Origin of the sequence: Bacillus sp. M13(2017), from assembly GCF_002218325.1 — a bacterium.
Taxonomy (GTDB): Bacteria; Bacillota; Bacilli; order Bacillales; family Bacillaceae_G; genus Bacillus_A; species Bacillus_A thuringiensis_K.
Map to the genome: position 1 here is coordinate 1 of NZ_KZ268513.1, position 162,750 is coordinate 162,750.

Sequence of the window (162,750 nt, forward strand, 5' to 3'; positions counted from 1 at the left end):
CTATAATCATAAAAGAATTAAGGCAAAATTAAAGGGTATGAGCCCAGTACAATACCGGGCTCATACCCTAGAGGCTGCCTAATGAAACGACCTGTCTAACTTTCGGGGGTCACTTCATAAAGAGAACTGACTTCTATTTGGATCATTATAGTTACTATAAAATTTTCACTTTAACAGTTTGTCTTCCCCAATTCATAGCTTTACTTTTTGAACCCATTAATACATCAATACGATTACCTTTAATTGCACTTCCAGTATCACCAGCGATAGCTTCTCCATAACCTTCTACCCATACTTTAGATCCTAACGGGATTACTTTCGGGTCAACTGCGATAATTCTCATATTCGGATTTGCCGTTAAATCATGCCCCATCGCAGTTAAAACGCGTCCACCATATGTACCATTTTCACTTGGATCAGCAGTATACGCTGTCGCTACTACCGTTAATTCACGTTTAGCAGACTGTATGTTGTTTTTAGATGTTTCTTTCGCTCTCTCTTCTTCTTTAGCCTTTGCTATTTCTCTTGCTTTTTCTTCTTCTTTAGCTTTTGCTATTTCTCTTGCTCTCTCTTCTTCTTTAGCTTTTGCTATTTCTCTTGCTTTCTCTTCTTCTTTAGCTTTTGCTATTTCTTGCTCTCTCTCTTCTTCTTTAGCCTTTGCTATTTTTCTTGCTTTTTCTTCTTCTTTAGCTTTTGCTATTTCTCTTGCTTTCTCTTCTTCTTTAGCTTTTGCTATTTCTCTTGCTTTCTCTTCTTCTTTAGCTTTTGCTATTTCTCTTGCTTTTTCTTCTTCTTTAGCTTTTGCTATTTCTTGTGCTTTTTCTTCTTCTTTAACTTTTGCCTCTTCTTTAGGCTTTGCTATTTCTTTCGCTTTTACTTCTTCTTTAACTTTTACTTCTTCTTTAACTTTTACTTCTTCTTTAGGCTTTACTATTTCTTTAGGCTTTACTATTTCTTGCACTTTCGGTTCTTCTTTAACTTTTACTTCTTCTTTAGGTTTTACTATTTCTTGCGCTTTCGGTTCTTCCTTAACTTTTACTTTCTCTGATACTATTGCCTCTTCTTTAGGCTTTACTATTTCTGGTGCTTTCGTTGTTTCTTTCACTTTTGCTACTTTCTGCGTCTTTACTTCTTTCTTTTCTTTAACTGATTTTTGTACTTTCGCTACTTGCTTTGTTTTCTCTTCAGTTTTCTTTTCAGTTGGTGCTGTACTTGATAGGAAAGAAACGTTTGCATAAGCAGTTTTTCCTTTATACTCAAATTGCAGCCATCCGTCTTTTACTTGATGCGTTGATTCAATTACATCATCTTTTTTTAGTCTGCCAAGAATTTCTGAATCTGTGTTTGCTTCAGTACGTACATTTAACAAATCCGCCGTTACATGATACACATCTTTTGTAAACTCCGAACTAACAAACACTTCTTTACCGTTTAACTCAATTTTTGACCAGCCATCTTCGGTATTTATGACTTTTAACTCTTGCCCATTCTTTACTTTTTCGACCACTTTTGATTCTGTAGTCGGTTTTTCACGTACGTTAAGTACATCTGCTGTTACGATTGTTTCTGCGGTAGCAGTTGTGGTAAACGCCCCCAATCCAAAAACAGTTGCGGTTGCTGCGCCAATTACTTTTTTCATATTAGCCTCCATTATATTTTTTTGAATTTTATCAAATGCCTCCGTAAAATTGTATAATTTTACATAATATCAAAACATTTGCAACAATATATTAATATTGTTTAATATACTGTTATTAAAACTCCTTACTCCAATACTATCAAATTCTCATTTCTAATTCTATATATTATAGATCTCCTTATCTTTTATAAAAGCTCCATGCCCTTCTTCACACTAAATAGTTGTGGCAATTCCCGCCAAAAATAAACTTACGATTGCTAAAATTTGAGTAGCGACTATAGCCCCTCTTAAATGAAACTTATAATCTTTATATCCTTTCATACCTTCCGTACTAGGAATCACAACAAACCTTGGAGTAATCCAGCAAAAAATTAGCCAATCAATTATAAGTAAATCTACTAAATTGAAAATCATTAAAATACCAAAAGTGTGTAAATAGGCATCCATATACATTAATTTTTCATGCTTATGTAGTATATATGTAGAAACGAAGGGACTACCGAAAAGAATAGTATTATATACAATATTAAAATAAATGGTTTGCTTTCTTTCATGAATCGATTTTGGAAAAACTACTTTTTGAATATCTTTCGGATAATCAGTTAACGAAAGTCGAGGATTATAATATAAGGACCCTAAAATCATTACGGATAGTACAATAGACATGATGACACCAACGTACATCATTTGCTCAAATTGATTCATATGCTTCATTCACCCTTTTCTGTAATTACTATGATGGTCATTCACTTAATTACATATTGTATGTACGTATATAATCAAAAATTAACAACTAGCTTTAACACCAAAGCAAAATTGTTGCAATGCAAATGTAAATTTAATACAGTGGAAGCCTAATTGATACAGATAGGATTGGTGAAACCTATGAAAATTGAACATATTGCAATTTGGGTAAATGACTTAGAATGTATGCGTGATTTTTATATAAAATACTTTAACGGTAAAGCAAACTCGTTATACCATAATGAAATGAAACAATTTGAATCTTATTTTATCACGTTCGAATCTGGAGCAAGGCTTGAACTTATGCGTAAAAAAGGGGTTGAAAATAAGCCTAATTTAAACATAACTGGCTATGCTCATATGGCTTTTTCTGTCGGTAGTGAAGAACGAGTGAATGAACTGACAAAGGTGATAAAAGATGCTGGTTATCCTTTATTAAATGGACCACGTTTTACTGGAGATGGCTATTATGAAAGTGTAATAGGTGATCCAGAAGGCAATCAAATAGAAATTACGATTTAACTTACCCTTTTTTACCACCTCCATATTTTCCCGCGGATTAGGCGGTGCTGTTGCTGAGGTGCCAAATGGGGCAACTGCTTACTTTTACCGAAAAGCACTATCAAACATGTCAATATTCGCTACTTGGGAGCAACCAGAAGGTGCCGCTGGAAGTATTCGATGGGTTGAAGACTTCCGCTTAGCGATGCTTCCATTTACAAAAGGTGTCTACGTTAATACGCCTGACCTATCCATTAAAAATTGGCCAGATGCATACTTCAGTTGTAACTTTGACCGATTAATGAAAGTAAAAGCGAAATATGATCCGAAAAATGTTTTTATCTTTCCGAAAAGTATTCCGCTTTTTTTAAATATACACTCCACCTAATCTATCTAAATGCAAAACATCCATTTTTAAAAATGGATGTTTTGTAAAAAAGAAGTTTACATAATATAATTATCAATCACTTATACCGAATAACTATTCAATCATCGAAAGTAAAACGTTCTCAATCTCTTTTTTAGACAGCATACTATCATTTATATACACTTGATATGCATTTCTCCCTTCCCTTGCTGGCACAATTATTTTCATAGCCCTTACATTCGATTCTTTATACTCACCGAATGTAACGTCATAGCCATTTAATTTATATTTCTTTATATTTCCAGTAAAATTAGGTCCTCTTTCAGATGGTTTATCAAATGGTCTATCAATAAAGTAATCTTTATATTCTCCTTCAACAATTTCTAATTGATGAATTGTAAAACCTAATTCTGCCTCTGAAGTATGTGGCTGTTTTTTTACATTTTGTTTTTCATATCTCATCGTAATAAGTGGCATAGGTTTTCCTAGTGTTGCTTCAGCTTTTACCTCTTCAAATACTAATTGATGTCCAACTGGAATATATGTTGGATGCTTGATTGGAAAACCAGTTATTTGTTCAGCTTGTTCAAATGTATAGGTAAAATGTTGATCTATTCTTTCTTCATATGTATGTAATTGTTCCATTACCGCTCTTTCTCTCATTTCTTCATCAGCATTTAGACGATTTGTAGCTGTATATTGTCTCTCACCATTCTCTACGACACTTACTTTTTTATAAAAATAGTACGATTCCTGTAATAAAGTTACATACTTATCAAAATCCTTTTCTGTAAATATACTTTTAGCAATTTCTATACGTTCCATTACGCCATTATAACCATCCTCAGTCATTCCCATATCTTGTCTTGCTTTTTCTGGTGTCCCTACAATTTTATCCATTAATGTTGTACCTGCAAAAGTACCGGTCGGTATTAAAATTGCCGCAGCTACAAATCCAAGCAATAATTTTTTCTTCATAGAAATCTTCCTTTTCATTTTCGACAGTTGGTATTTATAAAAAGAGTTTTTCACTTGATTATCTAGATTTGGAGACGGGTCTAGACTCTCTGCTTTTCTTTTTAGTTCATTCGTTACATATCTCTCAAAATCCATTTACTTCTTCCTCCCTTTCGTTTGGCATTTGTTCCATTTCCATTCTTAATCGTTTTAGTGCTGTGTGTAGTCGAGATTTCACTGTACCAATAGGGATTTGAAGAAGTGTAGCAATTTCATCCAAGCTATATTCATGGAAGTAACGCATAATGACTACTTCACGATGTTTATAAGATAAATTTTGTACAACTTCTACTAATTCACTTCGTGTTTCTTTATGTAAAATAGCTTCATCCATTAAGTAAGGCCGATCTTGTTCATACATTTTCTTCTTTTCAAAGATTCGAAATCGTCGCCACGATTTACGACGCCAATCCTGTACTTCCTTGACAACTAGTCCATGTAACCAAAAACGAAATGAACGATTTATATCATAGTTTGTTATGGACTTCCACATATTGATGTACACTTCATTAACTATATCGTCTACATCTTGGTTTTGACTTCCTACTAAAAATACTACTGTTCTATAAATATCTTTACATGTATATTCATAAATAATTTGAAAGGCTTCTTGGTCCCCAGACCCCATTTTATATAGCCATTCTTTTAATTGTACTTCATCCAAAGCTCCGTTCCCCTCTCATAATCTTTCACACTATATTCGCTCGTTTTTCACAAAAGGTTCATTTTACATGAAAATTTATTTATTACAATAAAAATATAAGGTATATTTTTATGAAAAGGAGGAATTCAAGAATGAATACAGAGGATAAAATTTACGCTGAAAAAGTGTTAAAAAATCTCTTTATCGGATCACAAGTTGATGGATTACAATTTGGTATTTCTTCAGGCACTATAAAGATTCAGTTTACAAACTTTCACGACTCCGTTGATTATGACGGGCAATTATATATCAATATCGAATCAAAATGGTGTTTATTTCATAAACCTCAAAAAAGATACCCATTAAATGAAGATGAATTTGAAGATTATTCTGAGGAAGAAGAATATGAGAGAATATTTGAGATAAGAAGACAAAAAGTTACCGATATACAACTCGGCTTAGAAAGCCCTCATTTAATTATTAATTTAGAGAGCGGACAAATTATTTTTGTAAATGGTTTTCATGATTATTATGAATGTTGGCAAGCTGGTGTCCTATGTGAGCAATGGCTTGTAGCCGCTGCACCTGGGAATGAAATCGCCACTTGGACTCCTGATGAGTTCATCGATAAATAAACTGTTTTCACGAAGAAAAACCGAAAATATTTTATGAACTACATAACTATTTCTATTACACTTAAACGAATAGACATTTTACTTTAATAGAAATCATTTTATTAAATTTGAAAGGATGATAATGATGGCATGTGTCCATGATTTTGGAATAATTGACGAATTTAATTCTCAAAAAAGTTACAATGATTATACACCAGAGAAATATTATTGTATTTCTGTTGCTGATGATATTATCAGTAGCTTAAGTCGAAATTTATCAATTATGAAAACCTACTTTCATACAGTCAAAAATCAGGAATACGGTTTAGCTTATTACGGTATTACAATTATCCCGCCTGAATCATTAGCAATTTTCTATGAAACAGTTACATCTTCAAAGTTCTTCAAAAAATCTGATGAGCTGAATGAGTTAGCTTCAAAAATTGTACAAGCTGCAGCAGAACAGAAGTACATGATCCATTATGGGGTTTAAATGTAATTCAAAAAATGCTTAGGATTTCTCCGAAGCATTTTTTGTATGTTACTAATACATTTATTCCTTAACCATTTAGTCAATTCTTGAGCCTATGGTCCCTTCTTTTACAAGTGAGGGCGCCCATATTAATCTAAATAAGCGTCTCATTTCCAATTTTCCAGCTAAACCATCTCCCGTGTCCTTCTGTTTCTCCAACCGTTTCACGATATTCGTTTCCGTTAATATAATAATCAATATGAAGGTCACGATCCCACATATTGTTATACAGGTGGAATACATCACGTTTTGCGCCGATTTCTTGTATTTGTTTTTCTAATTTCTGTTTAACTTGTTCTGGTATTTGATTTGCGACGTGTGTATGGAAAATACAAATAACAGCTTCTTCACTTATTTGTTCAATAATAGATGATAATAGCTCTACACCGTCTCCTTCTATTAATTGGACAGATTCATTTTTCACTAAAGATGCAGCTTGATCAAACATCTCAAGCCTTTCTTTATGTTCTGGCCAAATTAAAGCACGTAACCATAAATAATCTTCCTCATTATGTAAATCATTCACATGTAAGTCCAGTCCGATTCTTTCTACGACAGATGGGCTTTCTTTTAGAAAATGCGGTACATTCTCCCCTCTTATTTCAGAAGTTACATGCACATTTGAATTTATATTTCCGTACATTTCATCCGTCCCGTACGAATAACGATATTGGTCCCAGAACAGTTGCAACCCAGAACTTGTCCCAATTTCAATTAACGCTAACGGCTTCTTCACTTTGTTAAATATGTAGCAGAAACTTGGGTATAAGTATGCGCACCGTCTTACTTCATTTGTTTGAACGAGTTTCGTTTGTAACAAAGTAATGATTTCTTCTCGGTACTCTTTACAGAAATCTTTAAAATGATTAAAAGCTTTATCTAAATTTGTATCAACATATTCGACTAAGCTACTATAATACGTTTTTAAATAATGTTCTTTCCCTGCTAGCAATAAATAATGTACTGCACCTAATAGTAAGTTTGGGACTGGTTGACCTACCTGAGCATAGGAAGATAGTGTAAGTACTTCCTCATCTTCAGCAATTTTTATCGATAAATATTCATATAAATCACTTGACCCTTTACATTCCTTTATTGAAAAGTTTCGAAATAAGTTTGAAATTTGCTCTTTTGTACGCATTAAAATCCCTCCTTTTTATTTTTCAGAATAATCTTACCATTACAGAAAGAATAATCCCATAAAAAGGTACTCGATCTAGTCACTTAAGGATACGTAAGCTTTTTCGAGATAATTTCAAACTGTAATTTTTTTCTATTTACCACCTTAAAAGAGCTTGTTAAATAAGATTTTTAGCGAATAAAACGTTAAATAGTTTAAAATTATCAGATAACACTAGATATTTTAGTCTATTAATTATTATAATAGAGTATGAGATGGTTATATAATTGAGACAAAAAAGGTATACACCTAGGTGGGGCCTAGGCGGTGTTTCTCTTTTACGGCTTAGACATAGAAAACACCTACACTTTTTTGCCAATATAGGGGATGGAGAGATTATCATGAGCAACATGCAGCAAAAAACAGACGTTATCTTAATTGGTGCAGGAATTATGAGTGCAACGTTAGGCTCATTACTAAAAGAATTAGCACCAGAATGGGAAATTAAAGTTTTTGAAAAACTCGCAAGTGCCGGGGAAGAAAGCTCTAACGAATGGAATAATGCAGGTACAGGGCATTCTGCGCTATGCGAACTGAACTATACTTCCGAAAAAGCTGACGGATCTATAGATATTAGTAAGGCTGTAAAAGTGAATGAGCAATTCCAGCTTTCAAGACAATTTTGGGCATATCTTGTAAAGAGCAAATTAATTCGTAATCCACAAGATTTTATTATGCCACTACCTCATATGAGTTTAGTACAAGGGGAAAAAAATGTTGAGTTTCTAAAAAACCGTTTTGAAGCGCTTTCAAAAAATCCACTCTTTCAAGGAATGGAATTTTCTGATGCTCCTGAAACATTAAAAAAATGGCTTCCACTCATTATGGAAGGCCGCACATCTAATGAACCGATAGCGGCAACGAAGATTGACTCTGGAACAGATGTTAACTTCGGTGCATTAACACGTATGTTGTTTGATTACTTAAAAACAAAAAATGTCGAGCTAAACTACAAGCATAGTGTCGAAAATATTAAGCGCACGAAAAATGGTTTGTGGGAAGTAAAAGTACACGATATGAATAGTGGTAAAATTGAGCATCATACTGCTAAATTCGTATTTATTGGCGGCGGTGGCGGTAGCCTACCTCTACTTCAAAAGACTGGTATCCCTGAATCAAAGCATATCGGTGGCTTCCCAGTAAGTGGACTATTTATGGTATGTAAAAACCAAAAAGTTGTAGAGCAGCATCATGCGAAAGTGTACGGTAAAGCTAAAGTTGGCGCTCCGCCAATGTCTGTACCTCATCTAGATACGAGATATATAGACAATAAAAAAGCTTTACTGTTTGGACCATTCGCAGGCTTCTCACCTAAATTCTTAAAAACTGGCTCAAATCTTGACTTAATCGGTTCTGTAAAACCGAATAACGTCTTAACGATGTTAGCCGCTGGTGTAAAAGAAATGGGACTTACAAAATACTTAATTCAGCAAGTTATGTTATCACATGAAAAACGTATGGAAGAATTACGCGAATTCATTCCGAACGCGAAAAGTGAAGATTGGGATATTGTAGTTGCTGGACAACGTGTACAAGTAATTAAAGATACTGATGCTGGCGGTAAAGGAACACTTCAATTTGGTACAGAAGTAGTAAGTGCAGCTGACGGCTCAATCGCCGCATTACTAGGCGCATCACCAGGTGCTTCTACTGCTGTTCACGTCATGCTCGAAGTATTAGAAAAATGTTTCCCAAGCCGCATGGTAGAATGGGAAGAAAAAATAAAAGAAATGATTCCTTCATATGGCATTTCACTAACTGAAAATCCAAGATTGTTCCAAGATCTTCACACTTCTACTGGTCGTACACTTGGATTAAACGAAAAAGAAACTGTTCATAATTAATGCAGAAATAAAAAAACGTCCGATATATTCGGACGTTTTTTTGTCTACTAAAAATTATACTTATCAATATTATCTTTCGTAAATACAACTCGTTCTGGTAATACGATAATTCCGTTCCCTTCTGCCTCATAATCATATCCTTGAATGGAGTTTGGCTCTACTTTCACTTTTCCAATTCCTTTTACTTCGAAGCTATCCCCTACTTTTAACTTCTTCCCTTTTACAACAATTTCATTTGCTACATACGTTGCGAGAGCACCTTGTTGTTTTACATCCCATAAACCAAATTGTTGTACTGTTCCTCGTTTTACATAATCACGCATAACGTTCGGTGTAGAAAATCCAGTTAACACTACTTTTTTATCCATTTTTAAGTTTTCAGCTGCCTGCGCCATTGCTGGGAGTGCTGTTGCATCTGGACAAATAACTGCGTTAATATCTGGATACGTTTTTAATATGTTCTCCCCTACGGATAAAGATTTTTGTGCATTATTTTCACCGTACTGCGTCGTTACAATTTCCCAGTTCGGATATTTCTTTTTAATAATTTCTTTCGCTTTCGTTACCCATTGGTTTTGATCCGTTACTGTCGGGCTAGAATAAAAGAATGCTACTTTTCCTTTATCTCCAATTTGCTTAGAAGTCATTTCTATTAATAAGTTAGCAAGTTGGTCTGGTGTTCCTTGGCTTATATAAAAAGAACGATCTTTCGGATTCACATCAGAATCCCATGTTAAGACGGTCATTCCTTTTTTCTTAGCACGTTGTAGTGATTGCGATAAACCATCAACTGATGTAGAGGAAACCATAAGTGCATCATAGTTTTGGTTAATAAAATTATTTATATACTTTACTTGCCCTGATACACTCGCTTCAGACGGCCCATCATATTTCACTTGTACGCCTAGCTTCTCTCCCATCTCCTTTGCTCCTTCACCGCCCGATGTAAAGAAGCCAACTCCTGTTAATTTCGGAATAAATGCAAATTTCACATCATCCGCTTTTTTCTTATCTACCGTTTGACTGGAACAAGCTATTAAACCAATTAGGCAAATACATACGATCAATACAATCCCTAGTTTTCTCTTCATGACATTTCCCCCTTATGCAAACTCTGTCTTTTTCCCGCTAAAAATTGATGTAATTTGAAATGTCTCATAATAACTGAAAGAATAAGGATAATACCAATAACTACGTTAGATTGTTCATTTGTTAAACCCGTCATTTGCAAGCCATACTGCATGAGCCCAATGAAAATACTCGCCAGTACAGTACCGATAATGCTTCCTTTTCCGCCTGTAATAAGTGTACCGCCTAAGACGACTGCTGTAATGATTGGTAATATTGTTTCGCTTCCTATATCAGCACGTGCAGAACTGAAATATGCAGTTAAGAAAGCTCCTCCTAATCCACCTCCTAACCCAGAAAGTATGTAAGCAATGATTACTACTTTTTTCGTTTTAATCCCGGTGTATTTTGCTGTATTTTCATTCGCGCCTGTTAATTTTACGTGGCGCCCATATATCGTTCGGTGAAACAAAATCGTGCATACAATTGTTAATAAAATAAGTAGCCATAATAAATTGGGTATTCCTATAAAACTACCATTTGCTAGTTGTACATAAGTATCAGGTAAACCGCTTATCCCTTCATATCCAGAAGCACCTGCCCCTCCTGAAATGACGAGTGCAATTCCTCCGTATAAAAACATCGTTCCGAGTGTAACGACTAGTGGTTCTACATCTGTCAATTTTATAATGATTCCGTTTAAAGCTCCTGCTAAGCAACTGACTATAAGTGCCATTATTACTGCTAGTAAAATATGAATTCCATTCATCCAAAACACACCAATTAAAATCGAGGTTAGCCCCATAATTGATCCTACAGATACGTCAATTCCTCCTGTTACAATAACGAAAGTCATTGGAATTGCCGCGATTGCTATGAATAGAAAATCATTTGTACTAAAAAGGAGATTACTAATATTTAAGAAATTGCTGTTTATAAAACTAAAGAAAATGAATTCTATAAGAAGTAATATGATTAACACACCTTCCCATTTGTAAAAATACTTCATAGATTCATTCTCCTTTCTGCTTTCCACTTCTTCATGACGCTATCTAATATGATAATAAGTAATAGTAAAAAACCTGAAATAGCATTATTCCAAAATGCTGGTATTTTTAAAAAGATAAGTGAACTGCTTATCACTTCTAAAAACAATGCTCCTAGTGCAGCTCCAAATATAGAACCTGTTCCTCCTTTTAGATGAATTCCTCCTAGCACAGCAGCTGCAATCACCTGTAGTTCTATTCCTGTACCAGTTTGATTTGGAACGAACCCGATATTCATAACAAATATGCAACCAGCGATTGCCGCACTTATGCCCGATACAATAAACGCATTTATCTTCACTTGATTAACAGGTATACCAATGAGTCTCGCACCATCTTCATTGTCACCTACCGCATAGAAGTATCTTCCGTAAGGTACCTTCCTTAAAAAGAAATATAGTAGTAATAAAACAATTAGAATACCCCATACAGTTATCGGCAGACCAAGTATGACGATAGATGAAAGTTTCTTAAAATTATTTGGAATATCTTCAATCCACTTCCCGCCTGTGAAGATTAACATTGCACCCCTAACAATTCCTAGCATCCCTAATGTCATAATAATGGCTGGTACCCGAAACTTTGCAACGCCAATCCCGTTTATGAAACCAATACTAGCACCAAGCATTACAGCAGCAAAAATTGACAAGAATGTATTATACCCGTTCGTTAACAACATCCCGCAAACTGCCGCGCTTAATCCCATAATTGAGCCAACTGATACGTCTATATTTTTCGTAAATAAAACGAACGATTGGCCAATTGCTAGAACGACTAAAATAACGCTTGATTTCATTATTAAAGATAACGAGTTAAACTGAACAAAACTAGGATTTATTATACCGACAATGGCTATATAAATTAGTAGTAACAGTATGATAGACGTTTCATGCATTTTTAACATGCGTTTCATTCCGTTACACCTCCGTATGCAAAGCGTGTAACTTCATTCACACTCAGTTGTTCTTTTTCCATATGAGAAACAAATCGCCCATTTCTCATTACATATACACGGTTTACTAATTGGACAATTTCTTCAACATCTGAAGAGATTAATAAAATTGCGAGTCCTTCCCTTTTCATTTTTTTTATCGTCTCATACACTTCAAGCCTTGCTTTCGCATCAATTCCGCGAGTCGGCTCATCAAGAATAATAATTTTAGGATTACATGCAAGATACTTCGCAAGCACGACCTTCTGCTGATTACCTCCTGATAAAGATGCCAATTCTTTATTCATATTCTGTACAACAATTCGGAACTGTTCTATAAACGAATTAACTAAAGCGCTTTCTTTTTCTTGATTTATAAAAAAGCGATTATTTTGATATAAACTTGCTGCTGCAATATTTTCTTTAACAGAAGCAATTGAGAAAATTCCATTCCTCGCCCTATCCTCTGGCACATAAACTAGTCCTTCGTCTAGCCTTTTATGCAAAGAACACGTATCAATTGATTTTCCACCCAATAAGATAGACCCTGATTTTATAGTTTTCAATCCAAATATCGCTTCTGCTAATTCCGTTCTGCCAGATCCTATAATGCCAGCAACACCTACAACCTCACCCGCATGTACAGTGAATGATATATTTTCGAATGCGTGACCATTTATATCAACCACTTCTAATATTTTTTTCGTCTTTGCTGTCTCTTGAACTACTTCTATTTTCTCTTTCTGTTTATATCCTTTTGGCAATAGTCCCTCCATCAGCATGTCATATGTATAGTCACATACATCACCTTGGCTTACAACCATTCCATCACGTAGTATTGCTACTTTGCTGGCAATTTCAAAGATTTCTGGAAATCGATGCGTAATATAAATCATCCCAATTCCTTTTTCTTGTAAACTTTTCATCAACACAAAAAGACTCTTAATTTCATGTGTTGTTAATGTCGATGTTGGCTCATCTAGAATAAGAATCTCAGCTTCTCTTATTAATCCTCTAACGATTTCTACTAACTGTTGTTGCGCAATCGATAATGTTCCTCCTAGTTTATTAAGGTCAATATCCCATCCTAAGCTGCTAATCAATTGCTGAATCTGTACTTTTAGTTTCTTTTTCTTTTCTTTTAACCCAATACATATATTTTCTTCAATGGTCATATGCGGAAAAATGAGCGGTTCTTGTGGTATTAAATAAATCCCTTCTTGGTGTGCTTCTTTTGGATTTGCAAACTGCTGTCTCTTTCCTTTCACATACATTTCTCCACTATCATACGAATATAACCCCATTAATATTTTCATTAATGTCGATTTCCCGGCGCCATTTCCACCAACTAAAGCGTATATATCACCATGCTCTACTTGTAAGTTCACTTCCTTTAGCACAAGTTGATTCGAAAACGCCTTACTCATTTTCTTCACTTGTAATAAGGGCACATTCTCCACATGATGTCACCTGCCTTTACCCAGAACATTTTTTGAGAAAATGATTATTTGTTCTACTTGTTTTGTAGCATTGTATATTCCTTTTTTCATATCTAGAACACTTTTTTCAATGTACTATTAATCGTTTCAACTGGAATAAACAAAATATGTGACACATATGTTTAAGCATTGGTCAATTGTTGAAAGGGATGAAGAGTATGTCACAGCTGAACTTTGAAGAAAATTTATTAACTAAAGTAGCCTGGTACTATTATAAAGATCAATTAACACAACAAGAGATTGCTTCACTTCTTCATATTTCAAGAAATAAGGTTGTCCGGTTATTAGATAAGGCACGCAGTGAAGGTATCGTTACATTTCACGTAAAAGGAACCGGTTTGCATTGCTTGAGCATTGAACGTGATTTAATGAAAAAGTTCTACTTAAAAGATGCTTTCATTATCCCTACTCCAATAAACAATTATGCTACTTCTCTCGGAAAAGCCGCTGCACAATATTTAGAGACTCATCTCCAACAAGGTGATTTACTCGGCATCGGCTGGGGTGAAACGATAAGTAAAATGCTAGAAAACATTCATTTTGAAAGTTCTATTAATCTTTCATTCGTAACGCTAACAGGCGGAGTAAACCACTATCTCCCAAGAAAACAAAACTATTTACACTACATGCAAGGTGATCTTCATATTATTCCTACTCCTTTTCTAGCATCTTCTACTGAAATGGCACAAAGTATTTTATCAGAACCAAGTGTGAAAGATATGCTTCATGTCGCTTCACTTGCACATACAGCAGTTGTCGGTATTGGCGGGTTATCTCAAGACGCTACGATTGTAAAAGAAGAAAAATTAACGCTACGTGAAATGACATATATTCGAAGTCAAAACGGGGCGGGCGATATTTTAGGACAGTTTTATAATACGAATGGTGATTTATTAGAGCTCTCGCATCACAATCGTCTAATTGGCACGCCTCTCTCTATTTTGCGCAATATGAATCATGTCGTTGGTGTTGCTGGAGGTACAGAAAAGATAGATGCAATTTATGGTGCCTTAAAGGGAAAGTTCATTCATACATTAATTACCGATGAGGAAACGGCCCTCTCCTTATTACGAAAGGATGGTGATTGTTAATGTCTCATTTATTAGCTTTTGATGCTGGTACAGGAAGCATTCGAGCTGTTCTTTTTGATTTACTAGGTAATCAAATTGCGGTCAGTCAAAAAGAATGGGTTCATAATACGGATCCTCGTTACCCAGGTTCTATGAATTTTGATGTAATAGAAAACTGGAAGCTAGTACAACAATGCACGAAAGAAGTTTTACAAAGAAGTAATGTCACGCCTTCTTCTATTCAAGCTATTAGTGCTACTAGTATGCGGGAAGGTTTTGTTTTATATGATAAAAATGGGCAAGAAATTTGGGCTTGTGCAAATGTTGATGGGCGTGCATCCGCTGAAGTTAGTGAGCTAAAAGAAATACGGTCACATCTTGAAGAAGATTTATATACTAGATCTGGTCAAACTTTTTCATTAGGTGCTTTACCTCGCCTACTTTGGATTAAAAAACATGAACCAGACGTCTACAACAATATTCACTCCTTTACGATGTTAAATGATTGGATTTTGTATAAATTAAGCGGCGTACTGCAAATCGACCCTTCCAACGGTTGTACGTCTGGAATCTTTGATTTACAAAATAGAAATTGGGATAACGATGTCGCTAAAGAGTGTGGTATATCTTTGCCATTTTCACCAAAAGTAAATGAAGCTGGCACTGTGATTGGTAATGTTACAAAAGAGTGTGCAGCACTAACTGGTTTACTTGAAGGGATTCCTGTCGTCGCTGGCGGCGGTGATGCTCAAATGGCAGCACTCGGGACTGGAGTCGTAAAACCAAATCAAACTTTAATATGCGGCGGCAGCTTTTGGCAACAGGAAGTGAATATTGCAGAGTCAACAACGGATCCAAATGCTGCAATTCGAGTAAATTGTCACGTCGTTCCGAACCTTTGGCAATATGAAACGATTGCCTTTTTCCCTGGCCTCGTTATGCGTTGGTTTCGAGACGCTTTTTGCCAAGAAGAAAAAAAGCTCGCTGAAAAACTCGGTGTAGACGCTTATGAATTATTAGAAGAACAAGCGAAAGACGTTCCTGTCGGTTCATATGGTATTATCCCTACTTTTTCAAACGTTATGAACTACATTTCTTGGCGTCATGCCGCACCTTCATTCTTAAATTTAAGTTTAGACGCTGACAAATGCGGAAAAAAAGAAATGTTCCGTGCTATTGAAGAAAATGCCGCCTTCGTTACACTTGGAAACTTAAAACTAATTGAAAATCTTACTGGTACATTCCCTTCTGAAGTCATTTTTGCTGGCGGTGCCGCTAAAGGGCAACTATGGCCACAAATTCTATCAGACGTTCTCGGCATTCCTGTAAAAGTACCAGTTGTGAAAGAAGCAGCTGCTTTAGGAACTGCAATTGCTGCTGGAGTTGGCGCTGGCATATATTCATCTATGGAAGAGACTGCCGAACAATTTGTACAGTGGGAAAATACATTTGAACCAATCACTGAAAATCACGAGCTATACAAAGAATTCTATGAAACATGGAAAACCGTGTATAGCAGTCAGCTCGCTTTAGCTGATAAAGGACTTACAACACATATGTGGATTGCGCCTGGTGCACTGTAACACATTTACATAAAGGAGTGAACTGTATGTTAAAAGCGAATGAAAATGATTTCTCCTATCGCTTCGGTGATAACGGGCCGAAATATTTAATACAAGGCCCGAATATTGATCTTGGTCTTGTTGTCATTCAGCCTGGGCAAGAGTTTCAAAATCATTACCATACAACGTGTGAAGAAGTTTTTTATGCGTTAGAAGGTGAAATAGACTTCTATGTAAATAACGAAAGAGTTCCGATTAAACAAGGTGATGTCCTGCAAGTTCGCCCTCATGAATCTCACTATCTGATTAACCATTCTGACAAACCTTTTAAAGCTGTTTTTATAAAGTCACCACATTTACCAAATAAAGATACGGTACAAAAGGAAAATCCAACATTAACGAAGGAGTGATTTGGAATGACTTGGGGATTTAAAAATCGATTAAATACAATTTTACCTGATGGCAGAGCGGTAATGTTAGCGATAGATCACGGCTACTTTTTAGGGCCAATCCACGGGCTTGAACAGCCACTTGAAACTGTTAAAAACTTACTTCCTTACACGGATTCTCTCTTTTTAACACGTGGTGTACTTAGCTCCTGCATTCCTGAAAACTGCAGCACACCGATGGTTATGCGTGTATCTGGCGGCGCTACTGTCGTCGGTAAAGATTTAGCGAATGAAACAATTGTTACACCTGTGAAAGAAGCAGTGAAGCAAAACGCAATTGGCGTTGGCGTTTCTGTTTTTGTCGGATCAGACTATGAAACACAAACTGTTTCGAATCTCGCAAATGTAGTCTCTGAAGCTCACGATTACGGCCTACCTGTACTCGGCATTACCGCAGTCGCAAAAGAATTACAAAAACGTGAAGCTCGCTTTCTAGCACTTGCTTCCCGCGTATGTGTTGAAATGGGTGCTGATATTATTAAAACGTATTACTGCGAAGGATTCGAAAAAATAACGAGCACATGCCCTGCCCCAGTTGTCATCGCGGGCGGCCCAAAACTAGATTCAATTGAAGATGCATTAAACATTACGTACAATGCACTGCAAGAAGGTGCAATCGGCGTAGACATGGGCCGGAACATATGGCAATCTGAACATCCTGCTGCGATGATTCAAGCGATACATGGTATTGTGAAAAATGGATTGAATGTGAAAGAGGCGCTTGAACTTTATAATGACGTGAAGAATTAATGTGAAAAGACAGACTATTTATTAGTCTGTCTTTTTTACTTTACAGTGAAACTTTCTTAATCCGTCTTCTAATATGATACATATTTAAATTTTATACACCTTCAAATGATTACTCTTGATGATCACTATTAAGCTTTGAAACTTTCTTATCTTCTCTATAATCAAGACAAGACACTTCAATTAATAAGCCATTAAATACTGTAAAATAAAAACCATAACTACTACCTCTCATCGAATAAGGTTCCTTGTCTATTTCAATGCCGCCGGCTACTAAACGATTATACGCTTGATCCACTTCACTTGATGTATCCACTAAAAAACCAATATGAAAAGCTTCCGGATACGTAACTTCCTTATTCCCCTTAAATGCCTTTGGATCACTTAGTACAAGTATAAATCAACTCTCATCACTACTAGTGCCTTTCCCTTTTGCTCCAAAAATTGAAAATCAAAAAATGTTTCAAAAAAATATGTCGCTTCTGATAAAGTGAAACTTTAATTAGTGGGGTTTTATTCATCCCCCACTGATTATTAGTTGAATCAATCGGGCTTTTACGAGCAGTTGATCCCCCACCTAACTTCTTTTCTTTAGCTGAATTTTGAGGTGGGGGTCTTACTGCCCGTTAATGCGGGATAAATCATCAACACATAAATTTAAATGATTCAGCTTCATGTACTCATCTCCTTTTAAACAGAGGGTATATAGACTCATTTTCATAACACTTAAATATGTAAGACAAGATATTCAAGCGTTCCATCTAAGACCATGCTTTATAAGTCTAATATTTTTTCTATAGCCTAGAACTTTTTTTAAATGAATGAAAAATTTTCTATCATTCCCATCCCCCAGTATTAAAAAAGAGGATACATGTTTGCTTCTACAACATGTATCCTCTGCTTGTATATTACGACTGTTGATAAGCCGCTTTCGATGATTTCACATAATAAACCGCATGATCCACATTAATAATATGATCTGGTTTTGGTTTACCACGGCCCGCTCTATGTCCAGCTAAGTGTTCTTCACTTGTTTCCCAGTTTTTCCATGCTTCTTCCGATTCCCAGCGAATCATAACGACAACTTCTTCGTCTCCTCGTCTTACTTTTTTCACAAGAACACTCAAGTCGATAAAGCCTTCAAATTTTTCAATAATACCTTCTCCAGTGAAACGTTCTACAACTATATTTGATGTACCTTCTTTTACTGTAAATGTTTTCGTTTCGATAAACATATATCCCACTCCCTCTTTGTAATACGAATACTACTATTCTTCTATTATAATTGATTATGATAATTATTTTCAATTGTAAAGTTTTAATTTTTTGAATTATGCTGATTTCTTTTCTATCGCCTCATCTAAAAATTTGAAATATGGAAGTAACATTCCTATTAAAGAGGTGACACATATAATTGCACCGATGATTAAATATAGCACTCTTACTCCCCACATTTCACTCAATATTCCCCCTACTAACACACCTAACGGCATAGCGGATCGTATGAAAAATAAACGCACTGAAAATACTTGTCCTATCATATTATTCGGCACGGTTTGTTGGCATATTGTTGTGTTATAAACATTGAAAAATGCAATACAAATCCCTGCTATTACTTCAATTATTATTGCAATAATAATACTATGATTGAACCCTAATGAAATGTATGTGAGTCCTCCTATAAACAATCCTCCAAGCATAAGTATACGCCGGCTTTTATATGTTACTTTTCCGACTAATACTGAGCCAATTACATAGCCAAGTGGAAAACCTGCCATGAAATAGCCGTACTCTGCATATCCTGCTGACAGCTCGTCTTTTATATAAGGAAGATTTGTGACCATTGTTACCCCTACTCCAAACTGCACAAAAGTAAGAAATATACCGAGCCAAACGATGATTGGTTTTGTAAAAAAATATGTAAAACCTTGAAGGAATTGTTCTAGCCACGTTTTTCGTATATCTGTTGTAGTTCTCTTTTCTTTTATATAAAGTAAGAAAGCACCACTAACAAATAGACAAATACATACGAAAGATAATGTAAGTTCTGTTCCAATGAAATGAATGACTACTCCACCTAATACTGGCGCAAGAAACATCATGAGACGAGTCATTCCATCAATATACGCATTTGCGTCTTGAAGTTGTTCTTTACTTACAATGCTCGGTGTAATTGCCTGACTCGCAGGTGTATAAAGAGGTGTAATAAGTCCCACTACAATTTGAACAACATAAATATGCCAAACTTCTATACTATCTGTAACTAGCATCACCAAAGGTAATAAGAATACGGATGCTCGTATCCATTGTGAAAAAATCATAATCCACTTCCGGCTCCATTTATCAATAAATGGGCCACTTATTAATTGCAGTATGAGTGATGGGATGAAATATAATAGCCACATACTACTTAAAGCTGTTTTTGACCCTGTTAATTCATAAACAAGAATCGAATTACATAACGTTCCGAAAGCCCCGCCCAATTCTGAAATCGCGCTACCTATCCACATGAAAAAGAACGAACGATTTTTCAATACATTTTTCAATTTCATACACCAACTTTTCTTTTATATTCCTCCCTCTATGTACATTCTCGTTGTTAATTATCTATTCAAAAACATATCTAATTCTTTCGCTAACGACTGTACTGCTTTCTTTCTTAATACATATTTCCCGTCATGTATATCTACTAACTTCGCTGCACGTAACAATTTCAAATGATGGTGTACAGTCGATTTACCGAGTTGCAGTCTTTCTGTAATTTCCTGCAATGTTCTTTCTTTTTCAAACAACATTTTTACAATGCGTAACCTTGCTTCATCCCCAAGCGCCTTATGTTTTTGAACTAAAAAATAATTCGGTTCATATAGATCTTCAGGATGGATGCTTTCGTTTGCAACTGGGTAATGAAATACTTTCGTATCTTCAATATCCGCCTCAATATTCCACGGTCTGTACGTCATTTGCGGGATAAGAAGTACATTATGAACACTTGGTTCTGGCATATAGTTCACACCGCCAGTCGCCCACTCGACGAACTCTTCCGGTTTCATCTTTTTATTCATCTCATTTTTCGCTTCATAGTCTCTTTGTAATATAGAAAGTATTTTCTCTTCCTCTTTCTGAATAACACTCTCATACCAACCTGTCATTACAGCGATTAAATGAGGTTTCAGCACTTGTACATCCACATTACATATAAAACGAATATACGTAGAGAAAAACTGATGATCCTGCGTTAGTTCCTCTAGTTCATGTATTGCAGTTACGTCTCCACTCGCTGCTAAATGTATTTTCTTTTCATGCTTCTCGCCTAAAAACGGTAAACATATATATTTCAAATCTACTTCTGAAAGCGCATTGATTTTAGTATGAAACTGTGATATTTCCTGAAACTCCCCTTTATACAACAACTGAAGTAACGCTTTCCACGTATTATGTTCCTCTACAAACTGTAAGTGCTCTCTCATTTCTTCTGTTAATGATTTCTTAATTTCTTCCCATTCATTTTGACTCTTTTCAAGAGTATCAATTAACCGCTTATGAGTAATCGCAGCAATGCCAAGTGCACATTCGAAAAGTATCGAATATTTCACTTGAACGTTATAAGTTTCTCTCTTTCTACTCGTTATGTGATAGACCTCCATTTTTATCCCTCCTTGTTTGCTATATATTTAATTCTATTTTTATCGAATTATACCTTCTATATTTTTAGAATTATATTACAACTTTAAAAATATTCTAATCAATGAGCAAATAGAAAAGATTTATACTCTTTTTTATTCTGACTCAATTAAAACCTTGATTATTAAAAATGAAAGTTTTTAATGCCTCTTTTATACATTGCATTTCCTTCTCTTGATCAGCTATAAAGAAGGTTTATTGAAGAGAAAAGAGAATTGATTTTATTAAGAAAAATGAATAGGAGGCTATACGAATGGGGAGAAAAGAAATGTTGCAAAATGGAGTCCAACAAGTTTTTTACGAAGAAGAATGGTACCCACCAATATCAGAAGCGTTAAAAAATCTTACTGCTGAACAAGCATGTTGGCAACCAGAAGGTGCTGCCAGTAATACGATTTGGGAAAATGTGAACCATTTATTAATCTTTAAAGAACGCCTACTTTCCCGCTTACATGAAGACAACACATTTGTTGCTCCACAAAATAATGATGAAACCTTTATCCAAGGTGAGCCTAATGATGATAACGCTTGGCAACAAACAGTAAAGCGAACGCTTCAAGTACATGATGCCTTACAATCTTCATTAACCGCCCTTCAAGAAGCAGAACTAGATCAACTAAGTCCTTCTCTACCAGTTTGGCAACAATATATGAATATCCTTTTGCATGATGCTTATCATACAGGACAAATTATACAGCTTCGGAAACTTCAAGGTTCATGGCCAACTCACCGTTCTTATTTATAAAGTGAAATTTTAATCAGCTCTTACCAATCGGGATTTTGCGGCAGCCCATCCCCACCTCACTTCTTTGCTTTCCCTGAATTTTGAGGTGGAAGTCTTACTGCCCGTTAATCCGAGATAAACGATGTTTAAAATCGCATACGTTTAATATCCAACAAAGCAATTGAAAATAGCTACTTGTTTTGTAATTACTGCGATTGCTCAAAATAAAGCAAATTAAAATACGTGAATCCCAAACATCATTTACCTTCTTCATAACTTCTGATCATAATCCAAATTTGGAAGAATAGAGGCTTTTTTATATACAAATAATAAGCCTCAAGGAGTTGTTGACATGTATTTCATATTGAATATGTTAGGGATTTTCGTTGTCATATTAATCGTTTTCTTATGTTCGCCTAATAAAAAACATATAAAATGGAGACCAATTGTAATTCTCATCCTATTGGAGCTTTTTATTACGTGGTTTATGTTAGGCACAAAGCTCGGCAGTATTATCATTAATAAAATTGCGTCATTTTTCAGTTGGCTACTAGCATGTGCGAATGAAGGTATTCGATTTGCATTTCCTTCAGCTATGGAAAGTCAGCACATTGATTTCTTCTTTAGTGCGTTACTTCCTATCATTTTTGTTATTACTTTTTTCGATATTCTTTCTTATTTCGGAATCTTAACTTGGATTATTGATAAAGTAGGTGCAGTTATTTCAAAGATTTCTCGTTTACCAAAGTTAGAAAGTTTCTTTTCGATTCAAATGATGTTTTTAGGAAACACCGAAGCACTTGCGGTTGTTCGTGATCAATTATCTGTTTTAAAAGAAAATCGATTATTAACTTTTGGAATTATGAGTATGAGTAGCGTTAGCGGATCCATTCTTGGTGCTTATTTATCAATGGTTCCAGCAACATATATTTTCAGCGCAATCCCATTAAACTGTATTAACGCATTAATTTTAGCCAATGTATTAAATCCTGTGGAAGTTTCGAAAGAAGAAGACGTTGTTTACACACCTTCAAAACATGAAAAAAAAGATTTCTTTTCTACTATTTCAAACAGTATGTTAGTTGGGATGAATATGGTTATCGTTATTTTAGCTATGGTAATTGGTTATGTAGCTTTAACAGCATGTTTAAATGGGATTTTAGGATTTTTTGTAACAGGGTTAACAATTCAAAAAATCTTCTCCATTATCTTTAGTCCTTTTGCATTTTTACTCGGTTTATCAGGCAGTGATGCTATGTATGTAGCTGAATTAATGGGGATCAAAATAACGACAAATGAATTTGTTGCAATGATGGATTTAAAATCAAACTTAAAGTCGCTACAACCACATACGATTGCGGTTGCAACAACATTTCTAGCTTCTTTTGCTAACTTTAGTACAGTAGGTATGATTTACGGAACTTACAATTCATTATTTGGCGGAGAAAAATCATCAGTCATCGGTAAAAATGTTTGGAAGCTTCTTGTTAGCGGAATGGCGGTTTCTTTATTAAGCGCTATGCTTGTTGGACTATTTGTATGGTAAACATTCTTTAAAACGAAAGACACCCAATCGAATTGAGTGTCTTCTATTTTTATTTTCGAATTTGACCATTTCCACGAATCACATATTTTGTAGAAGTTAATGCAGGAAGCCCCATTGGTCCTCTTACGTGTAACTTTTGTGTACTGATGCCAATTTCTGCGCCGAATCCGAATTCAGATCCATCAGTAAAACGAGTTGACGCATTATGATACAGTGCAGCCGCATCTACAGCTGTGAAGAATTTGCTGACGTTTTCCTCGTTTTCTGAAATAATCGCTTCGGAATGCATAGATCCATACGTATTTATGTGATGAATCGCTTCTTCTATAGAAGAAACTACCTTCACTGCCAGCATGAGTGATAAAAATTCTGTACCCCAGTCTTCTTCTGAAGCAAGTACTATTGAAGAATCAATTACCAATGCTTTCTGATCACCACGTAACTCCACGCCGCTTTCCTTCAAAGTAGAAAACAACTCGCTACCATATCGCCGCGCCCACTTCTCATGAAGTACAATCGTTTCAATGGCATTACATACAGATGGACGCTGCGTTTTTGCATTTATAATAATATCAATTGCCATTTGTTTATTCGCTGTTTCATCAATGAAAATATGACAATTTCCTGCACCCGTTTCAAGTACTGGAACAGATGCTTCTCTCATTACCGTATCAATTAATTGTTTGCCACCTCTTGGAATAAGAACGTCTAAGTAATCATTCATTGTAAACAACTGCTTTGCGCTATCCCGTGTTGTGTCTTCTATGAGCTGTACACTTTCTGGAGGCAAGCTTGTTTGTTTAAGCGCCCGGTGAATAACGTCAACAATAGCTTTGTTAGAATTGATAGCAGAAGAACTACCACGTAATATAACTGCGTTTCCTGTCTTTAAACAAATTGTAGCAGCATCTACTGTTACATTTGGCCTTGCCTCATAAATCATACCAACAACACCAAGTGGTACACGCATCTCCTGAATAAATAGTCCATTTGGTCGCTCCCATTTGCTTACACATTCTCCAACAGGATCACGTAATTCAATTAATTGCTTAATTCCCTCTGCCATATCAATGATACGCTGTTCATTCAGCATTAGACGATCAAGGAGTGAATCAGAAAATCCTTTTGCCTTACCTTCTTCGATATCTCGTTTGTTTTCCTCTAAAATATAAGCTGTTTCTACTATTAACCTTTCAGCAATGGCAGCAAGTGCTTCGTTTTTTTGACTTGTAGATTTTAGTACAAGTTCTCTAGCAACTTCTTTCGCCCTTTTCCCCTTTGCCAACACTTCATTCATTTTTGTTTCCTCCTTTTTAACATCACTATTCTTAAAGTGAAACCCAATAATCTCTATGAATAACTTCATAATTATGTCTTTCGCCTCTTGCTTGAATATGTTGGCTTTGCATACCTTTTATCTCTCTTAATTCCTCTGCGCTATAGGTGCATTGCCCTTTTCCAATTACGTGCCCTTGTTGCGTCATTACTTCTACGACATCGCCAACTTTGAAAAATCCTGACACATTTGTAACGCCGGCAGGAAGAAGACTCTTACCATGCTGAATGATAGCAGTAGCTGCACCAGCGTCTACTTCAATTTGTCCGCTAACGAGCGAATGCAACGCGATCCATTGCTTGTTCATCTTCATTTCTTTTTGAGGAGCATTTCCGATATATGTTCCATCACCTTTGCCCTTTAAAACATCTACAAATTTCTCTTGTCCACGTCCTGTTCCAATAAATACACTCGCACCAAGAGAGAGTGCTGTCTTTGCAGCATCGATTTTTGATTTCATTCCGCCAGTCCCAAGTTTTGAGCCAGCATCTCCTGCAAGAGAAGCGATTTCTTCTGTAACTTCAGGAAGGAAATAATATTTTTTCGCATCCTCATTTTTCTGAGGATTTTTGTCATATAAACCGTTCACATCTGTAAAAATCATAAGCATATCAGCTGAAACAAGTCCGCTTACTAAAGCTGACAGCATATCATTATCACCGAACGTTAGCTCCTCTAAAGAGATGGAATCATTTTCATTAATGATTGGAAGAGCAGAACGGTTTAATAACTCTCCTAAAGTAGCGTAAGCGTTACTATATTGTTCTTTTCTAGAAAAGTCACTTCTCGTCAGCAATAATTGCGCAGTTACAATACCATATTTACGGAATTCCTCCGTGTACGCCTGCATTAACAAGCTTTGTCCGACAGCCGCAGCAGCCTGTTTTCCTTTAATTGTCACAGGTCTACTTGGATATCCTAGAGCAGAAAAACCTGCAGCAACGGCTCCAGATGTAATTAACAAAACTTCATGTCCTTCCTCTTTCAATCGAGCCAATGCGGCAACATGATCTGAAAGTTGTTCTTTAGAAATGCCTCCGTGACTATCTGCCAAGGAGCTGCTCCCAATCTTAACGACAACTCGTTGTTTTTTCACTTTTGTATCCCCCAAATCTAAAATCAAAGTTTTTTATACATTACACTTTTATTCATACAGCTTTCAGTCATTTCTATTCTCATTATTGCTGCACCTAGCCTATTCAAGAGCAAAATAAAAATGACCGCTTCGCCCTTAATAAAATAAAAAGGACGAAACGGTCATTGTTCCGCGGTACCACCTTAATTGATATACATAGATATCCACTTGGCGCCTATAACGCAGGCGAACGCCTAAACTTTCATTTAAGACTCAGGGATAGGTTCGATATATTCTATACGAGGAATCTTTCAGCCGGTGAATTCCACTCTCTTTCGCAAGAAGACATATGTACTATTTCCCTTCAACGATTTTCGGTTTAATTTTTTTATATTATGCGATATAGTTTGATTTGGTGTCAAGAGGTATTTTAAAAAATAAATAGAGCGACAAGTTCTTGTATGAAATGATTGCCCTACTGAATGAAAATACAAATTGATATAACTGCAACTCATATTCATAAACATAATACCTTACATTATAGTGTATATATTTACAGAATGTCGAATATAATTCATTTTTATCTTTTACTGTTGCAAAAAGGAATATATTCTCTTAGAATGTTTCTTTATATTGCATGGAGATGTTATTGTTATTTTAAGATAACAATTTCGAAATAATATAATTTATTAAAAAGGAGCAAGATTGAGTTATTATGGATAAACAAATTGGATTCATCGGATGCGGAAATATGGGAATGGCTATCATTGGCGGAATGCTAAACAAAAAGGTAGTGTCTGCAAATCATGTTATTTGTTCGGATTTAAACACTACGAATTTAAAACATGCTAACGAAAAATATGGGCTAACTACAACTACTGACAATAATGAGGTAGCTAAAAATGCTGATATTTTAATTTTATCAATTAAACCGGACCTATACGCAGCGGTCATTAAAGAAATAAAAGAAGTCATCAAAAACGATGTTATCGTCGTAACGATCGCTGCCGGCAAAAGCATTAAAAGTACTGAAGAAGCTTTTGATAAAAAATTAAAAGTTGTAAGAGTAATGCCTAATACACCTGCTCTTGTTGGAGAAGGAATGTCTGCGTTATGCCCTAATGAAATGGTGACAGAAAAAGATTTAGAAGATGTGCTAAACATTTTCAATAGCTTTGGTCAAGCAGAGATTGTAAGTGAAAAATTAATGGATGTTGTTACATCAGTAAGCGGTTCTTCACCAGCATACGTATATATGATTATAGAGGCGATGGCAGATGCTGCTGTACTAGATGGTATGCCTAGAAATCAAGCATATAAATTCGCTGCTCAAGCTGTATTAGGGTCTGCAAAAATGGTACTAGAAACAGGAATACATCCAGGTGAATTGAAAGATATGGTTTGTTCTCCTGGCGGAACAACGATAGAAGCTGTAGCAACATTAGAGGAAAAAGGCTTACGCACAGCCATCATTTCAGCTATGCAGCGCTGTACGCAAAAGTCTATTGAACTGTCTAGCCAAACAAAAAAATAAAACGATAAAAGAGATCATGTTAGCTATGAATTCATATGAATTTAACTAGAAATGCACTACATGATAAACGGCCAAATTCGAATATACTTGAGTTTGGCCGTTTTAGTTTTTAATTATATTAAAATAATTTTACTCATCACACTACTTTACTTGTGTAATTTTATTAGAAACTAATAATTTTTCAATGCATTTCGGCAACATATCTAATAGCGTTTCAAATGCGTAGTTTACATCTAGACGTTCTGTCCATTGATGTGCATCTTTTCCTACCGGTCCCATATTTAATACTGGAACGTCAAACTCTTCTAGTTCCTGAAGTGGAATCGAGTAACCTTTATCCCATAATGGCATATTGTCTACAAGTGAACTCATTGAATGTAGTGGATTCTGTAAGCCCACATAGCTCAAATCTGAAATTCCTCCAAAATAGTTTTGGTTTTCAAATGTAATGTTATGATTGTAATGTGCATACTTTTCCATTTCTGCAACTACTTCTTTAATTAATGGATCGTTGCGTGAACTTACAGCTGGATAATATGGTGGAGCAAAGAAAAGTACAATCATCGGCGCCTTTTCTTTACATAAAATAGCTAGTTTATCTACTAAATCAATTGTTACCGCACGATCATCTTTCTCTTCTCTATTTTTTATTATACTAGATTGAATATCATCTATTTTCGCTTGACCATGTTGTTCAATTGCATAAGCGATAAGCTCTTCGTACGTTAATACATTCACTTTCATATTAGGCGGTATAAACGGATTATATTTAGAAAAACGATATGCTTGCTTTTCATATTTCTCTTCTATTTTCTCTGCTACTTTCGTTACTTTTTGACGTAACAATGAAACGACATCTGTCATTGATTTTTCTAGTAAAAACAAATTAAATAATGTAACGGCACGATGCGGAATTTGTACAGAATAATCCTCCTTTAAGTCCCGTTGAAGTAAGTTAGTTGGCGGAGGACTCGCTTCCCCTTCTACAATATCACAAAGGTCCGTATTCAACTCTAATTCTGCTGTGATTAATGACGCCATATAACTACCATTTAAGCCCGCAAAAGGTTCACCTACATGTGTTTCTTTACCATAGCAAAGAAATCCAGGTAACACTTTACCAATAGAACCCGTGTAAATATACTTATTTTGGTCACCAGGATGTCTTGCAAACATAGGCTCTGAATTTAGGACTGTTTTATAATTTAAATCATGTTCTTTTGCTAACTCTAGTAATCTTGGAACAGCAGCCCTCATCCCCAACGAATTTACTTCTTCATCTGGAACAGCTAATAAAAGTACATTTCCATCAAATCTTCCTTCACAGGCTTGCTCAATCATTGCCATTTGTAACGTGAGGCCGCATTTCATGTCCATTGTTCCTCTACCAAATAGCCAATCTCCTTGTTCTATATCTTCACGTACATGGGCTGGTAGTTCATCTTTATGAGAATAAAACATAGACGTTAACTTTTTAGGGTTGAATGCATCCTCTTTCCATACTCCGTAATCTTGTACATCTACAACATCAAAGTGACTAACTAGAATTACGGTATTTTTTGTACAATCGCTTTTCTTTACGAGCGCTGTAACAAAATATCGTCCGTCCCCTGTCGGATTTTTTTGTAAATGATGCGGGTTTTCTTTGAAATACTGTAATTCAGATAATTGTTCCACAACAAAGTCTGGCAATATTACTTCAGCTTCTGAACCGGTAATACTAGGAATTTCAACAAGACTGCTTAATAATTGAATCAATTGTTCTTTTGATTGCCACTTTGACATATAAATCCCCCTATTTTTCCGCATTATGAAAACGAATTCCAGTATATGAATAAAAAATGACGACAGCTATCAAAATTATAGTTCTGATGTACTGCCGATTTTTATTGATATTTCATGAGCTGCTTGTTTTACCTTGCTAATAAGAAAAGATAGTCGATCATCATTAATACGATGACTAATTAACCCAACACTTAATGCTCCTACTACTTTATGATTAAATCCGATAATAGGTGCAGCTACTGAAGCTGTCCCTTCTGTTTTTTCACCATAACTGACAGCATATCCTTCATTTTTTATTTGCTTTATTTGATTAAGAAGAATTTGCTTTTGTTCTGGTAATGAAGAAAGTAAATGTTCTACAATATGTTCCATTTCATTCGTTTTCATATTGGCAAGCATCGTTTTATTTGCGGCACCAATTGAAAGTGGAATTTGTTCCCCTAGATTATCGATAACTCGAATTTTTAAAGGACTATCAATTCTTTCAATGATAATAGAATGCGTTCCGTTTGGAATATTTAAATAGACACTTTCTTCGACTTCAAAGGCCAACCGCTTCATCACTTCTCTTGCAACAGATCTATAGTCTACCTTCTCCAATTGACGTAACCCTATTTCCATCCACATTGGTCCAATTTTGTACTGTTTTGTCTCTGGTATTTGTGTAACTAACCCATGCTCCATTAGAGAGTTAAGTAATCTATGTACTGTACTAACTGGGAGATGTGTTCCATCTGCTATATCAGAAATAGTCCAATACTCTTTTTCATTTGTAGAATTCAATAATTTAATAATACTTATCGCTCGATCAATGGACTGTACCATAACTCGCCTCAACTTTACTCGTAGTATGTTAGTACGTTTAATTAACTATCAATTTAGCAAACATTCGAAATGAAATCAATATATTTATTCAATTTTCTAACAATAAAAATATATCACTAACAACGAATTGAAAACGCAAACAAAAAAATATTGACTTTTCTTTTTAATTATCTGAAAATTATAACAAGATTTCACATCACGGAATACATTCCATAATACGGAAAAACATCAAACTTTATTCTATCAACTACGAAAGTGAGGAAAACAATGGCGCAAGTAAACAATACAAACAATGAATTAAAACGTACGATGAAAAGTAGACACTTATTCATGATTGCACTCGGTGGTGTGATTGGAACGGGGTTATTTAACGGATCTGGCTTTATAATAAGTCAAGCTGGACCTGGTGGATCCGTACTTGCCTTTATGGCCGGTGGATTATTAATGTATTTCGTTATGCTATGTCTTGGTGAACTCGCTGTAGCCATGCCTGTTTCGGGTTCTTTCCAGGAATATGCCACTAAGTTCATCAATCCTGCAACTGGCTTTACAATCGGATGGTTGTATTGGTTAAGCTGGGCGAATACGACCGGTCTTGAATTTACAACTGCCGGCATTACAATGCAGCGCTGGTTTCCTGATATTCCTGTTTGGGTTTGGTGTTTAATATTTGGCGTTACGATTTTCACTATTAACGCATTATCTGCTCGTAGTTACGCAGAAACAGAATTTTGGTTTTCAAGTATAAAAGTATCTGCCATTATAGCTTTTATAATTCTTGGTGGCGCCGCTATGTTCGGTTTTATTGATTTAAAAGGCGACGAACCAGCTCCGCTATTTTCAAATTTCGTAAATCATGGTGGTTTATTCCCAAATGGACTTGCAGCTATTCTATTAACAATGGTTACAGTCAATTATTCCTTCCAAGGTACAGAGCTTGTCGGAATCGCAGCAGGTGAAAGTGAAGATCCAGCAAAAACTTTACCTCGTTCTATTAGAAATATTATATGGCGCACAATGTTTTTCTTCGTCTTAGCAATCTTTGTTCTTGTTGCTTTAATTCCTTGGGAAGAAGCAGGACTCACAAAGAGCCCATTCGTTGCTGTTTTTGATAATATCGGTATTCCATATGCAGCTGATATTATGAACTTTGTTATTCTTACTGCTGTTCTTTCTGTTGCAAACTCAGGACTATACGCTGCTACTCGAATGCTTTGGTCTTTATCAAAAAACGAAATGGCTCCAGCATTTTTAAAGAAATTATCCTCACGTGGGATTCCTCTCAACGCTTTAATCATGACAATAGCTATTTCTGCTTTTTCTCTTTTGACAAGTGTAGTAGCTGCTGAAACTGTTTACTTGTGGCTCATTTCAATTTCCGGAGTCATTACCATTATTGTTTGGATGTCAATTTGTGTTTCTCAATTCTTTTTCCGCAAACACTATTTAGCTGAAGGTGGAAAATTAGAAGACTTGAAGTTCAGAACTCCACTCTATCCCCTTGTACCAATTCTTGGTTTTGGATTGTATGGCATTATATTAGTAAGTCTTATCTTTATCCCAGATCAAAGACTAGGCATTTATTGTACTGTACCATTTATCATCTTTTGCTACACATACTATCACTTTAAAGTTAAGAAAAGAATTGCTACTAACACTCGTAGTGAAAGTAAAATTAGCGAGACTATGTAATACTATACTTATATATAAAAGACCGCACATGACTTTCACTTCATGTGCGGTCTTCTATCATTCTAATTCGCTTTAAAATTATATAATGGCTTAATAATGTGCTTTATATCTATTGTTTCTTTCGTATTTTCGATAATTTCATCCATTGGCTTATATACCATTGGTGCCTCATCAATTGTGCTCTCTACCACCGATGTAGTCCACACCTCTGTCATCGTATTTTGAAATTCCTCTAGACTCAATGATTCTTTAGCCTTCTTTCAACGTTATTCGTAAATACTTTCGCTTCATTGTATTTTCCTTGTAATTTCATCATCTTTCATGTCCCCTTCCTTTTGAAAGAATTATTTTATTACGTTATTTCTGTTCTAATAATTTCTATCGTCTACCTTCTGCTTACCATTATATATGTACGATATCCTTCACAATAATAAAAAATTATGATGATTTATCTTATTTACATAATATAATTACCGTATCCTTAAATTTATACGTACACATCGTCCTCGATATCAGTTATATATAACAAAAACTCCCCTTACATCCAAAATGATTAAGGGGAGTTTTATAGCCGATGAAATTATAGTTCCGATTTCACCCGAACAGAAACATTATTTTTAATTATATTTTTGACATCTTTAAAGCTAACAAAATTGTTATTTTTCTCATCCCAAAGACGGAAGCGAAGTGAACGTAAGCTTGTAGCAAGAGTAATCGTTGGTACATTTTTTAACGGAAGCGTATTGTTGTGTGCCTCTTCTAATTTATAGTTAGGTACTCTTGGACTTAAATGGTGAACATGATGGAATCCAATATTACCAGTTAAGAATTGCAAGATTTTTGGAAGTTTATAAAATGAACTTCCTTCCACGGCCGCTTTCACATATTCCCAATCTTTATCTTCTTCAAAGTAAGAATCCTCGAATGTGTGCTGTACGTAAAACAGCCAAATCCCTACTGAACCTGCTATTAAGAATATCGTACCATGTACTAACAGAAACGATTGCCACCCAATTGCCCAGCAAAGTATAGCTACTACAGCAACAATTATAATATTCGTCAAATAAGTATTCATACGTTCTTTCTGTCTTGCACCTTTTCGGTTAAATCTATTTTTAAGCAAGAAAACATAAATCGGACCTAATCCAAACATAACGAATGGATTGCGATATAAACGATATGCTAAACGAAGTCTAAATGGTGCTGCTACATATTCATCAACTGTAAGCGTCCAAATATCCCCTGTACCCCTCTTATCCAAATTACCACTCGTAGCGTGGTGAATAGAATGCTCATGCCCCCACTGATCAAATGGGAATAATGTTAAAACACCCATACACGTTCCAACTATTCTATTTGCACGTCGACTTTTAAAGAACGAATAATGGGTACAATCATGAAAAATAATGAAAATTCTTGTCATAAATCCAGCGGCTAACAGTGCTGGAACTAAAGTTAACCAATAAGAAACTGACAAACTTTTATAAGCAAGGTACCATAAAATAATAAATGGCACGATTGTGTTGATCAGTTGCCAAACACTTTTTTTAATCGTTGATTTTTCAAAAGGAGCAACTTGTTTTTTTAAATTTTTAGTATTTTCTAAGGTCATTGTTCTAATTCCTTTCCTTTTTGTTGCTAATTCATATTATAGCACACTATTAGTATCAGGTGTTAAAAGTAGCTATAATAAATATTTTATACTATGAAAATCTCTTTTTTCTTACTCATTACTTACAAATTTCTTACGTCCAAAATAGCTTCTATAATTGGATAGACGGAGCATTTTATGTATCAAAGAAACTTCGAATTTTTCCAATAAGTACATAAAAAACAGAGAGTTTTTTCACAAGAAGAAAAAAGCTGCAACCAGTCAGTTTCACCGACTTATCGCAGCTTCTCTTCTTTTTACCTTATTTTATCGATGAAGCCAAACTGCACCTGCAGACTTGTCTTCAGCTTGGCCTACGACTTCAAACTTCAGTCCTAGCTTCGGCAACTTACGTCCTGCATCAGGAATAACGCTGTTGATGTATTGCTTAGAATCATCAAATTTTGCCACTCCTGGTAATCCTTTATAATCAAAGATACCGCGTGTTGGTGAATTTACTTTCCATGCTGGCGTTTGATCAAATGAGAATGCCGCATCAGCAATTTGATAACGCGTACTGCTCTTCACAGTAGGTTGTCCATTTAATGTCCCTACAATTGCCTCTGGATGAGAATCTACTACTCCTAAGAACCCTTCACCTGGATGAACGCCTACCCAGTTATCTGTAAAGCTTTGATCCGCATACCATACAACCATTCCTGTATTAAATACTGGTCCACGTGCATGTTGTAACGCAGTGTCAGAACCAGCGTAATTTCTCCACTCTACATAGTAATTATGTTTTTTCTGTTCAAATCCGTTAGACACAGTAAAGCCTTTTAACGTCATTGCTGGCTGACCTTCTGCATCATCAGAGAAAACAACTTTTCCATCTACAGTTAATGCTGCATTATCTAACGCAAACCCTTTATAAGCTACTGCAATATCTGTTAAGTACTCAAATTGCAGTTTTACTTTTTTTCCTTTGAATTGGCTTAAATCGTATGATTTATCAACCCACTTACCATCAGTTGTATCCGCGCCGCCTTTTACATCTTTTTCGCCCATTCTATCAATGCGTGTCTTCGTTCCATCTTCTGCAATCGCATATACGTCAAGGAAATCATACTTCGCTTCAAGTTCGTAAAATGCCTTATAATCGAACTTAGCATCCTTTGCATTTGTTAAGTCAAATACTGGTGTCTCAAGTGTTGTATGAATGTCATTTCCTTTTGTACTGTAATAGAACTTCTTACCAAACGCTGATTCGATATTTTTTATATCTTTGTCCGGCAAGTTAACACGAACGATTCCAGGTCGTTTAGATTTTGTAGTGCTTTGATCTACATATGTCGCAACACCGATTCCTTTGCTAAGTTTGTCATAATCTACTTCAAGGATATTCGCCCAGTTCCCCTTCATATTCTTTTGGAAAAACTCTTTATTTTGTGGTGAGAAACTCGTTGGCTCTGTTCCTGCAATTTTTCCAGCCCAGCTACCACCACTCATAATAGACCATGACTCAACAGGTTCACCTTGTCCTGAGTACTTTGTATCATATTCATCTGGTAAACCTAAATCATGACCATACTCATGCGCAAACACACCAACTGCCCCGTCTTCAGGCTCGATTGTATAATCGTATGCAGCCATCTTTCCGCCCCAGTTCGAAACAGAAGATTTCGTGCCATCAATTGCATATGGTTTTGAACCTAGTTTTGAACGATGTGACCAAATCGCATCATCTTTCAATTTACCGCCGCCAGCTTCTTGACCAACGCCAGCATGTACAACCATTAAATGATCGATAATGCCATCTGGCTCATTTTTATTTCCATCACCATCTTGATCGTATTGATCAAATTGGTCATAGTCTGCTAAATTGATTCCTTTTGCTACCGCTGCTTTTAATGCTTCTTTCACAAAATCTTTTGGTCCTAAAGGCCCCTTGTTATCATGCCCAGTACCCGCATCAGCACCATAATCTGATGCTTTTCCTGGAACAGTAAGCCACTCTGTTACAGTCCCATCAACTGTATAGCTACCACCAGATTGTTCTTCATAATATTGCTTAAATGTGTTAATCTTCGATCCATCAAATAAAGTGAATGGTTCATCACCAAATAACATTTTTTGATAATGTTCACGATTAAAGTCCTTAGAATACATGTATCCTGGCTCTTGATCAATATTGTTATGCTTAAAATCGCTAAATTCTACAAGTAAAACAAGTACTTTATCTTTTCGAACAGCTCCATTGTATTCTTCTTGCTTCGCTGATGTAGTAGGTACTTTTCCATTTAATTTCCCTGGATTCAATGCTGCACCTTGTCCAGCTACTGGGCCTACTTCAGGCTGCTGTGCCTGTTCATTTTCCTTCATTTTTGCATCTTTTACTTTTTTCATAAAATCAGAAGCTTCTTGTGTAAGACTATCTCCTGTTAAGATTTCTTTCCCAGGGTTTTCCCCTTTCTTTTTCTCAACATATTTTTCGACAGCCTTTGACGTCTCAGCTTGTGATGCAGATTGATCAATTACCCCCCGTTGTTTTAGCGCTTCTGCCAAACGCTCCTCCGGTATTAAGTGCTCATCTATTGGTAGAGATGATGTTGGTGTCTCAGCATAAGCTGCGTGACCTCCAAAAGCAAACGTACTACTTAGTACTGCTGCTGTTGTTAATACCGCTAATGGTTTTAATTTCTTTTTCAATGTATTTCCTCCCCAATGTCTGCAAATTATCGTTTTTTGCCAATAACAACATAACATTCTTTATAATACGAATATTCAATCTTTTTCAACAAATAAAATGTTGAGAAATATTTTTTTATGCAGGGTGAAATACATAAGATATAAAAACAAACAGACTCTCCTATAAATAACAGTGAACTTTTATATGTTCTTAGTTACAATTAAAATCCAGTAAATCTGGGATTCATACTTTTTTAATAAAAATAAGAATTAAATATTTTCTATACTATTTAATCTATGGATTACCATACTACTCACTATTCTCATTATTACAAGCTAATAGTGGTTCGTACATCATTATAGCGTGATTCTCTGTTACATATTGATCTTCTATTAACTGTTTCTGTTGATTATATACTTTACGTTGAATCACATTATGTCGTATATAACCGCCCCAGTATGCAGGTTGAATTGAGTGTTCTTTCTCATACACTTCATATTGATAAAGTTGCGGATAGACTGTTCTCCATTCACCAACTAAATGTTCATCTGTCATATAAAGGTGAAGTTGATACGGTTGGTCCGTTTCATTTTTAATTTGTAAATCCAAATAGTTATAGGAACAAGTCGCCCCACTCCCAAACGGTTGAGTTCGCCTAGAGTCAGGAAAGACATCAAAGCTATGACGATATCGTTCTGTTACTGTCAGTGGTGTATGTAAAGTCATCCAATATATTAAATTCGAAAGCTGACAAAGACCTCCTCCAATACCTGTTTGAAAAGATCCGTAATGTAATACCATACCTTCTACATACCCTTTTTTCCTCGTTGGCTTACCTATTAAACGCCAGTAAGAAAATGTTTCTCCCGGTCTAATGACGATACCATTTAGTTTTTTAACAGCAATTTTCAAATTAACAACCTTATTCTGTTGATACCACATATCTACATCTTTGAGCTTACGAAGTAATATCGTTCGGTGCTGAATTGCTGTACAAGGTAGCTTTTTTTGTTGGAACCTTTTTGCATATGTTTTTCCATCTGCCAACCACTGAATGTACCTCTTTGTAGAGTAATACCACTTCCCTAGCATAATGCGATACTTAGACCGCTGTTTAGGACGTAAGTGCACTATATTCATTTTATTCCCTCTCTCTTTCTTCAAGTAAATTCTAATATATTTCTAATTCAATAAATTACAGTTTTCTTAGCTGCATAATAATTTCCGCAAAAAAATAATAAATTTACTCTAGTGGAGATTTTATTTTGATGATTGCTTTATAATTATATGAAACTGCGCTGCAATACGATAAATTGAAATAAACATATTATAAATATAACGGATAACCTTAAATAAAAAATAATGAACATTAAAGAAATTCTAAAGTATTAATATATTTTTCGTAAATATTAATTGATAACACATTAGACTTTACTATATGTATAACTTCTTATTCTACAAAATGAAATTTTTTAATGTAAGAAAAAATATAATTTCCCTTTAACATTTATACAAGTCTCATATGGAAAACTTTACAAAACAATTCGAACACTTATATTTAGAATAAACACAAAAAATTGCCACCAGTTAGCTTAACTGGTTGGCAATTTTTTAACGAGAATGCTTTACAAATAGTTGAATTGCTTCTTCTGGTACATAGCACTTTCCATTACTCTCTACAATAATACTTCTTAATTCATACCCTTTACCATTGATACGAATTATATTTTTGTTACCAAATAATTGTGCTTCTACTTTATTATGTTTTACTACGAGTAACGGGTTTGCTCCTTCGATTTTGTCGGCTGTTACAGTTGCACCGATTTTCTTAAAGGCTTGTTCACTCTCTAAAAATATTTTATTCGTTACTTCTTCTAAGTTAAAGCCCATCGCTTTCGCCATCGTCTTCGCAATGTCTGTATTTTGGATTAAGCCTTCTGGTTTTTGAGGTCCATAAGAATGTAAGAATACATCCTCACCTGTATGTCCTCCTGTCGTAAAGCCGATATTTGCACGATTAGCCAATAATGTAGTAAGAATTCGTCCTACATCCATTTTCTTTTTTGCCACTTTTAATTTTTCTTTTTCATCATGAGTTAGATTATCCAAACCGTATAGTTTAGCTACATCTTCTACATTTGATAAATCAGATTTCAGTTTATTTATAGTTCCTTCAAGTGTCATTTTCGCCTTTTTCAATGGATCAATGTATGCAGAAACCGGTGTAGTATTGTATCCTTTTGTCGTATTCCTATTCCCTATAGAAATGCCGCTGTTACCATGATCAGTTAAAGCGATGAGCATCGTATCCCCATCTTTCTTCGCAAATTGTAACGCCTTTGCTACCGCTTCATCAAATGCCAATACATCGCTAATAATCCCAATTGGATCATTAGCATGAGCTGCCCAATCTGGCTTACTACCTTCTACGAATAAAAAGAAGCCATCTTTATCTTTTGATAATGTTTGAATTGCTTTTTCTGTCATTTGAGAAAGTGTTGGTTGTTCTGGATTTGTTGCTATACGATCCATATCAAACGCAAGAGCATGATGTGAGAAAGAGCCCCAAATTTTATTAGATTTGGAGTTCAATAACGCATCTTTCGTTTCAACAAAATCGTACCCTTTGTCTTGAATCACCTTTACTAAATTTTCACCATCTTTTCGGATTCCATTACTTTTTATAGGTAGAAGCGCCGCTTTTCCCCCGCCTAATACGACATCTATATTTTGATATACTTGCTGCTTCGCAATTACGTCAAAATGTTTGCGATTGACATGGTGAGCGGAGAATCCGGCCGGAGTAGCATGCTGAATTTCAGATGTAGCAACAATGCCAGTTGCACGACCAGTACATTTTGCGCCTTCTAATACGTTTGCGACCGGCCGTAACTTTTCTTCTTCTTTTATTGGCTGTAAGCTAGGCGAACTTACAATAGAAGGTAATACACCTACATATCCTGAATTCGATTTATTTCCAGTTGCTAAAGCTGTTGCTGCTGGCGCTGAGTCTGTAATAGCTGATTCCGCCGAAAACGTACGAACACCTCCTGTTACAATTTGATCTAACGTAAGCGGTGCCCCTTTATACCAGCGAGCCAATGTTGTCGCCGTTGAACTCGTTCCGTCCATAACCATCATAATTATATTTTTAGGCTGGTGTTCTACTTTTTTCACCTTAGCTTTGGCCGCATGATAATTCATCATACTTTCCGTACTTAATACGCTTACTATTATAGCTCCCACCAATAGTAACTTTTTCATCTTCACACCATAATTCAACATGATTGTTCCTCCATAAACTTTGCATTCATTTCAATACACCTTATTTCCTTTTCCATACCAAAACCTACATATGTTTTATTAGTTCCCAATTCTCATAAAGCTAACAATAGTTACTTTCTCTTTCTTTAATTAAATATTGATATGTATCATTTATCTTATAAAAAAGATTTAACATCCTTTTCATTAATTACTTATTTAACAATAAATCCTCAATTAAAAGAAATAAAAATTTATTGTTAAACAATAAATTTCATGTTAAATTAATAAGATATTAAATAAATGAGGTGCTTTTTATGAAACAAGGATCCACACTCTTTTTAAAGACCGTTGTAATTCTGATCGGAATCCCCGTTCTTGCTATGTGCATTTTTTTAGTCCCTAAAATAGGAAATTTTGCCGCAGAATTATATCCAGATATTGCATATATTAAATATCTTGTATTTATCAATTTATACGCAACAGCAATACCTTATTACTTCGCACTGTACCAAACATTTAAGCTTTTAAACTATATTGATAAAAATAACGCATTCTCAGAGCTATCTGTTCAAGCTTTAAAAAATATTAAGTACAGCGCATTGGCAATTAGTGTATTATATGTATTAGGTATGCCACTTTTCTATCTCGTGGCAGAGAGAGATGACGCCCCTGGCATTATTATTATCGGAATGATTATGATTTTTGCTTCAATGGTAATCGCGGTCTTTGCTGCCGTTCTCCAAAGACTATTAAAAGATGCTATAGATATAAAATCAGAAAATGATTTAACGGTCTGAGGTGAATAATATGGCAATTATTATTAATATTGATGTAATGTTAGCAAAAAGAAAAATGAGTGTAACAGAACTTTCGGAGAAGGTTGGAATTACAATGGCTAACCTTTCTATCTTGAAAAATGGAAAAGCAAAAGCAGTCCGTTTTTCAACTTTAGAAGCAATATGTAAAGCATTAGAATGCCAACCCGGGGATATTTTAGAATATCAACCTGAAGATACCGAATAAAAAGAGTCCTTCATACGAGAAGGACTCTTTTTATTACACATTACGGCGCAAAACTAATTTGACCAGTAAACAATAGGATAATTGCTATGATCCAAAATATAAAAAATGATGAGGACAGTATTAATGAAAGAATAGCAATTCCCTTCTTCTCTGTTCTTTTCGTCATTGTGATTATTGAAAGCATGATACCTACACCTGTCAGGGCAATTGTAATATAATCTCCAACTATATTACCTGCATTGGCTATCCTTGTTGGCGTTATAAAAACGAATAGAAAACACAAAATGCCGATGAGTAAAGATATATAGCTTATTATACTGTACTTCTTTGTAGGAACTATTTCAGTTTTCATACTAACCCCACCCCTTCTATATAGCTATGAGTTCATATTAACATGAATAACCATAATTTGGTTAAAACATAAAAAAGATAAAGTGGACGCTATCACTTTATCCTTCAGTTTATTTCTATCTAACAATTAACCTGGCTACTTCTTTAATAAAGATGGACGGACATTCTTTAACTCCTAGCAATTTTTATATACAGAAAATAAAATGAAATAGTTCTAAAAAATAAAGACTGTACCTTTAAAATGAAAGATACAGTCTTTATTCATAACTTTTTTTATAAAGAAAACTCTCTATCACTCACTACCTTAAAAACTCCGAGTAATGTGATAAAGAATAATCCGCTACATCACAATTACCTTGAAACATACATGTTGAAATACCTAATTCTTTTGCAGGTAATAAATCTAATTCTCTATCTCCAATAGCTAAATCAATATTGTATTTTTTATGCAGATGATTATAAGCTAAAGAGTTCGGCTTTCGAGGAAAGCCATCGTCAATTGTAACCATATCTACGAAGTATTTTTCCCAGCCGTAATATTTTAAAATGGCCATAACCCTTTTCCTATGTTTATGGGTCATAATCACATTTTTATCTGCAAATTTCAAAACCTCTTCGACACCTGCAAAAGGTTTCATATCTTTTGGCGTGAATTTTCCCTTCAAAACTTTAATCTTTTCTTCCTGCTCGCATGAAATATTATAATACTGAATTGCATGAGAGTATGATATTTTTAAGTTTTTGTATATTTCTTGTTTTTCTACTGAATCACCTAATATTTCAGAAAGCATCATTGTATATGCAGGGTACGTATCAAATAACGTCCCATCAAAATCCCATAAAATATTCATTCTATTCACCTTCTATTTTCAAATCATTGGATGACTAAATCCGCCCTATCCTCCGGCAATTCCATTTCTAAGTAATAATCCTCTGCTTTCCAATACCTATTTTCAAACTTTGAAAGGTTTTTCTGCGTTTTTTCACTCTCACGTAGAAACCTTGTCTCTCTTGGACAGTCCAAATAGACCATATAATGAAAGAAATCTCTCCATTCTTTTCGCTGCAAAAAAACTCCTTCAATAACAATTACGCCTACAATAGGAATCTGTACTTTTTTCATTTCACATGAGTCTGTTTCCTCTTGATAAAAAGGCAAAGTCAGTTTTGTCTCATGTTGTAACTTCTGAAAAAACTTCTGCCTCAAGTATGGAATATCCCACTGTAAACAATAATACTCATACCATTCTTCATATCCTGTATGATAGCGTTTATTACGCTCCACTATGTGATCATCAATATGAAAAATATGAAACGGGATGCCCTCTTGCTTCATATTTTCTTTTAAATTTGCTACGAATGTTGTTTTTCCAGATCGACTTAAACCATCTATCCCTAAAATAAAGCGGTTTTCTTTATACTTCTTCATAACATTTATAAGCTCATTTGTACTCATTACTTCTTCCACTCTTCTTTTAATAAAGAATATAAAATGGTATCATGAGCGACACCATTTTGAATCATATGTTTTCGAAGTAATCCTTCTTCTTGAAATCCTGCTTTTATTAATAATTGTTGTGAAGCTTTATTTTCTACATATACAACCGCTGCGATTCTTATTAGTTGCAGTATTTCAAATCCGTAAGCTAAAATTGCTTGTAATGCTTCAGATGCATACCCCTGTCCCCAATATGTATCATCTAATTCATAACCAATTTCAGCTCGTCTATGATGATTGTTAATTAAATGAAATCCACACGTCCCAATTAATTGGCCCGTCCCTTTTTTCTCGATTCCCCAGCGAAATACACTTCCTTCTTCATAACGATTTTTAAACGTTTGAATCGTTGTTTTCGCTTGCTCAATATTTTCGAAAGAATCCATTCCGAAATAACGTATAACTGATTCTTTCGAAAAATATTCGAACATCGTTTCCGCATCTAATAGTGTAAGTTCTCTTAAGAATAAACGTTCTGTTTCTAGTTTCGGAAATCCCATCTCTCTTTCTCCCTCTATTCTAATGAACTACAAATTTCAATATAATTTCCATCTGGATCAGCAATGTAAGAAATTGTTTGTCCCCACGGTTTTACAATAGGTTCAACTAAAATCTTAATACCTTGTTCTCTAAATTGCTCAATCGTTTCTTGTACATTCTCAACAACGAATCCTAATTCGAAATGAGAAGACTGTAATTCACCTTCTGTAAGCGGTAGTCCTGTTAATTCTTTCACATCTTGCCGCGTATTCATCGCTAAAATGGTAGTTCCAGTATTAAATTCAATATATGTACCGTGCTCTGCTTTTATAGGTAACTGTAAAATATCTTTATAGAATTTTAAACATTCCTCAAACTTTTCTACATATAAAATGATGTACTTCATTTTCAAATCCATTTTACATCCCCCTTTATATCTACCCCTAAAATTTCGACAAAAGTCTCATAAAAACCTTGTTTTTTGTAGTAATGAGCAAAAAAAATGAGGCCGATTTCTCGGCCCCCCAGCTTATTGGCATAAAACAGGAGATTTGGTTTGGACATAACCAGTTCGTACTTTTATTATATTTTATTTTTTCTGAATTTTAAATACATTAAACACCTATTTATATTGAGAAAGTTTTTTGCTTGCATAAAATTAAAGAGTTTAAGAAATGATACAAATGGAGGTGTATACATATGGAACCAATGCTATGTCCAAGTTGTAAAACGAACCGTACTCGCTTTAATATTCTTGAGCAACAAGTAAAACCAGTCAAATTAAATCCACAAACTGGTCAAGTAGAAGAAGAATATACAAATGACACGATGAATGCTTTTCATATGGCCTATCAAGGACCTACTTATCGCGTCCAATGCGCTGTATGTGGGCTTGTTGAAAACCCAGAACAATTTATTAAACCTGCTCAAAATCAGTCTTTCTAATAAAAACATTATTATCCCTTATAGAAATAGATTTTTCTATAAGGGATTTTTCCGTTTAATAACTTAATTAAAAATGTGTTTCTTCCTTATTATATGTTAAACTTCGCACTCTTTTAGAAATGTTTACATAAGAGAGGTAAAACAAACAATAAAAAGATAACGCTTCCATCAATATTTCTACTATTAACTTGTCATATAGTCATCTTTTACTTTTGGATCTTCGATTGGGAGAAAATAACGACTCCTTAGGATCTAACAATATGGATTGTTTCTACTATTTGTAGTCTTTTACTTTACTACCATTTTTAAAATCAAAAATCTAATAAATTAATATTAATTGCTCGTTCGTTATTATTAATTATTTCTTCTTCATTTATGATTTTTTTAGGTGTTGTTACTGGTATTCATCTTTCTAACTAGTTCTATGCCTTAAATATATAATGTTTTATTATATAAAAAATAGTTAACAAAATAGAATTACATAGAAATTAAAAAAGATAATGATGTCATTGTTATTGTCTTCTTCTAGGGTCTAATCTTTATTATAATATTTCACTTTTCAATTTCTTGATTTTCCAAAAAATCCTCATGAAAAAATAAGCATACATACAACCTACAAGCCCTGTCATAACTTTCGCCCAAATTGGCACCCTTGATTCTGTTGAACTTAAAAATACGCTATACATTGAGGGTAATATAGTTATTGAAATCAATGCGAAAAATTGTAATAATTCCTTCATTTTTTGCACCTTCGTGTCCTTCTCTGAATATATGTCAGGTAACTCAATTCCCTTCTCTACTTCCTTACAAAAATAATTCCATCTTGTAAAACTTGTGACACGTTTCCAACCAGACATTTCATATATTTCAAAGTACTCCTGTTGTTTTTCTTTTGAATCTCTATAAACCAATCTAAAATCCGCTTTATATACTACATCTTTTGGTTCTGTTTTCTTAAACGTATACAACAAATTATATCTTTGTAACGCCCAACCTTTTTGATGCATTTTCCGTAAAAAAACTTCTTCTTTTTCTAAACTCCATGCCATGAAAAATTTAAATACCTTCTTTGTCTCCATCTATCATTCACTCCCCTAATATACTATTTCCATTCCTTACAGATCTCTGCAATCTGTTATATTCTAGCTCTAACACTTCTCTCCCAAACGGCGTTAACTCATAGCACTTCTTTCTATCTGTAGAGGCAACTTCAACAATTAATTTTTCTTTAAGTAATTTCGTCGTATTCCCGTATAAAGTACCAGGACCGAGCTTTACTTCCCCATTTGTCATCTCTTCTACCATTTGCATAATTCCATATCCGTGCATTGGTTTCACTAGTGATAACAGTATGTAATATGTCCCCTCAGTTAACGGAATATATTTTTGCGCCTTCGCATTCATTATAACTACCTCCGATACATCGCCTTATGATATATCGACTTACGATACATCGTATATCGATATTATATAATCATATTCCAAAATATTCAAGAGTAATTTAATAATTAAATATCCATTTCTTTGAATTAAAAAACCATACAAATTTTCTGAATAATTTGTTAAAATATAGAAATATTAGCTCTTTTATAATGAAAGGAATGGTACATATGATAAATAAATTGAAAGAAAACATCGGATCTGTGTTTGTTGGGAAAGAAAATGTTATTGATCTACTGCTCGTTTCACTTCTTGCTGATGGACATGCACTACTCGAAGACGTGCCTGGTACTGGGAAAACGTTACTGGCGAAAACCATTTCCAAAAGTATTGGTGGTAGTTTTTCTCGCGTTCAATTCACCCCTGATGTACTTCCAAGTGATGTAACAGGTATTGAATACTTCAACCCAAAAACAAGCGAATTCGAATTAAGAATTGGACCAGTTATGACAAACATTTTGCTAGCAGATGAAATTAACCGTGCAATGCCGAGAACGCAGTCGAGTTTGTTAGAAGCGATGGAAGAACGACAAGTGACGCTTGAGAAGCAGTCAACTCCTCTGCCGAAACCGTTCTTTGTTATTGCGACGCAAAACCCAATTGAATCACAAGGGACTTTCCCTCTTCCAGATGCACAGCTTGATCGCTTTTTAATGACGATTTCAATTGGTTATCCAACTCCTAAAGATGAGTTACAAATGATGCGACGTTTTCGGAACGATTTACCATTAGAAAGTGTCACATCTGTCATCTCATTAGAAGATATTTTAGAAGCTCAAAAACGAGTAAAAGAAATATTTGTTTCGGAACCGTTAGAACATTACATTATTAAACTTGCTCATGCTACAAGAAATCATGATTATATCGCTAACGGTGTAAGCCCACGTGCCACATTAGCTTTAGTACGTGCTGTTCAAGCTTTAGCCTTTTTACATGGGAGAGAATATTGCACACCAGAAGATATACAATTGTTAGTTCCTTCTGTTTGGAATCACCGTATCGTCTTATCAATGGAAGGTGCATTACGTACGACAAAAAATGATATTATGCAAAGTATTTTAAAAGAAGTTGATGTACCCGTGGAGATTGAGCAAGCATGAATGGACAGCGCGTTGTAACTGTACCTTTATTTTTTCAACTTCATATTATTCAACTAACCGTTCCAATCGCGTTACTTTTCACATTCTTTTTCCCGCAACGAATGCTTATGTTTCTCTTTTTCTTCTATTATATATTTGCGATTTTTATTTATAAATATGTCGCTTTCATAGAGAAGAAGTTTCAAATCATAAATGAGAAACAAACTACACGGCTTTTTCCTGAGGAATCTGGACAGTTTTTTATTCATTTAAAAAATGGAGCCAGCATACCGCTCGTTAATGGTGTTTGTTACTTTCATTTAAATTCGTCCCTTATACCGCATAAAGAGCAAGGCATTGAACAAATATCAAAAACGTTATTCTCTTTCCCATTTTCACAACCTGCACATTCGGCACAAAAATGGGATTTAACATTAACCGCTACGAAGCGTGGGGTGTTTCAAATTGAACAGTTTGAATGTGTATTAAAAGATCCATTTCATCTATTAACTGTACATTTACCTGTTTTTGATAAATTAAGGACTGAAATTATTGTGTATCCTTCTCCTAAAGAAGTAGCAGGTTTGCAAGAACTTCAGCAACTTTTAATCGGATCCTATCAAACGAATTTTTCTTTTTACAATGACGAAACATCTATTATAGGTGTAAAACGCTATGAACGTGAATCATTCCGTTCTATTCATTGGAAGGCATCTGCTAAAATGCAGGAATTACAAGCGAAGCAATATGAACCTGTAAAAAATTATAGTTGGACGATTTGTCTTTCTTTAGCTGCCGATCGTGGATTTGGTTGGAAAGATAATGTTGAAGATTTAATTTCATTCGCAACATACATTTGCCAATATGCAACGAAGCATCACATACCGTTTGAATTATTTATTAGTGTATTAGCAGAAGGTGGTGCATTACATTTATCGTTACATGAAGGGCAAACGCAATATGCAAAAGCTTTAGAAGAATTAGCCCGTATTTCAGATGATAGTACGTTACTTCCGAAACAAGGATTCCTTCATTATGTAACGAGAAAGAGAGAACGATCGTCTACAATGATATACATTGGTTTACAAAGAAATGAACTCCCTCTTCTCTCGCAGCCAACGTTTCTCATTACTAGTGAAGGGATGGTGGAATCGGTTGAAAACTTGGCTATATCACATTCATGATTTCATTCTGCTCCTCCTGCTTTCATTATTAACAGAAAGAGATGAACTAATTAGTATTGCAATATTTTTAACAACAGGCTATATTGGAGTATTTCTTATTCATAAATTTATGCAGAAAAAAACAACAGGATTTGTAATACTTTTAGTTCTTCAAATCGTTCTTTTCTCTTTATTTTTACCTTTTTCTCTTTTTGGCACAATCATATTACCACTATTTTTCTTTATCGTACATGTGGTCGGACCTGGATATCCAGTTCAAAAATCTTTAGGTGGTATTGTATGGTTTGTCGTTTCAGTTATATTTTATGCACCCTTTCCACCGTTGTGGAAACTATTAATGTTAGCCTTGCATCTTATGATTACATTTTGGTTAACCGGGGCAAATCGCAAACAACAACTATTACGTTTTGCTTCTATCATTACGATTGGCTTAATGAGTATATTAATTGTTCAAATATTTCCTTTCATTCGACTTATTTTTGGTTTTATAACGGAAGTAGTCGCATTAGGCGTCGGCTATGCTTTAATGCCATTAATTAAAGCAGCGGAATTAAAAGATACTGAAGATGTTTGGGCAAATAAAGGACATCTCTTAAAACCAAAAATTGAAGACGGAAAAAAAATTCCTGATTTTGATCCAATACTCATAAATAGCGCTACAATAATAGTCTGTACAGCTATCGCTATTTACGTCGTTTGGAAAATAGTAAAAAAACGAAAACATTTAAGTTTACCAAATATGCACGTCTTCGAATCTACTATCATTACTGATAAAGAAGGAATGAGCCAAAATCGTTTTAAACGAAATAAACCGCCACATAACGAAATTCGGAAGGAAATTTTTAAGCTAGAGAGTAAGTTAACCTCTCTTTTAAATAGAAAACGGGGAGAAACTGTTGAAACTTGGCTAGAAAGAATAAACGATGAAGAAGATGTAAATATTCAAAGTGATATTATTATAGATGCTTATAATACTGTGCGGTATTCAAATGGTGCAAACACTGTACTTCTACATGAATTTAAGAAAGAGATTCATAAGCTTTATGCATATCAAAAAAATTTGAAGAAACGAAAGAAATAACGTAACAAAAAGACTCCTATATTCATAGGAGTCTTTTTATACTTCTACGTTGCTTTTTAAATGGAAGCATTCTTCCCTGCTTCAATTTCTAATGACTCTTCATGCCACCAAAGTGTTTCTTCAGGATCTTCTTTAGCAATTTGGTGTGCTTCTTTTTTCGTTTCTACTGTAGGATATGAACCTTTTAGCGCACGCCCTGAAGTCGTAACGAATAGTACACTAAATACAACTAATCCAATAATACTTACACCTGCTAAATAAAATGCCGGTGCGAGCGGGTTACCAGTTGCATGAACTAAGTATGAACATACAAGCGGTGTTGTTCCACCGAATATCGATACAGAAATATTAAATGAGATCGAAAGTGCTCGATAACGTACATCAGTGAAAAAGAGTGATGGTAATAATGAAGGTAATGTTCCTTCATATACACTTAAGAAGAAACCTAATACGAAAATACCTGCAAATATAGCTGCAATATGTCCGTTACCTATTAGTAAAAATGCTGGAATTGCAAATACAGTTAAACCAAGTAAACCAATTTGCACAACGCGTTTATTACCAATTTTATCACTTAATTTACCGAAATATAGTGCTAGTGGAATCATAAGTGCCATCGTAATAGAAATAATTAATAAGCCTGTTGTTTCTTCGACTTTAAGTACTTGAGTTAGATAAGAAGGAATATACGAAAGAATCATATAATTCGTAATATTAAAGAAGGCGACAATTACTGTGCTTAATAAGAAGTCTTTTTTGTGATACTTAATAATGTCCATAAATGAAAATTGTTCATTGTCTTCAGATTCCTCTTGTGCTTTTTCCATCTCTTCAAAGATTGGAGATTCATCTAGATGACGGCGTAAGTATAAACCGACCAAACCAATTGGTGCAGCTACTAAGAACGGAATACGCCATCCCCAGCTGAGCATTTGCTCATCTGTTAACAATAACGTCAAAATGGTAACAATTACCGATGCAGCAATGTAACCTGAGAGTGTTCCAATTTCAAGACCACTACCGAGTATACCACGCTTTTTATCTGGAGAAGATTCTGCGATATAAACCATTGCTCCTGAATATTCGCCGCCTGTAGAGAAGCCTTGAATCATTCGGGCAACTAAAAGTAGTATTGGTGCCCATACACCAATTTGTTCATAGGTTGGTAGTAATGCGATGAATAATGTAGAAAGTGCCATTAAAATAATAGTAGTACTTAACACGATTTTTCGGCCGTACTTATCTCCTATTCTACCAAAGAATACACCTCCGATTGGTCGAACGAGAAAGGCTGCTGCAAATGTACCGAATGTAAGTACAAGTTGCAATCCACTATTATCAACACCTGAGAAGAATAATTGACTTAAAATTACCGCTAAATACGCGTATAATCCGAAGTCAAACCACTCCATTGCGTTCCCTATACCAGTAGCAATTACTGCTTTCCTGGCTTGTTTAGGATTGACAATATTAACGTCTTGAGGTTCAAAATTTAAATCATTATTTTGTTGCATATAATAAAACAGCTCCTTTTTTAATTTAACTTCTTTAAGCACACCTTCTCTTATTGAATAAAATTAATTCGAAGCACTTAAGGGAAATCAACGTCTCCTTGTCTGTCATTATTATTTCACATAATTAATTATTTGTCCAATTAAATGCTCTTTTTGTATAAATTTACACCCTATTTAACTTTTTATAAAATGAAGTTTAGGCTATATAATATATACCTTTACACTATAAATGAACCTTTCATTTATTTATATTTATAACGTTTCTATAATTGCTTCCTCTAACTTAGAAATCAGTAACTTTTACTAAAGACTTGCATATATTTAAAAAGTGAACTCATTGGCTCGAATTCTGTTTTATTACATTCAACTATAATATTATTGTAGTTTTAAAGGAGGCTGTTTTATGTTGGAAATAATCCTTTTACTTGCTACTGTTTCTTTTCTCTTTATTATTTCTGGATTTTTCATTACCTTAAAACAATATAAAGAAATTAAAAATATAAAGACTATATTAACTACAAAAAAAGAAAATGAGAAAACTACATCCGAAAACTCAATCCCTATGCAATTAGACCTTAGCGTTCTCAATAATTTACTCGCTTCTGGAATAAATAAAGGTTCTAATTCAGGTAATGAAAATTCTAAATCTGATAAAACTAAATAGTCGTTACGTATATAATAAAATATACATCTCCTATTTTATCTAACCTTATTAATAACTACCTCTGATTAAAAAGGAGACTACTTATGTGTAAAAATCCGATTTCTATTATTATTCGTATACAGCATAACATAAGAGTTTTAACTGAAATTTTGAAAGCCTGTGAACAACTACAGCCTTTAGAAATCATCCTTACTATTAACGGATGTATCGATGATTCCATTGATATTGCACAATCTTACAATTGTAAAATTATCACGCTAGAAGAACCGACAGAATCAAATAATTGTTATGTAATTGGTGCCAAAAAAGCAAAGGGTAAGTACCTCTTATTTTTAGATGCAAATTACAATATCAACCCTTCCTTACTTAAACAATTTCTTCAACCATTACTAGATGAATCAGCTGACTTAGTATTAAACAATTTAGATGATTTTTTTTATCAAAAGCAAAAGCCAACTATAGAAATGATTTGGCAGCAAGTTACGAATCATTTTTTTCATCGTCCAGATTTACATGTTAACTCATTATTATTTCCTCCCTATGCAATAACAAAAGAAATTCTTGAAGCAATTACTCCAGAAAGTTTATTAAATCCGATATTAGCACAAATGAAAATTATTAAAAATAAATTTCGGATTAGCAATCATTTTAAAATTTCTATACCGCAAATTCCCTCCTTCCCCTCAAAACAACTCATTCGTTATCACCTAGAAGCAATTGAAAATTGGATAAATATATTACAAAATTCAAGAGGAAACTATACTGATAATAATCGAAGGCGAGATATTATTTTAGAACTTCAAAACGGCGAACAAAGAGCTATACCAAAAATAATTACAGGTAAAGAGTTTTATTCAAATACTTATGGAAATAAACAATTATCCATCATTATCCCTGTTCAAAATGAAGAAAAAACGATAGAATCTATCATTTTTGAGGTGCAGAAATTAAAACCTTTAGAAATCATCATTATTGTTAATGGATCAACAGATAAAACAGAGGAATTGGCGAAGAATTGCGGTGCAACAGTTATTACTTACAAAGAAGCACTCGGCATTGATACCGGACGTGCCGTTGGTGCATATTTTGCAAAAGGTGATATATTATTATTTATTGATGGTGATTTCTTAATTCCTAGTTCTGATTTATTACCATTTGTACAATCTGTTCAAAATGGAACCGATTTAGCTTTAAATAAATTAGAGGACTACTACATGTATCGTCTTCCTTATACTATCGTGACTGCATGTAAGTATGCTGTTAATTTAGCATGTAATCGAAAAGATTTAGGTATGGGATCCACAATTGCTGTCCCTCATGCTTTTAGTCGAAAATGCATTGATATAATTGGATTTGATTCACTTCTTTCACCAACCTTAAGTCAAGTTAAAACAATTTTAGCAGGCTTGCATATACAAAAAGCCCATTCTGTCGACGTTGACAAGATAAATCGAGTTCGACCCAAAAAACACTTCTCTGAGGAAGGCCACCTTTCATTAGCAACACAGCAAATCATTGGTGATCATATAGAGGCAATTTCTTACCTCCTCGAACAAAAAGGAGACACTGAATGCTCTTAATTGTATATCCTTACGAACAGATAATATATAAATTCAATTTAAATATATAGCAAAATAAAAAAGATGGTTTGTAACCATCTTTTTTATTTTTACATTAGTTCAAAAGAAAAGTAGAAAGTAGGCTTTTCATTTCTTGATTTTCTTAAGAAGTTTGAAAAGAGAGGCTTGTTAATGAAGATACAACACTTAAATCATCGTTTAGTGTAATTGAGAAACATGCAACTAATGGTAAAGTAATTACAATTGATCCACTAGGACTAATTACAATTGTAGGACTTGTCCCACATGCACCCCCACAATCCACTACAGCGTCAATTCCACTACCAGGGGTAATTGTAATTTTAAGACATACATCAAAACAAACATTATTCGTAGTACATGCCATAACTCTCCCTCCTTTCTCTTAACAATATATGCAGTTAGTTAAATTCGGACACGACTCTCTTACTAAATTTTATAAATTAGATGTTATTTTACTATTAGGTTCCAAGAAAATTAACGTTTTATTAAACAATCTAAATCAACTAAAAAACTCAAATCATCCTTTACTGAAATAGAAACACATGCAATAAACGGTATTACATTAAAATTAGATGAACATTCATCATTGCACCTTACGAATATTTCTGCCCCACCATTTGGATTGACTTTAGTTTCTAAACAAATATTAAAACAACTTTTATTGATGCAAGACAAGATATTTCCTCCTTTCTTATATCTAATATCAATTTATTCAGAAATAAAAATGTTGTTACAACTTTATTCACTCTTTACTTTCCATACATAAAATAAAAAAGATAAAAGCTCCTTCATATATATAAAGAAGCCTTTACCTTTTGGTTACTTGTTCATTTATTATCAGTCAGTGAAACATGCTCTTCACTTGTACCTAAGCTAAAAATAATAAAAATTTTTGATTTCAGTTTCATTGCAATACTAAATATCGTTAAGTTGCATAAATGAAATGTTGAGGTTACTCATTCAATAGACAAATTTCCCTTTTAAAATAAATCTTTAAAACCCTTATTCTTCAATAAATACGAAAATCCTTCTAAATGATCCCCAGTAATTCTTAATACAGCTGGTGGATGTCCTATCGTGGCAAAATGCTCTTGTGGCCGAATACGATTAGGTTTCATTACATCTACAAAATGGACACATTCAACTTTATATCCTTCTAATATTGCCTTTACTTGCGCAACACACGCTGTGTGAAGTGTATCCCAGCCGATTCCCTCTAAACATTTTCTACTAATAGCATGGGGAACAGCAATTGTGGATCCCACTCCTAAATCTTTACGATTACAAGCAATATTCAACACATATTTATATAAATTTACAATATATAGAGGAAATCTAAGATTTAAATTTAAATCGTTTAAAGCCATATCAATCCCATTGGCAACAGCCTTTGTTAATGGGTGAAGATCTTTTGCTGGAATAGCAAAATCAGCATCAATAAAGAGAAGTATATCCCCTGTGGCTTCTTGTGCACCAATTGCCCGTCCTACATCGTGACCCAATGCTTCTTGATAAACAATTACTGTAGCTCCTAGTTGCTTAGCAATTGCTTCTGTTTGATCTGTTGATCCATTAATTACAACAATTATTTCTTTCGGTTCAATTTTTCTTGCCTCAAGAATAACTTCTTTAATCGTTGTTTCTTCATTTTGTGCTGGTATAATAATCGATAACTGTTTTCCATTATAAATAGAGGAATTCATTCCCCATCCTTTATGAAAAAGTGAATAATTCTTCTGTTTTTTTAGTTGCTCTATAATTTCTCTTTTTCTTCCTCCATCTGTATAGTTACCTCTACCATCTTTTCGTTGTAACCAACTCTCCAAAGCTTTTACGTTTTCTTTAATCTCACATACTTCTAATTTAGTTAATTCATTTTTATAGAAAGAGGTTTTGTTTGTGGGTATATTATTCAAGGAGGTGTTAGTGATAGCTGACGAGGATTGTAGTCGCCACCCTTTCTCAATAAAAGTTATTTGAGATAGAACGGGATTTTGCAAAGTGTCATATCCAATGTCCTCAATTGCTTTTTTTCTAATGGCATATGGCATAGATAACACCGAATCATATTTTAAATCCATGCGCCCCAATACATCGTTTACTATTTTTCTATACACCATAGCAATACTTGGCCATTCTACTCTCATCTTTTCAAAACATACGGAGTCTATGTTATTTAAGATTACATCCTGTTCCTTTTTTAGTAGCGGTTCTATAAATCGTTCTAATTCTACCGAAAAAATAACATCTTCTCCATTTAAAAATAAGACCACATCACCATTGGCGACTTTTGCCCCATGAACTGGTGCTTTCCATTTACTTTTCTCCTCAATCACAACAACGTTACTTTCAACAAATGTTGATATAGATTGTATCGCACTCATTCTATCATCAGATACAATAATAATTTCTAGTGGTTTTATATGCTGCACTTTATTTAAAATTTGATTCAATTTTGATTTATCTTCTCCTAAAACTATAACGACTGATAGGTCCACTTCTTTTTGTTCTTCTTTTACAGTCTGATTAGGTTTTACTTTTTTTATATATTCAATTGTTTCACTCTTACCTACAGCTGCATGCCCTGCTTTTTTATCAAAATATAAGTCAATTATAATTTGATTTACTTCCGTGTCTTTATCAAGTTGCTCTAATTCAGAAATAAATGGTAGCAAATGATTTTGCACATCAAATTCACACGCGAAATTTTGCAAAAAATAAATGTTCGGCACATATTTAATGTGATTAAAAAATTTCACAACATTAATTCTTTCACCAAATTTCTCCTCAACTTCTTCTCTTGATAAACCTGGATAAGATAAATCGAAAACTAAATTTACCGGTACAGGTATCCACTTTATTAAATTTGTTTGAGGATTATTAATGAAAGCTGTGGAACCTTTAACGAATCCAGCTAAAATTAAAGACATAAATCCTCCTCCAGAACTTCCATAAAACAAGACATTTTTTGAATCAACTTTTAACTTTATAAATAATATTTCTAGAATATTAGCTATATCTTGTAAATAAAATCTATTTAACTCTCCCTGTCCCCAACCTAAAGATAATTTTCCAAGATATAAAGTAGGATCATTATAATATATAACAGTATCTTCAAATTCATTCATCCAAGAATGTCGATGAAAAATAGGTGGACCAATTGGTTGTTCTTGAAACCCACCTGCTCCGGATCCAAAAACAATTGTGTTAGAAGCATTGGGCTTAATACGAATTAAAAATTCATACGTTACTTTATCCCAATTAACCTTGAGTATAAATGGCTCCGTAGTTTGAAAATCCATTTGCCATAATTGTTCATATGAAATGTTAATTATTTTATACTGGTCTAACAGTTTAATCACCCTTTCCATCCATTTCGAGTTGTTCTATCAAGTAAGAGAGAGCTTCAACATGATCACCAATTATTCTTAATACTGCTGGAGGATGTCCATTTTGACTTACATTTTCCTTTAAACGAATTCTATTCGGTTTTACAACATCAACATAATGAACACATTCTACCCTATATCCTTGTAATATAGCTTTTACTTGTGCAAGACTAGGGCATAGTAAAGTTTCCCACCCTATTGCATCTAAACATGATCTACTCATTGCATGTGGAATAGCTACTAATGATCCATTACTTAATTCTGGGCGATCATATGCTAAATTAAGCATATATTTTACAATATCAACAATATAAAAAGGCGGATTGAGCATTGGGTTCAAATCATTTAACGCTATGTCTATGCCATCTGAAACTGCTTTTGTAAAGTGATGTAAATCACTTCCTGAAACACTAAAATCACCATCAATAAATAAAAGAATATCTCCTGTAGCTTCAAGCGCTCCAATAGCACGTCCAACATTATGACCGAGTCGTTCGTTATATTTAATAATAGTAGCACCAAGTCTTTTAGCGATATTGGCCGTTTGATCTATCGAACCATTTACAACGACAATTATTTCTAGTGGTTCTATTTTTCTCGCCTCAAGTATTACTTGTTCTATAGTTTCCTCTTCATTTTGCACCGGTATAATGACAGAAAGTTGCTTCCCATCATAAATTGAAGAATGCATTCCCCACCCTTGATGATAGGAAGGGTATCGCTTACATTCACCTAGTTTTTGAACAATATCTCTTCTTTTTCCTGCATCAGTAAACCCTACTCTTTTTCCCTTTTTCTCTATCCATTTAGAAATACCGATTAAATATTTTCCCAATTTCTCCTTTTCATTTTCTGACAATTCTTTTTTAACTAAATACCCTTCCTCTTCTAACGTTTCATCTCTAGATAACGTTTTTATTGCATATTGATCGTTAATCCGCCATCCTTGATCCACTATGTTCATATGAGCTAGAACGATATTTTTCATATAATCAAAGCCGATATTTACTACTACTTCCTTCGCAAGTGCATATGGTAATGAAAGTATTGAATTGCTTTTTAAATCTGGTCGACTTAAAATTTCATTTAACATTTTTCTCCATACAATATCCATATTTGGACATTTACCAACTTCTACAAATTTATCTATTTTGTTTAATACTACATCAGCCTGATTTGTAACAACTGGTTCAATAAATTTCTTCATCTCATTTGTAGATATTGAAAAATTACTATCTACAAATAACAAAACATCTCCTTTTGCTGCCTTTACAGAAGCTTCATACCCCTCATAATACGTACTATATTTATCCATCAAAACAATATGGCATTTATTTTTCTTTGCTATTTCATACAAATTTCTTCTATCGTTAGGAACTAAAATTATAATTTCAAGAGGATTTAGCTTCCATATAGATTGAATTGACTCTTCTAATATTTGCTCTCTTTCACTATACAAAATAATAACCGTTAACGATTTCATTACACGCCCCCTTTACACATCATGTGACATAAAGTGAAACTTTAATCAGTGGGGGTTTTCTTCATCCCCCACTGATTATTAGCCCTCACCAATCGGACTTTAATGGGCAGCCCGACCCCCACCTAAATTCTTTGCTTTCACTAAATTTTGAGGTGGGGTCTTACCGCCCATTAAAGCGGGATAAAATATTAAGTATTACCATTTCCTATGAATTTGCTACTTTATTAACATATTCAAAAGTGAATTATACTGTGTAAAAACAATCGTCTATTTTTGAAAATATAAGTTCTACACTCGTTCCCTTTCTCTTATCATTATTTGTTACAACTCTCACCATTTAAAAACAAAAAAAAGCCCTAATTTCTTTAGGACTGTTTTAAACTAATTTATTTACATTATTAATTTTATATACTATCTTTTTCCATGTTATACCTCTATCCGTTGTAGTAAATATTTCTTTTTTATTACACGCCCAACCTTTACGCCGATTAAAAAAATGTAAACAAAATACATTTTTCAACAATGGATTACTTGATACCTTTATCCATTTTGCTCCTTTTTTTATTATTTGATATACACTTCCATGTTCACTATTTATAACCCAGCCATAATAGGAACTAAAAAAAGAAACAGCCGCTTTACTAGTATTTATTGTTTTATTTGAAATATGCCACGAATTCCCCTTATCAAATGAGTAATTCATTAAAAATACATCATTATTCATTTTAGTTGGTATTACTAACAAGTTATTTTTATAGATTGCTTTATAAGCCATAGAAGTCTCATTATTACTTCCTTCAAGACTTGAAATATCTTTTATAGGCTGCCAATTTACCCCGCCATCTATTGTTTTAAATACCGCTGATGTTTCATATTGTTTGTGCAATGAAATAAATCCAACTAACTCGTTTATAAATGTTATTCCTGAAATACTATCACTAATACTTATATTTTTAATTACTTTCCATACTCTCCCTTTCGTTTTCATGTAGTATAAATTATGTTCAAATTTATTTGATGCAAGCTTTCTAGACAATACAATCCATATACTATCCATATTGGTGGCATGCAATTGTACTTGAACATCAGTCGATTTCTCCCACTCTTCTTCAATTGGTAATATAAACTCACTCCATCTTTCCCCTCTATTAACTGTATAAAATATAGCGGGCAATAAATCATCATTCGTTTTTGTTAAACCATATGCCCAAGAGCTTCGAGCATTTATTGGATATCCAAATAATATAATTGAATTTAGAGGATTAACAACTTCCCATTCTACTCCTCCGTTTCGAGTATATAAGATAGCTTGCTTTTTATTTGTATATTGAATACCAGCCCACCCAAATCTATCAGTTCGCATTTGTAAAGAAGTAAATTGAATATCATTATTTTCCAATATATCACCTCATTCTTATCATATATATATTCGTATGCTATTATTTTCAAAACGTTCTATCATTAGTTGTTAGTACCACTCGTTTTATCTACTATCTTTACACATTTACTTTCTCTTTTCCTCACCAACCAAATATCAATAAATAATGTATCAAATCTAATAAAGTTCCTTTTATTTTTTCATTCTCATTTCATAACGACTGTATTTCACAAAATTCTACTATAAAAAATGCACCCCAATTGTAAAACTATTTCTAACAATTAGAGTGCACTTTATATAAAATATAGCTTTAATTTTTAAGCACTTACTACAGCAGCAACTTTATCTAAACAAATAATAAACTGATTAATAAATGCGTCAATTTCCTCTTTCGTAATAATATACGGCGGAAGTAATCGAATAATATTCCCTTGTGTTACATCGACTAACATTCCTTTATTCATTAGCTCAATCTGTAATTTCTTCACATTTTCATACGTATCATTCAGACTAATTCCAAACATCATGCCAGCATGACGTACTTCCTGAATATAATAAGAATTTTCTTTCTGAATTTCTTGTAATTTAGCATTTAAATATAGTGACGTTTCATACGCTTCGTGCATTAAACCATCTTCAATCAATGTGTTTAATACCGTTAACCCTAAAGCCGTTCCCATTGATGAATGAGCAAATGTTGTTCCATGATCTCCAGGTGCAAATACATCACATAGCTTTTCACCTACAATAATTCCTCCTAGCGGTATCCCGCCTCCTGCACCTTTACCAATTTGAATAATGTCCGGTGTAATATTAAAATTTTGATAAGCAAATAGTTTTCCCGTTCTACCCATACCACTTTGAACTTCATCAACGACAAGAAGTACATTATATTTTTCACATAAATATTGAATACCATGTAAATATTCACTTGATAAAGGATAAATCCCCCCACTTCCTAAAACAGGCTCTAGCATAATCGCAATTGGGTTCTCTTTAATAATGGTCTCTTCTAATTGGTCTATATTTTCGCGCTCTACTTCATATACAGGAATAGATGTTTTAGGGAAATTTTGATATACCTTTTCTTGTCTCGTAAAATGTAGTGCCCCTAACGTCCTCCCGTGAAAACTATCTTTTAACACAACTACTCCATCACGTTCTTCATTCGCAATAGTTCTATATTTATCAATTAATTTTAATGTCGTTTCTGTCGCTTCCGTACCAGAGTTTGTAAAAAAGACTTTTCCGCTTTTTAAAGTACACTCTACTAATTTCTTTGCATACTCAATTGCAACTGGGTTTAAGAAATGAAACGGTAAATGCAACGATTTCGCAACTTGCTCCATTGTCGTTTGTACAATTTTAGGATGATTGTATCCTAATACATTTACTCCTACGCCAGAAAATAAATCTAAATACTCTTTACCATCTACATCATATAGATTACATCCTTCTCCTCTTTCCATTGCAACCTCTGTACGACAATATGTAGACACCATATATTCTTTATCTAATTGAAACCAATCCGACATGTTAAATTCCTCCTAGTTATTTTTCCTTTTTTAACGTTCATTCTCTATATAATCGTTTATAAATTAAGTTTTAAGATTGAAATTTTAATAGTGGTTTTCTTCCACATTTTTATTAAAACGTGTGCTTTCTCTTCCCGATATTCATTTTTCCATAATTTCTTCTATTTCAACAGGTCCACTACATATGTGTTTTTTTCATCTAGCGGTATGTTACTGCTTTGAACTTTGCATGTCATACATAATTGGGACTATAAAATCATATTTAGTAACAATCGACGAAAAAATTTGGAGGCTATATCGATGAATGAAAAACATGATAAATATAAAAAAGATTTATTAGATGAAGACTTTAATAAACATCGAGAACTTACTGAACCAGCTAAATTCCACTCTCAAACAGTTGGTTTACGTGGCCCCGTACTAGAACAAGATAGTGTACTGCATGAGTCATTACAACAATTTATTCATGAAAAAATTTTAGAAAGGCCTGTTCATGTAAAAGGATTTGGTGCGTTCGGTTATTTTCAAACGATATATTCGATGTCTGAACATACTAAATTAAGTTTTTTACAAAATTCTAATGAGAAAGTTCCTGTTATGGTTCGATTTTCGTTAGCTGTTAGTACGAAAGGAACACCGGATACTGCTAGAAATGTACGCGGTTTTTCTACAAAATTTTATTCAAAAGAAGGAATTTTTGACCTTTTATGTAATCACATTCCTGTTTTTTCTGTTCGTGATCCAATGCGTTTCCCTGAAACGATTCAAGCATTATTGCCTTCACCTAAAAATAACTTAATAGACCCGAATAGATTTTGGAGTTTTGTCGCTAAAGCACCTGAATCGATTCATTTTGTTGTCCGTTTATACTCTAATAATGGTACGGCCAAAAGTCTTCGCCACATTCCAGGACATAGTGTTAATACATATGTATGGAGAAATGCGGAAGGTAATCGAAAGTATGTAAAGTATCATTGGTACCCATTTGAAGGTGTACAGTACATTACTAGTAAAGAAGCAATTAAATTAGCTGCTGAAAATCCTGATTATAGCGGGAAAGATTTATATGATGCTATTAAAAATGGTAAACCAGTGGAGTATGGTTTATACGTCCAGCTCATGGATCCGAAAGATGAAGCGCACCTATCTTATGATCCTTTAGATGACACAAAAGTATGGGATGAACAGACGTATCCTCTCATACCAGTCGGGAAAATGGTATTAAATAAAAATCCTGAAAATTTTATGGAACAAGTAGAAAAAGTCGCATTCTCTCCTTCTAATTTACTGGATGGTGCAGAACTATCAGATGATAAAATGCTGCAAGGGCGCGCTAACATTTACAGTGATTCACAAAGAAAAAGAATTGGTCCAGAATTTCGCAAATTAACGATTAACCAGCAGCAAGATTGGACACCTGCTAATCAAATTACAACCGGTGAAGGAAGGTACGTTGAAGGTAAACTTGAAAGAACTTCTATAACGAAACAGGATGACTTTACGCAGGCTGGTGAATTTTATACGAAGTTACAGCCGATAGAAAAAGAACATCTCGCTGAAAACTTAGCTAGTGATTTAAAAGTTATATCCGATGATATCAGAAAGGTCGTTTTAGGTTATTTTCATAAAGTGTCTGCTGATTTAGCTGCAAAGATTGAGAGTGCGTTGCAAAAGATTTAAGCATATAAAAAACGTCATTTTAATGTTTAAAATAACGTTTTTTATAGAAAAATTACTAATAAAATTTATTGTCTCGTTTATAAATTATTAAAGATAGATTCTCCTGTAAGATTTTCGTTATTTCATTTTATATTATGATACTCATTTTTCTTTTTCATATAATCTTTTTCACATTGCAACGGCTTGAATTTCACTTTTTTCCCTTTCTTCTTTGTCGTTTTTATAACGAGCCATTCCCCTTTTTCAACGTCTAGTTTTAGGCGTTTCATTACATTGATATTATCTTTTTCTTTATAAAGTAAAAATGCTTCTTGCGCCCTCACAAATAGGCTGGGCTGTTCGCTAAATCCACCACTATCATAAATTTTAGTTAGCGAAGTATAATAAGAATCATTTTCCTTTCCACCATACATCAAATGAGCAGCCTCCAGATCTCTTTTACTTACTTCCCAAAAACTATGTTCATCAATATTTAAATTAAATGTGGATTTAATGTCCTGTATTATATTCTTCACATACTTTTCATCTCTAACTTTTCTTTCTTCGAGACAATCCGAAGATAACTCTGGTGCATCTGATTGGGAATGTACAACGTGTTGTATCGATACACACAGAATAAATACGCTTAAAATGTAAAATATTTTTTTCATATTTACATATCACCTCAAATGATTTAGATACTATATCATTTGAGGCTTACAATATTCTTATGCTAATAATAGGAAAGATCCTATAAAATAAAATTTTTATAGGATCTTTCCTTTTAATATTGCTTTATCAAATTCACGGGCGAGGCAACTACCTTACTACTTTTCACATCATATAATCCTATAGGTGTTACTCGTACAAAAGGCAAGTGCGTCGCAGAAAAGAATAAAATTGTAAATGCTGGATCATCATACGCGTAGCCACGCTCTTGTAGTAATTTCACCATCTGTTTCTCTTCCTGTATTAATTCTCTCATTTTTAAATTAGACATAATCCCGAGCAATGGTAATGCTATTTCGTGTAACACTTCATTGTTTTCTGCTATGACCATTCCACCACCGAGCTCTTTTACTCTACGAAAAGCTGTAAGCATATCTTCTTTTCTTTTTCCTATAAGAATGATGTCACCTGTACCAGAATAAGAGCTAGCAAGCCCACCTAGTTCTTTTGCAAAACCTTTCACAGCTGTATTCACTTGCCAACCGCCATCACGAGCAATCATCATAAGGAAACATTCATCATGATCTGTGGACAATTCATCACAGTCTATATTGATTTCACTAGTGTATGGTTTTGTAATAACGTTATTTAATAAGTGTATCCCCGTTTTATTAGAGAAAATCATATCCTCTTTTTCTATTGACCAATCTAGTGATAATGGAGTTACTTTATGTTTACTCCAGTCTATATGTAATGCCTCATGTGTATTTACACCGTCACGCTTCACCCATTTCCCCTTTGCAATTACACTTATTGGAACCGGGTTTTCTTTACTTTCCAAAATATTAATATTAGCAATTCTACCTGTCGCAATTGAACCATGTAGATGTTCCATATTGTAATAACGAGCGATATTATAGCTTGCCATATGATAAGCATCTATTATTAGCACTCCTTGTTTTATCGCGGTAGCTATCATTACATTTGTCATTCCATTTTCATAGAACGAAGGATGTGAACCGTCTGTCGTAAGAATAAATCTATCAAACTGCTTTACTCCTAGTTCCAGCAATTCTTTCAGTAACACTTCTAAATCTGGACGGATTGAAGAATTTCTTAGGGAAACCGTGTAACCTTGCATAAGACGAGCAAAAGCTTCCTGTCCTGTCATCGCCTCATGATCACAATCTGTACCTAACAGTTTTAACTTTGCTAAAGTCGTTTCAGATGCTCCTGGAAAATGTCCTTCTACTTTTTTATGTAATCGTTTCGTTTCCTGCACCAAATGTAGCATTTCATCATCGCCATGTAATAACTTTGGCCACGCTGTTAGCTCACCGCCTTGAAGAACTGCTTTATGCTTTAGCCACTCTATTATTTCTTCACAATTAAATAAAGATTCCCCGTTTTGCAATTCAGTCTGTCCATCAAAACGACACCACCAATACATACTTGCTGGAATCTTTTCAAATTCATCTAATAAACAAAATGCTTCTTCACGTTGTAATGTGAAAAATAAAGTTAAATTATCATTAATAAAAGTAGTCGTCCCAAATTGCATCGCATAATTCGCTAACGTTTCTGGATTATATAATTGATACGGATGTGCATGCGGTTCTATGTAACCGGGTACGACATACTTTCCTTCACAATCAATGACTTCGCATCCTTGTAGTTGCACTGGTAGTTTTTCTCCTACATAAATAATGCGATCATCATAGATCCAAATATGTGCTTGCATCCACTCACGTATATAGGAATTTAAATAAGTTGCATTTTTCAATAAAATGTGTGGACTTCTTGTGCCGTCTATTACTTCAACATGTTCTCTTAATTGCTTGTTACTCCATCTAAACTGATTTTCTCCCAATGAATTTCACTCCACATCTAGTTACATTATTTATTAAAATAAAAATAATTAACAAACTAAAGTATTATCCATTCATAACTGCCCTGTATAACCCCTATCCCCTTCATTATATGGAATGATTGTAAAAATAACAATTTTCAGAATCAAAAACACACCTCTTTGCTCAACAATAAAAAAGGATGTCGTGTAACTGACATCCTTTTTATTGTTGAATTACACTTGATGTCATACTAGGAATGCTAATACTGTCCTTTACAACAGAATGCTATTCGCTTTCTTTTCATCTATTTCTTAAATTCAATTTGCATCATTTTATTAAACTGCGGAACAATATCGACCCCACCTATAGAGTTGAGACTGATAGCCAATGTATGTTTGCCTCCAATTACTCCCCCAGCAAAAGTTGTAAATCCAGGAATTCCTCCTCCATGCCCCCAAACTGAAACACCGTTTGGAAGTTTAGTCTCATAGATTCCAAGACCGTATGCGTCACCAACCCCTTTTCCTTCTATAGGAACTGTAGTAAGCATTTCTTTTAGCTCGCGTTCCTTCAGTAACTTACCACCGAGTAAAGATGAAAAGAACTTATTTAAATCATCCGCATTAGAAATCATATCTCCAGCTGCATTAGCTAAACTCGGATTATAATAAGTAATATCTTTCAACTCGCCTGTTCCTTCCATTTTCACATATCCACGAGCATGATTCTTTCCTGGGATGACGGGTGAATTTCCTGGTAAAAACGTATTTGATAGGTCCAAAGGTTCAATAATTCGCTTTTCGATTTCTTCCGCATAACTATTTCCAGTTATTTTTTCAATAAGCATTCCTAGTATTACGTATCCTGTGTTTGAATACAACCAGTCTTTACCCGGTGAGAAATCTGGGGGCAGCGAAAGGCCTATTTTCACTATTTCTTCTGCTGTATACGTTTTTTTCGAATTCATTATGTCCGCGTCTTTTGACTTTAAGTATTCAGCGATACCACTCGTATGATTCAAAAGTTGTCGTATCGTAATTTGATTACCATCATACCCATTTCCTTGCACAAGACCCGGTAGCCACTTTTCAATTGGATCGTCAAGTTGTAAGCGATTTTCTCCTACTAATTGAAGAATAGTCGTGGCAGTAAACGACTTCGTCACACTACCAATCCGAAAGCGATAATCCGAATTCACCGGTTTCTTTGTACTTAAGTCCGCCACGCCAGCAGTAAAACTACTAGTTTTTCCGTTATTAGACGCCTTAGCTAATATTCCTACAGCACCAAGCTGTACTGTTTCCTGCATTACTTGTTTCCAGCCATTACGATTCTTTTGATCATGTACTTGTGACGAACTAGAAATATTTTGAGTTGACTCTGCAGTCACAGTAAAACCAGGTGTGAATAGAGCAGTACCCGCTAATAAAACTGCAAAACTTGCTAACTTAATTGAATTACATTTTTTCATAAGGCTTTCTCTCCTCCATTAATATCGGATTGATTCAAGCTATACTTTCATCCTATATGATAAATCTCTCTTTTTTCTTATCCATTCCTTACGAAATACTTACTTTCAAAATTTGGCGACCAGATGAGAAAAAATTATGTATGGAAATAAAAAAAGAACGTGTTTTCATTTATAAACACGTTCTTTTAAGCACTCTATTAACTTTTACCATCCTGCACTAGCGTTCATACCATTTCCTATAATAGTAAGAAGTAGTGGCCACAGTACTGGTACTAACGTAAGAAATAGATTAAACAGTATAAGTATTCTATATCTTCCAGGAATATTATAATTTTTACGATTAACAAATAATACAAAAACTAACAATATTATGGTCGTTACAAACAAAAGTAACACTAACAACCAATACCAAACCATTAAACTGAGACTCCATGGCTGTAATAGCTCGTGTACAATACCAAAGGTGATTCCCAATACTGCAAAACTAAAGGTAGTAATTGTTGCTTTGATAAACAATTTACTCGTTTTTTTATCGTATGTATACTTACAATATAAATCTATTATCGTGTATAAAGATAAAAATGCCATTAATACACCTATCCAAGACAATAACCAGTCTCCGCCTCCTCTAACTACCATAAACAGAAACCAACACATCCCTGCTGCAGAAAAAATAAAGGAAAGGAGTATGTTTTTCAATACCGGTTTCATTCTGTTTTCACACCCTTACAAAAATTTAAAAATAAATAATAATTTCTTATTTACATGCTACTAGTAATTGTTTTATCTCTTTTTCATTCTATATTGATGTAGTGAAGATAACTCCACAAAAAATGTAACGAGCAATACTCTATTAAGACAAACCATTTCCATTAGTATTGATATAAAAAAGTAAGTATACATTACCATATAATTAAATATAAGTAAATAAAATTAATTATATGGTAATTTTATTTACTTATATTAATGTCACCCTTTACCGTCTCGCTCTATCCATCGTACAGTCTTCTCTACATCTAAATCCGTATACGTCTTTTCACCATAACGAACAGACTCATATATCGAAATAATATCTCTCGTTCTACAAATTCTCGTTAACCATTGTTGCATCGTTTCATAAGACCTTCTTTGTTCGTGAAATGGTAATGTTCTTTCCCATTCAACTAACGTTTTCCTTATCGTATCTTTAGGTAACGGCTGTTCAAACTGATGCTTCACTTTCTTGTTCTTTTCGGTTCTATCCGTATTTTCCTTTGTTATCGATTGTTTATCCTGTTCTATTTCTAATTTTGTTACCTTTTTCCTCATTAATTTATAAAAAGCATATAGAATAACTAATGCAATAATTACATAAAAAACGACACTAATCCATGCATTTGAAAGAACAGAAAACACATCAGTCCATGAATTTTTTCGTACAAAAAGTGGAATTTCCCTATATATTTTTGTTCTTGTATCTACAACTCCTATTTCTTCATCTATAATTCTTTCAGGTTCATCAAACTGTGCGTCTACACTAGTAAAATCATAATTTCTTTCCGATATTGTCTCCGTCTTACTAGAAAAAAGCCCATTTACTATGTCTTGTACATGCACAACACCTTGTGATAACGTTATCGCACTAACCGTAAAGAAAAGTAGTATTAATACTCTAACACTCCACAACTTTACTTTCACATGTCTCTCTTTATTAGCCATGACATAAACCCCTTCTTATTCTTTAATTACGACCCATTTATTCGTTCTACTGTATTTCCTTGGGGAAGTACCAAGAATTAAAGGAACCGCATCTAATTCCTTTCGCCGAAATCCAGCTGTGTAAAAATAAGAAGAAGTTATAGGTGTATCTTGATCCGATATTGAGGCAAGTACCTTTAATACATTTTGCAAATGTTTCCGGTTATCTCCATTTTTTATATGTAGCAAACCATTATCTTTCACACTATTAATCCATACTTCAAACGAACAGTTTTGCATAAGAAGTTGTTTACATATGCCTGCTGTTAATTCAATTAATTCTTCTATATCATTTCGCAATGAAACGCCACTTTTATTTTGCAAATTGAGATAAATCGCATATTTATCTGATTGTGTTCGCTCGTACTTTTTCGCAGTTATCGTCCCTGTTTTCGCCGTTGCACTCCAGTGGATGGAACGAAAATCTTCATTTTCATAAGACTTTACTCCCATTACTTTCGTTTCATCATATAAGGGTGAAGACATCGCTTTTCGAAATCCTCGTGACCATTCTTGTAATTCAGGAACTTGTATTTTCGGAACAGCTGGTAAGACTAAATAAGAGGGCGTATCAACTTGTTTATATGTTATATGGTTCGTTATAAATCCAAAGAGATCAGTAATAACAATTTCAACTTCTTCCCATTTCGCGATACCTCTTTTTAACGCTACAGCTTGCAAATCAAATGAAACTGACTCCCTTCCTTTTAAATTAAAATTCATATAATAATTTGAACCTGTACTATGATTTTTGTTTATTTCATCATGATTCCAAGTTAGCTTATTTTCACATTTAAATCGAAATACGATATTAAGAATAGGAAATATCGACTTGTTTGAAATTTTCATTTTGCACATATTCGTTTCACCTATAAAAACGTTCGAATTCCCTTGACTGTATTCCCATTCAACACGAGATACTTTACGTATATATACATGCATAGCACCTATTAAAATTACATATAAAAATACGAGAGATAAAAACAGTAGATTACTTGAAAATACACTTAAAATAACGGCTACAACTGACATAACCCCCATTACGAAAGGCTCCGCTAAAGGTGTATACACAAGCTGTTGATTCATCGTACATTCTCCACTGGCACACTAATCGTATGAAGAATTTCTTTCATAATTTGTTCTTTCGTCGTTTTCATCTCTCCCTCAATCGTTAACGTTAAACGATGAGCACAAACGGATGCAGCGAGCGTCTTAATATCATCTGGCGTACAGTAATCTCTTTCATTTAATATTGCCCGTGCTTGAATTGCTCTCATAAATGCCAACGTTCCCCGAGGGCTTACACCAATTTCAATTAACTCATGGTTACGAGTTGCTTCAATAATTTCAAGGAGATAATCTTGCACATCATTCCCTACTAACACTTCTCTTGCACGCTTTTGCATCGTAATAATTTCTTCACTTGAAATAATAGAATGTAACGTTTCTAATGGATCATTCATTTGAAACCGATTCATCATTTCCTTTTCAGCTTCTCTCGTAGGATAACCTTGGCGTATTGTGAGTAAAAACCGGTCTAACTGAGCATCTGGTAACGGAAATGTGCCGGCTGATTCGAGTGGATTTTGCGTTGCTATAACTAAAAAAGGTTCTGGTAATGAATGTGTCTGTTTCGCAATTGTAACAGTACGCTCTTCCATAACCTCAAGTAACGAAGATTGTGTTCTCGGTACAGCTCGATTAATTTCATCCACTAATACGATATTTGCAAAAATAGGACCTAACCTCGTTTTAAAATCCGATTCCTTCACATCAAAATATTCAAGACCAATAACATCTCCAGGCAAAGTATCCGCTGTAAATTGTATTCTTTGAAATTTAGCGTCCACACTTTTAGCCAAGCTTTTCGCTAACGTTGTTTTTCCTGTCCCAGGTACATCTTCTAATAAAATATGCCCCCTTGCTATAAGAGCTATAGCTGCCAGTTCAATCGATTCATCTTTTCCTATAATAACTTTCGAAATATTATTAGTAATCTTCTTTAATGTACTCATATAGTATCTACCACCTTTAAATTATCTAAAAATTAAGAATATATTTTTTCCAAATTATAACATGTAATTCGAAGATGAAATAGAGTGAAAATGAATCTTTTATTTTTTCTTCATTGCACGCAAAAAAGCACCTATTGTCGTATATTGACAATAAGGTGCTTAACTCACGTAATTTTCATATTGGGTATTTAACACCTTATATACATTCACTATCTTTCTATTTCACTCCAAATATCAATATCACTTTCATTTAAAATCGATTTAATTTCGTCTTTCTCAAAAACTACTAAATAATTATACGGTAAAGCTAGTACTTGAATAATTGCAGGTTTCATTTTTAATAATTCGTAGGCGTATATGGTCTCTAATTCTCCTGATACTTCTTCATTAATAGGACCTATATACCAACCCGAATCACCTTTATCACAACCACTAAATCTTTGTAAATAAAGCCCTTCTTGTTGCAACACATTTTTCGCTATCCCAACCTCTCTAGCTGCAGCAATATTGTCTTCCTGCTCTTGTAAGTTCAATTGTTGTTCTTGCAAAGTAAATTGTTTCATCTTGGTTTGCCAGCTTGTACTTCTATAATCTCTTGAGTTCGTCTCATTGTTTCTTTAAAGAATCGACATTGATTTCTATTAGATATCCTAAGTACACTCATACTCTCATCTGCCTCTTATTCTTGCAACCAATTTCGTGCCACTGATGAACACCCTTTACAGGTGTTAAAAACATAGAAAAACCTTGAAAAGCATATATGCCAATCAAGGTCTCAGTTTATATACCACCTATTATTTACATATTCCACTTTCCCATACTCTTTTTCCGTCAGTTAAAAACACTGCACTTGGCGGATCATCATAGAGAGAAATTTCAACCAATGAACTTTTTTCTTGTATCAACCAATTATATACAATACCTTCGTTAGTAGAAGGTTGAGATAAAATATGATTTACTTGAAATGCTGTTGCATAATATTCTGCGTATGCGGGGTCATCATCATCTAATCCATTGTCTGTCTCATAAAATGTGTCTGTTTTGCCTATAATTCTCAACCCACTGTTCCACTCTAATATGATTTCTACACCTTCATGCTCTGTTAATGTTTTAAATAAAGAATCTGCTTCCATAGACATCCTCTTTCTTAATTTTATTCTGATGGTTTTGCTGGTACTATATGGGCACCATCTTTTCCATAATGTATCATTCCTCTATTAGTCTCTATATATTGTCCGGTCACAGTGTCATAGTATTTACCTATTGGTTTACCAAAGTCCACTCTTTCTTTATTTTTGGTAACAGTGGTTCCTTTTCCGGCAAACTTATCAAGCAATTCTTGCGCTATTTTATTATCACCATAGAAAATGCTCTTATTTTTTCCATTTGCTAATTCTTGTTTATAGTTCGGTGTATCAGGAATATGCTTTTCTTGAGCTCCTGCTTTCACTTTTATTGGATAACCATTTACTTCACGGTATGGACCTTTAGGTACAGAATCTTTTCCATAAGAAGGTATTCGATTACTCGCACCCTTACCCCCCACCAGAAGACTGAATTTTTTGAATAGTACCCTTAGTATTTTGAATCGATTTATCCCATACAAATCCACCATGTGCAAAAAGACTAGCCCCAGCAGCTGTTGCTGCTATATCTAATGGAATAACAATTGGTGACGCTAACCCGCCAGTTCCTACTTCTGCCACGATAGTTAAGAAATTAGATCCACCTATGAGCGAAATACCTTCAAACATTTCTACAATGGACCCGACTATTTAATAATATTGCCCTGTTTTTTTTAATGTTTTTTGACATTGAAAAACAAACTATATACCTGCAATTGAAGCCTATGTGCATATTCTGTTAGCTTTAATTCATAAAAATAATTTCGATAAATTTATAGCTTACCTTTCAATTAAAAAAGCACTTATTGTCTCAAATAGACAACCAAGTGCTTTAAGTTCATATGTTTTTAAGTAGCATAAATTTGTAAATTTTTGCCCATTCCAAGTCTTTAATATTCGTCGTACAGTAAAATGTCATCTCGCCTAAGCTCGTAATTCTTTTTCTATTCTCTCATTGCACACAGTACTCCACGATGGTACAACCATCATGATCTATGAATTTCAAGAAAGTATCATTATATCCCATGGTTCTATGCTTAAGCACACCAACTATTCCTTTAATTTAAGGATTTTCTATATAACTTTCTGCAATATCAATATCATTTGTCATTTCTAATTCTGGAAATTTCCCATCTAATTTTCTTAAGCAATTAATTAGTTCTTTACTTTGTATAATTTCTACTATATCTTCCAAAACTTCACTTATCCAATATAACTCTTCTTTACTACAGTTCTCTAAATATCTTATAGTATTTTCCTCATTTTCTGAGAGAACTTCTATTATTTCATTCCAACTTTTTTGTATCCCATAGTCATCATTCAAATTTAATTTTTTTCTTTCATTTAATATAACTTCCATTTTATTTGCTATATCCATATTAATCCTCCAAACTCTATCTACGGTTGTTTAGTCGCATCTGGAAAAATAGTCCCTATCTCTCCATTTGTTTTTATAACTCCAACCCTAACCCCATTATACTCTGCAAAAATAGCCACACCATTTTCTGTATTCGCAAATCCGGGCAATTCAGCAATCTTAGCACCTGCTGCTGTAATATCAGACTCTGTCCAGCTTTCTGGAAACCATGATTGATTGGAACCTGTTCTTTTTGCTTTCACCTTGTGTCCAGGCACATTACCTACCCTAACACCATTTTCGTATACTTTATTTATATTATAATCTACATTATTTTTTTCTAAAAATTCAATATTACTTTGTCCATGTCCTCCACCCTTCATTTTTGAAATATCTCCTGTTTTAGGATGTGTTGTAAAGTCACCTACATTTGAATGTTTAATGCTACTTTCGGGTATATTAACCTTGTTAGCCCGACTAGTTCCATTACTGAATCCACCTTCTTTAGACTTCGCAAACTTATAATAAGCTTCTATTAATTCGCCTTGAGGTATTTTGGTTACAATAGTTCCACCAACACTAGAGAGTGCATAGGAAGCCTCTCTCTTAAATGATTGTAACATTTCAAGCGTAGGCTTCAATTCTTTTGCTAGTTTTACTGCATTAGCAAATGTACTTAATCCACTTGATGCTTTTGCTCCTTTTGTGATATGGCCTACTTTATTTAGTCCCCTATCGCCTAATATTGTGGTAGCTATTTGTGTTAATCCATAGGTAGTCAATTCTGTACGACTCTCTGCATCTCCCTCTATCATATCTCGTTTTATTTTATTTGAAAATGCATGCCACATATTTTTTGCAGTTTCATCCAAATGGAAAAGTGCATAGGTTACATTAATAAAAGTTTCTATGTCCATATTACTTAAAGCTATTGCGGACTCGATTTCATCACCAACAGCTTTCCCCGATCCTCTTTGAATAGCTTCCCACATCTTTTTCGCTGTTTCAAACGTGCCAACTATACTGTCTGTCGCATCGTCCCAAGCATTTCTAACCGGAGATTTCTCCTCAATTATGTTATTTGTTTCTATATCTTTAATTGACTGATCGTTTTTTCGAGCTGTTTCTTCTATAATCTCCTGAATCGAACTCACCCAATCCATATTCAACCCTTGTGTACTAAACGTCCCACTCACAGGACTAAATCCTTTCCCGCTTTGCACTTCAGCGAGTCCGGCTGTGATGCTAGCTGCTAATTGGAGAGCGGTGTTGTAGTTGTTGCTGGATGAATGATTGAATTCATATAGACGCTCTAGTTTTTCTTCTAGTTTTTTTCTCATTGCAATTAAGACTGCAATAATTGCGTATACTCCAGGCATTGGTGTAAGTACTTCTATTGCTTCTATACTTGCAATGGATTGATTGATTTCTTGTATTTGTTGTCTTATTTCATGTTCGATAACATCTGTTGAAGCAACTTTTGCTTGAAAATCGTTTGGAAATGCTTCGTTTTGGCGAATTAATTCTTCACATAAGCGTATGATTCCTTGCGCTAATGGCCGAAATGTTTGGACAAGGTAGGCTTTTGCACTACTGTATGTTTGTCCTTGTAATACTGTGTCTATCGCAAAGGCATCAATAGATTGAATGACTTGTTCCATACTTTGAATCGTAGCATTACATATAGCGTTCATACTTTGAGTTTGACTTTGTACTTCTCCCAAATACATGTTTAAACTCATGTATTGGCCTCCCTTTGTAGTTGCTGCTGTTCATAGGAAAGGTCGTTTTCTTTCTCACTGAGATGCCGTTTTTCTTTAAGCAACGTCTCTTTTTCAATTTCTAATTCGAATGTAAGTTTTCTTTCATACTGTCCGATTTCTTGCCGCATATTCGTAAAAAGGTGAAACACTTCTTTGTCGCCGTGCCAAGTTTCTAGTATTCGGTTAAATAAACGATTACTTCTATTTTTCCATTCATGAAAACTAGCCTCAGCTCGTTCTTGATTTTGCAGCGCGATTCGGTTTTCATTTTGTTCTTCAAATATAATTCGTAATTTTTGATTACATTGATTGATTCTCGTTTCAATTTCTTGACTCATCTTTTCTCCCTACCTTTTCCCCTTTACGTAGGTTGTTACATTATTGAAAAGTCTTTTGAAGTCCTGTATCCATTTTCTCAAATTCATTTGCTACGGAATGGATATTATCAATTGTTTGTTGAAAAGCATTACAAAATTGTTTCGTGATCTGTAAATTTTGTTGATTTGCTTCTTGTGCTTGGAAGTTCACAGATAGTGTAGTACGCGTTGCCTTATTTATAGAGCGACTAGTAGCACTTTGCATTCTATCTGAAGCAGTTCTCATTTTCGTTGCAAGTTGTGTTGCCGTATGCAAATTACTTTGAAATTCTCCCATTACTTACTCCCCTCTACCTTTTATTTACAAGAAAATTATAACACGGAAAAATATCCCAATAAACCGAATGTTCGAATTTAACATACAATTCACCGCAGTTACTGAGGATACGAGCAACGCTTATCTATCAACATAACTGAGTCCAAGATGGATTCTACTTATACAAAAAAGATGACTTCAGCCATATGCTAAAGTCATCTTTTTCTACCTTATTATTTTACTAATTCTCCATTATAAGCTTTTATATTAAGCGGAGCAGTTAAAAATTGTGCTGCTTTACTAACGAAAGATGTGAAGTGTTCACTCGTATTATGGCTCGCAACTGCTGCTTCATCTTTCCATACTTCTACCATCGTATAAACACTTTCTTTTTCTGTATCTTTATATAAGTCATAAGATACATTTCCACTTTCTTCTCTTGAACCATGAATGAGTGGCTGAATTTCTTCTAAAAATGCTTGTTGTTTCGCTGGATCTACTTGAAATATTGCGTGAATAATAATCATGGTGTTTCCCCTCTCATCTTTCACTTATTGAAGTTCTTTTATAAAATTATTTCCACTCTGCAACTTTTTCAATTGGAAGACGTACTGATTGGTAACCACTGTCTGCAGCTTTCCCGATTGAAATTAACATAACTGGTACGTAGCGTTCTTTATCTAGTCCAAATGCTTCTGCAATTTGGTCTTTTTCAAATCCACCAATTGGACAAGTATCATAACCGTGCGCACGAGCTGCTAGCATAAATTGCATTGCTACAAGACCACCGTCAATTAATACCGTATCTTTCATTACTTCTGGTGTAACCATTGAGAAGTAAGCTGAAAGTTTTTTCATTTGGTCTTCTTTTACTTCTGCTGGCATTAAACCACGCTCTACTGCTGTACCGTAAATTTCTTCTGCGTTATCAAAGTTGTTTAAATCACCAAATAAAGCAATCATTGCTGAAGATGTTTCTACTTGAGATTGATTGAATTTCGCAAGTGGCGCAAGTGTTGCTTTCGCTTCATCACTTTCAATCACTACGAATCTCCATGGTTGCATGTTTACTGAAGATGGTGCAAGTGTTGCTTCTGTAAGAATTTCTGTCATTTCTTCTTTGCTAATTTTCACTGAAGGGTCGTACTTACGAATTGAACGACGTCCTGTTAAAATTTCGTTAAAATCATTTGTTTTTACTGAGTTAGTCATAGTTGTATTCTCCCTTTTTTATAATTCTTTTATATTTTCTTGAATGTGATTTAACATATTTAAAAGATTATCGCGTTCTTCCTCACTTAATCCTTTAAATGCAGATGCTGCAAAACGTTCTTTTTCCTCTTGAAACGCTTGAATTTTATTTCGTCCCTCTTCAGTAAGAGAAACTAACGTAATTCTGTTATCTTCTGGATTTTTACGTCTTACAATCATTTCATTGGCCTCAAGCTGCTTTAAATGCCTTGTTATCGCAGCATTATCAATATTCACTTCTTGCTGAAGTGCTTTTTGACTAATTTCACCTACTTCAAATAATTGAAGTATAAGCTCTAATCGAGACTGGCTCATACCCGTACACCCTTCAAATTTCGAACTTACTTCTTTATTTAGAAAGTGTAATTTATATAAAATAATCGCTTCTTTTGAGCATGAACTTGTCAAATTAACCCTCCTTTACAATCAAAATAAAAATGTTTGATGTATCAATAGTTGATATGTCAATTAATATAATCTATATCGATTTAGAATGCAAGCATTTTGTTTTTATTTTATTTTTTCCAAATTAAGGCGCTTTGTAGCGTTACAAATAATGTTAATTGCACTATAATAATACTAATTTAAAGAACTGGAGAGTGATTGATAATGCGGCAATATACAAATAGAAATGAGGAATTGAAAATGGAAAATGAAATGAGGATATTCACAAATGACAACAATAAATATAGGGATTGTCGCGCACGTAGACGCTGGCAAGACGAGTTTGACTGAGCGTATTCTTTATGAAACGAATGTGATTAAAGAAATTGGCCGAGTAGATAGTGGTAATACACAAACTGACTCAATGGAATTAGAAAGACAACGCGGAATTACGATTAAAGCATCTGTCGTTTCTTTCTTTATTGATGATGTAAAAGTAAATGTCATTGATACACCTGGACACGCTGATTTTATCGCTGAAGTGGAGCGATCATTCCGCGTTCTAGACGGTGCGATTTTAGTTATCTCTGCCGTTGAAGGTGTGCAAGCACAAACAAAAATTTTAATGCGAACATTACAGAAACTAAACATACCGACTATTTTATTCGTTAATAAAATTGATCGTAGTGGCGCAAACAGTGAAAAAGTTATGAAACAAATAAAAGAGGTTCTTTCAAATGAAGCATTCCCCTTCTACTCTGTTCTAAACGAAGGAACGAAAGAAGCCCGGATCATTGAATACAAATCATATGACGATTGTATGGAACTGTTAGCACCATTTAATGAATCGTTACTTGAATCATATGTAATTAACGAAATAATACCGGACGCACTATTAAGAGAAAAACTAGAACAGCAAATACAGCAAGCGAATGTGTATCCAATCTTTTTCGGTTCAGCAATGACTGGTATGGGCGTAACAGAACTTCTTGAAAAACTTCCGGCTCTCATTCCAGCTCATACATCGGTACAAAATGAAACATTATCTGGCGTTGTTTTTAAAATTGAACGTGAATCTTCCGGTGAAAAAATTACTTACGTGAGAGTTTTTTCTGGTAGTTTACACGTTAGAAAATATGTTGATATACAGCGCTGTAAATCTCTATCCCATAAAGAAAAGATTAAAAAACTGTGCCTATTTCATAATGGAGATGCCGTTCAAACTACTACCGTTCCTAGTAGTGAATTTTGTAAAGTGTGGGGACTGAATGATATTAAAATTGGTGATATTATTGGTGAACGTACGGATTATATAAAAGATATTCACTTTGCCGAACCACAAATGGAAGCTTCCATTGATGCAGTATCAAAAGAAAGAATTCATGATTTATACGCTGCACTTATGGAGCTATGTGAAGAAGATCCACTTATTAAAGTGTGGAAAGATGATGTTCATAATGAACTATATATTCGCCTTTTCGGTGAAGTACAGAAAGAAGTAATTGAAACGACTCTTTTTGAAAAATATAATTTGCAGGTTACTTTTTCAAATACGCGAGTTGTATGTATTGAAAAGCCAATTGGCATTGGGCATTCCGTTGAAGTCATGGGTGAAAAAGCCAATCCATTTTACGCAACAGTCGGATTCAAAGTTGAACGTGGTGAACTTAATTGCGGCATAACATATAAATTAGGTGTTGAGCTCGGCTCACTACCTTTAGCATTCCATAAAGCGATTGAAGATACGGTATTTCAAACGTTAAAACAAGGATTATATGGATGGGAAGTTACAGATATTATCGTCACGTTAACACATACTGGTTATGCTAGTCCTGTTACAACAGCGAGTGACTTTAGAAATTTAACACCGATCGTATTAATGGATGCTTTAAAGCAAGCTGAAACACATGTATATGAACCAATAAACGAGTTTGAATTAACTGTACCGGAGCACGCAATTAGTACCGCGATGTATAAGCTCGCTGCCGTTCCAGCAACTTTTAGAGAGCCTATATTGAATAATAACTCTTACCAGTTAACAGGATCATTACCTGTTGCAAAAACAGAGAATTTTAAACGAATGCTACATTCATTTACAGAAGGAGACGGCATATTTACAACGAAGCCAGCTGGTTTCACAAAGCTTATGGCTCCCTTCCCTACTCGAAAACGTGTTGATTATAATCCGCTGAACCGTAAGGATTATTTACTTCATGTTTTGAAGGCTTATTAAAGTAAAAGAGGTGCAATTCGCACCTCTTTTGCATGTATTAATAGGTTAGTTTGTCCTAACAACTTCTTTAAGTTCTCCTATTATTTTCGCTATAGCCTCAATTGAATTTTCCGTTTCATATCCCCCAACATTTACAGAATGATTTGCATTTTTGACAACTTCAATCTGTAAATTCGTTTTATATAACTGATCAATTTGATCTGCATTGTATTGGTGATCTTTATCCCCAATAACTAAAAAACCTTCGTGTCGACTATGTAAGATAGAATCAAAAATTGTATCAAACGTCAGTAAAGGTGTAAGTAGTATCATTTTTGACTGCGCGAATTCTTCTCTCTTCATTAAATCATTTGCAATCGGAATTGTTCCGAGTGACTTCCCTAAAAACATAGTCTCGTTGTATTGCTCATCTTTTAATACTTCATTTATTACAGGATTAATATCATCCATCATTACTTTCGTTACTTCTTCCATTGTTTTATTCATTACTTGTTCGTCATAAGAATAATGAATATGTACTACATCTATTTTATTTTCGAGCATAAGCATCGTCGCATAATAAAATAACGGTTTATCGTAATTGTATCCTGAACCGGAGAACATAAAGCAAATCCTACTAGAACCTTTTTCGATATGTGTGTAACGAATTACTTTATCATCTATATGTATTTCTTTTTTAGTCCCCTTCACCCTTTTCCCCTCCGAATACATTTAATTTTGTAAAACGATATGTTCTGTATGAACTGCTATATCCTTTACTTTCTCTTTTATAAATGCAGGCTGTAAATTATATGCATGTAACTCTTCTACCGGCACCCACTTAAAGAAATACGTTCTACCTTCTTCTTCCAAAATATATTGATCCGCTCCATTTGCAGGTAACTCATGTAGCTCTACTTCATAATAAAAACTAATTTCATGAAACTTTCGCTCAGAAAGTGTAAAGAAATTTTCTACTGACCATATTAATCTTTTCCCTTTCATAGGAACACCTAATTCTTCTGCAAGTTCTCGTTTTAACGTATCTTCACTATTTTCTAGCATTTTCACTCTTCCGCCTGGTACATACCAATAATCTTCCCCTTTGTTTTGAAGAATAAGTATTTTATTATCCTGTTTACAAATTGCTCCAACGCGGTAATTAAAACATGTTTCCTCTACTTTAAACGTAAGATCCATCCGTAATGCCCCCTCATATAAATATCGAATTATTACAAAACAATTATGTAATTACTGTACAAATAAGGTTACTAAATTTATTCACTTCATTCAATCATTTTCGAATTTTCTAAACTCTTATTTTTCATCATTACAAGTGTATATACATATGTTACAATCACATTGCACACTAGAAAACATTATGGGGGTACGGATGGAAACGTTATTAATCCAGCAAACTGAGAAATCAAATAAGTTTTGGAAAATCGTTGTGAAAGAAAAGGACTATGTTGTGTTTTACGGAAAAATTGGCACAGCTGGCAGTGTGAAAGCGAAAGAGTTTGAAACAGAAGAAGAATGTATGAAAGAAGCTAATAAACTAGTTGCTTCCAAACGTAAAAAAGGATATACAGACCCGTTGCCTAGGGAAGATTACATAAAAGAAAAAACGATAACCGAAGAAGAATTTTGGGAACTACTTCATCATGCAAAAACGAAAGGTGAGGACCAAGAAGAACAAATAGAATGGCTTACTTCTCACCTTGCTAAACGTACAGTACATGAAATTGTAGCATTTGATACGCATATGCATCGTCTTTTGAAAGACTCCTATACCTCCCGTTTATGGGCAGCAGCCTATATTATTATGGGTGGCTGTTCAGATGATACTTTCGATTACTTCCGCGGATGGTTATTATATCAAGGAAAAGAGACATACGAAGCTTGTATTGAAGATCCAGAACGATTAATTCCTGTATTAGAAAACTTGAGTGAGTATGACGTCCCAGAGATTGAAGAACTTTCTTTATATTTCGGTTTCACTGTATATGCAGAAAAAACTGGTGACGAAGATGATACTTACTTTACACTTTACCATGTCTTATCTAATGAAGAATTCGACGATGTAGATTTTGAATTTGACTGGAATGAAGACGATGAAGAAGGTTTAAAAAAGATGTTTCCTAAGCTATGGGAGATGTATGGGGAAGAACCGATTGAGTAGTAGATTAATTATTCGTGAACAAGCGCCTTGTTTCTTTAGTAACAAGGCACTTTTTTTGATACTATATTTAAATTATTATCTTCCCACTCTCCCACCACTCCATAAAAGTCTTTAAAGAAGGAGCAACCCACGTTCTACTATCATTTTCATGATTCCATACATATATATCATCTCTTTGCACTATTCCATTCAAAATGGAATAGCCAAACAAATCACCATTTCCGCCATCAGCAAAAAATAATAAACAGCCAAAAGGCATATATAGATCCTTAAAATCAGCTATATTTCTCATATTCATATTTTCAGTTTTAATTTTTGAAGCAGACCATATAAAGTCCCCGTACTCACCTTCTATACCGTTTGTTTCTTGTAATAATTGATATAAACCATTCGGTAACTCCACATATAAACATTGTTGTATATCAGTAAGTTCCTCCTTCGTAGCCGAATTTTTTAAGCTTAAGTTTGATGAGATACTGTGAATGGTGTCTTTCCACATCACCTTTTCTCCTCCTTATGTGCAATCAAGTATATTCAAAGGACTCCGCTAAATTTATTGATACCATCTTTCTAACAATTCCTTCTCCCTCTCCCCTGAAATACCTGCTTTTAATTCCCATTCGTCTGTACTCTTCATCCACTCATACACGTCTGTAACTGTCTCTTCTATTTTTCTAAAAGTAAGTCCTTCTTTAACAGCATTCTCGATACTTATAGAAAACCCACCTTTCCACGGCTTCGTCTCACCTTCTAATGAAAAAGTTTCTGGAAGCCATAGTGGCATCTCTGTCCAAGGCTGTACTTTATGTCCATTCATAAACGATTCATCTACCCAAACGAATTCAGCATCACTATTCATAACCTTTTTACACGTATTTAATAGCTCTTCCATCGTCAAATCATAATTTGGACCTGTTACATTGAATGTACCTACATTTTTATTTTCTGCCATGTTTAGTCCCCAGTTTGCGACGTCTTTTATATCAACTATCTGCACTGGACGGTCTTTTCTTCCTGGAACTAACACTTTACCTCCTTTTGCTACACGCCCGATCCAATATGGAAGTCGATCTGTATAATCAAACATTCCTGAAAGAAGTCCTGCTCTTACGTGTACAACACGCCCTGGCCAATATTTCTCTGCTTCTTTTTCACATAATACTTTTAGTGCACCATAATGCTCATAATGAGATATTTCACCATTCTCTACAGCCTTTATTTGCTCTTCCGTTGGTTCAGGTTGTAATATATAGTCTTCTTTTATGTCATGCGGGATCCAATCCTTATATACGGAAAGGCTTGAGATGAATATATAATGTTTTATATTATCTTTTAAGACATCTCCAATATTCCGAATGTGATGCGGAGAAAACCCACATGTATCCACGACAACATCCCATTTTCGATTTTCTAAACTTGATACATCACCATTTCTGTCACCGATAAGTTGCTCCACTTCAGGAAAAATTTCTTTGTTTGTTCCGCGGTTAAATAATGTAACTTCATGTCCTCTTTTTAATGCCTCTTCTACAAAAGCTCTTCCTAAAAATCGTGTACCGCTTAGAATTAATATTTTCATAGTTCTCCCCCATTCGTGATTAATAACCCTTCCTAATGTTTAACGATTTTTTATTGAGGAAAGTTACGGGGAGCATTTAAATTTTTCTACAAGTTCACCATTACTCTTTTAAAAGTATATACTCTTTAATTAATCTCCATCTATCCTTTGCTTCTGGCACAACTTCAGAAGCAATCGCCACCACCAGTTCCTTCTCTGGTACGCAGCAAATCATATTCCCACCATCGCCCATTGCACAGTATGAAAAAATTCTATCCTCTTCTCGTAACCACCATAAGTAACCATATTGATTTGGGTTCATTGTTGTCGATTCTTTTATCCATAATTTTAATAGTATTTGTTTTCCATTATGAATACCTTCATTCAAATACAGCTGTCCAAACTTAGCCATATCTTTAACTGTTAACGTTAGTCCCCAGCCGCCCGTCGAAATACCATTTGGATCATGAACCCATCCCTTTACATCTTTTCCGAATAAGTCATCAAATCCAAATGCTTTCATATTGTAGTTTGGAATTTCTCTCATGCCGAGTGGCTGAAATAAGTATTTATTCGCAAATTCACGGGCACTTTTTCCTGTTGCGCTCGTTATGATTGCTGATAGTAAATGAGCTCCTGCAGATGAGTATTTAAAAGATCCGATTTCTCCGCCTTTTCCTATCCTATTTAACGTATACTGTACCCAATCTTGTTGTGTACATAGTTCTTCTAACGGTTCCTGCCAGTCTACGAAAGGGTGTGGAACTGTCATCGTAAGAAGATGCCCTACTGTTATTTCAGATGAATGAACGTTGTATTTCGGGAAAAATTCTATTACTTTTTGATCAACACTTTTTATATAGCCCTTATCTATACATATCCCAATTAACGCAGAGATTATCGTTTTTGCAACTGACGCTATGTGAAATCCATCATCTGTACCGTGACCGTTATAATATTTTTCAAAAATAACATTACCTTTCTGCATTACTAACATACCGTTTATATTTTTATAGTCTTCTTTTATAATGGAATCTAACTTTTCAACGGTTTTCATCCTTCTTTCCCCCTCAATCTATCATTAAAAAGGTTCGATAGGTACATATATATCAACTATATGTTTATTTTCCGGGTGCTGCCTTGGGTCATTTTTATACATTTCAAAAGGATATGAATCTCTCGGTTTATATCCGCTATTGGGAAGCCACTCACCGTATAAGAAATCCCATGCTCCTTTATATTCATCTTGGAATATTTCAAAATGACCTACCGCATACTTTCCAGAAGGTATTACCATTATTCCATTGTCGTTCGTTTCTACTGCGGACTCATTCGGAATTGTTATGCATAAACTAGTTCTTAAATGATTGTCCTCAGTAAATTCATGATGATCGTGGTAAATGGTTAATACTTTCGTATCCTCAAATACATGATAATTTTGTTCAACTGCGTAATGAAATAATTTCTCTATCATTTTTGAAAAAGCTATAGTTAACTCTTCATATGTACCGATATGCCTTATGTATGCGACGTTTATATCATCTACTGTTACAATTTCAACATTCCCTCGAACCTTCTTACATTCATTGTATTGAGAAGTTCTTCTTACGTCTTTGCAATTCTTGCTATTATCGTTTCGATATTGCGACGGACTTACACCGTAATAATTTTTAAATGTACGGGAGAAAACTGCTGAATCTGTGAATCCGAAGTGATACGCAATATCTGTAATTGTCATATCCAAACGGTATGTAAGTAAATTTGTTGCTCTTTCTAATTTTAATCGGTTTACATACCGTGATAATGGCTCGTCTACTATACCTTTAAAAATCCGATGAAAATGAAACTTTGAAAATCCTGCTATATCCGCTAGCTCTTCAATGGATAGTGAATCATTTATGTGTGATTCTATATAATCTTGCACTTTATAAATGCGTCGTAAGTATTCATTTCTACTTTGTTTACTCTCCATATTTTTATCTCCTCACAACAAAAAGGCTACCGTTAAGCTAGTCTACTTTTACACATTTTTCAAAAACAAAACTCTACTAGCACCGTTCCCATCGTAATTTGTATGTACCGATACACCCTCTACCTCATCATCCCCAGCCTCAATTCGAAAACCGATTTCTTGATGAAACTGTATCGACTTTTTATTAGTTGGTGACGTAATTGCTTTTACAACTTTACGATTATTTGCACGAGCGACATCAAAGAAATAAGAATACAATGTCGATGCGATTCCTCTTCTTCTATACTTCGGATTTACACCGATAAAATGAACGTATGCTTCATCTTTATATGTTTGTGAAAAAAATCCACATAAGAAACCTAACGTTTCTCCTTCTTCTTCAATGATAAAACTCGTTTCTTGAAAGTGAACGAAAAACAATTTTGGCAACATGGCAGCCATGTCTCTCCCGCCCCACCAATCATTTAAAACAGAATGAATCTTTACATAATCTTCCCCTTGGATGTTTCTTACTCGCATATGTTTCTCCCTCTCACTCACTTCATTTTTTCATAAATTTTAATGACTGTTTCTACTAATAGGATGAATACCCATATCCCGCAAAATACAAGAACTGACTGAAATATAGAACCTAGCATAACAATACTTATTAAACCTAATTCTGATCCTGAAATGGACATTTCATCAAACCCCAGGTTATGTATAAATGGACCAGTTGAAAAAGCCATTAAAATAGATCCTATTAAATAAATCACACTCATTATTTTTAATATTTTTATAGAAAGATACGAAGTTTGTTCTTGCTCCACTTGTGATAATTCGATTTCTCCGTTCTCAATTCCTTTTTGTAAACAGTCTTCACATAGAAATTATTCCTTAATTTTTTTACCACCGTGCATCGTACCTGTTATTTCTTTACATCTTGAACATTTTCGATTTATCATGTTGTTACCACTCCAATCTATTAAGATTATACTTATATAATTCTATTTTTACCTTAATATCCCTTTTATGTATTTTATAGAGAAAGGTCGTGTTTTATGATTTCAAAACTCACGTTTGGCTCGAAAAAACGTACCGTTCATTATGTATTAAGACCTAGTTGTTATGCGAGTATTTTCCATTCATCTTCTTCAAAGATTGCTGTTATCCAAAAAGGAGACCGTTACTTTCTACCTGGTGGCGGTATGGAAGGTAATGAAACAAAAGAAGAATGTTTGCACCGTGAACTACTAGAGGAATTAGGATGGGAAATTGAAATTGGTCAGTACATCGGTAATGCGTCACAATATTTTTATGCAGAAATGGAAGATACATATTATTTAAATGATGGGTTCTTTTACATTGCGAACATGGTGCAGAAACAAACTGAAAATTGTGAGGAGGATCATGTTTTGCGATGGATGTCTCCCTTACTTGCTGTAAGACTTCTCGTTCATGATTATCAAAAATGGGCCGTTGAACAAGTCTTTTTATTACGAAAACAAAAATGATCTCCTTCTATATGAAAGAGATCATTTTTACTGTTAACTTACTTTTTTCAAATTGAGAGCAGGCTTTTTCATTCCGCCTTTTTTTACAACATATAAACCGATAAAGATAATAAGCCCGCCAACGAGTTGCATCATATTAACTTGCTCCCCAATTGTCACTGCCGCAAAGATAACTGCGAATAAAGGTACAAGATACATATAAACCATTACTTTTGTTGAGCCTATTTGACTAATACCGACATACCATATTGCTAGTCCGAAGATGGTCGCGAAGATGATTGAATATGCTAGTGATCCCCAGCTTGGCGTATCTACTGGCCATGTTAATGAATTTACGTTGAATAAACAGTATATAACTAGCGGTACAATTCCAATTAAAGTAGACCATGATGTGACTCTCATTGCGGAGTATTTTGTGATAAGAGGTTGCGCTAATATTGGATACCATCCCCACGCAATTGCTGCGACTAATCCAATTACATTTCCGAGCCACGCATACTCATAAGTAGCTCCTCCTGTATGTCCTGTTAATAAAACGAATGCTGCACCAATAAACGCTACTATTGAACCAATTTGTACTTTCATCGAAAAACGTTCTTGTTTGTGTAATACTGCTAATATCCCTGTAAAAATAGGTGACATCGCAATTAATAATGAGGCGTTCGTTGCTGAAGTATATTTCACAGATAGCATAAACATCGTTTGATACATTGCCGTACCAACGATGCCGACTGCTACTAATCGTAACCAATCTTTTCTTTCAATACGTAATGAACGTTCCATCATAAACGTAATAAGTAATAATACCGGAGATGCTACTAAAAATCGTAAACTATTAAATTGAATGGATGACATATATGCCACACCATACTTTCCAATTGTATAATTTGCTCCCCATACTAATGCAACTGATACTAGGAGCCATTCCATTTGCCATCGTTTCATCCGAATCTCCCCTTCCATATTTAGCATAGTAAAATTGGCTGGATATAACACCGTCCAATTGGCTGTTTTTTTACCCAGCCAATTTGTTATACTGAATATATATAAGAGATTCGGAGGCGTTTGTATGGAATGGAAGCTAGATAACGACAGTAAAATCCCCATTTATCAGCAAGTTGTTGACTTTATTGAAAAACGTATTACATATGGAGAACTTCCTCCAGGTAGCTTCCTCCCTTCCGAACGGAAATTAGCTACACAGTTAAATGTAAACCGAAGTACAGTAACGACTGCTTATAATGAACTACGTGCAATGGGAATTGTAGAAAGTACGACTGGTAAAGGTACACGTGTAAGTACACATATGTGGGGCGTTTCTCCAACATTAACGCCGAACTGGAGAAATTTCGTAGAAGGTGGTACGTTCTTACCAAACTTACCGTTACTTCGCCATATTCGGGCAGAAATACAACAAAATGAAAATATTATAGATTTCGCGAACGGAGAACTCGGTTGTAATCTTTATCCTCACGATCAACTACAAACGATTTTACGAGAACAACCGTTAACGCATTCATTAAGTTATGATCATCCGCAAGGCTATCTCCCGTTAAGACAAGCGGTCGTAAAATATATGAAAGAATATTTAAAAGTTGAGGCGACTGAACAATCCATTATGATTACATCCGGCGCCCAGCAAGCACTTCACCTTATCGTACAATGCTTATTAAATCCCGGTGATGCAGTCGCTTTTGAAAGTCCTTCACACTGTTATTCCTTACCGTTATTCCAATCAGCAGGTATTCGTATTTTCCCGTTACCTGTCGATGAACATGGTATTAATCCGGATGATGTACAGGAATTATATAGAAAGCACCGCATTAAAATGATTTTTTTAAATCCAAATTTCCAAAACCCTACGGGCACAATGCTTCATCCAAACCGTAGAAAAAAACTGTTATCACTTTGCGCAGATTTACGAATTGCGATCGTTGAAGATGATCCATCTAGTTTGCTGACACTAGAAAAGAAACAACCTTGTCCTACTTTAAAATCAATAGATGAAAATGGGACAGTCATTTATGTACATTCCTTATCTAAAATGATTGCACCAGGTTTACGAGTCGGCTGGCTTGTCGCCCCGCAGTCTGTAGTAGAAAGGTTATCCGACGCAAGACACCAAATGGAATTAGGTATGAGTATTTTCCCGCAGTGGCTTATGCAGCAATTTTTCGAAACTGTGCCATTTCACTCTCATATCGTACCGTTACGAAAACAATTAGCGGAAAAAAGAGACGTTATCGTTCGCGCCTTAAATGAGCAACTTCACGACAAAATCTCTTTTTCAAACCCGACCGGCGGTATATACATATGGGGAAAATTAAACGAACCGATAAACGAAAAACAACTCATTATGCAAAGTTTAAAACAAGAAATCGCCTTTATGCCGGGTAGTATTTTCGGCGCGAAAGATGGTTATATTCGTTTATCTTATGGAAAAGTGAATATTAATCAAATTGAGGAAGGGATTTCTCGTTTACGTGAGGCTATTTTGCTTTGTGAAAAATAATGTGAGATAAAGCCTTCTCGTTTGACAAAAGAAAAATCTACCATTATTATCAACACGAACCTAGTTACCCCGCATTAACGGGCAATAAAACTCCCAGCTCAAAATTTAGCTGTAACAAAGAAGTTAGGTGGGAGATTAACTGCCCGTAAATGCCCGATTGGTTCAACTAATAATCAGTGAAGGGTGAATCCCCCCACTGATTAAAGTTTCACTTTATAGGAGTGGTAAAAATGAAAATTTACGTTGATGCAGATGCTTGCCCTGTAAAAGATGTAATTATTTATGAGGCTACGAATGCAGAAATCCCTGTAACCCTCGTTACTAGCTTTTCTCATTATTCTAATGCTCAGCAGCCTAATGGTGTGGAAACAATTTATGTTGATTCTGGAGCAGATGCTGCAGATTACCGAATTATGCAGTTAGCAAAAAAAGAAGATTTAATCGTAACGCAAGATTACGGTCTTGCTTCGCTCGCTTTAGCAAAAGGCTGTATCGTACTACACCATAAAGGCTATAAGTATACGAATGATAACATTGAACAATTGTTACAAACACGATATTTAAGTGCAATGGTTCGAAAAAGTGGTAAGCGTACAAAGGGACCGAAACCATTTACAGCAGAAGATAAAGAGAAATTTAGAGCGCTCTTTAAAAGTATGATCGCCCATTAAAGATGAACCTTCTTTTCGAAAGGAAAACTTCGCAAAACAAAGAAGAGAATATCCAAATGAACATTCTCTTCTTGAGGTTTACCCGTTTAAAATGAAGGTAAATTATCTAAGTTATTTTCCTTTATTCCATCCGGTTCACTACGTATAATATCTCTGCCATACTTATGAAATACATCCACATGAGCTAACTTCCCTGATTTTGCTTCACTAAGAGCAGTCATATAATCTAACTCTCTCCCGCTACTTGTTTTAAACGCTATTAAATCACCATCATCATTTTTACGAACAGCAACAATTTGTTCTGCTCCTGAATTGACTTCATTGTCTACTTCAAATTGAGCTTGCTCTTCTCCTTGATGTAAGTAATCATTATAAACTTTTTCAAAGTCTTTATTGTCCATAACATTCACCTCCAGCACATTTTTTAGTATGGCTGGGAGGTAGTGGTTTTATGTACTTTTCTCTTAGAAAAACGTATTTTAATACCTACGCAAACCCTTCAAAGTCTCCAATATATCATCTGTAAAAGCTGTACTACCCTCTGTCTCTAAAGCTCTGAAATATAAACTTCTTAAGAAAGCTCTAATATTTTGTACTAAAATATCATACTGAGGATGCGGGATGTCTTCAACAATTGCTATACTATGTAACCAATTGCTCCACTCTTCCTCAGTTAAAAGATTTTGGTTACGTAACGACATAATTGGCGCTACTAATCTCTCATCTTCAAAGTGAATGTATACGTAGTCATGTAAGCGAACCTTCTGACGAACAGCAGCTAATATAGCATATGAAAACTCACGATTTTGGATTGTACGTGCTAAAGCATCAAGCGCATCTGCTGCATGTGCAGTAGAGTGTGCCCAGCCTTTTCCTTCTACGTAGCCTCTTACATCTTCTTCTAAATACACATATTCCAGCACTTGTTCTGCTACACTGTACAGTTGTTCTTCGGATAACAACGGTTCTCTTTCATGAACAGATAAAATAAGTGGTGGAATTAATACGGAGAATGCACGTTTAAATACAGAGTCTGTTCCCTTTTCACCAATTTTATAAAATAAATAATCAGGACTAATTGCTTGTAACATTAATCCTCTTAACTCTTTTTGTCTAAATACATCATTTGTAATCCATGTGTGAAGCGTACTATAAATTAAATCATCACGTAATTCAGCATCAGTTGATCCGATATAATCTAGCATCCATTGCGCATATGGATATGCATCTACGTCTTCTGGTACAGCATAATTGTTATTTTTAATTTGTAGTAGTTCTTCTTTTAGTTCTAGTACTTCATTCATTATATTTCTTGTCCCCTTTTTGCGTTTTTTATTGTCTTATCCCCTTTTATTTGCTTCATAAAATTAATTTAATTATAACAATAAACAAAAGGCTATACATATATTTCTGATTATGTATTACGCTCTTTCATGAAATATAACTTCTGGATTTCCTAAATCATTATTCTTAAATATAACATTCGTACACTCTTTTGGATTATGCTCATCTATATACATCTTACAGGCAGCATGATATCTGTTTAAAAACATCTTCTCTGCTTCTTCATAACTTCCAAAAGCTTCAGTTTCCCGCTTAGCACCACGTTTTCTCGCAATCTCAAAATTTGTATCTACAAAGATTTTGTAATCAAATAAATGCGCAACGTCTTTTTTCAATAGAAACGTTCCATCTACTATTAATATCATATTTTGCGTGGCCAATAGCGGCTCATTATGTACAGGCATATCCGTTATTAAGTTATGAGAAATCGTTTCATATTGTAAATTCCCGTTAGGTCCTAAAGGCATTAATAATCTTTCTTTGAAAGCTGTATAATCGTGTGCATCTTCATAATACCCCCTTGCAGATTCTTTTCCTTTTGCATAGCGAATCACTCTTGGATTATGAAAATCATCAATGCTGGCGCGTGTTACTGGTAATCCTCGTTTTTTTATTTCTTCCGCTAGTTCGTTTGCAAATGTTGTTTTTCCTGATGCTGTAATACCACTTACTCCAACTCTTGTTGGATAGGTTAAGTTTAGCTTTAAAATATAATCTGCAATTTTTTTGATTTGTTGTTTTCGGTTCATGATATCTCCCTTTACATTTAGTTTACATAATATTATTACAAGTAATAATACATGTCGCTATTTGTCGGTAAGTCGATATTCTTTATCGAATCGTCGATATATCGAAAAAATCGTTGATATATTTTAAGTTACGATAGATATATTTGAAAAATCGTTGATATATTATGAATGGCTTACTTTCCCTTAAACCCTCGATATAAAGCGGTCCGTAATTCTTGTTTGTATTCTTCAATTTCGGGCATATCGAGTTCTTCTGCTAGTCTGATAGCTAATTCAATATCATACGGTACACGTACGAGTTGAATGGAAAAGCTTGCGGCTTCTTTTTCATTGTACGTTCCTTCAAATATTAAATAAGAAGCTTGTGTAATTTCAAGAGGATTTCCTACGCTACCAGCATTACATAACGTTTTTCCTCTGAAATTTTGAACGAATGCTTGGTGAACGTCACCGTAGCAAACGACATCTGGCTTTCTTTCTCCTTCTATGTTCTCTGTGACCTCACTGTTTTCGAACATACTAACACGCTCTTCTCTTGAAGCGTGCGGTTGAATTCTTTCATATAAACTTCTCGGTGAAGCGTGGAACATACGAATCAATTTGCCACTCATAAAAAATTCGATTGAAAATGGTAAGCTTCTTAAATAATCATTTTGTTCTTCCGATAATTGTTTTTGATGCCATTTTAACGCTTCAAATTCAGTCGGTTTTGTAATAAAATCATCCCAGTTACCCATTACAACTACTTCACATTCTTTACGAATGATTTCAATTACTTCGCTAGAATGAGGGCCTTTTCCGACTAAATCTCCAAGACAAATAATGCGTTCAATTCCTCTTAATTTAATATCTTTCAGTACAGAATCTAATGCCGGAATATTGCCGTGAATATCTGAAATTACTGCTATTTTATCCATATGAATCCCTCCATTACTTATAGTTTATTATATCCTCATGTTGTGATTGATACCATTTTGGAATATAGGATGAAAAATGATTATGATCTTCTAAAATTCTGTTCAATCTTTCTTTCATATCATCTACTAAATGGGGCATGCTTCGGTTTGTCCATACGATATCCGCTGGGAATGTCATTGCTGCATATAAGGAGTACAGTTTCCAAAAATGAAGTGACGGTTCTCCCCCGCAATAACCATGAACTTGTCCAACTGCAAATGGTTTACTTATTCTTGTAGTAAAAATCGCTACGTTATAGAAATCGTGTATTGGATCGCCAAAATCATATCCACCAAAATCGATAACGATAAACTCCTTATTATGAATCATACTATTTGCTGGATGGAAATCATCGTGTAAAAAGGTGATTGGACGATTTTTCAATAAATACTTATGATTTTCTACAAAGGTTAATATGGGCTTCAAATCGAGAAATTTCACCTCGTAACCTTCTAATGCTTCTATATATCTTTCATACTTATTCCATCGAACCGTTTCCCATTTATTACTTACACTTTCTTTTTCAATTGAATGAATCCTCTTTAATACTTCCCCTGCTTTTCTTCCTGCATAATACTGTTCTTCCACCGATAGCTTCCCTAAACCTTCTTCACCATTTACACCTTGGACCCGTTCAAATACTTGAACACATTTATTTAATTCCTCAAGTTTTATGAAATGAATTAACTTCGGCGTTGGAATATGTAATAACTCTAATTGTTTCATATACGTATATTCTTCTTGTTTACGTTCAAAATGAACAGCATCACATACTTTTACAAAATAGGTTTCTTGATTCTTTAATTCAATTTTATACTTCTCTTCATGTGAAAAACCTTTTGAAATAGCTGTACACGTTGCAATACGAGGCCATTCTAGTATTCTCTCTATCTCTCTAAGTATTTCTTCCACAACGTTCACCTCTATTAATATATGTACAAACTACCTAGCACTTCATGTTTTCGTTTATTTCCACCTTTAAACTCTACTGCAAATGGATTTTCGCCATTCTTATTCAAATGTTCTAGTACTAGCCCTTCTCCAATCGGTTCACAAAATTGCACATGAATATCTCCAAATACTACACTTTGACACTCGGCATTCCATTTTTCATTTTTCACAACTGAGCTTGTAAATAGCTCCATTACTTCTTTCCATTTCCGTACTGTTTCTTGAACATTTTTTACTGCGTAATGAATCGTTTCAATTTGTTGCACTTTGTTTTTATGTTCAGTAATCGTCCCACTGTTACGTAAATCGTTTCTTCTTTCTTCGTTCGTTTCATTCCACTGTATAAAGAAAGGTAATTTCGGTCCGTTCTCTTCTTGCTTAACGAATAACATTTTCCATTCTAAAAGTCGGCCATCTTTTCTCATACGTTTCCCTTCAAATGGCCCTATCGTATGTAAGCCGTACTTATTAAAGTTAACTGCTAGCTCCTCAATTGCATCTGTTCGGATCGCGATTTGTAGCATTCCTTCTCCATTTTGTAGTTTCACCACTGTTTCTTGTACTAATGGATTTTCTGCCTCTTCCGCTTTTTCTTCATGTTGAACTGCTAAAAATTCTATATATGATAAATCAAAATAACTTAAACTATTCCAAGTACCCCAATTCGTATGCTCTCCGCCTAATACAGTATGAAATCCAAGTTCCTGCATTTGTTTTGCTGCTTCCTCCGGTGTACCATGTACTGCGTGTACGAGATGATCGAATCGTAACATGTCTTTCTCCCCTTTCTCTCCATCCTTTTATTGTATATTTTATTTTTCTTTCATTCAATTCAAAAAACTTTAAAACCCAGTTGATTTATACGATTAATATGTATTATAATGAAACAAATTTAATTATTGCTGATTGGAAAAACCAAAGGCACTTTTCTCATACGGGAAAAGTGCCTTTTTCATTTATTATTACAGGGGGATTTTTTATGCAGAAATTAATTGTCTTTGCTATTATTGGATTTTTCGCTCAATTAATCGATGGAGCGCTTGGAATGGCGTACGGGGTAACGTCTTCCTCTTTATTATTAATGTTTGGTATTGCACCAGCTGTCGCTTCCGCATCTGTTCATTTAGCTGAAGTCGTTACAACCGCGGCTTCTGGTGCATCTCATATCAAATTTGGAAATGTTGATAAATATACAGTTTCCAGGCTTACATTGCCAGGAGCAATTGGCGCATTTGTTGGGGCATGTTTTTTAAGCAATTTACCTGGTGATGTCATTAAACCGTACATTTCTGTATTTTTATTTACTTTAGGGGTTTATATTTTATTACGATTCATCATTCAAAAACAAATTGTTGCTTCAAAAAAACGTATGTCTGCAAAACAACTTGTGCCGCTTGGCTTATTCGCTGGATTCGTTGATTCAACTGGTGGTGGTGGCTGGGGTCCGATTACGACACCTGTACTTTTAGCAAGAGGAAATGAAGCGAGAAAAGTTATCGGATCTGTAGATACGAGTGAGTTTCCTGTTTCACTCGCTGCAACAATTGGCTTCTTCATCTCACTTGGCTGGGAACAAGTAAGCTGGGTTTGGGTATTTGCATTAATGCTTGGCGGTATTGTCGCTGCACCAATTGCTGCATGGTTAGTTCGCATCGTTCCAGCACATTTACTTGGCGTATTAGTTGGCGGTCTTATTATCTTCACAAATATTCGTACACTGCTTACTACATTTAAAGTGGATCCAACTATTATTTCACTTTCTTACGTTGCAGTTGGTCTTGTCGTTATTATTTCTATTTTCATTGCTGTTCGAAATCATTCCAATCGGCCTAACGCATCAACGGCTGAGTATCCGAATGATCAGAAGCAAATGCTACCATAACTATAAAAATACCGCCCAATTTAGAGCGGTATTTTTTATTTTTCTATTTTCCAATTAATCATCGTTTCTGTAGCATTTACTCTCTTCATATGTAACTTTTCTAAAACACGCATCGAACTATAATTATCTAGGAGTGTCTCTGCAATTATTGTTTCTACCTCTCCTGTTTTGAAAGCCCAATCGATTAGTTCTCTTACAGCTTCTGTTGCATAGCCCTGATTCCAATATTTCTCAATAAATCCATAACCGATTTCTACTGTTTGATTCTCATTTGGTTTCCCCTTAAACCCAATATCACCTAAAACGATACCATCTTCTTTCCGAAGAACATACCACGCCCCCCATGATAATAAATCCGCATCTTGTTTTATATTCCCTACATGCCCCACAATATGCGGACCGCTATTGTATCCTTGCTCGTTAGCGACTTGAATCCTCTCTTCTGTACACGGCACTATATAGAGCCTTTCTGTTTCTAATTTCATTTTGATTTCCCCTTTTTGCTTAAACGTTACTCTAATTATAACAAATAATATGACCTTATCATGAATGTCGAATTATATTTTTCTGAATTTTCTTTTAATTTAAAGGGTTTTTCAATATTTTTTGCGAAACATTTGTATAACAATTTTTTCTTTGCTTATTGCTACATAATAGTTGGTTCGGGTGGAGTTTTGCAAGCGTTTCCTATACAATAACCGATATTTTTTGATTTTTTCCTACAAAATATCTTGCAATATATTCAGAAAGTCATTACAATTGCCATATATTAAAAATCTTAGCAATATATAAATCCTCATCAATCCGATGAGGTAGAGGTTGCGACTTTTAATAGTAAAACGGACGAGACACAGAGAATGTCAGCTGACTCCGTTTGAAAGGAAAAGTTGCCGAAGTTTATATTTCTTCTCTGGAAATATGAGCTGGGGCTGTCTCCGAAAGGAACAGAACTGTCACGTTTACAAAATTACCGTGTAAACGTGGGGTGCTATCTTAACGGAAGGGTATGATGGGGTGGTTATTTGTGAAACGTTCCGCCAAATTCCTTTGGCGGTTTTTTGTATTTTTCTCCCCCGCTCCTTCCTAACCTACAAGAAAAGGAGTGTTGAACATGAATAGCGCAACAAATCAATCTACCTCTAAAACGCAAACTACACAAGGAAAAGGTGAATTAAGACGCGGTCTAAAATCAAGGCACCTTACGATGATTTCTCTCGGTGGTACAATTGGTACCGGACTATTTCTTGCCAGCGGTGGTGTCATCCATACAGCTGGACCTGGTGGCGCATTAATTGCATACGCCGCAATTGGAATTATGGTTTATTTTTTAATGACAAGCTTAGCTGAACTTGCAGCTTACATGCCTGTTACTGGATCTTTTAGCACGTATGCAACAAAATTTGTTGATCCATCACTTGGCTTTGCACTTGGATGGAACTATTGGTATAACTGGGCAATTACAATTGCGGCAGAACTAGCGGCCGTAACATTAATTATGAAATTTTGGTTCCCGGATACCCCTTCTCTTATTTGGAGCGGATTATGTTTAGCTATTATTTTCCTTTTAAACTACTTATCTGTTAAAGGGTTTGGTGAATCTGAATATTGGTTCGCACTTATTAAAGTAGTTACTATTATTATCTTTTTAATTGTTGGTTTCATGATGATTTTCGGAATTATGGGCGGCGAAACGGTTGGATTCAAAAACTTCACTGTTGCAGATGCACCATTTAACGGCGGTATCATGGCAATTATCGGTGTATTTATGGCAGCTGGTTTCTCTTTCCAAGGAACTGAATTATTAGGAGTAGCTGCTGGTGAAACATCTGATCCAGAACGTAATATTCCGAAAGCAATTCGTTCGATCTTTTGGCGTATTCTTTTATTCTATATCCTTGCGATTCTCGTTATCGGTTTATTAATTCCTTATACAACTGAAAGCCTTGCAGCAAGTGATGTAACAGTAAGTCCATTTACACTTATTTTTGAAAAAGCGGGCGTTGCCTTTGCTGCTTCTGTTATGAACGCTGTTATTTTAACTGCTGTACTATCTGCTGGTAACTCTGGTATGTATGCATCAACTCGTATGCTTTGGGATTTAGCTCGCCAAGGAAAAGCACCAAAATTCTTAGGCAAATTAGATAGCCGCGGTGTACCTGTTAACGCGTTAATCGTAACGTCAATTGTTGGTAGTATTGCTTTCATTGCTTCTTTATTCGGTGACGGTGTTGTATACATTTGGTTATTAAACGCATCTGGAATGTCTGGCTTTATCGCATGGGTTGGAATCGCAATTAGTCATTACCGTTTCCGTAAAGCATATATCGCACAAGGAAAAGATTTAAATGACTTACCATATAGAGCAAAATGGTTCCCATTTGGTCCAATCTTCGCATTTACACTTTGTATCATCGTAATTTTAGGACAAAACTACGGGGCATTTATGGGTGAATCAATCGATTGGAATGGCGTACTCGTTTCTTACATCGGTTTACCACTCTTCTTAGTACTATGGTTAGGATATAAATTTACGAAAAAAACAAAAGTGATTCCACTTGATAAATGTGAACTAAAATAAAGTGAAACGAGCAAACAAATTTGTTTGCTCGTTTTTTGTTGCAAACCTCTTTGCTTCCCTATTGCTCCTGTTTTTGCAATAATAAAGGAAATATAAATAAAGGTTGGGATACTATGAACATTCGTATTACTGATGAAGCAAAAGCAGCTATACATAGATTAGAACGTGAAGACAAAAAGATCATTCGCATTAGAGGGACAATGACAAACTCTTGTAGTATTTTCGTTGATGTCGATTTAATTTGGGATACATATAACGCAGATGATGTTGTATATGAAGATGCAGAGCTTATCGTACAAATGGATTCATTCACGAAAGACTACACTGGTGATACAGTGAAGCTTGATTATAAGACGACTGGTTTTAGTATTACGACTCCGAGTGAGACGTTAGTTTATGGATTGTCGATTAAAAAATAAAAATTGTTTTCATTTGACCACCGAGGTGAAAAAATGGATAATTATGTTCCGTTAAAATTTTTATTTAGCGAAGAATTAGCAGAAAAAATAGCTGATTCTATTTGTAAATACGATCCGAATTTCTCTAAAAAAAACTTTGTAACCTCTGTAACATGTAAAGTTGAAGGTTTAGAGTTAAAACAACGTATTGAAGTAATAGCAGATGAATTACAAAATGCTTTACAAAAAGATTTTAATGCAGCAATACATATATTACTGAAAACATTAGGACCAGAAAATACAACAGAAGTAGGCATGTTTACAAATGGATATATGTACATGCCTCTTGCAAAATACGTTGAAAAATATGGACTTAACAACTTTGAAACCTCATTCAACGCCATGTATGAAATAACGAAAAGAAATACTGCTGAATATGCCATTCGGCCTTTTCTTGAAACATACCATGAAGACACACTAAATATATTACAACAGTGGATTCATGACGAAAACAGCCACATTAGAAGATTAGTTTCTGAAGGTACAAGACCAAGGCTTCCTTGGGCTAAAAAAATAGGAGCTCTGAAAGGTGACTTTAAGTACAATTTACAGCTTCTTGAACCATTAATGAATGATACTTCTAAATATGTCCAAAAATCAGTAGCCAATCATATTAACGATATTACGAAAGAAGATAAAGAACTCGTTTTTCAATGGTTACAGCAATTACGTGATAAACAGCATCCTATTAATCCTTGGATTATAAAACATGGGTTAAGAACAGTTATTAAAAATGGTACTTTACCAAAAGATTTTTATTTTTGAGTATATTAAACAAAAACGCTATCCTTTCCTATGATTCTAGAAAAAGAATAGCGTTTTTTTACTCGTCCAGTATTTAGTAGGTATAACTTTTTATATTTCAAAAGACTTTTCTCTCTAAAAATATTTTTCATACAAATTTTCACATTCTAAAAAATCTATAAATTTCTTATAATGTGTCACTGTTCTTTCTAAAGCAATCATTAAAACAAAAATAAAATAAATTGCTTGGATTCCATTCATATAATTAAAGAGTGATTCAAATATATATACAATACTTGCAATCATAGAACAAAACCATAAATAAAACTTCATTTTCAACTTTTTAATTTTTTGCTTAGTTGTCTTACAATACTGACCATGAACTCTTATAAACAAATAAATTGCTGTATGTAAAATAATAATTGAAAATTGAAAACTTCGATTATCCTCCGAACTAAATTCAGAAAAATCTATTTCTAATGAATGTAATACTATCCAAATAGAAAATAAAGATAGCAGAAATACATATAAAAAACCAATTAATAATTCAAAAATAAAGAGCCAAGGTTTATTTATGATTGAGTAAAATGGATTTAGATATTTTATGGTTAATAAAAATTTTCTCACTAAATCAGTAATAATAATTGATGTATTAGTTATATTCATATAGAAAAGTAATGTTATTGGAACTAATAACATTATAGTGATGCCCCAAACAGTAATCTTAATGCCTGATAAAAAGAAAACAGCTCCATAAATTATAACTGAAAAAATAAAAGTTGATATTGGAACAAACATTAAAAATGTAAAAGTTCTTATTAAGATTAAATCCCCTAAAAAATCTTTTATTATGGAAACGTGTATTTTTTCCTCCTTGTATTTTTTCACAGTATCAACTATTTCTTTCTCAGATAAAAGAAAACACTTCAATCTATTAAACATAAAAAAACCCCTTTATATTAAAAAGATTAAAATATATACCAAACTGTTATTAAAATTTCATAAAAATAATTGTAAATTTTGTATAAGCATTTTTTTCACTTTCAACTGTAATTAAGGCGTGATGTGCCTCTATAATGGCTTTGACAAGTGCCAATCCAATTCCGGTCGATCCGTGCTTTTTAGAACTACTTGATTTATAGAATCGTTCAAAAATATGAGGTAATTCTTCAGCTGAAATTCCCTCTCCAAAGTCTTGGATTACTAGTTCTGTATAGATTGGAGAATTTTTGGCCTGAATCATTATTTTACCACCGGGTTTAGAATGTTCGATTGCATTCTTCAACAGGTTTAACAAAGCTTCCTGCATCCATAATTTGTCGTGAATAACGACTATTTCTCTTGGTGCATTCCAATCAATCAAAATATTTTTATCACTTATCATGCTTTGCAAGCGATTTAGTACTTCCTCAGTCGTATCTACTAAATTCCCTGGCTCTTTATCAAACGAAATCGCTTTTGCATCAATTTTTGCTACTTTTAACAAATTCTGAATTAAGACATTCATTCTAGAAATCTGAATATCATTATTTTGTAGTAATTGAGCTTGTTGCTCTCGGGATAGTTTCTCATTTAACAACATTTCATTATAGATAGAAATAGTTGAAAGCGGCGTTTTTAACTGATGAGATATATCCTGCAACATTTCTCCTAAAAACCGTTTCTCTTCAAGCAAATCATGCATATTTTTTCTAATGATATCCCTCATTGAACGAAATGAAATCGCCAGTTTCGCGAAATCCCCCTCTTTATTTTCATTGATGACAACCGAGTAATCTCCCTCGATTATCTTTTTTGCAGCTCTAGTAAGCTGGCTAATCTTATTGAAAATAATTTTTTGTTGCATGTAGTTTGCAACAAAAAGTAAAAATCCAAAAGCAATCAATCCCCACATCATAAATTGATTGTGATTAATAATTAGATTATTTAAGTGAGGAAAAAATTTTGAATCCAAGTCTTCATATAATCCATATTGCTTTAGGATCTCTGTCCCTTTTTCCTGATATTTACTTGAGTGAGACGAATGACTCGATAAGACTTTCATAATTTCCGCTTCATTTTCTGGATTCTGCTCTACCAACCTAGCTGTAATTTCCCCCCATGTTGCAATAGAGTCTCTTTTCAAATGATCATAAAATAATTGTTGAATAATAAATTGGTAAATCACAAATATAGATAAAAGGACGGCTAGTATCGTCATATAGCTTTTTAACTCGGTATTTTTCATTATCTTGCTCACCCAATCACGTCCTTGCTCCAACGATAACCATATCCTCTTTCGGTAACGATAAACTGTGGTTTTTGAGGATTGTCTTCAACTTTAGCTCTTAAACGCTTTATGTATACAGATAACGTGTTTTCATCAAAAAAAACATTTTCTCCTTCTGTTATTTGTTGTAGGAGTTCATCTCTTTTTAATGCTTTGTGAGAATTCTTCATGAAATTCAATAGCAGCTTGTATTCTAAATTCGTCAATGTAATACTTTCACAATTTTTATAAACCTTGACTAGGTTCGTATCGATTCTTATATTCTCAGATCTTAAAATTTGAGATGGCGTTTCTAGCGACGCTTGTTTACGCAATTGTACTTTCACTCTGGCCATGAGTTCCCTAACCCGAAAAGGTTTGGTTATATAATCATCACCGCCTATATCCAGCCCCATTACCACATTTGCTTCTTCATCTAGTGCAGTTAAGAAAATAATAATCGAATTCTCGTTTTTCTTTTTAAAATACAAACATAAGTCATAACCATTACCATCTGGTAGGCCGATATCAAGGATGGACAAATCAAATGTATTGTGAACAAACTGGTGTTTAGCTTCTTTTACACTGGACGCTCTAATCACCTCATAACCTTCATTTCTCAATGAAAATTCGATGGCTATGCCAAGAGCTTCATCATCTTCAACTAGTAATATTTTTTTATTCAAGTATGCCCTCTCCTTTTTTCCCCTAGCTTATATTCCAATTACAATAGCCTGGCTATAATCTAGCCAGGCTTATAATATTATTGTTCTCTGATATTATCAATAATATTATCTTGTTGAATTTTTTTCAATGGATTTAAGACTGATAAATAACTAATTATTAAAGCTGAAACAAACGTAATGATACAAGCCTCATAGGGAATTGTCCATGTCATTTTCAACATATTAGATATAGCTAAATATATAATATAAGACAATATACAGCTAAAAAAGATTCCTTGTAAACTTCCAGAAAAACCGTAAATCAAAGCTTCATAGGTAATCATTTTTTTCAAATCCTTTTGTGACATACCAATGGATTTCAACGCGGCCAATTCTTTTCGTCTAGTCATGATACTTATAGTTATAGTATTGAGGATATTAACGCTACTAATTAAAGAAATGACTGTGATGAAACCATATGCAAGCACTTGTAAAGTAAGTTTTTCTTCTTTTTTTGTTTTATTTTCTTGATAATTATTTACGATTGTAATGGAATATCTTTTTCCAATCGTGTTTTCTATTTCCTTTACTGTCGCGGAAGATTGAGTTACATCCTTTAATTTAGTTTCAAAGCTATTCTCCTTTTTTTCGTATACTTTAGATATATTTTCAAGTGATTTCAATTGATGCAAAACTTGTTCACTCTCAGCTAAATGATCTGGATTATTATCCTCTATCTTAATTGTAATATCCGATTTAACAGATAACTTATCAAAAGATTTAGATGCAAATGCAACACTCATTAAATACGAGAAAGTAATAAATAACACACTACTTATAATAATTGATAAGATTGTAATGGTATAGCGATTTTTATTTCGCTTAACATTTTTCATAGCCATGCTCAAAGGAATAGATAAAGGTTTTTTCACCATGGAATTCTTTTGTTTTTTGATTTGTTCCTTTTTAATTGACAACCTGCTACTAATTGCCAACAAAGGGGAGATTTTCCCTGCAAAATAAGCTGGGTACAAACTTGACGCTATTACAGAAAGCAAGGTAATAATCGAACTGATTAGTAAAATATTCCAATCGACATGGAATATCGAGACCGCTTTACTATTTTCCATTAAAAGTGAAAAAGTGAACTGCAGAGAGGCAAGTGCTATTAGGCTACATATAATTCCAATTGGTATAGCGATGACAGCCAGAAAAGTAGCTTCTCTCAGAACGATTTGTCTAATTTGCTTTCGTGTTGCACCAATGCTTCTCAACAAGCCAAACTGCCTCGTTCGTTCTACGACACTGATTTGAAAAGCGTTGTAAATCACAACAATTGTCGCTATCACAACAATGCTGATTGTAATAATTAGCGTAGCCATAATCGAATTATTGTAACCTGGTTTCTCTAATTGAATTAATTCATTACTTATATTAATATTATTCTCTCCGGAAATGGTCTTGAGTCCCTCTAAAACCTCATTAAAGTTTGCTTTTGAGCTAATTCCAACTAATATTTTCCCTTCACGAGCGCTAAACTTACTCTTATAGGTTAGTAACCGTCCCACCTTATTCTCCTGTGTATATGTACTATCACTTAGAAAACCAACCAATTTGTATTTTTTTTCATTTAATTCGAATGAATCACCTATTTGAATATTTTCTTTTATATAAGGTAATACCCAGGGATCAACAGCAACTTCTTGATCATTAGATGGCAATCTGCCCTTAATAATACTGTATTTTAAAAATTCCAAGGCGTTATCATCAGCAAAATTCATTTGTACAGCAGCCTCTCCAACTTGGACTGTTTCTCCCTGTGACATTAAACCAAATGATTCAATTTGCGAGTTATATTTAATTTTTTTCAATATCGATTCATCGTAATTTAATACAACGGCATGAAAAGAATACCCTTGCCTCTTTTTCGTATTCTCGATTTGAGAAATCTGAGTACCGTTCATAAATAGGCCGATTGTAGAAATTAACGATACAGAGAGTACGATTCCAATCAAAGTTAAAATTGTTCGTTTCTTATTTCCCTTTAAGTATCTCCTGCTTAATTGTTTATAATTACCAATCAAGATTAGTTTCCTCCCGTCTTAAGGCTTATTCGTAGCTAGCCACTGATCAGAAATGATTTGGCCATCTTCAATTGTAATAATACGATCAGAAGTTGATGCAATTTTTAAATCGTGAGTAATCAATACAATAGTTTGATTATATTTTTTTGCTGTCAATCTTAATAAATCCATGACTTCTTTTGTATTTTGAGTATCAAGATTTCCTGTAGGTTCATCAGCTAAGATTAAATGTGGGCGATTTATAAGTGCCCTCCCAATCGAAACCCGTTGTTGCTGACCTCCTGATAATTCAGATGGTAAATGATTTCGTCTTTCATGAAGTCCCAGAATTTCAATAATTTCGTCCATATAAGGATTATCTACAGGTTCATTATCTAGTAAAGTGGGCAAAGCTATATTCTCTTGCACATTCAATACAGGAATTAAATTAAAGAACTGAAATATAAAACCAACTTTTCTTCTTCTAAATATCGAAAGTTCATTATCTGAATAATTATAAATATTGTTCTCTCCAATAAATACTTGTCCTGAACTCGGACGGTCCAACCCTCCCAAAATATGCAACAATGTACTTTTACCTGAGCCAGAAGCTCCTACGATTGAAACAAATTCCCCCTGATGTATTGTAAGGTTTATTCCCTTCAAAGCATCTACCCTACTATTGCCTTCACCATAACTTTTGACGACATCCTCTATTCTTACGATTTCCACTCATATCACCTTATTTTCATTTTAATTTAGTCTTGTACCTCTACAAAGTTTATTTTATTCTGATTATTCGAAGAGAGCTTATCAATCTGTTGTAAAACTTTGTCTACTTCTTGTTTGTTTTTATAATCAAAATTACGTTTTTGAAATTGAATCAATTTCATTATTGACTCTGATTCAGAAAGTGTATTATATTCTTGGTCGTTTAGAATAACAAGGTTCATTGGAACATACCCAATCCAAATTTGCTGTTTAACATACTGAGCAGGTACTATCTTATCGTTCAAATTCAACTGGTTATTTTCAAAATTATCAACCGTAGAATTATCACCCGCATAAGAAAATAATAGATTCTGATCACTAGATACTTTATTTTTATCTTTCACCCTCTCAGAAATAATAGATGCTGAATTTGGATCTTTTCTAGCTCTTAGAAGTCCCTTATTAAATAATTTTACCGCGGTAGAACTATTAATAACTGCATATTCTGTAGTGTTGATTTCAAATTCTTCATTTGTATCATTTTGTTTCTTATCTTCTTCTGATAATGGAATCCTTTTTGTTGTTGTGACGTACTTTATCTTATAGTCTATTGATTGTTTAGTGTCATCTTTAAACTCTTGTTTAACTTTTTCTACGTCAGTTGCAGTACCACTAACTAGAATCCCATCGACTGGTTGTCCTGGACCTTGCACATAACGTTTTACTCCTAATCCTATTCCTATAAAAATAGCAATAACAACCGTATAACTGATAATTTTTTTCATTAGAATACTCCTTTAGTAAATGATTTATATCTGGATTATAGATGAGTTTTTTTCATAAGTTAATGACTTCTATCTAACTATGTGACTTCTAATCTTACAATTTTGTAAGATTAGTATTCCCCATGCTCAACAAGCTAAATTTATATAATAATAATCTTATACATTATTATTCTCTTTTTTATTGGAACGGGTCGAATCACAGGCAATAACCCGACCTATAATGATTAATGTTACAGATAATAACTTAAGGCCCGTCTTATATATAATCTAAATCTTTAAAATAAACAAAGGATATTACTCCTAATACAGCACCAACTATCCCTAGCATCAAACCCTTATACTTTTGTATAAACATCTTATTCCTCTTTTCGCACAAACAAATTATCCATATATAAAAATACTAAGTTATGGAATGTTTTCAAAGAATTAAAGCGTTTTTATATTCAGTTTATATGTCTACTTCTTTTCTTATCCCATAGTTAAGTAAATCCAAAGGGATACAAAAACGTCACTTCTTTTATAAACAGTACGACTTTATTGTTACTTAATAGTAGTGAGAAATATCACATATCTCATAAAAGGGCTGGGCGGAAATTTAAGTTTACTAAATACCTTTTCTAAAGTTTGAGTGCACCCTTTTTCTGTACACTCCATCCAATCTTTCATTAAACAACTACCTTCTCCCATAATTTCAAAGGATTTCCACTCGGTTATCCCGAATATATAAATTACCATTCTCACAAGGAGCGAATCTATATGAATCTATTCGAACACGAAACGTAAAACTGCCTCTCTTTCATAAGAGGTCCTCCCTTTTTCTTTTCTCATCATATCATTCATTTACGAAATAGGAGGAAATAATTATGAAACGTAATCCATTATTTTTAACTTTATTAAAAAGTGCAAATACAAACTTTAGCGGCTGGGATTTTTCTTTCATTTCAGAAACGGGTCGAATGAAGAGCGAGCCTTTATCGTGGTCGTACGGCAGCACTGCTTTTCAGCTTATGCAATGTGCAGAATCAATGCTCGATATGGGTACTGGCGGCGGAGAGTTTTTATCTATGTTACAACCGTTCCCGTCAACTATATTCGCTACTGAGGGCTACACTCCAAACGTGTCAATTGCTCAAAACAAATTAGAGCCTTTAGGAGTTACTGTTTTAGAAGTAACTGATGATACTGCATTACCATTTCAAGATGGGCAGTTTGATTTAATTATAAATCAACATGAATCGTATGCTGCTTCTGAGGTAAACAGAATCCTTTCTCCAAGTGGCGTTTTTCTTACACAACAAGTTGGCGGTCTTGATTGCGCGGAACTTAATGAGCAGTTTGGCTCAACACTAAATAGCGACTTTGCAAGTTGGTCTCTCGAAACAGCATGCAGTGAGTTAAAGCAAAATGGATTTACTATTTTAGAAGCAAGGGAAGAATTCCCTTTCCAACGCTTTTATGATATTGGCGCTATCGTCTATTATTTAAAAGCGATTCCGTGGCAAATTCCTGATTTTACTGTCGAAAGATATTATGAGGATTTATATCGCATACATGAGAGCATCTTGCAAAAAGGATATTTTGATGTGAAGCAACATCGATTTATGATTAAGGCGATTCGCAGCTAGCAAAAAGGAGGTGGCATAGCCACCTCCTTTTTGCTCCGTTTACGTATGTTCTCTACTCTTTCATCATAAGAAAAGTTATATCATACATATTACAATTATGACCAATGAGTTGTATTTCTGAAACATATAATCACCTCGCATATATAATGAGAGCAAAAACGTGATTTTTCACTTTCCTCTTCTATTGAGAAACAAGTTGTTTTTCATATCGCTTGTTCGTATCATCTTCTGTCAAATATGCAGTTGTGTAATTAATAATATTCCGGTTATCGTACGTGAATATATGTTTTAACTTATTTTCTTCTGTTAATACTGTCGGTAAGTATTTTGGTAAGTTGCTAACTACACCTCTATTATCACCATCTAATATCCAATCAATTTCTTTCCATTCTAATAATCCTTCAGCCGTACGAAATGGTGTATTCATCTGCATTTCATCTGGCAAATCAGCAACGAACACATACATTCCTTCATTAGCCTGGGGCTCATCTTTACCTTTAAAAACAACAGTCCCTTTATACGTTACACTTGAAAGTTCTATGCCCGTTTCCTCAAATGTTTCTCTAATTATTCCTTCGTATGGCGTTTCATTATCTTCTATTTTTCCTCCGACACCATTCCACATCCCCATATTCGGCTTTTTATTTCTATTTAATAGCAGTATTTTATCGCTTTTTCTAATAAAGCAAATTGTGTACTTGTACATACAATCATTTCCTTTCATTTTCCACATGAGTTATTTGGCTTATTTTCAAGTAAAAACACTCGCCTTACAATTCCTTACTACATAATATATAGTACAACTTTCATGCGTAAACACTTTACGTCAAACGAGAGAATCCTTTTTAGAAAGGAGAATTTAAAATCGATACTATAAGCAATGAATTTTTAAACCAATATTACAACAGCCTTGTGTGGTTAAACGATACACACTGGCTCGGGGTTCCAATCTGTAAACTTCCCTCTGATCTCTTTTTGTATCAAGAAATCATTTATGAATTAAAGCCCGATTTAATTATTGAATGCGGGACTTTTCATGGTGGTAGTGCACTGTATTTAGCTTCTATGTTAGATTTAATTGGAAAAGGTCACGTACTTACTATCGATATAACTCCGCAGCCAAATCGGCCATCACATAATCGGATTACGTATTTAACAGCCTCTTCTGTTTCTGTGCAGGCCGTTCAAACAATAGTAAGTATGCGCAAACCTGATGATGTGATTTTAGTTATTTTAGATTCTGATCATAGTAAAGAACATGTATCCAAAGAACTCTTACTATATAAATCTATCGTTACTACTGGCAGTTATATAATTGTAGAAGATACCTCCATTAATGGAAATCCACTTCTTCCTGATTGGGGTCCTGGCCCGATGGAAGCTGTAGATGAGTTTTTAACAAAAAATAATAACTTCATAATCGACGACTCTAAACATAAATTTTTCATATCATTTAATCCAAAAGGGTTTTTAAAGAAAATAAAGTGAAACTTTAATCAGTGAGGGATTCATCCCCCACTGATTATCAGCCCTCACCAATCGGGCTTTTACGGACAGTTGATCCCCCACCTAACTTCTTTGCTTTCCCTGAACTTTGAGGTGGGGGTCTTACTGCCCATTAATGCGGGATAAAGTGAAACTTTAATAAGTGGGGTTTTGCTCCTCCCCCACTTATTCTATCATTTTCATTTTTGAAAAAGGATAATATACGAATTCCACCTTGCCAATTATGTTATCTTCTTCAATATATCCTAAGCCATTGCGACTATCTCTACTTACTTCGCGGTTATCTCCCATTACAAATAACTTATTTGGTGGAATTTTTGTCTTTTGAAAGTTATAAAACACTTGTGTGTTGTTAAATAAATCTTTGTTCGTATATGGTTCTTCTTGCTTTTTATCGTTCACATATACCTTTCCATTCGTTATGTTAATTACATCACCCGGAAGCCCTATTACACGTTTCACATAATATTTCGATTCATCCTCTTCTTTTATAATGACAATTTCTCCGTGTTGTAAATTAGAAAGACGTACTGCTGCTTTATTTACAAATACGTAGTCTGCTTCATATAAAGTCGGCTGCATCGATTCCCCTTCCACCTTACATAAAGTAAAAGAATGGTAGCCTATGACTATCACCAATATAAATAGTATGTACTTTCCCCAGCCTCTCTTAATCTCCTTTTTCATATCCATTCCCACCTTATAAAGCGCTTTTTAACTCAAAAAATATATCACTGCACAATAAGTTTCCATGCAGTGATACTATTTTTACTGTGCCTTGTTCGGTTGTTCTACTGGAATTGAATTTGCATTTGATCTATTTGTTTTTAATTCAAAATACGCATCCAAAATCTCTTTACCAATGGCAGAATTAATTCCTGATTTATCATCATTCACCCATGGCACAACAACTGAAAAGGCTATTTCCGGATCAGCATCATATGGCGCATAACCGGCAAGAGTTAAATTATAACATTTTTTTCTGTTGTTGTTCTCATCTCTTCCAATATCACTTTCTCCACCATATACTGTCTCAGCTGTTCCTGTTTTTCCCGCTGGTTTATATGGTAAACCTTTAAACGTTCCAGTACCTGTTCCGTCAGCTTCTTGAAAAACCCTTCTAAATCCTTCTTTTACATGATTAATGTACGAAGTGTCCATATCCACTCGATTTAATACAACTGGTTCAATCGACCGAACGACTTTTCCTACATCCTCTGGTCTATTCGGTTGTTCTCTAACTTCTTGTACAATTTGTGGTTTCATTCGGTAACCGCCATTTGCAATGGTTGAAATATATTGCGCAAGCTGAAGCGGCGTATATGTATCATACTGTCCAATCGCGTAATCAAGTAAAAATCCGGGTATGTTATCAGTTCTACCTACTTGACCAATTGATTCATTTGGCAGGTCAATACCAGTCGACACACCTAGGCCAAATTGTCTAAAATAGTAGCGCATTTTATTAAATGTTTCTTGTTTAATGTCTAATGGATTGTTTGGGACATAATTAATGCCTGCCATTTTTAAAGCCGTATTAAACATATAAACGTTCGATGACACTTGCAAAGCTCTTAAATCATCAATATCCCCAAATTCTTTCCACGATTTCTTCGGCTTAGAACTTCCTTTAAAATACATTGGTGCATCAAAGAAATGTGTATACGGCTTAATCGCTTCTGTTTGATATCCAGTTAATAAAGTAGCACCTTTTACAGTTGACCCTAACTCATAAGAACTTGTCATCGTTCCTAGTGCATAATCTTCTATTTGCATACCGCCATCTTTATTTACAATTTTCTTTCCTGCCATTGATAAAATTTGACCGTTTTTCGGATTCATCATTACTACGAACGCACGATCCATCATCGGCTCTGCAGCATGAAAAGCTCGTAAATTCTTTTCAAGGCTTCCCTCTACTCTTTTCTGTAAATCCATATCGACTGTTAACATCAAGTTATTTCCACTTTTTCCTTCAGTCACTTTTTCAGTTCGAACAATCTTCCCTGCTTTATCCATAATATTTTTAGACTGTTCTTTCGTTCCATGTAGTGCATCTTCGTATTGTTTTTCGATGTAACTTTTACCAATACGGTCGTTTCGATTATAATCACGAACTAAATAATAATCTAATTGTTCTCTTGGCAACCCTTCATTTTCATTAGAAACGCTACCGAGTATAGAGCGCAGTATTTTATCATTTGGGTATTCACGTTCCCAATCTACTGTTGTATCTACCCCCGGTAAACTTGCCAACCTTTCACTAACGACAGCATATTCATTTTGACTTACATCTTTTTTAACGATTTGCGGCGTCATTTTATATCCCGCATTCATTTTGCTTTTAATTACTAATACTTCTATATCTTCCTTTGAAAGCTCATTTAATTCTTCTTGTGTAATTCTTTCCCGGCGCAGTTCTTCTACTTTTTTATTTAACTCTTTTCCTTCTATTTCTTGCTTTCTAAATTTACTCTCATCTTCTTTCGTTACTTTCGCTGCTGCCCGCTTTTCATTTAACTGCATCCAAAAATCTTTCTTATCTGTCTCTGTTAACTTATCCATGTCCTCTTGCGACATTTCAATTAGCTTAGCTAAATCTTTTGCTACCTGTAAAACTTCTTTCGAGTCTACTCCTCTCATTTTCGTATATGTAACGGTTCGCAATGGTTTATTATTTACAATAACGTGACCTTGCCGATCAAACATTTTCCCTCTAGGAACGGGAGTGCTTACCGTTACATCTTCCTTTTTGTTTACTTCATTTCTATACGTTTCTCCATCAATGATTTGTACTTTACCTAATTGAATTATAATAGCTGAAAATAAAAGAAAGACAATAAAAAATAGTACATTTAACCGAAATGGAATATGAGTCTTTTTCTTTTTCGATTGTTTTTTCTGCTCCTTTTTCTGTCTCATTTCGCTCCCTCGCTTCATTCTATTAACATTTCTACGCAAAATCATTATGTATCAAATTTATTTATATGATATATATAGAATTTTATATTAATTATAAAAGAAATAAAAGATTTAATTTTCAGTTTTTTGTTTTTTATATCCTATTTATTACCATTCCCTTAATGCACAATAACATGAATATTATTCTAAAAGAAAAATGGGGCAAATTGATTTTTATAAATTATAGAGATGTTGTTACTACATTATCAAAATGTTTTCATATGGCTTAAAACAGCGATTACTCAAATAAAAAAGTGAGGTAGATACCTCACTTTTTTAGATAACTTATTTCACTGAAGATACCCCTTTAACAAACTCACCAATCTTATTTTGAAAAACAAAATCAAAGTTATATTCTTGCCCTGTTAACTCTTCATTTACTAAAATTGTTGTTGCCCCTATTTCCCTCTTTGCGATTTGCGGGAATGAAGCGACGGGTTGTACTTTTAATGACGTTCCCATAACGATAAATACATCTGTTTCATATAAACGTGTTATCGCATTTTGATATTGCGGTAATGTATCTCCGTATAAAACTACGTCTGGATTTAAAATGAAATTACACTTCTCACAACGCGGTACTTCATGATCAATCATATACTGTAAATCATAGCCTGATTTACATTTTGGACAATGTGCTGTTTGAAGTGTTCCATGTAAATCAATAACATGCTTACTGCCACCTAATTGATGTAAACCGTCAATATTTTGCGTTAAAATCGTAATATCTTTCCCTTGTTCTTCTAGCTCAGCTAAAAAACGATGTCCACGATTTGGTTTATATTGATGGAACGTATTAATTTGAAAGATTTCTTTATAATGCTTCCAAAATTCTTTCGGACTTTGGTTATAGTACCCTCTTGATAAATACATCTCCACATTCGCATCAGCATACAATCCATTTGCTGAACGGAAATCTGGGATACCACTTTCCGTACTTGCACCAGCGCCTGTTAATACTGTAATTTTCTTCGCTTTTTCTAAAATTGAACGTACTTCTTCAAATTGTTGCACAAAAATCACCTCTATGTATTTTCCTATTCTTATTATACCAGTTGTTTACAGGAGGTGTTGTACAATTCATTTTACTTAATGCGTTGCGCCCCCAATCTCTACAATATCTACTTCAACTGTCATCGTTACTTCAATTGCCAATTCTATTCCCTTACTAATAGTAGAAAGTGACATACTCGGTTGCCCTGGATAATTACTCGATTGTTCTGGTAAAAACGGAATATGAATGAATCCGCCTTTTATTTTCTTATCATGTTTCTCTAGTTCATGCATAAGTCCATAGAATAAGTGATTACAAACGAATGTGCCTGCCGTCTGTGAAACAGATGACGGTATGCCCTCTTCGCAAAGTTTTTTTACAATTGCTTTCATCGGAAGTGCAGACCAATAGGCAGCTGGTCCTTCTTCTACAACCGGTACATCTACCGGCTGATTTCCTTCATTGTCAGCAATTCTTGCATCATCAATATTAATTGCAACACGTTCTATCGTAATATCTGGTCTGCCCCCAGCTTGTCCAATGCATATAATAATTTCCGGCGCTAGTTCTTCTATATACTCTTTTAATACGCTTATTGATTTATGAAATACAGTTGGTACTTGTTTGCTTATTACCTTGTATTCTCCAATTGTTTTTTCATGCAAACCTTTTGCTACTTCCCAAGCTGGATTGATATTTTCTCCGCCAAATGGATCAAACCCTGTTAATAATACTGTTTTCATAGTTTTCTCCTCCTAATTAGAAACGATATACTAGGCCATACATAATAAACATATTGATAATAAAGATTGAAAGAGCAATTGGTACTTGTGCTTTAATAACTGCATTTTTGTCTTTTAGTTCTAATAGCATCGCCGGAACGATATTAAAGTTTGCTGCCATTGGAGTAAGCAGTGTTCCGCAATATCCAGCAAACATACCAAGCGCTGCCATAATCGCTGGGTTTCCGCCGTGCATTTGAACAATTAAAGGTAAGCCAATTCCGCCGGTAATAACGGCAAACGCTGCGAATGCATTTCCCATTACGACTGTAAATAACATCATGCCTAAACAGTACGCCATAACAGCAACGAACGGATACTCTGTCGGTAACACTTGTCCGACTAAGTCTGAAACAACTTGTCCAACGCCAGACTTCGCGAATATACCACCAAGTGCTGCTAACATTTGTGGTAAAATGACAGCCCAGCCGACAGCTTGTAATAGTCTGCTTCCTTCTTGTACAGGCGTTGTTATTTTTGATTTTGTAATACGCATTGCCGCGACGAATGCGAGTAATGCACCAAGCGCTAATGCAACTAATGTTACTTTATCTGGATCAACAAGAGAGACATTTCCCCATTTAATTTTCCCTAACGTTAACGTACCGATAATTGTAAAAATAGGAATTAAAAGTGCAGGCATAAAAATTTTATTTTTTAATTTCTCAGCATGTTTCACACGTTCTTGTACTGGTACTTCTTTTTCCTGAGACTTTGTTACTTTATTTAGTGAAGCTAAAACGACCATAGTAAGCACTATACAACCAACGTAAAACGAAGGAATTATATTTCCGAATAAAAATGTAACTGCAAACAATGCCCAAAATAAACTAGAACCGAATCTGTTTGGATGTTCACGATCGAATGCAATACGAACAGCGATAAAGGCAACGATTATCCCTAATACATAATAGATTGTATCCATTGTGATGATGTTCATATTAGATTACCTCCTTCTCTTCTTTTCCTTCTGCCTTCATTGTTTTCTCTATATATTTATCAAACCTTCTAAATCTAATCCAGCTTACAATAAGTGCAGATATTGCTGTCGGAATGCCCCAAAGTGCCATATCCCATACACCGACATGCATACCTACTGAATCGAAGAATCCTTTCATTAATAAAATAGCACCAGTTGCGATGAAAATATCTTCTCCGAAAAACCAAGCTGTATTTTCCGCAGCAGCTGCGTTTGCTTTAATCTTTTCTCTTAATTTTTCAGGGAGTTTACCGTATTTACCTTGCGCGGCTCCTTCTGCCATCGGTGCAACGAGCGGTCTTACTGTTTGTGCATGACCACCAATATTCAGTCCAAGTGCTGCTGAGGATTCTCTTATCGTAAAATATGACATTAATACTCTTCCAGTTGTTGCTCCTTTTGATTTCGTTATAAGTGCTTCTGCTCTTTCTTTTAAACCGTAACGCTCTAAAATTCCGATTACCGGTAATGTTAATATAATTGGCATAGACATATATCTATTTTCTATGAAAAATTTACCGAACATACTGATCACATCATAAAAACTTAATCCTGAAACCATACCAGTAACAATACCTGCAACCATAACTACTAAAAGTGTATTTAATCTAAATAAAAAGCCCACTGCAACAAGTAATATCCCGATTAATTTCACCAATTCCAACACTTCCCCTCATTTTTTACTTCGGTGCACAAATAGAAATGCCGTTAAGTTTGAATGTTCTGTATATTATTTCTGCAAATTGCACTGCTTTTTCCCCATCACCATGTAAACAAATCGTTTGCGCCTGAACTACTACTTTCTTTCCATTGACCGAATTTACATGGCCTTCTTTCACCATTTGAAGTACTTGCTTTATCGCTTCGTCTTCATCTTTTATAAGCGCATTTTCTTCTGTACGGCTCGTTAATGTACCATCTTGCTTATATGTACGATCCGCAAAAGCCTCTTGTACGAGAGTTACTTTGTATTTTTTTGCAGCCTGTATAAATGCCTCACTATTTGCTAATCCGTAAAGTAATAGATTTGGATTACTATGATAAATTACCTTCGCAATTGCATCTGCAATTTCCGGATTAGTCGCCGCCATATTATATAGAGCACCGTGCGGTTTTACATGATGCATCTTCCCGCCAGCTGCTTTCAAAAAAGCGTCTAATGCACCGATTTGATACAATACATAGTCGTATACTTCACTTGCTGAAACATTCATGTTTCTTCTACCAAATCCAATTAAATCAGGAAATCCAGGATGCGCCCCTATTGCTACGTTATGCTCCAAAGCTTTTTCAACAGTTTGACGCATAACAGACGGATCACCCGCATGAAAACCGCAAGCAACGTTTATAGAGGAAACGAACGGAAGAATTTCATCATCATTCCCCATTTTATAAGCGCCAAAACTTTCTCCTAAATCACAATTCAAATCAATTGTAGTCATGATATTTCCCTCCTGCTCTCAGCTTCGTAAAGCGATGAATTTCTTTAATAGATTCATATTTACTTCTTGTTCTATGTACAATTGTTCCGCTTCTTCAAGCGTAATTTTCTCAAAAGAAACATAGTCCCCCGGCTTTAGCTGGGCAAGAAGAGGTAAATCTACTGAAATGATATTTCCAATTCTCGTATAGCCACCTGTCGTTTGTCTATCTGCCATTAATATAATCGGCTGTCCACCATTTGGAACTTGAATGGTTCCAAATGTAACAGGACTCGATAAAATCTCTTTTTCTTCAATCCTATTTAATACTTCTCCCTCAACTCTATAGCCCATACGGTCAGCATGATTAGATACCTTATACTCTTTCGTAAAAAATGCCTTTCTACTTTCTTCTGTAAATTGATTATATTCAAAGTCAGCTATGACACGAAGCTTAGGATGTTTCTTATACTTTGGTAGTACGCTGTTGCTAATTGCCCATTTCGTTTTTATTCGCTCATCTTTTTGTAAGTCTTGAATGAAACAATTCGCCATTTCTGGTTGTGCACCAATTTGGAAGTAGTCACCCTTTTTCAACATTCTTCCTTCTATACCGCCAATCGTAGCACGTATGTACGTACTTTTACTTCCCATAGTGCGATCAATATGGATGCCACCCGCAAAAGTCACATACGCTCTGCAACCACTTTTCACCTTTCCAAAACAAATCATACTACCTTCTTCCGCTAAAATGGGACGCCATAACGGGATACGTTCTCCATTCAATAACGGTTCCATGTCTGCTCCGCCAATCGCAAGTAAAGTCGGTTTCTTTATTAACAATTTAGGTCCCATAATCGTAATTTCGAGTCCGGCTTCATTCTCTTCATTACCAACTAACATATTGATCATCCGAAGCGCACTTTGATCCATTGCCCCGCCAACGGGTACACCGTATTGTTGATAATGTGATCGCCCTAAATCTTGGACTGTTGTAAACATTCCCGCATGCAAAACTTCTACATCCATTCTTTAGCCCCCTCAAGTGATACGTACTCTTCCTTCGTTATTGGGATAAATCGTAAATACATACCACTTTGAATATATGTTGGTATTTCTTCTTCTGGATTAAATAATGAAATAGGAGTTCTGCCGATAATATTCCATCCTCCTGGTGTTTCAAGTGGATATATACCTGTTTGATTCCCGCCAATACCCACTGAACCAGGAGAAATTTGTAACCGTGGTGTTTCTTTTCTAGGTGTTTCTAATTCTTTTGATAGTCCTCCTAGATACGGGAACCCTGGTGTAAAACCTAGCATATATACAAAATATGTAGTTTCACTATGTATTCGAATCACATCTTCTACTTGTAAACCTTTATAATGTGCGACATCTTCTAAATCAGGTCCATATTCTCCCCCGTAACAAACTGGTATAGAAATATGTTTCACATCCTGTTTTACTTCTTCTTTATTAGAATCATAAAGCTCCTTTATATACTGGCGAACATAATCATATGGTCTTTCACTTCTTTCACTTCTCTTCCATACTTTATATACATTGTAGTAAACAGCTAATGAAGTAAACGATGGAACGCACTCAATCATTCCTGCAAACGGATGTTGCTGCAGTGCTTGAAATAACCGCTGTACTTTCTCATATATATCCATCTTAATTTCTTCACCAAATGTAACAATAATTGCTTGATCCCCTAACGCAGAAAATTTCATCCTACTCCCTCTTTCTATGCCAAAAAGCCGAGTTCTTTCGAAATGCGATGTGCTGTTTCTTTCACCTTAGCGATAAAATATGAAATGTTACTTTCGCTGTACTCAATTGCTAATCCTGAAATACTAATGCCTGCTACAACCGTTCCATCACTTGCGAAAATGGGCGCTGCTATTGCGGCTGTATGATTTTCTAACTCAGAATAACTAATTGTATAGCCTTCCTTTTTTGCCATTTGCAACACTTCTAACAATTGTTTCTTATCCACGATTGTTCCATCTGCAAACTGTTTTAAATCCACTTCCTCTATGTATCTCCGTTTCTCTTCCTCAGAGAAATACGATAGTAAAATTCTTGGACATGCACCAGCATAAAGCGGTGCTCTTCTTCCAACCGCCGTATACACGCGTACCGGCTGAACACCTTCCATCTTTTCAACGTAAATTGCGTCATTACCATCTTGAATTATTAAATTAACTGCCTGTCCTAAACTATCTCTAAGTTCTTTCATATAAGGAATTGCTATATTTCTTACTGATAATCGTTGTGAAACAAGTTGACCGAACCGTAAAAATACGACCCCTAAACGATATTTCCCCTTTTCGTTTTTTTGTAAAAACGCCATCTCTTCTAACGAGCCAATTAAACGATAAACAGATGTTTTCGGCATATTTGTAAGCTGAACCATCTCAGTTAAACTTAGCTCTTCATGCTCATAAAACAACTCTAAAATATCCATTGTCTTAACTGCCGTTTTATTTATACTCATTCTATCTCCCTTTCGTTCCGAATTACGGAACTTAAATTCCGTTTTTCGAAACAAACATATAATTTAAAATTATAAAATATTCTTTCAATTCAATCAATAGATTTTAAGCAAATAAAAAAGTATGGAAGAATATCTCTCCCATACTTCACTACACTTTATAACGCTCTTACTTGTTTCAACGGCCAGAAAACAGCTTGTCCTTTTCCGACAATTTCATCTTCTGAAATAAAGCCAAACATGCGACCATCCTTAGAAACTTCACGATTATCCCCTAAAACAAATACTTGGCCTTCTGGCACTTTCGTTTTTCCTGTGATTTGTTCTAACGTAAAGTCTGGAGTTAATACACGGCCTACTGCTTTTTCTTTAAACTGTTTTAAATATGGTTCTTCCATCGCTTTGCCGTTTACATATAAAACATCATTTTTATACTCAACTGTATCGCCTGGCAAACCAATTACTCGTTTTACTAAATCGTATCCTTCTTTTCCGTGGAAGACGATAATATCAAAGCGATCTAATCCACTTATACTATAACCAATCTTATTCACGAGCACTCGTTCGTTATTTTTTAAAGTGGGCATCATTGATTCACCTTGCACTAAAGAAGGTGTAAATAAAACACCGCGAATAATAGCAATTAATACAAGGGTAAAACCTATCGTTTTAGCCCAAGAGAATAATTCTTTCTTCGTATTTTCCTTCATCGTTTCTCCTCTTTCTTAAGCACTTATTTTATGATTTTAACTAATTCTTGTACTAAATTAGGGTCTATTTCAGAAAAACATGATTTTCCTTCTCTTACCGCTGTACCGACATGAGCTTGCGAAATTCCAGTTTCATCTAGCAATCGCTTTATATTTTCTTTCGTCACGCCAGCTCCAGCTACAAGCTGAATTTGACCATCACTTACCTTTTGCATTTCTGTAAGCACCGGAATATTCTCTACTATATTTCCTTGTCCACCTGAAGTTAAAACGTGAGTCACTTTATGAAACTTCTTTAAAGTGTTCATCGCTTCTACTGGATTTTCTATATCATCTATCGCACGGTGGTACGTTACATTTATTCCATCTACAACAGATAGTAAATCCGCTAATTTCTCTTCATCCACTTCATTTCGTTCGCTTAATACGCCTAATACTACACCAGCTGCTCCTAACTTCTGTGCAACTATAATATCTTCTTTCATCATTTCAATTTCTTCTTCCGTATATGTAAAAGACTTCGCATGCGGACGAATCATAACATGAATTGGTATACTTACCGCTTCTACCGCTTTTTTTATAAAAGCATAACTCGGTGTTAAACCACCTTCTGTATAAGATGAAATTAATTCAATCCGCTTCCCGCCAGCGCTTTCAATTCGTTTTACATCTTCTAAACATGTTGCAATAACCTCTAGCATGAGATGACCTCTTTTCGTGCTTTTTTCTTATTATAACATTAGTAAAAATAAGAAGCCTAGCTTTCTCCTTTAAAACTTAAAAAAGAAGAATGAAAAGAAAGATTTTTTTATTGGCAACAATTATTGGTAACATCCTTTTATTCATGTACACTCCTACCATAATGAAAAAAACCCGTCATTTTGACGGACTTTTCTAATTTCAAGCTTTTCTTTCCTCAGTTTTCATATCAATGCCTAATTGATCTTCCAATAACTTTACACCTTTCTTTGTAAGATGGACAGCTCGGTTCTTATCCGTTTTGGTAATCCATCCCTGTTCAAAAAGCAGTTTTGCAATTGCAGACCCTAACCAACCGGAAATATGGTAACGCCGTTCACTCCAATCAAGGCAAGGTTTTGCAAATACCCTCCTTTTTGTATCTGCCTCATCAACATTTATTCCAAAATTCAGAAACCATTTCTTACCTTGTTCCGTTACAATGTATTCTCCATCCTCTAAAATTATAAATTGCCTATCTAGTAATTTTTCAGTTATCTCTACACCGAGTTTGCCTGCAAGATGATCATAACAAGTTCGAGCATAACGAATTTGTTTTAGTTGACCTGATTGTTTTAAAGAGCGAACTTGAACTGTTGGTGCGATTGTCCCTAACTTTTCAAGCACTTCTGCAACTTCTTGATTAGCAAGTCGATAGTAACGATGTCTACCATGTTGTTCAACTGTAAGTAAATTCCCTTCTACTAATTTAGAAAGATGAGAACTAATTGTTGGATGTGACACTTTTGCCATATAAGCCAATTCACTAGCGGGTAGTGCCTGATTATTCATTAGACAATCTAATATGATTGCTCTTGTAGGTTCAGCAATTAGTTTAGCTATATATGAGATATTCGGATATACATTCATATTTCGATGATACCCTAACTATTAAATTGATACAATTATTTTAAGTTTAATAGTAAAGGAGAATTTATTATGAATGCAATTGATCTTAGTATATTAAATTTGAAAGAAACGAGAAGGCGCTCAGAAAAATTATGGAATTCTCTTCCTAATAATTTTCTTAATTGGAAGCCTGATCCTGAGGCTATGTCTTTTGGTGAGATGATTCGTCATGTATGGAGTTCAACTTTTTACTACCATATGATTATAAAAAACAACGGTTCAATAAACGACATACGTATCACGTATGATGACGAGCCGATTACTTGTGTAAAAAAAGAAATTGAATTGGCACAATCATACTTTACTGACTTCATAGAATATGTTCAATCAATAAGCATAGCCGAGCTAGATTCAAGACTTATTGATAGAAGCGATGTTGGCTATCAACGATATTTAGGCGATATGCTATTACGAATTGCCTATCATGATGCGGTCCATGCAGGTCAATTTTTACAATATTTACGAATGGTAAACTTAGAAAGACCATTAATTTGGGATTAAATACGAAAAATGTTTATACAGCCTCCAAACTGGCATTACAATAAGAATTTTTCAACAAGAAACAATCACAAACCATGATAATCATTTATATTAAAAACCTACATCTCAACTAAGTACTTCATACACATAAAAAGCACGGGTTTGATTACTAATCAAACCCGTGCTTTCAAAACAACTATAATATCCACAAACAATAAAATGTAAAATTTAAAAACTACGACCGAAACGCCGCATCCGCCAACATAGACAATGTTGCATCATCCATCGGTGGATTGTGTAATCCTGCTCTGACATTTAAATAGTAACGATGGAGCGGATTTTTTTCTGATAAACTTTTTGCTCCTACGATGCGCATCGATTTATCCACTATAGATATCGCCGCATTTGTTACGGCGTATTTCACGGCTGCTAATTCTGCTTGCAGTGATAGTTTATCTTCTGCCTCATCGTACTTTTTCGCAATTTGATATAAAAAGACACGAGCCTGCATAAGCTCAAGTTCTAATTCTCCAATTAATTTTCTAACATTTGGCAATAAACTAATAGAATGGTTTAAACTGTTTGGCTTGTATGATTCCGCAAATTGAACTGCATAATTTCTTGCTGATTGTGCAATTCCTAAATAACATGCTGGTATATGTAGCAACCAGCCAACACCCTTTTGTTTTACTTTCCCGCCTTTTATATCTGTAAAAAAGCGACTTTCTATCTCTACATTTTGTAAGACAAGGTCGTGGCTAGCAGTCCCTCGCATTGCAACGCTATCCCACGTTTCTTCAATAGATACACCGAGTGTATTTCTTGGAATAACAAACTCACCAACTTCTTCTTGGCCTTCCATACTTGCTGAAATAATAAAATAATCAAGTACTGGCGCCATCGTTGTAAAAGTTTTTCTTCCATTTATAACCCACTTCTCGCCTTGTTGAACCGCTATTGTTTCTGGTTTGCCGCCACGCGTCGGACTCCCTGTTTTCGGTTCTGTTGCTGCCCTGTTAAAGAGCGCACCATTACGTACTTCTTCGCAAAACCATTTGAACATCTCATCATTCCAAGAGCGATTTTCCGCTAGCTCTTTCACAATGCCAAGATGCCAGCCAATCGATAATGCAGTAGCTCCGCAGCCTTCCGCGATTTTCTCTTGAAATAAAACAAAGTCATATAAAGAAATCGCACTACCACCAAATTCCTTCGGTAATGTTAATTTCGTATATCCGATATCTTTCAAATCATTTATATTTTCATACGGAAATGATCCTAATTCACTTAGCTGATGCTCCCTTTCCATGAACTTCGGAATCAATTTATTTATTTGTGCAATAATGAAAGATTGTTCTTCTGTTTCAACAAATGAGAGTGCCATACTATAATCTCCTTTATGTTCGATTCATCAACCGCTCACTTTTTCATTATGATTATATGAAGCTACCTCTCTATTGTTTCACTATTCCGATAAAAATACAATGTTTTTGACTAATAAGAAAAGTTCCTATTTAAGGATAGGTTCTTTTCTTATGTTAATCTCCCTTCAATGCCTTTAATGGCAAAGAGGTTACATATCCAATATACGAGAATAATTCTTTAAAGAAGAATGGAATTTCTGTGTCTAACGTTTTATATGCTGATGTCGGCGTTGGTGAAGCATACGCTTCAATATTAATATGTTTTGCAATTCTCATTGCGCGTTTCATATGAAGTGGATCACTTACAATCGTGTATGTGCGTATTCCGTTCTCTATTCCAACTTGCTTCGCATTTTTTAAATTTTCTTCAGTGAAAAGGGATTTAGTTTCAATTAAAATATCTTCCTCTTTTACACCTTGTTTCATTGCATATACTCTTGCAGTACGTGCTTCCTCAAGTTCTGCCTCGAACTTTGTACCACCTGTAAAAATAATCTTTTTAATATTTCCGTTCTTATATAAAGAAATCGCATGATTAATTCTTTCTTTAAATACAGGAGATGGTTTTCCGTTCCACGAAGCTGCTCCTAGTACGATACCAGCATCCGTTTTCACGTCATCATTTGCTTTAAAACGATAACTCCAAATATCGTAAGCTGCATAACTTACATATAAAATAGCAGAACAAATCATTAGTAAAAATACTTGAAAGATTCGTCTTTTCTTACTCTTCTTATTCTCTTTCATTTGTAATTGCCTCCGTACATCATCCATACTTCTATAAAAAACATTTATATCAAATCGTTTTGTTTGAGTTTATTTAAAAGAAGGAACTTTACTTGTTATTTATATATAAAAGGGTTTTCATTTAAAATTGAGGATTATCAATTCATTTTCATTTGCGGTTTTCATTACATTTTTTAAATTCATAAGTTTATTACCATACAACTACATTGTAACGAATTTTTTCTCAGAAGGGAACGATGAAACAAAAGGAATTAAAATAAAGTAGCATTTTGTAAGAAAAAAGGTATATTTTTCATATATCACGAACAATATACCTTTCAAAACACGAATTATAACTTTTCTTTATATAACTCTAATTTTTCTAACAATTGTTCTTTTACGCCTGGCCATTCACTCGAGATAATACTGTACACCACCGCATCTCTCACATAACCATTCGGTAATTTTCTTTCATTTCGAAGCACACCCTCTTTTACTGCTCCTAACCTTTCAATTGCTCGTTGTGCTTTTTCATTTCTTGCATCCGTCTTAATTTGTACCCTAAGCATATGCAGTTTTTCAAAAGCATACTGGAGAAGCATATACTTACACTCTGTATTTATACTCGTACGTTGCACACTCGGATGATACCACGTTTGCCCTAACTCAACTGTCTTATCTTCTACTGAAATATTATATAAACGTGTACTTCCTACAATCTTATTCGTCTGTTGATCTACGACTACGAAAGGTATTTGAGTACCTCTTCCGTAACCCTTTATCGCTTTTTGAACGTATTGTTGCATATCTTGCACACTATCCGTTTTAGAGATTAAATACGCCCAAATATCCCGATTTCCTTCTACAATCGAAAACAAAGTTTCGACATCAGCATTATCCATTAACCGCAACTTTGCTCTTTCGTGAATAAATTCCATTTGTAAGCCCCCTTTGTTGTTACTATATCATAAGAATTAAAAACGTATTATAAGAATAAAAAAATATAATAAAAAAATTCTTTTCAAATATATTCTTCTCGTATTATACGGTAGGAAGACTCATCAGTAACCCTTAAAAAAGAAGCTTTTCATAATTTCCAATAAATCCTATATAATGATAAACGGGAGGGGATAAAAAATGTTAGATCAAATTACTTGGGGAACGCCAGGCAGCTTATTATGCTTAGGGTTCTTTTTTGCGGGACTAGGAATCTTCTTAAGAAGCGTTACGTCATATACGAAAAATAAATAAAAATATCCCGCTTTTAAACAAAAGAAGCCCTCTTTTTACAGACGGCTTCTTTTTTATAACTTTATCTTATTAAAACTTCAAAGCAACAAATAAGCAATCGGCGTAATGATAAGCAACGTTAAAATCGTTCTCTGCACATATAAAATAATAAGTTCAGATACTTTTAACGGAATATCTGTTGATAATATACAAGGAATGGAAGCAGAGAAAAACAGTATAGATGATACGGAAACAACTGCAATAACAAACTTTGTCACAAGTGGTGCACTTACTACTAATAATGACGGTAAAAACATTTCTGCAATACCAACTGATGCGGCTTTAGCAGCTAATTCTGCTTCCGGTAATTGTAATAGCCATGTAAATGGATAGAAAATATAACTAATCCAATCAAATATTGGCGTGAACTTCGCTAAGACGATACCAATTAATCCTACTGACATAATAGATGGTAAAATTCCCATCGTCATAATAAATCCATCTTTTAAATTCACTGCAATGTTTTTCATAATGCTCGGTGCAGATTTTGATACTTCTAACGCATCTTCCCAAGCACGTTCTAACATTTTCTCTTTATAAACAGGCTCTGGGAACCCTTCTTCTGTTACATATGTATCTGGTTTTCTACTGAGGGGCGGGATTCTTACGGTGATAGCAGTCACGATGAATGTTACAACAAGTGTAGTCCAAAAATAAACATTCCATAAATGCATAATATCTAATGTTTTTGCGATGATGATCATAAATGTAGCGGATACTGTAGAAAATCCTGTAGCGATAATCGCCGCTTCTTTTGTCGTATACTTTCCTTCTTTATACACGCGATTCGTAATAAGGAGAGCAAGCGAATAACTTCCAACGAAGGACGCAACTGCATCGATTGCCGATCTCCCCGGCGTATTCCATAATGGCCTCATAATCGGACGACAGAATGTACCGATAAATTCAAGCAATCCATATCCGACTAATAACGCTAAAAACGCCGAGCCAATTGGAACGAGCAAACTTACTGATATGACTAGCTTCTCATATAAAAACGGTCCAACATCTGGCGCAAAGAACCAAGCTGGTCCTACTTTTAAACAATATAATATGCCAAAAACAACGCCAACTACTTTTAAAATAGAAAAACAAATGTCTACGATAGATGCATTCCATTTCTTCGTATAAAATGGATAAATCGCACCAATCGCCATAACGAACAATGCATAATAAGGTACTACGCCTGGAACCGAAGCCCTAATCCACGATACGATATGATCAATCATAATAGACGATGCACCGTTTATCGTAACAGGAACGAAAAACATAAACACCCCAACGAGACTAGCAAGTATAAACCGAAGAATAATCCCCTTCTCTCGCCCTGTCTTAATTACATTACTCTTTAATTCAATTTCACTCAAAATTCGACACCTCCTATTATCTAAATATTCTGTATAATTATGTTATATTCCTTCTTTCCATTTCTACTATTTAATCATATGAAAAAGCCTATTTTAAAATAGGCTTTTCTATTACCTCTCATAATCATCCACAATCACTTGAATGATATGATACGATACGATTCTTCTGCTACTTTTTCATTACTATCCCTATTCGCATCATATGTAATTAACGCCTTCCAAAGAGCCCATCCTCTCGCTCTATTCCACTTTTCTTCATCCATGCGTAATACTTCTTTAAATACATTTCTACTATTTTCATCAAAAAACGTCCACGCCATCGCTGCATCACAAGCAGGATCTCCTACACCTAAAATACCAAAATCAATTACAGCACAAAGTTTTCCCTCTTTAACGAGTAAATTCCCCGGTGCTACATCTCCATGAATCCAAACTGGCTTACGGTCCCATGTTGAACTAAGTGCTACATTCCAAAGGTGCTTTAATAATGCCTCGTCAAAAACATCCTTATTATTTTCAATAGCAACTCTCGCCTCTTCATCATATACAGATATAAGTCCGCCTCGGTAAAAATTATGTGTTCCAGCTAAAGGTCCGTTACTCGCATTAATAGATTGCAATTCTACTAAAAAAGATCCTAAGTCCGCCGCAAATTCATTTAAATCCCGAACGTTTTGTTTCGTAACTGTTTCTCCCTCTATCCACTTATTAATAGACCAAGGCAATGGATACGCTTCAGACGGATTTCCTTTCGCAAGTGGGGTAGAAATCGGTAAAGAAAGCCCCTTACTTAATAGTGGTAACCACTTATTTTCTTTCTCTACTTGCGGTGCATATGCCACATCACTTGGCAATCTTACACTCATCTCATCCCCTAAGTGAAACGTCCTATTATCATGCCCACTAAACTTTACAGGTTTCACTTCTAAATGGGCCCATTCAGGAAACTGTTCCTGTATTAACTTTTTAACTAAACTTACATTAATTGGATGCATTCACATTCTCCTTTTCTTTTGAAACTTACTAAGCCCATCCGTACTCCCAACATATTCAAAACTATTTTTCTTATAAAAATCATTCAACGTACGATTATGCCCCACGCAATCTAACTTCAAATACTCTTTGTCATGTTGTACATTCTCTTCTATCCACTGTAAAATCCATTCGCCAATTCCGTTCCCCTTATACTTCCGTTTCACCGCAAATCTATGAATATATAATGAATTAGAAACTTCCTCTAAATATTTTATTCAATTGTTGCACTACGTTTTAAAATGTTTTCTAATATATGCACCACATTAGCCGTTCATTCTTAATGCTCACTTCGACTTCAGGAAGTAATATAAAAACCATACTGCATGATTTTGTTCATCTTGTATAGCAAACTCTAATCCTTGTAAATACGTATTCGAACAGTTTTCAGTAATTTGTGCTTTCGGCTGCCTGCCAGTTAAGTTCGTATAAATTTGTACAAAGTTGTGGAAATGCTTTATTTCATCATTACGAATTTCAAAAATTTATTTTTGTTCTACTTGATTTGGAGCCATATTCGCTAATTTTGCATAGCAGCTTATAGCGCTATACTCTCCATTTATAGCTTTTTCAATATCACTAATCAACTTATCATTTTGTCTATACCAATCATAATAATTCGAATTATACATCGTATCCCTTCATACTTTCGCTTAACATTTTATGCATTTAGAAATAGTAGGAGCCTATGTATATAACGGGACGGCTTTAGATTGAAAGAAAAGTTTGAGAAAAGGGTCTATTTTGCAAAGGAATTGCTTATTCATAAAGTGAAACTATATTCAGTGGGGATTTTACTACACGACAAATAGCGGATAAAATATCACTATTTTTTTGTACGCTGTTGCTATAAATTCGCGAATGAATCAGGTTTCCAACCAGATGTGGTGTTGAGATGCGAAGCTATTATGAATCCAGTCATATAACTAGGAGGTACCACTATGCCATCTTTATTTAAAACTATGGCCTTCCAGCTGAAAACCGAAAGACTTGAGCTTAGTATGTGGGAGGAATCCGATTCCGTTTGGCTGAGCAAATTAATTGGCGAACGTGGCGTGGACATTCCAGCCGTTGATTCCGTTCGTAACCGGCTCATTGAGATGCGCAAGAAGGCAGACGAAAATGGCATTTCTCTTCTCACTATTCGAAGGCGCAATGAAGGTGATTTCATCGGATACTGTGGCTTAATTATTGGACGTTCCACAATTGAAGAGCCGGAGGTTGCATACGAGTTGTTCCGTAGCGTTCATGGTAAAGGTTATGCGACTGAGGCGGCATCTATTGTACTGGACGCAGCGATTGCTACTGGGCGCCAAAGACTTTGGTCGACTGTAGGTGCTTGGAATATCGCTTCCCTCCGGGTACTAGAAAAGATAGGATTTAAGCGTCATCACAGTACGTGGGATGATGAACGTGGTGAGATTGTTTGGAACGTACGCGATTTTTAGAGATTCCGACTTAATTCTAAACAATACACTTTTCAACAATCAGGCATTTACATTGAGAAAAAATCAAAAACAAGCCGTTTCACTAATTAGTGAAACAGCTTGTTTTTAAGCATTCAATTCTGTTTCATGCCCTTTTACTACACTACGTTTGAGTGCAGTTGCTAATATAGTAACCATACTTACTATACCAATCCAAACGAGTACAGTAACAGGAGTATTCCAACTTAACCCTTTTCCGAAGAAGAAGATTTCTCTTAGGCCTTCAATCATAAATTTCATTGGTAACCATGAGTAAACCCAGTCTTGATAAAACGGAGACAACATCTCAGGTGCTAACGATAATAACGGCGCCCCGAAGAATAGTAATAAAGCGAATAAACCGATCCCTTTTAGCCCAACTAATGAAAGTACCGCAGATATCATTAAGAAGAAACTAAAAGAAGTAATGGATAAGAATAGAGCTGTATCCGTGAAGTTCGAGATATTTAACCCTACCATCCCATCCGCAATCCATGTAAGACCAAACCCAATTACAAGTGTCGCAATAATACTTAACTTCTTATATGGCATCTGCGCATATAGGTGTCATCCAACAATGGTTAAATAATGGACAAAAAGAAACACCTGAGGAGATTGCTCGCTTTTTATCAACAATCGCAGTTCATGGTCCTTTTTATGCGGCTGGTTTAAAGAAATGAGTTGTTGCAAAATAAAAGATCATCCACTATTTATAGCGGATGATCTTTTATTTCATTACAACACTTCAATATACCCTTCTGTTCCATGTACCCGTATTCGTTGCCCATCTTTTATTAATTTCGTAGCATTCTCTACCCCGACAACTGCTGGTAATCCATATTCACGTGCGATAACCGCTCCATGGGTCATCAGCCCGCCGACTTCAGTGACTAATCCTTTTATAGATACAAATAATGGTGTCCAGCCAGGATCAGTAAACGCAGTAACTAATATATCTCCTTCTTCTAAATTCGCTTCTTCCATGTTTAAAATAACGCGAGCTCTTCCCTCAATCACTCCTGAAGAAACAGGCAGGCCTACAATCGCGTCAGCTGGAAGGTTTTCACGTTTATATTTACCTGTAATGATTTCTCCATCAGACGTCATTACACGCGGAGGCGTTAGTTTTTCATATAATTTATAATCATTTTTTTGTTTATGAATAATTTCGTAATCTAGTTTCTTCGTGCGAACAACTTCGTGAAGCTCTTCAAAAGTTAAATAGTAAATATCATCAACTTCATGAATGACACCGCTCTGCACAAGTTGCTCAGCTTCTTTCAATAACGCCTGCTTATATATGAAATAACGATTAATCATACCGTATTTTGGATATTCACGATAGCCAATAAAATTACGGATATTACGAATCATTCGCTTCGTTTCTTCTACTTTTTGTTTACTATCCGGCACGTGCTGCAATCGGTCTAATAATTCTTCTTCTTTTTTCAAAGCTTCTTGCAGTCCTTCTTCAAACTTCCGCTTACTCGCACCATATTCAAAGTCTCTTATATTATTTAATATCATTGGGATAATGGTTGTTGGCTTCTCACTCCAGCGCGTTTTCGTAATGTCGATTTCTCCGCTACATCTCATTCCATATTTATTTAGGAAAGCAATGATTGTATCTCGAGTTTTTTCTCCGCCGTTATACTGAACAAGTTCATCTAAAAAGTTATCCTCTTCTACATGTTGTAAATACGCAATAACTTCTGGATACGGCCGAATCACATCAGCAACATCCATTAATGCTAGCCCCATTTCTGACGTAATATTATTTTGTACCGATTGAGAAAGCGCGTCTGCTACATTCTTTTCGCCTAGCCATTGCTCCATTTTTTCATTGATCCAAGCCGAAGCATTCATACCTGCCATAATGACCGCTATACTTTGCGGGTTAAATAATACTTTCTTTAATTGCTGAATGTCTTCCAAAATAAAATCAAGTACATCCACCCTTGATTTCGTTTGCATGTTTCGCTTTAACTCTTCGATTGATGCTTCACTATTTTTTATTAAATCTGTAACGATTGCTGGATCAATTTCGATTTCTGGTTGCGAACTTACTGGTGGCTTACTTTTACTAGCACTCTTTTCTTTTTCTTCATCCGGTAATAATTTAATAAAATAATCTCGTTCGATTATAGTCGTTAATGCATCTCTTACGAGTGGATCCGATTTCCCTAAAGTGTTTACTAAATAATCTCTGCTAGCAGGTAAAGCTAATTGTTGCGTAGCATCAACAAACAGCCTTCCTCCCGCTTTGCACATAGGAGCATTAGTCGTTAACAAGAAAAAGGATAAACCTAATGGTTTCATCGCATCGGTCATCATTTGTTGGTGACCAACTGATATATAAACGTGATTTCCCCCATCATTTACTTCTGGAATTGGATATAAAGTCGTAATTGGCCTGCTTTGGACTATATAAAATGTATCATCAACTAAGCACCATTCAATATCTTGCGGACAACCAAAATAAGCTTCGATTTGTCTTCCGATGCGTGCTAGTTGTAAAATCTGTTGTTCAGTAAGTGTTTGAACTTTTTGCTTATTAGGAGTAATTTTCTTTCTCTCTGTTCCGCCTTCTTTTCGTCCATAGATGGCTAATTTTTTCGTTGCGATGACCTTTTCGACGATTTCGTCTTCTTTTACCTTATAATTATCTGCAGAAACCAATCCAGATACTAGCGCTTCGCCAAGTCCAAAGCTGGCATCGATTGACAACACCTTCCTATTCGAAGTAATCGGATCCGCAGTAAATAAAATCCCTGAAGCCACAGGGAAAACCATTTTTTGAATGACAACACATATAGAAACTTGATTATGATCAAAACCGTTTTGCATTCGGTATATAACCGCTCGATCTGTAAATAAAGAAGCCCAGCATTTTTTAATATGCTGCAAAATGTTTTCTTTTCCAATAATATTTAAATACGTATCTTGTTGACCAGCAAACGAGGCATACGGTAAATCTTCAGCAGTAGCACTCGAACGCACTGCATACCCATGTTCATCGCCAAAGTGCGAGAGATAATGAGCTACTGATTCCACTACATCAACTGGAATTTCCACCGCCATAATGACTGCTCTAATCTTCTTACTAATTTCACCAATTTGATCTCGTTCCTCAATTTTTAGCATTTTTAATTGATTCAACAAAGTTTGAAATGCTTCATTTTTTCCGATGGCCTGTTCATACCCTACCGTTGTAACACAAAAACCTTCTGGCACTTGTATCCCTTGAATATTGGATAACTCCCCTAAATTCAATCCTTTTCCACCAACGAGAAAAAGCTGTGTTTTTTCTATTTCCTGAAAACCGAGAACGAAAGAACTCATTTGGCACCTCTCCTTACTATTCATGTGTTCTTGATTGTAACAGTAGTAAATGAGAAGAAACAGTCTATTTCGAACTTGATTTACATGATATAATTAAGTTAGGAAGAGATTAAAAAATGCCCCAGTTGCATAATGAAGTAACTGGGGCTCCTTATTTCCGCTCAATTTTAAATTATAATTTATTCACAACTAACTTCAATGTACTTCTGTTTTTCTCCTTTTTTATAACACGCCATTAATTATCACACACAATTCTTACCTCGACAAATAGTATATAACTCGAAATACGCTTTAGTTTAACCTCCTGTGAGCCTTTTCACAGGAGGTTTTATACATATATTATTTATAATGAATTAGTTCTCCTATTTTCCCAAAAAAAGGATGATTGTATTGGAAATGAAAAAACTTCAAGGAATTTATGATGATGTTATTAGTTTAGGGGAAAATTGTTATACCGCTATCCATCTGAAAAAATATAGGCTGCGGAAATATTCAGGTCCTCTAGATTGGTTTGAATCACCGAATCTTTCTTCTATCAACACATTATTGAAAAATAATTTTATAGACTTTATGGATTTAAAAAACATGCACGCAATGCAGGAACAAAATATTGTGTTTAATGATGGTGTGATACAACCTGTTTTTTCTCATATTATAAAAGACACAAAATATAACGTAACATCTTATCATGATTTCCCTGTTATTCCAAATGAAGATTGGTTCATCACATACCATGATTTTAAACAAAAATTAGATCGAAGAATTGATAACTTTTACGAAAAAATTCATCATTCACAATCCATTTTATTTGTTAGATGGGGCGGAAACTTGACTGAAGCACTAGAATTACAAACCGTTTTATCGAATATTGTTAAAAATAATTTTAAGATTCTTTTACTCTATCCAACAGGACTTGAAAATGAAATAAACGAATTAGAATGGGGGCTTGATCATGTTTTCCCTATTCAAGTTTCAAGTAATTATCAAAATAAAAGAACTTGGTATATCCTCTTAAAAGATATACACTTAAACTCAAAATAATAGTAGAAACTACGACTTTACAATCAATATTTTTTGTTTGCACTTTATATAAATTGATATGTCTCCACCTTAATTCTAGGAGTAAATTATTGTTTTTTTAATCCCCCACTCATTCTTTTCTCAAATCCTCCAAAATGGATTTGAGAAATTAGGGAACTATAATGTCGTATTAACATATAGTAAGGGGGATAAAAAGTGGACAATGAGATGAATTATGGAAGTGATTATAAGTTTATTCCAGCAACTTCAATTGAAAGTGGTCATGGCATCGAAGTATTGCCTGATTTATTTTGCTACACGATTCAAATCGTCAACATATGTTTTGTTGGGAATCCGCATACCGATGATTTTGTTTTAGTTGACGCTGGAATGCCTAAATGTGCAAATGAAATTATCTCTATCGCTGAGAATCGATTTGGTACCAATAGTCGCCCAAAAGCAATTATTTTAACTCACGGCCATTTTGATCATGTTGGAGGAATAATTGAACTCATTAAATATTGGGATGTTCCAGTCTATGCCCATCAAATGGAGATACCGTTTTTGACTGGACAACAAAGCTATCCTGAACCAGATCCAACAGTTGAAGGTGGTATGGTAGCGAAAATGTCTCCCCTGTTCCCTAATGAACCGATTGATTTAGGAAATAGCGTAAAAGCACTACCTACCGATGGAACTGTTCCCCATATGCCAGAGTTTAGATGGATTCATACATCAGGGCATACTCCTGGGCATATTTCATTATTCAGAGAGAAAGACCGAACTTTAATTGCTGGGGACGCTTTTGTTACAGTGAAACAGGAGTATCTGTATAAAGTAATAACTCAAGAACAGGAAATAAGCGGACCCCCTCGTTATTTAACAACAGACTGGAAAGCAGCTAAAGAATCAGTCATTAAATTAGAAGAATTAAAGCCTCTAGTCGCTATTACTGGACATGGGATACCAATGTCAGGTGAATTGCTATCAACAAGCCTCAATACACTGGTTCAAGAATTTGATAAAATTGCTACACCTGATTATGGAAAATATGTAGATAAAAACATAAATTAAACAAAAAACTAAAATGTCTCACAAAATCAAAATGTCAAAGAATGTTAAAATATGTGAAAACAATAACCTTAGGCGACCTCTCTATTTTAAGAATGGAACTATCCTTGTTGAATAAAACTCGATATTCCGCAAACACTACCTGTAGTGTAGCCTGCTTCTTACCCAGGTTGTACTTCTTACCATAAAAAAGAGCAGTCATAATAAATAACTGCTCTTTTTACTTTTAACATACTTTTTTAAATTTTGTTCATACCATACTTAATCCATAATACAGTTTAACTACATTTCATTTCAAAGTTTTTAGTTTCAAAAAATCCGATACATCCCATGCCCTTACTACATTATTAACTTTTGTTCTCTTTCTGCTACCCCTAGACCATTGCAAACAAAGTATAAAAATAAGAACAATATCAACGAAATCTCCGCCATAATACATCAGCACGCCCCCAATTTCTGCTTGTTTAGTAACTACACCAGCAGGCGGATGAGCATATATGTATTTTGATAATATCCCATGACCAGCTGATGCAATTATTAAAATAATTGATCGGTACGTATAGCTATACCTATGGGATATTAAATCAACATAAATCATTGATGTGGTAAACAGATATCCTGCAATAAAAACGTGGAAATGTATGAACAAATGAAGAAGTATACTTTCGTGCATCATCGAGTATAAGCTAGTCGTATAGAGAATCCATAGTCCTCCTAAATTAAGTAAGGTTGCGATAATTGGATGAGTAAGAAGTTGTAGAGGCCTACTCTTTAGTATCCTTGAAAGACGTCGTGCTGCTTTCACATTGAGCGTTCGTAAAAAAAGAGTCATTGGAGCGGCTAATGCTATAAAAATTGGAGCAAGCATCCCAAGGAGTAAATGCACAAGCATATGCACTGTGAAATCATTATGAGCACGATGAGCTAAGGGCCCAACAACTGCTATTGCCACACAAATAAGTCCTAAAATCCAGAAGACACTTCGATATAACGGCCATCGTTTGTAATGGCTATTTGATAAAATCGTGGCTACTATATAAATTATTAACATAATTAAAATGAATACGAATAGTAAAATATCCAGTGCATTCCATATTTCATGATGAAGATGGTTATTGTTCATTTAAGCTTTTACCTCTCAATAATCTTTCATCAGTTCTTGTCTGAAAAACTAGCAGAATGCCAATTAAGAGCATTACAGTCGCAATTATATTCCATATTACGTCGTAGATAAGAACATTATCTACGTATCGAATCTGATGTATTTTCATTAGTTTGTGTTGAATTATACCGTCATATAATTGAAATCCACCACTACCAAGCATTAATCCGCTCCACCATCTTTTCAACCAAAATGCATTTCTACGGCGGAGATCAGCAACCATAAACAAGGAACCAATCGTTGCAAACCAACTAAAAGCATGAAAAAGACCATCTGAAATGAGTCCAATATCTGTTGTAGATTTATCATAGAAATGGTGCCAATGTAGCAGTTGATGAAAAATAGTTTCATCTATAAAAGCTACTAACCCTAGCCCAAACAAGATACCTGACCATAGATTACGGGTCAAATAAACAGAAGAGGTTAAATAGCTTGTATTATCGGTTTTGGTAAACATTAAATCCTATCCTTTCCACTAATGTATATTCTTATTTTTCCCAAAAGAAAAACGTGCTAAACATACTTAATGCCGAAGGAAAATAACATTCAATTAGATGTATCATATAAATACTTATTCTCAAGCGTATTTAATATTTTATTAAAACTCACTAAAAAAGCTTTAAGGAATTCACCATTCTAAAATAGCGCTAGTATAATTTCTTTAATATTTTAGAATGAATCTATATTTTTAGCATTTAATTAATTTATTAACAATGGAAATTATCATATAGTCTTAATTATTTGATCCTCTATAAATAAACTATAGTTTTTCTCTCATGATAATTTCCAAATCTTCATTTTAATATTGCATTTGTATTGCCTTTTGCACATTTTGAACATCATTTTTTAATAGTTGCTTTAAATCATAAGCTGGATAGTAACCACGCTCATACATAAAGTTAAAAACCTGTGCATGTAATTGTATAGCACCATTTATTTGACGGATTAAAACTTCTCTAAGACGAGGCGTTGCAGTTTCAGTAATCGCTATTGCATAATTTCGAACAGATGTCTTTGCTAACCCAAGCAAATCTCCAGCGTAAAATCCAGTGTCATCACGATGTTGCGATTGAAATCCAGGAGCATATGGATAAAACTGTACTAACTCTTGTAAATTGTTTTGGATGGCATTTATAGCTTTAATATATAACGATTGAAGTGCTTGATCAGGTACATTCCTAACTGATTTTTTTAATTTGATTAAACCGTTTGCTTGAAATGCTACTAATTCATGTAACTCCAATGTTTCATGCCAAGCTAGTTGATTAGGATAAGACATAGACGTTCCCCCTTAATATTCATTCATGCTACAATATGCAAAAAAATTCAAAAAGGGCCTATACTACTGAATTCATTTCAATCTAATTCATGGTTACTTTTCATCCTTCTATGTTAATCACAATAAAGTATCCTTAATTCCTCTTCCCTACTTTTTTATATCCTTAATTTTGATTTTCAAAATGACTTCCTCGCCTTTACAATCTATAAATTTAATTTTTTCTTCCTTAAAAATCCCCATCATAATACATCCCTTCTTGTTTCGTTATAAACCATATTAGTTAGAAAATATAAATGTGAACATTGTACCTACATATTCCTTATATATTTTTCAAATTTTATAGCTACTTAAATTTATACGTTATTAAAGATCAACTATTAAAGTAACTACATTGAAGGGGATTCTTCATTAAATCATTTTATTTTTATAGATTAAAAAATAATTATTCTAGCCGTGTTAGTCACCTATTTTTAAATAATTAATAGGTTATATATTATGACTTAGGAGGGATAAAAAGATGACTATGCTTTATGATAAAGACTCTTTACAAAAAAATATTACTAACCTTCCACATTGGCAACAAGAAGCTTTCCGTTCTTTTAAATTAAAAATGACAGATAAAAATAAGCCGTTCCCTTGTATCCCAGCTCAACACGGCTTTACAGCCAATCACCTCCGGTACGGATTCATAGGTGATCCTAGAGATACGAATACTAGCGCTGATTTTGCAACATTACTTAAAGAATATACGGAATGTTCTAGAGACACAGGGCAATACGCTTCACTTATTGTTTTTATTCATACACCAATAGATTTACTGCGAGAAACTACAGTTGAAGATTTTGAACATATTTATTGGTCTCTACTTAATACAACTAGCCGTTTGGACGAAATGGAATGGCCTATGCACATTCCAAATGATCCTATGGAAAACACTTGGGAATTTTGCTTTCATAATGAATCATATTTTGTTTACTGCGCTACACCTGCCCATGTCAATAGACAAAGTAGACATTTTTCATGTATGATGCTTGCTTTAACTCCTAGGTGGGTTTTACAGGGAATTATGAATTCTGAGAAGCGCAGTAGAAAACTAAAAAACTTAATACGTCAACGTCTAGCCGCTTATGACAAAGCTCCTATTCACCCTTCTCTTAAAGATTATGGTGAAAAAGATAATTATGAATGGCAACAATATTTTTTACGTGATGATGAAACAATTCCATCCAAGTGTCCCTTTTCTCGAATAATAAAATACTTGCATAAAAATAAGTAACCCACTCCACTTTTTATTATTTAGTTGTACAAACTTTAACCACTGAATAGATTTAATATAGATCAAATTTAGTGGGAGGAGCATATCATACGTGGGCATATTTTTAAGCTATGTTTTCTTAGGTTTATCATTATCTGCTCCAATGGGGCCTATTAATGCTGCACAGTTAGAAAAAGGTATTAGGAGTGGGTTTTTTCACGCTTGGATTCTTGGCATAGGAGCCTTACTTGCAGATGTCATCTACATGGCACTTATTTATTTAGGTGTCATTCATTTCCTCGAAAAAGATATTATAAAACTTTTCTTATGGTCTTTCGGCGCTTTTGTTTTAATCTATACAGGTATCGAAAGTTTAAAAAATGCAAATCAAATTAGCATTAGTAATACGAGAAATGATGATTCAGTTATTAAAAGCTTTTTTTCTGGTTTTTTTATGTCCTTATCTAATCCATTAACAATTCTATTTTGGCTTGGAATTTTCGGCTCTATATTAGCAAAAGCCGCTTCTTCCTATAATAAAGAGCAGCTTTTGTTATATAGTTTCGGGATTATTTTAGGCATTTTTATTTGGGATATTACGATGGCAAGTACATCTAGTATATTTCGTAAAATTTTGAATACACGTATATTGTCTCTTATAACAGTAGTATCTGGAATATCACTTATTATTTATGGATTATATTTTGGTTTTCAAACTTACCAAATCATTTTTCAATAACTTCTATTATTTAGTTCTGACATACTATTCATGGTGTGAAAAGAAAGATACTTCATATAGCTGGATTCCTTTTTCGTGAGACAAAATGAACAATTATAGTAACAATAATAACTATTCCTAAAAACAACAAGCTCACTAAGAAACCAAAACGCGTTGTTTTTTGTAATAGTGTTCCACTAACAGCTAGTGCAATCATAATAAGACCAATAATACTTTTTATCTGCATCCACCCTTTTGGATTCATTAGTCTCCAAAAGGAAAGAAGAATTAAACTCCATGTATACAACAACATTAATCCAGCTGCAGTTGTTACATATTCATATATATTTTTTGGTAGTAATAAAGCGCTAAGGATAGAAGCACCAAGCCCCATTATGATAAGAATTAAAGCTGGAAAAGAGATATTCTTCTTGTTTTTTTTCGCAAACATCGCAGGTGCATCACCCTCTTCAGCTAAGTTCATTAATACACTTGTCACTGCAAATAATGAACCAACTAACGTTGAAAAGCCCGCTAAAATTAATACTACATTTAAAATAAATGGCACATACGGTAAATTATAGTCTTGTAACGCTATTACAAAAGGACTTTCTTTCGTATTAAACTGATTTAACGGAACCATCATAATTGCCAACCCTAAAGAGACTACGTAAATAATCGTTAAAATCATTAACATTACTCTTCCTGACTTTTGTGCATCTTTAGGGTCTTTCAGTCTTATTGTCATTAACCCCATAATTTCGATTCCTCCAAATGCATAAAATGCATAAATTAGAGAGGACCAAGTGCCTTTTAATCCATTTGGGAACCAGTCTTTAAAATTACGCGGGATTTGTGCCTTATATAAACCACCCTTTATAAATCCTAAAATAACTAAAATGGCAATTACAATAAACCCCACAATAGCAACGATTTTTATAATAGCCATCCATTTTTCTAAACGTTCGAATATCTTTACCCCTATAAAAATAATTAATATAGCCGCTACTCCATATACAGCAGCAAATATCCATAGTGGTATTTTAGGGAACCAGTAACGTGAAAAGATTCCTAACGCACTTAACTGGCTGCCCATAATAAGCAACTCCGAACACCAATATGTCCATCCGTGACTAAAACCCGCCCAATTTCCAAAAGCTTTTCTTGAATAAATGCGAAACGATCCTTTTTGCGGATCTTCCACAGCCATTTTTGCTAATGCTTCAAATACAATATATGTAGTGAATCCAGTTAAAATCAAAATAAGAATAATTGAAGATCCACCTATTTTAATCCCTATACTGGATCCTAAAAAAAAGCCCGTTCCTATCGTACAACCAATTCCAATAAGTGAGAGTTGCCACCATTTTAAATCTTTTTTTTCTTTCGTTTTGTTCTTAACATCATGACAGGTCATATTACGATTCTCCTTTATTCATTTTGAGAATGTCCCTCATGATTACTTAAGTACTTTTCAGCAAGCTTTTCAACAACATCAACGACATCATGTGCCTTTATTTTATGGTTTGCTACTTTCTCACTTCCTACAGAAATCTCAACTGTAAATAACGCTTCATATTTCATTTTTTCTGCCCCTTTCGCATCAAATATAACCTCTTATCTTTTATCCTTTTATTTCACAAAAAATTCATTATGTATTTAAAACCTCGAGAGTCTAAAAGTTAAACAAATAAAAATGTATGAGAAAGGAGAGACGGCATGCCTCTCCTTTATATCCATTTCATATATAAAATTAACGAGTAACGCCACCGCCAAGTTGTTGCTCAGCTAATGATACAAGACGTTTCGTAATTTCACCACCAACAGATCCGTTTGCACGAGCTGTTGCATCTGCACCAAGTTGTACGCCAAATTCTTGAGCAATTTCATATTTCATTTGATCAAGAGCTTGTTCAGCGCCACGTACTAATAATTGATTGCTGCTTCCACTGTTATTGTTTGACATGTTCATTCACCTCCTTCTTTCTTTAATATGTTAAATTACATGCTAAAATATATAGCTAATTAATTGGTAATTACGACCGTGAATTCAAAGGTATAATTGATGCCCTTTAAGCCCAACATAATAGTGTATAGGAGAACGAAATACAATATACGTGCCATGGGATATTATAAATAGGCCTCCATCAGAAAATGAAACGGGTTACGCTATATAAAAGCATAACCCGTTTCTAATGAAATATTTTATTCCATATACGTTTAAACAATGGAGGAAAATGATGAAACATATTGTTGCTTTATTAATTAAATACACAGCGATAACTGCAGTATTACTTATCGTACTCAGTATCTTTCAAGGCATTTCCATTCCTAGAGTATTACTCATTTCTCTTTTCTTAACAGGAGCTGCCTATTTAATCGGCGATCTCTTCATTTTACCTAAATACGGAAATACGATTGCTACAATGGCAGATTTCGGCTTAAGCTTCTTCGGAATTTGGCTTTTAACATACTTGTTTACTAATTTAGATGCTACTCGTAATATTGGACTTTCTTCATTCTTAGCCGCTTTAATTATTGGCGGAATAGAGGTTTTCTTCCACATTTATATGAAGAGGTTAGTACTGCGTAACGACGATGAATTAAGAAATCACAATCATATTCATCATGATAAATATGCTATGGAAATGTCAGATGAATATATGGATTCTTCTACAATAAATAAATCCAAAGTTGAGGATACATCTAAAAAATAAAAAAGTGGCCAATGCCACTTTTTTATTTTTGTTTATTAAGCTTGATCAGAGTTTTTCACATGTAATGGAGGTGGAACTACCCACCCTTTTTTCTTACTTAAACGTAGCAAAGTTACACCTGCTTGTGCTTTTTTCATATGAAATTGTCCGAATAGCATCCCTACATCTTCTCGAAGACATTTTCCCATCACTTGACTACATGTCACAAGTCCAGCTGCTAATCCTGTAGAAACCGCTGCTGCAATTTCTGCATCATTAATACGTGCTCCAGGAGGAATGTCTTCAATAGATGCAACTGGTCGTTCTGGCGGAGCTGGCGGTAAAGCTACGCCATTAACTTTTAAAAGAGTTTTTAACTCTTCTATTTCTGAATTCATATCATTTTCAATTAAGCTTTCTAAAAACTTCTTCAAATCTTCGTCACCTGTATGATTCATAAATACTTGATGGCTTGCGATTCCACCTTGTGCGGCTAGAAGATAACTCCAAATATCAAATACTTCTCCGTAATGTAACGGTTCATTTTGAGGGTTTCCACTTAAAATACCCATTTTTAAATTCCTCCCTTTCGAAAATATCATAATCAATATTGATTTCAATATTGAAATCAAATTTTTAAGTATGCTTTTTCCTGCAAAAGCTTTTCTACTATGCATGGAAAACACCTTTCCAACACTGCGTGTTTATTGTTTAGGAAAGTAGTTTACAAATTAAATACCCAAAGATTATGAAAGAAGATTATCAATAATCTTTGAGTGAGAATCCATTTACTATAAGGGTTTTTATTTTTATACATATACAAAAGAAATTGATTTACATATTCGCTATATTTTATACAAATTCTCTTAGCGGTTAGCTCTACCACCAAGTTGTTGTTCAGCCATTGCAACTAAACGTTTTGTAATTTCACCACCAACAGATCCGTTTGAACGAGCTGTTGTATCTGCACCAAGTTGTACACCAAACTCTTGTGCAATTTCATATTTCATTTGATCAAGAGCCTGTTCAGCTCCTCGAACTAATAATTCATTACGATTTCCACTATTATTGTTTGCCATATTATTTCACCTCCGATGTTTTTAATATGCGACAAATTATGAAATAATAATTATCCTTTTTATGGAAATTAGATTATGAATAATTATTGAGTTTCTTCTTAAAATAGGGCAAAAGATATAAGAAAGAAGAGTTGCTATAACATACTTTCATAACAACACTATGTACAGGTTTCTCTTTACTAAAAATTTATATTTTATCAGGAGATACATATAAAGTGAAATTTTAATCAGTGGGGTTTTGTTCATCCCCGGGTGATTATCAGCCCTCATCAATCGGGCTTTTACGGGCAGCCGGCAAATAGCGAGATAAATTATGAAAAATGATTCCTAAGGAGATATGAGATGAAAGCTGTAACCTATCAAGGACCAAACCAAGTACAAGTTAAACAGGTTGATGATGCAAAGTTAGAGAAAAAAGATGATATTATTGTAAAAATTACTTCAACTGCTATTTGCGGTTCTGATTTACATTTATATCAGGGCAACATGCCTTTACCTCCAGGTTACATTATTGGTCATGAGCCAATGGGCATTGTTGAAGAAGTTGGTCCAGATGTTACTAAAGTGAAAAAAGGAGATCGTGTTGTCATCCCCTTCAACGTTTCTTGTGGACATTGTTTTTATTGCCAACATGAAATGGAAAGCCAATGTGATAACTCCAATCCTCATTATGATTCTGGTGGATACTTTGGTTATACAGAGAAATTTGGTAACCATCCAGGTGGACAAGCAGAATATTTAAAAGTTCCTTTTGGAAATTTCACTCCATTTGTTATACCAGAATCATGCGAACTTGAAGATGAATCTTTACTGTTTTTATCCGATGTTTTGCCAACAGCCTATTGGAGTGTAATAAACGCTGGTGTTAAGCCAGGTGATACTGTTATCGTCCTTGGTTGCGGGCCTGTTGGATTAATGACACAAAAATTTGCTTGGATGCAAGGTGCTAAGCGTGTAATCGCAGTCGATTACTTAGATTATCGTATAAATTATGCAAAAAAGATTAACAATGTTGAGGTATTTGAGTTTACAAAATTCCCCGATATGGGAGAACATTTAAAGGAAATCACACATGGCGGTGCCGATGTAGTCATTGATTGCGTGGGCATGGATGGAAAAAAATCGCCACTAGAATTTCTAGAACAAAAATTAAAATTACAAGGCGGAACTCTCGGCCCTATTCAAATCGCTACGAAAGCCGTAAGAAAATATGGAACGGTTCAAATGACTGGCGTTTATGGTGGCAATTATAATGCATTTCCACTCGGAGCATTTTGGGTTAGAAATATTAACCTTAAAATGGGACAAGCACCTGTTATTCATTTTATGCTGGAACTATTTGAAAAAATAATAAACAAAGAATTCGATCCAAAAGAGATTATTACACACAAAATCCCCCTTGAAGAAGCGAGCTATGGTTATCAAATTTTTAATAATCGTGAAGATGATTGTATAAAAGTCATTTTAAAACCTTGAAGATACAATTTATTATTCTTAATAAAAAGATAAGATTACACTCCGTAATCTTATCTTTTTTATTAAATTGTAAGTAGCTATTCCCCCATTTTCATCTCATATCGAAAATAGTTATTTCCAAAAGAATTTGCATTTTGAGATCATGATTTATTGGTAAAAAAATGAATTTGAGTATTAAGTAACCAATTAGCGGACACGATAACAATGTTAACTAACTTAAAAGAGGTGTACTTCATGTTTTATTATAAAGAAGAACTGATTAATATTATCAAGCCGGACAAGCCAGATCCAGCTGCCGCAAAAGTTTTACAAGAAATATTAGGTGGGCATTATGGCGAAATGCGTACAATGATGCAATACTTCTTCCAAAGCTCAAATTTTAGAGGTAAAGAGAAGCAATATCGCGATTTACTTCGAGGTGTTTTTTTAGAGGAAATAAGCCATGTAGAACTTGTACAACATACAATTAATCAACTATTAACTGGATCTGGTGAACCTACGCCAGGAAATGCTGGTGTTGACAACGCACCACTTGATGAAGCGGTTAAACATGCAAATCCTCACCACTTTATTGTAGGTGCTCAAAGTTCATTGCCTGTTGATGCAGCTGGCAACCCATGGAATGGATCTTGGGTATATAGTCATGGGAATTTAATTAGCGATTTATTAGATAACGTAGTACTTGAATCTACAGGTGTACTTCAAAAAACTCGAATTTATGAAATGAGTTCCAATCAAACTTTTAGAGAAACACTTGCATTTTTAATTGTACGTGATAATGCTCATCAAAATGCTTTCGCAAAAGCTTTAGAGACATTGGGTGTTGAATGGGGGAAACTCTTCCCTGTGCCGAACTATGATATTAATAAATACCCAGAGTGCAGAAAGTATGTAGACATGGGATTCCATAACGCACAATTTAATTTTAGCTTAGATCCAACAAGAATAGGAGAAATATTCCAAGGTGAATCACCAAGTAGAAACAAAGGAACATTAGCAGTAACTGACCCGCCAAAAGGTTTTCCTGTACCAGAACTTCCTGAAATGCCAAATGAGCATAGTCCTGGATTAAAAGATATGGGTCTTTGAGATAACTGTAACCAACTATTAATGAATAGTTGGTTACAAACCTTTACATAGATTCAAGTAAATTTGTTTTAAGAGGAGGATATTCATTTGAGTATAATAAATGATAAACTATCTATTTTTGCTTTAGGTGGCGTTAATGAAATTGGTAAAAACATGTATGTCATACAATATTCAGATGACATTGTAATCATTGATTGTGGTTCTAAGTTTCCTGACGAGAGTTTATTAGGCATAGATTTAATAATACCTGATGTTACATATTTACAAGAAAATAAAGATAAAATTCGAGGTTTAATTGTTACACATGGACACGAAGATCACATTGGAGGTATTCCGTATTTTTTAAAACAATTGAATGTACCAATTTACGCAACAAAATTAACCTTAGGCTTAATCGGCATTAAATTAAAAGAACATAAACTTCAAGATTCGACACAGTTAATTGTTATTGACTCTGAGTCTTTAATTGAATTCGGACAGATAAACCTATCTTTTTTCAAAACAAATCATAGTATTCCCGATTGCCTCGGGATTGCTTTTCATACACCAGAAGGTACAGTAGTCCATACAGGTGATTTTAAATTTGATTTAACTCCCATAAACAATCAATATCCAGACATTCACAAAATGGCTAATATCGGAAGTAACGGAGTTTTAGCTCTCCTCTCAGAAAGTACGAATGCCGAACGTTCTGGATTTACTCCATCAGAACGATTGGTAGGCGAAAAAATTGAAGAAGCCTTTGTAAAGGCTCACAGCAAAGTTATTATATCTACCTTTGCTTCTAATGTGAATCGTGTACAGCAAATAGTAGATGCCGCTTTAAAAACAAATAGAAAGCTTGCCCTCCTCGGAAGAAGTATGGTGAACGTAGTTTCTGTCGCCTTAGAACAAGGCTATTTGAATATACCTGAAGGCATGTTAATCGAAGCAAATGAGATTAATCAAATGGAACCCGAAAAAGTCGCTATACTTTGCACTGGTAGTCAAGGTGAACCTATGGCTGCTCTGTCCCGATTATCTAGTGGCAACTATCGACAAGTTGATATTTTACCAGGTGACACAGTCATTTTGTCTGCATCCCCCATACCAGGAAATGAGCGTAATGTTTCACGTATTATAGATAACTTATATCTATTAGGAGCAAATGTTATTTATGGATCTGGAAGTTCAACAGGAATGCACGTTTCTGGACATGCATATCAAGAGGAATTAAAATTGATGCTTACTTTAATGAAACCTAAATATTTCATTCCCATACACGGTGAATTTAGAATGTTACATCATCACCGTCAATTGGCAGAATCTGTTGGTGTCAAGAAAGATAATATTTATGTTATCGGCAATGGAGATGTTGTTGATATTAAAAATCAAACTGCTATGCAAACAAGACGTATAACTGCGGGTAATATATATGTAGATGGCTTAGGTATTGGAGATGTTGGAAACGCCTTATTGCGCGATCGCAAACAACTTTCTGAAGATGGTATGCTTGTAATAGTTATAACCTTGAGTAAAACAGAAGAGAAAATAATTTCTGGCCCTGATACAATTTCTCGTGGGTTTGTATATGTTCGGGACTCAGAAGATTTCTTAAATAAAATTAATCAATTAGTTGTAGAAACTGTCAACAGATTACAAAAAGCACATATTAATCAATGGAATGTTCTAAAAAGAGAAATACGAGAATCACTTGGTCACTTTATATACTCACATACAAAAAGAAAACCAATGATCCTCCCTATTATAATTGAAGTGTAAAATGCTTATTTTCTTTAGTCATTAAGTCTTTTCTTAATTATATCTATTAGTATCTAAAACGGCTTTTTCTAAATAAATATCGCACCCTCTAACAACTGATATGCATAATTTTAAGAAACCATATAACTGCTGTTAATGCTAATTCTATTGTTAACGGGGGGTGTTTCCCCACATTCTTTCATCTAAAATGCAACTATCGTCAATGGTAATAAAGGGTATCTTATTTTTAGTATAAGCCTAATACTGTAACTGACCTTTCTATGCAGTAGGCTAAAAAAATACGCCTGCTGCATAGAAATATACTTTAATCAATCTCAATTACATCAAAAAACTTAAAAGTGCGCTTATTACAAAAAGCATCCGTACAAGTGATCGTCTCCATTAATGGATTAATATCCACTACTGTTATGTAATTTTTATATAAATAACCATCTTTATAATATGTAAGTAAAACCTCTTCCTCACCTAAAAATGAAATTAATAGCTTATTTTCAATCATTTGTTTTGCATCTTGCGTTACAGTTGGACGCGAGGCTTTCGTTTGCTCCTTTACCATTTCTTTAATAACTGCGAACTGCTCCGGCATACTGGCAAACGGTTGCCACTTTACCATACCTCTTCCTTTTGGCATATTAACATTCTTCACGATTTATGCCCTCCTAATAATGTATTTCTATATCTTGCTGTTGCGACGCTTGTGTAAGAAACACCTCGTAAAATACTATTCTTACCAAATCGTGTTCGAATTTCGTCCATAACTTTCGTTAATCATATTTCTTTTTCTCTTTGTATAATGTTATCGAAAAGCGAAATTTGCTCTTCCCCTTCATTAATAAGGTTTGTTAATGAAACACTTACTGATCGAATCGGCTCTCCTGTATGGCGTTCATATAAAAAATATGTACAAACATTATAAATATCCATCGTTAAGTTTGTTGCTCTATTTAACGTATGTACCTTTTTTATTCCCTCACCGTATTCCTTACTATATCCAACTGAAAAATGAATTGTTTGCGCGCATTTCTTTTCTCGTCTCAACCTATAACAAACCTCTTCTATATGCTCTAATAAAATAACTATGAACTCTTCTATCGAATAATTACGCAATAATATTTGGCTTTTCGCTATAGATGTTGTTGCTGGAACGTATTTTTCTGCTATTCTACTAAAATCAATTCCGTTACTATGTAGATGTAATTCTTCTCCTATTACACCGAATGATTGCTTTAAATATTTCAAAGGATACTGAGCTAATTCTCCAATGGTATGTATACCTTTTCGATTCAATTTCATTTCTGTTTTATACGATATACCCCAAAATTTACTGAGCGGTCTAATACTCCATAACTTCTCGGGTATATCGTCATACGTCCACTGCGCTATTCCATCCCTATTCTTCTTCGCTTCTACATCCATCGCTACTTTACTTAATAATAAATTAGGCCCTATACCAATCGTACTTTCAATCCTTGTACGTTCATATATTTCTCGCTTGAACTTTAATGCGAATTCGCGCGGATTACTGGCAAACAAATGAATACTTGCAGTCATATCCATAAAAAATTCATCGATACTATATTGATGAAAATCTTCCGGCGCGACATACTGCAAAGCCAAACCCGTTATGAAAGTTGAACATTTCATATACGTATGCATAATTGGATTCACAATAATAATATCTGGTCGCTTCGGTATTTCGTACAAACGAGCCATCTTCTTTATTCCTAACGCTTTTAATGGCGGTGTTGCTGCTAATACAATTGATCCGCTCTGATTCACATCCCCTACGACAGCCAATTTTGTATATCTTGGATCAAGTCCTTTTTTAATACATGATACGCTTGCATAAAAGCTACGAAGGTCTACACAAAGAATAATACGATTCGGTAAAAGAGAATAATCATACAAGGTTATCACTCCCAACAAAAGAACATTCGTTCTTATTATATACGAACTTACGTTCTTTTCAAAGGTATTTCTATGAAAATTTTGGTTAAAATGACCGGGCTTTAAAAATCTAAAAAATACTTAAGAGCCCTACAATATTCAAATACCATTTTCACCATTAGGGGATGGCACTGTATTTAGTTCTAAAAAAATCTCACTTAATGCATACTCGGTAATATATATATAATAATAAGAATAATATCTATGCACTATCAATCACGGTGGGAAAAACTATGCATACAAAACAGCTAGAATTTCAAGTAACTCATGAACATAAAAACTACTAAAATTCACTTCAGCCTTCATGTCTCTAATTCATATATTCTTCTAAATTTATTCTCAGCAAAACCTCCTACATAACGCCTGTGCCAAGATTCATCTGCATAACTAGTTACATTCTCCTTTTTTCTATTATTAATAGCTTAGTAATAATGGCTGTTAAACAGCAAAAGTGCGAAGTCATAAATTAGACTTCGCACCTTATACAAATTTATAATCAGTGACGATACCAACACAAATGCAATAATGTATACATAATAATCACTCATTATATCTGTTACTTTTTTAATCGGCTGGAGAGAATAGAATATATAAACAAATCCTTTTACTTAGCAATCTCTCATTATTGGTTTGATTATTTCTAGATACTTAATGCCCCCCTATACTCATTTCAAGTGTTAATCCATTCCTATTGAAATTGCAAATGATAAATTTATCCAGTTTTCCTTTTTGTCTACTTGCTAAATTCAGCAAGTAAAATGTTTTTAAAAAATTCCGGGTTATTAATGTTTAAACTGTTCGAATTGATAGCGAGTGTATGTTTACCTCCAAGTGTTCCACCAACAAAAGTGGAAAACCCTGGAACGGCACCTCTGTGTCCCCATACCGAGACACCGTTCGGAAGCTTAATTTCAAGGATTCCAAGACCATATCCAGTTCCCTCTCTATTTGTAGGAACTGTAGTAAGCATTTGTTTTAGTTGCTGTTCCTTCAGTAATTTGCCACCTAGTAAGTAAGAGAAGAATTTGTTTAAGTCGTCAGCAGTAGAAATCATATCTCCATCCGAGCTACCTGGGTTAATATAAGTAACGTCTTTTAGCTCACTCGCTCCGTCTAGTTGCAAATAGCCACGTGCATGCTTGGTACCTGGAATCACGCTTGAATTGCCAGGTAGAAATGTATTTGACAAATCAAGCGGTTCAATAATCCGATTTTCAACCTCTTCGGCATAACTGTTGCCAGTTACTTTTTCAATAAGGATTCCCAGTAATACGTATCCTGTGTTTGAATAAGACCAACCCTTTCCTGGTGCAAAGTCTGGGGGAAGTGAAATCCCCATCTTTACGAATTCTTCAGCCGTGTACGATTTTTTTATATCCGTTATATCAAAGTCTTTTGAATTTATATAGTCAGCAATACCACTTGTATGATTCAATATTTGCCGGATAGTAATCTGGTTACCATCATATCCGTTTCCTTGAATGACACCAGGCAACCATTTTTCAATGGAGTCGTCTAGATTCAAACGATTCTCTCCAGATAATTGAAGTAGAGTCGTTGCAATGAACGTTTTCGTCACACTGCCAATGCGAAAGCGAAAATCTGCTTTCATTGGTCTCTTAGTTTTCAGATCCGCTACCCCAGCGGTATAACTCCAAGTTTTACCACCCTTAGAAATTTGAGCGAGTATTCCCGGGTATCCAAGTTGCAGTTCATCCCGTATTGCTTTCTTAACGGAAGTACGATCGCTTTTCGTACTTGTTTGTAACGAACTAGATACATTTTGCGTAGATTCTGCTTTTACAATTGATGTTGGTGTTATGTATAACAGGGAACTTCCACCTATTAAAAGTGCTAGACTTGCACATGTAATTTTACTGCGTGTTTTCATAAAGAATTCCTCTCTTCTATTTAAATTATATAGATAGTTAATAGCAGTGTCATATACGAACCACACAGCTATCCATTCTCTCAATGATGAAAAGGCAACAATGCATTTGCAATCATTGTACTCATTATTTTCACAAAACACTCTTGTTACTGATTATTTGTTTTATATGTAGGCCGTACTTGTTCCCCCCTTCACGCCTCCTTATATTTTTATCCTACACAATGAAAATCTCTTTTTCCTTACCTATTCCTTACAAATTCCTTACATACAAAATCACTTCTACAATAGGATCGAAGTAGCATCTGTGCCCAAAAGCGCAAAAAACACCGATGCTTTTCGCTTCAGTGTTTTTTGCGCTTTACATATTGAAGATTCGTTTTACTCTTAACAGGTTAAACTGCTGATTTTTTCTAATACGATTATTCTTCTTGCTATATAAAACAAATTTCATAGTGTTATATGAAACACTTCTCAAGTTGTCATTAAGGTACATTATTCTAAATTTATTGATGTAGTTGAGATGGACTCACTTTTTGAATTTGAACAAGTATATCAAACGTTTTACCTAATGATATATCAACAGTTTTTGGTATATCAGGCCCTTCGGTAGTTATTCCAGCGAAAATTGGATGTTGTTCGTTTAACCAAGTTTTTGTCACGCCGTTCGCCTTACGTAAATCAATAAAAAATTGATCTTTTTTGACCTGTCCAAAAATGTAGTTATAACTGTTTGGATCATCCGATTTTAATGTTCCATATGGGCCAAATTCACCATTGCTATTCTTGACATTGTATTGTCCTTCATAAACTGACGTTCCAATAGATACGTATCTTTTTCCGTAATATTCTGTCAAATGCTGCCCAGCTACTTTAGGATATATAAAAGGAAGCATATTTGTTTTTGAAACGTGTCCATTATGTCCCCATACAATGGTTTTCCCTAAATGTTCTTCAGTCCACTTCGCATTTTCATACATTGCAATATCATGTTTCAAATAAAAATCCGCTGGTTTATCAGGAGGTGTCGCTAACATTGTAGTAAACTGTTCAATAATACGAGCATTTTGCTTTATCCATGCAAACTCTTTAGATTTTCCATTTAAATAGCTTTTATTTCCCTCTAATAAAGCACTAATTTGTTTAGCATCTAAAACATACTTTTCTTTTTCTTCTTTCGTAAGGCTTTCAAAAGTATTCATATCCTTTGTTACAGGAATAAGACCTTTTATCTTCTCTTCTACTCTAGGCAACAGTTTTGAATTGTTCGCTTTAATATATTCTATTATGCTATTATAGACATTCTCGTTTACTGATTGAATGTCCATCCCAATGATACGTACTTTCGATTTATGTTTTGGATTAGCATTATATTGCCGAATCCAATCAAGTAAATCTAGCATTTCTTTCGTCTTAAATGTAGGTGATAAATGTTGGCTTGGGTTTCCCTTTCCAGTAAGAACATATCGATCAAGTTCCAAAGCTCTGTCCCATCCCTCTTCTAAAACTAAGTTGGTAAAGCCCTTTTCAGATACTAAATACTTAACAATGCGGTGTTTCATTGTAAAAATCTCATGAGCCCCATGCGTAGCTTCACCTAAACCTACAATTGAAGCTGAACCTATCATATTCTTAAGTGGTTTCAAATCATTAAGAGATGCAGTTGGATTAGTTGTTTTTAAAGGCTTTGCATGTGCTTCTAACCATTTCACTATTTGATTTATATTGTAGGGAGCTGTAACAGAAACCTCTGTTTTCGAATCTGCATAAGTATTTCCTACAAAATGAGTCATTGTTATAGCAGAAGCAACAATTGCAATAATTATTTTCTTTTTCATAAAAAACCTCCTGAAATATTTACTTATAGCTTTTTGACATACTCTGCCAACTTCCATTTAAAACATTCATTTTCTTATTACTGTTAAGATACATTTATTCTAATTCCTAAAACTCACTTATTTCTTAATAGGTTCTTAAGAAATTCTTAATTCACTTATACGAATATAAAACTACATAAGCTTCAATCCATTGTAGTGTAAATTCCTCATTGCATAACATTATAATGTATAGATATTCGTTATAAATGATGTTATCTAAAGTATTCAATTTCAGTATGTATTATTAACGTGGTTAATATATGGTTAATATGAAGTTCCAAATTTTGATTGTTTGTAGTCTCTTTATCATAGAGTTAATTTAGGGTTTATTTTTTGTTCACTTCATTTTTTTCGGCACTCTGCATCTAGACGGTATACCCATTGGCCACAGTTAGACTATTTCAAATCAAAAAACTAGATTACCTGCACACTAAAGAGTATAGCGCACAGGTAATCTAGTTGTTTTTGAGATTAATAAAAACTAATTTATTTGTTGAATTCTTCCATCGATAATAGACTGAATTGGTTCTTTTGATTTTTTTATATAATCTACTAATGCTTCAAAATCAGTTGGTCCTGTTTCAGCATCTTTACCGTTTTTAAAGGATACAAATCCATCTCCACCTGAAGCTAGAAATGCGTTAGCAACGACGCTGTAAGTTTTAGAAGGAATGATTTCTTCTCCATTTGTTAAGCGAATACTTGTTACTTTTTCTCCATTAGGCTTGTTCGCATCCCAAGTGTATTGGATACCTGAAATTTGAAGCATTCTTGTTATATCTTTTTGCCATTGTTGATTTAAAATATCACGAATGTCTTGACCTGTTAAATTTATTTTTATTAATTGATTTCCGAATGGTTGAATACCATATATCTCTCCCCATGTAATATCACCAGCATCTAAGTCATTACGAATACCACCAGGATTCATAAGTGCAATTTGAGATTGCATTGTTGCACGCTGGGCATCAGCAACTAAATTTCCGAGATTAGATTCACCAGCCGTATTGAGTTTACGATCTAGTGGAGCAATAGACTTACCTACAACTTCATTAACAAGAGGTGCGATTTTTGCTTGATATTTCTCCATCTTCTTCTTTATTTTTTTATCAGGCTCCATGCCTTCATGGTAAGTTGTAACAATTTCTGCTTTTTTCTCAACAATATCTTGTGTCTTACGATCAATCTTTACATCAACATCAGCAAAAGCCATACCATAAGAATTTGCTTGTACGACAAGTTTATTATTAACAGTTCCATTTACATAAGTGTGGCTATGCCCACCAAAAATAACATCGACTTCTGGATCAGTCTCATTTGCTAATCGGACGATATCACCATTTGTTACACCGTTCCCATCTGTTATACCTCCGTTATGCGCAAGAACAACGATAGATTTAACGCCTAGTTTTTTTAATTGCTTTACGGATTTGTTAATAGCTTCAACTTCATCTGTAATTTCTACATTCTTTAGCATAGTAGGCATAACAAGGTTAGGAACATCCGTTGTTACGACTCCGATGAATCCAACAGGAACTCCTTGTACCTTTTTTATAGTGAATGGTGGTAAATATAAACGACCAGTGGATTTATTATAGAAATTTGCGGCAACATATGGGAATTTTGCTCCTTTAAAATTCCCTGTTTTCTCATGGTATCCACCATAAATAAGGCGGTTCATTTCCGCAACACCTTCATCAAATTCATGATTTCCTATCGTTCCAACATCGAATTTCAAATCATTTAGAAATTCAATCGTAGGTTCGTCTTGTAATAATGCTGAAACAGGAGTACTTGCTCCAACAACATCGCCAGCATGTACCTTTAATGTATTCGGATTTTGTTTTTCACGATTACGTAAATAAGCCCCTAAGTACTCAATTCCCCCTGCATCTTTATTGTTAATTTTTTTTACCGTGTCTAGTTGCCCATGAAAATCGTTAATACCGAGCATTTGCACATCTATGTAGCGGTTTGGTTCTGTACTCGCTTGTACTGAAGGCAAAGCAAATACACTAGTAAAAGTAACTGTACTTATTGCTAAAGCAACTGGAATGATTTTTTTCAACACAAAATTTCTCTCCCCTAATAATTAAAATCTGACATAATACGATGTTATTTTAATATATTAAGAGAATTATTTCTATAAAAATTCAACTAATTATAAAAATTAATAAAATTTTATTATTTTCTGACAAAACATTTCTTTTTTTGAGGATTATTCAAAATATTATCTTGATAGTAATATAACAATACTTCTAAGAAATCTAAAAAACTCTAATCAATACATTTTAGCTGTTAAGAAGAATATTCAATCCAAAACTACTGGAGATTTATCAATCTAACATCTCAATATCACCATTTAAAAAGATGCTCCTGGATTTATCCAAGAGCATCTTTTATAAAGCTTTATTTTAACTTGTTTATAAGTTATCAATTAACAATTATATAGTTATAATCAGTCCTTTAAAAATAATAGGAGTGCTTCATTAAATTCTTTGGCATGCGTTGCATTTAGCCCATGTGGACCACCCTTTATTAACGTTACTTTAGAATTAGGAATTGCTTCATGTGTTAATTTCCCACTATATTCAAATGGTACAGTCGCATCTGAATCACCATGAATAATAAGGGTAGGTATATTAACCTTAGCTAAATCGCCTCTGAAGTCTGTTTTGCTGAAAGCAGCGATACAATCTAGTGTTCCTTTAGGTGATGCACCTGCAGCGATATCCCTATTGTAAAGTCGAAATGGTTCACTAACTAAGTCAGTTCGATCTCCAGCAGCAAAAAATCCTTTCGTAAACTCATCAAGGAATGCTAGGCGATCACTTTTTACTCCATTTTCAAATCCTTGAATTGCTACATCATCTAATACACCCTCAGGATGATCTGCTGACTTGTAAAGGAATGGTGGTACAGCTCCTGCAAATACAGCCTTCTCTACTCTATTGGTTCCATATTTCCCAATATACCTAGCTACCTCTCCTCCACCCATAGAAAAACCAACAAGTGTGACATTTTGAAGCTCTAAATGTTCTAATAGTTGATGTAAATCAGAAGTAAAGGTATCATATTCATACCCATCCCACGGCTGAGATGATTTTCCAAATCCTCGACGATCATACGTTATAACTCTGTATCCAGCCTCAACAAGAGCTGGAACTTGGTATTCCCAAGATCGACCACTTAACGGCCAACCATGAATTAGTACAACTGGTTTTCCTGTGCCATGATCCTCATAATATATCTCAATTGGTGCTTGATTTTCGGTTCCTACAGTAATTTTAGCCATGCTTCTACCTCCAAAAAATATTCTAATATGTATCCTTTTCTTCAATAACTCGGATGAATCTCATAACCTATTCATGCACCTTTATGTTGTGAACTCTAAGTATGAAACTCTATTGTTCCAATGCATTCATTTTCTCCTTTTGGAACAATCCCCCCCTCTAATACCTTTTTCATCATAAAATAATTACTGAACATTACTCATATTCAATTGTAATAACAAAAATAGGTGACTATCAATATTGTTCTATCTATAGGATGTATAGGTAAAACCAATCTATTTTATAGTGAAAACAACTATAGTTACGACCTATACAAATTATAGATGATTTAGAATTGATTAATTAATCAGTTTTCAAATACTATAAATTTGTATAGCACTTCATGTTCTGTGAATGCTGCTATAACCAATATTATTGGTCAGCTTAGTTATAAACGAAGAAACTTATGATAGTATTCGACTATTTAAACTTTCTTCGATTACTTAATTTTTAGGAGGAATACATAATGACTGATTTCTATTCTCGTATTAACAAAGATGATGCTGTCGTGCTTTTAGTAGATCATCAAACTGGTCTTATGTCCGGACTAGTACGTGACTATGGTGTTGATGAATTCAAGAACAATGTTCTAGCTCTTGCTCATACTGCTAAGTTTTTTGATTTACCAGTTATTTTAACAACAAGTTTTGAAAACGGGCCTAACGGACCTTTAATGCAAGAATTGGTTGATCTCTTTCCTCATGTACCAAAAATAGCTCGACCTGGACAAATTAACGCATGGGATAATGATGATTTTGTAAAAGCAATCGAAGAAACTGGAAAAAAGCAACTTATCATCGCGGGCGTAGTTACTGACGTTTGTGTTGCTTTCCCTGCACTTTCCGCTATAAAAGCTGGATATGAAGTATTTGCTGTTACTGATGCTTCAGGAACTTTCAGTAAACAAGTAGCAGATGCTGCAAATACTCGTATGGCACATAGTGGTGTGCAACTTATGAACTGGTTTAGCGTAGCTTGCGAATTACAACGTGATTGGCGCAACGATGTCGAAGGTTTTGGCAATTTGCTTGCTAGCAATCTTCCAGGCTATCAAAATATAATTGGAAGCTATATGGGCGCGCAGCGAGATCTTAGTAAACAAAATGCATAAATGTATTTCAAGGAAATAGCTTTAAATGGTGGTATTGCCATCCAAGACCGCATGGCTTTTCAAGGTGAATACTTTGTTGATTTATACGGAAAGGAAGCTGCAAAGCGTACTCCTCCGATTTATCGTATGTTAGACCTAGGTATACCTGTTGGCGCCGGTAGTGATGCAACTAGGGTTTCCAGCTATAACCCTTGGGTCGCTCTTTACTGGATGGTTGCCGAAAAAACCATTGGTGGACTTTCGATATACGATGAAAAAAATAAACTTGATAGAAAAGTAGCCCTGGAATTATATTCAAAAGGAAGTGCGTGGTTCTCTGGTGATGAAGGTAAAAAAGGAACCCTTGCAGTAGGTCAGTTTGCTGATCTTGCTGTATTGTCTGCTGACTACTTTACTTTGCCAGAAGAAGAAATCAAGAACCTTGAATCATTACTCACCATTATGGGTGGGCAGGTTGTTTATGGAAATGATGAATTTAAAAATTTATCACCTGAATTGCCACCAGCATCACCTGATTGGTCACCGACGGGAGTTTATGGTTATGGTGGTGCTAACCTAGCCCACACTATACTTTCTCACGATGCCCATGATCACAAGTTACATAGTTGCAGTAACCCTCTCCATCAACACACTCATACCGTAATAGGAAAAGATGGAACTAAATGGGGTATTGGTTGTACTTGCTTTGCTTTCTAAGTCAAAACCACCGGTATAATGCCGGTGGTATTCTTTATGCAATAAGGATATGTAAAAAGAAATAGCAATATCTCCCTAATGGAATCTATTACTATGTGATAAAATCGAAGAGCTAATTAATTAACTTGACTTATTTTTAACAGCCTTCTCTCATTGCAAAGTCTGCCCTTTTTCCCTTAAGTAAAAGTCAATGATATTCCCATTTGAATCGATCACACCACACATATAAAGCCAATGCCCTTTGACTGTAATTTAGGTCTTCTCCCAAGAATTATGTATCATGTTTAATCCTCACACTATAATCATTATTATTTTTATTATACTAATGCTTTTTCAGGATTATTTAACTTCTGCATAAAGATACGTGCTGCAAAACTTAAAAATTTATCATCAAAGTGGATAAGATTAATATCTTGACTTGGTGTCGGGTCAATAATACGAACTATGCTCAAAGTATCATTATTAACAAAGTTAACCAGTGAAAGAGGTATTATGGCAACCCCATGTCCATTGTATACAAGGCTCAATAGAGAAATAGAAGATTTTGTTTCTATATTTGCTTCAGATAAAGATAACCCTAAACTCTCACAATATATTTTAATAGATTCACGACAACTACATGAAACCATTATTCTACTGAGCCCTACTAATTCTCGAAAAGAAACAAATGATGTTTCATTCAAAGGATGATTTTTTGGAATGACAAGGACAAGCTCTTCTCTATACAAAAGGGTGCTTGTTAATGTCTCTGGAATTTGAGCACTACGTGTGATGCCTATATCAATATTTTTATCAACGATTTGATTTACAGCAACTTCGGATTCTATAATTTTCACTACGATGTTGGGATAATGTTGTTGAAACTTCATAATATAAGGTGTTAAATAAGTGAGATCCTCTAATAAACCACCTATAGTAATTACCCCTCTTTTTACACCCTTTAATTCAAAAATTTCATTATAAACTTCATCAAATTGTTGCATGATAAATTTTCCTTTATCAAATAGCAGCTTACCCGCTTCTGTCATTTTGATACCTCTTCCAACTCGATGAAACAAGGGCGTATCAAGTTCACCTTCTAACACACGGATTTGTTGGCTTAAAGTCGGCTGTGAAATACCTAGAACTTCCGCAGCTTTAGTAAAACTATTATTATTACAAACTTGAATAAAATACTCTAAATGACGTAATTCCATTCTTGATACCCACTCTCCGCTTTATGAAAGATTTATAATGAAAAGGACAATATATATACGTTAACATAACAATCGCATTTCTTACTATACTACTTGCAATTACATGATTTATTAATTTTGTATTACAATACATTTACTACCACTTATTAATTTTTCCTCCTATTTATTTAATTTATATTTAATTAGGATATTACTAAAAAGAAATAACCTCTAAAAACTTACAATTACTGTGCGTAATATCCTAACTTTTTCAACTGTTTAATTATCATTTTTTCTCAATATAGTCCAAACTACCAAATATTTTCCGAATCCCCTCTTTATGCTGAGGGAAAATAGAATCCACCAAACCAATACCTTCTGAAGTAATTGACGCATAGGTGATACTACTACTTGCAAATAATATTTTGTCTCCAAGTTTTTGTATAAGCTGATTATCTTTACTGTATAGTAGCTCAAGTACTGCAAATTCATTTGGATTAAGTCCATAACTTTTTATATCCTCTTCAATACATTTAGTGATTAGCTGTAATCCCCTTGATAATATAACAAATAACTTTAAAGATAGGTTCTCATCGTTAATCACACTCATAATTCCCAATCCTTAACAAATTATCTCGAATTCGAGATTCATTATATTATCGTCAAAATATTATGTCAATCATTCATTTTAGCGTTATCAAGCCACTTATAATTTATTTCTCAACATAAGACATATGGAATTAGAAGAAAACAATTGTTAATATATAAGTATCTCAATTACGTTATTTCTTTTAAAAAGAGCTTGTTTTCTAACGCAAGCTCTCTTTTGTCATATTCTAAATTGAATCGGGACAAATTTCAGATGATGAGTCTGCCTATGTATATAATATAGTTTTTAAACAAAGATTAGAGCTCTCTTACAAGAAGGAGAGCTCTAATCTTTCATATAAATATTCACCATTTTTATCATTGCGGGGACATCAAAATTTTAACTTGGTGAGGATATGGCACTACCCCATCGCCATCAAGATAAGATTTTGAGACACCCCCATAACGAAATTTTTCCCTTTACAGTTATTTGTGAGAATTTAGCCTCTATATAAAAAAGACCACTCTTACAATAAAAGAAGTGATCTTCCTAAATTATATTTCATTAAAATAAAACTATTATAATATGGTTCCATTCAGCCAGCCGTTTATAGCAATAAGGTCCATCAATACATGTAATTCTGTACCTATTAAAGCAGAAATAAAAATAATTTTTAATGAAGAGCTCTGTTTATAAGTAAATAGTTTCATTAATCTAGGTATTGTTTTAAGACCTATCATAATTAGTAATGTCAAAACTAAAGCGCAAACTAGTCCACCTATGAAACTCTCATCTACCGCTCCTCCTGGTATAAGTGGTACCTTTCCAATGAACATGCTTAGAGCATTTGGAATCGCCATACAAAAAAATAAAGTTGTGATATTTAAATGTTTTCTACATACTATATCCTACAGTTGCGGTAACTACTGTATGTCCTATAACGCCAGCCATATGAATCCTCCGTAATATTTATATTATTTTTTAGTTAATTTCCACCTTTTTATAGGCTTATTATTTTATAGCTGATAACAATTCCGAAAACTGTAAATCATCTTTTCTACTCCTAATAATTTTTTGAAATTCTTTCTCCACTTGTACTGAGTTTTTATCCTCGGTATCAACAACTCCATGATTATTTCCATAAACTTTGTTAAGTTCAAAAATTTCCATATAGGTTTCTTGTATAGGGATTTGAGTAAACATAGAATTATTGTTCCAAGGTGGTTTAACTAGTTAAGATAATTGCTGCACATCATCTATACGTATACCGTTTCTTTAATTCGTATTTGCTCCTTATATAGAATAATTGTTTTATGGAATTTCACATATTCATTTACCTTTCATTTGTATTACATTTATGTAAGGTAAAATTATTAGTAAACTACAATTATCGGAATAGCATCCTACTATTTGTATGGTCAACTGATCGCGATCCTACTCTGTTCCGCTACTATGTTTCAAATGCATCAATTACTTCTTATGAAAAGAAACAAGAACTGAGTGAATATAAAGTCATATATATCATTAAAGATTATTTTCTTCTTATTTATCAAACCATACAGAATAACACCCAAGAACTATCAAAGGTGTTACTTCGCCTGTTCAATCTCCTACAACAAAACGGACGAAAATCTCATCGGTATGAGACGAAAACAGTCTTTGATATATTAGGTGTCGTTTACAATTGTACCAAGTCTGATAATTAAACGGATTAATTCAAAAAAGTAAACTCGTTAGGATTTATTTCGTATGCAAATCCTTAAAGAACTGACACTGGATTTTTAGAAAAAGGAAAAAATCTCACGTAAAATTAAACTTATATAAGCTTAGCTTGATGGGTATGTGGCACTACCCCACGCCCATCAAACTAGTATTTTGAAGTGTCCCAAAACGAGAAATGTAAAGTGACAATACAGTTATTTAAGTCTAAATGTTGGTTTGTAATCACTTCGAATAGGAAAAAATCCAATATGAAGTTAACCTTAAATAATAACCATCAGGATCTACAATACGGAAATCCTTCATTCCTCAAGATTGAGTTTTAAGTTTAGATTCTACTGGATAATCTTTTTCTAATACATGTATAAGCATCTTTTATTTCATAGACCTGCCCTGGTTTTAAGGTATCCATAATGTGCTCTAAATCACCTTTGATGTACTGAGATTATTTTTTTATTGTCCCATTTCGGAAGTATTCAGGAGTTTGGAATCAAACTGCCTTTTTCGACGTACAGTGAATTACAATAATCATTTATAACCGCTTAAAATATATGTTTTGTAAATAGGTTTATGATTTTTAAAACTTTACAACAGAACTAAATTTCATCTTATTTTTTCGAATCTTGCAATAAAAGTATTCCGAATGCAGATTGAATATATTCAAAAATCTCTTTAAATGGACTATTATCTTCATAACGGTAAAGAGCGTATAGTGGACGATGATAGCGGCTGGATAGCTCGACAAATGGGATAGAATCGGGTAAACCTCTCTTAGATAAAATAGTTTTTCCAATACCATTCTTCAAAAAATTTATAATAATTTCGTTGTTATTTATTTCAATAAACTGTGCTTTCAGATTTTGTTCGGCAATATAGAACTCATTAAAAAAACGGATGCCAGAATTCTTTTCTCGCATAAGCCAAATACTACTTTCAATGTTACCAGCAAAAACAAGCTCATCCGTACAAAGCATTACTTTTTGAAGCGGTTGCGTATCAATTGGTTTTTCAATTAACCCAATGTGAACTGTATGCTTCATTAAGGAGTTAAAAATTTCTTCAGAATTATCCATATAAATCGAAAAATCAATATATGGAAACTCATCAATTAAAGATGACATAATCAATGGTAAATAATGCACCCCAATTGTGTTGGAACAACCAATTAAACAATTCATACGTTTCGGTTGTTCTTGCAATTTCTCTATGGTATCTTGCCAAGCATCTACAGATTGGAGAGCATATTCATAAAAAATATGTGCAGCTTCAGTTGGTACAATATTCTTGGGACCTTTACGAATAAAAAATGTCGTGTTAAGTTGCTGTTCCAGCTGTTTAATTTTCGTTGAAATTGTCGGTTGGGAAATAAAAAGTAATTCAGAAGCACGTGTGAAGTTGCGATGCTCATATACTTTTATAAAAATTTTTAATATTTCAAACATTAAAATAACCTCCTTATTATTGTCTTTCTAAATAATTATCATTATAATTATATATTTTTCAAATGATTTTAGCGAGAGTATACTGAAGGCATAAAGGAGAGAGGTTCAATGATAAAAAAAATACAACATATCCCAATTCCAATAAGTGGATTAATTTTAGCGCTATTCTCAATAGCAAAACTACAACTTAGCTTTCATATTAATGGCCTTGCCTATGTGATGATGACACTTGGATTTGTTTTTTTAGTAGGCATGCTTTGCAAGATTTTTTTCACACCAAAACAAGTATTAAAGGATTTAAAAAATCCTATCATTGCTGCTGTATCACCAACATTTACAATGGCTATTATGGTACTTTGCAGCATTTTTATGGTGAAAGGTACTATTTGGGCAATAATCTGGATTATTGTCGCTATTGTTCACTTTATATTAATGATTTACTTTACGTATCAATTTGTTTTAAGTAGTAAGGTGACAATGTCTCATATTTACCCAAGTTGGTTCATTATGTATATTGGGATGGCCATTATGCCATTAACCGCAGGAAGTCTTGCATCATCGATAACAACAGTAGTATTTTGGGCATCTATTGTCTTCTATATTATTTTATTGCCACTAGTATTGATACGTATTTTTGTAATGAAAAATTTAGAAATACCGACACAACCTCTTACTACAATTTTATGTGCACCAGGTTCTCTGTCATTGGCAGCATATTTAGCACATTTTAATACGAAATCAGAGGAATTGATTTGGATATTACTTATTCTTTCACAAATCTTATATGTTATTGTGCTATGCCAGTTGCCTAAATTATTACGTTTGCCGTTTTATCCAAGTTATGCTGCTTTTACATTCCCGCTTGTAATTTGTGCAACAGCCTTTACAAATACAATGAAATATTTAGGATATAATGGCGTACTATGGCGTTCAATCAGCATACTTGAAACAATTATTGCAAGTATCATGGTTATTTATGTAGCAGCTCGCTATAGTATCTTTTTAATTCAGCAAATGAAACCAAAGCCAGCGGTATTATCACAGGATCGAATGCATAAAATTTAAACATTATTCAAGTAATTCTCCGAACTTCAACATATTGATAACATGTCTTTAAAAAGATTATTGACAATCGTATAAAAATCAAATTTTTTATCAAAATGATTTAGTTTTATATCATCTGTTCCACAGATTTATACTAAAAGTGCACTTTTTCAAAAAACAAACATTAGTTGCGTTTACAATCTAGAATAGCTTGATTCACAATTTTATTTCAATAAAATTTAATATACAAATAAACAATTTTAAACATGGAGGAAAAAAATGAGTACACATATAACATTTAATTATTCTAAAGCATTAGTTTTCATCAATGAACATGAACTAACCTATTTACGTGATGCAGTAAAAGTATCACACCATACAATCCACGAAAAAACTGGAGTTGGGAATGATTTTCTTGGGTGGGTAGACTTTCCACTTCAATTTAACAAAGAAGAATTCGCTCGTATTCAAAAATGCGCAGAAAAAATTAAAAATGACTCTGACATTTTACTTGTTGTAGGTATTGGTGGTTCTTACTTAGGAGCACGCGCAGCAATCGAAATGTTAAACCATTCTTTCTACAA

At 34.4% G+C, this 162,750-nt stretch carries 152 protein-coding genes, 16 pseudogenes, 1 riboswitch and 1 other annotated feature; of the genes and pseudogenes, 51 read left to right on the forward strand and 117 right to left on the reverse strand.

Going from position 1 to position 162,750, the window contains the following annotated elements:
* Window positions 1-82: IS3 family transposase (locus tag CGQ22_RS24110; protein WP_140420774.1), on the forward strand; the 82-nt coding region annotated here is incomplete at its 5' end.
* 72 nt (window positions 83-154) lie between these two features.
* On the opposite strand, the gene entB is transcribed toward CGQ22_RS24110, so the two are convergent.
* Together entB and CGQ22_RS24120 are read right to left on the reverse strand one after the other, a co-directional pair.
* Complete coding sequence (gene entB / locus CGQ22_RS24115; protein ID WP_089149461.1) at window positions 155-1,639, reverse strand: cell wall-binding protein EntB; 1,485 nt, start codon at window positions 1,637-1,639, stop codon at window positions 155-157.
* A gap of 213 nt (window positions 1,640-1,852) precedes the next feature.
* Window positions 1,853-2,344: a hypothetical protein gene (locus tag CGQ22_RS24120; protein ID WP_001071245.1), complete on the reverse strand. Its 492-nt coding sequence runs from the start codon at window positions 2,342-2,344 to the stop codon at window positions 1,853-1,855.
* Between the two features lie 180 nt (window positions 2,345-2,524).
* Between CGQ22_RS24120 and CGQ22_RS24125 the strand changes: the two genes are divergently transcribed.
* Entirely contained in the window at window positions 2,525-2,905 is a 381-nt protein-coding gene (locus CGQ22_RS24125; RefSeq protein WP_000687533.1) for a VOC family protein, read from the forward strand.
* A 58-nt stretch (window positions 2,906-2,963) separates the two neighbouring features.
* Window positions 2,964-3,272: a BBE domain-containing protein gene (locus CGQ22_RS31675; RefSeq protein WP_002164073.1), complete on the forward strand. Its 309-nt coding sequence runs from the start codon at window positions 2,964-2,966 to the stop codon at window positions 3,270-3,272.
* A gap of 93 nt (window positions 3,273-3,365) precedes the next feature.
* Here CGQ22_RS31675 and CGQ22_RS24135 read toward each other — a convergent pair whose 3' ends face one another.
* On the reverse strand, window positions 3,366-4,364 hold the full coding sequence (locus tag CGQ22_RS24135; RefSeq protein ID WP_000345240.1) for a hypothetical protein: 999 nt from the start codon (window positions 4,362-4,364) through the stop codon (window positions 3,366-3,368).
* Window positions 4,354-4,932: a sigma-70 family RNA polymerase sigma factor gene (locus CGQ22_RS24140; protein ID WP_000344753.1), complete on the reverse strand. Its 579-nt coding sequence runs from the start codon at window positions 4,930-4,932 to the stop codon at window positions 4,354-4,356. The genes CGQ22_RS24135 and CGQ22_RS24140 overlap by 11 nt, the downstream gene beginning before the upstream one ends.
* A 131-nt stretch (window positions 4,933-5,063) precedes the next feature.
* Here CGQ22_RS24140 and CGQ22_RS24145 point away from each other — a divergent pair, with 131 nt between their 5' ends.
* Window positions 5,064-5,546, forward strand: coding sequence for a hypothetical protein (locus CGQ22_RS24145; protein ID WP_001090922.1), 483 nt, complete (start codon window positions 5,064-5,066; stop codon window positions 5,544-5,546).
* A gap of 124 nt (window positions 5,547-5,670) precedes the next feature.
* On the forward strand, window positions 5,671-6,018 hold the full coding sequence (locus CGQ22_RS24150; protein ID WP_000752494.1) for a hypothetical protein: 348 nt from the start codon (window positions 5,671-5,673) through the stop codon (window positions 6,016-6,018).
* A 133-nt stretch (window positions 6,019-6,151) separates the two neighbouring features.
* Here the strand turns inward: CGQ22_RS24150 and CGQ22_RS24155 are convergent, their stop codons facing one another.
* On the reverse strand, window positions 6,152-7,198 hold the full coding sequence (locus CGQ22_RS24155; protein WP_001259288.1) for a DUF2332 domain-containing protein: 1,047 nt from the start codon (window positions 7,196-7,198) through the stop codon (window positions 6,152-6,154).
* Window positions 7,199-7,578: 380 nt separating this feature from the next.
* Between CGQ22_RS24155 and CGQ22_RS24160 the strand changes: the two genes are divergently transcribed.
* Entirely contained in the window at window positions 7,579-9,081 is a 1,503-nt protein-coding gene (locus CGQ22_RS24160; protein WP_089149462.1) for a malate:quinone oxidoreductase, read from the forward strand.
* A gap of 47 nt (window positions 9,082-9,128) precedes the next feature.
* Here the strand turns inward: CGQ22_RS24160 and lsrB are convergent, their stop codons facing one another.
* From lsrB to CGQ22_RS24180, 4 genes are read right to left on the reverse strand one after another with little or no spacing between them, the layout of a single operon-like run.
* Window positions 9,129-10,172, reverse strand: a complete 1,044-nt coding sequence (lsrB, locus tag CGQ22_RS24165; protein ID WP_000823668.1) for an autoinducer 2 ABC transporter substrate-binding protein LsrB — start codon at window positions 10,170-10,172, stop codon at window positions 9,129-9,131.
* Window positions 10,169-11,158 carry an ABC transporter permease gene (locus CGQ22_RS24170; RefSeq protein ID WP_000873523.1) on the reverse strand — a complete coding sequence of 330 codons (990 nt, stop codon included), beginning with the start codon at window positions 11,156-11,158 and terminating at the stop codon, window positions 10,169-10,171. The genes lsrB and CGQ22_RS24170 overlap by 4 nt, the downstream gene beginning before the upstream one ends.
* Window positions 11,155-12,108, reverse strand: coding sequence for an ABC transporter permease subunit (locus tag CGQ22_RS24175; protein ID WP_074593322.1), 954 nt, complete (start codon window positions 12,106-12,108; stop codon window positions 11,155-11,157). Before CGQ22_RS24175 ends, CGQ22_RS24170 begins: the two co-directional genes overlap by 4 nt.
* Window positions 12,105-13,586: a sugar ABC transporter ATP-binding protein gene (locus tag CGQ22_RS24180; protein WP_000432622.1), complete on the reverse strand. Its 1,482-nt coding sequence runs from the start codon at window positions 13,584-13,586 to the stop codon at window positions 12,105-12,107. Before CGQ22_RS24180 ends, CGQ22_RS24175 begins: the two co-directional genes overlap by 4 nt.
* 197 nt (window positions 13,587-13,783) lie before the next feature.
* On the opposite strand from CGQ22_RS24180, the gene CGQ22_RS24185 reads away from it, so the two are divergent.
* Genes CGQ22_RS24185 through lsrF form a run of 4 tightly spaced genes read left to right on the forward strand, consistent with a single transcriptional unit; the run spans window position 13,784 to window position 17,456 of the window.
* Window positions 13,784-14,716 (forward strand): sugar-binding transcriptional regulator, encoded by a 933-nt coding sequence (locus tag CGQ22_RS24185; RefSeq protein ID WP_000080669.1) that lies wholly within the window; start codon window positions 13,784-13,786, stop codon window positions 14,714-14,716.
* On the forward strand, window positions 14,716-16,278 hold the full coding sequence (lsrK, locus tag CGQ22_RS24190) for an autoinducer-2 kinase (protein ID WP_000018829.1): 1,563 nt from the start codon (window positions 14,716-14,718) through the stop codon (window positions 16,276-16,278). Before CGQ22_RS24185 ends, lsrK begins: the two co-directional genes overlap by 1 nt.
* 26 nt (window positions 16,279-16,304) lie before the next feature.
* Window positions 16,305-16,667, forward strand: coding sequence for a cupin domain-containing protein (locus CGQ22_RS24195; RefSeq protein ID WP_000909983.1), 363 nt, complete (start codon window positions 16,305-16,307; stop codon window positions 16,665-16,667).
* A 6-nt stretch (window positions 16,668-16,673) separates the two neighbouring features.
* Window positions 16,674-17,456 carry a 3-hydroxy-5-phosphonooxypentane-2,4-dione thiolase gene (lsrF, locus tag CGQ22_RS24200; RefSeq protein ID WP_000219774.1) on the forward strand — a complete coding sequence of 261 codons (783 nt, stop codon included), beginning with the start codon at window positions 16,674-16,676 and terminating at the stop codon, window positions 17,454-17,456.
* 109 nt (window positions 17,457-17,565) lie between these two features.
* On the opposite strand, the pseudogene CGQ22_RS24205 reads toward lsrF, so the two are convergent.
* From CGQ22_RS24205 to CGQ22_RS24230, 4 genes and pseudogenes are all read right to left on the reverse strand, one after another.
* Window positions 17,566-17,942: pseudogene (locus CGQ22_RS24205) on the reverse strand (VOC family protein); the annotation flags it as partial.
* 419 nt (window positions 17,943-18,361) lie between these two features.
* Window positions 18,362-18,688, reverse strand: coding sequence for a heme-degrading monooxygenase HmoA (gene hmoA / locus CGQ22_RS24220; RefSeq protein ID WP_000469496.1), 327 nt, complete (start codon window positions 18,686-18,688; stop codon window positions 18,362-18,364).
* A 96-nt stretch (window positions 18,689-18,784) separates the two neighbouring features.
* The gene (locus tag CGQ22_RS24225) at window positions 18,785-20,005 is read right to left on the reverse strand and encodes an MFS transporter (protein WP_089149463.1); all 1,221 of its coding nucleotides are present in this window, start codon (window positions 20,003-20,005) and stop codon (window positions 18,785-18,787) included.
* 51 nt (window positions 20,006-20,056) lie between these two features.
* Window positions 20,057-21,100 (reverse strand): ArsR/SmtB family transcription factor, encoded by a 1,044-nt coding sequence (locus CGQ22_RS24230; RefSeq protein ID WP_089149464.1) that lies wholly within the window; start codon window positions 21,098-21,100, stop codon window positions 20,057-20,059.
* Window positions 21,101-21,390: 290 nt separating this feature from the next.
* On the opposite strand from CGQ22_RS24230, the gene CGQ22_RS24235 reads away from it, so the two are divergent.
* Entirely contained in the window at window positions 21,391-21,882 is a 492-nt protein-coding gene (locus tag CGQ22_RS24235) for a DinB family protein (protein WP_000532729.1), read from the forward strand.
* A 331-nt stretch (window positions 21,883-22,213) separates the two neighbouring features.
* The gene (locus CGQ22_RS24240; RefSeq protein ID WP_000273601.1) at window positions 22,214-23,407 is read left to right on the forward strand and encodes a NupC/NupG family nucleoside CNT transporter; all 1,194 of its coding nucleotides are present in this window, start codon (window positions 22,214-22,216) and stop codon (window positions 23,405-23,407) included.
* A 49-nt stretch (window positions 23,408-23,456) separates the two neighbouring features.
* On the opposite strand, the gene CGQ22_RS24245 is transcribed toward CGQ22_RS24240, so the two are convergent.
* Window positions 23,457-24,704, reverse strand: coding sequence for a glutamate-5-semialdehyde dehydrogenase (locus tag CGQ22_RS24245; RefSeq protein WP_089149504.1), 1,248 nt, complete (start codon window positions 24,702-24,704; stop codon window positions 23,457-23,459).
* A gap of 31 nt (window positions 24,705-24,735) precedes the next feature.
* Window positions 24,736-25,839: a glutamate 5-kinase gene (proB, locus tag CGQ22_RS24250; RefSeq protein WP_000744796.1), complete on the reverse strand. Its 1,104-nt coding sequence runs from the start codon at window positions 25,837-25,839 to the stop codon at window positions 24,736-24,738.
* 145 nt (window positions 25,840-25,984) lie between these two features.
* Window positions 25,985-26,195, reverse strand: a binding site (T-box leader).
* 338 nt (window positions 26,196-26,533) lie between these two features.
* Between proB and proC the strand changes: the two genes are divergently transcribed.
* The gene (proC, locus tag CGQ22_RS24260) at window positions 26,534-27,352 is read left to right on the forward strand and encodes a pyrroline-5-carboxylate reductase (RefSeq protein ID WP_089149465.1); all 819 of its coding nucleotides are present in this window, start codon (window positions 26,534-26,536) and stop codon (window positions 27,350-27,352) included.
* 141 nt (window positions 27,353-27,493) lie between these two features.
* Here proC and CGQ22_RS24265 read toward each other — a convergent pair whose 3' ends face one another.
* Complete coding sequence (locus tag CGQ22_RS24265; RefSeq protein ID WP_000049545.1) at window positions 27,494-29,137, reverse strand: M20/M25/M40 family metallo-hydrolase; 1,644 nt, start codon at window positions 29,135-29,137, stop codon at window positions 27,494-27,496.
* 75 nt (window positions 29,138-29,212) lie between these two features.
* Window positions 29,213-29,962 carry an IclR family transcriptional regulator gene (locus CGQ22_RS24270; RefSeq protein ID WP_089149466.1) on the reverse strand — a complete coding sequence of 250 codons (750 nt, stop codon included), beginning with the start codon at window positions 29,960-29,962 and terminating at the stop codon, window positions 29,213-29,215.
* A gap of 267 nt (window positions 29,963-30,229) precedes the next feature.
* On the opposite strand from CGQ22_RS24270, the gene CGQ22_RS24280 reads away from it, so the two are divergent.
* Window positions 30,230-31,654: an amino acid permease gene (locus CGQ22_RS24280; RefSeq protein WP_046945995.1), complete on the forward strand. Its 1,425-nt coding sequence runs from the start codon at window positions 30,230-30,232 to the stop codon at window positions 31,652-31,654.
* Window positions 31,655-31,716: 62 nt separating this feature from the next.
* Here the strand turns inward: CGQ22_RS24280 and CGQ22_RS24285 are convergent.
* From CGQ22_RS24285 to CGQ22_RS24305, 5 genes and pseudogenes are all read right to left on the reverse strand, one after another.
* Window positions 31,717-31,914: pseudogene (locus CGQ22_RS24285) on the reverse strand (RtcB family protein); the annotation flags it as partial.
* A 320-nt stretch (window positions 31,915-32,234) separates the two neighbouring features.
* A complete protein-coding gene (gene desA / locus CGQ22_RS24290) occupies window positions 32,235-33,266 on the reverse strand; it encodes a Delta(5) desaturase DesA (RefSeq protein ID WP_046945996.1) in 1,032 nt (343 codons plus the stop codon).
* A 306-nt stretch (window positions 33,267-33,572) separates the two neighbouring features.
* Window positions 33,573-35,954: an immune inhibitor A domain-containing protein gene (locus CGQ22_RS24295; protein ID WP_000727915.1), complete on the reverse strand. Its 2,382-nt coding sequence runs from the start codon at window positions 35,952-35,954 to the stop codon at window positions 33,573-33,575.
* Window positions 35,955-36,243: 289 nt separating this feature from the next.
* Window positions 36,244-37,074, reverse strand: coding sequence for a VanW family protein (locus CGQ22_RS24300; RefSeq protein ID WP_002181436.1), 831 nt, complete (start codon window positions 37,072-37,074; stop codon window positions 36,244-36,246).
* Between the two features lie 471 nt (window positions 37,075-37,545).
* Window positions 37,546-39,219, reverse strand: coding sequence for an alkaline phosphatase (locus CGQ22_RS24305; RefSeq protein ID WP_061884303.1), 1,674 nt, complete (start codon window positions 39,217-39,219; stop codon window positions 37,546-37,548).
* 293 nt (window positions 39,220-39,512) lie between these two features.
* On the opposite strand from CGQ22_RS24305, the gene CGQ22_RS24310 reads away from it, so the two are divergent.
* Together CGQ22_RS24310 and CGQ22_RS24315 are read left to right on the forward strand one after the other, a co-directional pair.
* Complete coding sequence (locus CGQ22_RS24310; protein ID WP_000809118.1) at window positions 39,513-39,995, forward strand: DUF2975 domain-containing protein; 483 nt, start codon at window positions 39,513-39,515, stop codon at window positions 39,993-39,995.
* 10 nt (window positions 39,996-40,005) lie between these two features.
* Window positions 40,006-40,221 (forward strand): helix-turn-helix domain-containing protein, encoded by a 216-nt coding sequence (locus CGQ22_RS24315; RefSeq protein WP_000974619.1) that lies wholly within the window; start codon window positions 40,006-40,008, stop codon window positions 40,219-40,221.
* Between the two features lie 40 nt (window positions 40,222-40,261).
* On the opposite strand, the gene CGQ22_RS24320 is transcribed toward CGQ22_RS24315, so the two are convergent.
* The 5 genes and pseudogenes from CGQ22_RS24320 to CGQ22_RS24340 all read right to left on the reverse strand — a co-directional run bounded on the left by CGQ22_RS24320 (window position 40,262) and on the right by CGQ22_RS24340 (window position 42,968).
* On the reverse strand, window positions 40,262-40,573 hold the full coding sequence (locus CGQ22_RS24320) for a hypothetical protein (RefSeq protein WP_000845564.1): 312 nt from the start codon (window positions 40,571-40,573) through the stop codon (window positions 40,262-40,264).
* A 272-nt stretch (window positions 40,574-40,845) separates the two neighbouring features.
* A pseudogene (locus tag CGQ22_RS24325) lies at window positions 40,846-41,423 on the reverse strand (HAD-IA family hydrolase).
* A 23-nt stretch (window positions 41,424-41,446) separates the two neighbouring features.
* A complete protein-coding gene (locus CGQ22_RS24330; protein WP_089149468.1) occupies window positions 41,447-42,028 on the reverse strand; it encodes a kinase in 582 nt (193 codons plus the stop codon).
* Window positions 42,028-42,570, reverse strand: a complete 543-nt coding sequence (locus CGQ22_RS24335; RefSeq protein ID WP_089149469.1) for a GNAT family N-acetyltransferase — start codon at window positions 42,568-42,570, stop codon at window positions 42,028-42,030. The genes CGQ22_RS24330 and CGQ22_RS24335 overlap by 1 nt, the downstream gene beginning before the upstream one ends.
* Before the next feature lie 14 nt (window positions 42,571-42,584).
* Window positions 42,585-42,968, reverse strand: a complete 384-nt coding sequence (locus CGQ22_RS24340; RefSeq protein WP_000364500.1) for a VOC family protein — start codon at window positions 42,966-42,968, stop codon at window positions 42,585-42,587.
* Window positions 42,969-43,249: 281 nt separating this feature from the next.
* On the opposite strand from CGQ22_RS24340, the gene CGQ22_RS24345 reads away from it, so the two are divergent.
* The gene (locus CGQ22_RS24345) at window positions 43,250-43,495 is read left to right on the forward strand and encodes a hypothetical protein (protein ID WP_000433605.1); all 246 of its coding nucleotides are present in this window, start codon (window positions 43,250-43,252) and stop codon (window positions 43,493-43,495) included.
* 156 nt (window positions 43,496-43,651) lie between these two features.
* A pseudogene (locus CGQ22_RS32615) lies at window positions 43,652-43,928 on the forward strand (hypothetical protein).
* A gap of 109 nt (window positions 43,929-44,037) precedes the next feature.
* Here CGQ22_RS32615 and CGQ22_RS24360 read toward each other — a convergent pair.
* Window positions 44,038-44,574 (reverse strand): DUF2812 domain-containing protein, encoded by a 537-nt coding sequence (locus tag CGQ22_RS24360; protein ID WP_000448418.1) that lies wholly within the window; start codon window positions 44,572-44,574, stop codon window positions 44,038-44,040.
* Window positions 44,575-44,581: 7 nt separating this feature from the next.
* On the reverse strand, window positions 44,582-44,899 hold the full coding sequence (locus tag CGQ22_RS24365) for a PadR family transcriptional regulator (protein ID WP_000991894.1): 318 nt from the start codon (window positions 44,897-44,899) through the stop codon (window positions 44,582-44,584).
* Between the two features lie 206 nt (window positions 44,900-45,105).
* Between CGQ22_RS24365 and CGQ22_RS24370 the strand changes: the two genes are divergently transcribed.
* From CGQ22_RS24370 to CGQ22_RS24380, 3 genes are read left to right on the forward strand one after another with little or no spacing between them, the layout of a single operon-like run.
* Entirely contained in the window at window positions 45,106-46,035 is a 930-nt protein-coding gene (locus CGQ22_RS24370) for an AAA family ATPase (RefSeq protein ID WP_089149470.1), read from the forward strand.
* Complete coding sequence (locus tag CGQ22_RS24375; protein WP_089149471.1) at window positions 46,032-47,198, forward strand: DUF58 domain-containing protein; 1,167 nt, start codon at window positions 46,032-46,034, stop codon at window positions 47,196-47,198. The genes CGQ22_RS24370 and CGQ22_RS24375 overlap by 4 nt, the downstream gene beginning before the upstream one ends.
* Window positions 47,170-48,279: a DUF4018 domain-containing protein gene (locus CGQ22_RS24380; protein WP_089149472.1), complete on the forward strand. Its 1,110-nt coding sequence runs from the start codon at window positions 47,170-47,172 to the stop codon at window positions 48,277-48,279. Before CGQ22_RS24375 ends, CGQ22_RS24380 begins: the two co-directional genes overlap by 29 nt.
* 56 nt (window positions 48,280-48,335) lie before the next feature.
* On the opposite strand, the gene CGQ22_RS24385 is transcribed toward CGQ22_RS24380, so the two are convergent.
* Window positions 48,336-49,793, reverse strand: coding sequence for an MFS transporter (locus tag CGQ22_RS24385; RefSeq protein WP_001186931.1), 1,458 nt, complete (start codon window positions 49,791-49,793; stop codon window positions 48,336-48,338).
* Between the two features lie 403 nt (window positions 49,794-50,196).
* Between CGQ22_RS24385 and CGQ22_RS24390 the strand changes: the two genes are divergently transcribed.
* Both CGQ22_RS24390 and CGQ22_RS24395 read left to right on the forward strand, forming a co-directional pair.
* Window positions 50,197-50,457: a hypothetical protein gene (locus CGQ22_RS24390; RefSeq protein WP_000889740.1), complete on the forward strand. Its 261-nt coding sequence runs from the start codon at window positions 50,197-50,199 to the stop codon at window positions 50,455-50,457.
* Between the two features lie 83 nt (window positions 50,458-50,540).
* A complete protein-coding gene (locus CGQ22_RS24395; protein WP_000335270.1) occupies window positions 50,541-52,037 on the forward strand; it encodes a glycosyltransferase family 2 protein in 1,497 nt (498 codons plus the stop codon).
* A gap of 142 nt (window positions 52,038-52,179) precedes the next feature.
* Here CGQ22_RS24395 and CGQ22_RS24400 read toward each other — a convergent pair whose 3' ends face one another.
* From CGQ22_RS24400 to CGQ22_RS24425, 6 genes are all read right to left on the reverse strand, one after another.
* A complete protein-coding gene (locus CGQ22_RS24400) occupies window positions 52,180-52,422 on the reverse strand; it encodes a hypothetical protein (RefSeq protein WP_000752466.1) in 243 nt (80 codons plus the stop codon).
* A 110-nt stretch (window positions 52,423-52,532) separates the two neighbouring features.
* Window positions 52,533-52,733: a hypothetical protein gene (locus tag CGQ22_RS32620; RefSeq protein ID WP_001277650.1), complete on the reverse strand. Its 201-nt coding sequence runs from the start codon at window positions 52,731-52,733 to the stop codon at window positions 52,533-52,535.
* A gap of 305 nt (window positions 52,734-53,038) precedes the next feature.
* Entirely contained in the window at window positions 53,039-55,360 is a 2,322-nt protein-coding gene (locus CGQ22_RS24410) for a glycosyltransferase (RefSeq protein ID WP_116777461.1), read from the reverse strand.
* 52 nt (window positions 55,361-55,412) lie between these two features.
* Window positions 55,413-56,930, reverse strand: coding sequence for a glycosyltransferase family 2 protein (locus tag CGQ22_RS24415; protein ID WP_000839306.1), 1,518 nt, complete (start codon window positions 56,928-56,930; stop codon window positions 55,413-55,415).
* A gap of 376 nt (window positions 56,931-57,306) precedes the next feature.
* A complete protein-coding gene (locus CGQ22_RS24420; protein ID WP_000429637.1) occupies window positions 57,307-58,329 on the reverse strand; it encodes a hypothetical protein in 1,023 nt (340 codons plus the stop codon).
* 296 nt (window positions 58,330-58,625) lie between these two features.
* Complete coding sequence (locus CGQ22_RS24425) at window positions 58,626-59,843, reverse strand: aspartate aminotransferase family protein (protein WP_089149473.1); 1,218 nt, start codon at window positions 59,841-59,843, stop codon at window positions 58,626-58,628.
* Between the two features lie 300 nt (window positions 59,844-60,143).
* Between CGQ22_RS24425 and CGQ22_RS24430 the strand changes: the two genes are divergently transcribed.
* Window positions 60,144-61,523, forward strand: coding sequence for a catalase (locus CGQ22_RS24430; protein WP_089149474.1), 1,380 nt, complete (start codon window positions 60,144-60,146; stop codon window positions 61,521-61,523).
* A 122-nt stretch (window positions 61,524-61,645) separates the two neighbouring features.
* Here the strand turns inward: CGQ22_RS24430 and CGQ22_RS24435 are convergent, their stop codons facing one another.
* The 17 genes and pseudogenes from CGQ22_RS24435 to CGQ22_RS24520 form a co-directional block, all read right to left on the reverse strand.
* A complete protein-coding gene (locus tag CGQ22_RS24435) occupies window positions 61,646-62,173 on the reverse strand; it encodes a hypothetical protein (RefSeq protein WP_000719379.1) in 528 nt (175 codons plus the stop codon).
* Between the two features lie 113 nt (window positions 62,174-62,286).
* Window positions 62,287-64,041, reverse strand: a complete 1,755-nt coding sequence (locus CGQ22_RS24440; protein WP_089149475.1) for an adenine deaminase C-terminal domain-containing protein — start codon at window positions 64,039-64,041, stop codon at window positions 62,287-62,289.
* Window positions 64,042-64,325: 284 nt separating this feature from the next.
* Entirely contained in the window at window positions 64,326-65,492 is a 1,167-nt protein-coding gene (locus CGQ22_RS24445) for a serine hydrolase domain-containing protein (RefSeq protein WP_089149476.1), read from the reverse strand.
* Window positions 65,493-65,696: 204 nt separating this feature from the next.
* On the reverse strand, window positions 65,697-66,203 hold the full coding sequence (locus CGQ22_RS24450; protein WP_000805745.1) for a DUF3902 family protein: 507 nt from the start codon (window positions 66,201-66,203) through the stop codon (window positions 65,697-65,699).
* Between the two features lie 258 nt (window positions 66,204-66,461).
* Window positions 66,462-67,190, reverse strand: coding sequence for a hypothetical protein (locus tag CGQ22_RS31680; protein ID WP_061884313.1), 729 nt, complete (start codon window positions 67,188-67,190; stop codon window positions 66,462-66,464).
* A 15-nt stretch (window positions 67,191-67,205) separates the two neighbouring features.
* On the reverse strand, window positions 67,206-68,315 hold the full coding sequence (locus CGQ22_RS24460; RefSeq protein WP_001075945.1) for a DUF58 domain-containing protein: 1,110 nt from the start codon (window positions 68,313-68,315) through the stop codon (window positions 67,206-67,208).
* Window positions 68,312-69,244 carry an AAA family ATPase gene (locus CGQ22_RS24465; RefSeq protein WP_000105661.1) on the reverse strand — a complete coding sequence of 311 codons (933 nt, stop codon included), beginning with the start codon at window positions 69,242-69,244 and terminating at the stop codon, window positions 68,312-68,314. The genes CGQ22_RS24460 and CGQ22_RS24465 overlap by 4 nt, the downstream gene beginning before the upstream one ends.
* Before the next feature lie 209 nt (window positions 69,245-69,453).
* Window positions 69,454-69,807: an immunity protein Imm33 domain-containing protein gene (locus CGQ22_RS24470; protein WP_089149477.1), complete on the reverse strand. Its 354-nt coding sequence runs from the start codon at window positions 69,805-69,807 to the stop codon at window positions 69,454-69,456.
* Window positions 69,808-70,038: 231 nt separating this feature from the next.
* Window positions 70,039-70,377, reverse strand: coding sequence for a hypothetical protein (locus CGQ22_RS24475; protein WP_000387012.1), 339 nt, complete (start codon window positions 70,375-70,377; stop codon window positions 70,039-70,041).
* 20 nt (window positions 70,378-70,397) lie between these two features.
* Window positions 70,398-71,019, reverse strand: a pseudogene (locus tag CGQ22_RS31685) (polymorphic toxin type 50 domain-containing protein); the annotation flags it as partial.
* Between the two features lie 412 nt (window positions 71,020-71,431).
* On the reverse strand, window positions 71,432-71,746 hold the full coding sequence (locus tag CGQ22_RS24490) for a hypothetical protein (protein ID WP_000350220.1): 315 nt from the start codon (window positions 71,744-71,746) through the stop codon (window positions 71,432-71,434).
* 20 nt (window positions 71,747-71,766) lie between these two features.
* Complete coding sequence (locus CGQ22_RS24495) at window positions 71,767-73,467, reverse strand: EndoU domain-containing protein (protein WP_089149478.1); 1,701 nt, start codon at window positions 73,465-73,467, stop codon at window positions 71,767-71,769.
* Window positions 73,464-73,826, reverse strand: coding sequence for a DUF3958 family protein (locus CGQ22_RS24500; RefSeq protein WP_063536708.1), 363 nt, complete (start codon window positions 73,824-73,826; stop codon window positions 73,464-73,466). Before CGQ22_RS24500 ends, CGQ22_RS24495 begins: the two co-directional genes overlap by 4 nt.
* A gap of 40 nt (window positions 73,827-73,866) precedes the next feature.
* Window positions 73,867-74,142, reverse strand: a complete 276-nt coding sequence (locus tag CGQ22_RS24505) for a TIGR04197 family type VII secretion effector (protein WP_089149479.1) — start codon at window positions 74,140-74,142, stop codon at window positions 73,867-73,869.
* Between the two features lie 212 nt (window positions 74,143-74,354).
* A complete protein-coding gene (locus CGQ22_RS24510) occupies window positions 74,355-74,648 on the reverse strand; it encodes a putative quinol monooxygenase (protein WP_000583805.1) in 294 nt (97 codons plus the stop codon).
* Between the two features lie 46 nt (window positions 74,649-74,694).
* Window positions 74,695-75,333, reverse strand: coding sequence for a nitroreductase family protein (locus CGQ22_RS24515; RefSeq protein ID WP_000185391.1), 639 nt, complete (start codon window positions 75,331-75,333; stop codon window positions 74,695-74,697).
* Between the two features lie 18 nt (window positions 75,334-75,351).
* Entirely contained in the window at window positions 75,352-75,780 is a 429-nt protein-coding gene (locus tag CGQ22_RS24520) for a MarR family winged helix-turn-helix transcriptional regulator (protein WP_000204164.1), read from the reverse strand.
* A gap of 265 nt (window positions 75,781-76,045) precedes the next feature.
* Here CGQ22_RS24520 and CGQ22_RS24530 point away from each other — a divergent pair, with 265 nt between their 5' ends.
* Window positions 76,046-77,989 (forward strand): elongation factor G, encoded by a 1,944-nt coding sequence (locus CGQ22_RS24530; protein ID WP_089149480.1) that lies wholly within the window; start codon window positions 76,046-76,048, stop codon window positions 77,987-77,989.
* Window positions 77,990-78,034: 45 nt separating this feature from the next.
* On the opposite strand, the gene CGQ22_RS24535 is transcribed toward CGQ22_RS24530, so the two are convergent.
* A complete protein-coding gene (locus CGQ22_RS24535; protein ID WP_129542616.1) occupies window positions 78,035-78,700 on the reverse strand; it encodes an alpha/beta family hydrolase in 666 nt (221 codons plus the stop codon).
* Complete coding sequence (locus CGQ22_RS24540) at window positions 78,701-79,168, reverse strand: NUDIX hydrolase (protein ID WP_000366248.1); 468 nt, start codon at window positions 79,166-79,168, stop codon at window positions 78,701-78,703.
* 193 nt (window positions 79,169-79,361) lie between these two features.
* Between CGQ22_RS24540 and CGQ22_RS24545 the strand changes: the two genes are divergently transcribed.
* Complete coding sequence (locus CGQ22_RS24545) at window positions 79,362-80,150, forward strand: DUF4240 domain-containing protein (RefSeq protein WP_089149481.1); 789 nt, start codon at window positions 79,362-79,364, stop codon at window positions 80,148-80,150.
* A 67-nt stretch (window positions 80,151-80,217) separates the two neighbouring features.
* Here the strand turns inward: CGQ22_RS24545 and CGQ22_RS24550 are convergent, their stop codons facing one another.
* The 6 genes from CGQ22_RS24550 to CGQ22_RS24575 all read right to left on the reverse strand — a co-directional run bounded on the left by CGQ22_RS24550 (window position 80,218) and on the right by CGQ22_RS24575 (window position 84,519).
* On the reverse strand, window positions 80,218-80,649 hold the full coding sequence (locus CGQ22_RS24550; protein ID WP_089149482.1) for an SMI1/KNR4 family protein: 432 nt from the start codon (window positions 80,647-80,649) through the stop codon (window positions 80,218-80,220).
* 54 nt (window positions 80,650-80,703) lie between these two features.
* Window positions 80,704-81,729, reverse strand: coding sequence for an SDR family oxidoreductase (locus tag CGQ22_RS24555; protein ID WP_089149483.1), 1,026 nt, complete (start codon window positions 81,727-81,729; stop codon window positions 80,704-80,706).
* Between the two features lie 100 nt (window positions 81,730-81,829).
* On the reverse strand, window positions 81,830-82,765 hold the full coding sequence (locus tag CGQ22_RS24560; RefSeq protein ID WP_089149484.1) for a serine hydrolase domain-containing protein: 936 nt from the start codon (window positions 82,763-82,765) through the stop codon (window positions 81,830-81,832).
* Between the two features lie 24 nt (window positions 82,766-82,789).
* Window positions 82,790-83,680, reverse strand: a complete 891-nt coding sequence (locus CGQ22_RS24565; RefSeq protein WP_089149485.1) for an AraC family transcriptional regulator — start codon at window positions 83,678-83,680, stop codon at window positions 82,790-82,792.
* Window positions 83,681-83,728: 48 nt separating this feature from the next.
* Complete coding sequence (locus CGQ22_RS24570) at window positions 83,729-84,199, reverse strand: GNAT family N-acetyltransferase (RefSeq protein ID WP_089149486.1); 471 nt, start codon at window positions 84,197-84,199, stop codon at window positions 83,729-83,731.
* A 17-nt stretch (window positions 84,200-84,216) separates the two neighbouring features.
* Window positions 84,217-84,519, reverse strand: a complete 303-nt coding sequence (locus tag CGQ22_RS24575) for a DUF3980 domain-containing protein (RefSeq protein WP_080545888.1) — start codon at window positions 84,517-84,519, stop codon at window positions 84,217-84,219.
* Between the two features lie 201 nt (window positions 84,520-84,720).
* On the opposite strand from CGQ22_RS24575, the gene CGQ22_RS24580 reads away from it, so the two are divergent.
* Window positions 84,721-85,173: an NUDIX hydrolase gene (locus CGQ22_RS24580; protein ID WP_089149487.1), complete on the forward strand. Its 453-nt coding sequence runs from the start codon at window positions 84,721-84,723 to the stop codon at window positions 85,171-85,173.
* A 33-nt stretch (window positions 85,174-85,206) separates the two neighbouring features.
* Here the strand turns inward: CGQ22_RS24580 and CGQ22_RS24585 are convergent, their stop codons facing one another.
* Window positions 85,207-86,118, reverse strand: coding sequence for a DMT family transporter (locus tag CGQ22_RS24585; protein WP_000832982.1), 912 nt, complete (start codon window positions 86,116-86,118; stop codon window positions 85,207-85,209).
* A 124-nt stretch (window positions 86,119-86,242) separates the two neighbouring features.
* On the opposite strand from CGQ22_RS24585, the gene pdxR reads away from it, so the two are divergent.
* Window positions 86,243-87,685: a MocR-like pyridoxine biosynthesis transcription factor PdxR gene (gene pdxR / locus CGQ22_RS24590; protein WP_000454887.1), complete on the forward strand. Its 1,443-nt coding sequence runs from the start codon at window positions 86,243-86,245 to the stop codon at window positions 87,683-87,685.
* Between the two features lie 230 nt (window positions 87,686-87,915).
* On the forward strand, window positions 87,916-88,356 hold the full coding sequence (locus tag CGQ22_RS24595) for a YaiI/YqxD family protein (RefSeq protein WP_089149488.1): 441 nt from the start codon (window positions 87,916-87,918) through the stop codon (window positions 88,354-88,356).
* A gap of 86 nt (window positions 88,357-88,442) precedes the next feature.
* Here the strand turns inward: CGQ22_RS24595 and CGQ22_RS24600 are convergent, their stop codons facing one another.
* The 6 genes from CGQ22_RS24600 to CGQ22_RS24625 form a co-directional block, all read right to left on the reverse strand.
* A complete protein-coding gene (locus CGQ22_RS24600) occupies window positions 88,443-88,757 on the reverse strand; it encodes a DUF3892 domain-containing protein (RefSeq protein ID WP_000368864.1) in 315 nt (104 codons plus the stop codon).
* 78 nt (window positions 88,758-88,835) lie between these two features.
* Window positions 88,836-89,660, reverse strand: a complete 825-nt coding sequence (locus CGQ22_RS24605) for a DUF2785 domain-containing protein (protein WP_089149489.1) — start codon at window positions 89,658-89,660, stop codon at window positions 88,836-88,838.
* Between the two features lie 117 nt (window positions 89,661-89,777).
* Entirely contained in the window at window positions 89,778-90,449 is a 672-nt protein-coding gene (locus tag CGQ22_RS24610; RefSeq protein ID WP_089149490.1) for a nucleoside/nucleotide kinase family protein, read from the reverse strand.
* 173 nt (window positions 90,450-90,622) lie between these two features.
* A complete protein-coding gene (locus tag CGQ22_RS24615; RefSeq protein WP_000357617.1) occupies window positions 90,623-91,366 on the reverse strand; it encodes a metallophosphoesterase family protein in 744 nt (247 codons plus the stop codon).
* Window positions 91,367-91,379: 13 nt separating this feature from the next.
* The gene (locus CGQ22_RS24620; RefSeq protein WP_089149491.1) at window positions 91,380-92,318 is read right to left on the reverse strand and encodes an aminoglycoside phosphotransferase family protein; all 939 of its coding nucleotides are present in this window, start codon (window positions 92,316-92,318) and stop codon (window positions 91,380-91,382) included.
* Between the two features lie 14 nt (window positions 92,319-92,332).
* Window positions 92,333-93,130 carry a VOC family protein gene (locus CGQ22_RS24625; protein ID WP_089149492.1) on the reverse strand — a complete coding sequence of 266 codons (798 nt, stop codon included), beginning with the start codon at window positions 93,128-93,130 and terminating at the stop codon, window positions 92,333-92,335.
* Window positions 93,131-93,228: 98 nt separating this feature from the next.
* On the opposite strand from CGQ22_RS24625, the gene CGQ22_RS24630 reads away from it, so the two are divergent.
* A complete protein-coding gene (locus CGQ22_RS24630; protein ID WP_002181419.1) occupies window positions 93,229-94,239 on the forward strand; it encodes a sulfite exporter TauE/SafE family protein in 1,011 nt (336 codons plus the stop codon).
* Window positions 94,240-94,274: 35 nt separating this feature from the next.
* On the opposite strand, the gene CGQ22_RS24635 is transcribed toward CGQ22_RS24630, so the two are convergent.
* Complete coding sequence (locus CGQ22_RS24635) at window positions 94,275-94,724, reverse strand: GNAT family N-acetyltransferase (protein ID WP_074594280.1); 450 nt, start codon at window positions 94,722-94,724, stop codon at window positions 94,275-94,277.
* Window positions 94,725-95,044: 320 nt separating this feature from the next.
* A riboswitch (Lysine riboswitch) is annotated at window positions 95,045-95,238 on the forward strand.
* A gap of 112 nt (window positions 95,239-95,350) precedes the next feature.
* On the opposite strand from CGQ22_RS24635, the gene CGQ22_RS24640 reads away from it, so the two are divergent.
* The 3 genes from CGQ22_RS24640 (at window position 95,351) to CGQ22_RS24650 (ending at window position 98,040) form a co-directional block, all read left to right on the forward strand.
* Window positions 95,351-96,817: an amino acid permease gene (locus tag CGQ22_RS24640; protein ID WP_001083381.1), complete on the forward strand. Its 1,467-nt coding sequence runs from the start codon at window positions 95,351-95,353 to the stop codon at window positions 96,815-96,817.
* A gap of 113 nt (window positions 96,818-96,930) precedes the next feature.
* Window positions 96,931-97,236, forward strand: coding sequence for an iron-sulfur cluster biosynthesis family protein (locus CGQ22_RS24645; RefSeq protein ID WP_046946025.1), 306 nt, complete (start codon window positions 96,931-96,933; stop codon window positions 97,234-97,236).
* 33 nt (window positions 97,237-97,269) lie between these two features.
* Window positions 97,270-98,040: a DNA alkylation repair protein gene (locus CGQ22_RS24650; RefSeq protein WP_089149493.1), complete on the forward strand. Its 771-nt coding sequence runs from the start codon at window positions 97,270-97,272 to the stop codon at window positions 98,038-98,040.
* Between the two features lie 114 nt (window positions 98,041-98,154).
* Here CGQ22_RS24650 and CGQ22_RS24655 read toward each other — a convergent pair whose 3' ends face one another.
* The 6 genes from CGQ22_RS24655 to CGQ22_RS24680 form a co-directional block, all read right to left on the reverse strand.
* The gene (locus tag CGQ22_RS24655; protein ID WP_000483292.1) at window positions 98,155-98,961 is read right to left on the reverse strand and encodes a hypothetical protein; all 807 of its coding nucleotides are present in this window, start codon (window positions 98,959-98,961) and stop codon (window positions 98,155-98,157) included.
* A 49-nt stretch (window positions 98,962-99,010) separates the two neighbouring features.
* Window positions 99,011-100,246 carry a HAMP domain-containing sensor histidine kinase gene (locus CGQ22_RS24660; RefSeq protein ID WP_000798888.1) on the reverse strand — a complete coding sequence of 412 codons (1,236 nt, stop codon included), beginning with the start codon at window positions 100,244-100,246 and terminating at the stop codon, window positions 99,011-99,013.
* An 8-nt stretch (window positions 100,247-100,254) separates the two neighbouring features.
* Window positions 100,255-100,953 (reverse strand): response regulator transcription factor, encoded by a 699-nt coding sequence (locus tag CGQ22_RS24665; protein ID WP_001035094.1) that lies wholly within the window; start codon window positions 100,951-100,953, stop codon window positions 100,255-100,257.
* A 77-nt stretch (window positions 100,954-101,030) separates the two neighbouring features.
* Window positions 101,031-103,016 carry an ABC transporter permease gene (locus CGQ22_RS24670; protein WP_000580037.1) on the reverse strand — a complete coding sequence of 662 codons (1,986 nt, stop codon included), beginning with the start codon at window positions 103,014-103,016 and terminating at the stop codon, window positions 101,031-101,033.
* Between the two features lie 18 nt (window positions 103,017-103,034).
* Window positions 103,035-103,727 carry an ABC transporter ATP-binding protein gene (locus tag CGQ22_RS24675; RefSeq protein ID WP_000407084.1) on the reverse strand — a complete coding sequence of 231 codons (693 nt, stop codon included), beginning with the start codon at window positions 103,725-103,727 and terminating at the stop codon, window positions 103,035-103,037.
* Window positions 103,728-103,753: 26 nt separating this feature from the next.
* Entirely contained in the window at window positions 103,754-104,491 is a 738-nt protein-coding gene (locus CGQ22_RS24680) for a lipoprotein BA_5634 family protein (RefSeq protein ID WP_000720909.1), read from the reverse strand.
* 863 nt (window positions 104,492-105,354) lie between these two features.
* Between CGQ22_RS24680 and CGQ22_RS24685 the strand changes: the two genes are divergently transcribed.
* Entirely contained in the window at window positions 105,355-106,116 is a 762-nt protein-coding gene (locus CGQ22_RS24685) for a class I SAM-dependent methyltransferase (protein WP_000828139.1), read from the forward strand.
* 181 nt (window positions 106,117-106,297) lie between these two features.
* Here the strand turns inward: CGQ22_RS24685 and CGQ22_RS24690 are convergent, their stop codons facing one another.
* On the reverse strand, window positions 106,298-106,822 hold the full coding sequence (locus tag CGQ22_RS24690; protein WP_000280185.1) for an NUDIX hydrolase: 525 nt from the start codon (window positions 106,820-106,822) through the stop codon (window positions 106,298-106,300).
* A gap of 158 nt (window positions 106,823-106,980) precedes the next feature.
* On the opposite strand from CGQ22_RS24690, the gene CGQ22_RS24700 reads away from it, so the two are divergent.
* The gene (locus tag CGQ22_RS24700; protein ID WP_277996463.1) at window positions 106,981-107,604 is read left to right on the forward strand and encodes a cephalosporin hydroxylase family protein; all 624 of its coding nucleotides are present in this window, start codon (window positions 106,981-106,983) and stop codon (window positions 107,602-107,604) included.
* A 183-nt stretch (window positions 107,605-107,787) separates the two neighbouring features.
* On the opposite strand, the gene lepB (CGQ22_RS24705) is transcribed toward CGQ22_RS24700, so the two are convergent.
* From lepB (CGQ22_RS24705) to CGQ22_RS24765, 13 genes are all read right to left on the reverse strand, one after another.
* Entirely contained in the window at window positions 107,788-108,309 is a 522-nt protein-coding gene (lepB, locus tag CGQ22_RS24705) for a signal peptidase I (RefSeq protein ID WP_002164083.1), read from the reverse strand.
* 81 nt (window positions 108,310-108,390) lie between these two features.
* A complete protein-coding gene (locus tag CGQ22_RS24710) occupies window positions 108,391-110,544 on the reverse strand; it encodes a peptidoglycan D,D-transpeptidase FtsI family protein (RefSeq protein ID WP_089149495.1) in 2,154 nt (717 codons plus the stop codon).
* A 324-nt stretch (window positions 110,545-110,868) separates the two neighbouring features.
* Window positions 110,869-111,606: an NAD-dependent protein deacylase gene (locus CGQ22_RS24715; RefSeq protein ID WP_074594268.1), complete on the reverse strand. Its 738-nt coding sequence runs from the start codon at window positions 111,604-111,606 to the stop codon at window positions 110,869-110,871.
* Window positions 111,607-111,672: 66 nt separating this feature from the next.
* On the reverse strand, window positions 111,673-112,320 hold the full coding sequence (gene pcp / locus CGQ22_RS24720; protein WP_000859714.1) for a pyroglutamyl-peptidase I: 648 nt from the start codon (window positions 112,318-112,320) through the stop codon (window positions 111,673-111,675).
* A 16-nt stretch (window positions 112,321-112,336) separates the two neighbouring features.
* Window positions 112,337-113,299, reverse strand: a complete 963-nt coding sequence (locus CGQ22_RS24725; protein WP_001021649.1) for a DUF979 domain-containing protein — start codon at window positions 113,297-113,299, stop codon at window positions 112,337-112,339.
* A gap of 1 nt (window position 113,300) precedes the next feature.
* The gene (locus CGQ22_RS24730) at window positions 113,301-113,996 is read right to left on the reverse strand and encodes a DUF969 domain-containing protein (RefSeq protein WP_000239810.1); all 696 of its coding nucleotides are present in this window, start codon (window positions 113,994-113,996) and stop codon (window positions 113,301-113,303) included.
* Window positions 113,997-114,018: 22 nt separating this feature from the next.
* Window positions 114,019-114,780, reverse strand: a complete 762-nt coding sequence (gene pxpA, locus CGQ22_RS24735) for a 5-oxoprolinase subunit PxpA (protein WP_089149496.1) — start codon at window positions 114,778-114,780, stop codon at window positions 114,019-114,021.
* Between the two features lie 18 nt (window positions 114,781-114,798).
* The gene (locus CGQ22_RS24740; RefSeq protein WP_089149497.1) at window positions 114,799-115,788 is read right to left on the reverse strand and encodes a 5-oxoprolinase subunit C family protein; all 990 of its coding nucleotides are present in this window, start codon (window positions 115,786-115,788) and stop codon (window positions 114,799-114,801) included.
* Window positions 115,779-116,492, reverse strand: coding sequence for a 5-oxoprolinase subunit PxpB (gene pxpB / locus CGQ22_RS24745; protein ID WP_089149498.1), 714 nt, complete (start codon window positions 116,490-116,492; stop codon window positions 115,779-115,781). Before pxpB ends, CGQ22_RS24740 begins: the two co-directional genes overlap by 10 nt.
* Window positions 116,493-116,506: 14 nt before the next feature.
* Window positions 116,507-117,259, reverse strand: coding sequence for an IclR family transcriptional regulator (locus tag CGQ22_RS24750; RefSeq protein ID WP_089149499.1), 753 nt, complete (start codon window positions 117,257-117,259; stop codon window positions 116,507-116,509).
* A 155-nt stretch (window positions 117,260-117,414) separates the two neighbouring features.
* Window positions 117,415-117,966 (reverse strand): signal peptidase I, encoded by a 552-nt coding sequence (lepB, locus tag CGQ22_RS24755; RefSeq protein WP_000662502.1) that lies wholly within the window; start codon window positions 117,964-117,966, stop codon window positions 117,415-117,417.
* 23 nt (window positions 117,967-117,989) lie between these two features.
* Window positions 117,990-118,667 (reverse strand): copper homeostasis protein CutC, encoded by a 678-nt coding sequence (locus CGQ22_RS24760; protein ID WP_000895114.1) that lies wholly within the window; start codon window positions 118,665-118,667, stop codon window positions 117,990-117,992.
* A gap of 199 nt (window positions 118,668-118,866) precedes the next feature.
* Window positions 118,867-119,574: an ArsR/SmtB family transcription factor gene (locus CGQ22_RS24765; RefSeq protein WP_001103802.1), complete on the reverse strand. Its 708-nt coding sequence runs from the start codon at window positions 119,572-119,574 to the stop codon at window positions 118,867-118,869.
* Between the two features lie 69 nt (window positions 119,575-119,643).
* Between CGQ22_RS24765 and CGQ22_RS24770 the strand changes: the two genes are divergently transcribed.
* Complete coding sequence (locus CGQ22_RS24770) at window positions 119,644-120,114, forward strand: DinB family protein (protein WP_000991285.1); 471 nt, start codon at window positions 119,644-119,646, stop codon at window positions 120,112-120,114.
* 214 nt (window positions 120,115-120,328) lie between these two features.
* Here CGQ22_RS24770 and CGQ22_RS24775 read toward each other — a convergent pair whose 3' ends face one another.
* The 7 genes and pseudogenes from CGQ22_RS24775 to CGQ22_RS31700 all read right to left on the reverse strand — a co-directional run bounded on the left by CGQ22_RS24775 (window position 120,329) and on the right by CGQ22_RS31700 (window position 126,564).
* Window positions 120,329-121,477 (reverse strand): acyl-CoA dehydrogenase family protein, encoded by a 1,149-nt coding sequence (locus CGQ22_RS24775; RefSeq protein WP_001218340.1) that lies wholly within the window; start codon window positions 121,475-121,477, stop codon window positions 120,329-120,331.
* 154 nt (window positions 121,478-121,631) lie between these two features.
* Entirely contained in the window at window positions 121,632-122,264 is a 633-nt protein-coding gene (locus tag CGQ22_RS24780) for a YdcF family protein (RefSeq protein ID WP_000662216.1), read from the reverse strand.
* 329 nt (window positions 122,265-122,593) lie between these two features.
* Window positions 122,594-123,181 carry a GNAT family N-acetyltransferase gene (locus tag CGQ22_RS24785; RefSeq protein WP_089149500.1) on the reverse strand — a complete coding sequence of 196 codons (588 nt, stop codon included), beginning with the start codon at window positions 123,179-123,181 and terminating at the stop codon, window positions 122,594-122,596.
* Between the two features lie 390 nt (window positions 123,182-123,571).
* Window positions 123,572-124,900, reverse strand: a complete 1,329-nt coding sequence (locus tag CGQ22_RS24790; protein ID WP_001289420.1) for a YjiH family protein — start codon at window positions 124,898-124,900, stop codon at window positions 123,572-123,574.
* A 111-nt stretch (window positions 124,901-125,011) separates the two neighbouring features.
* Window positions 125,012-125,895 (reverse strand): annotated as a pseudogene (locus tag CGQ22_RS24795) (aminoglycoside phosphotransferase family protein).
* A pseudogene (locus CGQ22_RS24800) lies at window positions 125,896-126,138 on the reverse strand (GNAT family N-acetyltransferase); the annotation flags it as partial.
* An 81-nt stretch (window positions 126,139-126,219) separates the two neighbouring features.
* Window positions 126,220-126,564: pseudogene (locus tag CGQ22_RS31700) on the reverse strand (ferritin-like domain-containing protein).
* A gap of 309 nt (window positions 126,565-126,873) precedes the next feature.
* On the opposite strand from CGQ22_RS31700, the gene CGQ22_RS24805 reads away from it, so the two are divergent.
* Window positions 126,874-127,380, forward strand: coding sequence for a GNAT family N-acetyltransferase (locus tag CGQ22_RS24805; protein ID WP_001139525.1), 507 nt, complete (start codon window positions 126,874-126,876; stop codon window positions 127,378-127,380).
* A gap of 105 nt (window positions 127,381-127,485) precedes the next feature.
* Here the strand turns inward: CGQ22_RS24805 and CGQ22_RS24810 are convergent.
* A pseudogene (locus CGQ22_RS24810) lies at window positions 127,486-127,926 on the reverse strand (ABC-2 transporter permease); the annotation flags it as partial.
* 2 nt (window positions 127,927-127,928) lie between these two features.
* Here CGQ22_RS24810 and CGQ22_RS24815 point away from each other — a divergent pair.
* A pseudogene (locus CGQ22_RS24815) lies at window positions 127,929-128,078 on the forward strand (TetR-like C-terminal domain-containing protein); the annotation flags it as partial.
* 55 nt (window positions 128,079-128,133) lie between these two features.
* Here CGQ22_RS24815 and ppsA read toward each other — a convergent pair.
* The gene (ppsA, locus tag CGQ22_RS24820) at window positions 128,134-130,740 is read right to left on the reverse strand and encodes a phosphoenolpyruvate synthase (RefSeq protein WP_089149501.1); all 2,607 of its coding nucleotides are present in this window, start codon (window positions 130,738-130,740) and stop codon (window positions 128,134-128,136) included.
* A 381-nt stretch (window positions 130,741-131,121) separates the two neighbouring features.
* Between ppsA and CGQ22_RS24825 the strand changes: the two genes are divergently transcribed.
* Both CGQ22_RS24825 and CGQ22_RS24830 read left to right on the forward strand, forming a co-directional pair.
* A complete protein-coding gene (locus tag CGQ22_RS24825) occupies window positions 131,122-131,781 on the forward strand; it encodes a DUF1796 family putative cysteine peptidase (RefSeq protein ID WP_003301681.1) in 660 nt (219 codons plus the stop codon).
* A gap of 195 nt (window positions 131,782-131,976) precedes the next feature.
* Window positions 131,977-132,834, forward strand: a complete 858-nt coding sequence (locus CGQ22_RS24830) for an MBL fold metallo-hydrolase (protein WP_000368279.1) — start codon at window positions 131,977-131,979, stop codon at window positions 132,832-132,834.
* A 286-nt stretch (window positions 132,835-133,120) separates the two neighbouring features.
* Here the strand turns inward: CGQ22_RS24830 and CGQ22_RS24835 are convergent, their stop codons facing one another.
* From CGQ22_RS24835 to cotF, 3 genes are all read right to left on the reverse strand, one after another.
* Complete coding sequence (locus tag CGQ22_RS24835; RefSeq protein WP_001063498.1) at window positions 133,121-133,954, reverse strand: cytochrome c oxidase assembly protein; 834 nt, start codon at window positions 133,952-133,954, stop codon at window positions 133,121-133,123.
* A complete protein-coding gene (locus CGQ22_RS24840) occupies window positions 133,944-134,450 on the reverse strand; it encodes a DUF2243 domain-containing protein (RefSeq protein ID WP_000494506.1) in 507 nt (168 codons plus the stop codon). Before CGQ22_RS24840 ends, CGQ22_RS24835 begins: the two co-directional genes overlap by 11 nt.
* A gap of 342 nt (window positions 134,451-134,792) precedes the next feature.
* Window positions 134,793-135,272 (reverse strand): spore coat protein CotF, encoded by a 480-nt coding sequence (cotF, locus tag CGQ22_RS24845; RefSeq protein ID WP_000121386.1) that lies wholly within the window; start codon window positions 135,270-135,272, stop codon window positions 134,793-134,795.
* Window positions 135,273-135,789: 517 nt separating this feature from the next.
* On the opposite strand from cotF, the gene CGQ22_RS24855 reads away from it, so the two are divergent.
* Window positions 135,790-136,548, forward strand: coding sequence for a YqcI/YcgG family protein (locus CGQ22_RS24855; RefSeq protein WP_000178273.1), 759 nt, complete (start codon window positions 135,790-135,792; stop codon window positions 136,546-136,548).
* Window positions 136,549-136,639: 91 nt separating this feature from the next.
* Complete coding sequence (locus CGQ22_RS24860; RefSeq protein WP_000510852.1) at window positions 136,640-137,266, forward strand: LysE family transporter; 627 nt, start codon at window positions 136,640-136,642, stop codon at window positions 137,264-137,266.
* Between the two features lie 52 nt (window positions 137,267-137,318).
* Here CGQ22_RS24860 and CGQ22_RS24865 read toward each other — a convergent pair whose 3' ends face one another.
* The 3 genes from CGQ22_RS24865 to CGQ22_RS24875 all read right to left on the reverse strand — a co-directional run bounded on the left by CGQ22_RS24865 (window position 137,319) and on the right by CGQ22_RS24875 (window position 139,211).
* Window positions 137,319-138,662 carry an amino acid permease gene (locus CGQ22_RS24865; protein ID WP_000128225.1) on the reverse strand — a complete coding sequence of 448 codons (1,344 nt, stop codon included), beginning with the start codon at window positions 138,660-138,662 and terminating at the stop codon, window positions 137,319-137,321.
* 14 nt (window positions 138,663-138,676) lie between these two features.
* Entirely contained in the window at window positions 138,677-138,829 is a 153-nt protein-coding gene (locus tag CGQ22_RS32165; RefSeq protein WP_000872948.1) for a hypothetical protein, read from the reverse strand.
* Between the two features lie 169 nt (window positions 138,830-138,998).
* Complete coding sequence (locus CGQ22_RS24875) at window positions 138,999-139,211, reverse strand: alpha/beta-type small acid-soluble spore protein (RefSeq protein ID WP_000069660.1); 213 nt, start codon at window positions 139,209-139,211, stop codon at window positions 138,999-139,001.
* Between the two features lie 274 nt (window positions 139,212-139,485).
* On the opposite strand from CGQ22_RS24875, the gene CGQ22_RS24880 reads away from it, so the two are divergent.
* Window positions 139,486-139,962 carry a YndM family protein gene (locus CGQ22_RS24880; RefSeq protein ID WP_000680682.1) on the forward strand — a complete coding sequence of 159 codons (477 nt, stop codon included), beginning with the start codon at window positions 139,486-139,488 and terminating at the stop codon, window positions 139,960-139,962.
* 35 nt (window positions 139,963-139,997) lie between these two features.
* On the opposite strand, the gene CGQ22_RS24885 is transcribed toward CGQ22_RS24880, so the two are convergent.
* Both CGQ22_RS24885 and sasP read right to left on the reverse strand, forming a co-directional pair.
* Window positions 139,998-140,513 carry a DUF3231 family protein gene (locus tag CGQ22_RS24885; RefSeq protein WP_000512139.1) on the reverse strand — a complete coding sequence of 172 codons (516 nt, stop codon included), beginning with the start codon at window positions 140,511-140,513 and terminating at the stop codon, window positions 139,998-140,000.
* A gap of 294 nt (window positions 140,514-140,807) precedes the next feature.
* Window positions 140,808-141,020, reverse strand: a complete 213-nt coding sequence (gene sasP, locus CGQ22_RS24890) for a small acid-soluble spore protein, SasP family (RefSeq protein ID WP_000002833.1) — start codon at window positions 141,018-141,020, stop codon at window positions 140,808-140,810.
* A 342-nt stretch (window positions 141,021-141,362) separates the two neighbouring features.
* Between sasP and CGQ22_RS24895 the strand changes: the two genes are divergently transcribed.
* From CGQ22_RS24895 to CGQ22_RS24905, 3 genes are all read left to right on the forward strand, one after another.
* Window positions 141,363-142,496 carry a zinc-dependent alcohol dehydrogenase gene (locus CGQ22_RS24895; RefSeq protein ID WP_089149502.1) on the forward strand — a complete coding sequence of 378 codons (1,134 nt, stop codon included), beginning with the start codon at window positions 141,363-141,365 and terminating at the stop codon, window positions 142,494-142,496.
* 234 nt (window positions 142,497-142,730) lie between these two features.
* A complete protein-coding gene (locus tag CGQ22_RS24900; RefSeq protein WP_000500355.1) occupies window positions 142,731-143,585 on the forward strand; it encodes a manganese catalase family protein in 855 nt (284 codons plus the stop codon).
* An 87-nt stretch (window positions 143,586-143,672) separates the two neighbouring features.
* Window positions 143,673-145,346: a ribonuclease J gene (locus tag CGQ22_RS24905; RefSeq protein ID WP_000022522.1), complete on the forward strand. Its 1,674-nt coding sequence runs from the start codon at window positions 143,673-143,675 to the stop codon at window positions 145,344-145,346.
* Between the two features lie 304 nt (window positions 145,347-145,650).
* Here CGQ22_RS24905 and CGQ22_RS24910 read toward each other — a convergent pair whose 3' ends face one another.
* From CGQ22_RS24910 to CGQ22_RS24940, 6 genes and pseudogenes are all read right to left on the reverse strand, one after another.
* Window positions 145,651-145,992, reverse strand: a complete 342-nt coding sequence (locus CGQ22_RS24910; RefSeq protein ID WP_074594255.1) for a YolD-like family protein — start codon at window positions 145,990-145,992, stop codon at window positions 145,651-145,653.
* Window positions 145,989-147,254 (reverse strand): annotated as a pseudogene (locus tag CGQ22_RS24915) (Y-family DNA polymerase). Before CGQ22_RS24915 ends, CGQ22_RS24910 begins: the two are co-directional and overlap by 4 nt.
* A gap of 772 nt (window positions 147,255-148,026) precedes the next feature.
* Window positions 148,027-149,250, reverse strand: coding sequence for a serine hydrolase domain-containing protein (locus CGQ22_RS24925; RefSeq protein ID WP_116777374.1), 1,224 nt, complete (start codon window positions 149,248-149,250; stop codon window positions 148,027-148,029).
* A gap of 437 nt (window positions 149,251-149,687) precedes the next feature.
* A complete protein-coding gene (locus CGQ22_RS24930) occupies window positions 149,688-151,019 on the reverse strand; it encodes an erythromycin esterase family protein (protein WP_000726826.1) in 1,332 nt (443 codons plus the stop codon).
* A 520-nt stretch (window positions 151,020-151,539) separates the two neighbouring features.
* Complete coding sequence (locus tag CGQ22_RS24935; protein WP_089149503.1) at window positions 151,540-153,129, reverse strand: bifunctional metallophosphatase/5'-nucleotidase; 1,590 nt, start codon at window positions 153,127-153,129, stop codon at window positions 151,540-151,542.
* A gap of 387 nt (window positions 153,130-153,516) precedes the next feature.
* The gene (locus CGQ22_RS24940; RefSeq protein ID WP_001074309.1) at window positions 153,517-154,353 is read right to left on the reverse strand and encodes an alpha/beta fold hydrolase; all 837 of its coding nucleotides are present in this window, start codon (window positions 154,351-154,353) and stop codon (window positions 153,517-153,519) included.
* 503 nt (window positions 154,354-154,856) lie between these two features.
* Between CGQ22_RS24940 and ycaC the strand changes: the two genes are divergently transcribed.
* Window positions 154,857-155,501: an isochorismate family cysteine hydrolase YcaC gene (gene ycaC, locus CGQ22_RS24945; protein ID WP_000129304.1), complete on the forward strand. Its 645-nt coding sequence runs from the start codon at window positions 154,857-154,859 to the stop codon at window positions 155,499-155,501.
* Window positions 155,502-155,519: 18 nt separating this feature from the next.
* Window positions 155,520-156,197, forward strand: a pseudogene (locus tag CGQ22_RS24950) (amidohydrolase family protein); the annotation flags it as partial.
* Window positions 156,198-156,514: 317 nt separating this feature from the next.
* Here the strand turns inward: CGQ22_RS24950 and CGQ22_RS24955 are convergent.
* The 3 genes and pseudogenes from CGQ22_RS24955 to CGQ22_RS24970 form a co-directional block, all read right to left on the reverse strand.
* Complete coding sequence (locus tag CGQ22_RS24955; protein WP_000423210.1) at window positions 156,515-157,393, reverse strand: LysR family transcriptional regulator; 879 nt, start codon at window positions 157,391-157,393, stop codon at window positions 156,515-156,517.
* Between the two features lie 224 nt (window positions 157,394-157,617).
* A pseudogene (locus CGQ22_RS24960) lies at window positions 157,618-157,982 on the reverse strand (MarR family transcriptional regulator).
* A gap of 990 nt (window positions 157,983-158,972) precedes the next feature.
* Window positions 158,973-159,164, reverse strand: a complete 192-nt coding sequence (locus CGQ22_RS24970) for a hypothetical protein (RefSeq protein ID WP_000495000.1) — start codon at window positions 159,162-159,164, stop codon at window positions 158,973-158,975.
* A 204-nt stretch (window positions 159,165-159,368) separates the two neighbouring features.
* Here CGQ22_RS24970 and CGQ22_RS24975 point away from each other — a divergent pair.
* Window positions 159,369-159,667: pseudogene (locus CGQ22_RS24975) on the forward strand (IS4 family transposase); the annotation flags it as partial.
* Window positions 159,668-160,011: 344 nt separating this feature from the next.
* Here CGQ22_RS24975 and CGQ22_RS32630 read toward each other — a convergent pair.
* Both CGQ22_RS32630 and CGQ22_RS24980 read right to left on the reverse strand, forming a co-directional pair.
* Window positions 160,012-160,161, reverse strand: a pseudogene (locus CGQ22_RS32630) (IS4 family transposase); the annotation flags it as partial.
* Between the two features lie 127 nt (window positions 160,162-160,288).
* A complete protein-coding gene (locus tag CGQ22_RS24980; protein ID WP_000461680.1) occupies window positions 160,289-161,122 on the reverse strand; it encodes a LysR family transcriptional regulator in 834 nt (277 codons plus the stop codon).
* A gap of 108 nt (window positions 161,123-161,230) precedes the next feature.
* On the opposite strand from CGQ22_RS24980, the gene CGQ22_RS24985 reads away from it, so the two are divergent.
* Together CGQ22_RS24985 and CGQ22_RS24990 are read left to right on the forward strand one after the other, a co-directional pair.
* Window positions 161,231-162,187 (forward strand): TDT family transporter, encoded by a 957-nt coding sequence (locus CGQ22_RS24985; protein ID WP_000591981.1) that lies wholly within the window; start codon window positions 161,231-161,233, stop codon window positions 162,185-162,187.
* A 258-nt stretch (window positions 162,188-162,445) separates the two neighbouring features.
* A pseudogene (locus CGQ22_RS24990) lies at window positions 162,446-162,750 on the forward strand (glucose-6-phosphate isomerase); the annotation flags it as partial.

What these genes read in the sequence shown, in the direction of transcription:
- entB (WP_089149461.1), bottom strand. Translation starts at nt 1,639, where the DNA reads ATGAAAAAAGTAATTGGCGCAGCAACCGCAACTGTTTTTGGATTGGGG.
- CGQ22_RS24120 (WP_001071245.1), bottom strand. Translation starts at nt 2,344, where the DNA reads ATGAATCAATTTGAGCAAATGATGTACGTTGGTGTCATCATGTCTATT.
- CGQ22_RS24125 (WP_000687533.1), top strand. Translation starts at nt 2,525, where the DNA reads ATGAAAATTGAACATATTGCAATTTGGGTAAATGACTTAGAATGTATG.
- CGQ22_RS24135 (WP_000345240.1), bottom strand. Translation starts at nt 4,364, where the DNA reads ATGGATTTTGAGAGATATGTAACGAATGAACTAAAAAGAAAAGCAGAG.
- CGQ22_RS24145 (WP_001090922.1), top strand. Translation starts at nt 5,064, where the DNA reads ATGAATACAGAGGATAAAATTTACGCTGAAAAAGTGTTAAAAAATCTC.
- CGQ22_RS24150 (WP_000752494.1), top strand. Translation starts at nt 5,671, where the DNA reads ATGGCATGTGTCCATGATTTTGGAATAATTGACGAATTTAATTCTCAA.
- CGQ22_RS24155 (WP_001259288.1), bottom strand. Translation starts at nt 7,198, where the DNA reads ATGCGTACAAAAGAGCAAATTTCAAACTTATTTCGAAACTTTTCAATA.
- CGQ22_RS24160 (WP_089149462.1), top strand. Translation starts at nt 7,579, where the DNA reads ATGAGCAACATGCAGCAAAAAACAGACGTTATCTTAATTGGTGCAGGA.
- lsrB (WP_000823668.1), bottom strand. Translation starts at nt 10,172, where the DNA reads ATGAAGAGAAAACTAGGGATTGTATTGATCGTATGTATTTGCCTAATT.
- CGQ22_RS24170 (WP_000873523.1), bottom strand. Translation starts at nt 11,158, where the DNA reads ATGAAGTATTTTTACAAATGGGAAGGTGTGTTAATCATATTACTTCTT.
- CGQ22_RS24175 (WP_074593322.1), bottom strand. Translation starts at nt 12,108, where the DNA reads ATGAAACGCATGTTAAAAATGCATGAAACGTCTATCATACTGTTACTA.
- CGQ22_RS24185 (WP_000080669.1), top strand. Translation starts at nt 13,784, where the DNA reads ATGTCACAGCTGAACTTTGAAGAAAATTTATTAACTAAAGTAGCCTGG.
- lsrK (WP_000018829.1), top strand. Translation starts at nt 14,716, where the DNA reads ATGTCTCATTTATTAGCTTTTGATGCTGGTACAGGAAGCATTCGAGCT.
- CGQ22_RS24195 (WP_000909983.1), top strand. Translation starts at nt 16,305, where the DNA reads ATGTTAAAAGCGAATGAAAATGATTTCTCCTATCGCTTCGGTGATAAC.
- lsrF (WP_000219774.1), top strand. Translation starts at nt 16,674, where the DNA reads ATGACTTGGGGATTTAAAAATCGATTAAATACAATTTTACCTGATGGC.
- hmoA (WP_000469496.1), bottom strand. Translation starts at nt 18,688, where the DNA reads ATGTTTATCGAAACGAAAACATTTACAGTAAAAGAAGGTACATCAAAT.
- CGQ22_RS24225 (WP_089149463.1), bottom strand. Translation starts at nt 20,005, where the DNA reads ATGAAATTGAAAAATGTATTGAAAAATCGTTCGTTCTTTTTCATGTGG.
- CGQ22_RS24230 (WP_089149464.1), bottom strand. Translation starts at nt 21,100, where the DNA reads ATGGAGGTCTATCACATAACGAGTAGAAAGAGAGAAACTTATAACGTT.
- CGQ22_RS24235 (WP_000532729.1), top strand. Translation starts at nt 21,391, where the DNA reads ATGGGGAGAAAAGAAATGTTGCAAAATGGAGTCCAACAAGTTTTTTAC.
- CGQ22_RS24240 (WP_000273601.1), top strand. Translation starts at nt 22,214, where the DNA reads ATGTATTTCATATTGAATATGTTAGGGATTTTCGTTGTCATATTAATC.
- CGQ22_RS24245 (WP_089149504.1), bottom strand. Translation starts at nt 24,704, where the DNA reads ATGAATGAAGTGTTGGCAAAGGGGAAAAGGGCGAAAGAAGTTGCTAGA.
- proC (WP_089149465.1), top strand. Translation starts at nt 26,534, where the DNA reads ATGGATAAACAAATTGGATTCATCGGATGCGGAAATATGGGAATGGCT.
- CGQ22_RS24265 (WP_000049545.1), bottom strand. Translation starts at nt 29,137, where the DNA reads ATGTCAAAGTGGCAATCAAAAGAACAATTGATTCAATTATTAAGCAGT.
- CGQ22_RS24270 (WP_089149466.1), bottom strand. Translation starts at nt 29,962, where the DNA reads ATGGTACAGTCCATTGATCGAGCGATAAGTATTATTAAATTATTGAAT.
- CGQ22_RS24280 (WP_046945995.1), top strand. Translation starts at nt 30,230, where the DNA reads ATGGCGCAAGTAAACAATACAAACAATGAATTAAAACGTACGATGAAA.
- desA (WP_046945996.1), bottom strand. Translation starts at nt 33,266, where the DNA reads ATGACCTTAGAAAATACTAAAAATTTAAAAAAACAAGTTGCTCCTTTT.
- CGQ22_RS24300 (WP_002181436.1), bottom strand. Translation starts at nt 37,074, where the DNA reads ATGAATATAGTGCACTTACGTCCTAAACAGCGGTCTAAGTATCGCATT.
- CGQ22_RS24305 (WP_061884303.1), bottom strand. Translation starts at nt 39,219, where the DNA reads ATGTTGAATTATGGTGTGAAGATGAAAAAGTTACTATTGGTGGGAGCT.
- CGQ22_RS24310 (WP_000809118.1), top strand. Translation starts at nt 39,513, where the DNA reads ATGAAACAAGGATCCACACTCTTTTTAAAGACCGTTGTAATTCTGATC.
- CGQ22_RS24315 (WP_000974619.1), top strand. Translation starts at nt 40,006, where the DNA reads ATGGCAATTATTATTAATATTGATGTAATGTTAGCAAAAAGAAAAATG.
- CGQ22_RS24320 (WP_000845564.1), bottom strand. Translation starts at nt 40,573, where the DNA reads ATGAAAACTGAAATAGTTCCTACAAAGAAGTACAGTATAATAAGCTAT.
- CGQ22_RS24330 (WP_089149468.1), bottom strand. Translation starts at nt 42,028, where the DNA reads ATGAGTACAAATGAGCTTATAAATGTTATGAAGAAGTATAAAGAAAAC.
- CGQ22_RS24335 (WP_089149469.1), bottom strand. Translation starts at nt 42,570, where the DNA reads ATGGGATTTCCGAAACTAGAAACAGAACGTTTATTCTTAAGAGAACTT.
- CGQ22_RS24340 (WP_000364500.1), bottom strand. Translation starts at nt 42,968, where the DNA reads ATGGATTTGAAAATGAAGTACATCATTTTATATGTAGAAAAGTTTGAG.
- CGQ22_RS24345 (WP_000433605.1), top strand. Translation starts at nt 43,250, where the DNA reads ATGGAACCAATGCTATGTCCAAGTTGTAAAACGAACCGTACTCGCTTT.
- CGQ22_RS24360 (WP_000448418.1), bottom strand. Translation starts at nt 44,574, where the DNA reads ATGGAGACAAAGAAGGTATTTAAATTTTTCATGGCATGGAGTTTAGAA.
- CGQ22_RS24365 (WP_000991894.1), bottom strand. Translation starts at nt 44,899, where the DNA reads ATGAATGCGAAGGCGCAAAAATATATTCCGTTAACTGAGGGGACATAT.
- CGQ22_RS24370 (WP_089149470.1), top strand. Translation starts at nt 45,106, where the DNA reads ATGATAAATAAATTGAAAGAAAACATCGGATCTGTGTTTGTTGGGAAA.
- CGQ22_RS24375 (WP_089149471.1), top strand. Translation starts at nt 46,032, where the DNA reads ATGAATGGACAGCGCGTTGTAACTGTACCTTTATTTTTTCAACTTCAT.
- CGQ22_RS24385 (WP_001186931.1), bottom strand. Translation starts at nt 49,793, where the DNA reads ATGCAACAAAATAATGATTTAAATTTTGAACCTCAAGACGTTAATATT.
- CGQ22_RS24390 (WP_000889740.1), top strand. Translation starts at nt 50,197, where the DNA reads ATGTTGGAAATAATCCTTTTACTTGCTACTGTTTCTTTTCTCTTTATT.
- CGQ22_RS24395 (WP_000335270.1), top strand. Translation starts at nt 50,541, where the DNA reads ATGTGTAAAAATCCGATTTCTATTATTATTCGTATACAGCATAACATA.
- CGQ22_RS24400 (WP_000752466.1), bottom strand. Translation starts at nt 52,422, where the DNA reads ATGGCATGTACTACGAATAATGTTTGTTTTGATGTATGTCTTAAAATT.
- CGQ22_RS24410 (WP_116777461.1), bottom strand. Translation starts at nt 55,360, where the DNA reads ATGGATTTTCAAACTACGGAGCCATTTATACTCAAGGTTAATTGGGAT.
- CGQ22_RS24415 (WP_000839306.1), bottom strand. Translation starts at nt 56,930, where the DNA reads ATGAAATCGTTAACGGTTATTATTTTGTATAGTGAAAGAGAGCAAATA.
- CGQ22_RS24425 (WP_089149473.1), bottom strand. Translation starts at nt 59,843, where the DNA reads ATGTCGGATTGGTTTCAATTAGATAAAGAATATATGGTGTCTACATAT.
- CGQ22_RS24430 (WP_089149474.1), top strand. Translation starts at nt 60,144, where the DNA reads ATGAATGAAAAACATGATAAATATAAAAAAGATTTATTAGATGAAGAC.
- CGQ22_RS24435 (WP_000719379.1), bottom strand. Translation starts at nt 62,173, where the DNA reads ATGAAAAAAATATTTTACATTTTAAGCGTATTTATTCTGTGTGTATCG.
- CGQ22_RS24445 (WP_089149476.1), bottom strand. Translation starts at nt 65,492, where the DNA reads ATGAAAAAATGTAATTCAATTAAGTTAGCAAGTTTTGCAGTTTTATTA.
- CGQ22_RS24450 (WP_000805745.1), bottom strand. Translation starts at nt 66,203, where the DNA reads ATGAAACCGGTATTGAAAAACATACTCCTTTCCTTTATTTTTTCTGCA.
- CGQ22_RS31680 (WP_061884313.1), bottom strand. Translation starts at nt 67,190, where the DNA reads ATGGCTAATAAAGAGAGACATGTGAAAGTAAAGTTGTGGAGTGTTAGA.
- CGQ22_RS24460 (WP_001075945.1), bottom strand. Translation starts at nt 68,315, where the DNA reads ATGAATCAACAGCTTGTGTATACACCTTTAGCGGAGCCTTTCGTAATG.
- CGQ22_RS24465 (WP_000105661.1), bottom strand. Translation starts at nt 69,244, where the DNA reads ATGAGTACATTAAAGAAGATTACTAATAATATTTCGAAAGTTATTATA.
- CGQ22_RS24470 (WP_089149477.1), bottom strand. Translation starts at nt 69,807, where the DNA reads ATGAAACAATTTACTTTGCAAGAACAACAATTGAACTTACAAGAGCAG.
- CGQ22_RS24475 (WP_000387012.1), bottom strand. Translation starts at nt 70,377, where the DNA reads ATGGAAGCAGATTCTTTATTTAAAACATTAACAGAGCATGAAGGTGTA.
- CGQ22_RS24490 (WP_000350220.1), bottom strand. Translation starts at nt 71,746, where the DNA reads ATGGATATAGCAAATAAAATGGAAGTTATATTAAATGAAAGAAAAAAA.
- CGQ22_RS24495 (WP_089149478.1), bottom strand. Translation starts at nt 73,467, where the DNA reads ATGAGTTTAAACATGTATTTGGGAGAAGTACAAAGTCAAACTCAAAGT.
- CGQ22_RS24500 (WP_063536708.1), bottom strand. Translation starts at nt 73,826, where the DNA reads ATGAGTCAAGAAATTGAAACGAGAATCAATCAATGTAATCAAAAATTA.
- CGQ22_RS24505 (WP_089149479.1), bottom strand. Translation starts at nt 74,142, where the DNA reads ATGGGAGAATTTCAAAGTAATTTGCATACGGCAACACAACTTGCAACG.
- CGQ22_RS24510 (WP_000583805.1), bottom strand. Translation starts at nt 74,648, where the DNA reads ATGATTATTATTCACGCAATATTTCAAGTAGATCCAGCGAAACAACAA.
- CGQ22_RS24515 (WP_000185391.1), bottom strand. Translation starts at nt 75,333, where the DNA reads ATGACTAACTCAGTAAAAACAAATGATTTTAACGAAATTTTAACAGGA.
- CGQ22_RS24530 (WP_089149480.1), top strand. Translation starts at nt 76,046, where the DNA reads ATGACAACAATAAATATAGGGATTGTCGCGCACGTAGACGCTGGCAAG.
- CGQ22_RS24535 (WP_129542616.1), bottom strand. Translation starts at nt 78,700, where the DNA reads ATGTATTCGGAGGGGAAAAGGGTGAAGGGGACTAAAAAAGAAATACAT.
- CGQ22_RS24540 (WP_000366248.1), bottom strand. Translation starts at nt 79,168, where the DNA reads ATGGATCTTACGTTTAAAGTAGAGGAAACATGTTTTAATTACCGCGTT.
- CGQ22_RS24545 (WP_089149481.1), top strand. Translation starts at nt 79,362, where the DNA reads ATGGAAACGTTATTAATCCAGCAAACTGAGAAATCAAATAAGTTTTGG.
- CGQ22_RS24550 (WP_089149482.1), bottom strand. Translation starts at nt 80,649, where the DNA reads ATGTGGAAAGACACCATTCACAGTATCTCATCAAACTTAAGCTTAAAA.
- CGQ22_RS24555 (WP_089149483.1), bottom strand. Translation starts at nt 81,729, where the DNA reads ATGAAAATATTAATTCTAAGCGGTACACGATTTTTAGGAAGAGCTTTT.
- CGQ22_RS24560 (WP_089149484.1), bottom strand. Translation starts at nt 82,765, where the DNA reads ATGAAAACCGTTGAAAAGTTAGATTCCATTATAAAAGAAGACTATAAA.
- CGQ22_RS24565 (WP_089149485.1), bottom strand. Translation starts at nt 83,680, where the DNA reads ATGGAGAGTAAACAAAGTAGAAATGAATACTTACGACGCATTTATAAA.
- CGQ22_RS24570 (WP_089149486.1), bottom strand. Translation starts at nt 84,199, where the DNA reads ATGCGAGTAAGAAACATCCAAGGGGAAGATTATGTAAAGATTCATTCT.
- CGQ22_RS24580 (WP_089149487.1), top strand. Translation starts at nt 84,721, where the DNA reads ATGATTTCAAAACTCACGTTTGGCTCGAAAAAACGTACCGTTCATTAT.
- CGQ22_RS24585 (WP_000832982.1), bottom strand. Translation starts at nt 86,118, where the DNA reads ATGAAACGATGGCAAATGGAATGGCTCCTAGTATCAGTTGCATTAGTA.
- pdxR (WP_000454887.1), top strand. Translation starts at nt 86,243, where the DNA reads ATGGAATGGAAGCTAGATAACGACAGTAAAATCCCCATTTATCAGCAA.
- CGQ22_RS24595 (WP_089149488.1), top strand. Translation starts at nt 87,916, where the DNA reads ATGAAAATTTACGTTGATGCAGATGCTTGCCCTGTAAAAGATGTAATT.
- CGQ22_RS24600 (WP_000368864.1), bottom strand. Translation starts at nt 88,757, where the DNA reads ATGGACAATAAAGACTTTGAAAAAGTTTATAATGATTACTTACATCAA.
- CGQ22_RS24605 (WP_089149489.1), bottom strand. Translation starts at nt 89,660, where the DNA reads ATGAATGAAGTACTAGAACTAAAAGAAGAACTACTACAAATTAAAAAT.
- CGQ22_RS24610 (WP_089149490.1), bottom strand. Translation starts at nt 90,449, where the DNA reads ATGAACCGAAAACAACAAATCAAAAAAATTGCAGATTATATTTTAAAG.
- CGQ22_RS24615 (WP_000357617.1), bottom strand. Translation starts at nt 91,366, where the DNA reads ATGGATAAAATAGCAGTAATTTCAGATATTCACGGCAATATTCCGGCA.
- CGQ22_RS24625 (WP_089149492.1), bottom strand. Translation starts at nt 93,130, where the DNA reads ATGTTACGATTCGATCATCTCGTACACGCAGTACATGGTACACCGGAG.
- CGQ22_RS24630 (WP_002181419.1), top strand. Translation starts at nt 93,229, where the DNA reads ATGTATTATAATGAAACAAATTTAATTATTGCTGATTGGAAAAACCAA.
- CGQ22_RS24635 (WP_074594280.1), bottom strand. Translation starts at nt 94,724, where the DNA reads ATGAAATTAGAAACAGAAAGGCTCTATATAGTGCCGTGTACAGAAGAG.
- CGQ22_RS24640 (WP_001083381.1), top strand. Translation starts at nt 95,351, where the DNA reads ATGAATAGCGCAACAAATCAATCTACCTCTAAAACGCAAACTACACAA.
- CGQ22_RS24645 (WP_046946025.1), top strand. Translation starts at nt 96,931, where the DNA reads ATGAACATTCGTATTACTGATGAAGCAAAAGCAGCTATACATAGATTA.
- CGQ22_RS24650 (WP_089149493.1), top strand. Translation starts at nt 97,270, where the DNA reads ATGGATAATTATGTTCCGTTAAAATTTTTATTTAGCGAAGAATTAGCA.
- CGQ22_RS24655 (WP_000483292.1), bottom strand. Translation starts at nt 98,961, where the DNA reads ATGTTTAATAGATTGAAGTGTTTTCTTTTATCTGAGAAAGAAATAGTT.
- CGQ22_RS24660 (WP_000798888.1), bottom strand. Translation starts at nt 100,246, where the DNA reads ATGAAAAATACCGAGTTAAAAAGCTATATGACGATACTAGCCGTCCTT.
- CGQ22_RS24680 (WP_000720909.1), bottom strand. Translation starts at nt 104,491, where the DNA reads ATGAAAAAAATTATCAGTTATACGGTTGTTATTGCTATTTTTATAGGA.
- CGQ22_RS24685 (WP_000828139.1), top strand. Translation starts at nt 105,355, where the DNA reads ATGAAACGTAATCCATTATTTTTAACTTTATTAAAAAGTGCAAATACA.
- CGQ22_RS24690 (WP_000280185.1), bottom strand. Translation starts at nt 106,822, where the DNA reads ATGTACAAGTACACAATTTGCTTTATTAGAAAAAGCGATAAAATACTG.
- lepB (WP_002164083.1), bottom strand. Translation starts at nt 108,309, where the DNA reads ATGAAAAAGGAGATTAAGAGAGGCTGGGGAAAGTACATACTATTTATA.
- CGQ22_RS24710 (WP_089149495.1), bottom strand. Translation starts at nt 110,544, where the DNA reads ATGAGACAGAAAAAGGAGCAGAAAAAACAATCGAAAAAGAAAAAGACT.
- pcp (WP_000859714.1), bottom strand. Translation starts at nt 112,320, where the DNA reads ATGAAAACAGTATTATTAACAGGGTTTGATCCATTTGGCGGAGAAAAT.
- CGQ22_RS24725 (WP_001021649.1), bottom strand. Translation starts at nt 113,299, where the DNA reads ATGAACATCATCACAATGGATACAATCTATTATGTATTAGGGATAATC.
- pxpA (WP_089149496.1), bottom strand. Translation starts at nt 114,780, where the DNA reads ATGACTACAATTGATTTGAATTGTGATTTAGGAGAAAGTTTTGGCGCT.
- CGQ22_RS24740 (WP_089149497.1), bottom strand. Translation starts at nt 115,788, where the DNA reads ATGGATGTAGAAGTTTTGCATGCGGGAATGTTTACAACAGTCCAAGAT.
- pxpB (WP_089149498.1), bottom strand. Translation starts at nt 116,492, where the DNA reads ATGAAATTTTCTGCGTTAGGGGATCAAGCAATTATTGTTACATTTGGT.
- CGQ22_RS24750 (WP_089149499.1), bottom strand. Translation starts at nt 117,259, where the DNA reads ATGAGTATAAATAAAACGGCAGTTAAGACAATGGATATTTTAGAGTTG.
- lepB (WP_000662502.1), bottom strand. Translation starts at nt 117,966, where the DNA reads ATGAAGGAAAATACGAAGAAAGAATTATTCTCTTGGGCTAAAACGATA.
- CGQ22_RS24760 (WP_000895114.1), bottom strand. Translation starts at nt 118,667, where the DNA reads ATGCTAGAGGTTATTGCAACATGTTTAGAAGATGTAAAACGAATTGAA.
- CGQ22_RS24765 (WP_001103802.1), bottom strand. Translation starts at nt 119,574, where the DNA reads ATGAATGTATATCCGAATATCTCATATATAGCTAAACTAATTGCTGAA.
- CGQ22_RS24770 (WP_000991285.1), top strand. Translation starts at nt 119,644, where the DNA reads ATGAATGCAATTGATCTTAGTATATTAAATTTGAAAGAAACGAGAAGG.
- CGQ22_RS24775 (WP_001218340.1), bottom strand. Translation starts at nt 121,477, where the DNA reads ATGGCACTCTCATTTGTTGAAACAGAAGAACAATCTTTCATTATTGCA.
- CGQ22_RS24780 (WP_000662216.1), bottom strand. Translation starts at nt 122,264, where the DNA reads ATGAAAGAGAATAAGAAGAGTAAGAAAAGACGAATCTTTCAAGTATTT.
- CGQ22_RS24785 (WP_089149500.1), bottom strand. Translation starts at nt 123,181, where the DNA reads ATGGAATTTATTCACGAAAGAGCAAAGTTGCGGTTAATGGATAATGCT.
- CGQ22_RS24805 (WP_001139525.1), top strand. Translation starts at nt 126,874, where the DNA reads ATGCCATCTTTATTTAAAACTATGGCCTTCCAGCTGAAAACCGAAAGA.
- ppsA (WP_089149501.1), bottom strand. Translation starts at nt 130,740, where the DNA reads ATGAGTTCTTTCGTTCTCGGTTTTCAGGAAATAGAAAAAACACAGCTT.
- CGQ22_RS24825 (WP_003301681.1), top strand. Translation starts at nt 131,122, where the DNA reads ATGATTGTATTGGAAATGAAAAAACTTCAAGGAATTTATGATGATGTT.
- CGQ22_RS24835 (WP_001063498.1), bottom strand. Translation starts at nt 133,954, where the DNA reads ATGAACAATAACCATCTTCATCATGAAATATGGAATGCACTGGATATT.
- CGQ22_RS24840 (WP_000494506.1), bottom strand. Translation starts at nt 134,450, where the DNA reads ATGTTTACCAAAACCGATAATACAAGCTATTTAACCTCTTCTGTTTAT.
- cotF (WP_000121386.1), bottom strand. Translation starts at nt 135,272, where the DNA reads ATGTCTTATCCTAATCAACTAGCTTGGCATGAAACATTGGAGTTACAT.
- CGQ22_RS24855 (WP_000178273.1), top strand. Translation starts at nt 135,790, where the DNA reads ATGACTATGCTTTATGATAAAGACTCTTTACAAAAAAATATTACTAAC.
- CGQ22_RS24865 (WP_000128225.1), bottom strand. Translation starts at nt 138,662, where the DNA reads ATGACCTGTCATGATGTTAAGAACAAAACGAAAGAAAAAAAAGATTTA.
- CGQ22_RS32165 (WP_000872948.1), bottom strand. Translation starts at nt 138,829, where the DNA reads ATGAAATATGAAGCGTTATTTACAGTTGAGATTTCTGTAGGAAGTGAG.
- CGQ22_RS24875 (WP_000069660.1), bottom strand. Translation starts at nt 139,211, where the DNA reads ATGTCAAACAATAACAGTGGAAGCAGCAATCAATTATTAGTACGTGGC.
- CGQ22_RS24880 (WP_000680682.1), top strand. Translation starts at nt 139,486, where the DNA reads ATGAAACATATTGTTGCTTTATTAATTAAATACACAGCGATAACTGCA.
- CGQ22_RS24885 (WP_000512139.1), bottom strand. Translation starts at nt 140,513, where the DNA reads ATGGGTATTTTAAGTGGAAACCCTCAAAATGAACCGTTACATTACGGA.
- sasP (WP_000002833.1), bottom strand. Translation starts at nt 141,020, where the DNA reads ATGGCAAACAATAATAGTGGAAATCGTAATGAATTATTAGTTCGAGGA.
- CGQ22_RS24895 (WP_089149502.1), top strand. Translation starts at nt 141,363, where the DNA reads ATGAAAGCTGTAACCTATCAAGGACCAAACCAAGTACAAGTTAAACAG.
- CGQ22_RS24900 (WP_000500355.1), top strand. Translation starts at nt 142,731, where the DNA reads ATGTTTTATTATAAAGAAGAACTGATTAATATTATCAAGCCGGACAAG.
- CGQ22_RS24930 (WP_000726826.1), bottom strand. Translation starts at nt 151,019, where the DNA reads ATGAAAAAGAAAATAATTATTGCAATTGTTGCTTCTGCTATAACAATG.
- CGQ22_RS24940 (WP_001074309.1), bottom strand. Translation starts at nt 154,353, where the DNA reads ATGGCTAAAATTACTGTAGGAACCGAAAATCAAGCACCAATTGAGATA.
- ycaC (WP_000129304.1), top strand. Translation starts at nt 154,857, where the DNA reads ATGACTGATTTCTATTCTCGTATTAACAAAGATGATGCTGTCGTGCTT.
- CGQ22_RS24955 (WP_000423210.1), bottom strand. Translation starts at nt 157,393, where the DNA reads ATGGAATTACGTCATTTAGAGTATTTTATTCAAGTTTGTAATAATAAT.
- CGQ22_RS24970 (WP_000495000.1), bottom strand. Translation starts at nt 159,164, where the DNA reads ATGTTTACTCAAATCCCTATACAAGAAACCTATATGGAAATTTTTGAA.
- CGQ22_RS24980 (WP_000461680.1), bottom strand. Translation starts at nt 161,122, where the DNA reads ATGTTTGAAATATTAAAAATTTTTATAAAAGTATATGAGCATCGCAAC.
- CGQ22_RS24985 (WP_000591981.1), top strand. Translation starts at nt 161,231, where the DNA reads ATGATAAAAAAAATACAACATATCCCAATTCCAATAAGTGGATTAATT.